Source organism: Leptospirales bacterium, from assembly GCA_019694655.1.
Classification (GTDB): domain Bacteria; phylum Spirochaetota; class Leptospiria; order Leptospirales; family Leptonemataceae; genus SSF53.
On sequence record JAIBBN010000002.1, the window covers coordinates 401,815 to 574,721 of the forward strand.

The window sequence follows — 172,907 nt, forward strand, 5'->3', positions numbered from 1 at the left end:
CGTCGAGGACGGCACAGCTAACCTCGTCGGGTTGCGGCTGCTCCTCTCCGCTGACCAGCGGTATGATCCAGGCGGCTGCCAGCCAATCCAGCTGCGCCTCGATCCATTGCAGGCTTTCCGGGGAGGCGCGCAGCTCCAGGTTCTCCGCCCCCTGAAATACAAAGGCCGAACGCACGCCGGCCGCTGAAGGCTCGGCGCTTCCGCCGCCGCGGGGCCGTCGTTGCAGGCCAGCATGGAGCGCGCGCCACGCCTTTTCCAGCGTAAGCGGCAACGCCGCCGCGCCCCCGGAGTCCATTGGCCCAGGCGGCGGACTTTGCAGCCTCAAACGGAAGCGGCCCGCGCCTCGCGCCTCGACGAAAAGCTGCAGGCGCTGCCGCTCCTGAAGCTGCAGGCCCTCGCCAACAGCCGGAAAAATCCAGCGCCCAATTTTCAGCTGAACGCGAGATCCGTCGAGGCGTAGAACAGTCGCGCTCACGCTCTGGTTACGCATCGATTGAAGGAAGCGCAAGGCGCCTTCATCCAGCTGTCTGAGCAGCAGACGAATTCTGCTGATCTCCACACAGTCATACCAGGGCCGGGGCGTAAAGATTACCAGCGAAAGCTTCGACGGTGTAGCGGACTTGGACCCAATGCGCCGATCTGTCGCCGGTGGAAAGCAGTTCCATATCCCTTGTGCTTTTCCAATCCGTATCCCGGAAAGTAGCGGCTGTAACGCAACATACGTCGATCGCGTCGCTCCTTGGCGACGACCGAGGCGGCGGCGATAGAGGCCGCGCGGCTGTCGCCGCGCACCACAGACTCAATGACAATTTGCGGCCAATCCCGGCGCAGCTTGGTCAGCAAGTAATTGCCATCGACAGCCAGGCCGCGCAGATCGGGGATTCGCTGCATAGCGCGACGCAGGAGTCGATCGATCCCCAGTTCTATGGCCGGATTGATGCCGAGCGAATCTATGGTCCTGCTGGAGATGTGTACGCAAAGGGAAAGCTTTGCGTTGGTCTCGATAAGCGGCAGTAGACGAGCGCGCTCCGCCGGCTTGAGTTTCTTGGAATCGTCAAGGCCCTCAAGAGCGTGCGGCAAACCATCCGCCATTTCGGGGAAGACGACAAGCGCTACGCTTACCGGACCGGCCAGCGGGCCGCGACCGGCCTCGTCAATTCCGGCCATCGGCCAGCGACCAAGTCGGCGCCACCGGGCTTCGAAATCCTCGAAGCCGAGGACGGACATCAGCGCGCGCTTGCTTTCGCTGCCGTCTTCCGGGCGCCGGACGCCGGCTTCTTGGCGCTGGCTGCGGTTTTCTTGCGGGCCGCCGCCTTCTTGGCCGGCGCCTGAGCGCGAGTTGCGTCAAACGCTTCCTTGATACGCCCCTCTTTTCCGGACTTGTGGCGAAGGTAGAATAGCTTGGCGCGGCGTACCCGTCCGCGACGAACAACATCCACTTTCTGGATGGCTGGCGAGTTGTAGGGGAAGATTCGCTCCACGCCTACCTCGTGCGATACGCGCCGAACCACAAAGGATTTGCTCCAGCCAGCGCCGCGCATGGAGATCACCGTGCCTTCGTAGACCTGAATGCGCTCTTTGTCGCCTTCCTTGATTCGGTAGTGAACTTTGATCACGTCGCCGACCGAGAAGACCCCCGGCGCGCGCTCCTGCTGGGCAAGTCCAAGCGCAGCCGTGATGCTGCCGCCGTTGAGCGGGAGGCTGTGACGCTCGACCTCGGTCGTCGCTGCCGGGCTGGCGCTTTCTGTTTCATTTGCTGTTTCATTCTCGGACATTGTTGGCCTTCCTGAGTTCTGTAAGAATCCTGCTTTGTTCCCTGCGCCACTCGCGAATGCGTTGATGATTGCCTTCCAGCAATACTGCCGGCGCATTCATCCCATCATACTCCGCCGGTCTTGTATATTGCGGATATTCGAGCGTATCTTCCTCGTGACTTTCCTCGGCCTGGCTCTCTGCCGATCCCATGTATCCGGGCAGGAGGCGCGTAACCGCTTCTATCAAACAGAGCGCGGCAAGATCGCCCGAGCCCAGTATGAAATTGCCGATGGAAATCTGGTAGTCTGAGTATTTATCTGCGATCCGTTGATCGACTCCTTCATAGTAGCCGCAGATCAAGGTCAGCCCTGACAGCGTCGAGAAGCTTCGCACGCGCCGCTGCGTGAGCGCCTCGCCTCCCGGGGTCAGCAGCACAACAGGCAATCGATGAACCAGCGATTGCAGCGCGCGATGAACCGGACCAATCTGCACTACCATACCTGGACCGCCGCCATAGGGACTATCATCGATGCGGCCCTTTCGGCCCTCATCGGCAAAATCCCGCAGCTGTACCGGGTATATTTCAAACAAGCGTCGGGAATGGGCCCTGGCTGGCAAGCCCGATTCCAGATAACTACGGTAGCGCTCAGGGAACTGAGTCAATACTTGAAAAATCATGACAGCTCGAAATACTCCTGCAGATAGCGCAGCGTGAGTTTTCCTGCGACGAGGTCTGCCTTCGCCTGATCTGGATGAAACGGCGCCATCGCTTCCCGCCCATCTTCGAGAGATTCCAGCACCAGCACTCCTCCGCCGGCCGCCTCAAAGTAGTCTTTGACTCTGGCCCGAGGCTGTGACTCGTCTTCGGCGAACACGGGAAGGCCAATCAATTGAAATACATAGAGATCGCCGCTGGCCGCGAGGCGCTCGCGTTCAATGCATAGCCAGCATGAGCTCAGGTTGGCAAGCTCGCCGGAGACGACCTGCGCCGCTCCCTTACCGGCGCTTCCCAGACGAAGCGACTGCAAGTTGCCCTCAATCAGACGACCCTGTGGATCCAGTTGCGGACGCACGCAGCGCAAGATTGCTGCAAGATCGCTGCCCTGGTATGGAGGTCGGTAGATCGCGATAGGCTCCGGGGGGCTCAAAGAGCTCAGGCCGTCGCCGCTGTAGGTGATGGAGTACCAATCCGCTGCGGCTCGCCGACGGGCCAGCCGGGCGATTGCAAGCAAAGCCGTCAGGCGCATGATCAGTCGATGATTTCTAGGGTGTAGATCTTCTTCTGCTGTGCGCCAAGATTGGAAAGCAAGGTGCGCAGCGCCCGAGCGACGCTTCCGTTTTTTCCTATGACTTTGCCGACGTCATCGTCCGCCACGCGAAGCTCAATTACGACCTCCTCGCTTCCGGGAATCGTCTTGATCTTCACTTCGTCGGGATGATCCACGAGGCTGTGGACAACGTACTCGATCAAATCCTGCGGTGCGGGGGCCTCGGCCATTACTTCCTGACCGATGGAGCAATTCCGTTCTTGCGCAAGAGGCTGAGCACAGTCTCGCTGGGCTGGGCGCCCTGACCAAGCCAGTAGCGTATGCGATCTTCTTTGAGCGAAGCCTCGCCCTTCAGGCTGGTCGAACTAAAAGAGCCCAGAATTTCAATGAAGCGGCCGTCGCGGGGAGCGCGGATGTCCGCAGCCACAACCCGGTAGAAAGGCCGGTTCTTGGTTCCATAGCGTTGGAGGCGAATTCTTACCACAGAGTCAGGTTTATCGGAGCCCTGCCGACGTCAATCAGCTACCGGGGGAGGCCGCAGCCGCTTCCTTCAAGGCCTGGACCCGAGAATTGATGCTGTCGCCCTGGAAGCAGAAGGCGCCGGCAACCACAATGCTGGCGCCATTTTGTGCCAGTGCTGCAATGTTAGCCGTGTTGATCCCGCCGTCCACCTGGATGGCAACCGGGCGTCGGCCAATCATTTCGCGCAGCTGCCGCACCCGCTCCACGCTCTGGGGAAGAAACTTCTGACCGTAGAAGCCGGGTTCCACGCTCATTACCAGGGCCAGGTCAACGTGATCGAGCAGCGGCGCGAGGCGCTCAACAGGCGTTCCCGGATTGAGCGATACGCCGGCGCCAATCCCCTGCTCGCGAATGCTCTGGGCAAGGCGCACGCCAAAGTGCGTGGCCTCTGCATGGAAGGTCAGGTAGGCGGGATGGAGATCGAAGTATTTGGGGCACTCGCGTTCCGGCGCGGCTACCATCAAGTGAACGTCCAGCGGAATGCTGGTGGCGGATTTGACGGCACGCGCATAGGCTTCGCCAAAGGATAGCTGCGGTACGTAGTGACCATCCATTACGTCTAGATGGATTAGATCTACGATCGAAGGATCCATCGATTGCAGACTGCGTCGCAGATCGATGAGATCGGCGGCAAGGACGGAGGGTGATACGCGCATCCTGCTCAACTCAAATCATCCGGCTTATATCGAGAACGATGGACACGATCCTCTCCGCAGTAAACTTCGAGGCGTGAAAGGCCAGTACGAAAGAATACCAGACGGACGGTCTCATCCTCCGAATGCTGGCGTGAGACGAAGAGCAGGCGCGGCTCGCTGACACTGAGTGGCTGATCCTCCTGCGCTTCGGGAATCAAGGTAGCGCGGCACTCGCCCTCCTCCAGATCAAATTCCGCCAGTTCATAACCATTTCGATAGCGGACTTCTGGCGCCTGATAGTATACAGCAAGCTGCAAGATGCCGTTAGCCTGCTGGATGGCATGGACCTGGCCGATGAGTTCCGGCGTCGGCGGCGAATCCAGAGAGACGATACGATACTCCCGGCCGCGACGAGCCAGCAGCTGTCCCAGCACGGTTACATTCTGGCCGATCCATTGGTCAATGCTCTCCTCAGTAGCGGGAGCAGTCGCCGGGGCGGCCGCCGCCAGCAAATACACGCGTTCTCCCGGCGATACAGTTTGACCCGCTGGCGGTTGTTGCGCCAGCACCGTCCCGGCGGGCGCCTCTTCTGTCTCAATCTCGCTGACGGCTGCGACTGTTAGACTGTAAACACGGTCTTCGCTGGTCAGTCGTTCCACGGAAGCCCGCGCAGCAGAAAGTGAACTGCGAACAAGGTCTGGCATGGTCAGCAGAGGTTCCGGTTGATTCACGACCAGCTCCACTTTATCGCTGTGTTCGATTCGCTTTCCAGCAGGAATGCTCTGGAATAAAATCAATCCGGAGTTTTGATCGGGAAATTGGCGTCGCGTGATCGATACGCGCAGCTGCAACCGCCTGGTAAGGTCGTCATGTACATCAACGTAGTAGCGCCCTGTTACGTTGGGCATTGAATTGTACTCTGGCGTTTGCCCGCGCAGAGCAAAGACCAGAACCGCAGCCGCAAAAAATAGCGCCAGCGCCAGCGAAAAGTAAACCCACAATCGCGCGCCGCCGATCAAGAATTGGAGCCCTGGTTTTTCATTGGTCTGCATCGGTTTCATCCATTTCCAAACTTGTAGGGCGCAGGCAAACGAAGTCCATTAACGAACTCGCCGGCCTGCTGCCGGCGTCGTCCTTCAGCCTGCAACTCCAGAATCTCAAGCAGATCCTTGCCGCAGCGCACCCAGAGGCGCTGTTTGCTGGCCAGGCCCTCGCCGCAGTTCAGAGCCTGAAGCTCCTCCGGCCCGTCCGGGGAGATCCTTGTCCGCCATACCTTCACCAGGCCGCCGTCGAGGCTGGTTCGCGCCGCAGGCGCTGGATTTAAGGCTCGCACCTGGTTATGAATCTGCAGGGCATTTTCACGCCAATCGATAATGGCTTCCCTGGGTCCGATTTTGCGGCAATAGCTGGCTTTGCTGTGCTCCTGCGCCGTCGCCAGCGATGCCAGGGCCTGGAAATCATCAAGCGCCGACAGGGTCAGTCGTATTCCTTCTGGCAACATGCGTGCGGTCAGTTCGCCCGCTGTTTCCTCGGGATCCACGTCCATGGAACGTTGTGCGATAATCTCGCCTGAATCCAGCTCCCGGGCCAGCTTTTGAAGACTCCAGCCGGTGTGAGTCATGCCGCGCCAGATGGCCGACTGGATTGGGGAGGCGCCACGCAATTCCGGTAACAGCGAAGCATGCAAATTGACCATCCCTGCCGGCAGGGAATGCACCATGGACATCGGAATCAGCTGACCATAAGCGAAGACAACGCCGATATCCGCTCCGCTTTGACGCAGCAGAGCCAGATCCTCTCTGCCGCCGGGCTTTTCTGATCTGGACAGCGGAATCCCTTGCTGCTGCGCCAGCAGCGAAACCGGAGTTGCCTGCAGCTGAGAAGAACGGCCTCGAGGCCGGTCGGGGTTTGAAAAAACGCAGACCACCCGATGCTGGCTGCTATCTAGTAACGCTGCCAGCAACTCTGCCGAAATGGATGGGCTGCCGAAGAAAGCGACCTTCAACGAACCCATGCCAGACCTGCGTTCACTTTCTTGACTGAGGCGCGGCGCGCCAACGGAATGCTGCAATGCAAATCATTCCGATTTTTCCTCTGCACACTGTGCTGTTTCCCGGAATGCCGCTCCATTTGCACATTTTCGAAGACCGCTACAAGCTGATGATTCAACAATGCATGGACCAGCAAAGCGAATTTGGCGTTGCAATGATTCAGGAAGGCCGCGAGGCTCTTGGCCCCGTGGCCACGCCATACGATCTCGGCTGTACGGCGCGCATCGTACAGGCGGAGCGTTTGCCCGGCGGCCGCATGAATATCAAAACGATTGGCCAACATCGTTTTCGGCTTGATTCCATTCAGAGCGCGGCGCCCTATTTGAGCGCGGCGGTTCGAATTGTCGATTTGCCTGACGATGCCAACGCTCCGACCCTTGCCCGCGAGCTGGAGCCGCTGCTGCGCGAGTATCTCAATCTGCTGAGCGTTCGCGCCGGCGCCGCCCTTGAGAGAGCTACGCTTCCAGAGGCGCCTGAACAGTTTATTTATGCGTGCGCCTACTTGTTGCAGGCGCCGCAAATCCAGAAGCAAGAATTCCTTGAGGCTTCGACGCTGTCGGAGCTCAGCGCTTGCATTCGGCAACACTATCGAAAGCAAATCGATTTGCTGCACATTCTGCAAAGTCGACATGCCCAGGCGCCGCAGACTCCTGAAGGCTTTCATCTGAATTAGAACGGACGCCTGCAAATCAGTGCATCGATTTGGCGCTGGCAGCCGAAAACTCTTGTTCGACGTAATCTTCTACTGGCGGACAGGAGCACACCAGATTCCGATCGCCATAAACATTGTCCACGCGTCCCACCGGCGACCAGAACTTATTCTCTCGCAGGGCGGCATCAGGGAAGGCAGCCTGTTCGCGGCTGTAGGCATGGGTCCACTCGCTGGCGGCAATTGCCAGCGCAGTATGCGGCGCGTTCTTCAACGGATTGTCAACCGCGTCAAGACTTCCCTCTTGCACTGCCTGGATCTCATCGCGAATCGAGAGCATGGCGCGCACAAATCGGTCCAATTCCTCGCGTGGCTCGCTCTCCGTCGGTTCAATCATCAGGGTACCCGGCACCGGCCAACTCATCGTCGGCGCGTGAAATCCATAGTCAATCAGTCGCTTTGCGACATCTTCCACTTCGATGCCGAACTTCTTGAAGGCTCGCAAATCCAGGATTAATTCGTGCGCAACGCGACCCTGCTCGCCTGCGTAGAGAGTATCGTAGGAGCGCTGCAGCCGCGACTTCAAATAGTTTGCATTCAGGATTGCGTAACGCGTGGCCTCGGTAACACCGACAGCGCCCAGCATGCGAATGTAGCCGTAGGATATCAGCAAAATGCTGGCGCTGCCCCACGGCGCGCCGGCCACAGCTGGTATGGCTCGCTCTCCGCCAACACGATCGCTTTGTACGTGCCCCGGCAGATACGGTTCAAGATGTTCAGCCACACAGATGGGCCCCATGCCGGGTCCGCCGCCGCCATGCGGAATACTGAAGGTTTTATGAAGATTTAAGTGACAAACATCGGCGCCAATACGACCCGGGCTGGTCAAACCGACCTGAGCGTTCATGTTGGCCCCATCCATGTAAACCTGTCCGCCGAAGCTGTGCACGATCCGACAGACTTCCTGGATCTGTTCTTCAAATACGCCATGGGTCGATGGGTACGTAACCATGACGCAGGCCAGTCGCTGCGCATACTGCTCCGCACGCTGGCGGAACTGCTCCATATCGATATTGCCCAGAGAATCGCAGGGTGCGACCACCACCTCGAAGCCGGCCATGGCCGCGCTGGCCGGATTGGTGCCATGAGCGCTGGAAGGAATGAGGGCGACATTGCGCTGGGGTTCGCCACGATCGCGGTGGTAGGCGCGAATCACCAGCAGCCCGGAATACTCGCCCTGTGCGCCGGAGTTCGGCTGCAGCGAAACAGCCGCCAGTCCGGTAATTTCTGCCAGATATTGCTGCAGGTCCTCAAAAATCTCAAGATAGCCGTGCGCCTGGTCGGCCGGCGCGAAGGGGTGCAGCCTGGCAAACTCGGGCCAGGACAACGGAATCATTGCCGTGGCGGCATTTAGCTTCATGGTACACGAACCAAGCGGAATCATCGACTGATTGAGGGCCAGATCGCGCCCTTCCAGTTTTCGAATGTAGCGCATCATCTGCGTTTCGGAGCGATGGCTGTGGAAGACCGGATGCTGGAGGTAGGAGCTGTTGCGCATCAACGTATCCGGCAGTCGTCGCGGAGCGGCGGCAGCCAATTCCTCAATTCGTTCAAAGCCCCATTGTTCGCCCACAGTGCGTGCAAAGACCTGAATGATTACATCCAGATCCCAGATGCTAACCGTTTCATCGAGAGAGATGCCCACTCGCTGCTCGTCGTAGATTCGAAAGTTCACCGCGGCATTTTCGGCCTCGGCCAGCAAACGCGCCATATTGTCGGCCCCAACCTCTACCAGCAAAGTATCAAAGTAGCTCTCATTCAACTGTCGGAAACCCAGCGAACTGAGCGCCGCCTCCAGCGTGGAGGCCAATCCATGAATCCGCTCGCTGATCTGACGCAGACCATCGGGACCGTGATAGATTGCGTACATTGAGGCCATAATGGCAAGGAGCGCCTGCGCCGTACAAATGTTTGAAGTGGCCTTTTCCCGCCGAATATGCTGTTCTCTGGTCTGCAATGCCAGACGGCAGGCCGGTTTGCCATGGGCGTCGACCGATACGCCAACCAATCTGCCGGGCATCGCTCGCTGGTGCTCCGCGGCCACTGCAAAGAAGGCGGCATGCGGCCCGCCGTAACCAGGCGCGACGCCAAAGCGCTGGGCAGAACCCAGTACAACCTCTGCGCCCCACTCGCCAGGCGGCGCCAGCAACGTAAGCGAAAGCAAGTCAGCAGCAACTGCGACGCGTACGCTGCGCGCGCGGCAACGTCCGACCAGCGCCCGGTAGTCCGGGGTCGAACCATCTTCCGACGGATATTGCAGGAGAGCCCCAAAAAAACGATCGGTCGGATCAAAGGTCGAAGCATCTCCGACCACAACTTCAATACCCAACGGTTCCGCGCGACCGCGCAGCACGTCGATGGTATGTGCATAACAGCTATCTGCTGCGAAAAAGGTATGCGCCCCGCGTTGTACGCACTCTGGGGATCGAATGCGATGCAGCAGGGTCATGGCCTCCGCCGCGGCCGTCGCCTCATCAAGGAGCGACGCATTGGCAACCGGCAGGCCGGTCAAATCGGCGATCATTGTTTGAAAGTTGAGCAAAGCCTCCAGGCGCCCTTGCGATATCTCCGCTTGATACGGCGTGTACTGCGTATACCAGCCCGGATTCTCGAAGATGTTCCGCTGAATGACGCTTGGCGTAATGCAATCGTAAACGCCGAGGCCGATGTAGCTTTTGTAGACGCTGTTCTTGCTGGCCAATCGGCGCATTTCCTGCAGGAATTCCGATTCAGAAAGGGCTTCAGGGAGCTCAAGCTGACGGTCCAGGCGGATGCTCCTGGGAACGGTCTGTGCCACGAGCTCTTCAACCGAGGCGACGCCGATGACGCGGAGCATTGCCTGGAGTTCTGCCGGGCCGGGTCCGATGTGACGGCGCTGGTAATGGTCGGTTAGGTCGAGTTTCATTGCGGTTGCGGGTCGGACGGACCCCCCTTTCCGACCAGCAAACGGCCTGTGCATTATGTCTAAAAGGGAATTTCAGCCTAAAATCAGCCAATTTTGGCCATTTTTCGCGGGACATAAGCGCACGCTTGAGTTGCTCAGAGCAAGTCCGCAGGATCAAAATCGATCTCCAGGCGAACAGCTGAATCGAGGGCGCGATCCAGCAGGTGACGTCTGGCTATGGAGCGCAGCCGCGACGCTTCCGTCGTCTTTATGATCAGGTGCCAGCGATGGTCCCCTTGCAGGCGTTCCAGCGGCGCTGGCGCCGGCCCAAGCAAGCGGTCAGAGGCTTCGTTCCAATCTCGATCGGATTGCAGCGCCGCGGCAACTCCGGCCAGCAGTCCTTCGGCGCGCTCTGCATCTTCGGCACGCGCCACCAATCGTAACAGCCGTACGAAAGGCGGATAGCCGGCCTCTTTGCGTAGCTGCACCTCGCCGCGATAGAACGTTTCATAGTCCTGATGCGCTGCTGCTTGCAGCAGCGGATGCTCGCGGTTCAAACACTCAAAGATGACCCGTCCCGGCCTCTGGGCCCGGCCGGCGCGACCGGCCACCTGGGTCAATAGTGCAAAGGTTCGCTCGGCGGCGCGAAAGTCCGTCATCGCCAGACCGAAGTCCGCCTGCAGCACGCCGACCAGAGTCAGCCCTGGCGCGTCTAGCCCCTTGGCAATCATCTGCGTGCCCACAAGTATATCCAGCCGTCCTTCCAGCAGCTCAGCGATCACCTCCTGGATGACCCGGCGGCGACCGACGGCGTCCTGGTCGAGGCGCTGCAATCGGGCCTCTGGAAACAACTCCAGCAAACGCTCCTCCAGACGTTGCGTACCACTGCCCAGAGTCTGCAGAGATCCATTGCAAGTTGGACAGATCCCTGAATAGGCGCTCGCATAGCCGCAGTAGTGACAGAGCAATCGCTGCCCACGGTGCAAGGTAAGCGAAACGGAACAATTCGGACAGCGCAAGGTATCTTTGCAACTGCGGCAATAGACAAAGGGATGATAACCGCGCCGATTCAACAACACCAGAGTCTGCTCGCCGCGCTGCAGATTCTGATGAATGGCGTGGATCAACGCTCCGGACAGCGGAATATCGGGCGGCGGCGCATCTACCAGTTCCACCTTCGGCAGGCTGGCGCCGGTGGCGCGCCGGCTCATCCGATGGTACTGGAAGCCAGCGCTCGCTCCCAGGGCGCGAGCAAAGTAAGCGGACTCAACGCGCGGCGTTGCCGAACCCAGCAGGACCAGTCCTCCGTTTTGGCCGGCGCGCTGCAGCGCGATCTGGCGCGCATCGTAACGCGGAGATTGTCGCTCTTTGAAGGAGCTGTCGTGTTCCTCGTCGACTATGAAAAGCAAGGGCCGATGGACAGGAGCAAAAACTGCAGAACGCGCGCCAAGTGCGATGCGCTTGCGTCCGTAGAGGGCGTCAACGTAAGCGGTGAATCGTTCTTTTGCCCCGAGGGCGGAATGCAACAGAGCGAGTTCTTGCTCAAAAGTGGCGCGCAAGCGCAGGATCAGCTGCACCGTCAGGCTGATCTCCGGTACAAGCAATATTGCGCCGCGGTCTGCCGCCAGACAGCGGGCAATCAAGCGCATGTAGATTTCCGTTTTTCCGGCCCCCGTCACGCCGTGCAACAGATGGACCTTGCAATGCGGCGCTTGCCCCTGGAGAGATAGATCGAGATCGGCGCTGATCGCCCGCAGGGCCGCCTCCTGCTCCTCGGTCAACGGCAGCGAAAATTCTGGCGCAGGCCGCGACGGTGCATCCAGCCGCGGGCGATAGCGGCGCGCTGCGGGCGCCATGCGCAGGAGACACTCGCCAGGAGCAGCCAGGTAGTGTTCTGCCATCCAGCGCGCCAGTTCCATTTGCTCCGTTGTAAAGACCGGGTACTCATCGCAAAGCTCGCTGAGCTCCGCTATCCTGCCCGGAGGCGCATTGCGATGCAGGGCGACGATCGCTGCTTCCTCTTCCTGACCGCGCAGCGGCGCACGAACACGCCATCCGGGCTGCAGTTCCGGAAAGCCGGAAGGTACGCGATAGGTGTACGCCTGCTGAATTGGCCGCCGAAACCAGAGGTCGGCGTAGAGTTCAAACATCTGCTGCGTCCAGCGCAGTCAGAGACTCGCGTAACGCCTGCAACATGGCTGCCTTGATTGTTTTTTCCTCGGCCGCCAGCGACTGTCGCGTCTCCTCATCGCCGCGCTGACGAGCATCGCTGCGCTTCTTCTCAAGCGCCACAAGCGCCGCAGGACTGCGCAGGACGAGGGTCGACGCCGACTGATCTCGCCAGCGGAGCTCGCTGAGCAAGGGATCGCGCGCCAGCTGCTGAGCGCGCTCTGCGCCAAAAAGCAGAACCGCCGCCGGCCCCACGGCCAGAATCAATTTGATTCTTTCGCGCCGCACAGTATCAAAAACATGGCTCAAACAGCGTTCGCTGCGCGTCCGCCAGTCTTCTTCCGTACTGCGCGCGGCGTTGAAGTGGCAGGCGGTGAATTCCTGGTAATGCAGATCGGCCAGCTCCCAACCGACGGCAGCAAGCATCCTGCCAAACAGTTCGTCCTCTGCAGCGTCGCCGAAAATAAACTGGCGACTTCGATCCATGCGATTCTGCGTCGCAAAAGGACCGCTGTGATGCAAGACCAGACAGGCCCGGCGCCCTTGCCGGTAATAGCGTCGAACCGGATACATGCGATCGGCACAGGACGTACAGCGAAAATTGGCCGGCAAGTCGATGCTGGAGGGAGGCGTCGCAGCCGAAACAGAAGGGACAGGCGCCGCAAGTCGCGGTCGTAGCAGGGCGATATCCTGTGGCGGCGCTTCACTTTGCAGATGAGCAATGCACAGGTCGCCCTCGCGCTCAAACGCCTCCGCCAGCGCCGCGGCCAGTGCGGCAATCTGTCCAATATCCGCGCCCACCGCTCAGATTTTCTCCGGATCAATCCCCAAAGACTTCAATTTTCGATGCAAGTTGGTGCGTTCGATGCCAAGAAATCGCGCCGCCCGGCTGATATTCTTTTCGTGTTTGCGTAGAGCTTCGATGATATAGTTGCGCTCGAAGTCCTCTCGGGCTTTGCGCAGATCGCCGCTCAACTGTATTCCTTCGCGCGGAGCCCGTTCGCGCGGATCATTCAGCTGCGCCGCGGCTATGTCTGCGCTGATCTCCTCTTCCTTGGCCATGATGCAGAGGCGCTCCACGACGTTCTTGAGTTCGCGAACATTCCCTGGCCAGGCATGCTGCACAAGCAAATCGACAGCCCGAGCATGGAATCGCTTGATCGGCAATTGATGTTCGGACGCCGTCTCGCGCAAAAAGTAGTCCATGAGCATTGGAATGTCCGCTGGTCTTTCGCGCAGCGCAGGCATATTGATGGGAATCACATTTAAGCGGTAGTAGAGATCTTCGCGAAATCGACCCTCGCGAATCGCTTCCTCGGGCCGGATATTTGTCGCGGCAATGATACGCACATCGACCTCAATGTTTTCCGAGCCGCCGACTCGCGAAAATCGCTGTTCTTGAAGGGCGCGCAGTGTGCGCGCCTGAGTCGCCAGCGACATATCGCAAATCTCATCGAGAAACAGCGTACCGCCATGGGCTTGCTCAAATTTTCCGATTCGCGTTTCCGTCGCTCCGGTGAATGCGCCTTTTTCGTGCCCGAACAGTTCGCTTTCGATCAATTCCTCAGGGATGGCCGCGCAGTTGACCTCGACGAAGGGCTTATCGCGACGACGGCTGTTGCGAAAGATGGCGCGCGCCACAAGTTCCTTGCCAACGCCGTTTTCGCCATAGATGAAGACCCTGGCATTGGTGCCGGCAGCCTGGGCGATGGCCTGCTTTACTCCCTGAATTTCTGGAGAGCGACCGATGATCTCGTCGAACTCCAGAACAACCGGTTCGGCGCCCTTTGCGCTGCGGCCATTGCGTTCCCGCTGCAATGCACTGTTTACGCGGTCCAGAACTGTATCGAGCGAGAGCGGCTTTTCCAGAAAATCCACAGCGCCTTTCTTGGTGGTCTGTACCGCCTGTTCGATGGTGCCGTGGCCCGAAATCATGATTACCGGAAGCGTCGGATAGATTTCTTTGACTCGGTCGAGCAGATCGACTCCGTCTTCTTTTCCCAGCCACACATCCAGTAAGACCAGCGCCGGACGTTGCTTGTTCAGCGCCTTGAGCATCGCCCGGCCGCTGGCAAAGTCTTCCACTTCAAAATCCTCGTCTTCCAGAACCTGGCGAAGGGTCTCGCGGATACTGGCATCATCGTCGACAACGTAAATGATCATCGTGCAATAGACCCTGTATCGCCGGGTCCGCTTACTGTCCGCCGCTTTCCAGGCCTTACTGACGGCCGCGATCGCCGCCAGCGATTCGGAAAAGTACCGAAAATTCGGCGCCGCCAAGCTCCGAGCGTCCCAGGACAATGCGGGCCTCATGTTCCATGGCCGCCCGTTCCACCAGGCTGAGCCCAAGGCCGCTTCCGTAGCCGCCCTTGGTCGAAAAGTAAGGCTCAAATATCCGATCACGCAGTCCCTCGTCTACCCCAGGTCCGGTGTCTTCCACTGACATGCTGACAAATTGCCTGGGCCCCTGACGCAAGAGAGAAGTAGATATTCGGATTCGCGCCGGCGTACGCCGCAAATCGTCGCTGGCGCTGAGGATTGCTTCCGCCGCATTCTTCACCAGGTTGTTGATCATTCCTACCACGATTGTGCGGTCCACTTCTACTTCCGGCAGATTGCCGTTGAGCTGGGTTTCCAGAGAGATCCCCGGTATGGCCCCCTGAAAGCCCTGCACCGCTTCGGCGACGATTGCATCCAGCGATTGGCGCGCGGGTCGCGCCTTGGGTAATCGGGCAAAGGCGGCAAACTCATCTACAAGCTGTTTGAGCGCTTTGACCTGTTCGACGATTGTCCCACAGCCGCTGCGCACCACTCGTTCCAGATCGCCGCGTCCGGGATGGTCCAGGCGACGCAACATACGATCGGCGGAGAGCTGGATCGGCGTCAGCGGGTTTCGAATTTCATGCGCCAGGCGACGCGCCACCTCCTGCCAGGCCGCCAGTCTTTGCGAATGCAGCAGCCGCGCCCGAAGGCTGCGCAATTCTGCCGTCATCTGATTAAAACTCTCAATAAGAATGCCAAGTTCGCCGGCTGACTTGAACTCGATGCGAGCGTCAAGGTCGCCGTCGGTCACGGCGCGCGTCGCCGCCGCCAGAGCCACAATCGGCATTGAGATCTGGCGCGCGATGAGGATCGAGAGCAGCAGCGCTGAACAAACCATGAACACATAGAGCAACGCGATACCCAACCGAAGGGTATTTGGTGCATGGCCGCGCCAGAAATCCTCCGATTCAATGCTGATCGTCAGCTGTTGCAGGCGGGAGCGCTCCGAATCCAGTTCGGGATGCAATCGACGCGCCAGAAGCAAGCGATCGCCCTCAGAAACATTGTAGCCTAAAATCAGGTACTCGCCGTCAGCCAGCATCCTTCGATCGGCGCCGGGGCTCGATGCATGAGTTGCGGCGGCCAGATCCTCGGGCAAATGCTCCGGAAATACTGGACGGGACTGGGTCCGTCGCCGCCTGCCGCGATAGATCGCCCAGGCATCTCGCCCCGGATCAAAAGCGCTGGATTTCAGGTAGTTCTGCGCCACGGCAAGCGCCGGCAGCCAGCTCAAATTAGCATTCGCATTGGCAGCCTCCGCTCCCTTGCGAAAGGCGTTCAGCTCGCGATCTTCATAGTAGCGAACCAATCGATCAGCAGCACGAACGCCGCGAACCACGTTAATATTGAACAGTCCCTCCAGAGCTGCATCAACATTGTTGGCCGAAACCAGAAAAATGGGCAAGGATGGAATGATCGCAATAAGCATGAAGGCGATGCTCAATCGGTAGCGCAAACTGGAGCGCAAATTGCCGGTAATTCTGATCCGCCGATTGCGGTAGTAATAGTGAGCAATCAAATTGATTGTTCCGAGCGGAACAAACAGTAGCAGATAGGTGAAGATGCGGTCCACAAGCGACGCATCTGACTTAAGCAACCACTTCTCCGATACAGCAATGCTCACCAGCACCATTGCCAGCAAGAAAAGAACGTCGCGCAGATAGATTTTGCGCTCCTCTTGCAGCCAGAGCGGTCCGCGCGAGATCATGAACGTCCGCCCGCCAGAATAACGGCCAGTTGTTGCACAGCATTTTCTTCATCGATGCCATCCGCGGCAATCGTAACCACGGCGCCGGAGCAAAGGGCGAGGGTCAAAAGCCCCATGATGCTTTTGCCGTTGACGGAAATTCCGTCCGCCGTCACTGTAATTTCCGACCTGAACTTGCCGGCTTCGCGTACGAACAACGAAGCCGGCCGCGCATGCAATCCGTCCTCGCTCAGAATGATTACTTCCGCTGTGCGCATAGGAACAGGGGGCTGTGGCCTTGTGCAGTGGCAACGAAAACAACGGCGGGCCGACGCGCTTCAGTCGCTGTCGCGCAAGGACTTACGGTGGATTTCGCGATTGATGCGGTTTGAGAGTTCTTGCGCGGCATGATAGCCCATGCGCTTCGAACGATGGTTCATCGCCGTTGTTTCGATTAAAATGGGAACATTCCGTCCGGGTCGGACTGGTATCAAATGACGCGGAATACTGACGCCCAGTATATCGACCGTTTCCTCCGTCAGGCCCAGGCGCTCGTACTCCTTGGCTTCGTCCCAGTCTTCCAGTCGAATTACCAGATCCAGGCGACAGCGACCGAGGATAGCGCCTACGCCAAACAGGTCCTTTACATTGATGATGCCAACGCCGCGCAACTCCATATGATGCTGTACGATTTCACTGGCCTGACCAAAGAGCTCTGTTTCGCCAATGCAGCGAATGTGCACGATATCGTCGGCGACCAGTCGGTGGCCGCGTTCCACCAGTTCTAGCGCGGTTTCTGATTTGCCAATTCCGCTGGGACCCATTAGCAAAATACCCACGCCAAAAACATCAATCAACACCCCATGGATCGCCGTCTGCGGCGCCAGCGACTCATCCATGACATGAGTAAACTGAACGATAAAATTGTGCGTGGACAGCGAGGTTTGTAGAATTGGTATCCCGACCTCTTCGCCGGCCTGCAAGAATGTGTCCGGGGGCGGGCTGCTGTGCGTAAAGACAATGGCGGGAAAGCTATAGCGAAAAAACTCGGCGCGTACGCGACTTAGATTGGCTGCGTCGCAATCGCGCAAGTAGGCGGCCTCGCCTCGGCCAAAAACCTGGATACGATCGCTGGCGAATTCTCGATAGTAGCCGGCAAGCGCCAGGCCTGGACGGTTGACATCAAGAGAAGTCAACCGTCGTTCCAATCCGCGTTCGCCTGCTCGAAGTTCAAGCGCCAGCTCCGGTCGCTCGCGCAGCAGCTGGCCGACTTCGATATAACTCACGCCAGGGACTTCCGCGAAGCCAAAAGATCAGCCGTCGCGATGACGTCGCCCGAGGGCCTTGTCTTTGTGACGACGGATCTGCTTTGCCAGCTTGTCCTCGGCAAGGTCAATGGCGGCATACATGTCGCTATTTGCCTCGGAGGCTACGAACTTTTCGCCATCCGCATCGATTACAAATTCGACGATCTGATTGATGCGCTCAACCTTAAAGTGAACCACAGCGGAGAATAGCTTTTCAAAGTGCGCTGAAAGCTTTTCAATCTTCTTGCGGGTATATTCTTTGAGGGCGTCCGTAGGCTCCATGCCCTGGAAGTGGAATTGAATGTCCATGGCAGCATGGGCCCCGGCAGGCGTCGCTGTGTCAATTGTTTCGATCGCCACGCGCCGATTCCGGCCGGGCGTTTAGCTGATTGACCTTTTTCCTGCGATCTGCGGCCGGAATTCGCAACAGTTTTCGGTATTTGGCCACGGTTCTCCGGGCGATCTCAACGCCCTCCCGGCGCACCAATTCGACGATTTGCTGGTCGGATAGAGGTTCGGCAATATCCTCCTGATCGACCAGCTGCTTGATTCGATCCTGGATGCTGCGGGAAGAATGAGCGGCATCTCCCGTAGAGCTGCGCAACGAACTGGAAAAGAAATACTTCAATTCAAATACGCCCCAACGCGTCTGAGCATACTTATTTGTAGTGATTCGGGAGACCGTCGATTCATGCAACTCAACCTTTTCGGCAACCATCCGCAAGGTTAGAGGCTTCAATGCCGATGGTCCGTGCCGGAAGAATTCATCCTGAAATTCAGTGATCGATCGAGTTACTCTATACAGCGTCGCTCGACGTTGACGAACGCTCTTGATCAACCACTGTGCAGAGGCAAGACGCGCCTGCAGATACTCGCGGTCGGCGGCATTGCCGCCGCCGCGCAGCATGCTCTTGTATTCCTCATTGACCCGCAGACCGGGAAGCCAGTCGTCATTAACAATAACTTCAATAGCGCCGTCGATCTCGGCAATGACTACATCTGGAATGATGTACTCCGGCGGACGCTGAGCATACAATGTGCCTGGATAGGGCTCCAGCGTACGGATAAAGGATAGCGCTGCTTCAATGCGCTCCCTGTCCAGACCGCTGATACGTTCGATGCGTTTGTAGTCGAGCTTCTCCAACTCCTCAAAGTGACTTTCCAGGAGCAGTAGCGCATCGCCTTCCTCTGGCTTGAGCAATCGCGCCTGGACATACAGCGATTCCTGGATATTACGAGCGCCGCAGCCAATGGGATCGAGCTGGTAAATTGCTTGCAGTGCAGCCTCGGCATCGGCTGCGGAAATTCCGGAACCTGTCAGCAATTCTTCGGGCGGTTCTACGAGAAAGCCGCGATCGTCAATCGCCGAAATAAGAACTTCGCCGGCGCGCATTTGCGCTTCGTTGATTTCTGAAAGTCGAAGCTGCCAGAGCAGGTGATCGGAAAGCGATTCTCCCGATCGAACGGAGTTTTGCAGGAACTGATTCTTTCGTTCCGATCGCTCTGCAGCGGCAGCGCGGTCTTCGGCAAATTCACGCGAATGGCTCTGCCAGTTGTCCTCTCCCTCAAACTCGTGGCGCGTTTCGACCGCGTTTGCAGCCTGCTCGATTGCCTCGGGCGCCTGATCCGTCTCGCTGCTGGGAGCGGCCTCGCTCTCCGGCGCTTCCTCAAGTAACGGATTTTCCAGCAGTTCCTTCTGGATTCGATCCTGGAGTTCAAGATTGGAAAGCGGCAAGAGCTCAATGGACTGGCGCAGATCCTGTGTAATGATCAGGCGCTGTGTTTGCTTCTGGACTAAATGTTGACTCAGCGCCATGAATCACGCCTGAATCGGTTTAGAGTTTGAAGTCCTCGCCCAGATACTTTGAGCGAATCTCCGGATCGGCCACCAATTCCGCGGGCCGACCGGCGCGAAGGATCCGGCCGCCATACATGATGTAGGAGCGGTCCGTAATTCGGAGCGTCTCCCGAACATTATGGTCCGTTATCAAAATACCCAGGCCCCGTTCGCGCAGCTGTACGACCAGCTGCTGGATATCCTTCACGGCAATAGGGTCTACGCCGGCAAATGGCTCGTCCAGCAGAATAAAGTCCGGCTCTACGGCAAGGGCGCGGGCGATCTCGCAGCGCCGACGCTCTCCGCCCGAGAGCGTAAATCCTTTTTGATTTACCACATGGGAAAGGTGGAGTTCTTCCAGCAGGGCGTCCCGGCGCGAAGCGATTTCTGCTCGATCGCGAAACCGCATTTCAAGCACGGCTTCGATATTTTCGGCAACGCTCAGCTTCCGGAAGACGGAGTCCTCTTGCGCCAAATATCCAATTCCAGCCCGGGCGCGCTTGTACATTGGCAGCGCAGTGACATCGTCCCGATCGATGCGCACAGTCCCCTCATCCGGTGCGACCAGTCCTACGGCCATGTAGAATGATGTAGTCTTGCCTGCGCCGTTCGGTCCAAGCAAACCTACAATTTCTCGCTGCTGAATGGAAAAACTTACGCCGTCCACGACCCGGCGACGCCCGTAGGTTTTGGAAAGGCCTTCGCAACTCAAGGTTCGCCCGGACGGCTCGTTATGGGCTACTGTGCGTGCTGCAGCTTTTCGTACGTTTCTGGTCATTGCGCGCCGCCGCCCAGATATCCCCGAATCCGGTTGTAGAGCAAGATGCGATTTGTCTCTGGATAAAAAAGAATCTTTTCGGAGTGAATCCTGCTGACGCCGCTGCGGATCGAAGGATCCCCCTCAAGAATAATGACGCCCTGTTCTTCGAAGTAATTTGCCAGCTCTCCAGTCGCCCGGTATTCCTCGCGCTGTATTTCCACGCTTCCGTAAGCAGTAGTTCGATGTTCAGCAAAACTACGTTCAATGGCGGCCCCGCGCAAGGCGGCCTGAACCTCGGCGGAGCCCGGGCGCAAGAAACCGATCTCTGGCGATCCTTCCAGCCGCAGTCTCTGGAGCTGGCGGTCGTATTCCATAACTCCCGCTCTCACCGAAATATTTTCGTTTCGATCCAGCATCTCGACGCCCCGATCCGTATGAACCAACGCCAGATCACGGCCATAGGCGCTCACCGCAGGGGTAGCAATGCGCATTCCGGCGCGAGTGATCAACACCTGGCCCTCGGCGATTGTGCGCACCCCCGCGCCAGCCGCCGGGGCGTAGCGGATGGAGTCCGCGCTGAGGGCCGTTGGGCCGACCTCGGCCGCCACTGCCGAGCGCTGCAATTCGCCGCCGCTGCGCAGGAATTCGTCGACTGTTTGATCGTCGGCAGCCACGATTGCCGGCGCCGTATCGGGACGATCCGACGAAAGAAAGATTGCCCGACCGTCAAGACCTGCCTCGCGGCTGGCAGTGTTATAGGTCAATTGGTCGCCGGTTAAAAATTGGGTGCGCCCAAAGATCATCGGGGCGTTGGCCATCGTCAAAATTCGCGTTGCATCTTCGTAGACAGCGCGATCGCCGACGATCGTCCATTGATCCTGATGGATGCGTACGTCGCCATCCAGACTGGTAGTCCGTCCGGCAAGATCTCGTTTCATTGCTGTGCAGGTCAACAAAGCGGGCTGCTGGCCGGCCGGCGACGATAGCAGCTGTGGATTTCCGATCAACTGTACGATCTGCTCTGATCGTGAATACACCGCTTGCGCTGCGCGCAAACGTGCGCCGCTATCACGGTCGATTACCGTCACCCCGCCTTCCAGCCGGCCGGATTCGCCGCCTTCGATTACCATGCGCGCTGCGCTGATTTCGATCCTGTTATGGCGTATCTGTGCGCCGCCCTGAATGGTAATGCGCACAACTTCCGCTCCGTCCCGTTCAATGATTTCGCGCAGCAGTTCGGCGCCGCTGAAAATCGTGGTCAGGGGCCGCCCGCGACGGTCGCGGCGCTCGTCGCGCAATCCGTCCTGCAATGCGCCTGCCTCCTGCTCGGAAGTTTTCTCCGCCTGTTCGACTACCACGTTTTCCAGAGCGGCGGGCGGCTGCTCTGGATCGGCCGCCGGCTGCGTTTGCTGCGGAATCGCAACGCATAACAAAAGCTGCCCGGCGCAGACTGCGGATAGCGCAGCGCAGCCAGCGCGTCGCAGTGCAATCTCCGGCGCCCGAAGAAACGGCCGACGACTTTTCATTCGAACAAATCCAGCGGATTGGAGTTTTCGCCAGCGTGATTGGAAGCGTCGCTTGATTGGGCGGCCACCACTGGGGCGCGGCACAACTGCCGATTGTTCTGATTGTCGATCTCTGCGCCGCGCTGGCAGAGCGTCACATTGCCGCGCTCTATGATTTTAAGAGGCTGCTCGGATTGCAGAATCTGCGTCTCCCGATCGTATTCTAGAGATTCGGCTTCGACCTGTCGACCGCTGGCGCTCCAGAAACGCACTGCTCCGCTCACCTTGACGATTGCGGCGTTGTAGTCGATTTCACCCCGTTCCGCGATCAGGCGATCCATGACCTTGCCCTGATCGTCGTACTGTACAAAACGAAACTCATAGGCGATGACGCGATTGTCTTCTTCGCCGCGATCAAAGATGAAGGCCTCGCCGGCATCGACGCGCCACTCAGTCCGACCATCCGCTCTGATTGATTCGCGAACGAAGTCCTTGATTCGGATCGTAGCGCCGGGCTCGCGAACCTGCTCCTCGATCACTCGGTCGCCAGCAGGACAGCCAATAGCAAAACCGAAACTGAGAAAGAGTATTGCTGTCACTGCGACGAAGCCGCGCATCAATCCGCTCATACCGCGCAGTCAACTGCGACCTGGCTCCGTCGGAGCAAGCAGCTCTTCCTTGGCCAGGCGGTCCAGCTTGTACAGTCCGCGCAGTAAATCTGGCGCCTGGTCAAGGTAGTATTGATTGCTTGAATCGGACCAGGCGCGCGGCGGATCAGGGTGCACTTCCATAAAGATTCCCTCGACGCCAACGGCGACGGCCGCCCGCAGCAAAGTCGCAGCAAAGTGCCTGGCGCCGCCCGATTGTTTGCCGCCGCCTGGCAGTTGCGTAGAATGCGTGCCATCCATGATGACCGGAATGTTCATGGAATGAAGGATCTCCGGAGAGCGCGGATCAAAGACCAGATTGTTATAGCCGAAGGTCGCGCCACGCTCTGTCAGCAGATACTTCTGACTGCCGGCGTTGATGATCTTGTTGGCTATCTCGCCGCAGTCGGCGGGCGCCATAAACTGACCTTTCTTTACATTTACCCAGCGGCCGCTCTCGGCACAGGTCGTCAGCAAATCGGTCTGTCGACATAGAAACGCGGGAATCTGCAAAATATCGACTGCCTGCGCCACAGCCGCCACCTGGGCGCTCTCATGGACATCGGTCAGTACCGGCACGCCGAATTCGTTGCGAATGGCTTCCAGATCGCGCAATCCTTCTTGCATGCCGGGTCCACGGGGGCTCTCGGCTGAGGACCGATTGGCTTTGTCGAAGCTGCTCTTGAAGATGTAGAGAATGCCCAGCTCGTCCGCCAGGTTCTTCATCTTCTCGCAAACGCGCCGCAGTAGATCGCGACTTTCGATTACGCAAGGACCAGCGATCAAAAAAAATGGCTGCCGACCGCCAATGCGACGTCCCTGCAGAAATTCTCTTTCCTCAATTAACGCCATTCAGAGCTCTCTTCCCAGAAAAGGATCGGACCGGGGGACAGGCAATCCGTATTCGTTGCTTCAAGAACGCGCCAGTTTCGCCGCCGCGGCAATGAAGCCGGCAAACAGGGGGTGCGCCGCAATGGGTTTGGACTGAAATTCCGGGTGGAATTGACAGCCCAGAAACCACGGATGACTTTTCAATTCCGTTATTTCTACAAGTTGCTGGTCGGGGCTCATCCCGCTGAATCTCAAACCCTGGGCCTCCATGGCGCTTTTGTAACGCAGGGTAAATTCAAATCGATGGCGATGACGCTCGCGAATGCGGCTCTTGCGGTACTCACGGTGAGCCAGGGTCTCTTCCTCGATCACGCAAGGATACCCTCCGAGGCGCATCGTTCCACCCTTCTGCGTCAGCCCTTGCTGTTCTTCCAACAATGAGATTACCGGATGCGCAGTAGATGGATCGAATTCCGTCGAATTTGCGCCCTCCAGTCCGAGGACATTGCGAGCAAACTCAATGATCATACACTGCATGCCCAGACAAATCCCGAAAAACGGAAGCTTTTTCAGGCGGGCATGCTGAATCGCCAGCAGCTTGCCTTCAATACCGCGCGAGCCAAAGCCGCCCGGGACCAGGATTCCGTGTACTCCATCAAACTGAGAACGGACGCCCTCCTCCTCCAGCGCTTCCGGATCTATGCGTGCAAATTCAACCTGGACCTGATTGGCGATGCCGCCATGCATCAAGGCCTCGTAGACCGAGCGGTAGGCATCTTGTAGAGCAATGTATTTTCCAACAACTGCGATACGAACAGTTTTTCGTGGATTTTCAATGACCTCGAGAATTTGACTCCAGCGCTTGAAGTTGAGTCGCCCGGCGTCCATGGAAAAATGCTTCAGTACAACCAGATCAAGATTCTCCTGCCGGTACATGTCCGGAATTTCATAGATACTGCTCTCGATGTCGCGAGCCGAGATGATATTGGTTTCCGCCACATTGCAAAAAAGCGAAAGCTTTTCCTTCATATCCTTGGATAACGGGCGATTTACCCGGCAAACCAGCACATCCGGCTGAATGCCAAAGGTTTGTAGTTCCTTAACACTGTGCTGGGTAGGCTTCGTTTTGGCCTCTCCGGCTACAGTAATCGTTGGCACCAGCGTAAGATGCACGAAGCAAACGCCCTCGCGTCCGCGCTCCCGTCGCATTTGACGAATGGCTTCCAGGAAAGGGATACCTTCGATATCGCCCACCGTACCGCCAATCTCGACGATGACGAAGTCCATTTCCTCTTCGCGGTTGAGTTGCGTCATTCGGTTCTTAATTTCATTGGTAATGTGCGGAATGACCTGCACGGTGCGACCCAGGTAATCTCCGCGACGTTCGCGCTGGATCACCGAATGGTAAATCTGGCCAGTACTGACCGAGTTCTGACGCGTCAATTTGGTGTTGGCGGTGAAGCGCTCGTAGTAGCCCAGGTCGAGGTCCGTTTCCGCGCCGTCGTCAGTCACATAGACTTCGCCGTGCTGAAAGGGACTCATTGTGCCCGGATCCACATTGATGTAAGGATCCATCTTCTGCAAGCTTACTCGATAGCCGCGATTTTCAAGCAGGCAACCAAGGGCAGCGACAGTGACGCCTTTGCCGAGAGAAGAACATACTCCGCCTGTAACAAAGATGTATCGTGTAGTGATGGTTTTCTCGCTCATGGCCAATCCGCTGGGCGAGAAACCGGGGCCGGGAGGCCAGAAGATGCAGCTTCGCCCGGGACAGATTTAGAAGTTGCGGCTGGCTTTGAAGCCTTTTTGTCGGGTGCGATTCGAAATTGGACGCCCGCCGGAAGAGCTTCAGCCAAGCGAGCGGATGCGATCGACCAGCGCCGTCGTGGAGTAGCCGGTTACGAAGGGCAGTATCTCAATGCGTCCGCCGCCGCTCTCGACCACGGCCGCCTCCGGCAGCTGCTCCGGCTGGTAATCTCCGCCCTTGCAGTGGATATCCGGGCGCAGGGTTCGAATGTTCCGCTCTGGAGTCGCTTCGCCAAAGAAGCAGACACAGTCCACACAGGCCAGAGCGGCCAGAACCAGCGCGCGGTCTTCGGCGCGATTCAAGGGCCTCCCCTCGCCCTTCAGCCCGCGCACCGAGGCGTCATTGTTTAGCGACACTACCAGAAGATCGCCCAGATCGCGGGCCCGCGCCAGATAGCTCACGTGACCGCTGTGCAAGATATCGAAGCAGCCGTTGGTATGTACTATGATCCGTCCAGTGCGCAGCTCCGCCAGTCGCCTGGCCAATTCATTGACCTCGGCGAAAATTTTCGCCTCCAGGGAATTGGCAAAAGCGGACAAGTTCGCTACCCCGCTGCAGCAGCGGCGCCCAGTTGCGCTGTGCTGACGGTTGCGGCGCCCAGCTGCGCCACCACGATACCCGCAGCCAGATTGGAGAGTCGCACCGCCTCCTCGGGGGCAGCGCCCGCCGCCATGGCAAGCGTAAAAACAGAGATCACCGTATCGCCGGCGCCGGTAACATCAAACACTGAGCGCGCCTGCGTCGGGAAATGGCGCGCCGTGGCGCCCTGCGGACCAAAGAGTGTCATGCCTTTTTCGCCGCGCGTGATAATCAGCATCTTGCATTGCAGGCGCTCCATGATTTCCCAGCCGCCGGCAACCACGGCCTCGTCCTCCACGAGACTGCGCTTCAAGTAGCGACCGGCTTCATGATGATTTGGCGTCAACACGCCAACCTGCTGGTAGGAATCGAAATGCGTGACCTGCGGGTCGACAGAAATAAAGCAACCTCGCCGATTGCCGCACTCCACCGCATACTGAATGATATCCGGGGTTACGACGCCTTTGTCGTAGTCCGAGATAATCATCGCCTGTACCTGCGCCGCCGCCCGTTCAATAAAGTCCATCAGTTCGCGCCGGGCATGGGCCGAGACCGGGGTCAGACTTTCGCGATCCAGGCGACAAATTTGCTGCTGACCGGCAAGGATGCGCGTCTTTCGCGTGGTCGGCCGATCGATCGCCTCGACCAGGCCTCCGTCCTCGGCAGACAGACCCTGATCGCTCAACAATCTGCGCAGCGATTGCCCCGCTTCATCATTCCCGACAATTCCGCATACCAGAGTGCGGGCGCCCAGGGCGCGCAAGTTGCGCACCACATTGCCAGCGCCGCCCGGAACCAGACGCACGCTCTGCTCCAGCACTACTGGAACAGGGGCCTCCGGTGAGATGCGCTCCACGCTGCCATGCACATATTCATCAAGCATGAAGTCGCCAAGTACCAGCACGCTTTGATTGGAAAATCGTTCGAGAATTTGCTGCACTACTGAGCGCTCGCCTTCAGATTCTGCGGATTGACAATGATAACTACGCCACAACGACGCAACGCTGTACGTCCGCTTTCGTGGCCGAGGATTCGCTCGACATCTTCAGAGTCGAGATATATATCGCTGCGCCCTGGTCCAAGAATTCCTCCGGCAAAGGTATAGAAAGGACGCTGGCCCACACGCCGATCTTCTCGCGCCCGATCCACGGAAGAATGATAGGCGGCCAATCCGCGACGTACGGCGCAGGCGCGGCTGACAACCTCCGGCCCATAGATCAATCGTCCGCGGTCGGTAAAGATGCGCGGCTCCAGGGATGGTTGAAAATCCGGCTCCTCGCTGAGATCGACAATCAGACCGCTGATCGGGTCGAGCGCATCCACCGGGCCGGCCTGTGGAATTGCTTCGCTGGCGTAGCTGGACCGAGCGAGAACGGAATACAGTCCCTGGGCGCCAAGGAAAGGCAATGTAAGCGTGACTGTGACCTGACCCTCGCCCGTATTTCGCGAGGCGACTCGAAAGCGATCGCCCAGATTGCCAAGACGCTCGCGCAATTCTCGGTCCTCATGCATCCGTTCGCCAAGGGTCCGGCGACCATCGAGTCGCAACGCGGAAAGAGCGCCCATCAATCGCAATGCCGCCTTTTCACGCGCTTCGGAGCGCGCTATCGCGCGTGCGTCAGTCAAAGAGGACGCGCTCCGTTCGCCGGGCGCCCCATTGGCGCTGATGTGCGGCAGTTCCACGGTGGCGCGGGCGTAGACCGCGCCATTGCTCCAATCCACGCGAGAATCCGGACCGCTTTGCACCAGACGACGCGGATCGGATTCCGGCCAGACGCCCGAGGCCGGCTGGGCCTGGAGCGCACAGGCGATGAAGATGCAGCAACAGGATAGACGACGAAGGCTCACTGCTATACTATCGGAATTCCGGCGGGAAAGCACCTGCTGGAAGCTCAGCCAAACAATTGCTTCCAGGCGCTCTGGAACTCGGCCAGGCTATGGACCGGGCGTGCGGGCGGCAGGCTCTCCAGCAGCCGGGCCCCGTAGGCGCGTTGACGGAGGCGCGGATCGAGGATGGCTACTGCGCCGCGATCCTCAATTCGACGCAGCAATCGCCCGAAGCCCTGTTTCAGGCTGAGCGCCGCCTGCGGGATTTGCAATTCATGGAAAGGATCTACGCCTTCTTCGCGCAGGCGCTCCATTCTGGCCTGAAGCAGCGGCTCGTCGGGCGGCCGGAATGGAATGCGCATCAGCACCACCAGACGCAGTTGATCGCCGGGAATATCGACGCCTTGCCAGAACGTCGCCAGGCCCAGCAGCACGCCGTTAGCCGTCTCACGAAACCGGGCCAGACTGCGCGCGGCGCCAAGCTCGGTTTGCAGCAGAAGTTCGCGCTCCGGATCCAACTGCCGCAAAAGACGGGCGCCCTGCTCCAGTGCGCGGATCGACGTATACAACAGGAAGGCGCCGCCGCCTGTCGTCTGCAGCAGCGCATCGCAGATCTTCGCACTGGCCTCCCCGAATTGCTGATCGTCTTGCGGATCGGGCATTCGCTGCGGCAGATAGATTAAACAGCGATTGGGAAAATCAAAGGGCGAATCCAGGATCAATTCTCCGCCCGCTCTGCCGCCGCGTTGAATGAGCGCCTCCAGCCCAGATTCACGCCGAAAAAATCGAAACGGATCGGCGCCGCTGGCCGCCAGGGTCGCCGAACAAAACACCACGCTGCATTTATCGAGCAGCCGCTCGGCCAGGATTTCGCCGGACTCCAGAGGCGCCAGGTACATTGTGATGTCGCTACGGTCAGAGTTTATCTCCATCCAGAATGCTTCGTTCTTTCTTGGTCCTCCGCCCAGGGCACCTAACAGTCGCTCGTAGACTGCCAGTCTGTCGATTTCGGTCTGAATTTCCAAACGCTTCAATTGACGGGCGCCCCGTTCTTCGGCCGGCAATCCTAGCTCCAGTTCCTGCTCGCGCTCCGTAGATTCCAGCTGGAAGGACAAATCTTTGCGCAGCGCTGCCAATTGTTCGATCAGAGCTACAAGGGAAGGCCATGAAAACGATTGCCTGGGCCGCAGGCGGGTGGCGCCAGCTCCGGCCATTTCCGATTGCAGTTCACGCAGCAGTGCGTCGAGCGCCTGCAGGGCAACGCCGGCCGAAGGCCCCCGGCGCAACAATGCATCGTGCATATCTTTGTATCCCGCTTCGGCGGTAAAGGATCGAACAATCGTCTCCGGCAACCGGTGCGCCTCATCCACTACCAGCGCATCAAACTCCGGCAGCAATTGACCGCCCACTGCAAGATGTGCGGAAAGCAAACTGTGATTTACAATCAGAAGCCTGGCCTGCCGCCAACGCTCGCGAGCCACAAAGTAAAAAGATTCCGAATAGTTTGGACAGCGCGAGGCCAGACAATCGTCAGGATTTCGAACGATCTGACGCCAGCTGCGCGCAGCGACGTTGCCATGGTACTCCTCCCGAATACCGCTGGCGCTTGCCGAAGCCCAGGCGTTCAAGTCGGCAAGATCGATTCCGGGATCGGCGGCCAGACTCCCATCACGCAGGGCCAGGTCCAGCTTTCGCTTGCAAACATAGTTCGCGGCGCCCAGGCAAATCTCGGCGCGCAGGCCTCGCCCCAGCAACGATTCCACCGCTGGCAGTTCATTTTTTAGAATTTGGCTCTGCAGTGAGCGCGTATCAGTAGAGACTACAACGCGCACGTCCTCTCTGGCTGAGAACTGAAGCAGCGGCAGCAGATAGGCCAGGGTCTTACCCGAACCGGTTCCAGCTTCAACGAAAAGATGCCCGCCGCGACGTAACGTATCTTGAACTGCCCGCGCCATCTCCCATTGGGCGCGGCGCGGAACAAAATCAGGCCAAAGATCCGAAAGCTGACCGCCGGCTTCGGACAGGGCCCGCAGCGGATCTTCCGCAAGACGTTCGTTGCCGGCGTCAGGCTGGTAAATGGCAGACAGGATGCGCCCTCCGCTGCAGTCCCACTGGCAGGATCGGGCTGCGCGCTGGAGGCCAGGCTATGGAAGGGCCAGGACGCCGCAAGAGAAGAAACAGGCGCCGCTACCGTGCGCTGCGGGAAAGAATATTCTCTCGGCGCCCCGGCTGTCGCGGCCGCCCGCCGTCATTGGAAGCTTTTTGAGCAGCGAAGGGCGCCCCTGGCTATAGATCTGCGCGATCGCTTTGTAGCGAAGAGAGTTCGCCTTCGATATCCTTGAGCATGGCGCGAGCCCGCGCAAACTCAGGATCGATCTTTAGTGCCAGATTCAGGAAGCGTCGGCTTCGCTCCGGACGATTCCAGCGGCGGTAAACAATTGCGAGATTGTACAGCGTCAGGTGACGTCGAGTGCACTCCGGACAACGCAAGGCGCGGAGAAACCATTTTACGCTCTCCCGCGCTCGACCGGCTTTTAACAGCAACGCGCCACAATCATTGAAGTGATCGCCATTCTCTGAATTCAGTCGAATGGCGTTGCGAAAGCAACGAAATGCAGAGTGTTCTTGCTTCAGCACGGAGCCGTAGAGCCAACCGAGGGACGCGTAGGCGCCGCCAGTGGCATCGATCTCAATGGATTTGAGCAAGAAGAATTCGGCGGCATCATAGTTGCCGGCCTGGGCCTCGCTAACGCCTTCCTGGTAAAAGGCCCGCGCTTCCGGGATCATAGTTCCTCCGCGTCCCGCCGCCGAGCCGCGGCCGCGGACAGATTAAATTTCGGAGGGTTTTGCCAGCGGGGTGTAAACTTTTCCTTCCAGGCCTAGCGCTTCCGCCACCCGGGCTACAATTCGCTCGGCGGACAGCCCGTAGTCGGCCATGATCTCTTCGCGCCCGCCATGCTCGATGGCGGTTTCGGGGAAGGCAAAGGTATGCAGGCGTTTAGCAGACAGAACCGGCCCGATCTGATCGCAGACGTAGGATGCAGCGCTGGAATAGATATACGAATCCTCCAGCAGGATAAAATGATCGCAAGCCCGGATCTCCGTCTGCAGCGCTTCAACGTCCAGCGGTCGAATCCAGCGCAATCCAACACAGCGCGAAAGCAGCCCGTAACGATTGCGCAATTCTCTTTCGACGACCTGGGCCATATCCCACAATACGCCCACCGCTACGATGGCCAGATCGCGCCCGTTTCCGAAAATCTCCGGTCGCAGCGAACGAACATCAGGCAAAGTTTCCAGACTGGCCAGGGAGCAGCTGGCCTTGGGAAAGCGCACTGCAATTGGACCTTCTTCATAGCTTTCCATGAAATGAAGGATTGCTTTGAGTTCTCCGCCTGTCGCTGGCGCGTAGACGCGAACGTTCGGCGTCGAAAGTAAAACGCCAAGATCGTAGAGTCCCTGGTGTGTTTCGCCGTCGGGACCGACACAGCCGCCGCGATCAACGATCATGCGCACCGGAAAGTTCATCAGGCCTACGTCCTGAATTAGCTGATCGTAAGCGCGATTCAAGAAGGTAGAGTAAATGCAAAGGTATGGTATGACTCCGCCGGACGCCAGACCGCCGGCAAAGCTCATGCTATGCTGTTCGGCGATGCCTACATCGTAAACGCGCTCCGGCATTGCGTCATACAAAGGACGCAATCCTGACCCTTCGATCATTGCCGGCGTAATAGCGACCACTCGTTCATTCTGGCGAGCCAGTTCAAGCAGAGTCGCGCCAACAATTTTACTAAAGTCGATCTGGTCGCTGGCCGCTTTGCTGGCGAAATCGCCATTCTCGCGGTTGAAAGTAGTTACGCTGTGGTAGCGAATCGGATTGGTCTCTGCCGGCTCATATCCTTTGCCCTTCTGGGTATAGACATGAAGTAACACCGGGCCTTTCAGTTCCAGACTCTTGCGCAGAGTACGAACCAGATCGCGCACATCGTGGCCGTCCACCGGTCCGACATAGCGAACGCCCAGGTCGGCAAAAAATCCGCCGGGCGTCATCAGATCTTTGAACGACTTCTCAAATTTGCGCGACATTGTTCGCAGCGCAGGCCCAATCACCGGCAGCCAGACCAGAAAGGCGTACCACACGCGTTTCCAGAAATTGTAGGCAGGCGACATGATCAATCGATTGAAATACTGATTGAGTGCACCCACGTTGTGGGAAATGGACATGTCATTGTCATTCAGGATGATCAAGCAATCAGCGCCCGCATGACCGCCATGATTCAGCGCTTCGAAGGCCATGCCGGATGCAATTGATGCATCGCCGATCACGCAGGCGCACTTATGCTTCAGACCGCGCACATCGCGAGCGATCGCCTCGCCAAGAACTTGTGATATAGAGGTTCCGGCGTGCCCGGTATCGTAGAGATCGTAGGGCGATTCGCTGCGCTTTGGGAAGCCGGAAAGGCCGCCCTTGCGCCGGACGCTTTTGAGGCGCTCGCGCCGTCCAGTCAGGATCTTGTGCGGATAAATCTGGTGACCGACATCCCAGATCAATTTGTCTTCCGGCGTCTGCAATACGTAGTGGAGAGCGACGGTGAGTTCTACGACTCCCAGATTTGAAGCAAAGTGACCGCCGACCAGGGAAAGCGTATCGATAATATACTCGCGTAGTTCCTGGCAGACCTGCGGCAACTGCGCTTCCTTGAGCTGCCGCAAGGCAGATGGGTCGTCAATGCTTCGCAGTAGCGCGTAGTCGCTCATCCCAAACTCAGTTTGCTGCAAACTTCAAGATAGATAGATCAAGCGCTGGCCCCGACTGCAGTGCGAACGTCAATCAGCCGATCCAGGTCGCTTTCATCTTTCAAACCCATCAGTTCATAGATTCGAACCGGCTCATGCTTTCCTTTCACCCGGACTACGTCCAACTCGCGGGCAAACACGCGGTCTTTGACATGAGCGTAGGTAAATTCAGAGATACAGATCTTGACGCCGTAGGTTTTGGTAATGCCCTCAAGACGCGACCCGAGATTGATCGTATCGCCCATGGCCGTGTAGTCCATCCGACGGCTGGAACCCATGTTGCCAACGACGGCAAAGCCGGTATTGATGCCAATACCAATGTCGATAGAGAAGTTTCCTCGCTCCTTCCAGACCTGCTGCAGCTCTTTCAGTCGCCGCGATTGTGCCAGCGCTGCCACACAGGCAAAGTATGCGTGCTCATCATTGTGCACGGGGGCGCCCCAGAAGGCCATGATTGCGTCGCCCATGTATTTGTCGATGGTTCCGCGGTAGTGAATGATTAGCTCCGTCATCTCGGAGAGGTATTCGTTCAGCAACTGAACCAGATCTTCCGGCCCCAGAGCTTCAGAAATGGTCGTAAAGCCGCGCACGTCAGAGAAGAATACGCTGATCTCCTTCTTTGATCCGCCGAGAGCGATCGCTTCCGGATTGGCGAGAAGCTCGTTTACCACATCCTGAGACACAAATTTGGAGAAAGTATTTCTAATGTACTTAACGTTCTCCTCTTCGGCAAAGATTCGAAAGCCGATGAAGGCCACGAGTATTACAATCTGCTCAACAAGAACGGTCGGCAGGGTGTGAATGTAGCTATATACGCCAAAGGTTAAGAGCACCGTCAGCGCCAGATACAACGCCATAATTCCGATGGAGATCAAGAAGCTCAATCCGGTGGAGACCCTCGGCTGGAACCAGGCGGCCAACAAGGCAACAGCGACCAGAATCAGCAAATTGACCCAGGGCGGCGCCTGCAGGGCAAAGTCCTGGTTGAGGATCGTATTGATGGCGTAGGCCTGGTGTTCAATCCCAGCCATATTGCCGTAGGGAGAAAGGTGAATGTCCTTCGCCGTATCAACTCCGGTCGCATAGTACATTGCCACCAGAACGATCTTATCTTTCATCGTACTGGCGATATCGGCCACGCTCTTGTCACGAGCAATGTTGAACACATTATTGTAGCGGAAACAGTAGAGGCCTCCGCGAAAGTTGATGTTCATGAAGCCGTCTTGATCGATAGGAATGCGCAGACTTCGATCAGGCGTTGGAAAGCGCATGATATCGCGATTCACGACTTCCAGTCGGACGTTATCAACTTCCTGAAAAGTACGCTCGGGAATATTCTTTATAAGAACATATCCTTTGAGAAAGTCAATTTCAACATCCTTAACAGGGTCGACGCCGAAGTAGGTGAGCGCAGCGGAGAGCGCAACAGAAGGATAGTAACGGTCATCGACCGATGGATCATAGGCTTCCGGGGATGCGTTTAGCTTTTCGAGATTGGGCACCCTCAACACCAGGGGCACCCGTCGGTTGATCTTCGTATCCTCGTCTGGAAACACATTGGCATAACCCATCGTGTCCATCTGTTCGCCGAGCACGGCAATGGGCGGCACCGGCAGCTGCGCTTGAATGCGAGCGATGTCGCCATTGTGCACATTCCGAATTGCAGACTTCTGATCCAGAATTCGCAGCCGCTCGGAGTAGTTCTGCAATTGTCCAAACTGCTCGGTGGTCGATTCGATCGGGTAGTCGGCAATGACCTTATTGGGCGAATTGTGCATCGCCTCGGCAAACAGTTCATCTTGCCGGCGAACCACAACACCTGGACGCGGGCTGCAAACCATCAGACTCTCGCAGGCGCCGGCGCCGAAGACGCCCTTGGCATCAAGAAAGTTAATGTCAAATACCAGGATGTTGTTCTCCGCTTTAGCCATGCGGTTGGTAATGTCGGCGTAAAGCTGCCAGTCCAGCGGCCAGCCGCCGTTGCGTTCAATATCCTGGGTGGTTACGCCAATGATTCGAATGTCTTCGCGCACCCCCGGCGGAGTCGGAAACTCTTCAAGCACAACCGAATAGGGACGATTTTCGGCTAGAGCTTGCTGCTCTTCCTGCTTCAAGGCCGCTTCATATCTCGCAATTAGCTCCTGTGTCGGGCAGTAGGGAAGTCCATTCGGCCCGTCTTCCCCCTGGTAGTTGCGGGTATACTGGTAGAGTAATGCAACAGAAGACTCCTCGAGGTAGCGAAAGACGCCAGCGCGCGCCAGCCCAAGAGCCAGGGCCACAGCGATAATCGAGTTCATTACGATTGCGCCGACTTTGGTTCGATCGAGGCCAATTCGGGTCAGCGATCGAAAAACCAGAATCGCCAGAACCAGAAAGGACTGCGCCGAGTGGTAGAGCACAAAGGTGAACAGATCTGGGCCAAAACGAACGTTGGAGGATTCAAAGTAGGGCAGTCCGTAGAAGCGCGTTTCCAGGAAAGGAAAGAGCGGATCAATTCGGTGAAAAAAAGAGTCGTTGGGAGAGCCGTAGGCTGCTGCAAAGAGCGCCACAGCAAGGCCCGCTCCGCCGATCTTGAGCCAGTCGGAGCGCTGCAGTACTTTTGCCGCCTTCGAATCGCCGGCGGCGCTGTTCTCGCGAGTCAGGAATAGAATGATATAGATCACGCCAGGCAGCAGCGTGAAGTAGAGCTCGCGCATCAGCCAGGCCAGGATCTTTGCTGGCGCCTCCCACTGAAATGCAATCCAGTTTAGCGCGAAAGCAACAGGGATCAGGACCAGTGCAAACGCGCCGGCCGCAAGCACAAGCCTCCGTAGAAGCAGTCCAAAGTCCAGGCGATCCTCGCCGGTCCCGGACCCCCGGCCGATGCGCATGACGAAGGCGAAAATCCCGCGAAAAAAAGACAACAACGCGCGCATGGGAGGGACGCTCATCCCCTCCCCTGGCCTTACAACTCTTTTTCCCCGGCGGCCAAGGCCGGACGTCGAGAGGCGGCCTTGAAGGCTGCAGTGACGCGCGCCAGCTCTGCCTCAGCCCGCTCCGCGCTCTCGGCTATGATTCGATGATTCAGACTGCCGACGATGATTCCATCCAGCACTCCTGCCAGCTCGGCGGCCTGCTCCGGACTGCTGAAACCAAAACCGGCAAGCACAGGCAATCCGGATAGCCTGCGCACCAATGCGACTCGTTCTTGCAATTCCGGCGGCAGCGCCTGGCGAACGCCGGTTACTCCCAAACTTGTGACGTAGTAGATAAAGCCTCGCGAGGCGGCGCAAATTGCTCGCAAACGATCATCGCTGCTGTTGGGCGCGGCCATCAAGATTGAATCGATACCATAGCCAGCCCCAAGCTTACGCAGCAGACCGCCCTCCGGGGAATCGAAGGGCAAATCTGGCGTGACCAGAGCACGCACGCCGCATTGCGCCGCCCGACCTAAGAAAAGGTCCAGCGAATCTGCGATGGGTTGGTCCGGGCCAGTTCGCAGGCCGCGCAAGACGGGATTAGCATAGCTCAGGATGACCAGCGGCGTTTTTGGGCGCAACTTGTGAATGGACTCGATTGTATCGAAAGTAGCGGAGAGATTGAAGCCCGGTTGCGCCATGGCGCGGACCATCGCTGCCTGGATGACCGGACCGTCGGCCGTAGGGTCAGAAAAAGGGAGCCCCAGTTCCATCAAGTCAGCGCCGGCGTCAATCATCGCCGCCGCATAGCGAATGGTCGCCTCCCGACTGGGATCGCCAACGGTAAGGTAGGGCATGTATACAGGCCCATCGGCCAGGCGAGATGATATGTATTCCTTAAGATCCTGGCTCATGCTCTGCTCCGGTCGAAATCAGCGCACGGCCAGAAAGTCGGGCGACCTCAACAACATCCTTGTCGCCTCGTCCAGAAAGGCAAATCAAGATCCGGCCGCCGCGTCCGATGCGGCCAGCGAGCTCCCGCGCATAGGCCAGGCTGTGCGAGGTTTCAAGGGCCGGAAGGATTCCTTCCAGGCGCGCCGTTTCACGAAAAGCTGCCAGCGCAGCCTCATCTGAAACGCGTACGTATCTGGCGCGTCCGCTACGCGCCAGGCTGGCATGTTCCGGGCCGACGCCCGGATAATCCAGGCCCGCCGAGACGCTATGCACATTTTCGATCTGTCCGTCATTGCTCTGGATGAAGAGCGATCGCGTTCCGTGGAAATATCCGACTTCGCCAAAAGTTATGCTGGCCGAGTTTTCACCGACGCTATCTCCGCGGCCCCCGGCCTCTACGCCATACAATTCGACGCTGGCGTCATCGAGAAAAGCCGCAAAGGCGCCAATCGCGTTGGAGCCTCCGCCGACACAGGCAACCACGGCATCTGGCAAAGCTCCGCAACGCTGCTGCAGCTGTGCGCGCGCTTCCTGGCTGATTACGCTTTGCAACTCGCGCACAATCGTTGGAAATGGATGAGGACCAATTGCAGATCCGATGATATAGTGCGTGCTGCCAACGTTTTGCGCCCAGTCGCGCATCGCTTCGTTCGTAGCATCTTTCAACGTTGCACTTCCGCAGCGGACGGGAAACACTTCCGTTCCAAGTAGCTCCATGCGATAGCAATTCAAGGCCTGACGGCGCACATCCTCCGCGCCCATATAGACGCGACACTCCATGCCAAAGCGCGCAGCCATCGTTGCCGTCGCAACGCCATGCTGGCCGGCGCCGGTTTCAGCAATCAGTCGTCTTTTGCCCATCGCCCGCGCCAGAAGGGCCTGGCCCAATGCATTTGTAATCTTGTGCGAGCCGGTATGATTCAGGTCCTCGCGCTTCAGGTAAATCTCAGCGCCGCCCCAGGCCTCCGTCAGCCGGGGCGCATATGTCAATTGCGAAGGTCGTCCCGCATATTCACACAGCAACGATTCCAGCTCCTTACAAAACTGCGGATCGGCGCGCAGTCGATTGTAGGTCGCCTCCAGCTCCTCCAGCGCCGGAATCAGAACCTCGGGGCTGTAGCGCCCGCCAAATTCTCCAAAATAGCCGGGTAAATCGCTGCGCTTCGACTCCGCCTGGCCTTTGGTCAGCGTTTGTTCAGACACGCATCGCCTCCTCGACCCCTCGCTCTAATTCAGAGTAGAGTTCAGCGCGCAGTGCAAGGAGTTGCTTTGCCAGTGAAGCCGTATCGCCTTTCAGCTTGCGTTCCTGGCCCGACTGGCGCAGCTGCACCTCGATCTCTCCATTCTGGAAGAAGCCCTTGCCCATGGTTACTCGAATCGGATAGCCGATCAATTCCGCATCCGTGAATCGTACTCCTGGACGCAGATCGCGATCATCCCAGAGCGTATCGATGCCTGCCGCCAGCATTGCTTGATAAAGCCCGGCCGCTTGCTCAAGCTCTGTTTGGCTGCGAGTAATGGAAATCAAGGCCGCCTCATAGGGCGCAGCGGAGATCGGCCAGCGAATGCCCTTGGGATCATGCCACTGCTCAATGATCGCAGCAACCGTACGGTTTACGCCAATCCCGTAACAACCCATGATGGGCGTTACCTGACGCCCGTTTTCATCTAAAACGGAGAGCTCAAAAGCGCGTGAATACTTGTATCCAAGCTTGAAAATATGGCCCAGCTCAATGCCGCGCATCTCCTTGAGCGGTCCAGCGCCATCGGGGGACGGATCGCCGGCGCGGGCAAGGGCGACATCTACGCTGGCCCGCTCCGCAGGAGGGACATAGCCTTTGAGGTGATAGTCCAACTCATTGGCGCCGACAATCCACTCTTCGTCGCCGTCCAGCGATCGGTCCCAGACGACGGCAATCGCCGTACTAAGTCCATGAGGTCCGATGAAGCCGGGTACGACGCCGGCGGCGCTGATTTCTGAGGCTTCGGCCGGGGCCAGTTCGCCAACGCCGAGGTGATTCTTGAGCTTGATTTCATTTACTTCGCGATCGCCGCGAATAGCGACTGCCACCAATTGCTGTTCGGCCCGAAAAATGGCCATTTTCAATATGTTGCGCGTCGCGCAGCCCAGCGCTGCCGCTACTTCCTCAATGCTTTTCAATCGCGGCGTATGCACGCGCTCCAATGCTTCGGACTCTTTGGTTGCCGATCGGCCCTTCCGTTTAGCTTCGGGGTACAACACCGGCGTCTTTTCCCGATTGGATCGATAACTGCCACTCTCCGAAAGGAGCAGTACTTCTTCGCCGATCTCGGAGGGCGTCATGAATTCTTCAGAGGCGGCGCCGCCCATGGCGCCGGTATCGGCCTCCACGGGAGTCGTATCGAGTCCCAGCCGCGCAAAGATCCGACGATAGGCAATGCGCATTGCCTGATAAGTGCGATCCAGTCCAGCCTCGTCCAGATCGAAGGAATAGGCGTCCTTCATTACAAATTCGCGGGAACGGATCACGCCAAAGCGCGGCCGAATCTCATCGCGAAATTTAGTATGTATTTGATAAACATTTTTTGGCAAATCGCGATATGACTGCAGCAGCTCCTTCATCAAGAGCGTAAAACTTTCTTCGTGAGTGGGCCCGAGAAGATTCCAAACATCGTGTCTATCGCGGACTCGAAACATTTCACGGCCCATGGCGTCCCAGCGACCGCTTTGCTGCCAGACTTCTGCTGGCGTCAGGATGGGAAGTACAAATTCCAGAGCGCCGGCGGCATTCATCTCCTCTCGAATCACCTGCTCCACGCGGCGCATGGCGCGCAAGCCGAGCGGCAAGAAATGGTACAACCCGGCGCCCAGCTTGCGAATCAAACCGGAGCGGATCATCAGTCGGTGGGAGGCTACCGCCGCGTCGCCTGGATCATCGCGCAGGGTCGCAATAAACGTCTGTGAAGCGCGCATAGTCAGAGTCCAAGCGACCAGAGTAAATCGCGATACATAACCCAGGCCCCGAACCCCAGCAGCACAATGAGACCGAAACGATAGTAAGCATCAAGCACCTTGATGGAGGGCATACGGCCGGAGATCGCCTCGTAGGCAAACATCACCAGGTGGCCGCCATCGACCATTGGGAATGGCATCATGTTCATCACAAATAGTGCGATAGAAATGAAGGCGAAAAAGGTGAAATAGGTCTGGTATTCGGAGCGAACGATGACTCCAGCCAGCATGAAAATCTTCACCGGCCCGCCCGTATTTTCGATGAAAGAGACGCGTCCTGAAAAAACCTTCTGAAAGAACGCCGGATAAACCGCGATCTGCTTCCAGAGGTCCTCGGCGGCGGCGGCGGCAGCAGCCGCTGCGCTGGCATGCGCCGGCAAGTAATCGCCGCGAATTTGCGGCGACATGATAAAGCCCAGGGCCCCTACCGGCTCTACGCGAACGATAGCGCTATAGCCGCGACCGTCCAGATCGATGCGAGCGGCGCGGCTCTCTGGAAACATCCGAGCGATGTTCGGGAAAGACTGAGCCTGCCGACCGTCGATTTGCAGTCCGGCGATACCCTGCTCATACTCCGGAAGTCGCGAATAAAGGTCACGATCAGCTACCGGCTGATTGTACTTCAGGTCCACGACCTCGCGCAAACGCACAATGAACTCGGCCGATGATGGCATGCGTACTTCTTCGCGCTCCGTAAACCACGGCGCCAGCCACGGAAGGCTTTCACGCTCCAGAATGAGTAGCGCCTCCTGACCATGGCGCAGTGCAAGAGCCTGTTGCAACTCAGTTACGTTGTGGACCTCGACTCCGTTGGCGCTCAGAATCACATCGCCATCACGCAGATAGGGCAGCGCTGCAAGCGTCGGCGGAATTTGCGGCGGATCAAAAACGATCGAAAGCGCCGAGCGCAAGCGGTAGTTCCAGACCTCGCGAAAAGGGAAGTCCACCGAGATGCGCATATCGCCCGGCATACGCACGCCAATCTCGCTGATGCCGCCAGGACCGGTGAGCGGATGCACCGTAAAGCGCTGGCTCTGGCCATCGCGAAGGACATCAAACTCCAGAGCGGCGCCGCCCGAAAGAGCGACGGCATTGACCAGGTCAGTCCAGCTGGCAACAGCTTGCCCGTTGATTGCAGCGACCAGGTCGCCATCGCGCAATCCTGCCGCAAAAGCCGGCGCTCGATCACGCACCGAGGGATCAAAGGCAATACGCGGCGCCAGCGGCCCTGAACTAAGATGTAGCGCCAGTAGTACCAGAGCGCCAAGGACAAGATTGAAGATCGGACCGCCAAGCACAGGAATCATGCGTTTCAGCGGACCTACCGAGTAGAAGCCGCCAGGAATTTCGCGATGCCGTTCGGCGTAGTCAGCGCCCTTGAAGAGTACATAGCCGCCGAGCGGGATGGCAGTGATTTGCCAGGTGGTTTCGCCGATCTTCCTTTTCCAGATACCGCGACCGTAACCAATTGAGAAGACCTCGGCATGAACTCCGACCAATCGCCCAAAAAGGTAGTGCCCCAGTTCGTGCAAGAAAATGCAGACGCCCAGCATCAGAGCGCCCCCCAGGATAAATGCCAGCATACCTGCTTCCCTCAATCCTCTACGGCATGGACCGTCAGAGCTTACTGGTAACAAGGAAATAATGTTTATACAGAAAGACGTCCTGGTTGACGGAAAAATCAGCGAAGCGCTGAGGCCAGTTGGCCAACCAGGACCCGCGCCTGTCGGTCAGCTTCCAGCAATTCCTCCAGCTGCTCGCCAGGCAAATCGACAAGGCGCTCCAGGGCCCTCGCAATTATTTGCGGAATCTCCGCAAAGCGAATGCGGTCCGCCAGCAGAAGTTCGACAGCCGCCTCATTTGCTGCATTGAGCACGGCCGGCGCCGCCCCGCCGTGCTGACCGGCCTGCAGACAGAGCGCAAAGCCAGGGTAGCGGTCGATCGCGACCTCTTCAAAATGCAGCTCGGACCACGCAGTGGGCGGGGTACTTTCCGGCAATGGATCGGAGCTCGCTTCCGGGTAGTCCAGAGCGAACTGAATTGGAAAGACCATGTCAGGTTGGGATGCCGCCATCATATAGCTGCCGTCGGCAGTTTCGGCAATTGCGTGTACCAGGCTCTTCCGGTGGACGACGGCGCCAATCTGAGAATAGGGAATCGAGAATAGAAAGTGAGCTTCGATTAGCTCCAGGCCCTTGTTGATCATGCCAGCAGAGTCCACTGTGATTTTTGGTCCCATGTTCCATGTCGGGTGGCGGAGGGCCTGCTCGCGAGTCACCTGCTGGATCTGCTCTGGACTCAAATCACGAAACGGGCCGCCGGATCCTGTGAGCAGCAATCGACGCAGCCTTCGAGCTGGCAAAATTTCCAGCAACTGGAAGGCGGCGCTATGTTCCGAATCGACGGGAATAATACAGGCGCCGCTGGCATCGTGCAAACGGAGTTGCAGCATTCGCTGCAACACGGGTCCGGCGGTTACGAGCGTCTCCTTGTTCGCCAGCGCCACCTTGAGGCCAAGCTCAATGGCGCGAATTGTTGCTCGAATCCCGGCGGCGCCAACTACGGCGGTCAGCACCGTATCCGCGCCATCCTCAGCGGCGGCAGTAAGCATTTCCAGCAGACCGGCCGCGCCCTGGAAGAATTGAGTCCGAGGATAGTCCGTTCGCAATCGGGCGACATCGATGGCGTCGTCGGAAATGGCGGCAAAGCGCGGCTGAAATTCCTTCAGTATCGCAGCAAGGCGGTCCACAGAGCGATGAACCGAGACCGCATTCAGTTTAAATTCCGATCTTCGACGCAGACAGCGCAAAGTGCTGGCGCCAATGGAACCCGATGCGCCAAGCAAAACCAGTTTGCGCGTCTTGCGAGCGCGCTGCGCCGCCAGCAGCTCACCAAAACGAGCAACCATCAATAGCGCCTACAGTGCGAAGCCGGCCCAAACGCGCAGCGTAAGGTAAAGATAGCCGGCCGGAAGACAGAAGAAAATGGCGTCGGCAAGATCAAGCACCCCGCCGTGGCCAGGAATGGTTGAAGCCGAGTCCTTCACCCGGGAATCGCGCTTGAGTGCGCTCTCAGCAAGATCGCCAAAAATCGCCAGAAAGGAAAAGAAGAATGCCATGACGCCCATTTCGATTGAGCCAATAGCGATCGATTGCAAAGGCGCAGGCGCCAGATTGCGCCAGGCCATGGTAAAGCCCAGCGCAACCACCACAGTAAATATCACGCCGCCTACGTAACCCTCGTAGGTCTTGCGCGGACTGACTTTCAAACCGGCATTGTGACGACCAAACCAGCGGCCAGCAAAGTAGGCGCCGGTATCGCAGGAGATCGGAATCACGATGAAGAGCACTGTGTAGAACATGCCCTGCGGCAGGGCATAGAGCAAGAGGCCAAAGCTCACGCTGACCACAGTATAGAGCGGGCCAAATACAGTTACGGCGACGCTGTAGACGGTCCCGTCCAACGGACGCAGCAGTAGCTGCCCAACCATGGCGCAAACCAGCATCAATACTAGAAAAAGAGGCGTGAGCGATTGACCCGGATACAAAAAGCCGGCGGCCGCTAGCAGCCAATTGGGCGCCAGATGACCAGCGCTCAACTGCGTCTGCAAGAATTGAGCGTAGGCGCCAAGAATGATCAGCACACTGAAGAAGTAGCCAGCAAATCGAAGGGGTCGACCGTCCATGCCCCGGTCAGTGAGCCGGTAGTATTCCGTCAGACCCAGCAGACCAAAGAGCATGATCAACGCCAGAAGAAAGACCCAGTGATAGGTATCGAGCCCAAGCGCGGCAAGGGCCAGGGCGCCAAGCGCCAGTCCGGAGAGAATTCTTTTAGCAGTTTCGCCCATGAATCAAAGCCCTCCGAATCGACGCTTGCGACTCTGGTACCAAAGCAATGCCTGCACCAGATGTTGCTCTGTGAAATCGGGCCAGAGCGTATCCGTCACGTAAATTTCAGCGTAGGCCGATTGCCAGAGCAGGAAATTGGAGATGCGCCATTCGCCTCCCGGCCGCACCAGAAGATCCACGGGCGGCAGCGGATAGGTATAAAGGTGGCGCTCCAATTCCCGGGCGCTGATAGGTGCGAAGGCCTTCTTGTGCTGTCCCTGCTCTAGAGCCTGCAATCGAAGTTGAAGTACGGAGCTGGCAGCGTGCAGTATTTCAGCCTGCGAACCATAGTTTACGCAGAAATTGACTGTAAGCCGTTTGTGACGCCTCGTCATTTCGAGGACACGCTCGACTCGTCTGCGGTTTTCAGTCGGCAGCCGCGACAGGTCGCCCGAGGCCATGACTCGAATCTTGAGATCCATGCATAGCTGTAGCCGGGACTCAAAAAACTCGTTCATCAGTCGCCAGATGGCTTTGACCTCTGTCTTCGGTCGACGCCAGTTCTCGGTACTGAAGACGTAGAGCGAAACTGACGGAACTCGGAGCTCAATAAAGAAATCAAGGAGTCTCGTGAGCGTTTCGCCGCCAGCTCGATGGCCCTCCGATCGACTCAAACCACGGCTGGTTGCCCACCGTCCGTTGCCATCCAGAATAATGGCGACGTGCCGGGGCCGCGCGCCGTTATCCGTTCCGAGGAGTAACTGCTGCGCTTGTTGGCGCGCTGGCGAGAGTTCCATGGCGCGCTCGCCGCTCAGACGGCGAGGATGCCCTCTTCCTTCTGGTGCGCCAACTCCTCTGCCTTCTTCACAAACTGATCGGTCAGTTTCTGAATTTCGTCCTGAGCATCCTTGATCTGATCTTCGGAAACGCCATCGCCCTTCATTCTCTTGGCTTCATCGTTAGAGTCGCGGCGAACGTTTCGGATTGAAACGCGCGCTTCTTCGAGGCGATGCTTAACCTGCTTGATCAACTCCTGTCGGCGCTCGCGAGTCAACTCTGGAAGATAAAGCCGGATCGTAGCTCCATCGGTCTGCGGAGTTAGCGAGAGGTCGCTTTTCAGTATTGCCTTTTCGACGTCGCCGACGGCGCCCTTATCATAGACCGAGATCACCAAGAGCCGCGGTTCCGGGGCGCTAACACCTGCCAATTGGATCAACGGAGTGGAGGCGCCATAGTATTCCACATGAATATGGTCCAGCATCGATGGCGCGGCGCGAGTGGAGCGAATATTGGCCAGTTCACGCTTGAGCACATCAAGGCTCTTCTGCATTTTCTCCTCGCTTTCGAGGAGAAGCATTTCCATTGGACTTTCTGAGTCAGGCATATTGCAATTTACTGTGGGCGGAGATCAAGGTTCCGACTCGTTCTCCGCCGATCAGCCCTGGCAAGTTTTCGTCGCGAAAAATATCAAAGACAATGATCGGCATGTCGTTTTCCATGCAGAGAGTCAGCGCCGTGGTATCCATGACCTTCAGACCGCGCTGAATTGCTTCCATGTATGAGATCTCTTCAAAGCGCCGCGCCGCGCTGTTCTTGACCGGATCGTCCTCGTAGACGCCGTCAACTTTGGTCGCCTTCAAAATAACCTCTGCGCCTACTTCTACCGCGCGCAGAGCCGCCGTTGTATCGGTCGTGAAATAGGGGTTGCCGGTGCCAGCGGCGAAGATAACGATTCGGTTCTTCTCGAGATGGCGCATCGCCTTGCGCCGAATGTAACTCTCGGCGATGTTTTTCATCTCGATCGCCGATTGCACTCGAGTGATCATTCCAATCTTTTCGCAGGCTTCTTGCAGCGCCAGGGCATTGATTACTGTGCCAAGCATGCCCATGTAGTCGGCAGTGGCGCGATCGACTCCCTGCTCAGCAGCGTTTTGGCCGCGCAGGATGTTGCCGCCGCCGATTACGATTGAGATACGAATGCCAGCTTTGTGCACCGCCAGAAGTTGCTCGGCAATGTGCGCGACCTTGGCGTAGTCGATGCCCGACTTGCCAAAGGCTTCCCCGGAGAGTTTCAGCAGGATACGCTGATAGGGGAAGCCCGAGGTGGCCATAGGTCAGCCGATCTGGAAGCGAGCGTAGCGCGCAACCGTGATATTCTCGCCGAAACGCGAGATGTAGTCCTTTAGTAGATCCTGCACCGTCATTTTGGGATCTTTTATGAAGGCCTGCTCCAGAAGCGCCACTTCGGACATGAACTTCTTGATTTTGCCTTCGAGGATTTTGTCAATCTGCTCCGGTTTTTTCCCTTCTTTCAGCAGTTGCTCGCGAATAATTTCCTTTTCCTTGTCAATCACGGCGCTGTCGACATCCTCAGCGCGCAGCGCCAGTGGATTGGCCGCTGCAATTTGCATGGCCACATCGCGTCCTAGCGCCTCAAATTCGTCGTTCTTGGCGACGAAATCGGTTTCGCAGTTGAGTTGCAGCAGCACGCCGATCGAACCGCCGCCGTGAATATAGCTGAATACGCGACCGACAGACGTATCTCGATCCATGCGTTTTGCGGCGCGTGCGAGTCCCTTTTTGCGCAGGCTTTCTGCGGCTTTGTCCAGGTCCCCCGAACTTTCAATCAGAGCATTCTTGCAGTCCATCATTCCTGCGCCGGTCATATCGCGCAGTTGTTTGATGGAGTCCGCCTTTACTTCTACTGCCATACTACCAACCTTCCCCTACTGCTTGCCCTGCAGCGGCTTACTCAGCAACTGCCGGCTCGCCTTCCGGGGCCGGCGTCGCTGCCGCCGGTTGCGCGCCGCGCACCGGCTCGTCGGGAATAAATTCACCCGTCTCGTCGTACTCGCCTTTGTACTTCATCGAATCGACGCGGAGCGAATCGCTATCCATCGTAGCATCATCGTCTGTAAACTCGGCGCCCGATACGATGCCCTGCGTTCCCTCAATGACCGCATCGGCCATCGTTTGCAAGAAGAGCGAAATTGCGCGAATGGCGTCGTCGTTGCCTGGAATCGGATAGTCGATTTCGTCCGGGTTGCAGTTGGAATCAACTACAGCAAAGATCTTACAGCCCATCTTGCGGCCTTCCTGGATCGCAATGCTTTCTTTGCTTGGATCGATCACAAAGAGAATCTCTGGAATGCCGAGCATATCCTTGATGCCGGCCAGGTTCTTGCGCAGTTTTTCCAACTCGCGTCGAAGCTCCAGGGCTTCCTTCTTGGTGCGGGCTTCTTGCTCAAAGCTGCCGGTTTCCTCCATGGACTCCAGGCGCTTCATCCGGGCGATGGATTTCTTCACGGTAGCCCAGTTCGTCAAAAGACCGCCAGGCCAGCGGTTATTTATGTAGAACATGCCGCAGCGCTGGGCCTCGCGCTCAATGGCGCTGCGGGCCTGCTTTTTCGTGCCAATGAAGAGCACTTTCTCGCCGCGGTGGGTGTATTCGCGCAGAGCCTCGTAGGCCTGCTTGGCGAGCTGCACCGTCTTTTGCAGATCGATGATATGGATGCCATTGCGCGCCGTGAAGATATAGGGCGCCATTTTCGGATTCCACTTTCGAGTCTGGTGTCCGAAATGTACGCCCGCCTCGAGCAGGTTCTTCATGGAAATGGTCGACATAGTTTTCTTAGTTCCTCGTGTATCGATAGAAGAACCAGCCGGCAAGGCCAAGACCCAGGAGGGCGCCCGGCGTCAGCTGCAGTTCCAAACGCTTCAGCAGATAAAAGTCCTCAATTGTTACGGGGCTCCCAAAGAGCTCAACATTCAACCAGCCGAATCCAAAGACCTGTTCTAGAAGCGAGCCCAGGGCCGCTCCCAGGAACATGCTGAGGAGGCAGGCCAGGATCACAAATGCGATCGGCAGCTTCCCCATGCCGGATTCCTCTCACCGACGTCAGTTTTCAGAACTGAACGACGCTGATCGAGCCTTCGAAAGCTATTTCGTTGGCTCAGAACGGCCAGGATTGTGATTCTGCAACCGGCGTCAATCAATTAGCCCCTGGCCTCCAGCCGTGGTAGCAAGCAGAGCTCGGCCAGACCGCTGCCGGCATCGAGCACCATTGTGGATTCGTTGCTCAAAGCCGATACAGCCTCACGCGCAAGCCAGCCTGGAAGGTCGCGCAGCCGCTTCAACTCCAGCGAGCGCTCCAGCTCCTCGCGCCCAAACGCCGATATCTCGGCCACGATATCACGCAGGCAAGGCCATAGTTCGGCAAACGCGTCCGAAGCGGCCGTCCGCTCGAAAAGGTCCTGCAATCGTTGCACGCTGGCGGCGCCGGTAACTGCCAGATCGCCCCTCTTCAATGCCAACTGGAGAGCCAGATTGAGCGAACGGCCCTCAGGTCCAGCCAGAGCTAACATTCCCATCGCACCAAGATAGATGCGCTCCTTCACCCGCGCTGCGCCTCGCGCCGCAATTGAGCCTGCTGCTCCAGCGAGAGCGGCGGCCGATGAATCAAGCTCTCAAGGGCGCGTAGCGAAGCATAGGCCCCGGCCGGTTGATGCACGCTGAGCAGCGCCGAACGCAGCACCTCCGCCGCCGGGCGACCTTGCTTTGCCGAGATTTGATCGAGCAGCAGTCGCTCTTCCTCAGTCAGCAGCATCTGGAAGCGCTCCGCCCGTCTTGGCATGGGGAATCCTTCAGCAGCATTGCTCGGCAGTCAAGCAGCCGACGCCACCGCGTCCCGACCGAAGGTTGACTTTTTTTGTTTGCCCGCAGGGCTACGCTGCCGGCATTCCAGAGTCGAATGTCCCTCGCCTTCCTTGTCGCGGCCTGTCTCCTGCTGGCGCTGCTTATCGGCCACTACGGATTGCCGGAGAAGGCGCTGCCGATGCCGCCTGCGCCAGACCCGGAACATATGCTGGAAGGCGCCGCGCCCTGGCGCTTCGAGGGCAAGAGCGGCATTGCCTTTCTGGTCATTCATGGCTACGGCGGCAGTCCCTTCAACGTACGACCGCTTGGGGAATTCCTCCATAGTTTGGGCCATACTGCAATTGGACCACTGCTGCCCGGCCACGGTACGCGCATCGAGGACCTGGCGCGTACCCGCTTCCAGCATTGGGAGAGTTACATCGAACGAATGTATCTCGAAGAACGGTCGCGTTACCGCAAACTATTTCTGGTTGGATTTTCCATGGGCGGCGCCGTTGCCCTGCGCATTGCATCGCGGCATGCCGATACCTTTCGACCGGCTGGACTGATTACCATCAGCAGTCCCGTTTTCTTTAATGGCTTCTTCAATGGCCGCCTCATCTTCCATCAGCCTACAATGCCACTGACCGGCTTGATCAAGATCTTTCAGCCCATTCTTCGTCTGGAGCGCAACCGACCTGGACAGGTGGAGCGCCTCAATCCCTGGGTCGGCTACCGTTACCAGCACGCCCTGGCCGCGCTGCACAGTTTCAAGCGCGCACTGCCCGCCGTGCGAGCTGGGCTGGGCAGAATTCATGCCCCCTATTGCTCGATCATGGCAGCCAATGACCGGACAGTGAGCGCCGAAAACCAGGCCTACATATACAATCGAATTCAGAGTCGTGAAAAGCGCGCTTTGATGTTTATCCTGCCTCCCGATCTTTCCACCATGCATACTTTGCTCACACACGAGCGCGCTCGCGATCGCGTGTTCCGTTTCCTTCAATCATTCATTGATGAAACCTTGAACGCTGATTCCGCCCCGCGACCTGCGCCGAAGGGCTGGAAATTTCCGCGTCTGCGGCGCGGCAAATTGACAGCGATATAGCGTTCAACGGCAAAGTGAACGAAGCTCGACCTGACTTGCCCGATCCCGCTTGCCGCCGCCCCTCTATCTCGAAACCTGGCGAAATGAAGCACTGCATTGTCGTTGCAGACAAGTTTGATCCGGAAGGCGTGGCTCGACTTCGCCAGCAGTCAGGCCTGGAAGTGCTTTATGATGGCGGCTACAGTCGCGATCGCCTGCTGGAAATCATGCCGCAGGCGCAGGGACTGATCATTCGCTCGGCAACACGCGTGGATGCCGCGCTTCTGGAGCGCGCGCCAAACTTGAAGATTGTCATACGCGCCGGCGTAGGCGTAGACAATATCGATATTCTGGAGAGTTCGCGCCGCGGCGTCATCGTAATGAACGCTCCGGGCGGCAATACTGTCTCCACTGCGGAGCAGGCTCTGGCGCTGCTCTTTGCCCTGGCGCGCAAGACGCCGCAGGCCAATGCCTCGATGAAGCAGGGAAAATGGGAAAAGAGCAAGTTTGTCGGCGTTGAACTGACCGGCAAGACCCTGGGCGTTGTCGGTCTTGGCCGGATCGGAAAGGAGGTCGTCAAGCGCGCCCGCGGGCTGCAAATGAATGTCGTTGGCTATGATCCCTATATACCGCCGGCCAACCTGAGCCATCTTGAAATTGATATCGTCGCTCTGGAGGAGCTGCTGGCGCAGTCGGACTTTGTAACGGTGCATACTCCGCTGACCGACGCCACGCGCGGTCTGGTCAATTTGCAAAACCTGGCTCGCCTGAAAGACGGCGTGCGACTGATCAACTGCGCGCGCGGCGGAATTTACGAGGAAGCCGCGCTGGCCGAGGGATTGCGCAGCGGCAAAATCGCCGCCGTGGCGCTGGATGTTTTTTCGGAGGAGCCTCCGCCGTCCGGGTTTGCTCTTACCGAGATGGAAAATTGTATAATGACGCCCCATCTTGGAGCGTCGACCGGCGATGCCGAATTCGCCGTAGCCATGGAGTCGGTGGACCAGCTCATCGAATACTTTGAGCGCGGCATTGCTCGCAATGCCTTGAATTTTCCGACGGTCGATCCGGAGGCTATGGACTACCTGAAGCCCTTCTTCCAGGGCGGAGAGAAAGTAGGTCGCATGCTGGCGCACATGCTTCCCGGCGATCTGGCCAGCGTGCAAATCGACTACTGTGGAGAAGTTGCAAACTTTGCCACCCAGCCGGTAAGCACGGCCATACTCTGTGGCGCACTCAGCGTTGCCATGGGCGATGAAGTGAATTTCGTCAATGCGCCCGTTTTTGCTCGCGACCGCGGCATTCAATTGCAGGAGAACAAGAAAGCTGCCGAGCGTGGATTCTCCAGCTATGTGCACGTCCGCTTCTCCACGTCGCGCGGTCAGAGTACAGAGAGCAAATTTACTAGCGTCAATCGCGAACCGCTGGTTTTTTCGATGTTTGGCCTGCCCATCGAGTTCAAGCCGGATGGCATCATGTTACTGGTTACCAATCGCGATGTGCCGCGCGTTGTTGGCACGCTTGGAAATTTCCTGGGCGATCTCAATATCAACATTGCCCATCTCGAGCTCAGTCGCGACGACAAAGGCGGCACGGCCTATTGCATGATGACCGTGGACGACCTGCTGAGCCCGGAGGCGCTGGCAAAGCTGCGCGGCCTGGACAATATCCTGAACGCGGTGCAGCTGGATCTGCGCTGAGCCACTCGGCGCCGCATCGCCACTGAGATCGGAGCGCGGGGCCCGCGCGACATAAGGCGCGAAGCAGGTACAGGATTTAACTTCCAGCAGGGCCAGCAGACTCTTTTGGAAGCCATTGAAGCGACGTAATACGTTCCACAAGAAACCCCCGGAGCGGCCGACCCAAACAAAAAGCCGGCCCCAGGGGACCGGCCTTTTGCGCATCCGTGCTCCGCTGTGCGCCCTGGAGCTCAGCGCACGGCAAGCTCCTCGCCGTAGCGCTCCGGCGCCAGCTCCCAGCGCGCCGGCGAGCGCCACAAACTGGACAGAATCAGTTCACGCATCGCGATGAATTCTTTAGGCAGTCGGTCATAGAGCTTTTCAAAGAGCTCTTCGTGCATCAGCACCTCCTGCTTCCATAACTCACGATCTACAGTCATCAGCTGGTTGAATCGCTCACGGCTGAAATCCAGTCCGCTCCAGTCAATATCCTCGTAACGCGGCATCCAGCCCAGCGGAGATTCAATTCCAGAGGCGCGACCATTGACACGATCCACCACCCACTTCAGCACGCGCATATTGTCGCCAAAGCCTGGCCACATGAACTTGCCATTCTCGTCTTTGCGAAACCAGTTCACACAGAAGATGCGCGGAGGGTTGGGCAGTCCGCGTCCCATTTGCAGCCAGTGATTGAAATAGTCGCCCATGTGGTAGCCACAGAAAGGCAACATAGCAAACGGATCCCGCCGCACCTGGCCGATAGTACCGGCGGCGGCGGCAGTCATTTCTGATCCAATAGTGGCCGCAAGGTAGACGCCAAAGTTCCAGTTTACGGCCTGATAGACCAGAGGGACCGTGCTGGCGCGACGTCCGCCAAAGATAAAGGCTGAGATCGGGACGCCCTTGGGGTCTTCCCAGGCTGGATCAATGGAAGGACATTGCGAGGCCGGCGCGGTAAAGCGCGCGTTGGGATGCGCCGCCTTGCGACCGCTTTCCTTTGCAATCTGCGGGGTCCACTTCTGTCCCTGCCAGTCAGTCAATTCCGGCGGCGCCTCGTCGGTCATCTCTTCCCACCAGACATCTCCGTCCGGGGTCAGAGCGACGTTGGTGAAAATGGAATTGGCTTTGATGCTATCCATCGCGTTGGGGTTCGACTTGTACGAGGTGCCGGGCGCAACGCCAAAGTAGCCGGCTTCCGGGTTGATCGCATAGAGTCGCCCGTCGCTGCCCTGCTTGATCCAGGCAATGTCGTCGCCGACGGTTGTTACCTTCATGCGGCTCAGCGGGCCCGGCGGTATCAACATCGCGAAGTTCGTCTTTCCACAGGCGCTGGGGAAAGCCGCCGCAACGTAGTTCTTCTCCCCGCCCGGCTGCTCAACGCCAAGGATCAACATGTGTTCCGCAAGCCATCCCTCATCCCGCCCCATCGTTGAGGCGATGCGCAAGGCGAAGCACTTCTTACCAAGGAGAGCATTGCCGCCATAGCCGCTGCCATAGGACCAGATTTCCCGGTCCTCCGGGAAATGTACTATGTACTTGTTGTCTTTATTGCAGGGCCATGGAACGTCCCTTTGGCCCTGCGCCAGCGGCATACCAACGCTGTGCAGACAGGGAACAAAATCGTTATTGCCCATCACATCCCAGACCTTGCGGCCCATGCGGGTCATGATCTTCATATTAACGGCAACGTAGGGCGAATCGCTCAACTCCACGCCGATTTGCGCGATATCCGATCCCAGAGGCCCCATGCTGAAAGGCACAACGTACAGAGTGCGCCCGCGCATTGCGCCGCGGAACAATCCGTTGAGCGTAGCGCGCATTTCGGAGGGCTCGATCCAATTGTTAGTGGGGCCGGCATCCTGCCGGCGACGCGAACAGATGAACGTACGATCCTCGACGCGAGCTACATCGCCTGGATCAGAAAATGCCAGATAGCTATTGGGACGCTTGGCGGGATTCAGGCGGACAAATGTGCCGTGTTCGACCATGCTCTCGCACATCGATTTCCATTCGGCGTCGCTGCCATCGCACCAGTGCACTTGATCTGGCTGACAAAGATCTACTACTTGATGGAACCACGCTTTGAATTTCTCGTTCTTGACGTATTCCGGGACTGCAAAACGTTCCGGAACTGTGCTGGCATTGCTTGCGCTCATCAATATACCTCTTACCGGAACTACAGAGCGGTTTTCCGTCCGGCGCTGCAAGCGAAAAGCCCGGCAGACTCAGGCGAAGTTGGCGATGCCCTCTTCAAGCGTAGCATATTGATCGTAGATGCCGTCCAGTCCGAGGTATTGCAGCAAGCGTCGAATGGCTGGCTGCAGTCCGCAGAGTTTCAAGTCGCCGCGAAGATCGCGAACTTGCTGCCCTGCGGACATGATGGCGCCAATTCCACTGCTGGAGACGTATGCCAGCTGTTTGCAATCGAGCAAGATTCTTCGCGAGCCGCCCTTGAGCAGTGCAATCAGCTCCGATTCTAACTTGAAGGATGCCTCTGAATCGAAGTTCCCGACCAGAGAGACCACGGTGATTGCGCCATGCAATTCCGTAGAAATGCTGTACTTTTCCAAACGATCGCGCTCCCTGCAGAGTCAGGGCATAAAAAAACCCGGCTGCCGTCGAGCCGGGTTTTCAATTATCGACGAGAAGCCGACCTTAGCGCTTCAGTCCCAGGACCTCTTGAATCATCTGATCGCTGGTTGTAATTGTACGCGAATTTGCCTGAAATCCGCGCTGGGTTACGATCATGTCCGTAAACTGATCGGTCAGGTCCACGTTGGACATTTCCAGCAGTCCGGCATTGATCTTTCCGCGGCCGCCGATACCGGCCTCGCCGATGTTTGGTTCGCCGGAATTGATCGAGAAGCTGAACTTGGTTTCGCCCTCTTTGGTCAGACCGCCCGGGTTGGTGAATACGGCCAGTGCAATGCGGGCCAGAGGCTCCTTCACGCCATTGGAAAAAGTTCCGGTCACGGTTCCAGTGTTGTCAATGGAAAAGCTTTCCAGATATCCCATTGCGTAGCCGTCCTGCTCGCGGGCGCGAGTCGTGAATGGCGCTGCAAACTGAGTGACGCCGCGCATTTGGCCGGCTTCGCCCATATTCAGGCGAATGGTTTGCGTTTCCGGATTCCCGGGGATGCGAAAGGAAAGCTGCACATCAAGCTTGCCGGCGTTGAGCGTATCTACTCCATCAGATACGGAGAGTACCCGGCCGTCTGAACTGAAATTGATATCGAAGCTGTTGCTGCCGCCGATCGCTGTATCCTGGCCCCCCGGACCTACCACGTTTACGGATACATTGGAAGCATCTTGCAAATTGGTGCGCACGCGCCAACGGTTCTCACCCACTTTCAAGAACTCCAAACGCAGTTCGCGCTGATTCCCCTCGGGGTCGTAGACGTTGATGGTAGTCACGTGTCCGCGCCGCGTTTCCGGCGGCCCGGAAAGAAACTGCTGGATTTGTTCCTCCGTCGCATCCGGCGGTATCGCCTCTACGTTCTGCCGCAGATTGGATTCGTAGGATACTTCGGTAGTTGCATGCGCCGGCTTCTTGGAATACAGCGGAATGTGAATATTCTCGATGCTGGCGCTGGAATTGATGTAGCGATTGCCATTCTCGTCTTCTCGGGCATTCCAGCCCTGAACGCGCAGGCCCGTGCCCGGATGAACATAGAATCCGTCGCGGTCGATGGTGAACTGGCCGGCGCGCGTATAGTACTGCTTTTCACCATCGCGGATGATAAAGAATCCTTCGCCGGATACGGCGACATCCGTGTTGCGACCGGTAGTTTGCAAACTGCCCTGCGTCATGATCTTGTCGATGGACGCCATCATTACGCCCAGTCCAACCTGCATCGGGTTGATACCGCCGATATTTTCACGCGGTTCTGAGGCCCCGGACATCTCCTGACTGATCATGTCCATGAATGTCACTCGCTCAGCCTTAAAGCCGTGCGTGTTGACGTTGGAAACGTTGTTACCAATCACATCCATCCGCACCTGGTGGTTTTTCAGGCCCGCAACACCGGAATACAGCGATCGCATCATAAGCTTTCTTTTTCCTACCTGGTCTCTTGCACTCTTAGATTGAGTTCTCTATTCGCTTGTTTCTACTGTCGGGATTCTGGCGGCAGGCTTGACTGGATTTGTTCGCCCGCTGCCTGCGGAGTGACAGTTTCCGAATCAGGCTCCTGCGACGCTGGCGCCGGATTCAAATTGGATTCATAGCCGGCTGCCGCTCGCCTTGCCAGTTCCGGATCTCCTGTCGGCGTGGCGGCAATTGGCGGCGCTGGCGGCGCTGGCGGCGACGAGGCGCTCCCGGAATTTGCGGGCCCGGATTGAGGCGTCCGGTTTGCCGCGCCGGGCGGCTGTGACTGCGCCGGAGATGGCGAAACAGCGCCAGTTCCGCCAAATTCAGGGCGGAATTGCTCTGGATCTCCAATCAGGATCACATCATCGACGCGCACCGCTCGACCGCCAACTTTCAAGAACGGAATGCCGCTTTCATCATAGAAGAATGCCTGTGCTACGCCGCTGACCTGTTCGCCGTGTACGAAGTCGCGCCCGACGACGAAGCGACCAACCAGCGTATGGCCCTGCCGCTCCGCCATCCGATTCAGAGCGCTGGACATGTTCTGCATTTGTTCCAGCGAGCTAAACTGCGCCATCTGGGCGATGAACTGTTGATCCTGAACTGGCTGGGTGGGATCCTGGTGACTCAATTGCGTAATCAGAAGCTTGAGAAAGTCGTCCTTGCCCAGCTGTTTGGGCGATTCGCGCACTTCGATGTCCTGAAGTCCGCTCTGCTGCAATTGTTCTTGCTCGCGCAAGGTTTGCTGAATATTTACCTGACGATCCTGATTCAGGTATCGGTTGCGTAACTGGTCGGAACTCAGCTGACTGACTTCTGGCATGGCGATCTTCCTTCTTTCAAGCGACTAGATTCAGGGCGCTCAAATCCTGGTGCGATGCTGTAAGTTGCAGGCTATCTTGCTCAAATGCATTGCCGGCCTGCTGCTGCTCGTAGTCTAACATTGCTACCTCTTCGCTCGAAGCGGCGAAACGCTGACTGCTATCCTGGCCGCTGTTGTCGCTATTCATTTGCGTCCAGCTGGCCGATTCCTCGCCGCGCGATTGCCCCGCTCCGGCGCCTTCGCCGCTTTCACGTACGCGAACACTGACGCTTTCGACTTGAATCCCCTGACGCCGCAGTTCGCTGCGAAGCGCGTCGATCTCATTTTCAACAAGCTTGCGGGCCGCTTCGCTCTCCACCACAGCCTGGGCGTGCACTTGATTTTCCCGCACCTGAAGATGCAGTGTAAGGCGCCCCAGATGCTCGGGGTGCATCCGAATCGAGGCGATGGAACTGCCATCGGCATTCAGCTGCAAACGCGCAGCCTGGACCAGTTCTTGAAACATCTTCGCTGGTTCCTGAATCGAAGAAGATGCAGCGCTCGGTCCGCGCAACGACCCTATCTCCTTTTCAATAGAACGAGCCAGCCATTCAACGTGCGACTGTAGCGATCCGCGATCCTCGCGCGAGGACTGGGAGTCAGAGCGCGAACGCCGCTGTTCGGTGCGCGGCGAGTTGTCCGTGAAAACGGCGCGCTCGCGGCGGTCATCGATCTTGATCTTCTCGCCGATTTGCTGCGATTGCGGGCGCTCTTCCGACGTCCCAGCGCTTAGCGCACGCAATGCTCCGGGGTCCGGCGACTTTGAAATTTCCTGCCGTGATAGATTGATTTGCTGAGACTGGCCTTCGCCTTTGTGCACGCCGCCGCGGCGACCGCCCGTCTCGGCGGCCGTCAGACGCAGACCTGTCCGTGGATCGCCTGACTTTTGCAGTAGCGACGCCGCGTTGGATGCGGCGCTTTCCTCTGGCGCGAGCTCGGCGCGCTTGAGCCGGGCAAATAGCGTCGAGGGCAAAGGATCGAAAGCAGATGCCGGGTGCAGTTGCTTTGCCTTTAGCTGGCGGCTTTGAAGTGCGACGGCAGCGTCGCCCTCTATCGTTCCAGAGCCGCTCCCCTCTTTGGCTTTGGCGGCGGACCGAGTAGAACCTGGCGCATTTTGCGGCAAGCTGTCCGGTCTTTTCTCCGGAGCGTCCGCATTTGCGGTGGCCGCTATCGGACCCTTACTCAAGGCGCGCTCCGAGTCCCGCTCTTCTCGCGCCTCGCGCCGGTCGCGCGTATCTCGCCGTTCACGAGCCTCTGTTGCTTCTCGAGCCTGCAGGACCTCTTGCCCTTCCAGGGGACTGCGTTGAACCGCTCCAACCTCGAATGCCTCATCAGGAGTTTGCGGGCGCAGCGGCGCTGGCGTCGTCTCGGCAGAGCCTTGAACGCCAATTGGTTCAGTCGGCCGGTTGAAGGCAAGTTGAGCAGCCGTCTGCAATTGACGCATGAATAGCCCGTCGCTGCTGCCAGGAGCGACGATCGAGGATTCTATCGAATCTACGGACGGTCCCGGACCAGGACGCCGAAGAGCTTGCGCAGGGTTCATCAATAGAGGTGTCGCCTGAAACGGCTGCGACCATGAGGGAAATTGTCCCGCCTGCAGGCTGTCGGTCGGCGACATAAAACAGTTGCCAGCCCTCAGGCAGAGGACGGCTTGTTTCTGTGCGCGAGGAGCAGGACCCGGATCTATTTGAACCGCAAAGTACGGCCGGCGTCGTTCGCGCCATGAGTAGCGCGACCTTTCGCTTTCGGTGTACAGGCTGCGGCCAATGCTGTCGCGGCCCGGGCAGCGTCTATTTTACTGCGGACGATCTGGCGGCGATCTATGAACACCTTGACTTGAGCGCCGCCGAACGCCGCAGTCTGCGCCAGCGCTTGATTCAAGGGAAAGAAAACGGATATTACTATCATCGCACCGGGGGCGCCTGTCATTTCCTGGATAGTGAAGAACGCTGTCGAATCTACGAAGTCCGGCCGCTGCAATGTCGCTCTTTCCCCTTCTGGCCCTCCTCTTTTGCCGATCAGGAGAGCTATACTGAGATGCGCGCGGAGTGTCCGGGCGTCGATGCAAACGAGCCGGAAACTTTCAGTGCGCTGGGCGTCGCGCGCCGGGTGAACGAAACGCAGCGCTCCTTTCTTGCCCCGCAAAAGGTTCAGCGCCGTCGCTTCATGATCTAGTTGTCTGTCCATGAGCGCTCTTCCTGAACCGTTCTATCGCGGCAAGGTTCGCGACCTTTACTCAGTCGATGAAAGGAGCATGCTCGTAGCGGCAAGCGACCGACTCTCGGCATTTGATGTGGTCTTTGATCAACTAATACCTGGCAAGGGCGCGATTCTGACGCGGATCTCTACGCTATGGTTTCAGGCGCTGCGCCGCTCGGGCTTGATGGATCAATGGGACTTTGAAGATCACTTGCTCAGCGCCGACTTTCACAACTATCCGCCGCCCTTCAATACCGAGGAGCTTGCCGACCGCAGTATGTACGTACGGAGAACCCAACGCGTCGATTTCGAATGTGTGGTGCGCGGTTTTCTGGCTGGTTCGGCGTGGAAGGAATACAGCGCGACGGGCGCTGTGTGCGAAATCGCATTGCCGTCCGGGCTGCAGCAGTCTTCGCGCCTGCCGGGCCCGATCTTCACGCCTGCCACCAAGGCCCCGCTTGGCGACCACGACATGAATGTCGGCTTTGCGGCGATGGCCGCATCCTTGCCGAACGGTCTGGCCGAACGCTTGCGCGATATATCCGTCGCCATCTACCAGTTCGCAGCGGAACGCATGGGACGGGTCGGGATTCTACTTTGCGATACCAAATTTGAGTTTGGAATACTCAACGATAGGATTCTGCTGATCGACGAGGCATTGACGCCGGACTCCAGCCGCTACTGGGAAAGCAGCGAGTACAGCACCGGCGCATCGCCGGCTGGCTTCGATAAGCAGTTCATTCGCGATTACGTAGAATCAATTGGCTGGAACAAGACGCCGCCGGCCCCGGCGCTGCCGCAGTCTGTGATTGATGAGACAGTGCGCCTCTATCGGCAAATCGAAATGCGCATTGAACAGGCGCTCTCGGCTGCCTAGGCCCCCGGCAGTCCATGCACTCGTCCAGCCCGCAAGAAAATTTGCCAGCGAACGCATCGCCGTTGAGCATCGCCCCACAGCGAACGCAGCGGTTCGACTATCTCGTCGATCGGATTCTGCCCCTTTATCTCGCGATAGCGGACCACGGCCGACCAGGTTCCCAGGTAACCCAGAAAGTCGGCCAGATCCATAAATAGCTCGATTTGCGGCTGGTCCATTGCAACTTCCGCAAACGGGAAGTCCAAAGCGCGATAGCCGTTTTCAATGTGACGCCGATCCGGAGGCCAGAATGGTCCTACTGTATTCCTGTAGAAATGCAAAACGAGTTCGTCGATCAGAGGATCAATCGAGTTCAGGCCATAGCCCCAGACCGCCAGCCAGCCATGGCGACGCACCACGCGCCGTAGCGCCGTGTAGAACTGTGGCAAGCGCAGCCAGTGGAAGGCCTGCGCCACCGTCACCAGATCGATACTATCATCTTCGAGGTCCGGCTCCTCAGCCGTAAAGACGCGGTATTCGACGCCGGCACAAGACAGCGCTTGCTCAATTTGGCGAGCGCTGCCATCGCTGGCAATGACCTGCTTGAAGCGCGCCGCAAGCGGCCGGGCTGCCTGTCCGTTGCCCGTCGCACAATCCCAGGCGCAAATACGCTGTTCCGGCGACAGCAAAGCAGCTACAGAGTCGAAGAGGGACTCTGGATATTGTGGCCGAAACCTTGCATACTGGCCGGAATGGCTGGAAAAATGGTCCTGGAAAGCCATAGGGTTTTGCTGCGTCGTCCTGCAATCGTAGACAATCAAGCAGGTGGACGACTAGGGCGCCGCCCCGCCGCCGCGAACACACAGTGCAAAAGCTCTGGGCCCCTGCATTGCGAAGCGAGCGCCGGTCAAAAAGTTGATCGCTTCGCCGTGCACGCCGCGCTCGTCGGTGATAGCCGCTGCATTCCATAGCACCGGCGGATTCATGGCCCCAAAGTATTCCGCCGGATAGTAGGGCGCGGAAAGGCCCATGTCCAGCAGGCTGAGCAAATCGTCGCGCGAAGGCAGGCGCCAATCGTGAAAGCCAAGGTCGTGCCGCAAAGCGCAGCGTTGCTGGGCGCGCCGCCAGCCAAGCAATTGCGCATGGCCGCTGCAGAGATGGCCCGCATAGCGCTGTCCAACCGGACACTTAAGCCATGTCAGGTTGCTCCGGCTGTCCTGAATCGACCCGTCGCCTCGGTCTGATAGCTGAGGAGACGGCTGAGCGGCTATCGACGCCGTCAACCCTGCAAACAATGCGGCAGCTGGCAACCAGCGGCGTTGCCATCGCGGGTAAAAATTCTCTTTGCCCGTTTGGGGCTCCGGCAAGGCTGGCATGGTTGACAGCAATGTATCTGGCCCGTATCCAAATCAAGCTCAAAGAATCGATCCTGGACCCGCAAGGTCAGGCAGTGCTTCATGCGCTTCACAATCTGAATCACCGCGAGGTGCAAGACGTGCGCATCGGCAAGTTTGTGGAATTGCTTCTGGAAAGCCGCTCTGCGGAGGATGCCGAGCAGCAGGTGCGAAAGTACTGCGAATCGCTGCTGTCAAATCCGGTGATTGAAACTTTTGAATTTACGATCGGGGCCGCGCCGTGAAGGCCGGCGTTCTTACTTTTCCAGGATCCAATTGTGATCAGGACATACTGCGCGGTTTGAAGCTGGCTTTTGATCTCGAAGCCGACCTCCTCTGGCATGCCGACGCAATTGAAAGGCGCTATGACCTGCTGATCGTACCCGGCGGCTTTTCCTATGGAGACTACTTGCGCTGCGGCGCCATTGCAAGATTTGCCAGGGCCATGGATTCCTTGCGCGAACATCGCCGTAGTGGACGGCCAGTCGTCGGGATTTGCAATGGTTTTCAAATCCTTTGCGAGGCAGGCCTGCTTCCCGGCGCTCTGATTCGCAACGTCACGCTGAAACACATCTGCAAGACGGTCGCACTCAAAGCGAATCCGCACAACGCATTCGCACGCGGTTTGCAGGCCAATCGCGAATATCGAATCCCCGTCTCCCACGGCGAGGGCAATTTCCGAATCGATGAGGAGGAATTGCGGAGCCTTTTTGACCATGATCAAATTGCATTTCAGTATGCGGACAATGTCAATGGTTCCGCCGAGCAAATCGCGGGGATCACCGACCGTGAACATCTCTGTCTGGGCTTGATGCCGCATCCGGAGCGCGCCGTTGATCCGCTGACCTCCTCGTCACTGGACGGTCTGTTGCTTCTGCAATCTTTCCTGGAGCGCTGCCAGCTGGCGGTCGCCTGACGCAGTGCGATGCTTACCGTCGCGGTTGCCACGCTGGCTGTAAATCAGACGCCGCTCGATTGGAGCGGCAATCTCGATCGAATTCTACGCGCCCTGCGGACGCTCGGCAAACCGATCGACCTGGCGCTCTTCCCAGAGCTGTGCATTACCGGCTATGGCTGTGAGGACGCCTTTCATTCCCCGGATGTTCAGGAGCGAGCGCTGCAATTGCTGCGTGAGATCGCTCAAGAAGCTGATCGGCGTTTGCCTGGCGGTGCGGTGATTGTCGGACTTCCAATCGCACGTAACGATCGTCTTTACAATTGCGCTGCGGTACTGAACGGCGGGCGTATCGCTGGCATTACAGCCAAGGGGCGCCTCGCCGGCGATGGCGTTCACTATGAGCCGCGCTGGTTTAGCGCCTGGCATGGCCAACAGACAGAAGTAATAGAAATCGACGGACAGAGCATCCCTTTTGGCAATCCGCTGTTTGCACTCGGCGACATTCGCTTTGCCATCGAAATCTGCGAGGATGCCTGGGTGCCAGACCGGCCCGGAGTGCAGCACTTGAATGGCGGCGTCGATTTACTGCTCAATCCCTCGGCCTCGCATTTTGCGTTTGGCAAGTTTGAGCTGCGCCGCCGTATTGTGCAGGAGTCATCGCGCAACTTTGGCTGCGCTTATGCAATGGTGAACCTGCTGGGCAACGAGGCCGGCCGGATGATCTACGATGGCGCCGCGGTAGTTGCAGCCGGCGGCGAAATGCTGCTTGAGGATCGCGGCTTTTCCTTTGCCGACTATCGCGTCCAGAATACCCTCATTGACCTTGAGCGGCTGCGCGTCCAGCGCGCGCGTCAGTACAGCTTTGTACGTCAGGGCGACGCAACGCCTGGACCCGTTGCTCCAGTACAGTTGCTACGGGGCCGCACGAGAACCATCGGTTTTGGTTCGCCGCCCAATTCTGCCAATGCCTCTCCATTGCCCCGGACTTGCTGGGCGGAGACGGTAGGCGCGGCCCAGCTGGCATCGCGCGAAGCCGAGTTTTTGCGCGCGGAAGGTCTTGGACTTTTTGACTATTTGCGCAAGAGCCACAGCCGCGGCTTTGTCATATCGTTATCGGGCGGCGCCGACTCGGCCTGCTGCGCTGTGCTGGTGCAGCGAATGCTGGCGCTGGCCATTGCTGAGCTTGGACCTCGCGAGTGTCTGGAGCGACTTGGTCGCCGCGACTTGATTGAGTTGCTGCCCGATGAGAGCCACGAGAGCGAAGACGGACTACGCAAAATCGTCCCCGTCCTGAGTTCACAGCTGCTGCTCACGGTCTATCAATCCACACGGCAATCCAGCGAAACGACGCGCAGCGCCGCGAGCGCACTGGCTGACGCACTGCATGCCGATCATTACGAAATCGACGTCGAAGAGCAGGCCGCAGCCTATCTCCAGCGCGGAGCGGCTATCGCCGGGCGCACGCTGGAATGGAAGACCGATGACCTTGCCCTGCAAAATATCCAGGCTCGCACGCGCGCGCCCATGGTCTGGCTACTGGCAAACTTGCGCGGCGATCTGTTATTGACCACCAGCAATCGGAGTGAAGCAGCCGTCGGCTACTGCACGATGGACGGAGATACCGCGGGAGGCCTAGCGCCCATTGCGGGAATCGATAAGCACTTTGTCCAGAACTGGCTGCGCTGGATGGAAATTCAGGGCGACTGGCTGCTTGGGCCGATTGCGGCTCTGCAGGCCATCACGCGTCAGGCGCCCACAGCAGAACTGCGGCCGGCTGCGGCGGGACAGAGCGACGAGTCGGATCTAATGCCATACCGACTGCTTGATCGCATTGAACGGCTGGCGATACGCGACCGTAAGCCGCCTGCGGAGATTTTCGAGCATCTGCATGCAGACCCGGAGTGGTCCGACGCAAATCAGTTGCGCGCTGCAATTCGGCGCTTCTTCGAACTCTGGTCAAGAAACCAATGGAAACGCGAACGCTATGCGCCCTCATTCCATCTGGACGACGTCAATCTGGATCCGCGCAGCTGGTACCGCTTTCCTATTTTGAATGGCGGCTACCGCACAGAGCTCGATGAAATGGATGATCAAGCAGCAGGAGGCGCCAATCGATGATACGCCGCCAATTGGGGATTCGCAGTTTAATATTGGCCTGCTTTTGGGCGGCCGCGCTAGCGGCCCTTGCGCAATGCAGTCAGCTTGCTACACCGGAAGCCCATGCCAAACAGGTGCTGGATGAAATCGAACAGACGCGGCTTGCAGTGGATCGTTTTGCACGCAATGGCGTGCAACCCTGCGCCTCGCCGGGCTGCATCTTTGTAGCAGTGTGGGATTTTGATGGAACAATTTTGGATGGCGACCTGACCGAAGGACTGACTCGCAATGGGCAGACCCTTTATGCGGGACTGCAAGAAGAATTGATCGGCAGAGGCTTATCGCCACGCTATGCAGGGCCCGGCGCCTTTGAACGCTACCGGCGCGACTATCTGGCGCTGGAAAATCGCGCCGGCTATGCTACGGCATATGGCTTTACTGCCCAGACCTTTGCCGGCGCCAGGGTCCAGGATATCGCCTCCGCCGGCGACCAGGTGCGTCATCGATTTCCGCCGCATTTTTTTGCAAGTTCCATCGCCATTCTTCGCGCCCTGGAAAGCCGCGGGGTTCACAACTACATCATCTCTGCTTCGCCGGATTTCTTTGTGAAACGTATGGCGACCGCTCTGGCGCTGCCTCCAGAGCGAGTCCTGGGCATCGCTCTGGAGAGCCGCGGCGATCGATACACCGATCGCATCGTTCCTCCCATCCACTGGGGACCAGGTAAGGTGCAGCGCATTCAGATGATAGTGGAACAGGAGCGGGCTGCAGCGGGAGCGAAAGAGATCTTTGTCCTGGCCGCCTTCGGAAACAGCCCGCACACCGATGGACCCATGTTGAGCTGGGTGCGAAATCAAACTCTTCCAGCCCGACACGCGATCAGCGTAATGATCAATGGCGATCTTGGGCCGCGGATTCCAGGCGTCCTCTACGTTTCACAGTCGGCGACGCTTGGCCAGAGCCCTTGATATCGGCGGCGCAACTCGTGTAGCGCGTCGCTTCCTGGGCGCGCCAGGGTCAATCGTCGTTCCTTTGAGTTGACGGCGCGGGGCTCCGCTCCAATCTGAATGGATGGGCGATCGCAACGGAAAAATTCTCAACTGGAATAGCATAGGCATGACCGAGGGCGATCGTCGGGCCCCCAATCGTGCCATGCTGCGAGCTGTCGGCTTTGGCGATGGCGACTTCAGCAAGCCCATCGTGGGCATTGCATCTGGACACAGTACTATTACTCCCTGTAATTCGGGACTGCGCCGACTCGAAGAAGCGGCGGCCAGCGGCGTCGCCAATGCCGGAGGAATGCCCCAGACCTTCGGCACGATCACGATTTCCGACGGAATCTCAATGGGAACTCAGGGAATGAAGCTATCGCTGGTAAGCCGTGAGGTCATTGCGGACTCGATCGAGACGGTTTGTCGCGGGCAGTCAATGGATGGCGTGGTAGCGATTGGCGGCTGCGACAAGAATCAGCCAGGCGCCCTGATAGCCCTTGCTCGATTGAATATCCCGTCGCTCTTTGTCTATGGCGGCACGATCAAACCCGGAAAATGGGAAGGCCGGGACCTCAACATTGTTTCGGTCTTTGAAGCAGTAGGACAATTCAATAGCGGCGCAATCAATCGCGAGGCATTTGGCGAAGTCGAGCGCCACGCCTGTCCCGGCAGCGGCAGCTGCGGCGGAATGTATACGGCAAATACCATGTCCAGCGCCATAGAAGCCCTTGGCATGGCTCTGCCCTATACCTCGACGATGGCCTCGCCCGATCAGGAGACGACCGATGCCGCTCGCCGCGCTGGCGAAACTGTTCTCAATTTGATCCGCCGGGATCTTCGACCGCGCCAGATCATGACGCGCGAGGCATTTGAAAATGCAATCGCCGTAGTGATGGCCACTGGCGGCTCAACCAACGCAGTCCTGCATCTACTGGCAATTGCCCACGCGATGGGAGTGCCGCTGGCGCTGGAAGATTTTGAGACGATTGCTCGCAAGACCCCGCACCTCGCGGATATGAAACCGTCAGGCAAATATTTGGCCGTTGATTTGCATGCCCAGGGCGGCGTACCGCGCATCATGAAAATGCTGCTGGCCCAGGGCTTGTTACATGGCCACTGTATGACTGTGACCGGATTGACAGTGGCAGAGAATCTATCCAGCATTGAAGCAGCGCCCCCCGCCGGGCAGGATGTCATCCATTCCGTTGCCGAACCCGTCTATCGCCGAGGGCACCTGGTGATTCTGCGCGGCAACCTTGCTCCCGGAGGCGCCGTGGCTAAGATCTCCGGCGTCAAGAAGCCGGCGATGACCGGCGAGGCGCGCGTCTTCGATTCCGAAGAAGAATGCATGGATGCCATCCTCGCCGACCGCATCAAAGAGGGCGATATTCTGGTCATACGCTACGAAGGTCCAAAGGGCGGACCTGGAATGCGAGAAATGCTGGGACCGACTTCCGCCCTGATTGGCAAGGGGCTTGGCGATTCGGTTGGTTTGATCACTGACGGGCGCTTCAGCGGCGGCACCTACGGCATGGTAGTTGGGCACGTCTCACCCGAGGCCGCGGTGGGCGGGCCAATTGCGCTATTGCGCGAAGGCGATCTGATTACAATCGATGCCTACTCCAATCTGCTGGAAGCGCACCTGACAATAGAAGAATTGATGGCGCGAGCGCGGGACTGGCAGCCAGCGAAGCAAACCGGGCAACGCGGCGTTCTGTACAAGTATGCCAGGCAGGTAGGCTCTGCTGAATTTGGAGCGGTGACTGACGCGGATGATACGCAGGATCGCGCCTCCTTCCTGGACCCGGAGTGGCACAAGAAGGGACGCGAATTCAGCAGCGCCAGGGAAATGCGATCGGAGGAATCGAAATGAGCGAAGCCAACGGCAAATCGAAGCATCTGCTTTATGACAACGGCGGCCAGGCCGTGCGCGATCAGCCCTGGATCTTCCGCACATACGCGGGACACTCCAATGCTCGCGAATCGAACAAGCTGTATCGCTCCAATCTGGACAAGGGACAGACCGGGCTTTCCATTGCCTTCGACCTGCCGACTCAATGCGGCTACTCCTCGGACCATGCCATCGCTCGCCCCGAAATTGGCAAGGTAGGAGTGCCGATCAACAGCCTCGACGATTTTCACACGCTTTTCGAAGGAATCCCTATCGAAAAGATGAACACCTCCATGACAATCAACGCCACGTCAATGTGGTTGCTGGCTCTGTATGTTGCCCTCGCGCGGGAGCGCGGCGAGAATGCGGCGCTGCTGCAGGGCACCACGCAAAATGATATCATCAAGGAGTACCTGGCGCGCGGTACTTATATTTTTCCGCCAGAAGCAAGCCTGCGTATGATTGCCGAGATGTATGAATACAGTCTTGGCAATATTCCAAAATGGAACGCATCGAACATCTGTTCTTACCACCTGCAAGAGGCCGGCGCCACTCCGGCGCAAGAGCTGGCCTTTGCTCTGGCTAACGCCATCGGCATTCTGGATTTGATACGGCAGCGCGGCCAGATCCAGGGCGAGGACTTTGAGAAAGTAGTCGGCCGAATCAGTTTCTTCGTAAATGCGGGCATTCGCTTTGTAGAAGAGATGTGCAAAATGCGGGCCTTTACTGAGCTCTGGGAGGAAATCACGCGCGATCGCTATGGCGTCAAAAACCCGCGCTATCGAATCTTTCGCTACGGCGTACAGGTCAATTCGCTGGGCTTAACGGAATCACAGCCTGAAAACAACGCCTGGCGGATCCTGATCGAGGCGCTCGGCGTTTCGCTCTCGCGCAAGGCGCGCTGCCGCGCCCTGCAACTGCCAGCCTGGAACGAAGCCCTTTCGTTGCCACGCCCGTGGGATCAGCAATGGTCTTTGCGCCTGCAACAAATCCTTGCCTACGAAACCGATCTGCTGGAATACCCCGACATCTTTGACGGCAGCGTGGTCATTGAATCCAAGGTCGGCGCATTGAAGGAAGAGGCGCGCAAGGAAATTGATCGTATTCTGGGCATGGGCGGCGTGCGCTCTGCAGTTGAATCCGGCTATATGAAGTCGGCTCTGGTACGCTCAATGTCCGAGCGCGTCAGCCGCATCAACTCCGGCGACCAGATTGTAGTCGGTCTCAATCGCTGGACCGAAGCCCTGCCCTCGCCGCTGCTGGGCGGCGACGACGGCGGGGTATTCAAGATTGATCCAGCCGCCGCCCGCGAGACGCTCGAAGCACTGCAAAAGCTCAAGACGCAACGCGATGGAAGCAAGGTCGAGAAGGCATTGCAGCGATTGCGCGAGGCGGCTCGAAGCGGACAGAACATGATGGAGCCATCCATCGAATGCGCACTGGCCCGCGTCACCACTGGAGAATGGGCCGGCGCTTTGCGCGAAGTCTTTGGCGAATACCGCCCGGCCACCGGCATCGAAGGTCAGAAGCTGATGCTGGAAGACCAGCGCGTCCAGGACCTCCGAAAGCGAGTCGACGACTACGCTGCTCGCAACGGGCGGCGACCGCGCATTGTCGTCGGCAAGCCGGGATTGGACGGACATTCGAATGGCGCGGAGGTCATTGCCGTCAGCGCCCGCCATACTGGCTTCGACGTGATTTACTCCGGCATTCGACTGACGCCGGAAGAAATCGTACAGAGCGCCGTCGAAGAGAACGCCGACATCATTGGAGTTTCGATCCTGTCTGGATCGCACCTGGAACTGGCCGATCAATTGATGGAAAGGCTGCGTCGTAGCGGCGCTGAGATACCGGTAGTGTTTGGCGGGATCATTCCTCCGCCCGATTTCGACGCCCTTCGCCAACGGGGAGTCCAGGCAATCTTTACGCCGCGCGACTATTCGCTCATGGATATCATGGAAAAGATCATGACGTTGATTGAAGAGCGTCAGGCGGCGCGCCGCTGAGCGAAGCCGAGCTCCTTGATCTTGCGGCGCGAGCAATCGACCGAGATACCTGGTCGATTGCTCGCCTGATTACACTATTTGAGGATCGTCGACCGCAATGCGCTGCGGATCGCGCTCTGGTCTTGAAGCACCTGGAACGAGCCGGCGCCCGACCCGACGGCCGCTTCCTCGGCATGACCGGCGCTCCAGGCGCTGGCAAATCCTCGCTGATTGGCCGCGCTGCACAGCGCTTGATTGAAAGCGATCATCAAGTGAGCCTTGCCGTGCTGGCCGTAGATCCCAGCAGCCACATTAGCGGCGGCGCAATCCTTGGCGATCGCACGCGCGTACGCTTTCCACTTGATGAGCGGCGACTTTTTTTTCGCAGCCAGGCTTCCGACCAGGAACTGGGCGGCGTCAGCCGATCCACATTTCAGGCCGGTCGATTGTTGATGCGCCTTTTTGACCTGATTGTTGTGGAAACGGTAGGAATTGGTCAGAACGAAATTGAGATCCAGTACATTGCCGATCGAGTGTATCTGGTCATGCAGCCGATGGCTGGCGATCAAGTGCAGTTTATGAAAGCCGGAATCATGGAGATTCCGGATTGTTTTATTTTGAACAAATGCGATCAGGAAGACGCGACCCGTCCAACTTATCATGCCCTGCGCGTCAGTATGTCCTTTGCCCGCCCCGGCGAGGAGCGCCAACTGCCGGTGCTTTTGACCAGCGCCCAAAGCGGCGCCGGCATTGATGATCTGGTCGCCGACTGGAAAAGCGTGCGCAATGGGCATGGCCGTCATAGCCTGCTGGACCGCGAGGCCTACTATTTCCAGCGCTGGGTACGCGATGAATTTGGCCGACAGGGTCTGCTGCGATTACAGTCAAGCCATGGCAGCGCCGTCGACTTTTTGCGCAAGGCCGGCGATTTCGACCAGGCGCAGCTGAAGTTCGCCGCGGAGCAGGCAAATTAGATGCGCCAGGTCGGAATCTGATTGTCGTTGCGGCATTGCAAGGACAAGCGACCAGGATGCCCGATCGCATTCGAGTGGCAGTATTGTTTGGCGGCCGATCGGCCGAACACGAGATTTCGCTGGTCAGCGCTCGCAATATCATCGGCGGCCTTGATCCCGCGCGCTACGAGGTAATCCCTGTTGCCATCAGCAAAGAGGGTCGCTGGCTTTCAGCAACGGCTGCGGCCGAATTGCTGGAAGATGGCGCCAGTCTGCCGCGCTTGCGCGAGGCATCAGCAAAGGCTGTAGCACTCTTCCCGGAGGGCAGTCCCGGACACTGGCTGCAGCGCGCCGGCGAGCGTATCGCGGTAGATGTGGTATTTCCGGCCCTGCATGGCCCCTTTGGCGAGGATGGATCTGTTCAAGGCTTGCTGCGCTGCCTGGACACTCCCTGTGTCGGCCCGGGCGTCCTGGGTTCCGCGGTGGGCATGGACAAAGATGTGATGAAGCGACTGTTGCGCGATGCCGGGCTGCCGATGACAAAATTTACGACGCTGCGCCAATCGACCGGAACCAGCCGCCCTTTAGCGTCCTGGTTTGCCGAACTCGGACCGGTGCTCTATGTAAAGCCGGCCAATCTTGGTTCGTCGGTCGGCATCAGCCGTGTGGAAAACGAGGCGCAACTGCAAAAGGCAATCGAGCACGCCTTTCTATTCGATAGCAAGATCGTCATAGAAGAAGGCGCAACAGTGCGGGAAATTGAGGTTGCCGTGCTTGGCAATGACGATCCGCAGGCCTCGCTACCGGGCGAGATTGTACCTCGCAGCGGATGGTACTCCTATGAAGCCAAGTACCTGGACAAGGACGGCGCGGAGCTGGTAATCCCGGCGCAGCTGTCGCCGTCGCAAACCGCCGAAGCCCGCGATCTTGCTTTGCGTTCCTTTCAGGCGCTCTGCCTGCAGGGAATGTCCCGCGTTGATCTATTTCTGACGGAAGGCGGTAGATGGTATGTCAATGAGGTGAACACCATTCCAGGCTTTACCAGCATCAGCATGTACCCCAAGCTCTGGGAGGCCAGCGGTCTTCCCTTGCCGGCGCTGCTCGACCGATTGATCGCGCTGGCAATGGAACGTCATCACCGCGAAAGCGTCCTCAAGACAAGCGCGGATGGATGAGCCCCTATTATTTGTGTATGGCACCCTGCGCCGCGGCGGCGCCGCTCACGATCGATACTTGAACGATGCGAAGCGCATTGGCGACGCCTTCGTATGTGGCGCGCTTTTTGATCTTGGCGGTTATCCTGCGCTGGTCTGCGGCGGCCAGCAGCGTGTAGCAGGCGAGCTCTATGCTGTGCAGAATGTTGCCTTGCTTGCATTGGATGAGTATGAAGGCTGCGCCTTCAACGATCCGCCGCCCCATGAATACGCGCGCGTCATAGTTGAAGCCTACCTGAACGATGGCAGCAAGCGCGAGGCCTGGACCTATGAATACCGCTGGCCGTTGCATCGGGCGCGCCGTATTGATAGTGGCGACTACCTGAAGTCATAGCCTGGGCCCCGGCAAAGTCCCGCTTGCGCCAGGGGAATCCACCTGCACCAGTGCCTTCGTGGCCTACTGCTAAACCAATTGGCGCCCCTGCTCGAGCGTAAAGCGGGGACCGGAGCGCAGCAAAATGAGCGAAGCGATCAATCTTGGATTTCTGGGCGCAGGCCGAATGGGCGAGGCGCTGCTCACGGCTGCCGCACGGGAGGGCAGCGACTACCGGCTGCATGCCTTCGATCCTGAACCGCGCCCGGGTTTGCAACAAAGTCTGCCGATGGTGCGCTTTCATAGCGACGCCTGTGGTCTCGAGGACGCCTGCCAGCTGATCGTACTCTGCGTGAAGCCTCAAGATATGCCAGTGGCAGCCGCGCCTCTGCGCGGAAACAAACGCTACCTTTCGATCGCCGCAGGTTTGTCATTACAACAACTGGGCGCCATGATACCGGGCGCATCGCCTGCGCAATTGGCAAGAGCCATGCCTAATATTTCAGCGCTAGTTGGCGCTTCGGCGAGCGCATACTTTACAACCAGCGACTCGCTGGCATCTGAAGTTGAGAGAATACTGAAAAGCGCAGGCAGTGCGCTACGCGTCGCCAGGGAAGAGCTACTGCATGCGGTAACCGGTCTATCAGGCAGCGGCCCGGCCTACGTCTGCGAATTCATCCATGCCCTGGCCGAAGGGGGCGTGGCCGAGGGCTTGAGCTTTGATGCTGCATTGCAATTGGCCGTGCAAACCCTGCGCGGAACGGCCGCAATGCTGGAGAGCGGGCGGCATCCGATAGAATTGCGCAATCAGGTTGCTTCGCCGGCAGGGACGACCATCAGCGGCTTGCGCGCGCTCGAAGAGCGCGCCTTTCACGCCGCCGTCATGGATGCAGTCTGCGCAGCGGCGCAACGCAGTCGTCAATTGGGCGAGATCGCCGGCGATGCAAGACAGTCTAGAGCAACTGGCGAAGCTCCTCGCTGAGCCGCGCACAGAACTCCTCGCTGGCGAAGCGCCGGTCGGAGGGATATACCAGAAAACGATTGCGTATTCGGCCATCTGGATCCGTATGAATATCTGCTTCGCGAACATCGATGTCCATCAAGTAGAACGCTTGCGCCAGCCCCAGCAGCAAGCCGTTTCGGTCACGGCCCTTTATCTCGATGCTGATTTGCTCCCCTTCGTGCAGAACTCGGATTTCGGCCTGCGCTGAAGCGGGCGGCGGGGGCGGCGGCGACGCTTTGCGGGCGCTGAGATAGTCAAGGACCGAGAGTCCGCCAAACAGAAGCGATTCGAGGTCATCCACCATGGCCCGCAATTCAGGTTCGCCAACTGGCGGTGCACCCGGCCGCGGCATTATTTCAAATTCATCGCTGATCCGATCTGCGGCGGGACTGTTTATGTGTGCGGCGACTATGGCCCATTCGTAGGCATAGAGAACCGAGCAGACGCGAAAAAGGACGCCTACCTCATTCAATCCGGCCTCAATTCGGATGCGCAGCCCGCCGCCCATCTCGCGTATAGAGATGTCCAGTCTGTGTTGCGGTTCATCGATCGACCGGGAGTACACTGCTCTGCTCGCGCCCTTCATCGCACCCCGCGGCGAAGCAAGTTCTATGCCACCGTCGCCGAGGGCCTGTGGAAGGATTCCGCTCCTATCCGGATTTTGTCTGAGCTAAGTCGCTGGCGCCTAAATTGCTTTGCCTGCTGATTGCTTGTGACAACCATGCCGGCCATGAATTCGGGGGTGTGCATCGCGGTCTTCGATCGCTGCATTGCGGACTACCATCGCCACAATGCCCCGGAGACCGGCCAGTCGTGCCCTTATCCTACCGGCAGTTTCGAGGCGCAGCTATACGCAAAGTCCTGGATCGACTGTGTCCAGTGGCACCTGGAAGATGAGATTCGCAATCCCGATCTGCCGGCGGAGCGCATTGCCGAACTCAAGCGCCGTATCGACGCCTGCAATCAGCGTCGCAATGACAAGGTCGAGCGACTCGATGACTGCTTTCTCGAACATTTCCAGGACTGCCAGCCCTCGCCCGGGGCGCGCCAGAATTCAGAAACGCCCGCCTGGTTGATTGATCGCCTATCCATTCTTTCGCTCAAATTGTATCACTGCGCCGAGTACTGTGCTGATCGGACTCGCTCGCCGGCAGCCGCGGAGCGGGCCGCGCAAATGCTGGCGCTGGCGAACCAGCAACGGCTGGACCTGGCGCGCTGTCTCGATGAGCTTATAGAAGACATTCGCTGCGGCCGACGATATATGAAAGTCTATCGCCAGCTCAAGATGTACAATGACGAGGAATTGAATCCGGTGCTGAAGCAGCGACGCCAGGCCGGCGCCAGAAACTAGATGCGGCTATTGGTCTTGCGCTTTTCGTCCCTTGGCGACGTCGCTCTGCTGACGCCGGTACTGCAGGCTCTCTCGCGTCGCTATTCCAGCTTGAGTGTGACGCTGGTAACCAGAAAAGTATTTGAGCCATTCTTCTACAATATTCCGGGCGTCGAGGTAATCGGGGCCGATGTGGACCGCGACTACCGCGGCTTGCTTGGCCTTTACCGCCTGTTTCGAGAGCTGCGCAAACTTGGCCCGTACACCATTGGTATCGATGTACATGCCAGCATCCGATCCCGAATACTGAAGTTTCTCTTCCGCGCACTTGGCGGATTGCGTTTTGAAACGATCGTGAAAGGTCGGCGCGAGAAAAAACTTCTTACGCGTTGGTCGCAGAAGGTGCGGCAACCTTTGCCGCATATGGTCGAGCGCTACATGCGCGTATTTGAACGCGCCGGCCTGAGCGCCGAGCCGGATCGCGGACCATGGATCAATCCTGATACGCAGTGTCGGCAGCAAGCCAGAGAATTTTTGAGTGCAGCCGGCGTTGAAAATAAGCGGAACATCTGGGTCGGAATCGCTCCCTTTGCCGCTCATTCTCCTAAGATCTGGCCCAGACACCACCTGCTACGCCTGTTGCAGTTGATCCAGCAGCGAATGGACGCTCGCGTCTTTTTGTTTGGCGGCGGCGTTGAAGAGGTTAAGGCCATCGCTGAAATTGCGGCAGCCTTCAGCAATTCGGTGCAGGTCGCCGGCCGCCTCGAGCTGGAAGGCGAGATGGCGCTGATGCTGCGTATGGACGCCGTAGTTGCCATGGATTCATTTAACATGCACCTTGGCGCGCTACTGGGTCGACCGGTCCTTTCCATCTGGGGTGCAACCCATCGCTACTCGGGCTTCGGTCCTTACGGTCAGCCCGAGCAAAACATCATTGAGATTCCTATTCGAGAGCTGGAATGCCGGCCTTGTTCCATCTTCGGCGACCGACCCTGTCGCCGAGGAGACCTGGCCTGCATGGAATGGATTGAGCCGGAATTGGTCTTTCATCGCCTGCAGTCGTTGTTAGAGCGACAAACGCGCGGCGCGGCTGCCGGAACGGGCTAGGCGCAATGCCTTGCGCATTGTACGCAGCAGCGGCCCTTCTCGTCGCAGAGCGCCAGCAAAGCAGAGTCGAACTACGCCGCCCTCCAGATACAGAGAAAGGTGCAGTCGCAGCTGGTCCATGGCCTGGATTTCCAGACGTATCAAATCGAAGGTTGCCCGCAAATAGTCGGCTTCGATGTGCAGATCCCATCTGCTCAGCGGCGGCAATTCCATGATTTGCCGGCTGCGCCTGGCGTGATCTGAGCTCTGTCCCTCCAGTTCAATCTGCAACCCCGTGTCTGTACAGCTGAGACGGCACAATTCGGCTGCGGCCGGTCGATCGGGATCGCCGTGCACCCCCGAACCTGTCCAGCTGCCGCGCAGATAGGCGGCGAGCTGATCGACATCAGAAAAATGGCGAAAAACCAGCAAAGTCCTGCCTGCCTCAACGCCGAAAGCGAAGCACCATGAACCCGGCTACCGCCAGGAAAAAGCCGGTGGGCCCCCAACCGGCGACGGCCGGGGGCAACACATTGGCGCCGCCCAGACTCTCGCCCAGATTAAAGAGTACGAAATACAATACAATCGCGCCGGCCGAAATTAAGATCGAACGAACCAGAGGATTGCCGCCACGGTGGTTGCCGGAATGGCCGGCAATGCTGGCAGCGACGGCAAGGATGATACAGACCAGCGATTCGGCAAAAATTGCGTGGAGCCGAACCTCGTAAGGCGCCGCATCAAAGCCCAGCGCGTGCAGTCGACCTACTTCCTGAAAAAGCTCCAGCGCATTGAGTTCTTTTGGATCGCGCGCCGGACGTGTAAAGGTGTCCGGTTCGTCAGGGAAATACAGTGACAGGCTCGCAGCGTTTTCCACGCTCTCGGCCAATCCCTCGGAGTCAAATCGCACTCGCCGCGCATTGCTCAGTTGCCACTCGCCGCTCTGTGGGTTGAGCCGCGCCTCTTGCGCTTCCACCATCCACTCCGGAGTTCCGTCAGCCTGCAGCTGAATATAGTTAAATCCGCCAATGACCTTGTTTGCTTCCCGATCAAAGTAGTAGAGAAAGTAGAAGCCCTTGCGACCGCGAATATTCTTCTGAAAAACCATTTCGCGCATCAGCGCGCGCGGCGCTCCTTTCTTGTACTGATCCTGTTCCTGATTTGCAAGGCGTGTGGCGACTGGCGCAACGGTATTGGTCAGCACAAATGACAACGCGGTGGAGATGGCCGCCGCAACAAAGAGCGGCGTCAGCGCCCGGTAAAAGGAGCGCCCGGCTGAGTACAGGGCAACCAATTCTCTGGTCTTTGTAAAGTGTGCAGTCGTGAAACAAACCGAAAAGGTTAGCGCCATGGGCAGAGTGCGTACGAAAAAACCGGGCGTAGAGTAAAGCAAGTAGAGGTACAGATGGATCCGAGGCTTGTCCGATTCTAGCCGGGTCAATTGCAAAGCCTGAATCAAGAGTAGCAACGCATTGAATGCGACCAGGCCAAAGATAAATGAGCGCAAGAACTGGCCGCTAATGTAGCGATCGACTATTTGCATTCTAAAACAGGGCGCCGGCCCAGGCGCGAAGCACGCCGCGTCCCAGAAGCATGGGTTCGAAGAGCTCCGGGGTCAGCTGGTAGGCAAACAAACACATGCCCGCAGCGCCAAAGAGCGGAACAACAAGGTTGTCGTCGAGGATGCCGCGTGCACTGACGACTGAGAAAAATTCAGCCAGGGCCGCAGCCAGAACCCCTCCCAGAAGCGGCGCAAGCAGCGCCGCGTTCCAGGCGCCGTCTGGCAATTGCAGCGAAAAGGGGCCGCCCGCGCTAATGCTGCTGTGCAGCGAAAGAAAAAGCAAAGCGCCGGCCAAACCGAAAACTAGAAACGCAACCAGACCCTCCAGCGATTTGCCATTCGAGAAACGAATGCGGCCAAAGCGCATGCCAACAAACGCGGCGAAAGGATCGCCGATCATCAGAAAGATGCAGGCCAGCGTGGCCGCAACATCCGAGAAAAAAAGCAGCAGAATGATACAGGCTGTGAAATAAGGAATCGTAGCATTGTAACGTTCGCTCTCTTCCTCCTTCAATAATACTCCTAAGTACTTCTGGAAGAGGGCGTTGAGCGGCGGCCAGGCAAAGCGCAGCGTATCCAATGCAAGCAAGAGCAAAAGGGAGGAAACTAAAATCGCCAGGCAGACAAAACGCGAATAGTGCGGGATGCTTTGCGCCCCGGCCGCGCCGTCAAAAACACGAAAGTAGACTGCCAGCGGCACCAAAAGGCCAAGCATGTGATAGGCTTTGCGCGAAAAGTTGAATGGAATGCCGGCCTTCGGCGCCTCGATTCTGACCCAGGACATAGCTATCGCCAGCAGGCCCGGCGCTCAGCGTGAACGCATGACCGGGAATGGTTGTTGACAGTCGGCAAAAAGCAACCGAAAATGCAAGCGTGAATCTGAAGGTCGTTCACCTGCTGCACAAATTGGAAATGATTGAGCGCGATCTGGCCGAAATCACCGCCATGCAGGAATCGCTAAAGGACGACAGAGGTTATGCGGCTCGCCTGCGGGATTCTCTGGGCGACGAGGCATTGCGGCTCAAGGAGCTGCAATCTCGCATCCGCAGTCAGGTCATCCGCAATCCCCCGAGGGAGTTGCAAACGATAACGCCAGGAGCTTCGCAAACGTCGGCCAGCGCCGAAACTCGGAGCGAGGAGCTGTGGCAGCCGCCGGAAATCACGGGCTCCGCAGCCCCGGCAAAAAATAGCGGCGGCGCCAGGCGCAACCGGGAGCGGGACAGCAGCGCCCAGGAAGGGGCGCCGGCCGATCGGGACGACTTCAATTTTCGATTTATCCAGAATTGACGGCAGCGGGGGCAATGCAGAATGTCCTCCGGTCTCCTGCCGGGCCCCATCTGGCGGAGTCTGGAGTAAACGAATGCCTCATTTTTCGCTGCAGGTAGCGGGACGGCATGCAAAGCATGCACTGCTTTGCTGCTTGCTCCTGATCGCTGGCGCCTGTGTGCGCGCCGGCGAAACACTGGCCGAATTCCAGGGCGGCAGCATTGAACGTCGCGACCTACGCTATCTATTGCGGCTCTACCATGGTCAGCAGGCGGAAGCAGAATCCTCTACGGAAGAACAGGATCGCTTGCTGCGCGCCTACGCTTTGCAGCGTATTGCTTCCCAGGCCGCTGAATCCGCCGGCCTGCAAAACTCCGCGGAGTTCAAACGATCGCAGACAATTCTTGAATCTCGCGCCCGACTGCTGGCTGCCAATCTGCGTTTGATCGAAAGCTTCGCCGACCGCAAGTTGAAATTCTACGAGATGCAATTCCTGTTGCTGGCCGCCGCACCGACTCCCGGCAGCTCCGCAACTCGCTTGCAAGAGGCGAAGGATTTGCTCCAGCAGTTGGACCGCATTCAGGACAAGGATCAGGAGGTCGAGGACCTAATCAGTCGGAAGACCGATCAGACAACCTACCGTTATCTAGGCGGCTATATCGATCCGCACTGTGTGAGCTGCCAGCCAAACATGTTATCCTTTCTCACTGACAAGTTGAAGGATGCGGCGGAAAAGAAATTTGTCATCGTCGAAACGCCGACAGCCATCTATTTGATCAGAAAGTACCGCGAATACGAGATGGAACCCGACGAGGTGCGGCAGCGCTATCAGTCCTTTTACAATCGGGTCAACACCGTTGCTTTGCGCCTGACTGGAGGTTTGAGCCAGGCCCAGCGTCAACAACCGGAAATGCAAGCGCTGCTCGGCCAAATCATGATGCCGGAAGCGCAACGCAATGAGATGGCTAAGCAGCAGGCCGAGCGCATTATGGTGCAGGAGGGACGCAATCCGTTGAATTCGCGAATGATGAGCCTGCGCGAGACGCTGCCCGTTGAACTTGCACCGGCGCTACAAGGCGAATCGGCTGCGCCCTTTGCGGCGTTGGCCGATGATGCGATGCTCTTCAAGGTCGGGGACAGAATCTTCACGCGCGGCGAGCTTCGCCAGAGACTGAAAGATGCGGGCCCATTAACTCCCGAGCAAGAGCTGCAAGCGTTGACCAACGTGATCCTGCCGGAGGCGGTGCTGGCTCAGGATTCTGAGTTCGCGAGTATCGAGGAGAGCGATGAATACCGCTTTGCTCTGGAATACTATCGCTGCGGCGCGCTGGAACAGGCCTACTATCAGCAGGAGTTGCATCCGGCAGCCGTTACCGAAACTCAGATTGTAGAGTGGTACAACTTGCGCCGACAGCAAAGTTATGCCAATAAGAGTCTGGCCGAAGTGCGTGCAAGCATTCGGGCTCAATTGGAAAATGACGAACGACAGCGCGCCATCCAGGAGCTGCAACAGAAGTTGGCGGAAAAGTACAATTTGGCGGTGCAGCGCGATCGATTGAAGGCCAACGTCTTCTGAGCGCCGGCAAGCAGGCAAAAGCGAGCGCAGCAAGCGGGCTGCGCTTGCTGGCGAGCGCTGATGATTACTTGATTGTTCACAAACCGGCCGGCTTGAGCTTCCACAGCGAGGAGAACCGGCCGGGGGTGCTGCAAGTAGTGCGTGCAATGGAGGAAGCGGGGCAACTGCCTCGCGGCGCACGGCTCTTCCCGGTACATCGCCTGGACCGGGTGACCTCCGGGATACTGGTCTTTGCACGCGGACGGAAAAATGCCAATCTGCTTGGCAATGAATTCCGTCACGGGCGCGTCGAGAAAATCTATGCGGCGCTCTCCGATCGCAAGCCACACAAGAAGCAAGGTCAAATCATTGGCGACATGGCGCAAGGACGCAATGGGCAATGGATCCTGTTGCGCAGCCATAGGAACCCGGCGATTACGCGCTTTATCAGTGTGCCTGTTCCTGGACGGCGCCCGGGACTACGCCTCTATGTTGTTAAGCCAAAGACGGGCCGCACCCATCAAATTCGCGCGGCGCTCAAATCGATTGCTGCGCCGATACTTGGCGATCCGCAGTATGGCCGCTTTGACCTGGCGCGGTGCGAGGATCGGACCTATTTGCATGCATCCGCCATCCGTTTCCAGCTGAACGGCGCCGTGGTCTCGTGCTACAGTGCGCCCGCCGACGGCGCTGAATTCGCCAGCCGCGAATTTCAACAATGCCTGGCCCAGCTTGGCGACCTTCTGGAACTCAAAATCTAGTCCGCCGGTTCCGCAGATGAAGCTAAGGGCTCGCTGCAAATCTGCCGTTGATCTATGCGTGAGCGTGGCGTCTGAATACGCTGGCCTGGGAGGCCCGAGGCCGCCGGCGCCCCGTTGGCCCGCTGCCGTGGCAATTCTTGCCCTACTCTTCTGGCAAAGGAGCCCGGAAGCCCGCAGCCTTCCGCAGCCCTACGACGCCGAAGCACAGATCCAGATCTGGACTGGATTGCTGCGCAGCGAACCGGAGCGCTATGAGCTGACTGCAATCGACCTCTTTGAACCGGACAGCGCGCCCTACGCGCCGCGCGCCAATTCCACCATGCTTGCCGACCTGCGTTACCTATTTCGCACGCCGGAGTCTGCGGCCTTTCAGGCCGAAGGCCGACTGCTACAGGAACGGAGCGGCGGCGATCCCACTTTTGAGCGTTCGCTGTTTGTCCATACTTCGTTTGAATTGCCGGGCCAGCAGTCCTTCTTTTTCGCACCACGAATCCCGCTACACGTTCGCGGTCAGGTGCTGCGCATTGGACTGTGGGTTCGAAGCGACATGTACCGAGATCGCTTGTGGCTGGTTTTTCGCAGCGCCGGCGGACGAGAAGTGCGGGCCGACGCGGGAACCCTGCAATTCCGCGGCTGGCGTCGGCTGGATCTTAGCCCGCCGCCGGAACTTTTCGCTGAAAGCCGACTGATGGAGCACCCTTACGATCACCAATTTCTGGGCTTCTTGATTGAATCGAGCCCCCATTCTGAGGCCGGGGCCATCGCCATCCAGCTCGACAACCTTACGGCGCTGGTGGACATGCAGCGATTGCGCTATCCTGGGGCTGAATATATCGACGGTTGGCCTCAGGCAGGACGCGGCGGCAGCCGGTAGACATCGCCCTCGCGCGCCATCTGGATACGCAATTCCGTAGCTCCGGTGGCAAATTCAGCAAGGTACTCATGCGCCTCCTGAAAGATTTCCCAGATAGAGTGGTCTCCGTGGGCCGGTTCATGATGGGTCAGGGCCAGCTCTCGCACCTGCCAGTGCAAAGAGCAATCCACAGCAATGGTCATAGCTGTATGGCCCCATCCGCGCTTTTGCTCCGCCTCTTCCAATGAATATTGCGCATCCATGACCAGCAGGTCGGCATGGTTGAAGAAAGCATAGTAGTCGTCCATCTGGCGGTGAAGATCCGGACCGTAAAACTCGGTGTCCGTTGCAAAAGTGAAGCTCCGACCGCCATACTCGATCTTGTAGGCAATGGAACCGCCGGGATGAATCAGCGGTTTGGTTGTAACCTGGAATCCGCCAATGCTGAAGCTGGCGCCAGGTTCGAGCAATTCAAAGCTGACGCGGGCTGGAAGTCGATCGAAGGATAGCGGAAAGTGATCCGGATGCTGCTGACGCTCCAGACGCTGCCGCAGGTCGGGCAAGCAGGAATACAGATGGATATGATTTTCAGCTTGATATGCGGGCCGAAAAAAAGGCCATCCCTGTATGTGATCCCAGTGGGTATGGGTCAGGAGGATGTGCAGGTCGCCGCGGAAATCCTGCCGCTCCAGCTGCTGGCCAAGTCGAACGGAGCCAGTACCCAGATCGAGTATCAATATGTCGTCGCCGGCGCGAACCTCAACACAGGTGGTATCGCCGCCTATGACTCCGCAGAACTCCGGACTCAACTGGCGGATCAGATCGGCGGAGCTCTGCGCTGGATTCGAGCGCCAGAGTTCGCAAGCCTGGGCAAGGGCGTTGACCAGCTTATGGCGATATTCTGCGCCTGTCATCGGGGTCGGCAGCGATCCGCGCACCCCCCAGAGTCTGATTTCCATTCTACCGCCGTCGACCTGCTGATTCCCGAAGGCAGCCGTTGGCGGCCGCTCCCTGCAACTCTTTTCGACCGCTCCAGCGCGCTTAAGCAGCGGGACCGGACTGCTTTTCGACTTGCCTTGCGATCGGCGGGCGGCAAAGCTTTGAACGGGACGTCGCGTCAGACAGTACGCGGCAGGGGGGAGCATGCGCAGCGTCAGTATTCGAGAAATCCTGCAGGCCAAGAGCGGCGATGTAGCCGCGGTCGTAGCCATGGCCCCGGACGCAACAGTTTATGATGCAATCTGCCTTCTGGCGGATCGCGGCATCGGTTCGGTGCTGGTTATGGATGGCGAGCGATTGGTCGGGATCGTATCCGAGCGCGATTGCGTGCGCAAAATTAGCCGGCAGGACAAGAATGCGCATGATGTTCCGGTCAGCCAGATCATGGCCGCCAATCCGGTGACCGCAAGCCCAGAGGACACAGTCTGGCAGGCAATGAACGTTATGAACGAGAAGCGCTTTCGCCACCTGCCGGTGCTGGAGGGAGAACGGGTGGTTGGCATGATATCCATTGGCGACCTGGTCAAGACCATAATGGAAGAACAGGAGAAGATCATCCGCCATCTGGAAGGCTACATCACTGGCGGCATCGCCTGATTCGGGCAGCTGGAATGCTCCATTTTCGCCTGAGACGGCCGCCGAATTCTGAAAATCGCTTGTTGCGGGCGGCGTGAAAGCCGCCCCTTCCCCATGGCCGAGCAGTACCTGCCGCTGGCAATCTACACCCTCATCGCACTGCTGATTGCAACCGTCCCGTTGCTGATTTCTTTTCGCCTGGGACCGCGAACGCAAAGCGCACACAAGTTCGATCCATACGAATGCGGCATGGATCAGATCGACTCGCCGCATAAGCCCTTGCCGATCAAGTTCTATGCCGTCGCCCTGCTCTTCATGCTATTTGATATTGAAACGATCTTCTTTTTGCCCTGGGCGGCGTCCTATGTGGACAACAACTTTGGCGCCGCGGGCTGGGCCGCATTGGGCTCTATTCTTTTTTTCACGGCTATTGTAACCCTGGGTTTGATCTACGAAATTCGAATGAGGGTGCTGGAATGGGACTGAGCGGACAGAAGTCCTTTGATTTTGCAACCACCAGATTGGATTCGATTATCAACTATTGCCGGGGCGCAAGTCTGTGGCCCATGCCTTTTGGCGTAGCCTGCTGTGCCATTGAAATGATGGCTTCCTACATGCCTAAATATGATTCATCACGCTTTGGCGCGGAGGTTCTAAAGTTTTCGCCGCGCCAATCAGATTTGCTGATCGTATCCGGCCGCATTTCGCTGAAGATGATGCCGGTGCTGACGCGCATCTGGGAACAGATGCCAGAACCCAAATGGTGTATGTCCATGGGCGCTTGCGCCTCTAGCGGCGGCGTCTTCGACACTTACGCACTCGTTCAGGGCATAGATCAATTTATTCCGGTTGATGCTTACATTCCCGGCTGTCCGCCGCGGCCGGAAGCCTTCATAGACGCGCTGATGATGATCCAGGAGAAAGCGCGCAATGGAATCCAGCGCAGCCGCGATTTCACCTCGGCCGCCGGAGCTGGAGCATGATCGTTCTGGACCTGAGTCGCCGAGAACTGGCCGCACAATTGATCGGCGAAATTGCTGGCAATTCGTTGGTTCGCATGGAGGAAATTGACCAGGGACTGCGCGTTCAACTGCGTCGCGAGGGCGCCCGTCAGATCCTCGGCAAGATGCGCAGCGATCCCGACCTGGGCTTTGAGCTCTTCGTCGATTTAACGGCCGTGGACTACGCTGGCTACTCGCTGCCAATGCCCGAACGTTTTGCCGTTGCATACCAGCTGCTCTCTTTTCGGCTCGCTCTGCGCCTTGAGGCGATCGTCTGGATTCCAGAGTCCGAACCCTGTGCGGAGTCTGTTTCCGATTTGTTTGCCGCGGCGGTCTGGGCGGAACGCGAAGCCTTCGATATGTTTGGCATTGATTTTAGCGGACATCCAGATCTGCGGCGTATCCTCTTGCCAGAAGGCTACAAGGGACATCCGCTGCGTAAAGAGTATCCGCTGAAGGGGCGAGGCGAGCGCGCCGCCTTTGAAACCTATGAGGCGCAAGCCGGGCGTCCCGCAGAAATAGACGGCTGATTGGCGGACAGGCGAGCAAATGTACAGCTACCAATCTGATGTTCTGGAAAAGAGCGAAGACTCACTGCTCTTGAATGTAGGCCCTTCGCATCCAGCCACCCATGGCACCTTGCGACTGAAGCTGAAAATCCAGGGAGAAACCGTCGTAGGCTGCGAACAAGAAATTGGCTTCTTACATACCGGCTTTGAAAAGTTGGGCGAGCATCGCTCTTTCAATCAGTTCGTGACGATCACCGATCGTATGAACTACATTTCGCCGCTGAATAACAATATTGGCTACGCGGTAGCAGTGGAAGAGCTCCTCGGGATCGAGGTTCCGCGACGTTGCGCGCAGATTCGCGTCATTCTTGCCGAGCTGTCGCGGATAGCAGACCATATCTTCAGTCTGGGCGCTATGACTATGGACATGGGGGCCTTCAGCAGCATTCTCTGGGCCTTTGTGGAGCGGGAAAAGTTATACGATGTATTTGAGAGCGTGACTGGAACGCGCCTGACCACCAGCTATACGCGAGTCGGCGGTCTGGCCTTCGATTTGCCGGAGGGCTTCGAGGCGCGCGTTCGAGAGATTCTGGATGAGGCGGCTGGCACCATTGATAAGTTCCGCGCCTCATTTTTGAGCAACCCGATCTTTCTGGAGCGCACGTCCGGCGTCGGCGTCATTACCCGCGAAGACGCCTTGAACTTTGGCCTGACCGGGCCAATTGCGCGCGCATCAGGCGTGGACTACGACCTGCGCAAATTCAGGCCCTACCTGGGCTACCAGGAATACGATTTCGATACGCCCATTTACGCCGAAGGCGATAGCTACGCGCGCTACGTAATTCGTCTCGATGAGATGGACGAGAGCATTCGCATTGTGCGCCAGGCGCTTGATCGTCTGGAGCCCGGTCCCATCAATTATGCCGACCAAAAGCATGTGCTTCCTGACAAACAGTCCGTTTACCACGATATGGAGTCCTTGATCCATCACTTCAAGGTCATAATGCCTGGCGGCAATCACGGAGTACAGCCGCCAAAGGCCAGCCACTATTCAGCCAGCGAGGCCCCCAACGGCGAACTGGGCTTCTATCTGGTCAGCGACGGAGGATCTATGCCATATCGAGTGCGCGTACGTCCTCCTTCCTTCTATAATTTCCAGGTCTACAGCAAGGTGCTGACCGGTCGCATGGTCGCGGACCTGGTTACGATACTGGCTTCCTTCAATGTTATTGCAGGAGAACTTGATCGATGACCGGCGCAGGTGAAACGCTTCATTTTTCCGCTGCCGCCAGCGTCGAGGTTGATCGACTGCTGGCGGACTTTCCCAATCCGCGCTCGGCATTGTTGATGGTGATGCGCGTAGCTGAACGCGAATTTGGCGCGCTCAACGACGCGGCCATGGAATTGGTCGCAAGAACCTGTGGAGTGAGTCCATCCCACGTGCTGGGAATGGCAACCTTTTACACTCATTTCAAAAGGCCGGCGCATGGGAAGCACCGCTTGATGGTTTGCGCTACTCTAATTTGCGATTTGGGCGGCGCTGGCGATGCTTTGCAGGTCATCTATGAAATGCTTGGATTGCGTCCAGGTCAGCGCACGGCCGACGGCCTGTTTTCCCTCGAAAAGGTCGAGTGTCTTGCGGATTGCAATCGACCGCCAGCTATGCAAATCGACGGCCTGCACCTTTCCGGTATGAACCGCCAGCGCCTGCAAAGTGTCGTGCTGGAGTATCTGGGCAAAGAGGGCAAGAGCGCCGGCGCCTATCGCGCTGAGGACGCTGTGGAGATGGATTTGCGCACGCCGGTGATCTCGGTCAAACAGGCTGCGCCCGGGCAGGGAGCGCAAAGCAAATGAGCGACGTTCCGTTTGAAGCGGTGCTTCTCAAGCACATCCAATCGCCGGACAGCCACACCCTTGCCCACTACCAGCAGCGCGGCGGATACCAGACAGCGAGAGAGTGGCTGGGCAAGGATCGAGCCGCTATTTTGCAGACCATTGTCGATTCGGGTCTGCGCGGACGCGGCGGCGCCGGTTTCCCAACAGGGAAGAAATGGAGCTTCCTCGCCAAAGGAACAGGCAAGCCGAGCTATCTGGTAGTCAATGGCGACGAGTCCGAGCCGGGCACTTTCAAGGATCGCTACTTGATCGAATGTGATCCTCACCAGTTGATCGAAGGCGTGATTCTGTCTGCCTATGCGATCGAGTGTCATCACGCATTTATCTATATGCGCGGGGAATTTATCCTGGGATACGAGCGGCTGCGCAAGGCCCTGGATGAGGCGGAGGCGGCAGGTTTTGTTGGTAAGGATATCTTTGGCAAAGGTTACGATCTGAAAATTACCGCGGCGCGCGGCGCTGGCGCCTATATCTGCGGAGAAGAGACCGGTTTGTTGACTTCCCTCGAAGGCGACCGCGGCTATCCCAAATTGAAGCCGCCCTTCCCCGCGGTGAGCGGGCTGCTTGGCGCTCCCACAATCGTGAACAATGTCGAAACGATCTGCAATGTGCCACACATTCTAAAAAATGGCGTGGCATGGTTCCGGCAATGGGGTACAGGCGACAGTCCAGGTTTCAAAATCTTCTCCATTTCCGGTCGCGTAAATCGACCCGGCAACTATGAAGTCCCGCTGGGTACGCCGCTCCGCCATCTGATCGATGAATGCGCTGGCGGCGTCCTGGATGGCAAAAAGATCCGAGCAGTGATTCCGGGAGGCTCGTCGACTCCGCTATTGACAGGCGACAAGATCGACAATGCTCGAATGGACTATGAATCGCTGGCGGCAATGGGCACCTTTCTGGGCTCCGGCGGCATCATTGTATTAGATGAAAGCGTCGACATGACTCGAGCCCTCTACAACCTGATGCGTTTCTACCACCATGAGTCCTGCGGCCAATGCACGCCCTGTCGCGAGGGAACCGGTTGGTTGGAAAAGGTAATGGAGCGACTTTACCACGGCCACGGCCGGACAGAGGATCTTGCCCTGCTGAAAGAAATCAGCGGCAATATGCGCGGTCGCACAATATGCCCGCTGGCCGATGCAGCGGCCATGCCAATGGGCAGCTTTTTGAGCGAATGCGGCGAGCAACTGCTGGCCCATTCACGGGCGGCGCAGAACTGATCGATCGATATCTGGACGAAGACAATGGCCGACGAGAAGCTTGTTAAGATTAAGGTAAATGAACGTGATCTGGAAGTGCCAGCTGGTTGGAGCGTGATCCGCGCCTGCCATGAAAATCAGATAAGCGTTCCACACTACTGCTACCACCAGGATCTGAGCGTGGCCGGCAACTGCCGCATGTGCCTGGTGAAGGTGAAGAACTTGCCAAAGCCGGTCATTGCCTGCGGCACGCCGGTAGTCGAGGGCATGGAAATTGATACGATTTCCGATGAGGTAGTAAAGGCTCGCAGTTCGGTGATGGAGTTTTTGCTGATCAATCATCCTCTGGATTGTCCGGAATGCGATCAAGCCGGCGAGTGTCGTTTACAGGACTATTCCTATACCTATGGTCGCGATCATGGCCGCTTTCAAGAAAAGAAGGTTGTCCGGCGCAAGGCCAGCCTGGGACCGCACGTCAAGTACTGGGGCTCGCGCTGCATCGTCTGTACGCGTTGCGTCCGGTTTACTAATGAAATCAGCGGAGGCCACGAATTGACGGTGGCCAACCGCGGAGACCGCAGCGAAATTCAGGTTTTTCCGGGCAAGAGTCTGGATAACCCGCTGTCAATGAACGTCGTTGATGTCTGCCCGGTGGGCGCCCTGGTTTCGGCGGATTTTCTCTATCAACAGCGCGTTTGGTACCTGAATCGCAAACCTTCGCTGTGTGCTGAATGCTCTGTCGGCTGCAACACGCGGGTCGATAGCGATCGGGCCGGACAGGTGAAGCGGATTGTGCCGCGGCGCAATGATGCTGTGAACAAAGAATGGATGTGCGACCACGGCCGCTTGAGCTTTGAATATCTTAGCCGCAACCGCCTGGCCGAGCCTCTGATTCGCGGAGCATCCACACAGGGCAGCGAGGCCATCGAACTCGGTGCGTCGCTCCTGGCTGCGGCGCATCGCCCCTTGATTTTGTTAAGTTCCTTTTGCACCAACGAAGCAATTGCGGAGGGCAAAGCGCTGGCTTCGGCTTTGCGGCAGGGACGCGTCGCCTACTTCGCGCGCGCCGAGGGCGCGGATCAGAGCTTCCCGGGATTTTTTATCAGCGGCGATCGCAATCCAAATCGCGCCGGCCTGGAGAAGGTCCTGGGCGCTGGCAGCGCAATAGAAAACATTTCTGCCAGCGAGAGCTTTGATGTCGTGCTCATCGCCTCCTGTACTCCTGAACTGCAGCCTTCGGCGGCGATGGCGCGCATCACTGGAACTGCGGAGAAATTGGTGGTCATCGACTTTGCCAGCAGCTCTCTCAGCGAAGGCCCCAATGCCGCGGTTGTTCTGCCAGGCCTCAGTCACTTCGAAAAGAGCGGCAGCTTTACCAATCGTCAGGGTATCGAGCAAAGCTTTGCTCCTGCAGTTCAGGGTCCGACCGAAGCGCTACCAGAGGCCGAGTGGTTGCAGCGCCTGCGCATTCGAATTGAAAAAGGGGCTCCAGTCGGAGCTTAGACCGGGGGAGTATCGTGTCTCACGACCTATCCATAGTACTGGCCAAGGCCGGATTTGCCCTCGCCCTTCTACTGGCAATGGTGCCGCTGCTGGTCTGGATGGAGCGCAAGGTAAGCGCTCGCTTTCAGCGTCGTATCGGGCCCAATCGCGCCGGGCCCTTTGGCCTTTTGCAAACGCTCTTTGATGCCGGTAAACTGATGTTCAAAGAGCAATTTGCGCCCCGCGGCGCTGATCGTTTTATCTTCTTTATCGCTCCAGTGATGACCTTTATGCCGGCGGTGGTTTCCTTCGGGCTGATCCCGATGGGCGATCTGCAGCTTGGCGATTCAGATATTCTGATCTCTGTCACCCGCGCCGATCTGGCGCTGGTGGCAATCATGGCCTTTTCGTCGCTGGCCTCTTACGGAATTGCTTATGCCGGCTGGTCTTCCAGCAACCAGTACTCGTTGATGGGCGGAATTCGGTCCTGCGCACAGCTGGTCAGCTATGAGATCGTGCTCGGTCTGGCCGTGATCTCGGTAGTTTTGCTGACCGGTTCGCTGGATCTGGCAACAATCGTCGAAAAGCAAAACCATCTGCTCTTTGGCTGGCTGCCAGCCTGGAATATTTTCCTGCAGCCGCTGACCTTTTTCCTGTTCTTGATCGCCGCCTTTGCGGAGACCAACCGCGCGCCCTTTGATTTACCAGAAGCGGAACAAGAGCTGGTGGGCGGCTATCACACCGAATACAGTGGGCTGCGCTGGTCGTGGTTTATGTTTGGCGAGTATGCCGCGCTTTTTACCATGTGCTCGCTGATTACAACGCTCTTTCTGGGCGGCTATACTCTGCCCGGCGTCAATGATCTGGCCGCGCCAGGCTGGCCGGCCGCACTCCTTGGCTTCGGCATTTTTATGACCAAAGTCTTTGCTTTGATTTTCTTTTTCATGTGGGTGCGCTGGACGCTGCCACGCTTGCGCTGGGATCAGTTGATGAAATTGGGCTGGATGCGGCTCATTCCGCTGGGCCTGGTAAATGTGTTTCTGACCGTATTGGTTGTGGAACGTCTCAGGGGGATTCTATGAGCTCCGCTGAAATGCACCGTCCAATGGGCGCCGATCTGCGACGATCGGTGCGGCCCTACGGTTTTCGCGCCTTGCTGCTGCAGATCCCCGCTATTCTACGCGGCCTGATGATTTCGTTGGGCCAATTCCTGCGCCCGCCGGTGACGGCGCAGTACCCCGAGGCGCCGCCGCCGGTCAGTCCGCGCTTCCGCGGCGAACACCGACTGACGCGCGATGATCAGGGTCACATGAAGTGCGTAGCCTGCTTCATGTGCGCGACGGCTTGCCCGGCGGAATGCATTCACATCGAAGCGCAACAGGCGCCGGAGGCCTGGGAGGGCCGCGACAAGATCCCGGCTGTTTTCGAGATCGACATGCTTCGCTGCATCTACTGCGGCTTTTGCGTGGAAGCTTGCCCCAAGGCGGCAATCGAAATGACCAATCGCACGCCAATTGTGCACGACAATCGCAAGGACTTCATCTACGACATGCAGAAGCTGCTGAACAATTGAGCAGTGCGGATCGATTCATGATAGATTTGACAGCGCAAGATCTGCTTTTTTTGGTCCTGGCGGGCATCATCATTGTGGCATCGCTTTGGACTGTGTTTGCTGAAAATCCAGTGCGAGCGACGTTTTTCTTGATCGTCTCGTTCCTGCCGACGGCCGGCATCTATATGATGCTGCACGCGCCTCTGGCCGGCCTCCTGCAGGTGCTGGTGTACACCGGCGCCATACTTGTTCTCTTTACGTTCGTTGTAATGATGATTAACCCGAGCCCAGGACCCTCCAGCGAACGCCTCACTCCGCCGCCTTACATACGGCGCACGCGGTTACTGGCTGCACTTGCCAGCCTGGCGATTGCAGGCTCCGGACTGTGGCTGGTGCTTTTGTTGCCGGCGGGCGGCGCCGTTGAGGTCCAGAGTGAATTTGGTTCGGTACGGGCCATCGGTCGGCTGCTATTTGAAAATCCATTAGAAAATCCGCATACGATATCATTGCAGATGCTGGGCCTGTTGATCCTGGGCGGCATCATCCTGGCTGTCAATCTGAGCCGCGGAAGGAATGTGCGATGACCTTTTTCAATCTCAAAGCCTGTCTGGCGCTGGCGGTCATCCTTTTTGCCGCCGGTGGTTTTGGCGTCTTTCTGCGGCGCAACATGCTGCAGATTTTCCTATCGCTGGAAATTATGCTCAATGGCGTAAACATTGCTCTGGTTTCGCTGAATCGCTTCCTGTGGCCAGAAACACAAACTGGCCACTATCTCTACATGCTCTCGATTGGCGTGGCCGCCGTGGAAGCGGCCATCGGACTTTCGATGCTGATTGCGGTTTTTCGCAATTCGCGCGCAGTAGAGAGTTCCGAATTGAGAAAGTTGGGAGATGCTTCGTGAATAGCGAATCGGCCTTGCTGCTTGGCGCCATTCTGCCTGGAGTGAATGCGGCGCTGCTGGCGATCTATGGACGGCGACTGCCCGGCGTCCTTTGCGGTTGGCTCAGCGTGGCCGCGGCAACAGCCAGCGCCTCGTGCTTTATTCTGCTGGCGTCCGTGCAAGGCGTGGCGACCGCCAACTGGATTGCCGCGCCAGGTGAATGGATTCGCTTCGGTGCAGTGGGCGTGGGCGCGCTGCAAGCCAGCATGGCGCTTTCTGCAGACCAGCTCGGGCTGGCCATGGCGCTACTGGTCAGCATTGCGGGGACGCTCATCGCACTCTACTCGATTCAGTATATGGAGCATGACGAGAATTCCTCGCGCTATTTTGCAGGATTCAGTCTGTTCTTGACAGCGATGTTGATTCTGGTCCTGGCCGACAACATCTTTCTCACCTTTGTAGGCTGGGAAGGCGTTGGACTGGCCAGCTACCTGTTAATCGGGCACTACTGGAAGGAAAGCTTTGCACCTCCCGCAGCGTGGAAGGCCTTCTTCACCAATCGTATTGGCGATGTCTTCTTCTTACTGGGCGCCTTCCTGCTCTACCGCGAGTTGGGCGCCGCCGACTACGTATCGATGGAGGCCAACTTCAAAGCGCTGGATGGCAGCGAAGCGCTGAATAGCGGCCGGATCGTCATCGCCGCCTTTTTCTTGCTGGGAGGCATTGCCGGCAAGTCAGCGCAAATCCCACTGCATGTCTGGCTCCCCGACGCAATGGCCGGCCCCACGCCAGTCAGCGCATTGATCCATGCCGCGACAATGGTAACAGCGGGCGTCTATCTGGCAGCACGGTTGAGCTGGGTATTTGTGGCAGCCCCTGTAGTGCAGGCTGTACTGCTGATTGCAGCAATTATTACACTGCTTCTGGGTTCGGTACTCGCAGCTTACCAGGCTGATATCAAGCGCGCGCTGGCCTACTCCACATTGGCCAATCTGGGGCTGATGTTTGTGGCTCATGCCTCCTCCGCGCCGCGCGCGGCGATGGAGCATTTGTTTGCCCACGCGGCCTTCAAGGCGTTGTTGTTCCTTGCCGCCGGCAGCATCATTCATTTTGCCCATCATGAACAGAACCTGCACCGATTGAAGGGCGTCTTGCGCCGGATGCCTGTAACACGCGTTGCATTTTGGGTCGGGGCCATTGGCTCGGTTGGCGCTCTTCCCTTTGCATCGGCCTCGTTCTACAGCAAGGAGGCAATCCTTCAAAGTTTGGCTCACAGCCAGTTTGTTGCGGGCCCGTGGGGCATCGCTGGCGCCAGCGCTTACTGGCTGGTTTTTGCAGCTGAATTGATAACCGTGCTCTATACCTTTCGCCTGCTGGGCTATCTGGAATCGAATCCGGATGATAGTCGCAGCGCTCACTGGCGCGAAAGCGGCGTTTGGATTCGGCTGACGCTGGTAGCGCTCAGCGTGGCCGCGGTGGCCGGCGGCATTGCACGCGGCATGGGCTGGTTGGAAAAATCCTTCTACTCCGGCTGGGGTCCCGAACTGCACGCAGATTCAGATTGGCTGCATGCACTGGTCTTTGTAGCGCTTGCTGTTGCTGTTTTTGCCAACTTTGCAACGCCCTCGGTACGCAGTCGCTGGCAGCGCTATGTTCGCTGGCTGGCTACGCCACGCGGTCCGCTGGAGCGGAACTTCTATTTCGATGATATCAATCGCAAGCTCTTGGCCGAACCGTTGCTGCAGCTAGCGCGGACGGCGTCAGCATTCGCCGACCCAGAAAGCGAGGGCGGAGCGCCCGGAATGATCGGACAATTGATGCTGGCCGCAAGCGGACGAGTGCGTCGACTGCTCGCTGGCCTGTTGAACGAGTACGCCGCGTGGATGGCGGCCGCAGCAGCCGCCGGGCTGGCCATTGCGCTCTGGCTATCGGGCGCCTCGTTGTGAGCTTACAGAGACGGAGCGCTGAACAATGATCACACTGCTGCCGCTATTTCTCGCGCTCCTGCCCTTTGTTATTGCGACGCTGCACCTCGCACTTCCCGGGAGGGACTCGCTGCAGGGTTTGCTGGGTCGAGCGGGTCAGTGGCTCTACATCCTGTCCCTCGCCCTATCTTCACTCTTTGCGGTTTTTGTGGCGCCTGAGGCTCTCGTCTGGCAGGGACCGCAATTGCATGCCATTGCCGGCGGCTGGCAGCTACAGCCTTCCTTTCAGCTGGGTGGAGTATCGGCAATCGCCCTTCTGACACTGGCATTGAGTTCCGGCGCTGTGCAATGCTTCTTACCTGAGGAGGCTTCTGCACGCAAGCGGGCCTGGCATGTTGCACTCCTGACTACGCAGGCGGGAATTGGCGGCGCTTTCCTGGCTAACTCTTTGAGCTTTTTCTATGTTTTCTTTGAGCTCTCGCTCATTGGCGTCTATTTCTGGATTGGCCTGTTTGGGAACCAGGATAGCAGCGAGGCTCGTTCGGCTCTGACGCGCTTTTTCATTTTCACGCTGCTTGGTTCGTTGACGCTGCTCGCTGCGCTGGGCGCTATTTTTTCGGTCAACGGCGGAGACCCGGGTTGGCGCGAACTGCCGGCCATTGTCGCCCAGATGTCGCCAACTGCGCGGCGCTGGACCATGGCTGGTATGCTGACCGCTTTTCTAATCAAGCTGCCGCTCTTTCCGCTGCATGGCTGGATGCTGGCCGCCTACCGTGGTTCGCCAGCCAGCGCACGAGCCTTGCTTTCTGGCGCGCTTTCCAAGCTTGGCGCTTTTGGACTGCTGATGATGGCGCCTGCCTTTGCCGGCGAGCTGCGCGAATTTGCTTCGCCTATGGCGGCGCTGGCAGCCGCCGGCGTTCTGCTGGGCGGCGTCCTGGCCCTTGGCAGCAGCTCGTTGCGTGATACACTGATCTACGCTTCGCTCTCGCACCTTAACCTGATCGCTCTGGGAGTCGCCGTAAGCTTTGTCACGCCCGCTTCAGGGGCCAGCGCTGCGGCCGCCGCCTACCAGATGCTGAATCATGGTGCGGTAATGGCGGCGCTATTTGCACTGGAGGCGCGTTGTAGCGAGCATGCCGGCGCCCTATTTGCAAATCACCGAAGATTGGCAGCTTTCTTTCTGACGGCAACACTGGCCGCTATCAGTCTGCCTGGCATGGGCAGCTTTGTCGCCGAATTGACGATGCTATTTGAAGCCTCAAAACTCAGCATGCCTTTGACTATCGTTGCCTTTGTCGGCCTGCTGACGGGCGCGATGGCCTTGATGCTACAGTATCATCGTCGCTTCTTGAACTCAAGTCCTGCAGCGGAGCGCAGCGCAGCAGAGTTATCCTGGCCAGCGGGGCTGGCGGCCTTAGGCATGGCGGCGCTCTGGATCTATTTTGGTCTGCAGCCCGCAGACTGGCTACAGTATCTTGAGCAGGCCGTGCAAAAAACGGCAATGCTGCATCAGACGGGATTGTTATGAACGCTTATCTATTGTCACAAGTCCCTCTGTTGGCCGGCATCGCGTTGGTTACGCTGCTCTCAGCGGCCATTCGATTTCGCAGCGAACGCTCTTCGGCTTACATCAGCGCCCTCTCAAGCGTGGCTACTTTGTACTACATATCAAAGCTTCCCGTTGGGGCGGCTTTTTTTGGCGGTTCGATTGTAATCACAGAGGGCGGACGTCTGGCAGCCATTCTGATTTTACTGTTCAGCACCGTAGCCTTCGTCCTGAGCGATCCGTATCTGAACAAGGTGGGTGTCCACCCCGCTGATTGGCGAGCCGTGCAATTGATTTTGAGCGCCGGCGCAGTGAACGCAGTCCTGGCGGCCGACCTTCTCACGTTTTTTCTATCCTTCGAAACGGCTTCGATCCTTTCGGCCGCCACGGTCGGTTTGAGCCGGTTTGATCGCCGCTCCAATGAAGCGGGATTGAAGTACTTGCTGCTTGGGATTCTGAGCGGCGCTATGCTGCTCTTTGGCATTGCGTTGGTTTTTGGCGCGACCGGCAGCGCGCAATACAGTGCAATCGCGGCAGCGCTTCAATACAGCAGCCCGCTCAGCGCCTGGCTGGGGGCCGCAGGACTCGCGTTGATACTTTCGTCGCTGTTGTTCAAAGCGGCGGCGGCGCCATTCCATTTCTGGCTGGCGGACATCTATCAGGGCGCCAGCCTCTCGGCGCTGTCGATGATCGCAGCGCCCGCAAAAATCGCGGCGTTTGCAAGCCTGGCCCTGCTCTGTCAGGGACCTCTCGCTGGCCTGCAAGCGATCTGGTCGCCGCTCTTGCTTGGCGCGGCAATCCTGTCCTTTCTTTTTGGCGGCTTGCAGGGTCTGACTCAACCCAATTTGAAGCGACTGCTGGCCAGCTCCGCTATCGTGCACGCGGGCTTTCTGTTGCTGGCCGTTTCCGTCGGCGGACGAGGCGCCTGGAGCTGGCAATTCTACCTGATGATCTATGCGCTGCAAACAGCAACGATTATTGCTCTGATGATGATGCTGGGTACGGCTGAGAGCGACGTCGATGAGCTGCGCGACCTGGCCGGCCTTGGGCGGCGCCTGCCCTGGCTTGCAGTAGCTTTGACCGCAACTATCTTCGCATTTGCCGGAATTCCCCCATCGGCGGGTTTTGCTGCAAAGCTGGCCGCCTTCTACGCCGCAGGACAGGAGTTTCTGGCAAAGGGCAACGCCTTGCTGGGCGCCACAATCATTGCCGGCGCGCTGGCGTCGACATTGTCGCTGTATTTCTATTTTCGATTGGTGCGTGCGATCTGGTTGGAAACCCCGGGCGCCCCTGTCGGCCGCATGGAGCTTCGATTGAGCTATCTGAGCGTCAGCTTTGCCGGGACCTTAACGCTCAGCGGCGGCTACCTAGCACTGCTTTTTACCGTCAGCTAGGACCCGGCGGACAAAAAAAATTGTTTTCTGTTCTTCGGGGCGCTGCTCTTTTCGCGCTGAGCAGTGTGAGTTGTCTACCCTGCAGCGCAGAGGGCGTCGCCGCTGCTACTTGAGAATTCTGAGGTTTCCCATGTCCCGCAAGCTGTTCGTCGGCGGATTGAGTTGGAATACCAACAACGATGGATTACGCCGTAGCTTTGAACAATTTGGCGCCGTCGAAGAGGCGAAGGTCATCCTGGATCGAGATACCGGCCGCTCGCGCGGTTTTGGCTTTGTAACCTTCAGCCAGGAGGAAGATGCAGCCAGGGCAATGGCGGAAATGGACGGGCAGAACCTTGATGGGCGAACGATTCGCGTGAACCAGGCTGAGGACAATCGCGGTCCGCGCGGGGGCGGCGGCCGCGGCGAGCGCGGGGGCGATCGTGGCGATCGAGGAGATCGCGGCGGACGCCACCACGGCTGATTCAGTCCGAGAGAATTGGAACGCTAGCGGGCCCCGGACTCAATGGGGGCCTGCCAGCGTGGAACGCCGCTAAGGGCGCCACTTCGAAATTCGGCATTCAGGCTGCCTGATGGGGTGCGTAAACTGGCGCGGAAAACCTCCGCGTCGGCGGTTGGCATCCAGGTCGCTTCCTCGAATCGATAAAAATGCCCGCCAGATTGAACCTGGATATCGCGTACCGGTAGGCCATTGATCCAGATTGCGCTCAGGCTGGCGCCATCTGACCATCGCAGGACCCCCTGGCCATCCAGAACGCCGCCCTTGAATTGGCCCTCATACTGTGCCGCTAACAAGTCGCCGTTACAATAGCCGCGCAGGCCAGCGCCAGCCGGACTCAGTCCCTCCCAGGCGCCCAGATAGAAGCCGCCGCTGGCGAAGTAGTTCAATCGCGCCTCAGCCAGTTCCGATCTGCCAGCGACGCAAAGCGGCGGTGCGCCTGCGGCGGAGGCCGGTTGCGGAGCGGAATCCCCGCGCAGCGACAGCCATGGCAAGCAGCCGACAGCGGCCAGCATCATACACAGGCTCAAGATTGTTCGAAGTAAGGTTGTAAGAGTCACTCTATTTTGGCCTCAAACAAATTCTACCTGGATCGACGAATAGCGGTCGCGATACGATTGCAGAGCTGCCTTTATCGCACTCAACTGTGGCTGCGAACGCAACATATGGATAATGCAATGTTCAGAATCATATACGTATGCGATGTATCTTGAAAATGTAATTAGATACTGATTCTTTTCAATGATGTCGTCCTTCCAGCTGCGACCCTGCGGCTTTCGGTGGAAGGCCGCCAAAATACCATCCTCCCCCAACCGGCCATGCAATGACTTCAAATCGACGAGGCTGACATAGCGCACATCGGCCTGCCCCTGAACGCGGATGCCAGAAATCGGGTCAATCAAGAGATAGGCATTTTTCAGCCGCGGCCCCGCGAGGTCGCTAAAGTACTGTTGCGACTTCTTTTCGACGCCATAGCTCTTTCGTGTTATGTATGGATCGAAAGGTATGGACTCGCGGCCAAAATATTCCTGCAATTCCTGCAGGCGTCGCGATGGTTCAGCGACAAGGCGATCGACATATTCGCGCAGCAACTGATTCTTTTCGCCAGCCGCGCCTCGTTCCAGCGGACCAGAGGGCAACTCCTCAACTCCCTCCGGTTGCAATCTGGCATACACCAGGCTCTGCAGCCAGGGCGTGGTCGAAATTACATGCCGTGCGACGTCGTATCGAAATAGTTCGCGAGCAACGCTCATGCCTTCTGACTCCAGGGTTCACTTTCTGGCGCAGCACAATGCGGTCAACTGAAGCGATGACCGGCGGCGCTCAGGAAGGCGATGGATTTTGCATTTCGTCTTCGGCAATGACCTCAAGGTTGCGCAGGTCGCTCAAGAGCTGGACCAATTCGCTTCGTGCCGAATTCGGATCCACTGCGGCATCCCTGCGAACACGAATGAGTTGCTTTAGAGCGTGGTGAATAACCTCGACTGCTGCAGTCCGTTGACGGGCATCGCCGGCATCGAGCAGGAGAACAACCGCTTCAATCAACTTGATCGTGACATGGTCTATGACCGCCAGCGCATCGGAGCGCGCATCCCCTGGACTCTGCACACTCGACTGTAGCGCGTCCTGCGCCTCGTCCAGCAGCCGGATGCGTATGATGTGCGGGTCGCCCGTCCGACTGAGTACGGCACGGAATGGACGTCGCAGCGCAAAGAGCGACGCGCCCTCGGCCGGAACAAAGCGCACTTGCTGGCTGCGAGCCCCTGGGCGGCGTGACATCAAGAAAGAGCGCAGCAGTGCGCCGCGACAGGGTCAATTCCCTTTCCGTCCCGGGGCTCGCAGAAGCCTTCCGACAGGGCTTATGGCTTAGGGGCAGTCGACCGAAGGAGTATAGTAAGACCATCAAAGCAGCAGGAATTCGAGGCCAGAAATCGCCCCTGTTCGTCTAAGTATATATACGAGCGGAATTCGGGGCTGAACTGAAAAGGCCTTGCGCTTTTAGTGCAGTGCAAAACAATGTGTCGCTGCGCTTCATGAGGAATGGAGGCTCTCGAAATATGGAGTTCAAATTGCTCTATTTTACCTGCCCACGATGCAGCCACTATCCGGTGGCTGCCCGCCCAGGCAGCATCGGCATCTGCCAGAATTGCAAGGAACGCCTTGATGAGAGCGGCAAGTCGCTGGAAGCAAGTATTCAGCAAAAGGTAGCCGCCTACTCTGGACTGATCTGATTGCTGGCGCCGCACCGCGCCCGGCGACGCAAATATTCTTCCAGTTTGCTGGCAAGGAAATCCAGCCTCAGAAAAAAGCAGTCCGCGATTTTGACATTAGAGTTAACTCTAACGTTATAATAAAACCCACTCCTTCACCGGGGAAAGGTCTGGGTAATGAAATCGATTTTGATCACCGGGGCAAGCTCCGGAATTGGCCATCAACTTGCGCTGGAATTTGGAGCGCGAGGCTATGATCTGGCGCTCTGCTCGCGCCGCATGGATGCGCTGCAATCACTGCGCAGTGAAATCAAGGCGCGCCATCCCGAACGTCGCGTAGAAATCTACGCGCTGGACGTAACGGACTACGACGAGTTGCCGCGTCACATTGAAGAAGCAGCTCGAGCCCTCGGAAAGCTGGATATCATCGTTGCCGGCGCTGGGCTTGGCAGCGCCGGACGAGTTGGCGGCGGTAATTTCGCCGCAGATCGCGCCGTCATCGAAGCGAACGTGATCGGCGCAATGGCGACTCTTGATGCCGCTGTCACTTTTTTCCGCCGCCAGGGATTCGGTCAGGCGGTTGCAATATCCTCCGTAGCCGCGTTTCGAGGCCTTCCTGGCAGCGCTTCCTACAGCGCTTCCAAAGCCGCCATCGCCGTCTATGCCGAGGCAATGCGCGCCGAGCTCTATAATTCTCCCATCAAAGTCACCACCCTTTTCCCCGGATACATTGACACGCCACTGAATCGCAAGATCAAGAATCGGCCCTTTTTGGTTTCGGTTGAAAAAGGTTGTCGGATCATCGCTGACCTGATCGAGCGCGAAGTTCAAGAGTCCACGGTCCCGGTCTTTCCCTGGAATATCATGAAGTATATTCTGCGCCTTCTGCCAGTTTCTCGCGTCGCCCGTCTCGGCTGAGTCGCCCGATCGACGAAAGAGGACAGTGCGATGGGTCCGATCTACATCAACTTCTTTGGGCTTTCGATTGTCATCGGCGCCTTGTTCTATCTGCTGGTTTGCGCTTTTGTGTTCCTTTCCATACCGGATCGATCGCGAAGCACCCTGCACCTGGGGCTTGGCTACCTCTACTCCGGATTATTCATACTGGCATTTTTGCCTGCGCACGCCTGGTACGACTCGCATGCCGCATTTCACCGTTGGTTAAGCGTACCCGCCGCGCTGCTTGTTCATCCCCACTATGCGCAGATTTTCTTCCACTTTCCTGACACAAAATACCGGCGAACTGCGTACATCTCTCTGCTTGTCCAGTATGCTGCGGCGCTGGGTCTGAGTGTATTCTTCTACGTAGAAACCTTTCATGCGTCACGAATCTATTCATTTCGCGGGCACCTCTGGGATTTCGACGCCGAAGGTCCTACGCGGCTGGTCGCTCTGCTGGTCGCACTGAATAGCGTCTACCTTATTGTGGTCGGCGGGCGCCATATCGCTGTTCGCAAACAAAAGCGCATCGCGATCGCAGCTATTCTGCTGTGTATGATTTTCGCTGGCGTTGTACCCGCGGCTACAAACATACTGAGTCGCAATGGTACGATCAGTCGCGACGTTCACCAGACTTTTCTGGTATTGATGTCGTTGCTCGGTCTCTTCAGCGCACTCCTGATCTACTTCAACAATACAACTGATCGCACTACATTCATGGGCAAAATCGTAGGCGTCAGCCTGGTGACGTTGATGGTGGTAATGGTCTTCGTGACTTACCATTCCTTCCAGGAGCAAGAAATTGCTTACGATCAGGTGCGCCGCGAGCAAACATCGCGCCTTACTGTAGATCGCGACTATCCAATCGAAGACCTTGAGTATCTTGCCTGTTACGATCTCAATGAGGGGACGTTTCAGGTCCAACGCGGCGAAACTCAGATGCAACAAACGGACCTTGCACGCCGGCACCGGGAATTTGTCGACACTGCTGCGGCGGAGGAAATCGAGAGACTGCCGACTGTCGACTTCCGCCCAGCGATCAGCAAATATGCGCTCTCCCTCCCCCTTGGTCTGACTGTCGCCCGTACAATGATTCAGCAGCATTTGCAAAACGGCCTGCCGTCTGGGGATGCCGATTTAAGATCCCGCATTCTGAATGTCTTTGCCTATCGCCATATCCGCGGCGCGCGTTACTACCGCAGCGCCGGCGACCGACGCTATGTTGTCTTCATGGAATACAGCCCTTCTGGCCGGGTTTACGAGGCCGGGTTTTCGTATGCCGCCTATCGCCAGCAGATCCATCAGACAGGCTTGATCCTGGGGCTGATTTTCCTGGGCGTCGTTCTGGCAGTGCTGGTCGGCTTCCGCTTCTTCTTCCTGGGCAGCCTGGTTCGACCGCTGGATCGATTGCTGGAAGGCGTCCGACAGGTCAACGATGGCAGAATGGACATTGAAGTGCCCGTTGCCGTTTCCGACGAGATCGGATTTTTGACCCGCTCGTTTAACGGAATGGTAGCATCGATCCGCGAGGCGCGAGTGCGATTGCAACAGTATGCCGAAAATCTCGAGAGCAGAGTGCGCGAGCGAACCGCCGAGTTGCAGAACACGTTGACGCGAGTGCAAGAGCTGAAGCACCAGCAAGATGCAGACTACTTTTTAACTTTGCTCCTGATCAAGCCCCTGACTGCCAACGATTCCACCAGCGACACAGTGGACGTTGAATATCTGATGCGTCAGAAAAAGCGCTTCGCTTTTCGAAAGTGGAAGGAGGAGATTGGCGGCGACTTTTGCAGCTCCCACAGCATTCTACTGCGCGGTCGTCCGCACACTGTATTCCTCAATGCCGATGCCATGGGCAAATCTCTACAGGGCGCCGGCGGCGCCCTGGTGCTTGGGGCTGTGTTCGAATCATTGATGGAACGAAGCAAGAACATGCCTGTGCTGAAGGAGCAAACGCCGGAACGCTGGATCAAAAATGCTTTTCAGGAACTACAGGGCGTCTTCGAAAGTTTCGATGGCAGTATGCTTTGCTCCATGGCGCTGGGCGTAATCGATGACGCCAGCGGTTTATTGTACTATGTGAATGTAGAGCACCCTTTTGGAGTGCTCTACCGCAATGGCAAGGCTGGGTTCTTTGAGGACGAAGTCATGTTTCGCAAACTGGGGATCGCTGGTCTGCGCAGCCAATTGCGCGTACTGACGCTGCAACTGATTCCGGGGGACGTACTGATACTCGGTTCCGACGGCCGCGATGATATCGCAATCCAACCCGAGGCGCCCGGAAAACGATACATCAATGAGGATGAGACTCTGTTTCCGCGCGTCGTAGAGGAAGCCGGGGCGCAACTGGACGAAATCGCTCGGCGCCTGCAGGAAATTGGCGAGCTGACGGACGATCTCTCGCTGATGCGTATTGTCTATCGAGCCGAAGCCGCAACAGAGGCAGGCAACATGGACCAGAAGCAAGCCAGTGCCATGCGCAGAGAATCTCTGGTCTTGATCAGCCAGGGAAAAATCGACGAGGCTGAAGAGAATTTGAACAAGGCGCTAGAGCTTGATCCGAATTACCTGCCCGCTCTTCGGTCCATCATTCGACTGCATCTCGATCGCAGAGAATATCAGAGCGCCCTTCGCTTTGTCGAACAACTCATAGCTCAGCAGCCAGGCGACACTCAGATGATTGCGCTGGCCGCGGCGCTATGCAAGCGACTTAAGCGTTACGAAGAAGCTATTGACCATGGCGAACGCGTCCGCTTGCGCGAACCCTGTTTAGTACGTAATTTGATCACGCTGGGCGAGGCCTACGCGGCTGTGGAGAACTATTCGCGGGCTACTAAAATGCTGGATCGTGCGCTGGATCTGGAAAATACAGGAAGCGGCAGTGATCGCGCCCGGAAGCTACATTTAAAGGTGGCCGCAGTAAGCAAGCGCTTGTACTGCCCCTGACTTCGGACGCAGTCGGTTTTAGGCGCATAACCGGACTCTTGACGCTGGTCTCAGGTTGTCGTTGCCGGCGCCTGCTGTACTTGACCAATGCCGCAGCGCCCTCAATATCGATCAAAATGCCAGAATTGGTGTTAGGCGCGCTGCGATGGTGCGGACGATTCCTCTGTGCAATAGGCGTCCTCGTACTTTGTACGCTTTGCGGCGATTCGACTCGATGGCCCGATAATTCAGCTGCGCTCCATCTTGACGACAGCTGGCAATATCGCTGGGGCGACTCGCCGCGAAATGCCGCGAATCAGTTTGCATGGTTGGAGGACAGCAGTCCGACGCACTGGCGCACCCTGCCTGCCGGAATGCAACCGGAGGGTCGCGGCGAACAGGATCACCTCTGGCAACGCGTGCAACTGGGTCACGGGGCGTGGCGTGATCCAACGTTATTCTTGTTCAGCGTAGACTACGCCTTCGAGGCTTATCTCGATGGTCAGCTGATCTATCACTTTGGAAAGATCAGGACCGACGGCAAGGCTGAATTCCCGGGATGGCGCAAGCACTTCATTGCCCTGCCGCCGAATTACCAGGGAAAGTTCATCTATTTGCGAATTTATTCGGACTACCACGATATTGGCGTCTTTGGATCTAGCCTGCTTGGTTCGCGCGCTGAACTGCAGCAGGATATGCTGCAACGAGATTTACATGTACTCCTGCTGTCTATCGTCGCAATGCTCTTTTCGCTCTATCCGATTTTGGTCTTTCTGCGTAACCGCAATGAGTGGGCTTACCTTTTCCTGGGACTATTTTGTGCAGCTATGGGGATAGCCTACTTTCAAGATGCCGGACTTCGCCAGCTAATTTTTGATGCGCCAGCTCTGCTGGTTGTCCTGTCGGCAATTGCCGACATCGTAGCCTGTATTGCGATCCTATCCTTTTTTGCTGCGGTGCTGGGGGGTATTCATCGGCGCATCTTGAGCTACGTACTTATCCCGCATTTCCTTTACGGCGTATTTGCCCTTGCAACAGCCCCATTCGACTTTCCTTTCTTTGCCGACGCCTTTCCCTATTTCAATGTCGTCGAAGCGCTGGATCTTTGTTTGCTGATAGGACTCAGTTTACACGCTGGTCTCGGCGGGAATTCCGATGCGCGAATTCTGACTCTTGGATTTCTTCTGGCGCTTCCGCTTATCTTGCATGATCTGATTGCCGGACCGTTGGCGCCGCGCCTGATGCCCGCCAGCGTAGTCATTCTAATATTGGCGCAAGGCGCCCTCCTGTGGCGACGTCAGCGAGAGACGCAACGTCGCGTTCTGGCATATTCGGCCGAACTTGAATTTAAGAATGCCGAACTATCGCGTCTGGACCGTCTGAAAGATGAGTTTCTGACAAATACATCGCACGAACTCAAGACGCCGTTGAACGGCATCATTGGGCTGGCTGACTCCTTGATGGAAGGGGCGGAAGGGCCGGTGGCTCCAGGTGTGGGCAATAATCTGCAATTGATATCCGCCAGCGGACGACGACTGAACAGCTTAATCAATGATATCCTTGACTTTTCGCGGCTAAAGCAACGTGATATTCTGCTCCACCGCCGTTCCGTTGACCTGCGCGCCGTTGCTGAGCTGTGCGTCCAATTGTGCACTCCCTTGCTCGACGGCCGACCAATCAAACTTGAGAATCAGTGCCCCGACGGATTGCCGCGAGCGCTGGCGGACGAGGATCGATTGCTGCAGATACTTCTGAATCTGCTTGGAAATGCGCTGAAATTCACTGACCTTGGAGTTGTAAGGATAGATGCAGAGATAGCAAATGATGGCATGCTGGAACTTTCGGTCGCGGATACAGGCATCGGAATTTCAGTCGAAAAGCAATTGAGGATTTTTGAGAGCTTCGAGCAGGTCGACGGATCAAGCGCTCGACGGCATGGAGGCGCCGGTCTTGGCCTGGCCATTGCCAATCATCTTGCCGATTTGCATGGCGGCAAGTTGCGAGTGGAGTCGGAACTCGGGCGCGGCAGTCGCTTCACTCTTAGTCTGCCTTGCGCTGTACATGAGGACACGGAAAGCAGCGTCGAATGGGTGCAGCACGGCACGCGCGCCACGGAAACTTCTTCGAGTCTTAATGTCCGAACGCCGGCTACGCCCGAATCAACTTACAGATTGCAAGGTGTGACCAAAGAGGATTGGCAAGCTCACGTCCTGGTAGTGGACGATGAACCGGTCAATGTCCAGGTAATTGCCAACTATTTGAGCGTAATCAAAGTCAGGGTGAGTTCCGCACGCAGTAGCGAGGGGGTCTTCGCCTTACTGAATGCTGATCAGGCGGCGCCTCCGGATCTGCTGCTTCTTGATGTCATGCTGCCAGGGATGAATGGCCTTGAAATTTGCCGAAGGCTTCGACAGCGCTATTCGCTGGCCGAATTGCCGGTGCTGATGCTGACTGCTCGAAGTCAGTCTCAAGATTTGCTCAACGGCTTCGCAGCTGGCGCCAACGACTACCTTCCCAAGCCAGTAGAAAAGGCGCCGTTGCTGGCGCGCGTGAACGCCCTTCTGAACATGAAGCGAGCAGCGCGCGAACAGCGCGAATTGGCTACATTGCAACAGGAGATTCGCCTTGCCACGCAACTGCAGCGCTCGATCTTGCCCGACCCATTACCCGTAGATCCTCGCATCGAAATTCAAGTATTTTATTTGCCTAAACAATCTATAGGAGGCGACTTTTACGATTTCCAGCATCCCGGGGAAGGACGCCTTGGGGTTATTATCGCCGATGTCTGTGGACACGGCATTCCGGCCGCTATTGGCGCCGCGATGCTGAAGATTGCCTTTGGCGGAACTGCCGCCCTGGCCGATCAGCCGGCGGAGGTGCTCAATCAAATTCGGAGCACGCTTGCCAAACGGCTTGCCGGACAGTTTATTACGGCAGCCTACGCTTTCGTGGATTTGCCAGACTCAAGTCTTTCTGTCTCTTTCGCCGGCCATCCGCCGCTGATGCTTCTAAAGGCCGGATCGAAAGAACCATTGCTGCTTAAGCCTCCTGGACCGGTGCTCGCGGAGCTTCCATGGTCGGGGGACTACAACACCCTGCGAACGCCTTTGCATTCAGGCGACAGGATCTTCATGTATACTGATGGGATTACAGAAGCCGGCGGATTGCGAGGCGAGGAATTTGGACGGGAACGCTTGATTGAATTTCTTGTCGAACAGCGCGACCGGCCGCTGCGCCAGTTTGCAGACGATTTGCTGGCGAGGCTGCGCTCATGGAGCGGACAGGATATCTTCGAAGACGACGTGACTTTCGTGGTAATGGACGTTTCAGACTAGAAGCGTCAGCGCTGCAAAGGGCCGACGCTATCGATTTCTCTCGCCAGGCGATGGCTACTCCGTCAGCAAATCAAAAGATTCAAAGTAATTGTTGATATCCGCTGGTATTTCCGGCCCCGAGGCGCGAAAGCCAAGTATGATCATCCGATTGTCAACCAGTACCAGCCGCATCTGTCCGTACTTGCGCTGCCCTTGGTGGAGGGCCAGAAATTCTACCTTTCGCGCCGGATGATTGCGAATTTGAATCTCCTCGCTGCCCTGCAATTCAGCATTGATTTTTTCCAGGGGGGCGCGCTGCGAATCGTCATAGACGAGCTTGATTTCGCGATTGGCGAAATGCGGTTCTATCCGGTAGCACACGGCAAAGTATTCGCGATCATTCTTAGCAGTCAGAAAATACCGGAAGAGGTAGTTATCGCCGCGCTCGGAATGGCTGAGCAGCTGTTTGCTAACTTCCGGCGCCGCGGGCATGGTTATCTTGAATCCACAATCCTCGGCTCTGAATTCGACAGGGGCGCCAGACCCGCAGTCCAAGAATAGCAGACAGCTCGCCAGAACTGGTGCAAAAAGCAAATGTATCCATCGAGTTGATTGCATAGTTATCATCGGTTTACCGGCGTAGCCAGCATTGCAATGACACTTTGCAAATTGTTAGCGCCCCAGTGTTCCACGTATTTGCCATCCCGAACTCTGACAATATCAATCACTTCGATGGTTGTCTTCTTGCCGCTGGCCGGAATTCCCATAAAGGGCCCCAGATGCGTTCCGTGGATGCTCTTTCGTGTTACGACGCGGTCCCCTTCGGCAACTTGATCGTGGATCTCCACCCGCAGATCCGGAAAAGCTGGACGCAGTATCTCAGTGAAAAAGTGCAGCAGACTTTCCGCTCCCCTGGCAGCGCCAGGCGGGGCAGTTTGGTTGATGAAGTCATCGGCCACCAGCGTCTGAAAGCTCTCGACCCTGCCCTCTTCGATCACCTCCAGGTTGAACCGACGAACCAGATTTTTGTTTTGCTCAAGCGAAGAAGTCATCCCATTGCAGCGATCCAGACCGACCTGCAAACGCAAGTGGGATTTCTGAGTCCGAACCGCATTGAGGGTTGTATTTCCGCCGTCGCCTGCCGGCTATTCGGGAAGGAAGGCAAAGAAGGCGCCGTTGTCGTCCGTCCAGCGCAGCGCCCCCCCCGGCTGAAGCTGCAAATATCCGCTTCCTGAACCATAGCGAATGGCCTCCGGCTGGGCCAACAGCACGTAGCCATCATCGGTAATTGCGTATCGCCAGGCGCACGACCGGGTGTGATAGCAGGCGAAGTTTTCTGGACTTTCAAATTGGAATTCAGCCATTCCGTCAGTGCGAAGCAGAATTTCGGCCTGCAACTCGCTGCTGGCGTAGCGCTGATTGAGGGCGACCAAGTGTGTGTCCGGTCGCAGGAACATATCGATACCCCAGATCATCAACGCCATGAGACCATAGGTCCAGCCAAGGGCGACCAGACCGGGTTTCGAGGACTCAATGGCCAAGGCCGCCAGGCCGCTATCGGCAAGCAAAGCGACGCTCGTCCGAAGCGGGCGCCGCGCCTGAATGCCCGGAGACACTGCAGCGGTAATGCACGAAACAAAAAGGCAAATGCTGAGCAGTGAAGCAAGAAGTCTATGCAATGCAGGCAGCCTTCATAGAAACTGTGGAGACGATCGTCCTTTGGTTAGCCCATCAAACCACCAGTTCTTCTTCTCCGTGGCGGGCGACGACGATCTCGCCAGCATCTTCCAGCTTGCGGATGATGTTTACAATCTTTTGCTGGCAGTCCTCGACGTCCTTCAAGCGCACCGGGCCCATAAAGTCCATATCCTCGCGCAGCAACGCCGCGGCGCGTTTGGACATGTTCTTGAATATCTTTTCCTGTACTTCGGCGTCGACGGATTTGAGAGCCTTGGCCAGTTCCTGGTTATCCACTTCACGGAGTACCCGCTGAATCGCGCGGTCGTCGAGCAGTACGATGTCTTCGAAGACGAACATCTTCTTCTTGATCTCTTCGGCCAATTCGGGGTCTTCTTCTTCCAGCGCCTCGATGATCGTCTTTTCCGTTCCGCGGTCGACCAGGTTGAGCACCTCTACGACCGCGTCGATGCCGCCGGCCGAGGTGTAGTCCTCCGAGGCCAGGGTAGATAGCTTGCGTTCCAGCACGCGTTCGACCTCGCGCAACACGTCGGGACTGACTCGCTCCATAGTGGCAATGCGCTTGGCTACGTCGGCCTGAATCTGGTGTGGCAAGCTGGACAGGATCAAGGCCGCCTTTTGCGGTTCCAGATAGCAGAGGATCAGTGCAATGGTCTGCGGGTGCTCGTTTTGAATGAAGTTCAAAAGATGCTGCGGGTCCGTGCGGCGGATAAAATCGAAGGGCCGCACTTGCAGGCTGGAAGTCAGGCGGTTGATGATATCAATCGCCTTCTGCGTGCCCAGCGCTCTTTCCAGCACTTCGCGCGCATAGTCGATACCGCCGTTGGTAATGAACTCCTGTGCCATCATGAGTTCATTGAACTCATGGAGTACGGACTCTTTGTCTTCCGGCGTGATCTTATCGATCCGCGCCATTTCGAAGGTCAAAGTCTCAACTTCGTCCTCGCGCAGATGCTTAAAGATTTCGGCGGCAATTTCCGGTCCCAGCGTGATCAGAAAGATCGCCGCCTTCTGGCGGCCGGATAAGTTCGATTTCTTGGACTGCAGCATGACGCCTTAATGGACGCGACCGGACCTCAAAAAGGAGGCCGCCTGCCACAAAAGCGGCAAGCAAATTCGGCGGGACGTCCCTGGTCTTTAGTTTCGGCGCAATCGCAGCAGCAACGCCGTCTTTTCGGCGCCGCGCCAGAGAAAAAAAAGGCGGCGCCTGAACGACGCCGCCGAGCGACCAGAAAGGGATGTCAATAGGTCCTTATTCTTCAGCCAGCCATGTGCGCAGCAGCTTGGCCACCATGTCCGGCTTTTCTCTCGCAAGGTTCATTGCGTTCTCCAGCATCTCACGGCGCGCCTTTTCATCGACGGAGAGTTCAACCTCGGCGGAACCCTCGTCGGCCACGCGCAGAGCGGCCTCGCGCATCAACTGCTGCTGGGCGGCCAGTTCTTCCTCGCGCAGGCGTCGCCGGCGGGCGATCTCCTTCTTGATGGCGCGATAGAGCAGATAAACCAGCAAGAAGGCGGCCAGCGAGATCGCCGAGACAATCAGCAGCTGACGGATCATGCGCTCGCGGGTTAGTTCGGCGTCTTCGGCCGCAAAGTCGGCGCTGCGGTCTTTCTGCAGGTGGCTGACCTCAATCTGGTCGCCGCGCGAGGACTTGAAAAGCAGCGAGGCCTTCAGCAGGCGCTGCAGCGTTTTCAGTTCTTCCTCGGAGGGCGCCGTATATTCGCGAGTGTACTCCCAGCCGCCGTCCGGCTTCTCGCGCATGCCGGTACGCTTCCAGGTGCCATCGACCGCTACGGCGATCGATCGCGATTGCTCTTCCCAGGGCTGACGGGTGATTTCCCTTTCAATACGATTGAATTCGTGATTGCGGATCGTATCAATGTTGCCGTATTCCGATCGCTGGTAATCCAGATCTCGGTAGCCGGGGGGCAGCTGTTGTTCGGTCCCCGTTGGCCCGCCAGGAGTAAAGCCGTTGCCGCGGAAGCGTTCATCGCGTGAATTTTCAGATACGACCAGCGTGCCATTGGGCATGATCTCGCGCTCCGAGTAGGGCGTATCCGGATTGTCCGGCGTCATTTCTACTGGCGAGACCAGCGACTGCTTTTCGTGCACCTCGTCCCAGTTGATCTGCAATGCAACACGAATGATCGAAATGCGGTCTGCAGGATAAAACTCGTTCAAGCGACCGGAGATTTCGCCCAACCAGCGGCGGCGCTCGCGTTCCTCGAACTCTTTCTTGCGCTCCACCAATTCCAGCTGTCGGTTTTGATCGTCGATCTCGTCCGGCTCGGCAAACTCCTTGCCGCTGGCGTCCACAATCGAAATGTCCTCGCGCGCCAGTCGGGGCACAGCACGGTAGATCAGGTTTTTGATTCCTTGCACCTGCTTGCGCGTGATCGTCTCTACGCCGGGTCGCAGCGTCAGAACGACGGAAGCTTTGACCGGTTCGCTGTCTGTGAGGAAGTTGTTGCGCTCCGGGATGGAAAGTTGCACCTGCGCGCTCTTGATAAAGTCCAGAGTCATCAACATCTGCTCCAGGGATCCCTGGATGGCGCGATGCAACTTGATGTTCTTGTCGAAGGTCGTCTCGTCCCAGCGCGACATGTCGAAAATCTCCCAGCCTTCTACGCCGGCGGGGATCAAATCGTCCTGCGCCAGTCGCGTGATGATCTCCTGACGCTTTGCGGGGTCGACGTAGATGGCGCTGGTGCCCGAACCGGTCCAGGCGTAGCCCATCGCATCGAGAGCCTTGGTAATGTTGGCATAGTCCTCGGCGCGCAAGCCGTCGTAGAGGGCGACCTTTGAAGGCTCGGAGGAGAAGCCGGCCAGCGCCACAAAGACGATGATCGCCGCCGCCAGCACGCCGCCGACGGTGATCTTCTTGGTGTTATCCAGCTTGCCCCAAAGGTCTCGAGCGCGATTGAGCAAGTTCTGCAGTATTTCTGGCATTTCGGACTCCCTTTCCCGGATGTATCCAGGCCCTGTTATTATGTCGCTACGCGCCGAGTACAAGAAAAATCAGAGGCGAGGCCAAAAAAAAGCGAAGGGCGGATTGGCCTGGACCTGGAAAGTACTAAACGGGCGTTCATCTGTAGTACTAAACAAGTACTACATGCCCTTGCGGCGAGTCGGCGCGCGCTGCGACGGCGACGACCACAGTCGTCGCCGCCCCGGCCGCCTGGCTTAGCGCGGATTGGTCAGATCACGGAAGGTGCGCACAAAACCGTCAGCCAGACTCTTCGTGAGATTCAGAGCGAAGGCGCTCTTCTGGAAGGCCAGCATGACCTCGTGAACATCGACGGAATCCGGTTCGTAAATCGAACGACGGGTCAGCTCATCAGAGCGCACGCTCAGATCTTCCACACGGCGCAGCGCCTCGCCCAGCGCCGCTGCAAAACCCTCGGTTACGCGCTCCGAATCGGCGGGGCGCGTTCCGGGAGTCATATGCCGATCGTTGGAAACATGCATCGGAATATTGGCGCGGCCCGCAATCGGTTCGCGACCTTCGTTATGCCAGAGTCGCGGCTGACCGTTGGGAAAGCCGACTCCGCGTGTACTGTAAATTTCCATTCGTGTGATCCTATATATTATTTGCAATCTCGCAGCGCGCCTTAGACGCGGCCCAGCTCCAGGGCCTTGTTAAACATCTGGCGGGCGCCCATGACAACCTGAGCGTTGGCCTCATAAGAGCGAGAGGCCGAGATCATATCGGTCATCTCTTGCACGATGTCGACGTTCGGATAATACACATAGCCGCGCATCTCTCCGTACTGGATCGCGTCAGGATGCGAGGGATCGTAAACCGGACGCAGCGGGCTCATGTCCTTCTCGATGCGCATTACGCGCACTCCTTCGCCCAGTCCGGTCTCCAGACCATTCGGGTATACCGGCGAGCGCCAGACATTGCGCAGGTTGATGGGCGTCATCACCACCCGGTCGCGACGGAATGGACCGTCGCCCTGCGGATTGCGCGTCGTATTAACGTTGGCAATATTGTTTGCAATGACGTCCAATCGCAAGCGCTGGGCGGACAGCCCGGTGGCGGCGATATTCATCGAAGTATACATTCCCATCGTTCTTTCCTCGAAGTACCCGATCAGGCCAATCGTGTGAAGGCGTTTAGCTGCCGAAATTGTCCGGCCAGCCGTTCGATCATCAAATTGTACTGCAGTTCGTTCTTGTTCCGATCGGTGACCTCTTGCTCGATGTCGACATTGTTACCGTCATTGCGCATAGAGCTGGAGTACTCGATGCTCTCGCGCGGATTCACATCGCGCCAGTCACGGTGCAGCTGGGTCTGGAAATGCCGCGGATCGCTGGTACGCAGCTGCACGGGCGCGGAGTGCGCGACTCGCTCCGAGTCGATGGCCCGACTGAGCTCTGATTCAAAGATGACGCCGGAGCGTTTGAAATGCGGGACGTCGACGTTGCTGATGTTGTTGGCCAGCACGCGCTCGCGCAATACCGCGGCATCCAGACCGCGGCCAAGCATGTCAATGGTAGGCGAAGAATCAAATAAGGACATGGGCAAGGCTCCCCATCTCCAGGTCGGCTGAAACAGGGAATCGCTTAACGTTTTTTTCCGGCCGCCGACGGGCAGAGTTGCCTTTGACAGCAGAGGGCGGCCTGTCAGCACTGAAGTTCCATGCTTGCCGCCGCCACAATTGCACGTCGTACAAGCGATTTTGGCGGCGGGCTGGCAATCATCACATATCCGATCTCCGTCAGCCTTTCACAGTTTGGCCTGATGCTGGCGCTTGTGGCCTGGTTGGTCGAGGCCCTGCTGCAGCGACGGATCCCGGCTGGCGGCAGGTCCGATCTGGCGGAAAAACCCCCGGCGGCGGCCTGGCGCAGTGCGCTGCTTGCGACAGGGGCGGCGATCTATTCCTTTGAACTGCTCTCGCTGATGGTCAACAGCCTGCTGGCAGAGAATTCATTGGACTTTTTCCTCCGCGGCGCCGGAACAGAATTCAAAGATTTTTGGCTGATGGGAATGGCCCTCTGGGTAATTGACCGCGGCCTGCGCCGGGATGGTCTGCGGCGCATCGAATCCTGGCTGCAAGTCTCCGTCTGGATCTTGGTAATTACGGGATTTGTATCAATCTTCAGCAAGTACAGATTAAGCAAGATTCCCTACCATCTGATGCACGGATGGGCGCCTTCCGCAGCGGCGCGCTACCAGCACCTGCAGGCCACGCTCTTTCCCGACAGCGCCGCCTGGCATGGCGATCTGTTCATGCCCATTGGCTTTCAAAATACTCACCTGACCTTTGCCGCCATGCTCTGTCTGGCAATCCCCTGGCTCTTGATGCGCTGCCTGGATCCGCTGCTGATCGAAAAGCGCCCCCCCTGGAAATCGATTCTGCTGCGCGCCGCGCCGCTGCCTGCGGCCATTCTGGTACTGGCGCTGAACAACGGCCGATCCGCGCTCATCGGATTGGTCGTCGTTCTTGCAATGATGATTCTCTTTTACGGAGCAGCGCGCTGGAAGACGCGCAGTTGGCGGCTGCTGCCGGCATTGGTACTGGCAGCCGCAACCATTGCCCTGCTCGATCGTTCGTCCGGGGCCTTCCATGACCGCTTTGCCCGCGTGCTTGATGCACTCAACGGTCACGCCAAACACACCGACTCCCAGCGCACACTGGTCTGGAACGGGGCCTTGCGCCTTTCCGCCGCGCACCCGGTCTTTGGCATTGGACCGGGCGCCTTTGAAGACGCGATTCGACAGGATATCCTGAGCTACGGCGCCAGATTTCCGCGACTCTGGCCGGACTATGAACTGGCGCAGCGCGGACACGCTCACAACGATATATTGCATCTGCTTACGATCGCAGGACCGGGGGCGGTTCTAGCCTACCTGGCAATGTTTGGTGTGCTGGCCTGGCTGGCGCTGCGCGATCCTGGCGGTCAATACAACCGCTTTGCGCCGTTGATTCTGCTCTTTGCCGGCCTGTTTCAGTGCTATTTTCAGGACGACGAGACGCTGATGGCCTTCTGGATCTATGCCGGACTCAGCTGCGTACAGGACCGGCTGGCCGGACGCCAGGCTGCACAATGAAAGCAAGTCTGCGCGGCCCGGCGCTCATTACTCTGGCCGGAACGCTGCTGCTTCTGGCGCTTGGCGAAACCGCAGCCCGACTTAGCTCAGAACCGGAACTCCTGTTTCAGCGCCGGCAACGCCAACTGCACTACTATGACACAAAGATTCGCGCAGTACTGCTGCGTCCCCTGCAGAACATCGCACTTTACAATCCGGATGGTTTTTCCTTTACGGTTGTGACTGACGCGCGCGGTGAACGAGACGCCTACTGGCCCCGGTTTCCATCCCCCGCCGGCGATACGCCAGAAATCTGGCTGATTGGCGATTCCATCATGATGGGCTACGGCGTGGATCAACGCGATCATTTTGCGGCTTTGCTCGCCGACACAATCGGCGACTATCGCATCCGCAACCTGGCAGTAGACTCGCTTGGCGCACGCTCCATCTATCGCTTGCTGCAACGCGAACTGGAACTCAGCCCGACAACGCCGCAGCTTGTCGTCTGGAACTTTCATGCTTCCGATTTCCTGGACGATCCGCGCGACCTGGTTCAGACGCAAAGCGCTCGCAGCTCATGGCGGGCCTGGCTGATTTACGAGGCCCAGCACTACAGCGCCCTGCTCCTGTGGCTGCGGCTGCAACTGGCGCCTCCCGAAGAAAACCAGCTGGCTGCCTACGAAGAAGAGCAGAAGGTCGCCGACGCTCACCCCACGCTGCTGGCGATCGACCAGATCTGCGCTCTGCTGCGCCGACGCGGGGCGCCGCTCCTGTTTTTCACCTACCCGGAGATTGATCGACGTAGCGGCCTGCCTGGCGATGGCGGCGTACTCAAACGCCAGGCCAGCGAACGCGCCGCTCAAGGCGGCGCTGTTATCCTTGATTTGCAGGCGGCCTTTCAGCAGTACGGAGACGGCAAGTCGCTCTACCTTCCTGTCGACGGTCATCCCTCGGCTGCGGCGCAGACGCTGATGCTGCTGCACGTTGGCCCAGAAATCCGCCGGCTGGCCAGCTTCCGGCGCCAATCATGAATGATTCAAAGCTTGCCCTGTTGATTGTCGATCACGGCTCGCACAATCCTGCGGCGCACGCCTCCCTGATAAAAGTGGCTGAGCTGGTGCAACAACGCGCGCCGCAGATCAGCGTCCGCATCGCCCATCTGGAGCTTGCAGCGCCGAACATTGCCGAGGCCCTCCAGCAATGCGCGGCGGACGGCATAGGGGAAATAGTAATCCATCCCTATTTGCTGGCGCCCGGACGCCATGTGCAACAAGACATTCCGGCTGCGGTGGCTGCTGCACTGAAACCCTACCCCGACATCCGCTGGCGCTTGACCGAGGCCCTGGGCGTTCATCCGCTGCTGGCCAGCATCATTCTGGAACGCGCAGGATTGCCTGGCAATGGCGAGGCTCCGCATCCTGATCAGAATTGGAAATAGACAAAGGGAGCGCTGTCGCTGGCAGCATAGACCAGAATGCAGTAGCCCAGCACAGAAAGGCAGAGCGGCCAGAATATCAGATCGCGCTTGAAAATGGCGGGCAGCAGATTCGGACGACGTTCGTGCAGATATTCGCCAAACAACAGAACAGCAATGGCCGCCAGAACATATTCTGGAACAACGATCGACTTAGCGCCGGCGCTCCAGACCAAGGCGCGCTCCAGCATATGCCAGCCGGTTTCAGCGGCAGTCTGCAGTCCCTGATCGGGCAAGGGCCTCGCCCGGAAAAAGAATAAGAGCAGCGAAAAAGACAAGAAAGAATAGGCCAGCCGCAAGGGCCGCACGGCAAGCCACGCCAATCGCTCACGCCACAAATGGCTGCCGCCGATAAAGCGTTCCACCAGCATCAGAGCGGCATGTCCAAGGCCCCAGAGGATGTAGTTCAAGCCAGCGCCGTGCCAGACGCCGCTGATAAACATGGTTACAAACAAGTTGAAATAAGTGCGCAGCGCTCCGACGCGATTCCCGCCCAGCGGTATATAGATGTAGTCGCGCAGCCAGGTAGAGAGCGAAATGTGCCAGCGTCCCCAGAATTCCGTCATGCTGCCCGAGAGAAACGGTCGTCGAAAGTTGTCGGGAATTCGAAAGCCCATGGCCCGACCGGCGCCAATGGCTATGTCAGTGTAGCCCGAGAAGTCGCCATAAATCTGCAGGGCATGCAGGCAGGCCGCCAGCCACATCGCGCCTGAGGAGTAGCTGTCCGGCAGGCCATAGATCTGGTCCACTATACGCCCGCAGGGATCGGCGACGATGGTCTTTTTGAAAAAGCCAAGCACCATCAATCCAAGACCGGCGCGCAAATCGCCGAATCGAAACCGGTGTTGCTCTTCAAACTGGTGCAGCAAATCGCGGGCGCGCATGATGGGCCCGGCTACCAGTTGCGGATAAAAAGACTCAAAAAGAGCAAAACGAGCAATGCCGCCATCCGTGGGGATGTCGCGACGGTAGATGTCCACGGCGTAGCCGATAGCCTGCAGAGTAAAAAAGGATATGCCCAGCGGCAGGATCAATCCAGCGGCCGCGACGTGGTGAGCGTCGCCTGGCTTCAGGCCCAGCAGGCGATTGTAGCTATCGAGCGTAAAGTCCAGGAATTTGAAAACGAATAGCAGTAGCAGATTGGATAAAATTGCGCCGGTCAACAGAACCTTGCGGCCGCGCTCCGTGCTGGAGCGCTCCATCAGCCAGACAAAAGCGAAGGTAACGACTACGGAAAAGAGCAGCAACAAAGTGAAGGGCGGATTGAAAGCAGCGTAAAAGTAGAAACTGGCGACAAGGAGCCAGAGCTTTTGCCAGCGCAAGGGCAACTGGAAGTAGACAACTGCTACGACTGGCGCAAAGACAAAAAAGTGCAGCGAATTAAAGAGCATGCGCGGCGGCCATCCTCTGCAATTCCGCACGCAAAATGCGCGCCGCCCAGCGGTTGCCGGCGACAGTCAAATGCCCATCGCCGGGGATGATATAGTCCTCGGGAATGGACGGTCGCGCCGGCGTCGTCAGAGTTTCGCCACACAGTTCCTTCGCATAGGATCGAAGGTCCATAATCGCGGCGCCCTCGGCGCGTAAGAACAGCTCGGCCCGTAAGATAAAATCGGAAAAGGGACTGTAGCGGCCATTCTGCGTGCAATACAGCTCTTCCAGCTGCACCGGCAAGAAGACAAAGACGAGCCTGTAACCGCCGGTTTCAGCATCAGCGATCATCTGGCGGTAGGCTCGCCGCGTAATCTCAGGCAGCGGCGGCAAGAGGCGCGGATCGGGGGCCTGCGCCAGACACTGAAAGCGAGGCGGAATGGGCGCAGGACAGCTTACAACCGGAATTGCGTCCGCAGTCCGCTGCGCGGCCTGCGGACTGACCGTCGGCGCAAAGGTCTCTTGCAAGTAGCGCACCAAACCGATGGGCGCCGGTCCCTGTGCGGCGGCCGGCAACCAGCCGACCTCGCGCAATCCCTGCTGCAGCTGGCTCAGACTCAGCTGGAAATTGATGCGCGCTTGCTGCTGGCCAATCGCTGCGGCGTGCAAGACGTAGGAATAGCGCGTCAGGGAAAACTGCAGACGGAAGATGCGATCCATCTGCGGATGCTGCAGACGGATCTCATCGTTTTCATCATCGCTCAAAATACCGCGGTCGCGCAGCTCCTGGGGCAGCGTAAAATCGTTGGGAGATACAAAGAATAAAGCAATGCGCAGGTTTTTCAGTTGGTGCGCGGCCTCGCGCAGCCGGGCGGCATTGCCCATCGATCCAAATGCATCCACTCCAAGATTTTGCGTCTGGTAACGCAGGCCGCCTATCGTAAGGCCGTCGAGCAGACTGCAAAAGGCATCTTCGTCAGAAACGCCAAAGCCCATCACCAGGCTGTCGCCCTGGCAGACGATTTTGGGCATGGCAGCAACCGGTTCGGCGCTGCCGCGATAGCCCAGGGAGTTAGTGCGAAAGCGCCCTTCCCATCGACCGGAATTGTGTTTCAGGTAAATGTCTGCGTTCGGCGCCAGTCCGACCAGGTAGTCGGGGCTCAGGCGATGCAACAACTTCATGTTGCGATAGTAGTTGAGCGCCGGCGGCTGCAAGAAGCGCAGCAACAACTCGGCGCCGGCGAAGGCCAGGACTAGATAGAGAGCGATTCTGGCCAATTGCCTGATCAGAGCGCGCACAAATCCAGTTTGCCAGAGCCGCTTCGACTGTAAAGCCGGAAGAGGCGCTCCGACGCTACTGCACAAGCAATCGGGAAAGCTGCTCGAGAATGGCGTTACGCTCTGGGCCCTCAGGATGTTGCCGGAGATAGAGCATCAAAGCGTGGATTTCGCTTTCGATTTCTTCGGCCAGCTTCTTTTGCAGTCTGGTCTCGCGAATCCATTCGAGCAACAGCGTACGGCCGGCCTCGCTATTGCGACGCTCTGCGGAACGCCAGAGCTGATCAAATTGTCGTCTACGCAGAGCGCCCATGCGCGCGCGCAACGCCAGCGCCGGCTGGGTCATCAGTCCGCGCGAAAAGTCCTGCAGCGAATCTTTTCCCTCATCCGAGCCAAAGTAATCCAGAAAATCGTCGCGAATTTGAAAGACGCGACCCATCCGCTCGCCAAAGTTTCGCGCGCGCAGCCGATCGGCGCGAGCTGTCGCTCCGCTGCTAGAAGATTGACGCGCCAGGATCCAGCTCGATTCAGTCATGGCGCCAAACAGCGAAGCGGTTTTTCCGGCAATAATCTGTTCGTATTTTTGTAGCGGCAGGTCTGGACGATTCTCGCCTTCCATCTGAATCAATTCGCCCACCGCCAGGGCGCGAATGACGCGCGTAAAAATGGGCAATAGTAGCTGCGAATGCTCCAGCGTGGAAAGGTGCTGTAGCCCGCAGGCCAACACAAAGTCCCCGGACAGAATGGCCTGCTTGTTGCCGTAAAGCGCATTGGCCGACGGACGGCCGCGCCGCGTGCCGGCTTCGTCAATTACGTCGTCGTGCAATAGGGACGCGGCATGGATCAACTCTCCGATTGCACCGACGTCGATCCACTCCTGGCTTTCGCCGCCCAGGGTGCGCAACAGGAAGTAATGGGTCAGCGGTCGAATGCGCTTGCCGCCGCTCTTCACCACAAATTTGCGGATCTTGCCCAGCACCGGCAGATCGCGGCCAATGATCTGGCCGAGTCTCGCATCGACGCGCGCCGTTACCTCGCGCCGGGCCAAAGAGCGCGCCATCTCAGGATGCAATCGAGCAATTCTCAAGGATCGAGAAATGCTGCCGGAGTAGCTTTTCGGTGCGGGCGTTGCCCGTGGCGGAATGGTAGTTGATAAGATTTCGGTACATACGCTTGAGTATGGTAAGCGCCGTGGCGCGCGACAGATAGCTCAATGAGGGCTCCAATCCCTGCCGGGAGAGAAAATTCAAACAGTCATTCTCAGTCAGCAAATTTCCTTCGTTGAAGGCGTCCATGTACATGGTGTAGGCGCCCGACTGGAATTTCAGGATAAAGTGACCCGGCAGGTTGACGCCAGAAAGACCGAGGCCGACGCGGCGAGCCAGGAGAAGGCACAACACAGATAGCGATACTGGAATGCCGGTCTTACGCGCCAGAACGGCGGTAAGATAAGAATTCTCCGGCTCGTAGTAGTTCTCCGAATTGCCGCGAAAACCAAGTTCTTCAAACACGTAGGTGCGAAAAGCTTCCAGTTCAGCTGCTGCCCCTTCGGCCGAGACGCCCGGCAGGCGATCGCGCAGCGGCCGCGCCAGTGCATCGAGTTGCTCGCGAAAGGAATTGAAGTTTAGATCCGGATCATCGCTGAGCCGGGCGATCAAATAGGCGCCGGATTCCAGATCGACATCGGCGGCGACGCCCTGCACAAGGTTTTGCAGGTCGCGCCGGAGCGTCGCTTCGTTCAGCGCCCCCAGATAGCGACTGCGCAGGGCGGCGCGCGACGCTGGATCAACCACCAACTCCACGTAACGTGCAGGGTGATCGCCAAAGGAAAAACGATTCAATAGACGCTCCACTACTGCGGAGCGCACATCGGGCTCCTCAGTATCGAGCAGGCACGTCAGCAAGAATTCTATCTCCTGCTGTCGGATGCTATCCTCCGTCGCCATATGCGCTGAAACCAGGCCCTGGCCGTTGAAGATGTCAACAAGTTCCCGAGTAACACCGCAGCAACGATCACGACATAAAAGGACCGCATATCCCAGCCGAGGCCGGCGCGATAATCGGCAAGCGGCAGATAAAATGCGCTCAGGGATCCGCCGATAATGCGCAACGCACGGCGGGCGCGGCACAGCTGCAGCGCAGGCAAAAGCCAGGCAAAATACCAAGGATTCCAGGCCCCGCGCAGCAAGATGCCCCCGGCCAGGCTCATGACCAGCCCGGCGGGCACAAGGCGCTGCAACGCGCCCAGAAACTCTCTCCAGCGCAGCCCGCTATTCTCGTCGAGGACGACCCGTTGCAGCTGAGCGGAGAGCAAGAGCGGCAAACTGAGACCGCCAAAGAGCAGCGCTGCGCAAACTTGATGGCGCCATTCGATCAAGCTCTCCGGACGTTGCGCCATCCAGAACGCTTCACGCCAGGCTACGACTGGGTTGTAGGCGACAAAATAATTGGCGAAGATCTGCAGGGTATAGAGAAAGCTTGTCCAGCTTTCCGGCCAGGCAAAAATCCAGCGCCAGGCAGCGCAGGCGACCAGCGCTAGAGCCAGAACATAGCTCAAGGTAGCGACAGAAAGGTTTAAGATCGATCGACCCGGGGACCGATTGGCGGCTGGAAACCAAAGCATAGCAAGCAGCGCCCCACTCCACAGCCAGCCCTCTGGCTTCAAGCTGGCTGCGCCAGCCAGTGCGAGGCCGCCAACGAGGCCAGCGCCCCAACGCGAACCGCGCAGCATCAAGATTGCAAAACCGAGCAGCAAGAAACCCAGATAGTCGCCGTGTCTGGCGGCCCCAAAAATCAGCATCGCCGGCATTGCCACAAGACCAAGCAGATCGCGTCGTTCGCGCCAGCTGGCCCGCCGCAGGCTGGCGGCAAGCAGGCCAAAGGCCAGCAGGTCATAGAGTGCAAAGTAGCCGTAGCGTGGCGAAAGCCAGGCGCCAAGCATCGCCAGCAGATGAGTGCCGGGAAAGTAGACAGAACCAAAATGATCGTGGTTGGCGCGCAAGCCATCCACCGACGGCAGCAAAATCGGCGGGATCGTGAAAACGTCGATGCGCTGCAGAAGATAGTAGCCTTCAATTAAGTGTCGCTTTGCATCATCCGAGAAGTAAAAGCCTTGATCAAAGGATAGCAGATGCAGGGCGCCGAGGACCGCCAGAAACCAGGGCCAGCGACGGGCCAGCAGGCCCGGGGCGCGATCGCTGCCGATGCCCAAAAATGCCAGCGCGGCAAAGCTGCCGGCGGCCAGCCCCGGCAGACCGGGCAACTGGCGGGCAAACAGAATCAACAGCAAAGCAGCGACGGGCGCTAGAAACCAGAAGATAAGAATTACACTTCGGCGCCGCAATGCAAGCCTGCTCAGGCCAGCTCGGCAAGCGCCTGCTGCGCCTCCTGGTCATTGGGCGCCTTGCCGTGCCATTTGAAGTTGTCTTCCATAAACGATACGCCTTTGCCAAGGATTGTATCGAAAACGATCATCTGCGGCCCATCTTCATATTCGCGAGCGTCTTCAAAAACGCTGCGGATCTTGCGAATGTCATGACCGTCCTCGCGCCGGGTGCGCCAGCCGTAGGCCTTGAACTTTGCGGCCAGATCGCCCAGATCGCAGACATCGCGGGTCTTTCCATCGATCTGGATGCCATTGTGATCCATGAAGCCAATCACCGGCGCACGATTGGCGGCGGCCATTGTAGCTGCTTCCCATGTCATTCCTTCGCCGCACTCTCCGTCGGAAATGCAGCAGTAGACGCGGTAGGAACTTTGCTGTACGCGGGCGCCGAGCGCCAGACCGACAGCATTGGAGAGTCCCTGCCCCAGCGATCCGGATGAATTCTCAAGCTCCGGCAAATAGCGCGTCGACGGATGTCCCTGTAACGGCGAACCCAGCTTTCGGAAACTCAATAGATCAAGATCCTTAAAGAAGCCGCGCGCCTTCATTGCGGCGTAGCGAATGGCCCCGGTGTGACCGTTGGAGAGAATGAGGCGATCCCGTTCCGGCCAATCCGGCCGTTCTGGATCCAAGCGAAGCGCATCGAAATAGAGGACTGAAAAAATATCGGCCAGTCCAAGCGGGCCGCCTGGGTGACCGCAGGCGGCGGCATGCACCATGGAAATGATGTCGCGTCGTATATGCCTGGCGCGCTCGGCCAGTTGCTCGTTACTCAATCTGGAACTGCTTGCATTCATTTCAGTTTCACGCCTGCCCGAACAAAAATAAACCGGAGATGTACACTGCCAGGTAGAGAGGCAAAAACACGCGCTGCAAACGCAAATGCCAGAGCCGATGGCGGCGCAATCCGGCGGTCACAGTCGCCAGCATCAGCAAAAAGGCCGCGCTTGCTGCAATGCGGTGCGCCAGGATCGCCCAGGCCGGCGCCTGTGGCAGAAAGCCCGCCGACTGACTATCGCCGCCATGAAACAGATGTACCGCAGCCAGCAGCCAGACGGCGCTCAGCAGCACCAGGCTCACGCCGGCCATCATCCAGCGCCGGTGCCGCGCCGTTTGCCGACGTAACAGATAGCCGATTGTAAAGCAAAGCGTGGCCAGACTCATGCCAAGGTTGACTGCCAGATAGCTCATTGCCGTCGGTCAAGTTTGGACGTCGGTCGCAGCTGTTAAGCGCTTTTCCACTGCCGATGCGTTCGGAAATGACGCCAGAGAATCTTCAGACCGCGCAAAGTCAAAAGCGGGTCGACAACATCGAAGAGTTCCGGCGCCGCCGCCTGGAGGGTAGCAGACAGTCCGCCAGTCGCGATGACTCGCGCTGTCTCGGGATGGATGCTGTCTTTCATCCGCTGCGTAATCTCGCGCACCAATCCTACCCAGCCATAAAAAAAACCGGCCTGCAGCGCATGAACGGTAGTATCGCCAACCACTCCGCATTCGGGGCTGCGAAATTCAATCGGCGGCAGTTGGGCCGTCCGCTGTGAAAGCGTATCAATGCTGATCTTCAATCCCGGGGCAATGGCCCCGCCGCAGAAGGCCCCTGCTTGCACCAAACAGAAAGTAGTAGCCGTCCCCAGGTCGACGATGATCAGATTGCCCGGATAAAGCGCCGCCCCGGCCACCGCATTTACCAGACGATCGGCGCCGATCTCCGCCGGGGCCGGGTAGCATAATCCGATAGGCAATCCCATGTCGTGCGTCACCCGTAGCGCATCGCATTGGAAGTAATCGTGTGCCATGCGCTCAACAATAGGATTGAAAGATGGCACGACGCTGGAATAGAGGAAGGCCTCCACGGATTGCGGCGACACGCCTGCCGTTTCCAGAAAACCAAGCAAGAAGATGCCAAGTTCGTCGGAGGTTCGGTCGCGCCGGGTAACAGCGCGCCAGCTGCGCACGACCTCAAAGCCTTCGTCGGGCAGCAGCAATCCAAACACTGTATTGGAATTGCCAATATCAACGGCTAGAATGTACTGATTCATACCATGCTCGCGGCCGTTTGCTCCGGCCAGTCGAAAAGTTTCAACAGCCGTCCGTCGCTCAGGCGTTCCGCCAGCAGCGCGCCATCGTCGCCAATGCCGCAAACCATGGCGGGGCCCTGCTCCGTTTGGATCGTATGTGAATCTAAGTAATTCGCCTGGCGCAGTTCGCTCAGCCAGACTTCTTCGCCGGTCAGGCTCCCGCCAAGGATTTCGTTCAACTGACGCGCAAAGCCGGCGACACATTCATCCAGGGGCAGCGGCGCCCCGTCGGGAAAGAGGCTGAAGGCCGGCGTCTCCGGTCGCTCGTTGTCGGCAAGAATCGGCGCCTGGCCCTGCCAGTTAAGGCCAAGCCCCAGAATGACTCGCTGCAGGTCCTGCCCGCCCTCAGCCTCGGCCAGCAGTCCGGCCAGTTTGCCCCATTGGCCCTCGTGGTGCAGATAGAGATCGTTGGGCCACTTGATCGCCAGCCGACGCAACTGCGCGCCAGGCAGCTGCTGCAAGCTGCGATACAGCGCCACGCCCGCCATCAGCGGCAGTAGCGGCAGTGAAAAACGCGGCGGCAAATCCAGCGCAACAGACAGGATCAGGCTGTCGCCGGGTCGCGACTGCCAGCTTCGACCGCGACGTCCGCGCCCTCTGGTTTGCATGCGGGCCAGCACAACGACGCCAGCATTGGTTTTGCTGCGACGCAAATAGTCGTTGGTGGAATCGACCTCGTCAAGACGCAGCCACGTTTCTGGCCGGCAATCGATCCAGCTCATTCGTCGAGGCTCTCGCCGACAGTAGCCTGCAGCGTCAGGTCGTGTTTGTTGCGCATGATCTTCAGTTCCAGTTTACCGTCGACGCCAACGCGCTGCACTTCGCCAACCAGGTCTTCCGGACTCCGCACCGGCTTGTTGTTTACGCTGTAGATGAAGTCGTATTCCTGCAGTCCGGCATCCGCCGCCGCAGAACCTGGCAGCACCTGAATCACAATGACGCCCTCGCGCTGACCGACGCCCAGATCCTGCCGCAACGCAGCCGCCGGCGCGCCAACCTGAACGCCTAATGTCGGCGTACCGATGACACGCTGTTCGCGCTTCAGGCGTTCGATTACGCTCTTGGCTTCGTTAATAGGAATGGCAAAGCCAATGCCCACATTGCCGCCGCTGGTCGAGTAGATCGACTGGTTGATGCCGATAACCTGCCCAAAGACATTTAGCAAGGGACCGCCGGAATTGCCGGGATTGATTGAGGCGTCAGTCTGAATACGCGAAAACTGGGTGCTGTCAATACGGCGCGCCTTAGCTGAAATCGAGCCGACCGTAAAGGTGCGGTCCAGACCGAAGGGAGCGCCCAGTGCAAATGCCAGCTGGCCAACTTCAACCTTATCGGAATCGCCCAGCAGCGCCGGCACCAATCGCTCCGAAGCCGCCACACGAATGACGGCGACGTCGCTGGCTTCATCGCGACCGACCAGCCGGGCTGTCTGCGTGGAATTGTCGCTGAAGATCACCTCAATTTTGCGCGCGCCGGCTACTACGTGGTTGTTGGTGACGATGTGTCCCTCACGATCGATCACAAAGCCGGAGCCAGCTTGCTCTTGCTGGCGGTAAAGATCCAGCCAGAAGCCGGAGCGCACCAGGACATTGGTTTTGATAAAGACCACGGAGGGCGAGGCTTTCTTATAGATATTGATAAAGGATTGCTGCAGCTCCAGTGCGGCGTGCTGGTCGTTGGCCGAGAGCGGATCGGCTTGCGTCTGGCTGACGCCGCTGATTGCATCGCGAATCCCGCTGTAGATCAGGGGACTGAAAATCATCCCCGCCACCAATGCGGCCAGGATGGAATTGATCAGCGTCAATCGAGAGATTCGTATTTGGGCCATGAAACTTCCTCAATGCAAGTGCATTTTCCAGGCAATCGCCGCTCAGCCTCTGACGCCCAGACTGGCGCCCTCCAGCTTCTGATTGCGCGGCAGGTCCGCAGGCAAACGTCCGTCATGAGTGTTTGCGGCCACGCGGAGTAAATGATCGCCATAGTGCTGGAGCTTCCAGCGGCTGAGCAGATCCATAGCCTGCAATTCGGCCAGACTTGCCGGCTGCGCTTCGGCGATCGCTTGCAGCGCGCGGTTGTTTACGACCATCGACGGATCCATGCCGCGCAGCTCCGCAATCCGCGTGCGCCAGCGCTTCAGCCGCTTCAGCGCCGCGATGGCCGAAGACGAGAGTTCTTCGCGCCGCGGCAATTCCTCATCCTTGATAATCGCATCGCCTTGAAAGGCCTGCAGCAGACGACGTCCGTCCTTGCGCAGCAAGGCCGGATGCAAGCCGCGCACTCGCTCCAGCTCCTGCTGAGCCGCGGGCTGCAGCTGCAGCAGCTGCAGCAATACGTCGTTGGTAGCAATGCGAAAGACCGCCAGATTTTCCTGACGCGCACGATGCTCGCGCACCGCTGCCAGCTCGCGGAGTATGGCGCGTTGGCGCGGAGCAAGATCCAGCGCGCCCGGGAGGCGCAACCATGCGTCGCTTTCCTCTCGGCGTTCCTCTGGAAGCAAGGCGGCGCTGCACAGTCGCTCCAATTCTTGATTCATTTCTTCGCGGACGCCGGATGATTCAATCTCCGGAGCCAGCCGCTGCATCAATTCGTGAAGGTAAATAGTATCGGTGTGCGCATAGTCCAGCTGCGAACGAGTCAGAGGTCGTCGCTTCCAGTTGGACTTCTGCTCCTTTTTTTCCAGAGCAAGGCCTAGATAGCGCTGCACAAGGCTGCTGAGCGAACAGGACTCCAGTCCAAGCATGCGGCAGGCAATCATCGTATCGAAAAGACAACAGAACTCAAAGGGATGCGCCCGCCGCAATTCAACCATGTCGCTGGCGGCGGCGTGAAAGATCTTCGTAATCGCAGGAGAGGCAAAGATTGGCGCCAGCGGGGCCAGATTCAAAGCCGCCAGCGGATCGATCAGGTAGTGGCCGCCAGGACTGGAGATTTGGACAAGGCAGAGCTCGGGCTGGTAGGTGAAGTAACCAGAGGATTCCGTATCCACCGCAATCCACTGGCCCTGCCCCAGCTGCGTCGCCGCCAGTTCCAGCTGGTGCTGGCGCTCTATGTAGAGGTAGTCAGCCACGGCTGAGGACCAGGCTCTGCCGCCAAGCGGCTGACGCGACTGTATTTTCTATTCGAATCGCTTGACCGGGAGTGGCAGCAGCGGCGCCTTTCGCTGTGCTCATCCGCGATCGCGACCTGGCGCCGCCGCGCAAGAAGGGAATCAGCCGCCAGCAGGCCCTGATTGGAGCGGTCGGCGGCCTGGCGCTTGGATTCCTGTCGCGCTTTGCCATCCATGCCTGGCTGGTTTTTCCGTTCAGCCCGCAGAGTGCAGCAATGGCCCCGGCCCTGCCGGCAGGACATCGCGTTTATGTCTGGCGCAATTTTGATCGCAATGAGCTGCAGCGCGGCACGATTGTACTCTATCGACACCCGCAACAATCGGATCGTTTCCTGATTGGCCGCATTATTGGGCTGCCAGGCGAGCAAGTGCAACTGCATGAGCGCCGGGTCTATATCAACAACCAGCTTCTTGGCCAGGCCATTGCAGCTCCCTGGGAGGCGGCTGCCGAGCGCAACGCCCTTTATCGCGAACCGCCCGATCCGGAAAATAGCGCGCACCGCGACTTTTTTCCTCCGCGCATATTGAAAGAGAACGAGGTCTTTGTCCTTGGCGACAATCGTCCCGAAGCCTTTGATTCGCGAATTCTTGGTCCAATTGACAGACAGTTGCTAGATGGAGTCATCCACGCCGATCAAGCCCCAAACCAGGTATTCGCTACCAGTCGATGATCGCCTGCATGCGCTCGGCATCGGCAAACAATCCGCCGCGCTCACAGGCTCCCATGCGACCGCGACGCACGATCTCAGCAAATCCCAGCGCCAGCTCAATATAGACTCCGCCCTTGCGGCCGGCCTGGCGAATCAGTTCCGCCAGAGCCAGAGATTGATACAAGGTATCACACAATACCAGACCGTTGCTCGCCAACCAGGCGGAATCCTTGCACATCGCTTGGGCGCGCTGAAAATCGGCGCGCGCCTGTTGCGCTGCAGAGTCCAGCGAAGCAGGCGCCGCTGTAAGCATTAGCTCCAGTTCCGCTGCCAGCGCGGCCTGCACGCGCGATCGTTGGAAGGCCTTGTGCGTATGCTCGGCAATAATCTGATGCGTGCCCTCCCAGGTCTCATTGATGATCGAATCATTGTGCAGGCGCGGAAGGATGGAGAAGTCGCCCAGGATGCCGTTGCCGCCGTGGAGTAGAATAGCCTGGTGGGTTAGCCAGGTGCTGAGGGCAGAACCTGTGTACTTGAGCAGCGGTGAGAGCGCCAGTGCGCTGGCCGCACCACGCTCCGCCAAATTCAGATTTCGAAAACACAGCAGAGTTTGCGCCTGGTGCAGGCATTGCATCTCAGCGAGGGTTCGCTGGCTGGAGGGAAAGTCCTTGATCTTTCTGCCGTAAGCTTCGCGGGCCCGGGAATAAGCGCGGGCCTCCAGAAATGCGCGCCGGCTAATGCCCGCGCCGGAAACGGCAACGTGCAGACGCGATGTCTGAATTACATACTTGATCAAGTTGGCCAATCCATGGGCCGGGCGGCCTAGCTCTTCCGCCTCGCAGTCCTCGTAGACTACTTCGACGGTGATCTTGCCCCGCGAGCCAATGATATCTTTCTTGCGCAGAATGCGCGCGCCGTTGAGCTCGCCATTGCGTTTCAGGCGGGGAACAAGAAACAGGCCGATGGTCGAACCGCCATTGACGCGCGCCGTCGTTACCCACAGATCGCCGGGATTGGAACAGAACCACTTCTCGCCGTTGAGCGTCCAGCTGCCATCGGCGCGTCGTTCCGCCACCGTCCGATTCTGAGCAACATTCGACCCGCCCACACGTTCCGTTACATACTGTCCGCACATGAAGTGCGATGCGGATCCCCTGGCCGCAACAAGTTGTAGATAACGCTGCTGCTGCTCTTCGGCGCCGAGGGCCTTCAGGGCGCGGATCATGCCGTCGGTCATGGCCAGAGGACAGGTAAAGCCTGCCTCGCCATTGAGATTGGCCAGGTAAGCCAGGGCCATGCGATGGAACATACTGAAGCGATGTTTCCAATCGGGGTGAAAGTCAAGGTTGCAGATTCCGTACTCGTAGGAGATGCGTCTCAACTCCAATTGTTCCGTGCAGTAGACCACGCGATCAATACGATTGCCGGCGCGATCAAATTGTTCCACGTATCCGTACTTTCCCTCCTTGTGCGCCGCCTCCGCCAGGTCGTTGAGGATGCCGCCACACAGGGCGCCGTATCCGGACAGGTGATGCTCGAGATCGGCGGCGTAAGGCGCGTCGCCCGCTGCGTTTTCCTCTGCAAGATCGCGCAACGCCGGATCAGAGTCGTAAAAATTCAGGCCGGCCACTCCTCTGTAGTCGCTGATATCGAAGGGGGCCAACCCCGGATTGGCGGAAGAATTCAGGCTCATAGCAGCAGCGTAGCGGCCGATCGAGCGGCTGCCAACCAAAAGCTTGATGGAGCAAAGTGAAAGCAGCCCGCCCAGAAAATCGCTTGTTGACTGATCTAAGGCGCGAGACGAAGGTGTATGACTGGATGGATCGATGTCGCGGCGCGACGCTGGCAGCAGACGCTCCTCGGCCTCTTAGCCGCGCTGGCTCTTCTGTCGGCTGCCAACTGCAAAGAGGAAGCGACGGATCTGCGTCTGATAGTTACCAAAGTAGAAGGCGACGTTCGCCTGCAGCGCGATAGTCAGGAGCGCCAATTGAAACTGGGCGATCTTCTGGAACGCAGGGATGTTATACTGACCGGCAAGGACTCGTGGGTCGATCTGCGCTCCGGGACAATCGGAGTCCTGCGTCTGAAGGCCGAATCGCGCATCGAAGTCGCCGATTTTGAACGGCGTCTCGACATCCGCCAAACGGCCGGCCGTTCGCTTTTTGCTTTTGAAAAACTGGGCGGCCAAACGGAAGTATCGATTCAAACGCCTACGATCGTGGCCGCAGTGCGCGGTACAAGCTTTGGCGTCGCTGTTCAGGAAGAAGATGCTCGCGTGGCGGTTCTGTCCGGGGCCGTCGAGGTGCAGTCCGGCGAGCAAAGGCTGGCTGTCGCAGCCCTCAGCGAGGCGCGAAGCGGCGGCGACCGGCCGCTGCGCAGCGCGGCGCTGTCGCGCGAGGCGCGCAGCGATCTGCGCGAAATCATTGAAATTGAAAGCATCGGCGACCTCAGCGAGTTTGCTGAGATTCAAAGCCGACTCACCGATATGGAATTGAGCGAGTCCGGCGATGGCAGCGTGGACCAGTTGCCGCCGCGCAACATTCGGGAGGAACGATGAACCGCCTGTCGATGCGAATTGCCATCCTGCCAGGTCTGTGTCTATGGATTCTGGGGGCCGTCTCGTGCGCTTCGGCGGAGTCCCTTTTCAGACGCGGGCTGGAAGCTGAGCGCGGCGAACGAAACAGCGAAGCGCTCGAATTTTATCGTGCGGCCGTGGAAGCAGATCCAGATTTTGTCAAAGCTTCCAACAATCGCGCTTTGCTCTTACTGAAAGCCGATCAGAAAGCGGAAGCGCTGGCTGAAATTGAACGCGCCCTGCAACGCCAGCCGCGATACGCAGTCGGTCTTGTGACTCGTGGGAACATTCGCGAAGCGCTGGGGCAGAATGAATCAGCACTTGCCGACTACGCGGCAGCGCTTGAGGCGGCGCCGGAACTGAATGAGGCTCTGTTCAATCGCGGCAACCTGCTGCTGAAAATGCGCCGCCCAGGCGAGGCGCTCACCTACCTCCGCCAGGCGCATCAGGCTCTGCCCGATGCGCGCGATATAGCTGCGGCGCGGGCCACGGCAGAAAAATCGGCCGGCGATCCAGCCGTGGCCTTGCGCATTTTCCGCGAACTCCAACAGCAATCGCCAGGCAGCGAAAGTCTGGAGCGCCACATTGCCGAGTGCTTGCTGGCTCTAAAGGAATACCAGGCGGCCAGGGAATCCTTTGAACGCCTCTACGCACGCAGTGGTCGAAGCGCATATCTGTTTCAGGCTGCTGTGGCAGCCTACGCCGCCCAGGACCTCAATAATGCACGCAGCATGCTGCAGCAAGTGATTGAGAAAAAGCCCGACGAGGCCCGCGCCTATTACCTTCTTGGCATGCTGGACTTCAAAAACAACGCCAGAGCATCTGCCATTCAAAATCTGCAGAAGTATCTGGAATTGCAGCAAGGCGATGAGGAGACCGCCCGCCGCGTTCAGACTCTACTGCAGCACCTGCAGGGATCTCAAACCGCGCCGTAACGTCGCCCCGCATGGACCCGCTGTGATTGACGAAGCCCCGCCCTTTCCCTGGCGATCACTGCTCGCCCTGCTCAGCCTGGTTTTGGTTGGCAGCATCGTCGATCTATCCATTGACTACCGGGAGAGCGGCGGTGCAAGCTGGCATATTCTGGCCAGGGCCATCGCGGCGCTTTTCTTGCTGGCCGGAATGCTGCTTCTAGCCCGCCAGCTCAGCTATCGTATGCAAATGGCGCGACGCAGCATTCTGGCATTGCAGGAAGAGAAAAGCCAGTTTGCCCGGGAGCATGCCGTTCTCGTCGAATCGATGCGAGTTGCAATACAGGATCAATTCCGACGCTGGCAGTTGACGCCAGCCGAAACGCAATTGGCCGAAGACTTAATCCGCGGTTACAGCATCGAGCAGATTGCTGCGCTGCGTGGGAAAAGATCGAGCACCGTCCGCAACCAATCGGTTCGCCTCTATGCCCGGACGGGAATGACCGGCCGCCATGAACTGGCGGCCTTCTTCCTCGAAGATATATTGGGCGAGGATCAGAGTCTCTAGTCTTCGCCAGCCTCAGTTTCGCGTTTGCGCTATTCAATGCTCGCCCTGCTCTGCGCCTTCGTCCTCTTCCTCGTTCTCCTTGCCGCCAGGAGCCGGGAATTCCGCTCCGGCTGCGGCGCCTTCCAACGGCCGTGTTTCAGGATGGGCGATGCGTCCTCCGGTTTGACCGACGCGCGCCAGAATGACGGATGAGAAGAGCGCCAGAGCGAGGGCTGCACCGCGCGCAGCTCCAAGGCCGGCATCCGGTCGACGCGCCAACCAGAACAGCAAGCCAACGCCCGCCAGGCCGCAAACGATGGAGGCGCCAAGACCGAATTTTGCCGCCTGCTCATGAGCCTCCAGCCAGACCTCGTTGTCCGGTTCGGACTGCTGAGGCGCGGATTCGCTATGCTCGGCGCTCTCTTCCGCTTCTTCGCCGCTGAAGTAGGCCGGGGCGCCGCTGACGCCGGCAAAAACCAGTACAGCCAGAGCCGCTTGCAAGAAACCGCGCGTGCGCACCAGCAGCGAGGCCAGCAACAGGACAGTGGCCAGCAGTATGGCAACGATAGGCAAATGGTTCAGTATTAGATGCAAATGCACCGCATTCATAGTTGTCTCTCCAGAGGAATAACTCCTGATCCAGAAATAATGGCACGTTCCAGCGACGCTGACAAGAGTACGGATGTACCTTCAGCCCGAAAGGGCGACGGCGCGCTCCATTGTGGAAGAGAGGGGCCTTTTTGAGCCCTCGCCCGAAATTTGGTCCATCATTGGTTTGACGGGCGCGCCGACTTTGCTCAGCCTTCCACTGTCCATGCCTACCGTCCGCAGCGATTCCCCTGGCGCCCTCTATTGCTCTTCGCCGCTGGACTACCAGCGTTTCGCTACACGCGTCGTGATGGTTGGCGATGTTCCGGTCGGCGGAGCGCATCCCATTGTCCTGCAATCGATGTGCATTCAGGATACGATGCAGACCGAGGAGGTCATTGCTGAGGCCATAGAGCTGTATCGCGCCGGTTCGCAAATCGTGCGCATTACCGCGCCCGGACCGCGTGATGCGGAAAATCTGGGGCGCATCAAGGCTGGGCTTCGCAAGCGGGGCTTCCATTTTCCCATCGTCGCCGATATCCATTTTGCGCCAAAGGCCGCAATGATTGCCGCCGAGCATGTCGAAAAGGTCCGCATCAATCCAGGTAATTTCGCCGATCGTAAGCGCTTTGCCGTCCTGGAGTATTCCGACAGCGAGTATGCCGAAGAACTGCTGCGCGTCGAGGAAGTCTTCCTTCCCCTGGTGCAACGTTGCAAGGAGCTGGGCCGCGCCATGCGCATTGGCGCCAATCACGGTTCGCTCTCAGATCGAGTGATGAATCGCTATGGCGATACGCCGCTTGGCATGGTAGAGTCCGCCCTTGAATTCATTCGCATCGCGCGCAGCATCGACTATCACGAGATCATTGTCTCAATGAAAGCCTCCAACCCGCAGGTCATGGTTCAAGCATACCGATTGCTGACCGCCCGCTTTCGGGAGATGGGCTGGGACTATCCGCTGCACCTGGGAGTCACCGAAGCTGGCAGCGGCCAGGATGGACGCATCAAGTCTGCCATTGGCATTCGCTCCCTGCTGGATGACGGCATTGGCGACACGATTCGCGTTTCGCTGACAGAAGACGCCATTCATGAAATTCCTGCAGCCCGTCGGATTGCGGCCCCCTACCAGAGCGCCGCTCCGGCGACCGGGCCGACGCCAGCTGCCGATCGCAGGCTGGGTGATCGATTCAGAAACTCTATAACTCCTTATGAATATCGCCGCTTCCTTTCCGAAACTGCCCATGGCCGCGGGCTACATCTGGGCGCCAAGCATCAGCATCGAATTCTACTCGCACTTGACGACAGCGAGGCAGCGCGCCCGGAGCTTTTGCACGATTTGCGCCAACGCGGCGCAGATGCTTTTGTCGTCTCGCCCGCAACCAGTGGCATTGCACTTCAGGCCGATGCTGGACCCGTGCTTGTAAATTGCGAAACTCAGCTTGAACTTTGCGAAGCCTTGCCTCTGGATGCAAGCGGAGCGCTACTGCACGTGCAGGCTGGCGAGGGCGATCCGGCGCGCTTACTGCATGCACTCGCGGCGTTGCACGCTCGCGACCAAATGGCGATTTTGCGCCTGCGCGTGGGCGATCTTTCCGAATCAGCTCTCGATCATGTTCGCACCCTGTTGCGCGGTTGCTCCAGTCTGCCGGCTGAGATGATGGCGCTGCAACTGGAGACCTCGCCATCAGCGCACCCGTCTACGGTTCGGGCTGTGCGCGCCCTCGCCGCTCTGTTGCTTGAATTTGAAGAGACCTGGAATCGACCGCTCTCGCCGCTGGTTCTGGCGGCGAACTGCGCAAGCTTTGAAGAAGGCGCATTTGAGGCTTCGGCGGCCTTTGGTCCGCCGCTACTCGATGGTCTGGGCGACGCTCTCTTGCTTCATTGCCCGGGCTCGGCCCAGGATCGATTGAAGTTGCAACTGGATATTCTGCAGGCGGTGCGCTTACGCCTCAGTAAGACGGAATTCATTTCCTGTCCCAGCTGTGGACGCACTCTTTTCGATTTGCAAACGACTACGGCGCGCATCCAGGCGCGGCTTGGTCATCTCAAAGGCGTCAAGATCGCTGTGATGGGTTGCATCGTGAATGGACCCGGCGAAATGGCTGATGCAGATTTTGGCTACGTAGGCGCCGGGCCTGGCAAGATTCATCTCTATCTGGGCAAGGAAATCGTGAAAGCCAATGTTGATGCAAGCATCGCCGACGAGGAGCTGGAGCGCTTGATTCGAGAACACGGCCGCTGGGCCCCGCCACAAGCGCCGGGCCAGCCATGACCGTGGCAGAGTTGCAAGGCTTGCTGGGCCGGAGCGAAGCAGGCAGCGCCCTCTATCGCGCGCTGGTTCAGTTTCCTGATTGGCTTGTCCCGGTGATTTCTGCGCAAGGCGATCCGCCAGAAGAGCGCTTTTTTTCGCTATCGATCGACGGACAATCAGCGCTGCCGCTCTTCAGCGAAACTTCGCTGGCGGAGCAATGGGCGCCCGACGCAGAAGGCGGCGTGGCGCGCATGCTGCGGCTCAATGGCGCTTTTCTTTTCAGCCGCGATCTGAGCGCCTTTGAAATGGTGATCCTTGATCCAGACGCCCCCTCCGAACGCCGGCTTGCATCGAAATGCTTTCTGGAGCTCGCCAGGATGGCAGCAAGCTGCGGCATCGAAGGATTGCTTCAAGAATTTGGCAGCGGCGATCCGCCGGATATTGTGCAAAGCGCCCGGCACCTGATAAACTACCGCGACTACCAGATCATGACGCTCGATGGAGAGCGTAGCTCGCAATTGGCCCTGGCCCCAGATGCTCGCGGTCGCAGGCTCGCTGCAGTCTTCACCTCGGAGGACCGACTGCAGCCTTTTGCCGATTGGCTCCAGAACATCGACGGCAGCAAAAAGTACGCGCGCGAACATCTCAGCGGCCGCGACTTATTTGGCGCGCTGCGGAACATGCCGCTGGATGGCGTGGTCTTCAACTGCAACAGTCCCGATCCGCTGGCCTTTTCCGCCGATTTCTTCGATCTCCTTTTCGATGTTGAGTTGCCCGAAGAACCCGACTGAGCTCCCGGTTCAGCGACGCCTTGTTCGTGATTCAGCGATCGGCAAGGCCTCCACAGCTTCGCTTACCGACTGCAGTTTTCGACGCTGCCACAGTTCGTACAACACTGGATAGATAAATAGTTCCAGCATGAAGGAGGTCGCCAGTCCGCCAATCATTGGCGCTGCAATGCGCTTCATCACATCTGCGCCGGCGCCAGTCGACCACATAATCGGCAGAAGACCGGCCATGCCGCTGGCCACTGTCATCAGCTTGGGTCGCAGGCGCTGCACAGCGCCGTGCAGCGTTGCCTCGCGCAAATCGTCCATGTTATTCAGCGCCCCGCGCCCGCGCCAGTCGTCCAGCGAGATATCGAGAAACAACAGCATGAAGGCGCCGGTCTCAGCGTCCAGCCCCAGCAATGCAATCATGCCGACCCAGACCGCTGGCGACAGGTTGTAGCCCAGTGCAAAAACCAGCCAGAAGGCCCCGATCAAACTGAAGGGTACAGCCGCCAGGATGATAAAGGTTCGCGCTGCCGAACGCGTGTTGAGATACAAAAGACCAATGATCAAGGCCAGAGTCAGCGGCACGATCCAGCGCAAGCGCGCTGTCATTCGCTCGATGCTTTCGTACTGACCGCTCCAGCGAATCTGGTAGCCAGGCGGCAGCTGCACAGATTGGCGTAGCACATCGTCGGCAGCAGCGATGAAGGCGCCTACGCTCTGCCCGGAAACGTCGACGCTAACATAGGCGGTCAGTGCGCCGTCTTCGTCGCGAATCATGCCCGGACCGCTGCGTAATTGCAAGTCGGCAATTTGATTGAGGGGGATCTGAGCGCCCGAGGGGAGCATTACCAGCACGCGACGCAGCGCCGCCAGGTTATCACGGTATTCGCGGGCATAGCGAACGTTGATCGGATAGCGTTCGCGTCCTTCAATCGCCATGCTGACGTTTTCGCCGCCAATGGCCTGCGAAACTGCCATCTGGGCGTCCGCGGCGCTCAAACCGTAGCGCGCCAGCTCCTCGCGCCGCAGTTCTATGTCCAGGAAGTAGCCGCCGCCGGCGCGCTCGGCGACGACAGAGTCGACGCCTGGCATGTGCCGCAGGGCCGACTCGATCTGCAGGCCGACGCGCTCCAGCATCTGCAGATCAGGTCCGCTGATCTTCAGTCCAATAGGCGAGCGAATTCCAGTGGAGAGCATGAAGACGCGATTCTGGATCGGCATCGTCCAGACATTGCCCCATCCGGGCATCTGGATGGCGCGGTTCATTTCATCGCGCAGCTCGTTATGGCTGATGTGCTCGGGCCAGATCCAGTGGAAGGGAAAGCGCGCAAACTCCGGAAGAAAAGAATACCAGCGTTCCTTTTTTCGCCATTCCGATTCCGGCTTTAGCTCGACCATCGTTTCAATCATGTTCAGGCCGGCGGGATCCGTCGAAGTGTCAGCGCGACCGGCCTTGCCATGTACTGAAGCCACTTCCGGGAAGCTGCGCAAGATACGATCCTGTACCTGGAGACTGCGCTGCGCTTCGCTGATGGAGATACCGGGGACGGTCATTGGCATATACAGTATGGTTCCTTCATAGAGCGGCGGCATTGCCTCCGAATTGCGCATCAAATTCCAGGCTACGGGGATGGTAGCCACCAGCATGGCCGCCGCAATGCCCAGGATCAATCGCGGCCGCTGCAACGCAAAGCGACAGAGCGGTTCGTATACCTTCAGTAGTCTTCTGTTCACCGGATGCTGCGACTCTGGATAGTAGCGGCCTACCAGCAGCGCGCTGGCAATTCTCGCCAGCCATGCGGGCCGAAAAGAAAAAGGATGCTCTCTGCTGAACAGCATGCGCACCGCGGGGTCCAGGGTAATGGCCAGCACAGCGGCAATGGCCATGGCCAGATTCTTGGAATAAGCCAGCGGTCGAAACAGGCGGCCTTCCTGATCGGTCAATGCAAAGACAGGCAAGAAAGCGACGGCAATCACCAGCAGCGAAAAGAAAATACTGCCGCCGACTTCGGTCAAGGCGCGCAAACGGACGCTGCTCAGGCTTTCCTGGCGATCGCCTTCCATCCATTGCTGAACGCGGTGGTACATGTTTTCCACCTGAACGATCGCGCCATCGACCAGCACGCCGATGGATATCGCAATGCCCGCCAGAGACATGATATTGGAAGTCACGCCCAGAAAGTACAGCGGCAAAAATGAGAGAAAGACAGATACCGGTATGGTGATGATCGCCGTGCTGGCCGAGGGCCAGTGCCATAGAAATAGCAGGATGACGGCGGCGACGATAATCATCTCTTCGATCAGCGCGCTCTGCAGGGTCTTGATTGCCCGGCGAATCAATGAGCTGCGATCGTAGGTTGTGACGATCTCAACGCCCGAGGGCATGGACTTCTGCAACTGTTCAAGACGCTGCTTGACTCGTTCGATAACGGCCAGCGCATTTTCGCCGTGCCGCATCACAACGATACCGCCGGGCGCATCGCCCTCGCCATCCAGGTCGGCTACGCCGCGGCGCAATTCCGGTCCAATCGATACGCTGCCCAGTTGCCTGAGCAAAACGGCGGCGCCGGTGCGCGGATCTGCGGTTACGGCCGTTGACTCCAGATCGCCTACGCTACGTACGTAGCCGCGGCCGCGAATCATATACTCGCGGCCAGAGAGTTCCAACAGCCTTCCGCCGGTCTCGACGTTGGCCCGACGCACCGCCTCGACCACCTGTTGCAGCGACAGTCCGTAGGCTGTCAGTGCATTTGGATTGAGCTGGACCTGATACTGCTTTACAAAGCCGCCAAAGCTGGCTACCTCCGCGACGCCCTCCACGCTTTGTAGCTGATAGCGAAGATACCAATCCTGCAGCGAACGCAATTCGGCCAGCGAGCGCTGCCCGCTTTGGTCGCGCAGTGCGTATTGAAATATCCAGCCGACGCTACTGGCATCCGGTCCCATTTCGAGGCGTACGCCTTCGGGCAAGGCGCCCTGGATTTTGGAGAGGTACTCCAGCACGCGGCTGCGCGCCCAGTAGAGATCCACGCCGTCTTCAAAGATCACATAAACATAGCTGTAGCCAAAATCTGTTACGCCGCGCACCGTGCGCACGCCTGGCGCGCTGGCCAGAGCGCTAATGATCGGATAGGTTACCTGGTCCTCAATCAAATCCGGGCTTCGATCCCAGCGTGAATAGACAATCACCTGCGTATCAGAAAGATCCGGCAGTGCGTCAAGAGGCACGCGTCGAATCGCATAGAAGGCTGCCAGCAATAGAGCGGCGATGGCGATCAGCACCAGTGAGCGCTGCTCTGCTGAAAAGCGAATGATACGTGCGATCAGGCCATGACGCTCGCTTTCAGTGGACATGCTGCACCTCGCCTTCGGCGTTTGTCGGGTAGATTGAATTCAGTTGGCCTTCAGCATCGATCAAGAATGCCCCATGACTGACGACCATTTCGCCTTCGTGCAGGCCATCGTAGACGACCAGTTCATTTTCGACCGAGGGCCCAAGACGCACCTCGCGCAATTCAAATCGATTGGAGGGCTGAGCAACAAACACGGTCTGACGCACGCCAGTATCGAGCGACGCTTCCGCCGGGATCAGCAACTGCGGGCCCAGATCGACGCGGATCACTGCGGTGATAAAGGAATCCGGACGCAGCTTGAGTTCTCCGGGCTGAACCTCGATACGCACGCGCACGCTGCGCGTCATTGGATCCACCGTCGGCGAAAGAGAACGGACAACGCCGCGCAGAAACAGTCCAGGGGCATAGGGCGCCTGGACCTCCGTCGTCTGCCCTGGCCGGATCAGACTCATTTCACTTTCGTAGACGCTGGCGTACACCCATCGAACGTTTCCGCCAGGCGCCAGCAAGCTTTCATAGGCCGCGCGACGAGCGGCGAGGCTGCGAATTTCTTCCTGGCCCATGCCCAGCAGCTTCAATCGCGTTATGGCCGCGCTGCGCAAAGCCGGGTCGCCAGCCACACTGAGATATTCGCGGATGGCCACGCCAAGTTCCGGGTCAAAGGCCGCCAACCCGCTGGCGCGAACGGTCACCAAAGCACGGGCGCGATGTACTGGAGTGGTGCGAACGCCAATCATCTGCTGACGCTCGGGGCTGATCGTTACGCCATTGACGCGCAAGGACCCATCGGAAGGCTCAGCGGCGCTGGCGGCGGCGCCATTTGCTGCGCTGTGCTGATGCAAGTAAACCGGCGTTAGAGGCATGCCGCAAATGGGACAGCTGCCCGGGCCGCTGCGACGAATTTGCGGATGCATGGGGCAGGTATAGTGACTGATTTCGGCCTGGGCGCCAGAGGACGCAATTTCGCGCTGCTGCTGACGCCAGTTCAGGTAAAATCCGCCTCCCACGATTGAGATTGATATACAGAATACAATGATCCAGAGTCGACGAGGCTTGCCGCCGTTGCGCCGAATGTTGCTTAGATGTAGATTCATGGTTCGTTCTCCCGCCCCTCGCGAAGCCAGTTTTCAGGAATCAAGACGTCCGCCAGCCCGGCCATGGCTATAACAGCGCTCTGTTCCCGCGCCCGAAGCTCAATCGCTTCGAGTTCAAATCGAAACAGCTCTTCCCATAAGGCCAGGACGCTTACAAATTCCATGCGCCCTGCCTCATAGGCCAGCATCGCTGAATCGCGCGCCGCCCGCGCCCGGGGCAGAAGTTCGCTGCGATAGATCGTTGCCTGCTCGCGCAAGGAGCGGCGCTCGGCCTGCAAGGCACGATAGGCGCTGATCACACGCAGTTCTGCGTCTTCCGCGCCGCTGCTGGCGGCTTGCTCAGCCGCACTGGCCGAAAGAATTTGATTGTGGTTCGACAATGCGCTCCACAGAGGTACACGAATGGTAACACCCACGGAATATTCCTGTTCCGTACCGCGCCGTAGCGACAGCCAATCACTCTGTCTCCTGATTCGTTCGTAGCCAGCAAAGACCGCAAAATCGGGAAGATAGTCCAGCCAGGCTCGAGATCTTCGCACTCCGCCTTCCACATGATCTACGCGTACGATAGCCGCTTCAATGCTGCGTTGGCGCAGCGCTGCCGCGTCGGTCGGCAAGCGCTCTTCGACTTGCGCAAGCAAACCCGGCAATTGATTGGCCGCAAGCAACCCGGCGACATCAAGATCATGGTCGTGTTCCACAGTCTGTGCGGGCGTCGGCGCAGCCAGCAAGTAGCGCAACTGCTCCTGGTGAACGGCGTGTTCCAGCTCAATGGCCGTCAATCGCTGGCGGTAGGAATCGGCGCGAACCTGGGCTGAAGCGGCGTCCGCCAGCAAGCCCTGGCCGCCGGCATATCGCGCCCGCGCCGATGCCGCCAGCAGCCCGCCGCGATCGACGAAGGCCCGCGCCAGGCGCATTCCATCTTCGGTCCGCTGGTAGTCGACCAGGGTGCGCAGCAACTCGCCTACCAGGTTGTTTTGCTCCAGGCTAAGACGCAGAGTTTCGCGCTCCGCATCCAGGGCGCGGCGGCGAGCATCCAGACTCAGCTTCCCCGGAAAGGGAATCTCCTGTTCGATGCGCAGCTCATTGCTGCGCATCGAACCTTCCATATAATCCGCGGATGGGTAGTAAGTTGTCTCACGGGAGCTGGAACGCTTGCGCTCCAGCATCAAACGCGGATCTGGATACAGTCGCGCCGCAAGTGCTGCGCCTTCTTGGGCAGACCGGGCCTGCAGACGCTGGCGCACAATGCGCGGATGCTGCTGCAGGGCGCGCTGCAGTTGCATCTCCAGCACTCCGCCGCCCTGGGCCAGTAGCGTTTGCGGCAAAATGAGCGCAAGAAGGCCCACCAGAATCGATAGAATAACTTTGGTCTTGAACATTTAAATCTCCGGCGAGCCGTAGTCATACGGCTGCGCAGGCCATGCTCCACGGAACGGAGGAGCGCGGCGGCAGGCGCAGAAGCGCAGGAGATTCTAGACCAGTAGACGCAGGTTTTTGAGAAAAAGTCGATTGGGGGGCGGCGCAGGGCTGCCAGCTAAAAGGCGTGATCCGATCCAACCCATCTGGTTGGGCAACTGGGCCAATGCGACCTGCGCCTCACTGACCTGAATGGTCAGCGCATTCGCCGGGCCTTTTGCGGACTCCAACAGCCAAACCGTACGGCAACAAAGTCCATTGCAATGCGGCAGCTCTTGTGCCCAGCCGCGGTGCGAACCGAGCGGGGCCTGCCGATGACAGGGCGGCACTGCTTGCAGTGCTGCGGAATCCGCATTGCCGCGCAGGCCAGAGGATAACAGAGCCTGAAGCGGCGACTGGCAGCAAACAGCTGGCATAGCCAGGGCCGCGGCCAGGGCTGCCGTCGATACCGCGACGCGCCAATGTAGCTTTATGGCGAACACAAATCGAACCTTAAATTGACGTAAGGCCTGGCCCGGAGCGGTCAATTGTTTTCAGCCGCCGGCTCCAGGAATTCAAGGCGCCAGTCTCCGCGATTGCCGGCCAGATCAACCGCCTGGAGCGAAAGAATGGCCCCGCGCGCCGGAATCATGGCCCGAGGAATACGCAACACCAGCGCTCCCCGATCGGCAATCCATTCGGCGCTCAGCTGGCGGCCATCAAGCAGCGCCAGAGTCGCACGCGGATCAAAACCGGCGCCCTCCTCCAGCGGAGTGTACTCACGCACCAGAACGCCGGGTTCATCCAATTCACCCGGGGCCTGCCACAACCAGGCCGGAAGCAGGCGCGGCGGAGAATGATCCTCAAGCTGGGCGATCCAGCCGGTTCGCGGCAGATCAAAGCGGTAGTTGCATTGCGCCCCGCAATGTGCTACCGCTGCCAGCGGCGACCAGCGGCCAATCGCTTCGCTGTAGAGATAGATCGCGCCGCGGCCGCCCGGCGGCGCCGGGAAGCTGGCCAGGCCGTTCAACTGAGTGCGTAGATAAAGATCCCGGGCCCGAAATTCGAAGATCGGACCGGCAAGAGCAAGTGCGCCATTGTGCAAGGCCGCTTTCGCCGCTTCCGGAAGTTGCTCCACCGGCATCAGCAGGCCTTCCCCTGGCAAGAACAGCGATCCGGGCGCACTGCTGACATTCAAACGGGCGCCCCCGCTTGACGCTTGCAGGCCAGCTGCCCGACCTGCAGGAAGGGGCGTCCAGTGCACATCCTCCCCCTGGCTTGAGCCCGCCGGAATTGCTCCAGCCGCCTTCAATTCAAAATTCAATTCGCCGATGTTGCCTGCCTCGTCGGCCAATTCGATATGCAAGCGGCGCTGACCCTCGGCAGGTATGCGCAGCGCTACAGCGCCAGGCATTGCCAGATTGTAAACGTATTCCTTGCCAACATTGGTGCGCGCGACGTCGTAGAATTCGCCGGAGCGCCCCAGATCCTGAGGAAGCAAACGATCCAGGCTTCGAAAGTAAAGTTGCCTCTCATTGTCGCTCAAGCGTACTGAGTAAACTCCATTGCGATTGCGCGAGGCCATGCGATCGAAGCCGCCAACAAACAGCCGCAACGGCTCGTCGGCCGGCAGCGGCGGTAAATCGGCATCCAGGCGAAAGCGCTGGCGCACAGGCGTTCCACTATCCATGGGAAGCAAAGGCACGCTGATGGTCGAACCGTCGCTGCGCTGAATATAAAGCGTAGCCAGCGTTGGCGCTTCGTGATCTTCGATTTCGATGCCTGGAATGGTCAAAGGATCAACGTACTGCCCATCTCGCCAAATTTCAAAATGCAAATGCGGCGGCCCGCTGCCGCTCTCGCCGGTTCGCGCCAGGCAATCCCCCTGCTGGTAGCGAAAGGCGCCGCCCGTGGGAATACTGATCACGCTCTCAAAATACCGGCGACGACCCAGCAGCTCCAGCGCCTGGCGAAAATAGTCGAGATCGCTGGCAACATCGCAGCGATAATCCTGGAGATGTCCAAAGGTGAAATGCAAGCCGTTGTCCGCAGCAAAGAAGATGGCGTTGCCATAGCCGCGTTCGGACATGGAGATCCGTTCAACCCGACCGCTGGCCGGTGCGTGCACAGGCAGCCCGATGCGACCAAAGGTCTTGTAGTCGAGTCCCTGGTGGTAACGCCCAAGTTTTCGGTATTCGCCAAAGCTTCCCGAGACATAGACGCGTCCGCTAAGCGGATGGCGCAGAGCTTGCGGCGGCGCCTGAATGCCTGGCGCTTGCTGGCCGCCAGGCTCTGCGGCAACAGCAATAGCCGCAATGGCCAGTACGATCAGCGCAGCTCGAGATAGGAAGCCAGCTCGCGAATATCTTGCTGGTAGCGAGTCTCTTCGTTGTAGGTATCGAGAATCCATCGCCCGTCCGCTACGAACTTGTAAAGGTAGGCGCCCGGCCGCAAGCGAAGTCGCAGCCGGAAGATGCCATCCGAACCTTTTTCCAGGATATCGTTTTCAGGGTTCCAGTTGTTGAAATCGCCGACCAGCGAGATATTTCGCGCCGCCGGCTGATAGATCGCGAACTCGACAAGTCGCTCATCGCCCGGGCGCTCCTCGCGCAGAACGCGCACTGTGGCCTGTCGGTTTACATCGGTCTGGCCCAGATAGAAGACGGATCGATATCCGCCGAGACCATCATCTTCATTGTTACGGTGTGTGGGATCGGCGGTCCAGATGTTATCGACCAGAAACTTGTAACGATACCTCTGAACCTGCTGGCCAAGCTCCACCTCGCGAACCGGCAGCACCAGATAGTAGACTCCGTTGCGATTGCGATGCATCGGCAGTCGCTGCCAGTTGTTAAAGTCGCCGGCAATCAGCACATCCCGAGCTCGATAGCCGTAGTAGGTAAACAGAATACCCCGCAGCAAATAGTGGCCGGTCGCTGCAGCGTAGTTGGTGTCGATGATGCGCACATAGCGCGGCGCCACAGCGCGTCGCAGGGTCTGCAATTGATGCAGGGTGTGGACCAGACCGCCGCGGCCATCCTGTGCGATGTCCTCCAGGCCCGAATCGCTGGAATTGTAGCCTCCCTCCCAGCCTTCGGCGCGCAGTCCGCCGGGCCACGGCGCCAGCGAGCAGATCAACATTGCCAGGAAAAGCGCAGAAAAGAGGCGAAATCTGTAAGTCATAGCCGATTGCGAAAAGTGGCCAGGCGGCCTGAAATGGCTGTACGCCGCCGGGCCTATCTTCAATAAGTGTCGATACTCTATTGAGGATCGCTTGAGCCAAAACTCGTATGGCTGATCAAACGCAGTATAGCGCCGAGGAAAAACAGCAAATCCAGGAGTTGCTGACCCCGCTTTCCGAAGAGAACCAGGAAGAATCCTTCTCGCCCATGCTGCGACAGTATCGCGAGGATGTGCGCGATTTCAGTCCGCCACAAGAGGCGGCGGACCCCGGCCAGACCATGACAGGCGGCGGGCCAGACCTCAGCGGCCTGGAGTCGCTCTATGCCGATCAACCCGGCGACAGCCCTTCCCCCGCCGACAGCGCTCCGGGCGATGCCGATTTCGACCTGGGCTACGCCGATACCGCCCTGGAACATGCAGCGGCAGACGAACCCTTGCTGCCTCCCGCCAGCGAATCCAGCTTCGATGGCGCAGAAAGCAGCCCTGACCTGGGCGCACAAGATTTTGGATTTGATACTTCCTCCGCTGCGGATGCGGGATTGGGAGGCGGCTTCGAGGCAGGAGACCTTGAAGCGCCGCTCGATACCGCCACCGATGTCGATGCAGACTTTCGGTTTGAGCCGGAAGGCAATGGCGGCCAGGCTGCAGATTTTGGCAGTGATCTGGGATTGACCTCAGACTTTGGCGGCGCTTCGGATCTGGATGCTGGCGCGCCAGCAAGCGACGCCGCTGATTTTGATTTTGGCGCGCTGGACAGCGCGGCGCCAACAGCGACGGCAGCTACGCCCGATGTTGACGCCTTTGCTCTGGAAGACGGAGGGGATCCTGGCATTCCAACGGGCTCGGCTTCGGGCGGAGGCGATGATTTTGGCCTCGATGATCTCGATCAGCTGGGCGGCGGTGCGACTGCGCTCGATGCCCCCGGTGAGGATTTATCCTTCGATGCGCCGCTTTCGGACGAAAAAGTCCCGACCGCTGGCGGCGCCGATGATTTTGATTTTGGAGCGCCAGACTTGCCATCGACCGAGGTCAGCGGCGCCGCCGTTGGTTCGGATTTTGACTTTGGCGCGCCGACGGAAACTCCGGTCGCCGGCGGCAGCGAAGGCGATCTGGAACTGGGCGGCGGCGGCGATGACGCCGCGGACTTTGGATTTGATGACCTCAGCGGAGGATCGAGCGCTGCCGGCGAGTTCAGCGATGATTTCGGCGGCGGCCTTGGCGGCGAAGCGCTGGATAGCGGCGCCGCCCTGGACAGCGGACTGGAATCCGATCTCAGCGTAGACGCCGGCGATCTGGCCGCCATGCACCAGCAGGCGCAACTGGACAGCGGCATTGGCGATGAATTTACAGATGAAGATCTGGCGCGCATCCGTTCTGCGCTAACCGATTATCCGCCCGGCGTCAAAAAGACGGTCATCGACGCCATCGTGAACGAAAAGATCAGTCAGCCTGACCAGCGGCTGCTGATCAACATGATCATCGACCAGGCGGAGTCGGAGCAGATTGCCGACTTCCTCGAAGCGCGCCTTGGCTATCGTCCGGATACAGCGCCATCGCAGGTTACCAAAGAAGGCGTTCAGATCATCTACACCGATGAGCTGAGTCCGGAATCTCTGGCCCGACGCCGTACGCGCAATCGACTGATTCTTATTGCTGCCGCCGCGGGGATCGCCCTCAGCGCACTGACCATTGGCGTTATTACTTTCTTTCGCTATTACAGTATTCAAGGGCGCTATGAAGCGGGTCTTGAGGAATGGATCGCTGCCCAACGAACATTGAGCGACGCCGAACGCCTGGCGCACCGCGAGCGCGCTGAAAAGCTATACCAGGAAGCCCTGGCCGCTGCCGGCGGTAAACACGACCCGGAGTGGCAGGGATTGTATGGCATGGCTGCAATGAAGGCCGGATTTTTTGACGATGCTTTTGTGAAGCTCTTTGGCGCCGTCGATCCAGACTATGGACAGGATCGCGCCGAAAGCGCCTGGAACTGGCCGGAGCGACGGGCGCCCCTGATTCGACCGGCCAGCGGCAGCCGCTGGCCCTCCGCTGCGGATTATGCTGCAGGCGATCGCGCGCTGTTGACTGATCGCGACAATATTCAACGCCGGGTGAGCATCCCCGGCGCCTACATTGTGGACCGGCTGCGCGACCAGGAAATGAACAAGATGACGCTGGTGCGCCTGGCGCGCTTTCATTCCAATACAGCGCGGAATTTCACGGACAGCGAACTTGGGCGCAAATACAAGAATGACGAACTGGCCATCGACTACTACCGTTTGATCCTGACCCTGATGAACCGTCCGGATGACGCGGACGCGATGGCCGGCATTGGCGACATTTACTACGCCCGGGGCGACTATGCCGCCGCAGCTCGCGAGTACAACAACATCATCTCCCGCTTCCCCAAGGATGTGCGAGGCCACGCTGGATTGCTGAATACCTATATACAAATATGGCGAAGCAATCAAGACCCGCGCTTCGTGCTGGCCAAGCACCGCGAAATCCGAGCGCTTGGACTGGAAGAGGAATTGCCGCTTTATCTGACTGCAAAGTTGGCCGGTTTCTATATTGATCTTGATCCCGATCAGGTCCGCATCCGCTACCAGGTCGACCCGGTGGACGCACTCAGCGGGCTCGATATCCACGACAACGCCCAGCATCTATTGCAGCTCGTATTTGACAAAGAGGAGAATCGCGACGGCGAAGAGGTCATCGGCGCTCGCTACGGAGAAGGCTTTTACCAGCGCGGTCGCTTTTTACTCAAGGAGCGCGAAGCCCTGCAAGCGCTGCGCCAGTTTCAGAATGCCCACAATTTCGATCCCCGAAACTTCCTGGCCGTCAATGCGATGGGCGAGTACTACCGCAGCGTCCGCGACTTCGATCGCGCCAGTCAGTATTTCTTGAAGGCGCTGGAAATTCAGCGCGACTGGGCTCGTTCAGCGGGCGCCAGGCCAGAAGATGAAACTCTGCTGGCCGGGGACCTGGGCAAGATCTACTACAATCTGGGCAGCCTTATCTTCTTGCGCTACGCCGGTTTTCCCGGCGGCGATACCATTGGGTTTCCCGACTCGCGCATGTATCCGGATCGAGCGCACGATGAGCCGGATACACCGGAAATGCAGATGCGCCGCGAGCAGTTGCTGCGTGCACGCCAGTACCTGGAGGAAGCGATGCGCCAGCACCTGCGCGATTCTGCGGCGCTGGCCAATCTCGGCTACTGGATGGGTTGGATCGACTATATGAGTTCCGATTTTGAGGGCGCCTTGCAGGATTGGGATGGGATCGATCCGCAGTATGGCAACCAGGACGCGGCGCTTGCATTGGCGCGCGCCAACGCCTACTTCTATACTGACCAGTCGCGCGCTTCGCTGGGCGCCTACCTGAAGCTGAAGAACGATCTGGAGCGCGAACTGGCAGGCATCTCCGAGCCGGATCCAGCCAACCACCAGCAACTGGGACTCTTCCGCAGCATGGCCTCAGTCTACAACAACATTGGCGCCATTTATGAAAAGGAATATGTTGAACTATATAGGCGCGGCGGCGCGCAGCAGGACCTCAGGCGACTGGAGCAGAATGCCCTGCTCTACTACACAAGGGCCGTCGATGTTTCCCATTCAGTGAATGAAGACAACGAAATTGCCCGAAACAATCTGGCGCTGGCCTTCAAGTACAGTCGCGATGCCCAGGGGCTGCAATTTCGGGAACCATTGATTGACGATTGGCTGCCGCCAATGCTGTCCTCGCTCAAGGACTCCCTATAAGGCGCATTCGGCGGAAACGACGCTGAATTCTTGCTGAAGAACTTTGACTACTTTCGGCGGCGCAGCGAACGCCAGATCGTCGCCATGTAGAAATAGACCGTAGCAAAAACGCGATCCAGAAGCCAGGGACGTGAAATAGTTCGCCACAGCCAGGCGATTCCGCGCAATTGAAAGTAGTCCGGCGCTTTGCGCTCTTTGCCAGCCAACACATCGAAGGCGCCATCCACTCCCACAACAACGCCATGAGAAAGATACTGCCAGTTATCCCGAATCCACATCTCTTGAAAGGGGAAGCCCATGCCAATCAGGATAATGTCTGGCGCTGATTTGCGCAGCGATTCCTTGATCAGCATCTCGCGCTCGCGAGTAAAGTAGCCCTCCTGCCGGCCAATGATGCGCACTCCGGGAAAGCTTCTGGTCAGGTTGAAGAAGACTCGTTCGAGGTTCTCCATCCGTGATCCAAGCAGGTAGATCGTCAGATTGTTTTTTGCCGCCAGTCGTACCAGATCCATCAGGAAAGCAATCATAGGTATGCGCTCTTTGAGCGGATGCCCCAGCTTTCGCGCCGCCCAGAGCAAACCGGCGCCATCGGGTAATATCAATCGCGCTTGATCGAAGATGAAGCTCAGTTTGCGACTGGAGCGCAGACGCATCAGCTTGATCGGATCCAGGAAAAGGATATGGTGCGGCCCGCTCCGCTTTTCGATCATATCCAGCGCAGCGCCAATGGCCTCGTCGCGACTGACATTATCGATGGGCGCGTCCAGCAGGTCCTCGCGCCGCAGCGAGGTGAGGTCAATGGACTTGTATTCCAGGAGATAATCCCGGTCCTCTTTGGCCGACTCAATCGACAAGACGCTTCCCTCGGTTGCCACGGGGCTCAGGATATTATGTCCCGCGCACCGCGTCAATCAATGTAGGCAGCCAGCATCCGGCGCATCAGGGGTAGATCACCGCCAGGCAGTGCTGCCGCAATCATGGCCAGAATAGGACTGAAGCCGCCCCGCTTGAATTCAGGCAAGAGCGCAGACAGCCGTTTGGCGTCAATTCCTCCAATAAACACGATGGCTGGCAGAGGATGCCGACGCGGGGGCCGGACCGCACGCAGCCCCGACAGAGCCGCGCTGAGGCCCGGCTGGCCCAGCAGCGGAGTCGTAGCGCCGGGCTTGCCCGAAAGCGAAAAGCATGGCCCCAGCGCCAGATAGCTCCAACGCTCATAGGCCAGCGCCTCCTGCAGTTGCCGAAAATTGTGGCAAGAAAGCCCGCTCAAAAAGCCGCAAGGCGGGTGGAGCAAGCGCCGGCGCAAGTCGGCGGATAGTTGCTGCCAGTCCTCCTGGCCCAGGTGCACGCCGCCAAATAGTAGCGGCTGATCCAGAGCAAGCGCCGCGTAATCATTGGCCAGCATAACCAACGCCGGCGCAGACTGTCGACAGCGGCGGGCAAGGTCCAGGTAGGCGTCTGACGAAAGTGATTTGGCGCGCAATTGATAGTGACTGAGTCCCAGCCTTTGCCAGTACTGCAGCACTTCCTCGCAGCGCAGACTCATGCGCTGGCAGAGGTCATAGTCCAGCAGCGGATAGATTCCGGAGCGAAAGAGCAGCCGTCCCACAAAACCTAACCGCCGCCAACAAAACGAATCAACTCGACGCAATCGTCATTTTGCAATGCGGTATCAGCCCATGCGCCGCGCGGGATAATGGCGCCATTCAGCTGTGCGGCGATCAGGCGCGGGTCGATGCCCAATGCCCGGACAAGATCGAGCAAATTGACGGCGCCCAGCTGGGCAAGATCGCGTTCCTCTCCATTGACCTGCATTGAACCTTCGCTTCCGCCAGACGCCAGCTGTTTGCGCCGCCAACGCCAGATCAATCAAGAATGTCGGGAAAGTGATTTACAGCGAAGCTCAGCCGTCGCGTCTGTACTTCAGGAATTAGTCGATGCACTAATTTCTCGCCAAGGAGCAAAGACATGGCCTTACGCCGCCCCGCCATCTATTTGATCGCGCTGCTCACGTTGTTGATCGCCTTTTACGTGGCCGGCGCGCAGTCGACGCCGCCGCCAGACGCAACGCCGTCGCCGTCAGCGCCGCTTTCCGCGCCAGCCGCAGCGCCGGAAACGCACAACGAGGAGACCATCTGGCAGGTAATAGTCAAAGGCGGCTGGACGATGGTCCCTCTGGCCTTGATCTCCACTCTAATTGCCGGATTCTCTCTAGAACGCTACTTTTTCTTTCGGCGCCGCAAACTTGACGCCTCATTCTACCATGAGAAAGTGCAAGATGCTCTGCGCAAAGATGGCATCAAAGGAGTCGAACAGCTTATTGCCGCGGACGACCGTTTGATTGCACGGATCCTGCGATCCGGATTGAGCTACAGCGAGCGCGGCGCCGCGCGGATGGAACGCGAATTGAGCGGCGTAGCTCAGGTCGAGATTGGCAATCTCGAACGCGGCCTCAATTTACTGGCCAATCTGGGCAATCTTGCGCCGCTGCTTGGGTTTCTGGGCACGGTCGTGGGTATGCGTCACAGCTTCCTCCAATTTGTTCTGCAGGCGGCGCCCACAGCGCAAGATCTTGCTGGCGGCGTGGAGGAAGCTTTGATTACAACGGTAGCCGGGCTGATGATCGCCATCCCCACCTACCTGATCTACAACTTGTTCATCTTCAAGATCGACACCTTTACGAACGAGGTGGAGCGCTGCTCGCAATTGGTCCTTGCTCGCGTCGAGTAGTCGGGAGCGACCGCAGTGCGACTGAAAAGCAAACGCCGATATCTGGAGGAAATTCCGCTGGCAAGCACTGCCGATATTGCCTTCCTCCTGATCGTCTTCTACCTGGCGGCAAGTTCGCTGCTGGAATTCCGCGGCGTGATGCTGCCATTGCCTATCAAAGATGCGCCGCCAATGGAAATCCTGAAAAAGGATATCTTCCGAATTACGATCAATGGCGCCGGCCAATTGATTCGCGAGGGGGAGCGCGTTGAATGGTCGCAGCTGGAGCGCGAAGTGCGCGACCAACGCTCGCACAATAAGGACATCGCAGCAATCATCAGTGTTTCGGCGCAGGCCCCGGTGGAGGTTGTACCGCGCCTGATCCATTTGCTGCAGCAATGTCAGGTGCAGCGGCTTTCCATCGCCATGGAGGGACGCTGATGATTCAACGCAAACGCCGGCGCGCGGAGGGCATTCCGCTGAGCGCCATGGGCGACATCGCCTTCCTGTTGATGATCTTTTACATGGCTACCACGCTGGTCACTGACCAGAAGCCGCGCGAGGTCGATAGCCCCCGTCTTGATGATGCCGCCAACATGTCATCGCCTTATCCGCTCGTCATCTATGTTGACCGCGAGATGGCCCAACAAGGGAAGGCCTACTTCTTCAATCAAGCGACGCCGCTCGATGATCTTCCCGCAATGGTTCAGGAACGAGCGGCCCTCGCGCCGGCGGCCGTGCGCGTCTATTTGACTATTGAGCGCGGCCTTCCCTACCAGCACATGAACGCCGTCATACAAGCGTTGCGTGAAGCAGGCGTCAAAAACCTGGTAATTACAACGCGTCCGGAGGAAGGTCGCTGAAGGCATTCCTGACAGCCTTTCTTCAGCGCCTGACGCCGGTCCGGCGCGAGATGGCGCGACGGCTGAACTGGATCGCGGCGCGCACGCGGCACTGGACGCTGCGCGAATGGTCAGCGATTGGAATTGCTTTGCAACTGTTGCTGACCTTGTTTTATCAGGTCGGCGTCTGGCTCTGGCCTCGCGGCGCGATTCATCCGGAAGCATTGCAACTCAGCGTGGATATGTCCTACGTTGAATTTCGGCCCCCGGAAGAAGTGCGTCCGGCAGACTCGCAGGAGCTATCTGATCGTATTCAGGAAGTAGATCAGACGCAAACGGAGGTGAACTGGAATAACGCGGTCGATCCGGCGCTTGATGTCAATCAGCGCTACGTAGCCTTGCTCGATGTCAATCGCGATGCCAATGACTATCCCCGGGCCGCACGACTCGCCAATCTTGGCCGCGTGACTGTGGCTGTTCGCCTCTATATTGACGGCAGCGGTCGCATTCGGGACGTTAAGATCCGCCGTATCAGCAGCGATGGCGACGCCCACCGTCCCTTTCAGGCCGATTTTGCAGCCTCCGTGCGCAATGTATTGCTCAATAAAACGCGTGTAAAAAGCCGCCCCTACATCGTCGATGGACAGGCGCGCGATATTGTCTGGGACACGGTGATTGCCTTTACGCTCGATCAATAGCGTACGCTCATCCAGCATGAAACCACACTTGCTCAAATATATTTGCACATTTATCAGGATTGCACTGCTTGCGACGGCGCCCTTAGCTTTCGTCTTGCATTGCAGCACTGAGGACCCCATCTACCAGCCGCCGCTTCGCGAGAATCGCAGCATTCGTATCGTCAGCGACAGTCGTGCTGCGCTCTTCAGCTTCGCAGTACGCAGTGCAGCAGGCGCCAACAGCCAGGGCCGCTTCTGGACGGCGCGACGCAATCTGGAGCAAGCAACTGTCTTGCAGAATGATCTGGCGGCAATGCTGGGCAGGACGCTGGGATTGCAATGGATCCCCGATGCTGAGATCAAAAGCCACTCGCTCTACATCGATGGTCGCTTTCCAGTCCGCGCCCGGTACTTTCTGAATCCCTCAGCGCTGCCGCTGGTCCAAACGCCGGAGGAAGAAGACTTGATGCTGCGCACTTCGACCCGCCTGCAGGTGCGCTACTTTGCGAATGCCTTCTTTGATCACAGCGTCTCCAAGTTCTTTTTCTTTCCCGCCAGCGTCAAGAGTCGCCTGGTGATTCAGCTCTACAGCGCCGAAGGCGGCCTGCTTTTCAGGGAGGAGTGGGAAGAAGGGCAAGCAGTTGAACCATATGAGCGAACGCTCTGGGCCGGAAGCTATGCAACCACATATGAACCACGGATGAACGAAGCTCTGGCCGCTTGCGATGAACGTTTGTTGCAGCAGGCGGCCCGCGACCTTGCACCGCTCCGTCTGGAACCCTCCGGCGCGCTCCCGTGAATCGGCGTCTGGACGAGGCCAGCGCTGTGGCAGCGACGGCGGCCATTTGCTGCATGGCCGTCTCCATCAGTTTTACGCAGATTTTTCTGTGGCTGGCGTTACTGCTGGGCGGTGCAGCAATGGCGCTTCGTCGACAGGCGCCGGGGACCGTTGCCGTTGCCGACCGGCAAACGAAGAATACCAGAGCGCCGGCTTATCGGCTTTGGTTCAGCGAGGCAATTCCGCTATGTTTCGGCGCCGCACTTTATTTATTTCTGATTTTCAGCGCGCTGTTTGCCGGCCTGCGTCAGGAAGCGCTGCCGGAGGTCCTGCGTCATGCCTGGCGCCAGGAGTGGACGGACATTCCGCTCTATCTTTTTGGCTTATTGGTCTATCGACACGCCAGTGATCCGGTGCAAAGACGATGGTTGATGTGGGGCGCACTGGTCTTTGCCGCGTTGACGGCGCTCAGCGGATTTGCTGGCCTCTTTAGCGAGTATCGGCTGGCGCGTCTGGCCACCGGCCACGGCTTCAGCCCGAGCGCACACAATCGACCACAACACCCGCTGTTGACCCTTGGCCCGCTGACTGTGTATCGGACCATTGGCTTGATGAATACCAGACTGACCTTTGCCGGTCTGGCCATGCTGGCGTGGCCCATTCTGGCGATGGGCGGCGCCGGAGTCTGGCTGCTGCGCCGCACTGCAGCCCGCCTGTTCTGCACGACGCTGCTGCTTTTGCTGCTCCTCGCTCTAGCTGCAAACGGAACGCGCAGCGCGCTGATTGGAACGATGAGCGCTATTGCCCTGCTCGCTTGCGCTTTGTTTATCGCTATTTGGCGCAACTTGTCCTTGCGGCTGCCAGGTTACTGGCGCAATACCCTTGCAGTCGGAATTGTCGTCGCTTCCCTGGGGTGCGCAACGTGGCTGTGGCTAGAGGGCGGTGAATTTGCGCACTCGATTTCGCTCCGCCATACTGACTTCTATCGGCCGATTATCTGGCGCGGCGCTGGCCAAGCTATTCTCGACCATCCGTGGACGGGCGTCGGCGCCGGCCAATTTGAAGCTACTGCCTGGCGATGGCGAAACGCCTACCTCTTGCTTCATCCGCAATTGCTCTATTACTTTCAAAACTCGCCAGCGATGCATGCCCACAATGACTTGTTGCACTTCAGCGCAGTGGGCGGAATTTCCGCCGGCCTCGCCTTTCTGTTCTTGTGCGCCAGCATCGCGGCACAGCTACCGCTGACAGGCCTGGTAGTCGAACAGTGGCGCCGGGCAGCGCCGCTTCTGGCGGCGTTGCTTGGCGTATTTCTGGCCGGACTGGCGCAGTGCTATATGCTGGATGATGAGAATGTCGTAGTATTCTGGAGTCTTTGCGCCCTTGCCCTGCGCCTGCGCTCTACATCGAGCATCAGCGCGGACTGAACTGCGATTCGCGGCACTCCGCCGCCGTATTGATCGAATCGAAACTTACTTCCAGAACTTCCGGAGGCAAACCGCGCGGACCGGACTCCAATCGGATCGAGGCTGGATAGGCCGTATCCCGGTAGCGACCGTTCATTGCAGCCTGGACTTCTACGCCGCCGCCTCCGGCGATATAGTTGATTCGACTCAAGCGTTGAGCGACAAATCGGTAGTTGAAATCGTCGCCATTGCGCTGCAGGGCGATGCTCACGCCTTCAGCGTCGCGCGCAACCCTGCGACGCGGTCCAAAGGCCTCCTCTGGCAAGCGCGCAAAGAGCAGATCCTGGAAGACCGAAAACGGCAACGCCACCTGATTGTAGCCCATACCGCTTACGCGAAAGGCCTCCAGCGGCGCTGTCTGCAGGTCGCTGCGTGGATTGGAATAGAAGACTTCAGTATCGCGCACCACGATACGACTCAAAGTAATGCCGATATAGGGGTCACGCAGGATAAGCAGCATGCGATGGTTCTGGTTGTCAGCGCGCAGCACTCCGCGAGCCGACTGTGCGCTCTGTCCAGGCGCCTGGGCCTTGATTCGAAAGGTGGCATAGAGGCAAGGCGGCGGCGTATAATTCTGTCGAATTCGATCCAGTTCTTCCGACACGCTGAGCGATCCTCCGCCCTGGTCGTCGATGGGCGCGGCGCTTTCACAGCCAAAGCCCCAGCCGGCGGTAGCGAGCAGCGCAGCGATCATTGCTTTGCGAATCACAGATAGGTCTCCCTTGAAAATTTTGGACGCGCGATGCATCGAGCCCGGGCGAGAAAATTTACAATCCAAGCTCGCGCCGCACTCTGCGTTCGACTCGAAACGAAGGTCCGCTGGTCCCCTCCAGCAAGAGCCTGGCCCGACGCTTCCACTCCTCTGCTGCTGCACCGCGGCCAAGGCCTTCTTCTGCTTTTGCGAGGTGCCAGAAGGCCTCGGCGCTGGTTTCGCCGCGTCGCTCCATCACCGCAATAGCTGCCGCCAGCGTCAGCCGCGCCCGCGGCAGCTGTCCCTCGCGATACTCCAGCCATCCAAGGCTGTCCAGGATATGCGGATCGTCGCCTTCATTTTGCAGCGCAAATTCCAGGTAGCGGCGCGCTTCAGGGAGTTCCAGATTCTCCTCGGCCAGCAGGTAGCCGGCGAAATTCTGAGCGTCGCTCATTTCGGGCGCTGCCGCAATGACCTGGCGAGCAACGGCCAGGGCCTCATCAGTACGACCCGCCTCGTACAGCAGTCGCGCTCGCAGCAGAGCGCCTTGTTTGGTGGCGACGACAGCAGGCGATTGCTCCAGCAGCGCAAGGCCGCGCTCCAGTATAGCTGGGTCGCCATTTGCGCTCCAGAAGTAAAGCGACGCTGTTTGCAAGACGGCCGATTCAGAGTCCGGCGTCAGGCTTCTTGCTTGCTCGCTGGCCTGCAAAGCCGAAGTCGCCCAGCTAAAGCCGGCCCGTCGCAAGGCCTCAGCGCGCGCCAGCAGTGCGCTGATCTGGTCCGGCATCGACTGCCGCATGGCAGCAAGTTCGGCGCTGCGGCGCCAGGCAAGCGCACTGCGCAGGTTCTGGCCGTCATTCTCCAGGGCCATCGCACGCAGGCGATGCAAGACATCGGCCGGCGGCGCTTGATTGGCATCGACCGTCCGAATAGCAAACAATCGATCGATACGAGGCCACGCCAGCTCGCTGCGACCCAGACGAAGTTCAATCAACGCCAGATGCAGCAATTGCCTGGATTCCAGATCCAGTCGGCGGCTGCGCTCAATGATTCGCAAGATCCCTACCCATGCAGCGTACTCGCGCTCATACTGGCGCACGACAGCCAGCAGCAGCGGCAAAGCCTGTTCATCCTGTCCGCTACGCTCCAGCAACAAGCCCTGCTCCAGTGCATTCAGCTGGCCGCCATTGCGTAGTTCTCGCACCTCTTCCATAAAGGAGCTGCGATCGGCCAGATAGTGCATGCGCAGCCGAAGCGAGCGCAGATAGCGTAGATCGACGTTTTGCTCGCGCAACCGCTCCGGCGGCAATTCCAGCAGCCGGTCGATCTCAAGAGCGGCCTCTGAGAATCTCCCCTGGCGGTAGGCAAACTGATCTGCATACCAGGACCGCGCATAAAGACGGTCGGGATTGCTTGCAACGTATTCAGCGAGGGCGGAACGCGCAAGCGCTGCCCGTCCGCGCTTATGATCATTCTCCGCCAGGCGCCACAAAGCGATGCTTCGGTATTCTGCTCCGCGACTGCCGGCATCCGCGGAAAGACGGAGCAAGTAAGCATAGTAGGCGGAAGCCAGGAGACTGCGATTGGTTTCCTGATAAAAGTCGGCCATTCCCAGCACTGGTTCGGCCTGATCGGGAAAACGCGTCGCGGCAAGCAGCAGAGTCTGTTCGGCTTCCGTAACACGCCCGTTGAGTCGCAGGGCCTGCGCCGCAAGACTGTAGTGGTCAGCATCCTCGGGCGTTTGAGCCAGAGCGGCGGCCGCGTGATCCATTGCCTGCGCAAAGCGCGATTGCCGAATCAGAAGTCGGGCGTAGCTGGCATGAGCATAGCCGCCCCCGCCGCCACGGTCGAAGAAATTCCGGTAGAGTTCGGCTGCGGTCTCCAACTCGCCGACAGCCTCTGCGGCGTAGGCGGCGCGCAGCTGTTCGTCAAGATTCTGCGGCGGCGGGTTGGCTGCTGTATCAAAGGTCTCAGGCCGCTGTGCCAGGAGCGCTGTGCCCGGGCCAGACAACGCCAGGCACAAGCCCAGCAGTAAGGCCGACCTAGCCGGCTTTTTTATTGCGCAGCTCACGTCGCAACTGCTTCAGGCGCTGGACGCGCTTGCGGTGTTTCAGCTTGACTGCTTTTGCTTTGGATGTGGCCATCTGGTTCCAGTCACCGTAAGGGCCCGCCAAAGCGAGCTTTTTTTCAGGGGTCCGGACTCCGACATAGAGAGTTATCATGCTGCGTTTGATCTGGCGGCAGATCCTCCGACACAAGCTAGCACTAGGACTGGTGGCCTTACTCTGGATTGGAGCGGGCGCGCTGGTCTTTGGCAACCGTGACGCGTTTTTCGCCTGGTTGAGCGCCCTGTTTGTGAATCTGCCGCCGCCGGGCGAACAGCGACCGGAGGCGGCCTGGAGCTACTTCCAGCGTGCTGAGCAGCGCTTGCAGGATGAGCACATCGATCTTGGAATCATGGAGCGATCCTGCGAGGACTATTTGCCCCGCCGTTTTAGCGGCGATGTGAACCGTTTCCGACCGGACTGGCTGGAGCGACTGCAGCACTGGAAAATTAGCGGCGCCGAAGCAGGCAGCGGTCTGGAATCAGCCATTGCCCAGCCGGATCAGTACTGGCAAGACAACATAGCGGCGACCCTCGCTAGCCTCCGCGACACAGTAAATGCAGCTCAATTTGCGCAGGAGATTGCGCCCGACGTGCATGGTCAGCAGCAACGCGGCAGCATTCTGCTGGCCGAGCAAATCAGCCGCCTGGGCCGCGCCGTTTGCCGGCCAGAATTAGCGCTGCTGGCGTGGGGCGACTACGTCGCCTTCCAGGAAGAGCGAAGCTGGCGCAAGATTGTTGCCGATCTGCCGGAAGATGCGGAACGGGAGTACGGCCCTGGCGAACGCAGCCAGAAGATCGCCGAGGCGTTGCGCGGTGATGCTCTCTATGTTCGGGCGTTGTCCGAATATGCTGGCGGCGCGCCGCCCGACCCGCACGACAGCCAATCCTGTTCAGGCCCGGCGCGCTATTCACTGGCGTGTGCTGCTCCGGCGGAGGCTGTCAGCGTTTACGAACGACTGCTTGCCGCCGCACCCGCCGAGCGAGCGCCTGCCAATCATATCAATGCCGGCCTGGCGCTGCTGCACCTTTCGCAAACATCTGACGACAGCACGGCTCTGCGCCAGCGCGCAGTGGATCACTTTGCGGTTGCCGCCGCCGATCGCCAGAGCGAACAGGAAGCCCGCCTCGAGTTGGCCGATATCTATCTTTCAGAAGATAACGTTCAATCCGCATACGAAGAGTTGAAGGCCTTGCAATTGCTGGCTCGACGGCCTGGATTTCGCCAGCATGATTTTCGTTCACTGGCAGCGCGCGTCCTGCGTCGAATGGGCCGGCTCGGCGACGCCGATTGCTTTTCGGCAATGAGCGATGCACTCTCCGGAACACGCACTCACTGTCGAAACCTGCAGCTCTGAGCGCGCACCGGAATAAAAAAAGGACGCGCATAGGTGCGCGCCCTTTCCGTCAAATCGCCAGCTATTCTATCAGGGACCAACACGGGGCCCGCCTGGCGCCCCAGGAATCAGGCCGCCCGGCGGTGTTGAAGGCGCGGCGCCTGGCGCTCCCGGCGGTTGATCGCGACATCCGCCGCCTTCTTTGATTTGCTGATAGAGCTCAACGCCAGTATTGAAGTAGGCTTCGCGATCGAATTCCTCATTCTTCTCTACGCGCACACGCTCTTTGATTTCTTCGTACACTTCTCGTTGAATGCGCTCAAACTGGGAACGAATCAGAAAGCCTTCCGCCACCTTCAAACAATCGTCCAACGAAAGCGGACCGACCCGTTGCGGTTCGCGACGGCGCAGGTCTTCGCAGGTTTGCTGCTTCTCTGCTTCAGTAATCTTGATCTTTTCCCAGACCTTTTCGTGCAGGTAGAGTTGCACCAGAGCCAGCCGATTAGAATTCTCCAGAATCTTACGGACAATAGGGCGATCGGGGAAGCCTTCTTCACGCGCGACGCTTTCGATCATAAGCATGTCGCGGTAGCGCTGGTAGGCGTAACGCGGCTGCAATGAAATTGCCATATCCGCAGCAGACTCATTGGGGGCCAGCGAGGGATTACAGATCAATTTGTAGAGCGTTTCCTTCTCGGAATTGCCAAAGCGCGTAGCTGTCTCAATAGCCGTCGAGTAGTGATCCTCGAACTCCGCGGTTGTAACATTGTGGCCGCCAATCTCTTCGATGCGTTGACCCTTCTTACAGGCCCCGGCCAGGAGCAGCACGGCCGCCGCGGCAACGCCGCCCATTTTCAAATACTTCATAGGGAACCAAACCTGTCAGGTCCTGCCCGCCTTGACGATAAACGCCAGGACGTCGATCGCAGCAAACAGGGCGAGAATTTCGCGGGCAACGTGGGCGCACACTCTCGCCCGGCAACAGGAAAATTGACCCTTATCGTTTGAATCGAATTCAGGGTCGCCGAGCGCCGCTGGCGCCTGTGCGGCGCTTTGCCGGCGTCGCTTGCTTCGACTCGCGGGCAATAGCCGTCGAAGGCGGCGGCGGATTGCTGACCGGCGCCAGCAGAGATTGCAGTGCGCTATGCAATGAATCGAGCATCTCGCCTGCCGGCTGAAAATAAAGCGTATTAGGTTGGGCCGGATTGAGCGACATACCGGCTGTTCTCGCCAGACTGTGAATCAATTGCTCTGGCTTAATCCGGAAATGATCGCCGGCCTTCATCTGTATGCGACCATCCTCCGTCTGGTAGACAGACTCAAAACCGATTGCGGAAGAAAGAGTACGGATCGCTTCTACTTTTACAAAGACCTGCGCCGCCGGCGGCGCTGCCCCAAAGCGATCCTGCATCTCGGCATCAATCGCCGCAACCTCGTCGGCGTCGCGTGCGGCCTCAAATCGCTTGTAAAATTCAATACGCTGCCGCGTGTCCGGGATGTATTCGGCCGGTAGATAAAAATCCGTGTTCAGATTCACTGAAGTGCGCACCTCAGCCTCGATCTCTTCGCCCTTCAGACGGTGGACGGCGTCTTCCAGCAATTTGACGTAGAGTTCGTAGCCCACATCCATGATGTTGCCGCTCTGCTCTTTGCCCAGGATATTGCCAGCCCCGCGAATTTCGAGATCGCGCATTGCTACCTTGAAACCAGAACCAAGATCCTGATACTCCAGCAGCGTGTTCAGGCGCTTCTGGGCCATCTCTGTGAGCGCACGGCCGGCTTGATAGAGAAAGTAGGCGTAGGCCTGTCGCCCTGCCCGACCGACGCGACCCCGAATCTGGTATAGCTGCGACAATCCAAAGGTATCGGCGCGGTCTACGATCAGCGTATTGACGTTAGGCATGTCGATGCCATTTTCAATGATTGCAGTCGTTACCAGCACATCAAAGCGCCGTTCCACAAAGCGCAAGAGAATGTCTTCAATCTCCTCTTCCAGCATCTGACCGTGCATGACTGCAACGCGCGCATCGGGGACCAGTTCCAGCAAACGATCGGCGGCCGCCTGAATTGAATCGATGCGATTGTGCAAAAAGAAAATCTGACCCTCGCGGGCCATTTCGCGCGCAATGGCCTCGCGAACAATCAGGTCATTTTCTTCCAGCACAAAGGTCTGCACCGGAAGCCGATCCTGCGGCGGGGTCGCGATGACCGAAAGATCGCGGATGCCCACCAACGACATATGCAGCGTTCGCGGAATCGGCGTGGCCGAAAGCGCAAGGACATCCACCAGGTTGCGCAGGCGTTTGATGGACTCTTTGTGGCTCACGCCAAAGCGCTGCTCTTCATCAATCATCAAGAGTCCGAGATTGCGCGGACGGATGTCTCTGCTCAACAATCCATGGGTCCCGATTACCACATCGAGCTCGCCGGCCGCCAGTCGGCGCTTAACCTCATTGATTTCACCGCGCGAGCGAAAACGAGAAATCCAATCGATGCTGATCGGATAGTTCTTGAAACGTTCGCGAAAATTGCGGTGGTGCTGCATAGCAAGAATTGTTGTTGGACAGATCACAAGCGCTTGTTTACCGCTCATAACTGCCTTGAAAGCGGCGCGAATGGCAACCTCGGTCTTGCCATAGCCGACATCGCCGCAGACCAGACGATCCATCGGCTGCGAAGCCTCCATGTCACGCTTAACTGATTCGATGGCCTGCATTTGGTCGGGGGTTTCTTCGAAGGGAAATTCGGCTTCAAATTCCTCCTGCCAGGCTGTATCCGCCGGAAAGGAGAAGCCCTTGCGCGCCATGCGCACCGCGTAGAGCCGTACCAATTCCTGAGCGAACTCTTCAATTTTTTGTTCTACTCGTTCTCGTATTTTTTTAAAGGAGGCCTTGCCCAGATGGTCGAGGCGCGGGTTATCCGTGGGCGCAATGTAGCGCTGCACGGTTGAAATCTGATCCAGCGGCACGTAGAGCCGGTCCTTCTCCGCGTACTCCAGCACCAGGAAATCCCTTTCCCGACCGGCGGCGCGCATCTTCTCCAGTTCGACAAAGCGACCCACGCCGTGGGTGATATGTACTACAAAATCTCCTTCCTTCAGATCTAGAAAGGAATCAATGGGGGAGGAACCGAGCTTCTGAAAGCGACTACGGCGGCGATGCGCGCGTCCGAAGATCTCGGCGTCCGTGAACAAATAGAGATTGATCGCGGGACATTGAAATCCCTGACGCTGTGCAGAACGTACCACCTGGATTGCGCCGCCGCCAGCGGACAGTTCAAGCTGCGCCAGATTCTCTGCCAGATGAATGTCCAGCCCCTCTTCGCCGCGAAAGAGTCCGGCGATACGTCGCATTTGCGCGGCATAGGGCGAGGCAATCAGCACCTGTGCCCCGCCGCGCGCCAATTCGCTGAGCGCGCCGCGCACCTGGCCGATTCGGCCGCGAAAGCCATCGCTGCTGGAGAGACCATGGACGCTGGAGGGCGCCGCCGCAAACGAACCCGGCTCAATTTCATTGGCATCGCTCGCCGCGGGGGCCGACGAAAGCGCCGCCGCGCGGCAGGCGCCGGCCAGGGCATCGCTCGCAGGCAATAACAGAGATTGTGGCGGCGCAATGCAGCGCAGCTCCCTGGTTTCCTCGTAGAGACTCTGGAATTCGCGCCAGATGCGCTCGGCTGATTCGGCGACGCGGTCCTCCGGGAAATGGATGATCAACGGACGCTCCGTGAAAGACTCCAAAACGCTGGCGCATTCCATTACCAGCGGATAGAGGTCTTCAATTCCAGGGTGGTGCAACTGTGAGATTGCCTCCTCGCTTCCTTGAGCCTCCACCCAGCGCGGCGCTTCACGGCCCTGAAATTCGCCTGATTGACGCAACAACGTCCGCAACGCCGCACTCTCCGCTTCATTGAGCACAATTTCTCCAGCCGGCGCGACCTGGGCGCTTTCCAGTTTTTCGGCGCCGGCCTGCGTGATCGGATCGAAGCGGCGAATTGTTTCAATCAGGTCATCAAAATATTCCAGTCGTAACGGACGATCGGCGTCGACAGGGAAAAGATCCAGAACGCTTCCCTTGAGACAGAATTCGCCCGGCGCCTCGACTCGTTCTTCGCGGCGGTAGCCAAGCGCCGCAAGGCGACGCGCCAGTCGATCGGGCGGCAGCTCCATCTGCAACTCGAGGTCCAGATGCTGGGCCAGCAAGCGCGCTGGCGGCGGCGCCTTTCGCAGGATAGCGTCCGTTGACGCGAAAACCAACGCCGGACGACCGGCAGCAATGCGCAGCAGGGCGCGAATACGCTGCAAACCGAGATCGGAACTCAGACCCGAGAATTCATAGGGAATCCCTTCGTAACCGGGAAGATAGAGCAGATCATCCGCCGGCAAAAATAGCTCAGCCTCGGCCGCGAGAGCCTCGGCGTCTGCATTGCCCGGCGCGACCGCCAGCACGGAACGTTTGCGGTTTGTAGACTTTGCGCGATGATAGAGAGCGGCGGCAAAAAAGGCAAATCCCGGTCCGGGCGCCGGCAGCTCCTGCACCTTGCCCGTAAGGATGTCGTCCAAAAGACCGCCGTAGCGGTCGACATAGGCTGACAGCAAAGTCTTCAATGGTTGCGGACCGCTGCGGTCACAAAGCCTGAGCAGGGCGACGGGGCAAACAAAACTCCAGGGGACTTAATCCAGGCTGCATGTCCTCGAAATATCGCATAACCGGCCGCCGGAAAAACGGCCGCTGGAAATAGATATTGACCCCCGGGCTTCCGATCATCTAGAAAAGCCTACGCTGGCCGGCCCGGCGTCGAGGAATCTTTATGCACATCGCCTTCAAACGCCTTAGCTTCTCCTTCATCCTGGCGCTCATCGCAGGCGGAGCCCTGCTGGCCCAACAGACGCCAAACAACTCCACGCCAGCAGGCGCCTCCTCTCCGCAGATCGATCGAGAAGAGGTTCGCGTAGCTCCGGTAAATTTCATCAATCGTAACAATACGCCATTTACCAATCAGCAGCGCGCCCAGGACTTACGCGCTGGCGAAACGATGGCCGATACCGTCGTCGCCAATCAACAGGATGATCGAGCAGGTATCACAGTACGCCGCATCTACAATGCCGATCAGCAGGGTTTTGGCGCGGACGTATTCATCATCAAGCCAAACGCGACCTACGGCCATATCAATCGCATCCAGCGCGTCATAACCGGCTACTTAATGAAAGCATTCGAATACAATCAGGCCGATGCCGAGGTACTTTCGCGTTTCATTCTCTACTATAATGCGCGTCAGCGCGGACAGATGGATCGATTGAAGGATCGCTATTCGGCGGCAGTCATTGAGTCGCTCGATCCAGCCTCGGCCGGGATTGATCGCTCCTATCGCAACTGGGCCGGACGCAGCCAGATCATTCTGCCGCTTCGTCAGAGCGCCGTACGCCCCGGCGGACAGGATTTGAACAACGCTGAAATCCAGCGTGAGACGGGCAACGCTCCGGAGCAGGAGAAAACCCAGGCCAATCAGGTCATCGACAATCGCAATCGTGACGAGCAAGGCAAGCTGGAACAGAAGGCGGAAGAAAATCGTCAGCAGCAACAGCAAAACCAGCAGGCTCAAAACGAGGTCACGCAACAGCAGCAGGAAACCGGTCGCCGCATCCAGCAGCTTAACCAGGATCCGGTACGCAACGCCGACCAGATCAAGCAAGAGCAGCAAAAACAGGAAGAACTGACCAACAAGCAAGAAGAGCTTCAACAGAAGCAAGAGCAGCTGAAGCAAGAAGAGCAGCAAATTCAGCAGCAGAAGCAAGAGGTCGCCCAGAATCAGCAGCAGCCGGCGGCTCAAGATCAAAACAAACCGGCGAGCGCCGACGAACAAAAGAAGGAAGAACAGGTAGCCGCAAATCAGCAGCAGCAGCCAGCGGCCCAGGAGCAAAAGCCAGAAGAGGCCGCCGGCAACGTTGTCGGCTCCAAGATCCTGTTTCTACGAGTCTTGCGCTATCTGAACAACGGCCACTACAACAACGAACTCTGGACCATCGACGCGGAGCGGGACGATACGCTATTTCGCGGTCCCTATGCCAACATTTGTGGTCGCAACTTTACTGTGATCGAGGGTCAGGGCGTTCTGGTCATTGGCTACAACGGCGCCAATCATGAGGACGGCAATCACCATCTGGTGCTGCTCGATCCGGAAACGCTGGCTGAGAAAAAGACTACCGAGCAGGTTGTTTTCTGGCGCACGCCGATCTGGCAATTCCGCGACGCAATCTACGCGATACAGGAAGACAATGGCCAGTTCTATCTCGCTCGCTTTAAGAACGACCTGACCTTCGAGGCGCGCAGCTCGGAGCCAATCAGCATGAACTCCGATGTTACCTTCTTCCAGAATAAGATCTACGTGACCGGCAAGGCCCCCAGCGGCGATGCCACCAACATCAAGGTCTTCAATCTGGACGACCTGCGCCACCTCAAGACAATCGATCCGCAGAGCGCTACGCCCGCTTCTGGAACGACCTGACGACGAGGACGTCGGCGCAGCTTCTTCTGCGCCGACGCTCTATTCCAGAAACTGCCGGGCGGCCAACTAACGAGCCTTGCGCAACTGTAGCAGCTCCTGCTGGATGCGCGGAAATTCGCCCGTGCCGCGAGCCCGGTAGATTCCACGCAGATAGCCTTCCCGATCGATCAGGTAAATGTTTTCGGTGTGCGCAAAGGCCATCAGCCCATCGCGTCCGGATTTTGCCTCAATTTCGCCGGCGAACTGCTCGCGCGCCAGTCTGGCAATTTCTGGCGAGCCGCCGGTAAGAAAGAGCCAATTGCTTTGCGCGATCTTATGGCGCGCGCGAAAACGCAACAGGGCGGCTTCATCGTCCTGGGTCGGATCGATGGTGATTGAAAGAAATTGCAGGTCGCTCTGATCTTGAATCTCTGCGGAAAGCCGCTTCATATTTGCGGTCAGCTGGGGGCAAATGCCGCTACAACTTGCGTAAAAGAAAGCAACCAGCGAAATGCGCCCCTGTACAAAGTCCAGAGCGCTTGCCTTGCGTCCTTGCGCACTGCGCAGCATGGTTTGATCCATACGCCGGTATCCTTGTGGCTTTTGCGAGTTTTCTGGCCAGGCTGGATCCATTTGCCGTCCATCGAAGTACGGAAGAACGCCGGCTACTGGCGCAGAATAATTGACAAGCTCAGGATGGAAAGCTGGCCCTTTCTTGCATCCGAAACCGGCCAGGGCGATTGCCAGCAAGTAGCAAACAATTCTGGGAGTCATTCCGGCAGTCCTCAAGGTCCGGCGATACGCCGCTCTTCCCTGGCGCCCTGCGCCGCGCTGGCTGCGGCTTCTGTGGGATTGCAAAGCTTGCTGCCTGGCATTCCGAGCGCCGTACCATCGAGCGAAAATGTCTGGTTAAGGTAGACTTGCCCGGTATTGCGCCAGCGCCGCACCATCAGCAGGCGCCCTTGCTCGGTATATCTGCGATATTCGTAGGGCGCTCCGTCCGCATACCATGCCCAGACCTCGCCGAAGTAGTTGCCATAGCGAAATTCGGCGTAGGTGCGCAATTGTCCCTCCCGGTCCCACGTGCGGTGGAGGCCATGCTTCATTCCGGCCAGATAGGGATACTCTGCCAGCAATCGGCCATCGCTGCTTTCCTTGCGCGACATGCCGTGCTGGATTCCATCGCGGTAGGCGGTAAAATGCAGCTCTTCCATGGCCGGAATCGTTGACCGCAACAATCCGCTAAAGGCGCGGCCGTGGTAGAGCAATCTCCCGCCCGCGGCGCTCAGCGCGGGATCACTGGCGTCGACGATCGCGCCACGGCTGCAGGCGGCCATCGCCGCCGCCAGAACCAGTAGTAGTTTCAATTGGAAACCTTTCCAACATTGCCGTAGAAAAAGGATCCCATCAACGTTGGAATGCCGGCTGTTGTATCGTTGCCGCCGCCCGTTCCATTTCCGCCGTAGTGGTAGTGGTAGGTTGGCGTAGTAAACTCGGCAGTTGTCGTGGTGTGTCCGTGATAGGCATCAAGCCCGGTAGCATTGCCGCCCTGCCCCTGGCAGTACTGTCCATAGATGGCGTAGCCGTCGAGGGCTATGCCAATCAAATTGGCGCCAGATCCAAGCGTCGTGAGATTCACGCTGGCCGGCGTGCCGCCGGCGCCATCGCCATTAATGAATTGCGAATGATGGTGGTAACTTCCGGTGTTCTCTGGATGCCCCTCCTGATCGTCAAAGGTCAAAGCCTCAACGGAAAGCGTATCCGGCGGTGCAGCGGCATTGTTGAAGACAGCCAGGCCGTTGACGCCAATGCCGATCGAAACCAGACCGCCCTGGGTTCCGGTGAGCGACCCTGTATTGCGTGTGGGACTGGAAGGGATAGCATAGACAAAATTCTGACTGGAAATAGTATTCGGATTCTGATTTTTCCCGCCGCCAGTATTGAAAGCCTCATTCAAGCTGCCGCTGCGATAGTAGGCGCTGTGAGCGTTCACCAGATTGAGCGACTTGAAGCAATAGTAGCCAGAGACTGTGTATCCAACGGAACATTTGAAATTGTTCCGGATCCAGGAAGGTAAAGAAGAATCCATGGAACTGCTGACGCCGGAGACACAGCCGCTGGCGAGAGACAAACTGGAATTGGCGCCCACGGCGCCTGCGGATATGGACGAGGTGCAGGGATTCGCTGTCAGCGCCGCCGCCGCCAGAAGCAGAGCGAGGTTGGTCGAGGAATCATCGTCGCTGCTGGTCAAGCCCAGTTGCTCGCAATGGACGAACAACAGCAGAACTGCCAGGAAAAAGGGGCTCAATCGGAAAGTCATCGGAACCTCCTGCGCCCCCTCCGGAATCAGAATGGCGCCCGAGACTGAATCCTGGGCGCCTGCGATCAGGATGTCCGGGCGCTTATCCTGCCGCACCGCAGCGGCCTGGTTTGGATAAGGGACGATCGAAAACGTTGCTGTTCGGGTAGAAAAGGTTCAATTTTTTAGTAAAAACCCTGGTGTCCGATCAAAAGATGCATCCAGGTATCATATATTCTACGGGCCAGAGTTCGGGAATCGAGCGCCTCAGCGACGCCCAGGACTCTTGACGCGGCTCCCCGCCAGTTGCGCCAGTTTTCGATACTGAGCTGCGCTGAGCGGAGAAACAGAAAGTCGCGAATGGCGTACCAGCAGGCAATCCCCGAATAGCTCCAGCGCCTTCAGCGTTGCCAGTTTCACTGCGCTCGCATACAGTCCGAGACCGCGCAGCTGAACTGCCGACCAGCTCTCGTCTGCTGGATCAGGATAGGCCTGGCTGACAACTTCGGCCTCGCCAACGCAAGCGCGCTCTTTTCCCGAATGATAGAAGACGGCAATGTCGCCGAGTTGCATGGAGCGCAAAAAGTTCCGCGCCTGGTAGTTGCGGATGCCATCCCAGCGCACCTCGCCATCGCGCAGCAAGTCCTGGATGGAGTACTCCTCCGGCTCCGATTTCAGGATCCAGTATTTCAAAATGCTACCTTCGACCTGGATGCTGGCTAAAGCTGCGATACATTACCGTCGCTCCCGTTTCGAAGACTACGAACATTGCTTGTTGTACAACATATGTAACAATCAACATCCCCATCATCGTCGGGCCGGTAAAAAGTTGAATCAGCGTTGCCAGCGAATTAGGTCCGGCCGAAGCGGGATTGGCGCTCATCGATGCCGTCATCAGAAAAGTAAAGGGCATGGTCAAAACAGTCGAAATCGAATAGACGATGGCGTAGACCACAAGGTAGACGCCAAATGCCTTGACCACGCGCGAGAAACTCATAATTCGAAAGCACTCGCCAATTCCGCCAAGTCCGCGTTGAGCAAGCATGGCCGTTTGCGGTAAAAAGCCCAGGATAACCATCAGCGCAGCGCCCGGAAAAATACAGAGCAGGAATCCCAGGGAGGTCAGCATACTGGCTGCCAGACGGACAACCAGGTAGCGGGGCAGTGCCAAAAAGCAGGCCTGAACCGTTTCCATGAGCGGAAGGCGTCTGCCATTGAGCGCCTGGTCGCTGCGCGCCGTAACAAAGAGCATAAAAGGCGCCACCACAATTGCGTATAGCAGCAGCAGAGCGGCAAGATAGGACGCCCAGGGAAGCATCGCGGCGCCGATCTTTTCCAGGAATAGCTGCAGTCCCTCCTCATCCCGTCCGGGTTCGGGCTGAAACTCCTTCATCTGTTCAAGAAGCTGGAAAAATTCCGCCATGATAGTGCGAAACACCAGCCAGTAGGCAATGCCAACTACCAATCCGATTGCTACAATGCCTGCAGCAAATTCGCGCCACGAGTAGCGCAGAACCTGCATCGTGCGGCTCAGGATTTCGCTAAAATTGAGCTCATGCTCGCCAAGACCGATGCCAGCGGCCTCGGGCGCCGCGACCGTCACCGAAGCGCCGTTGCTACTGTAGGGATTGAAGCTGCGTTTTTCCCAATCGGGCCGATCGTTCTCTGCCATCAGGCGCCTCCCAGCTGCCTTCAGACCATCGCAGCTGAGTCCAGGTATTCGTAGAGCAAGCTGCGACGCCGGGCGACAAAGCCGCTTTCCTCGAGGAAGGCGCGCGCCCGAGCTTCGCTTTTCAGGCCAAAGCTCTTCAGCACATTCTCTTCAATTACAACCGAGGACATATCGTCGGCGCCGGCGTGCAGCGCCAGGCAACCAATGCCCGGGCCAAGCACCATCAGCGAAGTTTCGATATGATCTATGTTATCGAGAAAGATACGGCACAGTCCCAGCAGCTTGATGTATTCCGTCGCTGCTACCGGACGGACTTTGAACTTCTTCGTTTGCGGCTGGAAGGTCCACGGAATGAAGGCTTTGAAACCGCCGGTTTCATCCTGCAGGTCGCGGACTACGCGCAGATGTTCAATGATCTCTTCTTCAGTCTCTTCCGAGCCAACGACAATGTTCGCGCTGCCTGGCAGACCCTCTTCATGGCAGGTGCGCATCACTCGCACCCAGCCGGCGACGTCCGACTTTTTCGGAGAGAGGATCTGGCGCATTCGGTCAGTCAGTATCTCGGCGCCGGCGCCCGGCACGGAGTTCATGCCAGCTTGCTTCAGCCGCCTGAGAACCTGTCTCAATTCAAGTCCAGAGATCCGTTCCAGAGCCTCCAATTCAACGGGGCTGAATGCGCGCACATGGATCTGCGGTCCAATCTGCTCCTTAACGGCCGCAATGAGATCCAGATAGTAGTCAAACGGCAGCTGTTCATTGACGCCGCCCTGTAGAAACATCTGATCCGCCCCAAATTCAAGGGCCTCGCGCATCTTGGCGACGACCTGCTCGGCGGTCAGCGTATAGCCGCGCGAGGAGCCATAGCCTTCCATAAAACTGCAAAAGGCGCAGTCAACATTGCACAGATTTGTATAATTCACCACGCGAAACATGGTGTAGCTTGCGGTACGCGGATCTACACGCCGACCGCGGAGTTCCCTGGCTACGGCGGCAATGCGCAGATGATCGCCCTCCTGGTAGAGTCGCAAGGCCTCAGCCGGCGTAAGCCGCTCGCCGGCGAGCGCCTTTTCCAGAATTGCGTCCGTCCTGTGCGGACCCAGAATCGCCATCGGTCAAAACTTGTTGCAGGGAGGGTCCAGGACAGCTTTTTTCTGGACGAACCGCTTCCCCCTCGCGAGCCTGTTTCCCGGTCAGGCGATAGCCGGCCCGGCGCGCGGCTCCGGTCGCATGCCGCATCCAACGAGGAGCGTATCCTATATGTTCGCAAGCGCCGACATTCTGGCGAACCTGCTGCACCTTGCGGTATTCCTGGCGGCTAACGCCTTCTTTGCCTGGGCCATCTATTCGCGCCTGAAACTGGTCGCAAGGGGCCAATCGACAGAGCCGCTGGCCCCATGGGGCGCTCGACTGCGCTCCTTCTTGTTAAATGTAGTATTCCAGTACAAACTATTCAAGCATCCGCTCCGCGGGCTCATGCACGCTTTCATATTCTACGGATTTATCTCCTATCTCGTGCATACGACCAGTCAGATGATCGCTGGCAACGTTTGGGCGCTCTTCCGGTCCAGCGGGCTGGACCCCTACCGCTTCTATCTCACTGATTACATCTGGTTGGGCTTCAGCTTCAGCGGATTGCAGACCGCCGCCATTTTTGCCGGCCTGATCGCGTTGATCGGTTTGACTGTTCTGGCAATGAGCAAGCTCAAGCTCGGTAAGCGCAATTACTGGCGCACCAATGCCGGGATCCAATGGTTCTTTCTATCGCTGTTGCTTGTGGAATTTCTGGCGCTCTTTGCTCTGGCGATCGGCTCTGGAACCGCTATCTATGAAGGCATAGTGAACCACTTCTCGCTGCTGGTCTTACTGGGATTAGGCTACTTTGCTTACCGTCGCTGGCTGCGACGCGCTACGGGCCTGGACATCCCATCGGCGCAGAGCGCCATTGTTCTGCTGCTGATTGGCACGCTGATGACCTCAACCCTGATCAGCGCTGCAACGCAAGCCTCGCTGGAAGGCGGCGCTCACAACTGGGTGCAGTCGATGGTTCTGGCGCTGTTGCACGGCCTCGGGATGACGACTGTGGCTGAAGCCGAAGCGCTGCGCTCCTTTGGCTGGTGGGTGCACATTGCAACGGTCTACAGCTTCATGGTTTTTGTTCCTCTATCGAAGCACTCGCACTTGATTTTTGCGCCAATCAACTTCCTGCTGATTCGCAACACGCCGCGCGGCGCATTACGCCTGATGGATCTGGAAAACAGCGCCGTCTACGGCGCAGGCAACGTAAGCGAACTGGGCTGGACCAGCTTGCTGGACGGTCTCTCCTGCATTGAATGCGGCCGTTGCACTGTGCAGTGCCCGGCCAACCGCACGGGCAAGCCGCTCGACCCCAAGAAAATCATGGTCGATGTGAAACATGCAACCATTGAGCACGCCGGCGCGATCATGGCTGCCAGCGCAGAAGAAGGACCGGCTGCATCGCCAGTAGTCGGCGGCGCGTATATCAGTGAAGAAGAGCTCTGGGGTTGCACCTCTTGCTACGCCTGCGTGGAAGCCTGCCCGGTGGGCAACAATCAGCTTGAAGCCATTATGGAGATGCGTCGCAACCTGGTGCTTGTGGAAAGCCGATTCCCCGCAGAATTGCAGAACGCCTTCAATAATATGGAAAACCAATCGAACCCCTGGGGCATGGGCGCCCATACCAGGGCCGATTGGTGCTCCGATCTTGGCGTCAAAACTCTGGCCGAGGATTCCAAAGTAGATGTACTTTACTGGGTCGGTTGCGCTGCTTCCTTCGATGATCGCAACAAGCGCATTGCGCGCTCCTTTGTGCAGATCATGCAGCAGGCAAAAGTGAACTTTGGCATCCTGGGGACAGAGGAGAATTGCACGGGCGACAGCGCACGCCGCGGGGGCAACGAGTATCTTTATCAGACGCTGGCCCAGACGAACATCGAAACGCTCAATCGCTACGGCGTGAAGAAAATTGTCACGGCCTGCCCGCACTGCTACAACACTCTGAAGAACGAGTACCCGCAGCTGGGTGGAAACTACGAAGTGCAACACCATTCGGACTTTATCGATGATCTGGTCCGCACGGGCAAAGTTGAGATGGATGCCAGCGAAGTGGAAAAGATGAGCGATCGTCGTGCGGTATTTCACGATTCCTGCTACCTGGGTCGATACAACGAGATCTTTGACGAGCCGCGCAATCTGGTGAAGGCCGCCGTTGGCGCAGACCTTGCGGAGCCGGGCGACCACCATCGCACCAGCCTCTGCTGTGGCGCCGGCGGAGCTCAGATGTGGATGGAAGAGCACTACGAGCGCGTTAATATCAAGCGCACCGAACAGCTGCTCGATACCGGGGCGGACACGATCGCCACGGCTTGCCCCTTCTGCAACGTGATGATTACCGATGGCGTGAAAGCCAAAGGCCTCGATGAAGACGTCAAGGTGCTCGACGTTGCCGAGCTAGTCGCATCGACCATGAAGGGTGGAAGCGGAGCAGTCAGCGGCGGCTTTGCAAGCAAGGAGTCGGCCATCAGCGGCCATCATCACTGAGCACCGCTGCCACTCCTTCGAACGGACTTGCTCTGGCGGCTTGCTTCTGGCAAGTGGTCAGAGTCGGGCCATCGAAGGTCCGACCGGATCCATTGCCCTCATAGCTCAGTTGGTAGAGCACTTCACTCGTAATGAAGGGGTCGCCAGTTCGAATCTGGCTGAGGGCTCACGATCCGGACTGCCGGTGCGCACTGGCGCTGCACTTCACTCAGCGCTCCGCGAAGACCGCTGTGCCCTTTGATGCTGAGGCTCCGCTGCAGGCTGCGCCGCTGGAGCAGGCATTGGCGATCATTACCAGCTTCCCTCCGTAATTCATCACGGCAAAGCCCATATTCTGCGAAGCGCTATTAGTCGCGGCGCCCAATCCATTTGCCAGACTGGGAATGGTGATCGTAGTTGATCGAAGGATCCTGACGGAAGGCAACGACGGCGCTGGAACTCCCGCTAACGCTGGCTGTACCGAAAACCATCTGACCCGCTCCGTTCGTTGCGGTCTGAATAACATTGTAGTTTCCATTCAGATCACAATTGCCGATGCCCGCAAATGCCATGGTGCGTACGCTGCTGGAGCCGATCGGGTTGACGACGACCGCCAGACCGGGGACATCGAGAGCATAGGCGGTCGGCGCGGGCGTTGGCAGAAGCTGTGCGACCCCGGCGGAGCTGAAAGAAAGCGCTCTATACTGCGTCAGACCGCTATCAAGCCTTCGAACGTTTCCCTCGCCGCTCCAGTTTGCCGTTTCGTTTGCGAACGACAACCATCGCACTTGTCGCCAGGTATTCAGCACGCACTCGAGGCAGTTGCGCAATTGGTCGCTGATACGTGATGCCTGTGGCCGCGACGCTGGCCTGCGCGAATCATGGCGAACCAGTTGGTCGGGCCCCTTCTAGTTCTCGCTGCGGCAACTGGGTTTCGAAGGCACAGTCTGGCGCAAATCGGTCGGGCATCCAGCGTGGCCCGTTCCCGCCGAATCCTGGGAATCAATTTCCAGGAGGGGAAGCTCTACGGCCAGGGGCTTGCCTATCGCCGAGAGATTGCAAGGGGCATCCCCGCTCTGGCGCTGCAGCCGCGCCAGAAACGGAAAAGCGGTCGGCGCCAGCGCAGCGTCAGCGGATCTGGCTTGAGGGCGCTTGAAAGCTATGATGATGAAGACCGACGACTTGCGCATTGAGGCTATCAAGCCGCTGATCCCGCCGGCCATCTTGATTGAGGAATTGCCGCTATCCGATGCCGGTTCGGCGCTGGTGGCTACTTCGCGCGAGAGCGTAAATCGCATTCTGACTGGCGAGGACGACCGCCTGCTGGCGGTAGTCGGCCCTTGCTCGATCCACGACCCGGCTGCAGCGCGCGAGTACGCCGCCAGACTGCTGCCATTGCGCAAGCAATTGAGCGCGGATCTGGAGATACTGATGCGCGTCTACTTTGAAAAACCGCGCACGCGATCCGGCTGGAAGGGCCTGATCAATGATCCGCATATTGACAACTCGTTTAAGATCAACGAGGGCCTTCATCTGGCGCGTAAGCTGCTGACCGACCTGATTTCCATGGGCCTGCCAGTGGGCTGCGAGTTTTTGGACACCATCAGTCCACAATTTATTGCGGACTGTGTAAGCTGGGGCGCGATCGGCGCTCGCACCACAGAAAGCCAGGTGCATCGCGAGCTGGCCTCGGGCCTGTCGATGGCCGTCGGTTTCAAGAATGGCACTTCCGGCAATGTGCGCATCGCCATCGATGCCATACATGCCGCCCAGACGCCGCATCATTTTCTATCGATCACAAAGCAGAGCGTTGCCGCCATTGTCCACACCACCGGCAATCCCTATGGCCATCTGATTTTGCGCGGCGCAACCGATGGGCCAAACTTCGATGCGGCCCACGTCGACAAAGCAGTGCAGGCGCTAACCGAGGCTTCGCTGCGCAGCGGTTTGGTTGTGGACTGCAGCCATGGCAATTCACAGAAGGATTTCCGTCGTCAAGCGCAGGCGGCCCGCGACATCGCCGCCCAGATTTCCGGCGGAAAAAGGACAATCGTTGGCATTATGCTGGAAAGCCATTTGAAAGAAGGAAACCAGAAGGAAGCTCCGCTGGCAGCGCTGGAGTATGGAAAATCCATCACCGACGCCTGTATCTCTATAGAAGAAACGGAAACGCTGCTTGGCGAACTGGCAGCTGCAGTCAGCAAGCGTCGCCAGTCTTGAATCCATTCTGGCAACCGCCAGAGTGGATTGAGTTTGCGCCTGCTGAGAGGCCGCCCGCCAGAGCGGCTGCGTAGATCAGCGCCATGCCCAATTGCAAGCAAGGAACTTGACCGCTCCGTTGCTGACTGTCAGGTTCAGCCCTGGCTCTGATTCGTATCCGAACTGAGTCGAGGAGATACGTGATGGCAATTCGCCTTCCCCGGACCACGAGGCGCTGGATCTACGCGGTTGCGATTGTGCCGGCGGCGCTGTTGCTTGCTCCGCTCTTTGCCTATCTCTTTGTAGTTCGCCCGGCGCTTCCCAAACGCAGCGGCCAAATACAGCTTCCGGGCTTGATTGCACCGGTGCATGTCGCGCGCGACGCCAGCGGTATCCCGCACATTCAAGCGCAGAACAGCCACGATCTGTTCCTGGCGCAGGGCTTTGTTACTGCACAGGATCGTCTGTGGTCCATGGAAGCTGGCCGAAGAGCTGCTCGGGGAGTAAGCGCTCATTTTTCCGCGCCTTGCGCTCCTTTTCGTGACGTGCTACAGTCCGCCTCCAAAATCAGCGGAGGCGAAGGGATGGTAGAGCATACGAAAGCGGAAATGGCCGCGAAACGCTGGAG

Annotated in this window: 164 protein-coding genes and 1 tRNA gene (1 of these 165 running past the window's edge); 64 read left to right on the forward strand and 101 right to left on the reverse strand. The window is 58.2% G+C overall.

Annotated elements, in window-relative coordinates:
- The 10 genes in view from K1X75_05065 to fmt are tightly spaced (at most 34 nt apart) and all read right to left on the reverse strand, a layout consistent with a single transcriptional unit that may run on beyond the window.
- Positions 1-559 carry the 5' portion of a hypothetical protein gene (locus K1X75_05065; protein ID MBX7057414.1) on the reverse strand. The gene continues 245 nt to the left of window position 1, outside the view, so 559 of the gene's 804 nt are visible here — the first part of the coding sequence; the start codon lies at positions 557-559; its stop codon lies beyond the left edge, outside the window.
- 29 nt (positions 560-588) lie between these two features.
- Positions 589-1,227 carry a ribonuclease HII gene (locus tag K1X75_05070; GenBank protein ID MBX7057415.1) on the reverse strand — a complete coding sequence of 213 codons (639 nt, stop codon included), beginning with the start codon at positions 1,225-1,227 and terminating at the stop codon, positions 589-591.
- Positions 1,227-1,775, reverse strand: coding sequence for a 50S ribosomal protein L19 (gene rplS / locus K1X75_05075; GenBank protein ID MBX7057416.1), 549 nt, complete (start codon positions 1,773-1,775; stop codon positions 1,227-1,229). The genes K1X75_05070 and rplS overlap by 1 nt, the downstream gene beginning before the upstream one ends.
- The gene (gene trmD / locus K1X75_05080; protein ID MBX7057417.1) at positions 1,762-2,433 is read right to left on the reverse strand and encodes a tRNA (guanosine(37)-N1)-methyltransferase TrmD; all 672 of its coding nucleotides are present in this window, start codon (positions 2,431-2,433) and stop codon (positions 1,762-1,764) included. The genes rplS and trmD overlap by 14 nt, the downstream gene beginning before the upstream one ends.
- Positions 2,430-3,002: a hypothetical protein gene (locus K1X75_05085; protein MBX7057418.1), complete on the reverse strand. Its 573-nt coding sequence runs from the start codon at positions 3,000-3,002 to the stop codon at positions 2,430-2,432. The genes trmD and K1X75_05085 overlap by 4 nt, the downstream gene beginning before the upstream one ends.
- A 2-nt stretch (positions 3,003-3,004) precedes the next feature.
- Positions 3,005-3,253, reverse strand: coding sequence for a KH domain-containing protein (locus K1X75_05090; protein ID MBX7057419.1), 249 nt, complete (start codon positions 3,251-3,253; stop codon positions 3,005-3,007).
- Positions 3,253-3,507, reverse strand: a complete 255-nt coding sequence (gene rpsP, locus K1X75_05095) for a 30S ribosomal protein S16 (protein MBX7057420.1) — start codon at positions 3,505-3,507, stop codon at positions 3,253-3,255. Before rpsP ends, K1X75_05090 begins: the two co-directional genes overlap by 1 nt.
- A 34-nt stretch (positions 3,508-3,541) precedes the next feature.
- Complete coding sequence (rpe, locus tag K1X75_05100; protein ID MBX7057421.1) at positions 3,542-4,201, reverse strand: ribulose-phosphate 3-epimerase; 660 nt, start codon at positions 4,199-4,201, stop codon at positions 3,542-3,544.
- A 5-nt stretch (positions 4,202-4,206) separates the two neighbouring features.
- Entirely contained in the window at positions 4,207-5,241 is a 1,035-nt protein-coding gene (locus tag K1X75_05105) for a PASTA domain-containing protein (protein MBX7057422.1), read from the reverse strand.
- The gene (gene fmt / locus K1X75_05110) at positions 5,238-6,194 is read right to left on the reverse strand and encodes a methionyl-tRNA formyltransferase (protein MBX7057423.1); all 957 of its coding nucleotides are present in this window, start codon (positions 6,192-6,194) and stop codon (positions 5,238-5,240) included. The genes K1X75_05105 and fmt overlap by 4 nt, the downstream gene beginning before the upstream one ends.
- Before the next feature lie 56 nt (positions 6,195-6,250).
- Between fmt and K1X75_05115 the strand changes: the two genes are divergently transcribed.
- Positions 6,251-6,904, forward strand: a complete 654-nt coding sequence (locus K1X75_05115) for an LON peptidase substrate-binding domain-containing protein (GenBank protein MBX7057424.1) — start codon at positions 6,251-6,253, stop codon at positions 6,902-6,904.
- 16 nt (positions 6,905-6,920) lie between these two features.
- Here K1X75_05115 and gcvP read toward each other — a convergent pair whose 3' ends face one another.
- The 35 genes from gcvP to K1X75_05290 form a co-directional block, all read right to left on the reverse strand.
- On the reverse strand, positions 6,921-9,845 hold the full coding sequence (gcvP, locus tag K1X75_05120; protein MBX7057425.1) for an aminomethyl-transferring glycine dehydrogenase: 2,925 nt from the start codon (positions 9,843-9,845) through the stop codon (positions 6,921-6,923).
- Positions 9,846-9,979: 134 nt separating this feature from the next.
- Positions 9,980-11,974 carry a primosomal protein N' gene (priA, locus tag K1X75_05125; protein ID MBX7057426.1) on the reverse strand — a complete coding sequence of 665 codons (1,995 nt, stop codon included), beginning with the start codon at positions 11,972-11,974 and terminating at the stop codon, positions 9,980-9,982.
- Positions 11,967-12,794: a hypothetical protein gene (locus tag K1X75_05130; protein MBX7057427.1), complete on the reverse strand. Its 828-nt coding sequence runs from the start codon at positions 12,792-12,794 to the stop codon at positions 11,967-11,969. The genes priA and K1X75_05130 overlap by 8 nt, the downstream gene beginning before the upstream one ends.
- Positions 12,795-12,797: 3 nt before the next feature.
- Entirely contained in the window at positions 12,798-14,156 is a 1,359-nt protein-coding gene (locus tag K1X75_05135; protein MBX7057428.1) for a sigma-54 dependent transcriptional regulator, read from the reverse strand.
- 55 nt (positions 14,157-14,211) lie between these two features.
- Positions 14,212-16,023, reverse strand: coding sequence for a HAMP domain-containing protein (locus K1X75_05140; protein ID MBX7057429.1), 1,812 nt, complete (start codon positions 16,021-16,023; stop codon positions 14,212-14,214).
- Positions 16,020-16,280, reverse strand: a complete 261-nt coding sequence (locus K1X75_05145; protein ID MBX7057430.1) for an HPr family phosphocarrier protein — start codon at positions 16,278-16,280, stop codon at positions 16,020-16,022. Before K1X75_05145 ends, K1X75_05140 begins: the two co-directional genes overlap by 4 nt.
- 60 nt (positions 16,281-16,340) lie before the next feature.
- Positions 16,341-17,288, reverse strand: a complete 948-nt coding sequence (gene hprK / locus K1X75_05150) for an HPr(Ser) kinase/phosphatase (GenBank protein MBX7057431.1) — start codon at positions 17,286-17,288, stop codon at positions 16,341-16,343.
- Between the two features lie 27 nt (positions 17,289-17,315).
- Positions 17,316-17,669 (reverse strand): ribosome-associated translation inhibitor RaiA, encoded by a 354-nt coding sequence (gene raiA / locus K1X75_05155; protein MBX7057432.1) that lies wholly within the window; start codon positions 17,667-17,669, stop codon positions 17,316-17,318.
- Positions 17,650-19,125, reverse strand: coding sequence for an RNA polymerase factor sigma-54 (rpoN, locus tag K1X75_05160; protein MBX7057433.1), 1,476 nt, complete (start codon positions 19,123-19,125; stop codon positions 17,650-17,652). Before rpoN ends, raiA begins: the two co-directional genes overlap by 20 nt.
- 19 nt (positions 19,126-19,144) lie before the next feature.
- The gene (gene lptB, locus K1X75_05165; protein ID MBX7057434.1) at positions 19,145-19,924 is read right to left on the reverse strand and encodes an LPS export ABC transporter ATP-binding protein; all 780 of its coding nucleotides are present in this window, start codon (positions 19,922-19,924) and stop codon (positions 19,145-19,147) included.
- Positions 19,921-21,432 carry a hypothetical protein gene (locus K1X75_05170; GenBank protein ID MBX7057435.1) on the reverse strand — a complete coding sequence of 504 codons (1,512 nt, stop codon included), beginning with the start codon at positions 21,430-21,432 and terminating at the stop codon, positions 19,921-19,923. The genes lptB and K1X75_05170 overlap by 4 nt, the downstream gene beginning before the upstream one ends.
- Positions 21,429-22,040 carry an LPS export ABC transporter periplasmic protein LptC gene (gene lptC / locus K1X75_05175; GenBank protein MBX7057436.1) on the reverse strand — a complete coding sequence of 204 codons (612 nt, stop codon included), beginning with the start codon at positions 22,038-22,040 and terminating at the stop codon, positions 21,429-21,431. Before lptC ends, K1X75_05170 begins: the two co-directional genes overlap by 4 nt.
- Positions 22,041-22,049: 9 nt before the next feature.
- Positions 22,050-22,910, reverse strand: coding sequence for a 3-deoxy-8-phosphooctulonate synthase (gene kdsA, locus K1X75_05180; GenBank protein ID MBX7057437.1), 861 nt, complete (start codon positions 22,908-22,910; stop codon positions 22,050-22,052).
- A 60-nt stretch (positions 22,911-22,970) separates the two neighbouring features.
- Entirely contained in the window at positions 22,971-24,599 is a 1,629-nt protein-coding gene (locus K1X75_05185) for a CTP synthase (GenBank protein MBX7057438.1), read from the reverse strand.
- Positions 24,600-24,737: 138 nt separating this feature from the next.
- Positions 24,738-25,214 carry a D-glycero-beta-D-manno-heptose 1-phosphate adenylyltransferase gene (rfaE2, locus tag K1X75_05190; GenBank protein MBX7057439.1) on the reverse strand — a complete coding sequence of 159 codons (477 nt, stop codon included), beginning with the start codon at positions 25,212-25,214 and terminating at the stop codon, positions 24,738-24,740.
- Between the two features lie 26 nt (positions 25,215-25,240).
- The gene (gene rfaE1, locus K1X75_05195) at positions 25,241-26,215 is read right to left on the reverse strand and encodes a D-glycero-beta-D-manno-heptose-7-phosphate kinase (GenBank protein ID MBX7057440.1); all 975 of its coding nucleotides are present in this window, start codon (positions 26,213-26,215) and stop codon (positions 25,241-25,243) included.
- On the reverse strand, positions 26,215-27,123 hold the full coding sequence (locus K1X75_05200; protein MBX7057441.1) for a hypothetical protein: 909 nt from the start codon (positions 27,121-27,123) through the stop codon (positions 26,215-26,217). The genes rfaE1 and K1X75_05200 overlap by 1 nt, the downstream gene beginning before the upstream one ends.
- 44 nt (positions 27,124-27,167) lie before the next feature.
- Positions 27,168-29,057 carry an ATP-dependent DNA helicase gene (locus tag K1X75_05205; protein MBX7057442.1) on the reverse strand — a complete coding sequence of 630 codons (1,890 nt, stop codon included), beginning with the start codon at positions 29,055-29,057 and terminating at the stop codon, positions 27,168-27,170.
- Between the two features lie 331 nt (positions 29,058-29,388).
- Entirely contained in the window at positions 29,389-29,889 is a 501-nt protein-coding gene (locus K1X75_05210) for a hypothetical protein (GenBank protein ID MBX7057443.1), read from the reverse strand.
- 42 nt (positions 29,890-29,931) lie between these two features.
- On the reverse strand, positions 29,932-31,860 hold the full coding sequence (gene dxs, locus K1X75_05215) for a 1-deoxy-D-xylulose-5-phosphate synthase (protein MBX7057444.1): 1,929 nt from the start codon (positions 31,858-31,860) through the stop codon (positions 29,932-29,934).
- Positions 31,861-31,898: 38 nt separating this feature from the next.
- On the reverse strand, positions 31,899-34,769 hold the full coding sequence (locus K1X75_05220) for an adenylate/guanylate cyclase domain-containing protein (GenBank protein MBX7057445.1): 2,871 nt from the start codon (positions 34,767-34,769) through the stop codon (positions 31,899-31,901).
- A 74-nt stretch (positions 34,770-34,843) separates the two neighbouring features.
- Entirely contained in the window at positions 34,844-35,710 is an 867-nt protein-coding gene (gene trpA, locus K1X75_05225) for a tryptophan synthase subunit alpha (protein MBX7057446.1), read from the reverse strand.
- On the reverse strand, positions 35,694-36,938 hold the full coding sequence (gene trpB, locus K1X75_05230; protein MBX7057447.1) for a tryptophan synthase subunit beta: 1,245 nt from the start codon (positions 36,936-36,938) through the stop codon (positions 35,694-35,696). The genes trpA and trpB overlap by 17 nt, the downstream gene beginning before the upstream one ends.
- Before the next feature lie 7 nt (positions 36,939-36,945).
- Positions 36,946-38,703 carry a proline--tRNA ligase gene (locus tag K1X75_05235; GenBank protein MBX7057448.1) on the reverse strand — a complete coding sequence of 586 codons (1,758 nt, stop codon included), beginning with the start codon at positions 38,701-38,703 and terminating at the stop codon, positions 36,946-36,948.
- 2 nt (positions 38,704-38,705) lie between these two features.
- Positions 38,706-40,325 carry a site-2 protease family protein gene (locus tag K1X75_05240; GenBank protein MBX7057449.1) on the reverse strand — a complete coding sequence of 540 codons (1,620 nt, stop codon included), beginning with the start codon at positions 40,323-40,325 and terminating at the stop codon, positions 38,706-38,708.
- 98 nt (positions 40,326-40,423) lie between these two features.
- Complete coding sequence (gene dxr, locus K1X75_05245) at positions 40,424-41,650, reverse strand: 1-deoxy-D-xylulose-5-phosphate reductoisomerase (GenBank protein ID MBX7057450.1); 1,227 nt, start codon at positions 41,648-41,650, stop codon at positions 40,424-40,426.
- Between the two features lie 9 nt (positions 41,651-41,659).
- Positions 41,660-42,589: a phosphatidate cytidylyltransferase gene (locus K1X75_05250; GenBank protein ID MBX7057451.1), complete on the reverse strand. Its 930-nt coding sequence runs from the start codon at positions 42,587-42,589 to the stop codon at positions 41,660-41,662.
- Between the two features lie 3 nt (positions 42,590-42,592).
- Complete coding sequence (uppS, locus tag K1X75_05255) at positions 42,593-43,366, reverse strand: di-trans,poly-cis-decaprenylcistransferase (protein ID MBX7057452.1); 774 nt, start codon at positions 43,364-43,366, stop codon at positions 42,593-42,595.
- A gap of 14 nt (positions 43,367-43,380) precedes the next feature.
- Positions 43,381-43,953, reverse strand: a complete 573-nt coding sequence (gene frr / locus K1X75_05260) for a ribosome recycling factor (GenBank protein ID MBX7057453.1) — start codon at positions 43,951-43,953, stop codon at positions 43,381-43,383.
- Positions 43,946-44,680: a UMP kinase gene (gene pyrH, locus K1X75_05265; protein ID MBX7057454.1), complete on the reverse strand. Its 735-nt coding sequence runs from the start codon at positions 44,678-44,680 to the stop codon at positions 43,946-43,948. Before pyrH ends, frr begins: the two co-directional genes overlap by 8 nt.
- 3 nt (positions 44,681-44,683) lie before the next feature.
- The gene (gene tsf, locus K1X75_05270) at positions 44,684-45,280 is read right to left on the reverse strand and encodes a translation elongation factor Ts (protein ID MBX7057455.1); all 597 of its coding nucleotides are present in this window, start codon (positions 45,278-45,280) and stop codon (positions 44,684-44,686) included.
- Between the two features lie 37 nt (positions 45,281-45,317).
- A complete protein-coding gene (rpsB, locus tag K1X75_05275; GenBank protein MBX7057456.1) occupies positions 45,318-46,193 on the reverse strand; it encodes a 30S ribosomal protein S2 in 876 nt (291 codons plus the stop codon).
- Positions 46,194-46,200: 7 nt separating this feature from the next.
- Complete coding sequence (locus tag K1X75_05280; protein ID MBX7057457.1) at positions 46,201-46,446, reverse strand: hypothetical protein; 246 nt, start codon at positions 46,444-46,446, stop codon at positions 46,201-46,203.
- Positions 46,447-46,565: 119 nt separating this feature from the next.
- Positions 46,566-46,967 (reverse strand): hypothetical protein, encoded by a 402-nt coding sequence (locus K1X75_05285; GenBank protein ID MBX7057458.1) that lies wholly within the window; start codon positions 46,965-46,967, stop codon positions 46,566-46,568.
- Complete coding sequence (locus K1X75_05290; protein ID MBX7057459.1) at positions 46,964-47,203, reverse strand: hypothetical protein; 240 nt, start codon at positions 47,201-47,203, stop codon at positions 46,964-46,966. The genes K1X75_05285 and K1X75_05290 overlap by 4 nt, the downstream gene beginning before the upstream one ends.
- Positions 47,204-47,320: 117 nt before the next feature.
- Between K1X75_05290 and K1X75_05295 the strand changes: the two genes are divergently transcribed.
- A complete protein-coding gene (locus K1X75_05295; GenBank protein ID MBX7057460.1) occupies positions 47,321-48,313 on the forward strand; it encodes an alpha/beta fold hydrolase in 993 nt (330 codons plus the stop codon).
- A gap of 83 nt (positions 48,314-48,396) precedes the next feature.
- Positions 48,397-49,989, forward strand: a complete 1,593-nt coding sequence (gene serA / locus K1X75_05300; protein MBX7057461.1) for a phosphoglycerate dehydrogenase — start codon at positions 48,397-48,399, stop codon at positions 49,987-49,989.
- Positions 49,990-50,219: 230 nt separating this feature from the next.
- Here serA and K1X75_05305 read toward each other — a convergent pair whose 3' ends face one another.
- From K1X75_05305 to K1X75_05325, 5 genes are all read right to left on the reverse strand, one after another.
- Positions 50,220-52,124, reverse strand: coding sequence for a phosphoenolpyruvate carboxykinase (GTP) (locus K1X75_05305; GenBank protein MBX7057462.1), 1,905 nt, complete (start codon positions 52,122-52,124; stop codon positions 50,220-50,222).
- Positions 52,125-52,193: 69 nt separating this feature from the next.
- On the reverse strand, positions 52,194-52,538 hold the full coding sequence (locus K1X75_05310; protein MBX7057463.1) for an STAS domain-containing protein: 345 nt from the start codon (positions 52,536-52,538) through the stop codon (positions 52,194-52,196).
- A gap of 85 nt (positions 52,539-52,623) precedes the next feature.
- A complete protein-coding gene (gene flgE, locus K1X75_05315) occupies positions 52,624-54,015 on the reverse strand; it encodes a flagellar hook protein FlgE (protein ID MBX7057464.1) in 1,392 nt (463 codons plus the stop codon).
- 62 nt (positions 54,016-54,077) lie between these two features.
- Complete coding sequence (locus K1X75_05320) at positions 54,078-54,881, reverse strand: endoflagellar hook capping protein (GenBank protein MBX7057465.1); 804 nt, start codon at positions 54,879-54,881, stop codon at positions 54,078-54,080.
- A 16-nt stretch (positions 54,882-54,897) separates the two neighbouring features.
- Positions 54,898-56,463, reverse strand: coding sequence for a flagellar hook-length control protein FliK (locus K1X75_05325; GenBank protein MBX7057466.1), 1,566 nt, complete (start codon positions 56,461-56,463; stop codon positions 54,898-54,900).
- A gap of 116 nt (positions 56,464-56,579) precedes the next feature.
- Between K1X75_05325 and K1X75_05330 the strand changes: the two genes are divergently transcribed.
- Positions 56,580-57,095: a YkgJ family cysteine cluster protein gene (locus K1X75_05330; GenBank protein MBX7057467.1), complete on the forward strand. Its 516-nt coding sequence runs from the start codon at positions 56,580-56,582 to the stop codon at positions 57,093-57,095.
- 10 nt (positions 57,096-57,105) lie between these two features.
- Positions 57,106-57,996 carry a phosphoribosylaminoimidazolesuccinocarboxamide synthase gene (locus K1X75_05335; GenBank protein MBX7057468.1) on the forward strand — a complete coding sequence of 297 codons (891 nt, stop codon included), beginning with the start codon at positions 57,106-57,108 and terminating at the stop codon, positions 57,994-57,996.
- Here the strand turns inward: K1X75_05335 and K1X75_05340 are convergent.
- Positions 57,993-58,757 carry a class I SAM-dependent methyltransferase gene (locus K1X75_05340; GenBank protein MBX7057469.1) on the reverse strand — a complete coding sequence of 255 codons (765 nt, stop codon included), beginning with the start codon at positions 58,755-58,757 and terminating at the stop codon, positions 57,993-57,995. The two genes, K1X75_05335 and K1X75_05340, sit on opposite strands and share 4 nt — an antisense overlap.
- A gap of 51 nt (positions 58,758-58,808) precedes the next feature.
- Positions 58,809-59,258, reverse strand: a complete 450-nt coding sequence (locus K1X75_05345; protein MBX7057470.1) for a DUF1566 domain-containing protein — start codon at positions 59,256-59,258, stop codon at positions 58,809-58,811.
- 104 nt (positions 59,259-59,362) lie between these two features.
- On the opposite strand from K1X75_05345, the gene purS reads away from it, so the two are divergent.
- The 10 genes from purS (at position 59,363) to proC (ending at position 70,694) form a co-directional block, all read left to right on the forward strand.
- Positions 59,363-59,614 (forward strand): phosphoribosylformylglycinamidine synthase subunit PurS, encoded by a 252-nt coding sequence (gene purS / locus K1X75_05350; GenBank protein MBX7057471.1) that lies wholly within the window; start codon positions 59,363-59,365, stop codon positions 59,612-59,614.
- Positions 59,611-60,285 carry a phosphoribosylformylglycinamidine synthase subunit PurQ gene (purQ, locus tag K1X75_05355; protein ID MBX7057472.1) on the forward strand — a complete coding sequence of 225 codons (675 nt, stop codon included), beginning with the start codon at positions 59,611-59,613 and terminating at the stop codon, positions 60,283-60,285. The genes purS and purQ overlap by 4 nt, the downstream gene beginning before the upstream one ends.
- A 9-nt stretch (positions 60,286-60,294) precedes the next feature.
- Positions 60,295-62,385 (forward strand): NAD(+) synthase, encoded by a 2,091-nt coding sequence (gene nadE, locus K1X75_05360; protein ID MBX7057473.1) that lies wholly within the window; start codon positions 60,295-60,297, stop codon positions 62,383-62,385.
- A complete protein-coding gene (locus K1X75_05365) occupies positions 62,382-63,332 on the forward strand; it encodes a haloacid dehalogenase-like hydrolase (protein MBX7057474.1) in 951 nt (316 codons plus the stop codon). Before nadE ends, K1X75_05365 begins: the two co-directional genes overlap by 4 nt.
- 148 nt (positions 63,333-63,480) lie before the next feature.
- Positions 63,481-65,229: a dihydroxy-acid dehydratase gene (gene ilvD / locus K1X75_05370; GenBank protein MBX7057475.1), complete on the forward strand. Its 1,749-nt coding sequence runs from the start codon at positions 63,481-63,483 to the stop codon at positions 65,227-65,229.
- Complete coding sequence (locus K1X75_05375) at positions 65,226-67,253, forward strand: protein meaA (protein MBX7057476.1); 2,028 nt, start codon at positions 65,226-65,228, stop codon at positions 67,251-67,253. The genes ilvD and K1X75_05375 overlap by 4 nt, the downstream gene beginning before the upstream one ends.
- On the forward strand, positions 67,250-68,206 hold the full coding sequence (locus K1X75_05380; GenBank protein ID MBX7057477.1) for a protein kinase: 957 nt from the start codon (positions 67,250-67,252) through the stop codon (positions 68,204-68,206). Before K1X75_05375 ends, K1X75_05380 begins: the two co-directional genes overlap by 4 nt.
- Positions 68,207-68,262: 56 nt before the next feature.
- A complete protein-coding gene (locus tag K1X75_05385) occupies positions 68,263-69,360 on the forward strand; it encodes a D-alanine--D-alanine ligase (protein MBX7057478.1) in 1,098 nt (365 codons plus the stop codon).
- Complete coding sequence (locus K1X75_05390) at positions 69,353-69,733, forward strand: gamma-glutamylcyclotransferase (protein ID MBX7057479.1); 381 nt, start codon at positions 69,353-69,355, stop codon at positions 69,731-69,733. The genes K1X75_05385 and K1X75_05390 overlap by 8 nt, the downstream gene beginning before the upstream one ends.
- 124 nt (positions 69,734-69,857) lie before the next feature.
- Positions 69,858-70,694, forward strand: coding sequence for a pyrroline-5-carboxylate reductase (gene proC / locus K1X75_05395; protein MBX7057480.1), 837 nt, complete (start codon positions 69,858-69,860; stop codon positions 70,692-70,694).
- On the opposite strand, the gene K1X75_05400 is transcribed toward proC, so the two are convergent.
- Positions 70,666-71,280, reverse strand: a complete 615-nt coding sequence (locus tag K1X75_05400) for a hypothetical protein (GenBank protein ID MBX7057481.1) — start codon at positions 71,278-71,280, stop codon at positions 70,666-70,668. The two genes, proC and K1X75_05400, sit on opposite strands and share 29 nt — an antisense overlap.
- A gap of 156 nt (positions 71,281-71,436) precedes the next feature.
- Between K1X75_05400 and K1X75_05405 the strand changes: the two genes are divergently transcribed.
- Together K1X75_05405 and K1X75_05410 are read left to right on the forward strand one after the other, a co-directional pair.
- Positions 71,437-72,066 carry a DUF4254 domain-containing protein gene (locus K1X75_05405; GenBank protein ID MBX7057482.1) on the forward strand — a complete coding sequence of 210 codons (630 nt, stop codon included), beginning with the start codon at positions 71,437-71,439 and terminating at the stop codon, positions 72,064-72,066.
- Positions 72,067-73,152 carry a glycosyltransferase family 9 protein gene (locus K1X75_05410; protein MBX7057483.1) on the forward strand — a complete coding sequence of 362 codons (1,086 nt, stop codon included), beginning with the start codon at positions 72,067-72,069 and terminating at the stop codon, positions 73,150-73,152. It abuts the gene before it with no gap.
- On the opposite strand, the gene K1X75_05415 is transcribed toward K1X75_05410, so the two are convergent.
- Genes K1X75_05415 through K1X75_05425 form a run of 3 tightly spaced genes read right to left on the reverse strand, consistent with a single transcriptional unit; the run spans position 73,111 to position 75,473 of the window.
- Positions 73,111-73,563 (reverse strand): hypothetical protein, encoded by a 453-nt coding sequence (locus tag K1X75_05415; GenBank protein MBX7057484.1) that lies wholly within the window; start codon positions 73,561-73,563, stop codon positions 73,111-73,113. The genes K1X75_05410 and K1X75_05415 overlap by 42 nt on opposite strands.
- Before the next feature lie 13 nt (positions 73,564-73,576).
- Entirely contained in the window at positions 73,577-74,671 is a 1,095-nt protein-coding gene (locus K1X75_05420; GenBank protein ID MBX7057485.1) for an LptF/LptG family permease, read from the reverse strand.
- 1 nt (position 74,672) lies between these two features.
- Complete coding sequence (locus K1X75_05425; GenBank protein MBX7057486.1) at positions 74,673-75,473, reverse strand: dolichol kinase; 801 nt, start codon at positions 75,471-75,473, stop codon at positions 74,673-74,675.
- Positions 75,474-75,562: 89 nt separating this feature from the next.
- Here K1X75_05425 and K1X75_05430 point away from each other — a divergent pair, with 89 nt between their 5' ends.
- The 4 genes from K1X75_05430 to K1X75_05445 all read left to right on the forward strand — a co-directional run bounded on the left by K1X75_05430 (position 75,563) and on the right by K1X75_05445 (position 79,145).
- Positions 75,563-75,976, forward strand: a complete 414-nt coding sequence (locus tag K1X75_05430; protein ID MBX7057487.1) for a hypothetical protein — start codon at positions 75,563-75,565, stop codon at positions 75,974-75,976.
- 73 nt (positions 75,977-76,049) lie between these two features.
- Positions 76,050-77,531, forward strand: coding sequence for a hypothetical protein (locus K1X75_05435; protein ID MBX7057488.1), 1,482 nt, complete (start codon positions 76,050-76,052; stop codon positions 77,529-77,531).
- A gap of 44 nt (positions 77,532-77,575) precedes the next feature.
- Positions 77,576-78,271, forward strand: coding sequence for a hypothetical protein (locus tag K1X75_05440; protein ID MBX7057489.1), 696 nt, complete (start codon positions 77,576-77,578; stop codon positions 78,269-78,271).
- A gap of 127 nt (positions 78,272-78,398) precedes the next feature.
- A complete protein-coding gene (locus tag K1X75_05445) occupies positions 78,399-79,145 on the forward strand; it encodes a hypothetical protein (protein MBX7057490.1) in 747 nt (248 codons plus the stop codon).
- Here K1X75_05445 and K1X75_05450 read toward each other — a convergent pair.
- Complete coding sequence (locus K1X75_05450; GenBank protein MBX7057491.1) at positions 79,118-80,083, reverse strand: MBL fold metallo-hydrolase; 966 nt, start codon at positions 80,081-80,083, stop codon at positions 79,118-79,120. The genes K1X75_05445 and K1X75_05450 overlap by 28 nt on opposite strands.
- Positions 80,084-80,267: 184 nt before the next feature.
- Here K1X75_05450 and K1X75_05455 point away from each other — a divergent pair, with 184 nt between their 5' ends.
- The 16 genes from K1X75_05455 (at position 80,268) to K1X75_05530 (ending at position 94,549) form a co-directional block, all read left to right on the forward strand.
- Complete coding sequence (locus K1X75_05455) at positions 80,268-80,720, forward strand: CBS domain-containing protein (protein ID MBX7057492.1); 453 nt, start codon at positions 80,268-80,270, stop codon at positions 80,718-80,720.
- A gap of 93 nt (positions 80,721-80,813) precedes the next feature.
- Positions 80,814-81,185: an NADH-quinone oxidoreductase subunit A gene (locus K1X75_05460; protein MBX7057493.1), complete on the forward strand. Its 372-nt coding sequence runs from the start codon at positions 80,814-80,816 to the stop codon at positions 81,183-81,185.
- Positions 81,176-81,682 carry an NADH-quinone oxidoreductase subunit NuoB gene (nuoB, locus tag K1X75_05465; protein ID MBX7057494.1) on the forward strand — a complete coding sequence of 169 codons (507 nt, stop codon included), beginning with the start codon at positions 81,176-81,178 and terminating at the stop codon, positions 81,680-81,682. Before K1X75_05460 ends, nuoB begins: the two co-directional genes overlap by 10 nt.
- Positions 81,679-82,230: an NADH-quinone oxidoreductase subunit C gene (locus K1X75_05470; protein ID MBX7057495.1), complete on the forward strand. Its 552-nt coding sequence runs from the start codon at positions 81,679-81,681 to the stop codon at positions 82,228-82,230. Before nuoB ends, K1X75_05470 begins: the two co-directional genes overlap by 4 nt.
- 19 nt (positions 82,231-82,249) lie before the next feature.
- The gene (gene nuoD, locus K1X75_05475) at positions 82,250-83,461 is read left to right on the forward strand and encodes an NADH dehydrogenase (quinone) subunit D (protein ID MBX7057496.1); all 1,212 of its coding nucleotides are present in this window, start codon (positions 82,250-82,252) and stop codon (positions 83,459-83,461) included.
- A complete protein-coding gene (locus K1X75_05480) occupies positions 83,458-84,063 on the forward strand; it encodes an NAD(P)H-dependent oxidoreductase subunit E (GenBank protein ID MBX7057497.1) in 606 nt (201 codons plus the stop codon). The genes nuoD and K1X75_05480 overlap by 4 nt, the downstream gene beginning before the upstream one ends.
- Positions 84,060-85,328 (forward strand): NADH-quinone oxidoreductase subunit NuoF, encoded by a 1,269-nt coding sequence (gene nuoF, locus K1X75_05485; GenBank protein ID MBX7057498.1) that lies wholly within the window; start codon positions 84,060-84,062, stop codon positions 85,326-85,328. The genes K1X75_05480 and nuoF overlap by 4 nt, the downstream gene beginning before the upstream one ends.
- 24 nt (positions 85,329-85,352) lie before the next feature.
- Positions 85,353-86,810 (forward strand): (2Fe-2S)-binding protein, encoded by a 1,458-nt coding sequence (locus tag K1X75_05490; GenBank protein MBX7057499.1) that lies wholly within the window; start codon positions 85,353-85,355, stop codon positions 86,808-86,810.
- Between the two features lie 14 nt (positions 86,811-86,824).
- The gene (gene nuoH, locus K1X75_05495; protein MBX7057500.1) at positions 86,825-87,871 is read left to right on the forward strand and encodes an NADH-quinone oxidoreductase subunit NuoH; all 1,047 of its coding nucleotides are present in this window, start codon (positions 86,825-86,827) and stop codon (positions 87,869-87,871) included.
- The gene (locus tag K1X75_05500; protein ID MBX7057501.1) at positions 87,868-88,362 is read left to right on the forward strand and encodes an NADH-quinone oxidoreductase subunit I; all 495 of its coding nucleotides are present in this window, start codon (positions 87,868-87,870) and stop codon (positions 88,360-88,362) included. The genes nuoH and K1X75_05500 overlap by 4 nt, the downstream gene beginning before the upstream one ends.
- Before the next feature lie 17 nt (positions 88,363-88,379).
- The gene (locus K1X75_05505; protein ID MBX7057502.1) at positions 88,380-88,925 is read left to right on the forward strand and encodes an NADH-quinone oxidoreductase subunit J; all 546 of its coding nucleotides are present in this window, start codon (positions 88,380-88,382) and stop codon (positions 88,923-88,925) included.
- Complete coding sequence (nuoK, locus tag K1X75_05510) at positions 88,922-89,242, forward strand: NADH-quinone oxidoreductase subunit NuoK (protein MBX7057503.1); 321 nt, start codon at positions 88,922-88,924, stop codon at positions 89,240-89,242. The genes K1X75_05505 and nuoK overlap by 4 nt, the downstream gene beginning before the upstream one ends.
- The gene (locus K1X75_05515; protein MBX7057504.1) at positions 89,239-91,167 is read left to right on the forward strand and encodes an NADH-quinone oxidoreductase subunit L; all 1,929 of its coding nucleotides are present in this window, start codon (positions 89,239-89,241) and stop codon (positions 91,165-91,167) included. The genes nuoK and K1X75_05515 overlap by 4 nt, the downstream gene beginning before the upstream one ends.
- A gap of 25 nt (positions 91,168-91,192) precedes the next feature.
- Positions 91,193-92,674 carry a hypothetical protein gene (locus K1X75_05520; GenBank protein ID MBX7057505.1) on the forward strand — a complete coding sequence of 494 codons (1,482 nt, stop codon included), beginning with the start codon at positions 91,193-91,195 and terminating at the stop codon, positions 92,672-92,674.
- Complete coding sequence (locus K1X75_05525; GenBank protein MBX7057506.1) at positions 92,671-94,086, forward strand: hypothetical protein; 1,416 nt, start codon at positions 92,671-92,673, stop codon at positions 94,084-94,086. The genes K1X75_05520 and K1X75_05525 overlap by 4 nt, the downstream gene beginning before the upstream one ends.
- A gap of 130 nt (positions 94,087-94,216) precedes the next feature.
- Positions 94,217-94,549 carry an RNA-binding protein gene (locus K1X75_05530; GenBank protein ID MBX7057507.1) on the forward strand — a complete coding sequence of 111 codons (333 nt, stop codon included), beginning with the start codon at positions 94,217-94,219 and terminating at the stop codon, positions 94,547-94,549.
- 23 nt (positions 94,550-94,572) lie between these two features.
- Here the strand turns inward: K1X75_05530 and K1X75_05535 are convergent, their stop codons facing one another.
- From K1X75_05535 to K1X75_05545, 3 genes are all read right to left on the reverse strand, one after another.
- The gene (locus K1X75_05535) at positions 94,573-95,145 is read right to left on the reverse strand and encodes a hypothetical protein (GenBank protein ID MBX7057508.1); all 573 of its coding nucleotides are present in this window, start codon (positions 95,143-95,145) and stop codon (positions 94,573-94,575) included.
- A gap of 12 nt (positions 95,146-95,157) precedes the next feature.
- Positions 95,158-95,838: a hypothetical protein gene (locus K1X75_05540; protein ID MBX7057509.1), complete on the reverse strand. Its 681-nt coding sequence runs from the start codon at positions 95,836-95,838 to the stop codon at positions 95,158-95,160.
- A gap of 70 nt (positions 95,839-95,908) precedes the next feature.
- A complete protein-coding gene (locus K1X75_05545; protein ID MBX7057510.1) occupies positions 95,909-96,364 on the reverse strand; it encodes a hypothetical protein in 456 nt (151 codons plus the stop codon).
- 278 nt (positions 96,365-96,642) lie between these two features.
- Between K1X75_05545 and K1X75_05550 the strand changes: the two genes are divergently transcribed.
- The 4 genes from K1X75_05550 to K1X75_05565 all read left to right on the forward strand — a co-directional run bounded on the left by K1X75_05550 (position 96,643) and on the right by K1X75_05565 (position 103,994).
- Positions 96,643-96,816 (forward strand): hypothetical protein, encoded by a 174-nt coding sequence (locus K1X75_05550; protein ID MBX7057511.1) that lies wholly within the window; start codon positions 96,643-96,645, stop codon positions 96,814-96,816.
- A gap of 156 nt (positions 96,817-96,972) precedes the next feature.
- A complete protein-coding gene (locus K1X75_05555) occupies positions 96,973-97,713 on the forward strand; it encodes an SDR family oxidoreductase (GenBank protein ID MBX7057512.1) in 741 nt (246 codons plus the stop codon).
- Positions 97,714-97,743: 30 nt separating this feature from the next.
- The gene (locus tag K1X75_05560; GenBank protein ID MBX7057513.1) at positions 97,744-100,680 is read left to right on the forward strand and encodes a SpoIIE family protein phosphatase; all 2,937 of its coding nucleotides are present in this window, start codon (positions 97,744-97,746) and stop codon (positions 100,678-100,680) included.
- Between the two features lie 308 nt (positions 100,681-100,988).
- Positions 100,989-103,994 (forward strand): SpoIIE family protein phosphatase, encoded by a 3,006-nt coding sequence (locus tag K1X75_05565; protein ID MBX7057514.1) that lies wholly within the window; start codon positions 100,989-100,991, stop codon positions 103,992-103,994.
- Positions 103,995-104,048: 54 nt separating this feature from the next.
- Here the strand turns inward: K1X75_05565 and K1X75_05570 are convergent, their stop codons facing one another.
- The 8 genes from K1X75_05570 to flgB form a co-directional block, all read right to left on the reverse strand.
- Positions 104,049-104,465: a hypothetical protein gene (locus tag K1X75_05570; GenBank protein ID MBX7057515.1), complete on the reverse strand. Its 417-nt coding sequence runs from the start codon at positions 104,463-104,465 to the stop codon at positions 104,049-104,051.
- Between the two features lie 131 nt (positions 104,466-104,596).
- Entirely contained in the window at positions 104,597-105,025 is a 429-nt protein-coding gene (locus K1X75_05575) for an ester cyclase (protein ID MBX7057516.1), read from the reverse strand.
- Between the two features lie 93 nt (positions 105,026-105,118).
- Positions 105,119-105,589, reverse strand: a complete 471-nt coding sequence (locus K1X75_05580; protein ID MBX7057517.1) for a hypothetical protein — start codon at positions 105,587-105,589, stop codon at positions 105,119-105,121.
- Between the two features lie 115 nt (positions 105,590-105,704).
- Complete coding sequence (gene fliG / locus K1X75_05585) at positions 105,705-106,718, reverse strand: flagellar motor switch protein FliG (protein MBX7057518.1); 1,014 nt, start codon at positions 106,716-106,718, stop codon at positions 105,705-105,707.
- A gap of 205 nt (positions 106,719-106,923) precedes the next feature.
- A complete protein-coding gene (gene fliF / locus K1X75_05590) occupies positions 106,924-108,621 on the reverse strand; it encodes a flagellar M-ring protein FliF (GenBank protein MBX7057519.1) in 1,698 nt (565 codons plus the stop codon).
- Positions 108,622-108,855: 234 nt separating this feature from the next.
- On the reverse strand, positions 108,856-109,242 hold the full coding sequence (locus tag K1X75_05595; protein ID MBX7057520.1) for a flagellar hook-basal body complex protein FliE: 387 nt from the start codon (positions 109,240-109,242) through the stop codon (positions 108,856-108,858).
- Positions 109,243-109,283: 41 nt separating this feature from the next.
- Positions 109,284-109,745 (reverse strand): flagellar basal body rod protein FlgC, encoded by a 462-nt coding sequence (gene flgC, locus K1X75_05600; GenBank protein ID MBX7057521.1) that lies wholly within the window; start codon positions 109,743-109,745, stop codon positions 109,284-109,286.
- A gap of 23 nt (positions 109,746-109,768) precedes the next feature.
- On the reverse strand, positions 109,769-110,197 hold the full coding sequence (gene flgB, locus K1X75_05605; protein MBX7057522.1) for a flagellar basal body rod protein FlgB: 429 nt from the start codon (positions 110,195-110,197) through the stop codon (positions 109,769-109,771).
- Positions 110,198-110,317: 120 nt separating this feature from the next.
- Here flgB and K1X75_05610 point away from each other — a divergent pair, with 120 nt between their 5' ends.
- From K1X75_05610 to K1X75_05620, 3 genes are read left to right on the forward strand one after another with little or no spacing between them, the layout of a single operon-like run.
- The gene (locus tag K1X75_05610; GenBank protein ID MBX7057523.1) at positions 110,318-111,730 is read left to right on the forward strand and encodes an O-antigen ligase family protein; all 1,413 of its coding nucleotides are present in this window, start codon (positions 110,318-110,320) and stop codon (positions 111,728-111,730) included.
- Positions 111,727-112,740 carry an SGNH/GDSL hydrolase family protein gene (locus tag K1X75_05615; GenBank protein ID MBX7057524.1) on the forward strand — a complete coding sequence of 338 codons (1,014 nt, stop codon included), beginning with the start codon at positions 111,727-111,729 and terminating at the stop codon, positions 112,738-112,740. The genes K1X75_05610 and K1X75_05615 overlap by 4 nt, the downstream gene beginning before the upstream one ends.
- Positions 112,737-113,147, forward strand: a complete 411-nt coding sequence (locus K1X75_05620; protein MBX7057525.1) for a CbiX/SirB N-terminal domain-containing protein — start codon at positions 112,737-112,739, stop codon at positions 113,145-113,147. The genes K1X75_05615 and K1X75_05620 overlap by 4 nt, the downstream gene beginning before the upstream one ends.
- On the opposite strand, the gene K1X75_05625 is transcribed toward K1X75_05620, so the two are convergent.
- From K1X75_05625 to K1X75_05675, 11 genes are read right to left on the reverse strand one after another with little or no spacing between them, the layout of a single operon-like run.
- The gene (locus K1X75_05625) at positions 113,132-114,574 is read right to left on the reverse strand and encodes an MBOAT family protein (protein MBX7057526.1); all 1,443 of its coding nucleotides are present in this window, start codon (positions 114,572-114,574) and stop codon (positions 113,132-113,134) included. The genes K1X75_05620 and K1X75_05625 overlap by 16 nt on opposite strands.
- A complete protein-coding gene (locus K1X75_05630; GenBank protein MBX7057527.1) occupies positions 114,564-115,853 on the reverse strand; it encodes a lipase in 1,290 nt (429 codons plus the stop codon). Before K1X75_05630 ends, K1X75_05625 begins: the two co-directional genes overlap by 11 nt.
- Before the next feature lie 55 nt (positions 115,854-115,908).
- A complete protein-coding gene (locus K1X75_05635; protein MBX7057528.1) occupies positions 115,909-116,892 on the reverse strand; it encodes a polyprenyl synthetase family protein in 984 nt (327 codons plus the stop codon).
- 1 nt (position 116,893) lies between these two features.
- Positions 116,894-117,778 carry a transglutaminase-like domain-containing protein gene (locus K1X75_05640; GenBank protein MBX7057529.1) on the reverse strand — a complete coding sequence of 295 codons (885 nt, stop codon included), beginning with the start codon at positions 117,776-117,778 and terminating at the stop codon, positions 116,894-116,896.
- Positions 117,742-119,175, reverse strand: coding sequence for a hypothetical protein (locus K1X75_05645; protein MBX7057530.1), 1,434 nt, complete (start codon positions 119,173-119,175; stop codon positions 117,742-117,744). Before K1X75_05645 ends, K1X75_05640 begins: the two co-directional genes overlap by 37 nt.
- An 11-nt stretch (positions 119,176-119,186) precedes the next feature.
- The gene (locus K1X75_05650; protein ID MBX7057531.1) at positions 119,187-120,014 is read right to left on the reverse strand and encodes a transketolase; all 828 of its coding nucleotides are present in this window, start codon (positions 120,012-120,014) and stop codon (positions 119,187-119,189) included.
- Between the two features lie 7 nt (positions 120,015-120,021).
- The gene (locus K1X75_05655; protein MBX7057532.1) at positions 120,022-120,408 is read right to left on the reverse strand and encodes a hypothetical protein; all 387 of its coding nucleotides are present in this window, start codon (positions 120,406-120,408) and stop codon (positions 120,022-120,024) included.
- A 35-nt stretch (positions 120,409-120,443) separates the two neighbouring features.
- Positions 120,444-121,256 (reverse strand): type III pantothenate kinase, encoded by an 813-nt coding sequence (locus K1X75_05660; GenBank protein ID MBX7057533.1) that lies wholly within the window; start codon positions 121,254-121,256, stop codon positions 120,444-120,446.
- Positions 121,253-122,017, reverse strand: a complete 765-nt coding sequence (locus K1X75_05665; protein MBX7057534.1) for a biotin--[acetyl-CoA-carboxylase] ligase — start codon at positions 122,015-122,017, stop codon at positions 121,253-121,255. Before K1X75_05665 ends, K1X75_05660 begins: the two co-directional genes overlap by 4 nt.
- Complete coding sequence (locus K1X75_05670) at positions 122,014-123,123, reverse strand: trypsin-like peptidase domain-containing protein (protein MBX7057535.1); 1,110 nt, start codon at positions 123,121-123,123, stop codon at positions 122,014-122,016. Before K1X75_05670 ends, K1X75_05665 begins: the two co-directional genes overlap by 4 nt.
- 42 nt (positions 123,124-123,165) lie before the next feature.
- Positions 123,166-124,362 carry an HRDC domain-containing protein gene (locus K1X75_05675; protein MBX7057536.1) on the reverse strand — a complete coding sequence of 399 codons (1,197 nt, stop codon included), beginning with the start codon at positions 124,360-124,362 and terminating at the stop codon, positions 123,166-123,168.
- A gap of 95 nt (positions 124,363-124,457) precedes the next feature.
- Here K1X75_05675 and lepB point away from each other — a divergent pair, with 95 nt between their 5' ends.
- Positions 124,458-125,072, forward strand: a complete 615-nt coding sequence (gene lepB, locus K1X75_05680) for a signal peptidase I (protein ID MBX7057537.1) — start codon at positions 124,458-124,460, stop codon at positions 125,070-125,072.
- Here lepB and K1X75_05685 read toward each other — a convergent pair.
- Positions 125,059-126,744: an acyl-CoA dehydrogenase family protein gene (locus tag K1X75_05685; protein ID MBX7057538.1), complete on the reverse strand. Its 1,686-nt coding sequence runs from the start codon at positions 126,742-126,744 to the stop codon at positions 125,059-125,061. The genes lepB and K1X75_05685 overlap by 14 nt on opposite strands.
- 117 nt (positions 126,745-126,861) lie before the next feature.
- Between K1X75_05685 and K1X75_05690 the strand changes: the two genes are divergently transcribed.
- Genes K1X75_05690 through K1X75_05700 form a run of 3 tightly spaced genes read left to right on the forward strand, consistent with a single transcriptional unit; the run spans position 126,862 to position 129,105 of the window.
- On the forward strand, positions 126,862-127,608 hold the full coding sequence (locus K1X75_05690) for a FecR family protein (GenBank protein ID MBX7057539.1): 747 nt from the start codon (positions 126,862-126,864) through the stop codon (positions 127,606-127,608).
- Complete coding sequence (locus K1X75_05695) at positions 127,605-128,561, forward strand: tetratricopeptide repeat protein (GenBank protein ID MBX7057540.1); 957 nt, start codon at positions 127,605-127,607, stop codon at positions 128,559-128,561. Before K1X75_05690 ends, K1X75_05695 begins: the two co-directional genes overlap by 4 nt.
- Positions 128,562-128,583: 22 nt before the next feature.
- Positions 128,584-129,105 (forward strand): hypothetical protein, encoded by a 522-nt coding sequence (locus tag K1X75_05700; protein ID MBX7057541.1) that lies wholly within the window; start codon positions 128,584-128,586, stop codon positions 129,103-129,105.
- A 33-nt stretch (positions 129,106-129,138) separates the two neighbouring features.
- On the opposite strand, the gene K1X75_05705 is transcribed toward K1X75_05700, so the two are convergent.
- Positions 129,139-129,693 carry a hypothetical protein gene (locus K1X75_05705; GenBank protein MBX7057542.1) on the reverse strand — a complete coding sequence of 185 codons (555 nt, stop codon included), beginning with the start codon at positions 129,691-129,693 and terminating at the stop codon, positions 129,139-129,141.
- A gap of 205 nt (positions 129,694-129,898) precedes the next feature.
- On the opposite strand from K1X75_05705, the gene ispG reads away from it, so the two are divergent.
- Both ispG and K1X75_05715 read left to right on the forward strand, forming a co-directional pair.
- Positions 129,899-131,944 (forward strand): (E)-4-hydroxy-3-methylbut-2-enyl-diphosphate synthase, encoded by a 2,046-nt coding sequence (ispG, locus tag K1X75_05710; GenBank protein MBX7057543.1) that lies wholly within the window; start codon positions 129,899-129,901, stop codon positions 131,942-131,944.
- A complete protein-coding gene (locus tag K1X75_05715; protein MBX7057544.1) occupies positions 131,941-132,714 on the forward strand; it encodes a hypothetical protein in 774 nt (257 codons plus the stop codon). The genes ispG and K1X75_05715 overlap by 4 nt, the downstream gene beginning before the upstream one ends.
- Positions 132,715-132,723: 9 nt before the next feature.
- On the opposite strand, the gene K1X75_05720 is transcribed toward K1X75_05715, so the two are convergent.
- The 5 genes from K1X75_05720 to K1X75_05740 form a co-directional block, all read right to left on the reverse strand.
- Positions 132,724-136,026: an efflux RND transporter permease subunit gene (locus K1X75_05720; GenBank protein MBX7057545.1), complete on the reverse strand. Its 3,303-nt coding sequence runs from the start codon at positions 136,024-136,026 to the stop codon at positions 132,724-132,726.
- A 16-nt stretch (positions 136,027-136,042) separates the two neighbouring features.
- The gene (locus tag K1X75_05725) at positions 136,043-137,146 is read right to left on the reverse strand and encodes an efflux RND transporter periplasmic adaptor subunit (GenBank protein ID MBX7057546.1); all 1,104 of its coding nucleotides are present in this window, start codon (positions 137,144-137,146) and stop codon (positions 136,043-136,045) included.
- Positions 137,143-138,528, reverse strand: coding sequence for a TolC family protein (locus K1X75_05730; GenBank protein ID MBX7057547.1), 1,386 nt, complete (start codon positions 138,526-138,528; stop codon positions 137,143-137,145). The genes K1X75_05725 and K1X75_05730 overlap by 4 nt, the downstream gene beginning before the upstream one ends.
- 560 nt (positions 138,529-139,088) lie before the next feature.
- Complete coding sequence (locus tag K1X75_05735) at positions 139,089-140,954, reverse strand: M23 family metallopeptidase (GenBank protein ID MBX7057548.1); 1,866 nt, start codon at positions 140,952-140,954, stop codon at positions 139,089-139,091.
- Positions 140,873-141,727: a carbohydrate-binding module 48 gene (locus tag K1X75_05740; GenBank protein MBX7057549.1), complete on the reverse strand. Its 855-nt coding sequence runs from the start codon at positions 141,725-141,727 to the stop codon at positions 140,873-140,875. The genes K1X75_05735 and K1X75_05740 overlap by 82 nt, the downstream gene beginning before the upstream one ends.
- Positions 141,728-141,834: 107 nt before the next feature.
- Between K1X75_05740 and K1X75_05745 the strand changes: the two genes are divergently transcribed.
- Positions 141,835-145,488 (forward strand): hypothetical protein, encoded by a 3,654-nt coding sequence (locus tag K1X75_05745; GenBank protein MBX7057550.1) that lies wholly within the window; start codon positions 141,835-141,837, stop codon positions 145,486-145,488.
- Between the two features lie 47 nt (positions 145,489-145,535).
- On the opposite strand, the gene K1X75_05750 is transcribed toward K1X75_05745, so the two are convergent.
- The 3 genes from K1X75_05750 to thiS are packed head-to-tail and all read right to left on the reverse strand — an operon-like array spanning position 145,536 to position 147,303.
- Positions 145,536-146,375 (reverse strand): WecB/TagA/CpsF family glycosyltransferase, encoded by an 840-nt coding sequence (locus K1X75_05750; protein ID MBX7057551.1) that lies wholly within the window; start codon positions 146,373-146,375, stop codon positions 145,536-145,538.
- A gap of 20 nt (positions 146,376-146,395) precedes the next feature.
- Positions 146,396-147,097 carry a thiamine phosphate synthase gene (locus K1X75_05755; protein MBX7057552.1) on the reverse strand — a complete coding sequence of 234 codons (702 nt, stop codon included), beginning with the start codon at positions 147,095-147,097 and terminating at the stop codon, positions 146,396-146,398.
- A gap of 5 nt (positions 147,098-147,102) precedes the next feature.
- Positions 147,103-147,303 (reverse strand): sulfur carrier protein ThiS, encoded by a 201-nt coding sequence (thiS, locus tag K1X75_05760; GenBank protein MBX7057553.1) that lies wholly within the window; start codon positions 147,301-147,303, stop codon positions 147,103-147,105.
- A gap of 153 nt (positions 147,304-147,456) precedes the next feature.
- Here thiS and K1X75_05765 point away from each other — a divergent pair, with 153 nt between their 5' ends.
- The 6 genes from K1X75_05765 to K1X75_05790 are packed head-to-tail and all read left to right on the forward strand — an operon-like array spanning position 147,457 to position 151,921.
- On the forward strand, positions 147,457-148,218 hold the full coding sequence (locus K1X75_05765) for a MotA/TolQ/ExbB proton channel family protein (protein ID MBX7057554.1): 762 nt from the start codon (positions 147,457-147,459) through the stop codon (positions 148,216-148,218).
- Between the two features lie 15 nt (positions 148,219-148,233).
- Positions 148,234-148,638: a biopolymer transporter ExbD gene (locus K1X75_05770; GenBank protein ID MBX7057555.1), complete on the forward strand. Its 405-nt coding sequence runs from the start codon at positions 148,234-148,236 to the stop codon at positions 148,636-148,638.
- Positions 148,638-149,060, forward strand: coding sequence for a biopolymer transporter ExbD (locus K1X75_05775; GenBank protein MBX7057556.1), 423 nt, complete (start codon positions 148,638-148,640; stop codon positions 149,058-149,060). The genes K1X75_05770 and K1X75_05775 overlap by 1 nt, the downstream gene beginning before the upstream one ends.
- Positions 149,061-149,110: 50 nt before the next feature.
- Positions 149,111-149,737 carry an energy transducer TonB gene (locus K1X75_05780; protein MBX7057557.1) on the forward strand — a complete coding sequence of 209 codons (627 nt, stop codon included), beginning with the start codon at positions 149,111-149,113 and terminating at the stop codon, positions 149,735-149,737.
- A gap of 16 nt (positions 149,738-149,753) precedes the next feature.
- The gene (locus K1X75_05785) at positions 149,754-150,515 is read left to right on the forward strand and encodes a hypothetical protein (GenBank protein MBX7057558.1); all 762 of its coding nucleotides are present in this window, start codon (positions 149,754-149,756) and stop codon (positions 150,513-150,515) included.
- Complete coding sequence (locus K1X75_05790) at positions 150,512-151,921, forward strand: O-antigen ligase family protein (protein ID MBX7057559.1); 1,410 nt, start codon at positions 150,512-150,514, stop codon at positions 151,919-151,921. The genes K1X75_05785 and K1X75_05790 overlap by 4 nt, the downstream gene beginning before the upstream one ends.
- Here the strand turns inward: K1X75_05790 and K1X75_05795 are convergent.
- The 3 genes from K1X75_05795 to K1X75_05805 are packed head-to-tail and all read right to left on the reverse strand — an operon-like array spanning position 151,908 to position 154,873.
- Positions 151,908-152,669 carry a hypothetical protein gene (locus K1X75_05795; protein MBX7057560.1) on the reverse strand — a complete coding sequence of 254 codons (762 nt, stop codon included), beginning with the start codon at positions 152,667-152,669 and terminating at the stop codon, positions 151,908-151,910. The genes K1X75_05790 and K1X75_05795 overlap by 14 nt on opposite strands.
- Before the next feature lie 58 nt (positions 152,670-152,727).
- A complete protein-coding gene (locus tag K1X75_05800) occupies positions 152,728-154,722 on the reverse strand; it encodes a tetratricopeptide repeat protein (protein MBX7057561.1) in 1,995 nt (664 codons plus the stop codon).
- A complete protein-coding gene (locus K1X75_05805) occupies positions 154,694-154,873 on the reverse strand; it encodes a hypothetical protein (protein ID MBX7057562.1) in 180 nt (59 codons plus the stop codon). The genes K1X75_05800 and K1X75_05805 overlap by 29 nt, the downstream gene beginning before the upstream one ends.
- Here K1X75_05805 and K1X75_05810 point away from each other — a divergent pair.
- A complete protein-coding gene (locus tag K1X75_05810) occupies positions 154,872-156,113 on the forward strand; it encodes a hypothetical protein (GenBank protein MBX7057563.1) in 1,242 nt (413 codons plus the stop codon). The two genes, K1X75_05805 and K1X75_05810, sit on opposite strands and share 2 nt — an antisense overlap.
- A gap of 69 nt (positions 156,114-156,182) precedes the next feature.
- Here K1X75_05810 and K1X75_05815 read toward each other — a convergent pair whose 3' ends face one another.
- Together K1X75_05815 and mfd are read right to left on the reverse strand one after the other, a co-directional pair.
- Complete coding sequence (locus tag K1X75_05815; GenBank protein ID MBX7057564.1) at positions 156,183-156,959, reverse strand: hypothetical protein; 777 nt, start codon at positions 156,957-156,959, stop codon at positions 156,183-156,185.
- Positions 156,960-157,107: 148 nt separating this feature from the next.
- Positions 157,108-160,695 carry a transcription-repair coupling factor gene (mfd, locus tag K1X75_05820; protein ID MBX7057565.1) on the reverse strand — a complete coding sequence of 1,196 codons (3,588 nt, stop codon included), beginning with the start codon at positions 160,693-160,695 and terminating at the stop codon, positions 157,108-157,110.
- 203 nt (positions 160,696-160,898) lie between these two features.
- On the opposite strand from mfd, the gene K1X75_05825 reads away from it, so the two are divergent.
- Positions 160,899-162,593: a hypothetical protein gene (locus tag K1X75_05825; protein ID MBX7057566.1), complete on the forward strand. Its 1,695-nt coding sequence runs from the start codon at positions 160,899-160,901 to the stop codon at positions 162,591-162,593.
- 66 nt (positions 162,594-162,659) lie between these two features.
- Here the strand turns inward: K1X75_05825 and K1X75_05830 are convergent, their stop codons facing one another.
- From K1X75_05830 to K1X75_05855, 6 genes are all read right to left on the reverse strand, one after another.
- Positions 162,660-163,346 (reverse strand): SCO family protein, encoded by a 687-nt coding sequence (locus K1X75_05830; protein MBX7057567.1) that lies wholly within the window; start codon positions 163,344-163,346, stop codon positions 162,660-162,662.
- Between the two features lie 11 nt (positions 163,347-163,357).
- The gene (locus K1X75_05835; protein ID MBX7057568.1) at positions 163,358-163,939 is read right to left on the reverse strand and encodes a hypothetical protein; all 582 of its coding nucleotides are present in this window, start codon (positions 163,937-163,939) and stop codon (positions 163,358-163,360) included.
- Entirely contained in the window at positions 163,936-164,892 is a 957-nt protein-coding gene (locus K1X75_05840) for a YHYH protein (protein ID MBX7057569.1), read from the reverse strand. Before K1X75_05840 ends, K1X75_05835 begins: the two co-directional genes overlap by 4 nt.
- A gap of 246 nt (positions 164,893-165,138) precedes the next feature.
- Complete coding sequence (locus K1X75_05845) at positions 165,139-165,564, reverse strand: EVE domain-containing protein (GenBank protein ID MBX7057570.1); 426 nt, start codon at positions 165,562-165,564, stop codon at positions 165,139-165,141.
- Between the two features lie 4 nt (positions 165,565-165,568).
- Positions 165,569-166,543 carry a hypothetical protein gene (locus K1X75_05850; protein ID MBX7057571.1) on the reverse strand — a complete coding sequence of 325 codons (975 nt, stop codon included), beginning with the start codon at positions 166,541-166,543 and terminating at the stop codon, positions 165,569-165,571.
- A 20-nt stretch (positions 166,544-166,563) separates the two neighbouring features.
- Positions 166,564-167,652: a CofH family radical SAM protein gene (locus tag K1X75_05855; protein ID MBX7057572.1), complete on the reverse strand. Its 1,089-nt coding sequence runs from the start codon at positions 167,650-167,652 to the stop codon at positions 166,564-166,566.
- A 364-nt stretch (positions 167,653-168,016) separates the two neighbouring features.
- Here K1X75_05855 and K1X75_05860 point away from each other — a divergent pair, with 364 nt between their 5' ends.
- Both K1X75_05860 and K1X75_05865 read left to right on the forward strand, forming a co-directional pair.
- On the forward strand, positions 168,017-170,101 hold the full coding sequence (locus K1X75_05860) for a (Fe-S)-binding protein (protein ID MBX7057573.1): 2,085 nt from the start codon (positions 168,017-168,019) through the stop codon (positions 170,099-170,101).
- Between the two features lie 94 nt (positions 170,102-170,195).
- Positions 170,196-170,268, forward strand: a tRNA-Thr gene (locus tag K1X75_05865).
- A 180-nt stretch (positions 170,269-170,448) separates the two neighbouring features.
- On the opposite strand, the gene K1X75_05870 is transcribed toward K1X75_05865, so the two are convergent.
- The gene (locus K1X75_05870; protein ID MBX7057574.1) at positions 170,449-170,859 is read right to left on the reverse strand and encodes a hypothetical protein; all 411 of its coding nucleotides are present in this window, start codon (positions 170,857-170,859) and stop codon (positions 170,449-170,451) included.
- Positions 170,860-171,054: 195 nt separating this feature from the next.
- Between K1X75_05870 and K1X75_05875 the strand changes: the two genes are divergently transcribed.
- From K1X75_05875 to K1X75_05885, 3 genes are all read left to right on the forward strand, one after another.
- Positions 171,055-171,273 carry a hypothetical protein gene (locus K1X75_05875; GenBank protein MBX7057575.1) on the forward strand — a complete coding sequence of 73 codons (219 nt, stop codon included), beginning with the start codon at positions 171,055-171,057 and terminating at the stop codon, positions 171,271-171,273.
- Positions 171,242-172,300 (forward strand): 3-deoxy-7-phosphoheptulonate synthase, encoded by a 1,059-nt coding sequence (locus K1X75_05880; GenBank protein MBX7057576.1) that lies wholly within the window; start codon positions 171,242-171,244, stop codon positions 172,298-172,300. Before K1X75_05875 ends, K1X75_05880 begins: the two co-directional genes overlap by 32 nt.
- Before the next feature lie 182 nt (positions 172,301-172,482).
- Positions 172,483-172,907: penicillin acylase family protein (locus K1X75_05885; GenBank protein MBX7057577.1), on the forward strand; the 425-nt coding region annotated here is incomplete at its 3' end.

Bases quoted from the DNA above. Each gene is read 5' to 3' on its own strand.
- K1X75_05070 (MBX7057415.1), bottom strand. From the start codon at position 1,227: ATGTCCGTCCTCGGCTTCGAGGATTTCGAAGCCCGGTGGCGCCGACTT.
- rplS (MBX7057416.1), bottom strand. From the start codon at position 1,775: ATGTCCGAGAATGAAACAGCAAATGAAACAGAAAGCGCCAGCCCGGCA.
- trmD (MBX7057417.1), bottom strand. From the start codon at position 2,433: ATGATTTTTCAAGTATTGACTCAGTTCCCTGAGCGCTACCGTAGTTAT.
- K1X75_05085 (MBX7057418.1), bottom strand. From the start codon at position 3,002: ATGCGCCTGACGGCTTTGCTTGCAATCGCCCGGCTGGCCCGTCGGCGA.
- K1X75_05090 (MBX7057419.1), bottom strand. From the start codon at position 3,253: ATGGCCGAGGCCCCCGCACCGCAGGATTTGATCGAGTACGTTGTCCAC.
- rpe (MBX7057421.1), bottom strand. From the start codon at position 4,201: ATGCGCGTATCACCCTCCGTCCTTGCCGCCGATCTCATCGATCTGCGA.
- K1X75_05105 (MBX7057422.1), bottom strand. From the start codon at position 5,241: ATGAAACCGATGCAGACCAATGAAAAACCAGGGCTCCAATTCTTGATC.
- fmt (MBX7057423.1), bottom strand. From the start codon at position 6,194: ATGGGTTCGTTGAAGGTCGCTTTCTTCGGCAGCCCATCCATTTCGGCA.
- K1X75_05115 (MBX7057424.1), top strand. From the start codon at position 6,251: ATGCAAATCATTCCGATTTTTCCTCTGCACACTGTGCTGTTTCCCGGA.
- gcvP (MBX7057425.1), bottom strand. From the start codon at position 9,845: ATGAAACTCGACCTAACCGACCATTACCAGCGCCGTCACATCGGACCC.
- priA (MBX7057426.1), bottom strand. From the start codon at position 11,974: ATGTTTGAACTCTACGCCGACCTCTGGTTTCGGCGGCCAATTCAGCAG.
- K1X75_05135 (MBX7057428.1), bottom strand. From the start codon at position 14,156: ATGATCATTTACGTTGTCGACGATGATGCCAGTATCCGCGAGACCCTT.
- K1X75_05140 (MBX7057429.1), bottom strand. From the start codon at position 16,023: ATGATCTCGCGCGGACCGCTCTGGCTGCAAGAGGAGCGCAAAATCTAT.
- K1X75_05145 (MBX7057430.1), bottom strand. From the start codon at position 16,280: ATGCGCACAGCGGAAGTAATCATTCTGAGCGAGGACGGATTGCATGCG.
- rpoN (MBX7057433.1), bottom strand. From the start codon at position 19,125: ATGGCGCTGAGTCAACATTTAGTCCAGAAGCAAACACAGCGCCTGATC.
- lptB (MBX7057434.1), bottom strand. From the start codon at position 19,924: ATGACCAGAAACGTACGAAAAGCTGCAGCACGCACAGTAGCCCATAAC.
- K1X75_05170 (MBX7057435.1), bottom strand. From the start codon at position 21,432: ATGAAAAGTCGTCGGCCGTTTCTTCGGGCGCCGGAGATTGCACTGCGA.
- lptC (MBX7057436.1), bottom strand. From the start codon at position 22,040: ATGAGCGGATTGATGCGCGGCTTCGTCGCAGTGACAGCAATACTCTTT.
- kdsA (MBX7057437.1), bottom strand. From the start codon at position 22,910: ATGGCGTTAATTGAGGAAAGAGAATTTCTGCAGGGACGTCGCATTGGC.
- K1X75_05185 (MBX7057438.1), bottom strand. From the start codon at position 24,599: ATGAGCGAGAAAACCATCACTACACGATACATCTTTGTTACAGGCGGA.
- K1X75_05205 (MBX7057442.1), bottom strand. From the start codon at position 29,057: ATGGCGCGGGCAGTTCAAGATACGTTACGTCGCGGCGGGCATCTTTTC.
- K1X75_05210 (MBX7057443.1), bottom strand. From the start codon at position 29,889: ATGATCCCGGAAGCGCGGGCCTTTTACCAGGAAGGCGTTAGCGAGGCC.
- dxs (MBX7057444.1), bottom strand. From the start codon at position 31,860: ATGAGCGACTACGCGCTACTGCGAAGCATTGACGACCCATCTGCCTTG.
- K1X75_05220 (MBX7057445.1), bottom strand. From the start codon at position 34,769: ATGCGCATCGGCCGGGGGTCCGGGACCGGCGAGGATCGCCTGGACTTT.
- trpA (MBX7057446.1), bottom strand. From the start codon at position 35,710: ATGAGCCAGGATCTTAAGGAATACATATCATCTCGCCTGGCCGATGGG.
- K1X75_05235 (MBX7057448.1), bottom strand. From the start codon at position 38,703: ATGCGCGCTTCACAGACGTTTATTGCGACCCTGCGCGATGATCCAGGC.
- K1X75_05240 (MBX7057449.1), bottom strand. From the start codon at position 40,325: ATGCTGGCATTTATCCTGGGGGGCGCTCTGATGCTGGGCGTCTGCATT.
- dxr (MBX7057450.1), bottom strand. From the start codon at position 41,650: ATGGTTGCTCGTTTTGGTGAGCTGCTGGCGGCGCAGCGCGCTCGCAAG.
- K1X75_05250 (MBX7057451.1), bottom strand. From the start codon at position 42,589: ATGGGCGAAACTGCTAAAAGAATTCTCTCCGGACTGGCGCTTGGCGCC.
- uppS (MBX7057452.1), bottom strand. From the start codon at position 43,366: ATGGAACTCTCGCCAGCGCGCCAACAAGCGCAGCAGTTACTCCTCGGA.
- frr (MBX7057453.1), bottom strand. From the start codon at position 43,953: ATGCCTGACTCAGAAAGTCCAATGGAAATGCTTCTCCTCGAAAGCGAG.
- pyrH (MBX7057454.1), bottom strand. From the start codon at position 44,680: ATGGCCACCTCGGGCTTCCCCTATCAGCGTATCCTGCTGAAACTCTCC.
- tsf (MBX7057455.1), bottom strand. From the start codon at position 45,280: ATGGCAGTAGAAGTAAAGGCGGACTCCATCAAACAACTGCGCGATATG.
- rpsB (MBX7057456.1), bottom strand. From the start codon at position 46,193: ATGTCGACCATTTCCATGAAGAACCTGCTCGAGGCGGGCGTACATTTC.
- K1X75_05280 (MBX7057457.1), bottom strand. From the start codon at position 46,446: ATGGGGAAGCTGCCGATCGCATTTGTGATCCTGGCCTGCCTCCTCAGC.
- K1X75_05290 (MBX7057459.1), bottom strand. From the start codon at position 47,203: ATGCCAAGACGGGCGGAGCGCTTCCAGATGCTGCTGACTGAGGAAGAG.
- K1X75_05295 (MBX7057460.1), top strand. From the start codon at position 47,321: ATGTCCCTCGCCTTCCTTGTCGCGGCCTGTCTCCTGCTGGCGCTGCTT.
- serA (MBX7057461.1), top strand. From the start codon at position 48,397: ATGAAGCACTGCATTGTCGTTGCAGACAAGTTTGATCCGGAAGGCGTG.
- K1X75_05305 (MBX7057462.1), bottom strand. From the start codon at position 52,124: ATGAGCGCAAGCAATGCCAGCACAGTTCCGGAACGTTTTGCAGTCCCG.
- flgE (MBX7057464.1), bottom strand. From the start codon at position 54,015: ATGATGCGATCGCTGTATTCCGGTGTTGCGGGCCTGAAAAACCACCAG.
- K1X75_05320 (MBX7057465.1), bottom strand. From the start codon at position 54,881: ATGCCAGAAGTCAGTCAGCTGAGTTCCGACCAGTTACGCAACCGATAC.
- K1X75_05325 (MBX7057466.1), bottom strand. From the start codon at position 56,463: ATGAACCCTGCGCAAGCTCTTCGGCGTCCTGGTCCGGGACCGTCCGTA.
- K1X75_05335 (MBX7057468.1), top strand. From the start codon at position 57,106: ATGAGCGCTCTTCCTGAACCGTTCTATCGCGGCAAGGTTCGCGACCTT.
- K1X75_05340 (MBX7057469.1), bottom strand. From the start codon at position 58,757: ATGGCTTTCCAGGACCATTTTTCCAGCCATTCCGGCCAGTATGCAAGG.
- purS (MBX7057471.1), top strand. From the start codon at position 59,363: ATGTATCTGGCCCGTATCCAAATCAAGCTCAAAGAATCGATCCTGGAC.
- nadE (MBX7057473.1), top strand. From the start codon at position 60,295: ATGCTTACCGTCGCGGTTGCCACGCTGGCTGTAAATCAGACGCCGCTC.
- K1X75_05365 (MBX7057474.1), top strand. From the start codon at position 62,382: ATGATACGCCGCCAATTGGGGATTCGCAGTTTAATATTGGCCTGCTTT.
- ilvD (MBX7057475.1), top strand. From the start codon at position 63,481: ATGACCGAGGGCGATCGTCGGGCCCCCAATCGTGCCATGCTGCGAGCT.
- K1X75_05375 (MBX7057476.1), top strand. From the start codon at position 65,226: ATGAGCGAAGCCAACGGCAAATCGAAGCATCTGCTTTATGACAACGGC.
- K1X75_05385 (MBX7057478.1), top strand. From the start codon at position 68,263: ATGCCCGATCGCATTCGAGTGGCAGTATTGTTTGGCGGCCGATCGGCC.
- K1X75_05390 (MBX7057479.1), top strand. From the start codon at position 69,353: ATGGATGAGCCCCTATTATTTGTGTATGGCACCCTGCGCCGCGGCGGC.
- proC (MBX7057480.1), top strand. From the start codon at position 69,858: ATGAGCGAAGCGATCAATCTTGGATTTCTGGGCGCAGGCCGAATGGGC.
- K1X75_05405 (MBX7057482.1), top strand. From the start codon at position 71,437: ATGCCGGCCATGAATTCGGGGGTGTGCATCGCGGTCTTCGATCGCTGC.
- K1X75_05410 (MBX7057483.1), top strand. From the start codon at position 72,067: ATGCGGCTATTGGTCTTGCGCTTTTCGTCCCTTGGCGACGTCGCTCTG.
- K1X75_05420 (MBX7057485.1), bottom strand. From the start codon at position 74,671: ATGCAAATAGTCGATCGCTACATTAGCGGCCAGTTCTTGCGCTCATTT.
- K1X75_05425 (MBX7057486.1), bottom strand. From the start codon at position 75,473: ATGTCCTGGGTCAGAATCGAGGCGCCGAAGGCCGGCATTCCATTCAAC.
- K1X75_05435 (MBX7057488.1), top strand. From the start codon at position 76,050: ATGCCTCATTTTTCGCTGCAGGTAGCGGGACGGCATGCAAAGCATGCA.
- K1X75_05450 (MBX7057491.1), bottom strand. From the start codon at position 80,083: ATGGAAATCAGACTCTGGGGGGTGCGCGGATCGCTGCCGACCCCGATG.
- K1X75_05455 (MBX7057492.1), top strand. From the start codon at position 80,268: ATGCGCAGCGTCAGTATTCGAGAAATCCTGCAGGCCAAGAGCGGCGAT.
- K1X75_05460 (MBX7057493.1), top strand. From the start codon at position 80,814: ATGGCCGAGCAGTACCTGCCGCTGGCAATCTACACCCTCATCGCACTG.
- nuoB (MBX7057494.1), top strand. From the start codon at position 81,176: ATGGGACTGAGCGGACAGAAGTCCTTTGATTTTGCAACCACCAGATTG.
- K1X75_05470 (MBX7057495.1), top strand. From the start codon at position 81,679: ATGATCGTTCTGGACCTGAGTCGCCGAGAACTGGCCGCACAATTGATC.
- nuoD (MBX7057496.1), top strand. From the start codon at position 82,250: ATGTACAGCTACCAATCTGATGTTCTGGAAAAGAGCGAAGACTCACTG.
- K1X75_05480 (MBX7057497.1), top strand. From the start codon at position 83,458: ATGACCGGCGCAGGTGAAACGCTTCATTTTTCCGCTGCCGCCAGCGTC.
- nuoF (MBX7057498.1), top strand. From the start codon at position 84,060: ATGAGCGACGTTCCGTTTGAAGCGGTGCTTCTCAAGCACATCCAATCG.
- K1X75_05490 (MBX7057499.1), top strand. From the start codon at position 85,353: ATGGCCGACGAGAAGCTTGTTAAGATTAAGGTAAATGAACGTGATCTG.
- K1X75_05500 (MBX7057501.1), top strand. From the start codon at position 87,868: ATGAGCTCCGCTGAAATGCACCGTCCAATGGGCGCCGATCTGCGACGA.
- K1X75_05505 (MBX7057502.1), top strand. From the start codon at position 88,380: ATGATAGATTTGACAGCGCAAGATCTGCTTTTTTTGGTCCTGGCGGGC.
- nuoK (MBX7057503.1), top strand. From the start codon at position 88,922: ATGACCTTTTTCAATCTCAAAGCCTGTCTGGCGCTGGCGGTCATCCTT.
- K1X75_05520 (MBX7057505.1), top strand. From the start codon at position 91,193: ATGATCACACTGCTGCCGCTATTTCTCGCGCTCCTGCCCTTTGTTATT.
- K1X75_05525 (MBX7057506.1), top strand. From the start codon at position 92,671: ATGAACGCTTATCTATTGTCACAAGTCCCTCTGTTGGCCGGCATCGCG.
- K1X75_05530 (MBX7057507.1), top strand. From the start codon at position 94,217: ATGTCCCGCAAGCTGTTCGTCGGCGGATTGAGTTGGAATACCAACAAC.
- K1X75_05540 (MBX7057509.1), bottom strand. From the start codon at position 95,838: ATGAGCGTTGCTCGCGAACTATTTCGATACGACGTCGCACGGCATGTA.
- K1X75_05545 (MBX7057510.1), bottom strand. From the start codon at position 96,364: ATGTCACGCCGCCCAGGGGCTCGCAGCCAGCAAGTGCGCTTTGTTCCG.
- K1X75_05550 (MBX7057511.1), top strand. From the start codon at position 96,643: ATGGAGTTCAAATTGCTCTATTTTACCTGCCCACGATGCAGCCACTAT.
- K1X75_05555 (MBX7057512.1), top strand. From the start codon at position 96,973: ATGAAATCGATTTTGATCACCGGGGCAAGCTCCGGAATTGGCCATCAA.
- K1X75_05560 (MBX7057513.1), top strand. From the start codon at position 97,744: ATGGGTCCGATCTACATCAACTTCTTTGGGCTTTCGATTGTCATCGGC.
- K1X75_05570 (MBX7057515.1), bottom strand. From the start codon at position 104,465: ATGCCCGCGGCGCCGGAAGTTAGCAAACAGCTGCTCAGCCATTCCGAG.
- K1X75_05575 (MBX7057516.1), bottom strand. From the start codon at position 105,025: ATGACTTCTTCGCTTGAGCAAAACAAAAATCTGGTTCGTCGGTTCAAC.
- fliF (MBX7057519.1), bottom strand. From the start codon at position 108,621: ATGCCAGAAATACTGCAGAACTTGCTCAATCGCGCTCGAGACCTTTGG.
- K1X75_05595 (MBX7057520.1), bottom strand. From the start codon at position 109,242: ATGGAAATTTACAGTACACGCGGAGTCGGCTTTCCCAACGGTCAGCCG.
- flgC (MBX7057521.1), bottom strand. From the start codon at position 109,745: ATGGGAATGTATACTTCGATGAATATCGCCGCCACCGGGCTGTCCGCC.
- flgB (MBX7057522.1), bottom strand. From the start codon at position 110,197: ATGTCCTTATTTGATTCTTCGCCTACCATTGACATGCTTGGCCGCGGT.
- K1X75_05610 (MBX7057523.1), top strand. From the start codon at position 110,318: ATGCTTGCCGCCGCCACAATTGCACGTCGTACAAGCGATTTTGGCGGC.
- K1X75_05615 (MBX7057524.1), top strand. From the start codon at position 111,727: ATGAAAGCAAGTCTGCGCGGCCCGGCGCTCATTACTCTGGCCGGAACG.
- K1X75_05620 (MBX7057525.1), top strand. From the start codon at position 112,737: ATGAATGATTCAAAGCTTGCCCTGTTGATTGTCGATCACGGCTCGCAC.
- K1X75_05625 (MBX7057526.1), bottom strand. From the start codon at position 114,574: ATGCTCTTTAATTCGCTGCACTTTTTTGTCTTTGCGCCAGTCGTAGCA.
- K1X75_05635 (MBX7057528.1), bottom strand. From the start codon at position 116,892: ATGGCGCGCTCTTTGGCCCGGCGCGAGGTAACGGCGCGCGTCGATGCG.
- K1X75_05640 (MBX7057529.1), bottom strand. From the start codon at position 117,778: ATGGCGACGGAGGATAGCATCCGACAGCAGGAGATAGAATTCTTGCTG.
- K1X75_05650 (MBX7057531.1), bottom strand. From the start codon at position 120,014: ATGAATGCAAGCAGTTCCAGATTGAGTAACGAGCAACTGGCCGAGCGC.
- K1X75_05655 (MBX7057532.1), bottom strand. From the start codon at position 120,408: ATGAGCTATCTGGCAGTCAACCTTGGCATGAGTCTGGCCACGCTTTGC.
- K1X75_05660 (MBX7057533.1), bottom strand. From the start codon at position 121,256: ATGAATCAGTACATTCTAGCCGTTGATATTGGCAATTCCAATACAGTG.
- K1X75_05665 (MBX7057534.1), bottom strand. From the start codon at position 122,017: ATGAGCTGGATCGATTGCCGGCCAGAAACGTGGCTGCGTCTTGACGAG.
- K1X75_05670 (MBX7057535.1), bottom strand. From the start codon at position 123,123: ATGGCCCAAATACGAATCTCTCGATTGACGCTGATCAATTCCATCCTG.
- K1X75_05685 (MBX7057538.1), bottom strand. From the start codon at position 126,744: ATGAGCCTGAATTCTTCCGCCAATCCGGGGTTGGCCCCCTTCGATATC.
- K1X75_05690 (MBX7057539.1), top strand. From the start codon at position 126,862: ATGACTGGATGGATCGATGTCGCGGCGCGACGCTGGCAGCAGACGCTC.
- K1X75_05695 (MBX7057540.1), top strand. From the start codon at position 127,605: ATGAACCGCCTGTCGATGCGAATTGCCATCCTGCCAGGTCTGTGTCTA.
- K1X75_05705 (MBX7057542.1), bottom strand. From the start codon at position 129,693: ATGAATGCGGTGCATTTGCATCTAATACTGAACCATTTGCCTATCGTT.
- ispG (MBX7057543.1), top strand. From the start codon at position 129,899: ATGCCTACCGTCCGCAGCGATTCCCCTGGCGCCCTCTATTGCTCTTCG.
- K1X75_05715 (MBX7057544.1), top strand. From the start codon at position 131,941: ATGACCGTGGCAGAGTTGCAAGGCTTGCTGGGCCGGAGCGAAGCAGGC.
- K1X75_05725 (MBX7057546.1), bottom strand. From the start codon at position 137,146: ATGAATCTACATCTAAGCAACATTCGGCGCAACGGCGGCAAGCCTCGT.
- K1X75_05730 (MBX7057547.1), bottom strand. From the start codon at position 138,528: ATGTTCAAGACCAAAGTTATTCTATCGATTCTGGTGGGCCTTCTTGCG.
- K1X75_05735 (MBX7057548.1), bottom strand. From the start codon at position 140,954: ATGGATTCTCGATACCTACAACGAAGAGACTCGCTACCAGCAAGATAT.
- K1X75_05740 (MBX7057549.1), bottom strand. From the start codon at position 141,727: ATGACTTACAGATTTCGCCTCTTTTCTGCGCTTTTCCTGGCAATGTTG.
- K1X75_05745 (MBX7057550.1), top strand. From the start codon at position 141,835: ATGGCTGATCAAACGCAGTATAGCGCCGAGGAAAAACAGCAAATCCAG.
- thiS (MBX7057553.1), bottom strand. From the start codon at position 147,303: ATGCAGGTCAATGGAGAGGAACGCGATCTTGCCCAGCTGGGCGCCGTC.
- K1X75_05765 (MBX7057554.1), top strand. From the start codon at position 147,457: ATGGCCTTACGCCGCCCCGCCATCTATTTGATCGCGCTGCTCACGTTG.
- K1X75_05775 (MBX7057556.1), top strand. From the start codon at position 148,638: ATGATTCAACGCAAACGCCGGCGCGCGGAGGGCATTCCGCTGAGCGCC.
- K1X75_05780 (MBX7057557.1), top strand. From the start codon at position 149,111: ATGGCGCGACGGCTGAACTGGATCGCGGCGCGCACGCGGCACTGGACG.
- K1X75_05785 (MBX7057558.1), top strand. From the start codon at position 149,754: ATGAAACCACACTTGCTCAAATATATTTGCACATTTATCAGGATTGCA.
- K1X75_05810 (MBX7057563.1), top strand. From the start codon at position 154,872: ATGCTGCGTTTGATCTGGCGGCAGATCCTCCGACACAAGCTAGCACTA.
- K1X75_05805 (MBX7057562.1), bottom strand. From the start codon at position 154,873: ATGATAACTCTCTATGTCGGAGTCCGGACCCCTGAAAAAAAGCTCGCT.
- K1X75_05815 (MBX7057564.1), bottom strand. From the start codon at position 156,959: ATGAAGTATTTGAAAATGGGCGGCGTTGCCGCGGCGGCCGTGCTGCTC.
- K1X75_05825 (MBX7057566.1), top strand. From the start codon at position 160,899: ATGCACATCGCCTTCAAACGCCTTAGCTTCTCCTTCATCCTGGCGCTC.
- K1X75_05830 (MBX7057567.1), bottom strand. From the start codon at position 163,346: ATGACTCCCAGAATTGTTTGCTACTTGCTGGCAATCGCCCTGGCCGGT.
- K1X75_05840 (MBX7057569.1), bottom strand. From the start codon at position 164,892: ATGACTTTCCGATTGAGCCCCTTTTTCCTGGCAGTTCTGCTGTTGTTC.
- K1X75_05850 (MBX7057571.1), bottom strand. From the start codon at position 166,543: ATGGCAGAGAACGATCGGCCCGATTGGGAAAAACGCAGCTTCAATCCC.
- K1X75_05855 (MBX7057572.1), bottom strand. From the start codon at position 167,652: ATGGCGATTCTGGGTCCGCACAGGACGGACGCAATTCTGGAAAAGGCG.
- K1X75_05860 (MBX7057573.1), top strand. From the start codon at position 168,017: ATGCACGCTTTCATATTCTACGGATTTATCTCCTATCTCGTGCATACG.
- K1X75_05880 (MBX7057576.1), top strand. From the start codon at position 171,242: ATGATGATGAAGACCGACGACTTGCGCATTGAGGCTATCAAGCCGCTG.